Raw genomic sequence first — 228,287 nt, 5'->3', positions numbered from 1 at the left:
TCAGCCGCTGGATCGACGGGCCCGGCGACTACGCGTTCGCCCTCGTGAACCCGCAGCGGCACACGTCCGTCCGGTTCCGGGCGGGCGAGACCGCCGCGGGGCCCCGGCTCGTCCTGTCCCCGGACGCGCCCGCCGCGACGCCCGCGCCGTCGGCGAGCGCGGCGCCGAGCCCGTCCCCCTCCGCCCGTCCGGCGACGCCGCCGCAGGCCCGCGACGCGGCCCCGGCGCCCGCGCCGTCGTCCCGCACGCCCGGCGCGCGCGGCGGCGGTGGTGGCGGCGGCGGCTCCAGGACGGACGCCAGGACGCTGTGCGGCGTCTCGCTGGAGGTCGGCAAGGGGGAGACGCACCTGGAGGCCCTCGCGGAGGCGGAGCGCCGCTACGGCCGCCTGGACATGGTCCGCCAGTTCTACCCGGGCGCGCCCGGCGACTGGCCGGGCCGGTTCGGCGGCGAGCTCGGCGAGCGGCCGACCGTCGTCTCGTTCAAGATGAACCCGCGCGACGTCCTCGCCGGGAAGTACGACGCCAAGATGGCGCGGTGGTTCGCCGAGGCGCCCGACGACCGGGACGTCTACTGGGTGTACTACCACGAGCCCGAGGACAACATCGCGGACGGCCACTTCACGGCGTCCGACTACCGTGCGGCGTGGCGGCGCCTCGCCGGGCTCGCCGACCGCGCGGACAACCCGCGGCTGAAGGCCACGCTCGTCCTCATGAGCTGGAGCCTCGAGGCGGAGTCGCGGCGGAACTGGCGCGACTACTACCCGGGCCGGGACGTCATCGACGTCCTCGGCTGGGACACCTACAACCTCGCCAAGGACCGGTACCAGACGCCCGACGAGATGTACGCGAAGGTGCTCCAGGTCAGCGAGCAGGAGGACCTGCCGTTCGGCGTCGCCGAGACCGGCGCCCACCTCATCCCGGGCGACGGCGGCGCGAAGCGCGCCGCGTGGCTGCGGTCCATGACGCGGTACCTGGAGCAGAACGACGCCCTGTGGGTCGCCTACTTCGACCTCGACTGGCCGACCGGCGACTTCCGGCTCCTCGACGCGCCCAGCATCCGGGCCTGGAACGACTTCTGCTGACCGCCGCCTGACCCCCGCACCACGACGACGGCCCGCCCGGAGCACCGGCTCCGGACGGGCCTTCGGCGTTCGGCGGGTCAGGCGCCTCATTGTGGGGGGCGCCCCCCCACACCCCCCGGCAGGAGCGGGGCCGCCTGACCGTCGGCCTCCGCTCCGCTCCGGTCGCCGGTCAGGCGGCGGGGCGCAGGACGACCGTCCACATCAGGCCGCGGCTCGACGCGTTCGTCGTCGCGGTGAGGGGGCCGTGGTTCCCGGTGGCGACGGCGCCGCCGCTGTCGACGAGCAGCGACGTGACGCGGCCGCCGCCGGTGCCGATGCTCACGGCGCGCTGCTCGCCGGACGAGGGCGGCGTCCAGGCCGTCGTCGTGGACGACTTGTCGGACCAGTAGGACACGACCCAGCTGCCGGGCTCGGTCACCGCGACCTGCGGCGCGTTGTGCTCGACGGCGCTGTCGGTCGCCTTCGCCGACGCCGCGACGGGCGACGCCGCGGTGCCCGAGTAGGCGACGAGCCGCAGGGCGACCTTGGCGATGCCGCCGAGGCCGACGGTGACGGTGGACCCGGCGTCGCCCGCCCCCGCGACCTTCTGCCACAGCGTGGAGCGGGAGGCGCCGTTCGTCTGCGTGCCGACCTCGGTCCACCCGGCGGGCGGGGTGACGTCGGACGAGTCGGTGTTCATGGTCGCGAACAGCAGCATCGCGTCGCCGGCCTGGACGCCGGGCGGCACGGTGACGGTCGCGCTCGCCGTGTTCTCGTTGTAGCCGGCGGTGCCGCGGAACGCGACGGGCACCTGGTCCTCGGCGACCGTGACGGTCTGCTCGGTGGTGCCGGTGCCGCCCCGGTTGTCGGTGACGGTGAGCTTGACCGTGTACTCGCCGGGTTCGGCGTAGGTGTGCTGCGGCGTCACGCCGGTGCCGGTCTCGCCGTCGCCGAAGTCCCAGGCGAGGGACTCGACGGTGCCGTCGGCGTCGGTGGACGCGGAGCCGTCGAACGAGCAGTCGAGGCCGGTGCAGGTGCGGGTGAACGCGGCCGTGGGCTTGCCGTTGGGCTCGGCGGCGTGCAGGAACACCGTCCGGCCGCGCCAGTCGCCGCCGTCGACGAGGACGGGCGTGCCGCTCGGGACGCCCGCGGCGAAGGTGAGCGCCCGCAGGTCCCCGTTGTTGTTGTCGACGTAGTACAGCTTCCCGCCGGAGACGAACATGCCGCCGACCGTCCGCCAGTCGACCGCGGCGAGGTTGTTGGTCGCGGTGTACTCGACCGCGCCGACGACGCCGCTCTCGGGCGTGAAGTGCCGGTAGTGCAGGGCCGCGTCGCCGCGGGTGTAGTAGATCTTGCCGTCCGAGTAGAACATCCCCTGGATGGTGCGGACCTGCGAGTGCCAGGTGGTCATGGGGACGAGCTGGTCGGCGGTGTCGATCGGGGTCTGCGCGCCGAGCGCGGTGCCGTCGAAGGTGCGGCTGTAGAAGCCGCCGTCGGAGCCGCCGTAGTAGAGGCGGCCGCTGAGCATGAACGCGCCGCGGGCGTAGCGCCAGTCGACGCCGGCGGTGGAGCCGGTCTGCTCGGGTCCGGCGGCGGAGCCGTCGAACGAGCGGTGCTTGAGGTAGTTCTGGGCGCCGGTGCCGATGCCGCCCGCGTAGTACACCTCGCCGGGCAGCTCGCCGGGCTCCAGCACCGGCAGCGCGGTGCCGCCGGCGGCGGGGAACATCGCGACCTTCTGGTGCGTCTCGCCGCCCGCGATGTCGGTGTCGCTGCCGATCCACACGCCCTGGCCGGTGGCGAGGATGTCGAAGACGCCGACGCCGCGGGTCCGGCCCGGGTTCCAGGTGAACGGGAGGCCGGTGAGCGGGTCGAGGGCGGCGATGCCCTCCCGGGCGACCGCGCCCTGGCCGGCCTTGTCGGCCGCGAACGGGTTGTTGGCCCAGCGGAAGTGACCGCCGACGTACACGGCGTCGTCGGTGACCTCGACGGCGTAGGAGGTGTCGCCGCCCGTCCAGTTCGTCCAGGTGGGCTGCTTGCCGGTGCCGTTGGCGACGTTCTCCCAGCGGGCGTGCGTATCGCACATCTGGGTGGAGCCGCGGTGGCCGCCGGTGGTGGTGACGACGAAGAACGAGCCGTCCGGGGCGAAGTCGACGTCGCGCATGTAGGTGTCGAACGACGCCGAGCACTGGTCGGCGTACCGGGCCGTCTGCCAGTTCGCGAGGGCCGCCTTGGCGCCCGTCAGGTCGAGCATGAAGATCTGCGGGCGGGACTGGCCGCCGACGGACGTGAAGTTGCCGACGCCGACGAGGCGGGAGCCGTCCGGGGTGACGTCCATCTTGATGACGGCGGTGTAGCCGCCGTTCTGGGTGCCGGTGACCGGCAGGTCGTAGAACGCGTCGCGGGCGCCGGTGGCCGGGTTCAGCGTGGCGAGCCCGGTCTGCGCGACGCCGCTCACGTGGGTGAACTGCCCGGCGACGTAGAGCCGGCCGCCGGCCATCCGCAGGTCGCGGACCCGGCCGGTGACGTCCGGCTGGAACCCGGCGATCGGCGCCCCGGTCGCGGCGTCGATCCGGGCGAGCTTGCGGTGGGTCTGCCCGTCGACGGCGTTGAAGCTGCCGCCGACGTAGAGGCTCTCGCCGTCGGGCGACGGCAGGATGGCGCTGACCTCGCCCGCGTCGACGACGGGGTCGAAGGTCGTGTCGAGGCGTCCGGTGGTGGCGTCGAACGCCAGCAGCCGGGCGCGGTTCACGACCGGCTTGTTCGCGCCGGCCTCCTTCACCTGGGTGAAGGAGCCGCCGAGGTAGATGGTGTCACCGACCTGGACGATCGCCTTGACCGAGCCGTCCTGGACGTGGGGGGTGAAGTCAACGGGGTTCTCGCTGACCAGGGAGCCGCCGGGGGCGGCGGCGGCCGTCCCGCCCGCGACGACGCCGAGCCCGGCGGCGGCCAGTGCCGTCGCCGTGGCCAGGGTGCACAGTCTTCTCCAGCGCACGCGTGTTCTCCTCAACCGTCCTGCCGATCGAACGACATCCCCCGATGCGCCCTGCCTCACGGGCGTCAAGCCGGGTAACACTACCGCCTGTGACCCCCGCCGCTCCGGGCGAACCCCCACATTTCACCCGGTTGCCCGAAGGTGGCCACGCGGGACGGCACGCCTCGTGCATCATGCGGGACATCCGGCGCATCCCGGCGCGGAGGTTAGGATCCAGTACTTCATCGGTAAAGGGAGGGGCACGTGGCCGGCACGGTGACGAGACGTTCCTCCGCCGGGCGGCGCGCGGGAACCGGCGTCCCGGACGAGCCGGAACCCGACCTCCCGCGGCTGCCCGCGCGGGCGGACCCGCCGCTCGTCCGGTTGCGGCCCGGCTGGCCGCTGACGGCCGTCTTCCTGCCGTTCCCGCTGTGGTGGCTGCTCGGCCTCGGCTCGCTGATCTTCATGATCATGGCGATCCCGATGGGGCTGTACCTGTGGCGCCGCCGCGACCGGATCGTCACCCCGCGCGGCTTCGGCCCGTGGCTGCTGTTCCTGGTCTGGGTGCTGTTCGGCGCGGCGACCCTCTGGGCCGAGGTGCCGGGCACGCAGCAGAGCGGCGGCGCCGGACGGCTGCTGGTGTTCGCCTGGCGGTACGCGTGGTACCTCGCCTGCACGATCGTGCTGCTCTACATCGGCAACACCAAGGAGCGCGACCTGCCCACGGGCAAGATCGGCAACCTCCTCGGGGTCATGTTCATCGTGACGACCGTCGGCGGGATGGTCGGCCTGCTGATGCCGAACCTGCAGCTGACGTCGCCGGTGGAGATGCTGCTGCCGAACTCGCTGGCGTCCAACGCGTTCATCGAGGACATCGTCCACCCGAAGACGGCCGAGGTGGAGGCCATCCTCGGGTACGAGCAGGCGCGGCCGATGGCGCCGTTCGCCTACGCCAACACCTGGGGCGCCGCGTACGCGCTGTTCCTCCCGTTCTTCCTGATCACGTGGGTGGCGCGGGCGCGCGGAACGAAGCGCGTCGCGGGCATCACGATCCTCGTCGTGTCGCTGTGGCCGGTCGTGTACTCGCTGAACCGGGGCCTGTGGCTGGCGCTCGCGCTGATCGCCGGGTACGCGGCGCTGTCCATCGTCATCGCGGGCGGCTGGAAGATGGCGACGCGGGCGGCGGCGGTGCTCGCGGTCGGCGCGATCGTGGTGGCGTTCTCCCCGCTGCCCGGCATGATCAGCGACCGGCTGAACAACCCGCACAGTAACAACCGCCGGGTCCAGCTCGCGGTGGAGACGGTGCAGGCCACGGTGACCGGGTCGCCGCTGGTCGGGTTCGGCTCCACCCGCGACGTCCAGGGCAACTTCAACTCGGTGGGCGGCGGGTCGCGGCCCGACTGCGACGCGTGCGCGGTGCCGCCGCTCGGCACCCAGGGCCACCTGTGGCTGCTGGTGTTCGCGCACGGGCTCGGCGGCACCCTCGCCTTCCTGGCATTCTTCCTGAGGCGCTTCGGCCGCCACTGGCGCGACAACACGGCCTACTCGCTCGCCGGATGCTGCGTGCTGGTCGCGTCCGGGCTCTTCCTCTTCGTCTACGACATCGTGGAGGTACCGCTGTACACGGTGATGATCGCGGTCGCGCTGATGTGGCGCGCCGAACGGGACGCGCGCGCGGCGAAGCGCGGCGAGGCGGCGTCATGAGCGACGTCGCGGGTCCCTGGGTGGAGACCGTGGCGGACCTGTGGCCGGGCGCGGAGGTCTCCTTTCCCGGCGACGGGTCCGGGCGGGCCGACCGCGAGCTGCGCTTCCTGCCGAACGCCGCGGCGCCCCGCCTGCTGCTGCCGGCCGGACGTCCGGGCGTCGCGGCGGCGGCGCTGCGCCGGTACAGCCACGACCTGACGGCCAAGCAGCGGATCGCCCGGGCGGCGGGCGCCGCGGCCGCCCGCACCGGGCTGCCCGGGCGGACGCTCCGCGACCGGATCACCGTGCGCGGCGGCGGGCCGTCCGTCGAGGACCGGCTCGGCGAGATCCTCGGCCGGGACGTCGTCGTCGTCATCGGGCTCGGCCCGGCGGCCCGCGCGAACCGCAAGCCGATCCTGCACGCGCTGACGCCGCAGGGGCGGGCCGCCGCGTTCGTCAAGGTCGGCGACAACGCGGCGACGCGGGCGCTCATCGCCGACGAGGCCGCCGCGCTCGAACACCTCGCGGGACGTCCGCTGCCCGGCGTCGAGATCCCGCGCGTCCTGCACCACGGCGAGTGGAACGGGATGACGCTGCTCGTGCTGTCGCCGCTGCCGACGAGCGCCCGCGGCCGGCGGCCGCGCGAGGAGGCGCCCGTCGAGGCCATGCGCGCGCTGGCCGGCGTGGACGGCCTCGCCCGCGAGCGGCTCGCCGGCAGCGCGTTCTGGGAGGCGGTCCGCGGCACGCCCGCCGCGCTCGGCGACCCCGCCCGCGCCGACCGCCTCGGCGCGGTGATCAAGGAGATCGAGGCCCGGCACGGCGCCCTCGACCTGGAGTTCGGCGCCTGGCACGGCGACTGGACGCCGTGGAACATGGCGTGGCACCGGGGCGTCCTGCGGCTGTGGGACTGGGAGCGGTTCGAGCGGCGCGTGCCGCTCGGATTCGACCTCGTGCACTACCGTCTGCAGGAGCGGACGCGCCGCCCCGGCCCGTCCCCGTACGCGCGGCGCCCCGGCGACGCCCCCGCCGTGCTCGCCCCCCTCGGGCTGTCCGCGGCGGCGGCCGAGGCGACCCTCGACCTGTACCTGCTGGCGCTGTGCTGCCGTTACCAGCGGGCCGGGACGGGGCCGCGCGGCGAGGCGGTCCGCGCGCAGGCCGACGGCCTTCTCGACATGCTCGCCGAGCACACCGCACAGCCCTCCGGAGGAACCCCGTGATCTCCCGCCGCGACGCACCCCAGTGGCTCAAGGAGGCCGGGCGCGGCGCGACCCGCACGGTCGGCCGGCTCACCGCCGACTCCCGCATGCTGCCCGGCCTGCTGATGGTCGGCACCCAGCGCGGCGGGACGACGTCGCTGTTCCGGGCGCTCGCCGAGCATCCCGCGCTCGTCCAGCCGAACTTCCACAAGGGCGTCCACTACTTCGACGTCGAGTACCGGCGGGGCATGGCCTGGTACCAGGGGCACTTCCCGCGCCGCGCCGCCGCCCGCAAGCGGCTGGAGGCGGCGGGTCTGGACGGCGTCGAGCCGATCGCGTTCGAGTCCGCGGGCTACTACATGCACCACCCGCTGGCGCCGCGGCGGATCGCGGCGGACCTGCCGGGCGTGAAGCTGCTCGCGACGCTGCGCGACCCGGTCGAGCGGGCGTACTCGGCGCACCGGCACGAGCTGATGCGCGGCTTCGAGACGGAGGAGTTCGAGCGGGCGCTGGAGCTGGAGCCGGAGCGGCTGAAGGGCGAGATCGAGAAGATCGCCGCCGACCCGGCGTACCTGAGCCACGCGCACCGGCACCAGGCGTACCTGGACCGGAGCCGGTACGTCGAGCAGATCGAGGTGCTGTTCGAGCTGTTCGGCCGCGACCGCGTCATGGTGATCTTCGCGGAGGACTTCTTCGCGACGCCCGAGCCCGTCTATGACCGGATCCTCGACTGGCTCGGCCTGCCGCGCGTCCACCCGGCCAAGTTCGAGCAGACCAACGCGCGGCCCCGCTCCCCGATGCCGGACGCGCTGCGCGAGCGGCTGGACGAGCACTTCCGGCCCTACGACGAGCGGCTGGCGGACCTGCTGGGCGAGGTGCCGCCCTGGCGGCGATGAGACCGCGCCGCGGCCGTCCCGGCCGGACGGGGCCGCCGGGCCGCGGGCCCCGGGAACCGGTCGTCCGCGATCCGGACGCGGTCCCGCTGACCCGGTACGCGCGGTTCGCCCGGCGGCACCTCGTGCTGTTCTGCCTGCTGCCCGCCCTGCTCGGGGCGGGCGGGCTGCTCGTCGCGGTGCTGGCGCCGAAGACCTACGTGTCGACGGTGAACGTGCTGGCGCCGCGCGTGCCGCTGCACATCGGGCAGTTGCAGGGGCCGGGCGACGAGGAGGAGGACGCGCGCCCGCCGAAGCCGTCCACGGTCGACACCGAGGCTCAGCTCGTCCGGTCCGACGAGGTCATCGCGCGGCTGGCGACGGTCCCGGGGTTCCGCGGGTCGCCGCAGGCGCTGCGGGAGCGGGTCTCCATCACCGTGCCGTCGAACACGCGGGTGCTGGAGATCGGGGTGCGGGCGCCGACGCCGGAGCAGGCGCGGGACGGCGCCGCGATCGTCGGCGAGTCCTACCTGAACCTGCGGCACCAGATCCTCGGCGGCGTCCGGCAGCGCAACCGCGAGTCGCTCGCGCGGCGCGAGGCGGTGCTGGAGGAGCAGCTCAAGACGTTCCCGGACGAGAACGCGTCGCAGTCGCAGCTGACGACGCGGACCCGGCGGCAGGCCGTGCAGAAGCAGCTGAAGGAGGTCCGCAACCAGCTGTCCGCGATCGACGGCGCCGACCTCGACAGCGGCGAGATGATCCGGTACGCGAACCTGCCGCAGCGCACGGAGAACCGGCGGCGGGACGTCGCGCTGTCCACCGGCGCGGCGGCGGGGCTGACGCTCGCGCTCGGCATCGCGCTGCTGCGGGACCGCCGGCCGCGCCGGATGCGCGACGAGGAGTCGGTCGTGCTGCGCACCGACATCCCGGTGTTCGGCCGCACCGCACCCGACGAGGCCGACCGGGACGGGACGTGCCGACGGCTGCGGAACCTGGTGTTCGACGAGGACGCGCGGTGCGTCCTGCTGGCGGGCGCGCCCGCCGGGGCGGCGCTGCCGGTGGCGCGGGAGCTGGCCCGGTTGTGCGCGAACGGCGGCGCGTCCACCATGCTGCTGGTGCTGCGCCAGGACGGGCCGGACGGCGACGTGCAGACGTCGCGGGCGTTCCCGGAGACGGCGAACTGCGTCCGGCGGACGGTGCGGATCACCGACGGCGACCGGAGCCTGCGGGAGGCCGTGGACCGGGCCCGCGCGGAGGCCGAGATCGTGATCGTGACCGGGCCCGAACTGGCCAGCGTGGACACCTTGACGCTGGCGACGTTCTGCGATCTGACCGTCGTGGTCGCCGAGCGGGAGACCACCGTCGACGTCGAGGTGGCGCGCGGGATCACGGTGCTGGCCGAGACGGCCGTGCCCGCGCGGGGGCTGATTGTGGCCGAGCCCGCCGGTCGTTGAGACGGACCAACGTAGGTGAACGGAAGATAAAGTCATGGCGTTGACGACCCGGCTCTGGACGAGCGAGTCGAGCGAAGGGAATCGATGTGGCGGTTGAGCACTCGGCGGAGGCACGCGGCCAGCTGGTCGCGATGCTCCGGCGCCGCATGCGCCTGCTCATCGCCCTCGTGGTCGCGGGCACGGTGGCCGGCGTCGGCGCGGGCGTCCTGCTCCCCGCCCAGTACTCGGCGACCGCGTCGGTGCTGGTGTCGCCCCTGGAGGGCAACCCCTACTCGCCCGAGGGGCGCGGCGACGACCTGATCAACCTGGAGACCGAGGCGCAGCTCGTGCAGACCGACGCGGTCGCCGAGCTCGTCCAGCAGAGGCTCAAGGGCGAGGACGTCTCGACGCTGCGGTCGAGCGTGTCGACCGTCGTCCCGCCGAACACGCAGATCCTGAACATCGTCTACAGCGCCGACAGCGGCGACGCGGCCGAGAAGGGCGCGCGCGCGTTCGCGGAGGCGTACCTGAAGTACCGGCAGCAGCGCGCGCAGGCCGTCATCAACGGCAAGCTGAAGAAGCTGGAAGAGCAGGCCGTCAAGGTTCAGGAGAACATGACGCAGGCCAACCAGCAGCTCGCGACCGCGTCCAGCGCGCAGCGCACCCTGCTGGGGCAGCGCATCACCGCGTACGCCAACCAGCTCGGCGTGATCGACGAGCAGAAGAACGACGTGAGCAGCACGCCGGTGGAGCCCGGCCAGGTGATCAACCCGGCGGCGGCGAAGGGCGGCGCGGGCGTCAAGCGGATCGGGACGTTCGGCGCGGCCGGCCTCGTCGCGGGCGCCCTGCTCGGGCTGGCGCTGGTGCTGACCCGGGAGCGGCTCGACCGGCGGCTGCGCACCGGCGAGCAGGTCGAGGCGATGGGCCTGCGGGTGCTGAGCATCGTGCCGCCCGGCGCGGGCGGGGAGCTGGCGCTGGCGGACGGGGCGCGCACCCCGGCGGGCGAGGCGTACCGGCGGCTGCGGTCGGGGATCGTCGCGAACATCCAGGCGACGCCGATCACGATGCTGGTGGCGGGCGCGACGCCCGCGACGACCACCTCGACGACCGGGACGAACCTGGCGGTCGCGCTCGCCTACGCGGGGTCGGACACGATCCTGGTGGACGCGACGGCCGACGAGCCGGACCCGGCGGCGTCGTTCGGGCTGCCGCCCGGCAAGGGCCTGTCGGAGATCCTGCTCAAGGGGACCGACCCGGCGGCGCTGCTCATCCACGCCGACTCGCAGCTGCGGCTGCTGCCGCGCGGCACGAACCCGGCGGCGGCCACGCACCGGTTCAGCGGCCCGCGGATGCGCGACGCCGTCGACACCCTCCGCGACCGCGCCGATTTCGTGCTGGTGAACGCGCCGGACGTGCACGACGCCGACACGCAGGCGCTGTGCACGCTCGTCGACACCGTCGTCCTCGTCGTGCAGGACGGCGTGACCACCCGCGAGGACCTGCAGCAGGCGTACGCGGAGGTCGTCCACGCGGGCTCGACGGTGCTGGGCGTCGTCATCGAGTCGTCCTCGGGCGCGCCGCCGCGGCCCGTCCGGCACGCCACGGCGGCGCGCCCGGCGCCCGCGCAGCAGCAGCCCGGCGGGCGCGCCGCCGACCGGCGCCGTTCCGGCCCGCCCGGCGAGTGGGGCAAGACCGGGGACGCGGGCGACGGACGGGGCGAAGGCCGGGCGCGCGGCGGGCGGCGGTCCGGGCCGCCGCGCGGCGGCGGGGCCCGCCCGCCGGTCGACGAGTCCGACACCAACACGACGGTGCAGCTTCCCGCGCTGCCCGCCGGTCCCGGCAAGAGCGGCCCGCCGAAGAGCCCGCCGCCCCAGAGCCCGCCGCCGGCGGGCCCCCAGGGCGGCGCGCCGCAGGGCGGGCCCGGGCAGGGCGGCCCGTCCCAGAGCGGCCCGCCGCAGGGCACGCCGGTCGCGAGCGGGCTGGCGAAGTCGCCTCCCCCGGCCGGCCCCGCGTCGAGCCCCCCGCCGCCCTCGAATCCTCCGTCGAACGGGACGTCCGGGCGCCGGCGCTCCGACAAGCCCGCCGACCGGCGCCCGGTCTCCGGGCGCGGCACCGGACGGCACGGGACGCGCGGCGCGTCGCAGCACTTCGGCTCCGACCGGCTCGCGGGCCGCGACGCCCCGGACCCGCAGGACAAGTCCGTCGCGGGCGGCGCCGACGAGGACAGCCCGACCAACCGGACCCGGGACGACTTCCACCTCTGAGGGCAGATGACCACCGCGACATCCGGCGCCCCCGGTCCGCCGGGCGGCGCGAACGCCGATCTCGGCAAGCTCGCGCGCGGCGGCGCGCTGAACCTCGTCGGCGCGATGTGCGCCGGGCTCATGGGGTTCGTGCTGATCGTCGCGGTCGTGCGGACGTACGACGAGTCGCTGGCGGGCGCGTTCTTCGCCGCGACGTCGCTGTTCCTCATCCTGAACGCGGTGGCGGGGCTCGGCAGCGACGCGGGCCTGCTGCGCTGGCTGCCGCACCACCTGGCGCTGGGCGAGCGGGCGAACGCCCGCCGGACGGTGCCGATCGCGCTCGTCCCCGTCCTGGCGACCGCGTGCCTGGCCGGGCTGGTCATGGTGGTCACGGCGCCGTGGTTCGCGGAGCTGGTGCACGGCGACGCGCCCGGCGAGACGACGGCGATGCTGCGCGTCCTCGGCCTGTTCCTCCCGGCGGCGGCGGCGCAGGACGCGCTGCTGGCCGCGACGCGCGGGCACGGCTCGATGCGGCCCACGGTGCTGGTCGACAAGATCTTCCGGCAGGTGGCGCAGGTCGGCGGGGTGCTGGTCGCGTACGCGGTCGACGGCGACGCGGCCGTCCTGGCGCTGGCGTGGAGCCTGCCGTACGTGCCGGGCGTGCTCATCGCGGCCGTCCAGTACCGGGCGCTCGCGCGGCGGGCGGGGGGCGGCGGGACGCCCGCGCCCGTCCGGGACCTCGCGGGACCGTTCTGGCGGTTCACCGCGCCGCGCTCGCTGGCGCAGATCTGCCAGACCGCCCTGCAGCGCTCGGACATCGTCCTCATCGCCGCGCTCGCCTCCCCGCGGGACGCCGCGATCTACACGGCGGCGACCCGGTTCATCGTGTTCGGGCAGCTCGCCGCGCAGTCGTTGCAGCAGGTAATGCAGCCCGCGGTGAGCCGGCACATGGCGATGGAGGACGTCGCGGGCGCCCAGCGGGTCATGGCGGTCGGGACGACCTGGACCGTCGCCGTCACGTGGCCGCTGTACCTGACGCTCGCCGCGGGGGCGCACGTGTTCCTCATGGTGTTCAGCCCCGAGTACGCCGAGCAGGGGCAGAGCACCACGATCGTGCTGGCGCTGACGATGCTGCTGGCGACGGCGGTCGGCCCGGCGGACGTCGTCCTGCTGATGGCGGGGCGCAGCGGGCTCAGCCTCGGCAACAACGCCGCCGCGCTGGCGGTGAACATGGTGCTGAACGTGGTGCTCATCCCGCTGTTCGGGGTGCCGGGGGCGGCGGCCGCGCGGGCCGCGGCGCTCGCCACGCGGAACGTGCTGCCACTGCTGCAGATCCGCCGGATTCTGGGCATCTCCCCCACTGGTGCCGGATTGTGGCGATCTATCGCTTATGCCGTCATCTGCTTCGGTATGCTCCCGGTGTGCGTCCAGGCGGCTCTGGGCACGACGCTCCCGGCGCTGGCGCTGGGCGTCGCCCTGGGGACCGCCGGATACGCGGTGCTGCTCTGGACGGGCCGGGAACGGCTGTCGCTCACCGCGTTCAAGGCCCTGCTGCGGCGCCGCGGCGCCGGCCGGGGCCCCGCCGCCGCGTCCACCCCCGCAGAACGGACCGTCCCGCCCATGGATGAACGAACGCTCCCGCCGGACCGCACGGTCCCCGACGGCCTGTGGCCGGACGGCAGGTGGCCCGGCGGCGCGCCGGGCGCCGGCCTGCCGCCGGACCGCACGATGCCCGACCGGCGTCGGTGAGGTCCCCTCGGACGGCCGCGGCGCCCGCCGCGGCCGGTGCCCTCTGCCTCGCCCTGACCGCCGCCTGCGGCGGCGCGGACGCCGGCGCCGAGGACCCCCGCCCCACCGCGCCCGCCGCGACGGCCGGGGAGGTCTGGAGCGTCGGCCTCGACAGCTTCGGCCAGCTCGGCCGCAAGGCCGACGGGTTCGACGTCGCGCTCGGGCCCGTCCGCGCCCCGACCGGGCAGGGCACGCTGACCGGCGTGAAGGCCCTCGCCGCCGGGGAGCGGCACTCGCTCGCGCTGCTCGCCGACGGACGCGTCCTCGCCTGGGGCTCCAACAGCAACGGGCAGCTCGGCGACGGCACGAGCAAGCCCAGGTCCGTGCCCGTCCCGGTGCGCGCCCCGGACGGCGCCGCGGGCGAGCTGCGCGGCGTCACCGGCATCGCGGCCTCCGGCAACCTGTCGCTCGCGCTGCTGTCGGACGGACGGGTCGTCACGTGGGGCGCGGGCGGCAGCGGCCAGCGCGGCATCGGCACCACCGAGGCCCCCGCCCATCCGACGACCGTGCGCGACGCCGAGGGCGACGCGCCGCTCACCGGCGTCGCGTCGATCGCGGCGGGCGACCAGGCGTGCCTCGTCGCGCTGCGGGACGGGCGCGTCCTGTCCTGGGGCGGCAACCTCGCCGGGATCCTCGGCACCGCGGGCGTGACGGCCCGCGCCCTGCCCGCGCCCGTCAGCGGCGCCGGCGGGCAGGGGGGCCTCACCGGGGTCGTCGAGCTCGCCGCGGGGAACAAGCACGCGATCGCCCGGCTGAAGGACGGCCGCGTCCTGTCGTGGGGCAAGAACGACCACGGCCAGCTCGGCGACGGCACCACCCGGGGACGCTGGACGCCCGGCCCGGTCGCGGGCCCGTCCGGAGGCGCCCCGCTGGGGGACGTCACCGCGATCGCCGCGGGCGGCAACCACAACTACGCGCTGCTGGAGGACGGGACGATGGTGGCGTGGGGCTCGAACGGCAACGGGCAGCTCGGCGACGGCGGCACGCGGCCGTCCGCCCGTCCCGTCCCGGTGAAGGGCTCCCACACGCCGAAGCTGCGCGGCGTCACCGGCGTCGAGGCCGGCGACGGGTTCGGGGTGGCGCTGCTCGCCGGCGGCAGCGCGCTGACCTGGGGCGCCGACGGCAAGGGGCAGCTCGGCGCGGGCAGCCGGCTGCCGCGCTCCCGGCCCGGCCCCATCATCCTCGCGCAGGGCGCCCGCGCGGGGGCGTTCCTGTCCGCCGCCGCGGGCGGCCACCACCTGCTGATCCTGATGCAGCCGCGAGACTCCCGGTGACGCGTCCGGCGCGGCCCCGGCGGAGCCGCCGCCCGGCGGCGCTGCTGGCGAGCGCCGCGCTGTGCGCCGCGACCGTCACGCCGGTCGCCGGGGCCGGGCCCGCACGAGCGGCGTCGTCCGCCGGGGTGGCCGCCGCGCCGGGCGGCGGGCGCGCGCCGATGCTGCTCGGCGTCACCGCGCACGGCGACGCCGACCTCGCCGAGCGGGAGCGGGAGACCGGGCGCCCGCTCGGCGCCGTCCGCGTGTTCCGGCGGTGGGGCGAACCGGTCGTGGACGACTTCGTCCGGTCGCGGGCCCGCTCGCACGTCTTCTTCATCTCGGTGAAGGCGCGCCGCCCGGACGGCTCGAAACTGCGGTGGGCCGACATCGCCTCGGCACCCCCCGGAAGCGCCATCGACGGCGAGATCCGGCGGCAGGCGCGCGCGCTGAAGGAACTCCCCGGCACCGTGTGGTTCACCTTCAACCACGAGCCCGAGAACGGCGCATCCTCGGGCATGGGAAGGCCGCGCGAGTACACGGACGCGTGGCGGCGCGTCGTGGCGACGTTCCGGGAGGAGGGCGCGCGCAACGTCCGCCACGTGTGGACGATGACGGACGCGGCGTTCGGCCGCGACGCGGCCCGCTACTACCCCGGCGACGACGCCGTCGACGCGATCGGCGTGGACGCCTACAACTGGTTCACCTGCCGGGGCCGCGACGAGGGCTGGCGCCCGCTCGGCGAGCTGATCGAGCGGCACCGCCGGTTCGGCGAGAAGCACCCGGGCGAGCAGCTGATGATCCTGGAGACCGGCACGGTCGAGGACCCGGCCGACCCCGACCGCAAGGCGCGGTGGCTCGCCGAGGCCGCCGCGCTCCTCCAGCGGCCGGAGTACCGCCGGTACACGGCGCTGCTGCACTGGGACGCCCGGCACGCGCGGCCCGAGGGCCCGACCTGCGAGTGGGACTACCGCAGCTCGGAGCCGTCCCTGCGCGGCTGGCGGACGATGGCCGCCGCGCCGGTGTTCGCCGCGCGCGTCCCCTGCCCGCCGAACTGCCGGGAGGAGGACGCCCGCGGCGACGCGCTAGGACCGGTGCTGGCCGCCGCCGGGGGCGCCGGGGTGCTGGCCGCCCTGGGGGCCGCCGGGTGGCTGCTGCTGCGGTCCCGCCGCCGGACCCGCCCCGGGAGCTCCGGGCCCACCGGGGGCGCCGGGACCGGCACCTGGGGCGGCTGAACCGCCGGGACGTCCCGCTCCGGCCGCGGCCGCTGCCGCCGCCGGAGCGGCGCCGCGGCGCTTCCAGAACAGGAACCCGCCGCCCGCGAGCAGCACCAGCACCACGCCGCCGCCCGCGACGGGCAGCACGGGGAAGCCGCCGTCGTCAGCCGTCTCCTGCGCCGCCCGGTTCTGCACGGCCTCGGCGTGCTCGCTGGCCTGCGCCTTGTCCTCGCCCACCTTCGTCTCGGCGAGCGGCGGCTGCGCGGCCTTCTCCTCGATCTTCTTCGCGTCGTCGCGGGGCGGCAGCCCCTCCGCCGCCGGGAGCAGCTTCACGAAGCTGATCAGCGCCTTGTCGGGACGGGACCCGTTCGCCGCGACCGCCTTGTCGTAGGCCGTCTTCACCTGCGACTGCGGCAGCGCGGTCGACGTGATCCGCAGCTCCTGCCCGCTGATCACCGCGTAGGTGCCCTTGCGGCCCACGCCCTGGACGAGGCCGTTCAGGACGGTGTCGGGCGACTGGCCCTGCGGCAGCACGGCGACGAACACCGGCGAGTGCAGCGCCTTGTTGTCGCGCAGCAGGTCCAGCGCGCCGTCCGACTGGAAGTACTTGGCGCCGGAGTCCACGTAGTACCCGGCCTCGGCGACCGAGTCGACGACGAGCGTCATGTCGGGGTCGGCGTGGGCGGCGGCGGGCGGCGCCAGCAGCGCCGCCGCGGCGGCCGCGGGCAGGACGAGGGACAGGCGGCGGCCTGCGGGCGGTCGTACGCGCACGGGACGGCTCCTCGCAGCGGCTCGGGGAAAGGGATGAGGGAAAGGGGATCGGTCAGACATATCCGTAGTGCCGCAGCAGCGGCAGGGTCAGTGCGGTGACGGCACGGCGCCGCGCCGGCGGCATCTTCTCGCGCCACGCGTCGTCGCGGCGCAGCTCGACCCGTCCCGTCGTGAAGCGCATCGGGTTGCCCGACGCGGTGTGGTTCGCCGACAGCGTCGCGTGGTCGTCCTCGAGGAACGCCAGGTCGCCGTCCGTCACCGGGAGCCCGGCGAACTCGGCGATGCCGCGCAGCGTCCCGCGCGGGTCGGCGAGGAACTCCTCGTAGCGGACCGTCCGCACCGGGACGCCGCGGCGCCCCAGCAGCGCGAACGCCCCGTTCGCGGCGTTCCAGTGCATCGCGACCTTGTGCGGCGACCAGCGCGCCATGTACTGCTCGGCGCTGGCCTCGGTCGCCTCCGGGCGGCGGATCTCCTTGGACCAGGACTGCGCCACCCCCCGGCTGTCGCGCAGGACGTGCGCGACCCGCAGGTCGAGGCGTCCCTCGGCGGCCGCGGAGCGCAGGCAGAACGCGAGCGAGGCGTGCTTGCTGGAGTCGATGAGCAGCCGCGCGCCGCTCACCTGCCGGACCGCGTCGTACAGCCGCTCGTAGTACCGGACGTACGCGGCCAGCGGCCCGCGCAGATCGTCCGGCACCCCGTCGGCGCCGCTGCCGCGCGACAGCGCCGGGATGTGGCGGGTGCGGTCGACCGGGTCCTTCGCCGCGCGGAACTCCGCGAGGTCGAAGGCGTCCCAGCCGCCGAACGCCAGCTCGCCGACCTTCCCCCAGAACGGGCATTCCGGGAACGGAACCCCGCACCCGCACTTCTCGCTCGCTCCGACTCCGCGCTCCCACAGGTGCACGACCTCGCCGAGCGACGCGGTGCCCGGAAGCTCACCGAGGAGACGCTCGATCAGCGTCGTGCCGCTGCGCCCGAGAGCCCCGATGAACAGCACCCGCACGGGGGCGTCCACTGCCATGCCACCTCACCGAAGAACCTGCCGTGTCGCAGAAGCCGCGACGGCCCGAAAAAGCCTGCTCCATGTACGCCTGCGACGTGCCCATCACCGTACAGTTCGCCCGGACGTGCCCGGGCGCGAATCGCCCAGGTCCCGTGCCCGGGACCGGTCAGATCCCCCGCCCGCGCGCGTGCAGCGCCAGCAGCACCCGCTTGCCCGACACCGCGCCGGACGCGACGGCGAGCGCGAACGGGACCCGCCGCTCCGCGGGGTTCGCCTTCAGCGCGCGCGCCGACCAGCGCAGCGCGTCCTTACGGCGCCCCACGGTCGCGCACCCGAACGCGAGCTGCCCGTACACCCGCGCGGCCGCGCCCGGCACCTCGCCGATCTCCGGGTACCGCTCCAGGAACCACTCCAGCGCCGCGACCTTCGTCTCCCACGCCTGCGCGTAGTACGACGTCAGCCCCCACAGCACCCGGACGTACGGGACGTCGACGTTCACGACCGGGGCGCGGCGCGCGGCGCGCAGCGCGAGGTCCCAGTCCTCGCCCTGGCTGCCCGGGATCGACTCGTCCACCATCCCGATCTCGACGAGCCGCTCGCGGCGCGCCACGTACGTCGACGAGTGCACGCTCATCATCCGGTCGCGGATGAGGGCGTCGTAGGTGACGCGGTCGGTCCCGGCGAGCCGGGGCAGTTCCCGGCCGTCGAAGTCGACGAGGATGCCGGAGCTGCACAGCACCGTGTCCGGTTCGCCCGCCACCGCCGCCTCCAGCGCCGCGACCTGCGCCGCGAGCTTGCCGGGCAGCCACTGGTCGTCGTCGTCGCAGAACGCGACGAGGTCGGTGTCCAGGTGCAGGATGCCGCTGTTGCGGGCGCCCGCCAGGCCCGGCTCCCGGGTGTTCGCGATCACCTCGACGCGGTCGCCCGCCAGGCTCGCGTCCGGCTCGGCGCGGTCGAACACGACGACGGCGCGCAGCTCCCCGTCGTAGTCCTGCGCGAGCACCGACTCCAGCGCGCGGCGCAGCAGCTCCGGCCGGTTGTGCGTGGGAAGCACCACTCCGACGGATGGGGGCATCGACGACCTGCCTTGCGTTGGGTTGTGGGGGGGACGGGCGACGGGCGCGGGACCGGACGGACGCCCCTCCAGGGGGTGCCGTCCGGTCCCGCGCGCCGGCGCCGCGGGGGTCAGCGGGTACCGATGATCATTCCGGCGCCGACGGTGTTGTTCGTGGCCTCGTCGACGAGGATGAACCCGCCGGTGAGCCGGTTGCGGGTGTAGTCGTCCACGAACAGCGGCTGCGTCACCCGCATGCTGATCCGGCCGATCTCGTTCAGCGCGAGCCCGTCGGCCTGGTCGTCGCGGTGCAGGGTGTTGACGTCCAGCCGGTAGTGCAGCTCCTTGACCATCGCCTTCGCGGTGCGGGTGGTGTGCTTGACGACCAGCTTGGACCGCGGGGTGAGGGTGCGGTCCGGGGTCATCCAGCAGACCATCGCCTCGATGTCCTGCGCGACCTCCGGCCGGTTGTTCGGCCGGGCGATCATGTCGCCGCGGGAGATGTCGATGTCGTCGGCCAGCCGCAGCGTCACCGACATCGGCGCGTACGCCTCCTCGACCGGGCCGCGCGGCCCGTCGATGTGCGTGATCGTCGTGGTCAGCCCGGACGGCAGGTGCACCACCTCGTCGCCCGGCTTGAGCACGCCGCCCGCGACCTGCCCCGCGTAACCCCGGTAGTCGTGCAGCTCCGGGTCGGTGGAGGCGTGCGGGCGGATCACGTACTGCACCGGGAACCGCACGTCGATCAGGTTGCGGTCCGACGCGATGTGCACGTGCTCCAAGGTGTGGAGTAGAGAGGAGCCCTCGTACCAGGGCATGTTGACGCTGCGCTCCACGACGTTGTCGCCGTGCAGAGCCGAGATGGGCACGAACGTCAGGTCGGTGACGTCCAGCTTGGAGGCGAACGCGGTGAACTCGTCCACGATCCGCTCGTAGGTGGCCCGGTCGTAGTCGACCAGGTCCATCTTGTTGACCGCCACCACCAGGTGCGGCACCTGCAGCAGCGTCGCGAGGAACGCGTGCCGCCGCGACTGCTCCAGGATCCCCTTGCGGGCGTCCACCAGGATGATCGCCAGATCGGACGTCGACGCGCCCGTCACCATGTTCCGGGTGTACTGGATGTGCCCGGGGGTGTCGGCGATGATGAACTTGCGGCGCGGCGTCGCGAAGTACCGGTACGCCACGTCGATCGTGATGCCCTGCTCCCGCTCGGCCCGCAGGCCGTCGGTCAGCAGCGCCAGGTTCGTGTACTCCTCGCCGCGGTCCGCGCTGGTCTTCTCGACGGACTCCAGCTGGTCCTCGAAGATCGACTTGGAGTCGAACAGCAGCCGTCCGATCAGCGTGGACTTGCCGTCGTCGACGCTCCCGGCCGTGGCGAACCGCAGGATGTCCATCGGCTTCCCGGACGCCTGCGCCTGCTCCGGGGTCCGCGGGTTCTCGGGTGACGCGGTGGCCATCAGAAGTAGCCCTCCTTCTTGCGGTCTTCCATGGCCGCCTCGCTCGTCCGGTCGTCGGCGCGGGTCTGCCCCCGCTCGGTGATCCGCGTCGCCGCGATCTCCTCGATCACCTCGTCGAGCGACTCCGCCGCCGACTTCACCGCGCCCGTGCAGGACGCGTCCCCGACCGTCCGGTACCGGACCGTCGCCTCGAACTCCGGCTCGTCGTCGCCCCGGTTGGCGAACCCGGTCTGCGCGTCCAGCAGCAGCCCGTCCCGCTCGAACACCCGCCGGGAGTGCGCGAAGTAGATCGACGGGAGCTCCAGCCCCTCGCGGCGGACGTAGTCCCAGATGTCGAGCTCGGTCCAGTTCGACAGGGGGAACACCCGGACGTGCTCGCCCCGCGTGATCCGCGTGTTGAACAGGTTCCACAGCTCGGGACGCTGGTTCTTCGGGTCCCACTGGCCGAACTCGTCGCGGAACGACACCACCCGCTCCTTGGCGCGGGCCTTCTCCTCGTCGCGCCGGGCGCCGCCGAACGCCGCGTCGAAACCGTGCTCCTCGATCGCGTCCAGCAGCGTCACCGTCTGCAGCCGGTTCCGGGACGCGCGGCGCCCCTTCTCCTCCACGACCCGGCCCTTGTCGATCGACTCCTGCACCGACGCGACCACCAGCCGGACGCCCGTCTCGGCGACCCGCCGGTCACGGAACTCGATCACCTCGGGGAAGTTGTGCCCGGTGTCGACGTGCATCACCGGGAACGGGATCGGCGCGGGCCAGAAGGCCTTCTCGGCCAGGCGCAGCATCACGATGCTGTCCTTGCCGCCCGAGAACAGCAGCACCGGCTTCTCGAACTCGGCCGCCACCTCCCGGAAGATGTGAATCGACTCCGACTCTAGGACGTCCAACTGCGACAGCAGATAATCGCCACGCTGCATGATCTGGGGCTTCTCTCCACGAACTGGCAGGTACTACCGGTGGCACGCGACGGGCGCACCCGTCCACCGGCTCGAACGACGACCGCGAAGCGGGGTCACGTCGGCAGCGCGTCGCTCACGTCCCGGATGCCGGTCAGCAGCGTCGACGCCGACACGGGATGACACACCAGGATATCCGGCAACCTGGGGTCCTCACGGTTGTACGCGAGAGCCGCCCCGTCGACGCGCGACGCGTGCGCGCCCGCGGCCAGCGCCACCGCCGCCGGAGCCGCCGAATCCCACTCGAACTGGCCGCCCGCGTGCACGTACGCGTCGACCTCGCCGAGCAGCACCGCGGAGATCTTCGCGCCCGCCGAACCGATCGGCACCAGCTCCACGTCCGGCTCGACCGCGTCCGCCAGCCGCCGGACGAACTCCGGCGGCCGCGTCCGCGACACCGCGATCCGCAGCTTGCCCGTGTCCGGCGCCGGGACGTGCAGCGGCCCCTCCCGCGGCAGGCCCCGCCGGTCCACGATCGACCCGGCACCTCCCGCGACGGCACCGCCCGTCACCGCGTCCGGCGCGCTCGGCTCCTCCCGGACGAGCGACGCACCGCCCGTCGCGTCCGTCCGCAGCGTCACGCCCTGCGCCGGCAGCGCCACCGCGCCCGCCGCGAGCCGCCCCGCCGGGGAACCGTCCCGCACCCACAGCGCCACGTGCACCGCCCAGTCGCGGCGGCCCTCCTCGGAGAACTCCCGGGTGCCGTCCAGCGGGTCGATGATCCACACCCGGTCGGCCGACAGCCGCGCCGCGGTCGCGGTGTTCGCCGTCGGCGCGGCGTCCGCGCCCTCGGCCCGCTTGCCCGCCACCGACGCGCGGCCCTCCTCGGAGAGGATCGCGTCACCGGGACAGCGCTCCGCCAGCGCCCCCATCAGGTACTCGTGCGACCGCAGATCGCCCGTGTCCTTCAGGGCCCGCGCGTCGGCGAACCCCATCTCGTCCCGCACGCCCAGCAGCAGGCGCCCCGCCGCCGCGGCCAGCTCCGCCGCCAGCGCGTGATCGTCCGCCACCGCTTGATCCGTCATCCCTCGACCACATTCCCGACTCGACTGGTCTGCCCGGTCTACATTCTCACGGCCGCCCGGCCCGGTGACCCCTCGGGGCGGCTAGTACGCGCCCGACCCGCGGAACACCGCCGACCAGGTCTTCCAGATGATCTGCAGGTCCAGCGCCAGCGTCCAGTTGTCCACGTACCGCAGGTCCAGCCGGACCGACTCCTCCCACGTCAGGTCGGAACGCCCGCTCACCTGCCACAGCCCCGTCAGGCCCGGCTTCACCACCAGCCGCCGGTACACGTCCCCGCCGTACTGCGCCACCTCGTCCGGCAGCGGCGGACGCGGACCCACCAGCGACATGTCGCCCCGCAGCACGTTGATCAGCTGCGGCAGCTCGTCCAGCGAGTAGCGGCGCAGCCACCGCCCCACCCGGGTGATCCGCGGGTCCGCCCGCATCTTGAACAGCACGCCGTCGCCCTCGTTGCTGGCCAGCAGCTCCGCCTTCCGGGCCTCCGCGTCCTGCACCATCGTCCGGAACTTCAGCACCGTGAACTCGCGGCCGCCGCGCCCCACCCGCGTCTGCCGGAACATCACCGGGCCCGCGCTCGTCGTCTTGATCAGCACCGCGACCGCCAGCAGCAGCGGGCTCAGCATCAGCAGCCCCGCCAGCGCCGCCGCCCGGTCGAACAGCCCCTTCAGCACCTTCCGGCCGCCGTCCAGCTCCGGATGCTCCACGTGCAGCAGCGGCAGCCCCGACACCGGACGGATCGAGATCCGCGGCCCCGCCACGTCCATCAGCGCCGGCGCCACCACCAGCTCCACGTCGTTGCGCTCGATCTGCCACGCGAGCCGCCGCAGCGCCGTCCCGTCCAGCTCCGGGCACGCCAGCACCGCCACCGAATCCGCGCCGACCCGGTCCGCGACCGCCGCCGTCTGCCCGAAGTCGCCCAGCACCGGGACGCCCTCCACCTCGGCCACCGCGTCGTCCCCGGTCACCAGCGCCGGCGGCAGGCACACCGCCGCGATGTCCATCCCGTGGTACCGCTTCTGCCGCAGCAGCCGGATCAGGTCCTCCACCGACGTGCGGTGCCCCACCGCGACCACCCGCCGCATGTACTGGCCGTGCCACCGCTTCCGGTGCAGCCACTTCCGCAGCCGGTACCGCGCCACCACCGCCAGGAACGTCCCCAGCGGCATCGCCATCACCACGTAGCCGCGCGCCACGTCCGTCTTCGACGCGTACGCGATGATCGCGATGCCCGCGGTGAAGATGAACCCCGCCCGCAGCACCCGGTGGAACTCCTCGTACCCCACCCCGATGTACCGCGGCTGGTACGCCCGGCACAGCATCAGCACCGGCACCCACACCAGCGGCAGCGCCACCGTCAGCACCATGTACGGCGTGTGCCACTCCCCCGGCACACCCGGGAACCGCAGCAGAAAAGCGATCACACCCGCCGCGAGCATGCTGAGGAAATCGAGGAAACCCGCGATCCTCCGGTACCGCGCGCTCCAGTCCTGGGTCTGCGAGTACCGCTTCTCTTGGCGGATCGATGACTCGGCCGCAACCTTGTCAACGACGGCCATACGCCCTCACCAACCCTTGTAACGCGCGCCCCGAAAAGATCGATCCACCTCAGGGACGCCTGAAGGCCCCCCGGGGTTCACCTGATCCTTGGAACTCCCAGGAAGAACCCCATAACCCGCGTTTGCCGCGGCGCCCGAGATCAACCCGAATGATAGGCGTTCTGCGCCGCCGCCAAGCCGTCTCCGAGCAACGCCTCCACCGCGTCCGCCGCCCGCTCCACCTCGACGCCCAGATCGCGCCGCTCCGCCGCCGAGAAGTCCTTCAGCACGAACGCCGCCGCGTCCATCCGCCCCGGCGGGCGCCCCACACCGAACCGCACCCGCAGATACTCACGGTCGCCCAGCGACCGCGTCACCGACCGCAGCCCGTTGTGGCCGTTGTCGCCGCCGCCCTTCTTCAGCCGCACCGCCCCGAACGGGATGTCCAGCTCGTCATGGACGACCACCACCCGCTCCACCGGCACCTTGTAGAAGTCCCGCAGCCCCTTCACCGGACCGCCCGACTCGTTCATGAACGACCGCGGCTTCGCCAGCACCGCCCGCTCCCCCGCGAGCCGCCCCTCCAGCACGTCCGACCGCGACCCGAACAGCTTCGACCGGTGCGCCTTGAACGTCCCGCCGACCCTGCCCGCCAGGACGTCCAGCACCATGAACCCCGCGTTGTGCCGGTTGCCCTCGTACTTCGGCCCCGGATTCCCCAGGCCCACCACCAGCCACATGTCCGCGCTCACCCGAACTCCCTCACCGCACATCCTCGAACGGACGACGGCCCCCGCCGGTGCGCACACCGGCGGGGGCCGTCACACGTCGCGGCACGGCCGGCACGGCCGCAACCGGTCACCCGGGCGCCACCGGCACCCGGGGAAACGTCACTCGCTCGCTTCGGGGGTGTTGACGTCCGCGGCCGGCCCCTCGCCCTCGGCCGGCGCCTCCTCGGCCGTCTCCGTCGCGCCCGCCGACGCCGTCGCGTCGGTGATCTGCACGATCAGGATCTCCTCGTCCGCCGCGAGCGTCGTGCCCGACGGCAGCTTCAGGTCCTTCGCCAGCACCTGCGTGTCGACCGCCAGGCCGGTGACGTCCAGCTCCACCGACTCCGGAATGTGCGTCGCCTCGGTCTCGACCTGCACCTCGACGACCGACTGCGACACGACGCCGCCCGCGACCACGTCGCCGACCACGTTCACCGGCAGGTCCACGACGACCTTCTCGCCGCGCTTCACGATCAGCAGGTCGACGTGCTCCAGGAAGCCCTTGATCGGGTCGCGCTGGACGTCCTTCGGCAGCGCCAGCTGCTTCCCGCCGTCGAGCCCCTCGATGGCCAGCAGCGCGTTCGGCGTCTTCAGCGCCATCATCAGCTCATGGCCCGGCAGCGAGATGTGCGTCGGGTCGGTGCCGTGACCGTAGAGGACGGCGGGCACCTTGCCGGCCCGGCGGGTGCGCCGCGCGGCACCCTTACCGAACTCGGTGCGCGGCTCGGCGGCAATGCGTACCTCGGACACGGCGAAAACTCCTCGTTGTTGCGATCCACGGCCGTCCGCCATCGGACGTCCGCTACGGACAAAAGCGAATCAGGCGATGCTCGATGCGTCAGGCGCCTCGAAGATTCTTTGCGTTCCCCCGGGGAGCACGGGACCGAACCGGCACCGCACTGAACGACCCAAGGGCATACGCGGGATTCAGCAAGTCTAGCCGATCCCCGTAACGCGCGATCCATCCGGGGGACACGCGGACGCCCGAAACGCCCGCGCCCGGCCCGCCGGACGGCGGGCCGGGCACGGCCGGCTGCGCTCGGACGGCCTAGCTGTGACCGCCGAACAGGCTCGTCACCGAACCGTCGCTGAACACCTCGTTGATCGCCCGCGCGACCAGCGGCGCGATCGACAGCACCGTCAGCTTGTCGAACTGCTTGTCCTCCGGGATGGGCAGCGTGTTCGTCAGCACCACCTCGGAGATCCGCGAGTTCTTCAACCGGTCCACCGCCGGACCCGACAGGACGCCGTGCGTCGCCGCCACGACCACCCGCGTCGCGCCGTTCTCGAACAGCGCGTCCGCCGCCTTCACGATCGTCCCGCCCGTGTCGATCATGTCGTCCACCACGACGCAGGTCCGGCCCTCGACCTCGCCGACGACGTCGAAGACCTTGACCTCGTTCGCCACGTCCGGGTCGCGCTTCTTGTGGATGATCGCCATCGGGACGCCGCCCAGCCGGTCGCTCCACCGCTCCGTCACCCGCACGCGCCCCGCGTCCGGCGCCACCACCGTCACGTTCGACAGGTCCAGCCTGCTCTCGAAGTGCCGGGCCAGCAGGTCCAGCGCGAACAGGTGGTCCACCGGACAGTCGAAGAACCCCTGGATCTGCGCGGTGTGCAGATCCACCGTGATCACCCGGTCCGCGCCGGCCGTGCTGAACAGGTCCGCCATCAGCCGGGCCGAGATCGGCTCCCGCCCCCGGTGCTTCTTGTCCTGCCGCGCGTACCCGAAGAACGGCGCCACCACCGTGATCCGCTTGGCCGACGCCCGCTTCAGCGCGTCCACCATGATCAGCTGCTCCATGATCCACTGGTTGATGGGAGCGGTGTGGCTCTGGATCACGAAGGCGTCGGAACCGCGCACCGACTCAAGGAACCGCACGAACGTCTCACCGTTCGCGAAGTCGTACGCGGAGGTCGGCGTCAACTCGACGTGGAGGTGGTCGGCAACTTCCTTGGCCAGGTCCGGGTGGGCTCGGCCGGAGAAGAGCATCAGCTTCTTCTGACCGCTCGCTTTGATCCCACTCACCTTTGAACGACTCCCCCTCAATGGAACTGTGCTTCACGTGGGTTGTTGTCCCCACTCCCCGCGCGCGCAAGAGTCCGCGCGCACGGGTCGTCTGTTGTTCGCGGGGGACGCCGCTGTCCGCCCTGCCTTGCACCCCGGAGGGCGGCCCTACTCGGCCTCGTCCCGGGCCCGGCGCGCCGCCTCGGCCGAAGCCGTCCCGGCCCGCCGGCGCTCCACCCAGCCCTCCACGTTGCGCTGCCGCGCCCGCGCCACCGCCATCGCACCCGGCGGCACGTCCTGCACGATCACGGAACCGGCCGCCGTGTAGGCGCCGTCCCCGACCGTCACCGGCGCGACGATCATGTTGTCGCTGCCGACCCGGACATGGGAGCCGATCACGCTGCGATGCTTCTCGACACCGTCGTAGTTCACGAACACCGAACTGGCCCCGATGTTCGAGCCCGCGCCGATCTCCGCGTCGCCCACGTACGTCAGGTGGGGCACCTTCGCGCCCTCGCCCACGTCCGCGTTCTTCGTCTCGACGTACGTCCCGACCTTCGCCTTCCGGGCGAGCCTCGTGCCCGGCCGCAGGTACGCGTACGGCCCCACGGTCGCCTCCGGCCCGATCTCCGCGCCGACGCACACCGCGTTCGCCACGACCGCCTCGGCCCCGACCCGCGTGTCCGTCAGCGTGCAGCCCGGACCGACCTTCGCGCCCGCCCCCAGGTGGGTCGTCCCGTGCAGCTGCGTGCCCGGCAGGACCTCGGCGTCCGGCTCGGCCGTCACCTGCACGTCGATCCACGTGGACGCCGGATCGACGATCGTCACCCCGGCCCGCATGTGGGCCTCCAGGATGCGGTCGTTCAGCTGCCGCCGCGCCTGCGCGAGCTGCACCCGGTCGTTGACGCCCTGCGTCTCGATCCAGTCCGCGACCAGGTGGGCGCCCGCCCGGTGCCCGTCGCCCCGCAGGATCGCCACCACGTCGGTGAGGTACTCCTCGCCGCCCGCGTTGTCGGTGGTCACCCGCTTGAGCGCGTCCTCCAGCAGCGACCCGTCGAACGCGTACATCCCGACGTTGATCTCGCTGACGGCCCGCTGCGCCTCCGACGCGTCCTTGTGCTCGACGATCGCCTCGACGCTCCCGTCGTCCGCACGGATCATCCGTCCGTACCCGGTCGCGTCCGGCATCTCGGTCGTCAGCACGGTGACCGCGTTGCCCTCGCCCTCGTGCGTCCGCACCAGGTCGGCGAGCGTCTCGGCGCGCAGCAGCGGGTGATCGCCGTTCGTGACGACGACCGTCCCGTCCATGGCCCCGATCTCCTCGAGCGCCATCCGGACGGCGTGGCCCGTCCCGTTCTGCTCCTCCTGCACGACGGCGCGCGCCTCCGGCACGTGCTCGCCCAGGTGCGCGACGACCTGCTCCCTGCGATGCCCGACGACGACGACGAGCCGTTCGGGTTCCAGGCCCCGCGCGGCGGCCAGCACATGCCCGAGCATGCTGCGCCCGCAGAGTTCGTGAAGCACCTTCGAGGTGCGGGACTTCATCCGGGTGCCCTCGCCCGCGGCGAGAACGATGACGGCGGCCGGGCGGCTCGCGCTCACAAGGAGGCTCCTCGGCATCGCGGACGGTTGACATAGGGGCCGACCTGCGACGACACGCGCCGCAGGGCGCATCGGCCCGACAACCCGAAGGATACCGCCCGACACGCAGGCGTCATCCCCCGCCCACCACCCGGCCACGCATCAGACATACCGGACAGTTCCGCCGCTAGGATTCGAACCTAGAATCTTCTGGACCAAAACCAGCTGCGTTGCCAATTACGCCACGGCGGACCGGCAGGACTCTGCCGGAGAGCCTGCCGGTCCAACGATACCGGCCCGACGACGACCCCCTACATCATTTCGGGCGGCCGTGACGGGCTCCGATGATCTCGGCGAGCGCCGCGTCCGATCGATTCTCCAGGTAGGCCCGCGCCGCCTCCTCGCCCAGGAGTGCTCCGAAGGCCCAGCCCTCGATGCGTCGATAGAGGTCCGCGCTTCGGTTCACCGAGACCTGCAGACACCCTCTGTACTCGTCGACAAGATTCTTCCGATTCGTCTTGGCCCTGTGGCGTTTGATCGTCGGCTTCTGGAACTCCTCGGCCGACGCTCCCACCGCCTCGGCCCACCACCTCGTCACCTCGTCGACATCGGCCGTCTCGTGGATGTGAAGCCGATACCGGATCTGGTCGCCCCGGACGCCCGCCACTTGGAGGAATCGAAGAAAGAAGGCGATCAACGCCGGGTCGCTGTTGATGAACCGAACCTTCTCCTGCCTCCTGTAGATCTTGTCCTTGGAGCCCTCGCACCAGTAGATGACCGCACCCAGCATCAGCACGTCCCGGTCACTCAGCTCGCCCACCTCACGGCAGGCGGCGAGCTTGAGCTCTTGGCGTTCTTGTTCGCGAGCAATATGGAACGGTTCCCAGCGCGCCTTCCACATCGCCGCCACGCGCTCCTGGTCATGCCCCGGCCGCGGCGGCGCGGGCACGTCCCTTAACCACCGGGAGCAGGTGCCTATGGCGATTCCCAACGAGCCTGCGATCTCTCGGTAGGTCCAGCCTTGCTTGCGGAGCTCGATGGCCTTGGGCTTGAGCCTGTCTCGGATCTCGTCCGACATCGGTCCACTCATGGAGTGGACTTTACCAGCAACTTTAACATTCAGTTGCCAGATGATTACTTACCGCTATGGCGCTGTCGAACCGATTCGTCCGATTCAGAGGGACAGCCAGTCCGGGAGGGGTTCGCGGGAATCGAGCCATGCCGGCGGGACGGCTTCGGGGCCGTGGTGGGCGGCGATTATGCCGCCGACCATGGCGGCGGTGGTGTCCATGTCGCCGCCCACCTGGACGCACGCGCGGACGGCTGATTCGTAGTCGTCCAGGCGGGTCGCGGCGGCCCAGAGGGCGAACGGGACGGTGTCCTGCGCGGTGATCCGGTTGCCGTTGCCCAGTTCGTGGGCCGCTTCCCGCGGGGTCTTCGCGAGCAGGCGGAGGGAGCGGCGCAGGCCGCGGCGGACGTACTCGCCCATCGTCGTCCGGTCGAGCGCGGTCTCGATGAGTTCGCGGGGCTCGATGGGGTCGCCCGGACGGGACGCGGCGAGGGCGGCGGCGACGGCGATCGCGACGGCGCCCGCGATGCCCTCGGGGTGGGCGTGGGTGACCTCGGCGGACAGGACGGCCTGTTCGGCGGCGCGGTCGAGGTCGTCGCAGAAGTAGGCGCCGAGGGGGGCGACGCGCATGGCGGCGCCGTTGCCGAAGGAGCCCTTGCCGTCGAAGAGTTCGCGGGAGGCGCGGCGCCAGTCGTCGCCGTTCTGGATGCGCTCCAGGAGTTCGAGGGCGCCGGCGCCGTAGCGGCGGCCGATGTCCATGCGGTCGGCGAAGGAGTGGGCCAGATCATCTTGGTTGATTTGCCCGGATTGGTTTAGGGCGTCGGTTATGGAGCACGCCATCTCCGTGTCGTCCGACCAGTTCCAGGGGGCGGGCGGCATGCCGGTCTCCGTGGAGACGTCCCGGTTCGCGAGGAGGAAGAACTGATCGCCGAAAGCGTCGCCGACCGACAGGCCGACGAGCGAACCTTCGGCGCGCGCCGAGCGTTCGTCCAGGGTGAGGGGCATAGTGCGTCCTTCCGCCGGGGGCACGGTCGAGCAGCGAGAGTTCTGTGACCCGAGGGACATGTTCCCACTGATTTTACCGACCGGACCTGTCATACCTACGGTTCCGTAGGTTACGTTGGCGTAGGTAAGACCTCCCGAGTTGCAGGAAGTGGTGACGCATGACGACAGCCACGACGGTGGATCCTCCGCGCCCGCAGCGGCGCCCCGAACTGGCACCCGAACCGCAGGGCAACGCCGAACGCCTCCTCGTCGCGGTGTTCACCGGCGTGCCCTTCCTGGCCCTGATCGCGGCGGTGCCGCTGGCGTGGGGCAGCTTCCTCGGCTGGACGGACGTCGCGCTCGCCGCGGTGTTCTACGTCCTGACCGCGGGCGGGATCACGGTGGGGTACCACCGGTACTTCACGCACGGGTCGTTCAAGGCGAAGCGGCCGTTGAAGATCTTCCTGGCGCTGGCCGGAAGCATGGCGATCCAGGGTCCGGTCATCACGTGGGTGGCCGACCACCGGCGCCACCACAAGCACTCGGACAAGGAGTTCGACCCGCACTCGCCGTGGCGGTTCGGCAACGACTGGAAGGCCCTGCTGAAGGGCCTGGTGTGGGCGCACTACGGGTGGCTGTTCGACGCCGAGCAGACGTCGAAGCCGCGGTTCGCCAAGGACCTGCTGAACGATCGCGACCTCACCCGGATCCATCGGCTGTTCCCGGCGATGGTGGCGGTGTCGTTCCTGCTGCCGGCGGTGCTCGGCGGGCTGATCACGATGTCGTGGGCGGGGTTCCTGACGGCGCTGTTCTGGGCGGGCTTCGTGCGGATCACGCTCGTCCACCACGTGACGTGGGCGATCAACTCGATCTGCCACACGTTCGGCAAGGAGGACTTCGAGGTCCGGGACAAGTCGCGGAACGTGTGGTGGCTGGCGATCCCGTCGCTGGGCGAATCGTGGCACAACCTGCACCATTCGGACCCGACGTGCGCGCGGCACGGCGTGCTGAAGGGGCAGATCGACATCAGCGCCCGGATCATCCAGGGCTTCGAGAAGGCCGGCTGGGCGTACGACGTGCGGTGGCCGAACGATGAGCGGCTCGCCGCACGGCGGACGAAGCAGCCTGCTTGAGCGTCACAATTGACCCTGTGACAGAACCCGCTCCAAGGACCCGCAGAAAGCGGATGACCGGCAAGGAACGCCGCGAGCAGCTGCTGACGATCGGACGCACGCTGTTCGCCGAGCGCGGCCTGGACGGCACCTCGGTGGAGGAGATCGCGTCCGCGGCGGGCGTCTCCAAGCCGGTCGTGTACGAGCACTTCGGCGGCAAGGAGGGCCTGTACGCGGTCGTGGTGGACCGGGAGTTCGAGGGTCTGCTGCGGCTCGTGACCGAGGCGCTGACGTCCGCGCGGCACTACCGGGGCAAGCTGGAGAAGGCCGCGCTGGGGCTCTTGGAGTACATCGAGAGCAATCCGGACGGGTTCCGCATCCTCGTCCGGGACTCGCACGGCGGCACCGGTACCGGGAGCTACGCGAGCCTGCTGAGCGAGATCGCCGGGGAGGTCGAGTACATCCTCGCTCAGGAGTTCGACCGGCACGGGTACGACGACAAGTTCGCGCCGCTGTACGCGCAGAGCCTGGTCGGGATGGTGGCGGTCACGGGCCAGTGGTGGCTGGACGTCCGCAAGCCACGCCGCGAGGACGTGGCGGCGCACATCGTGAACCTGGCGTGGAACGGGCTGTCGGGGCTGGAGCAGCGTCCGTCGCTGGATCCCCGGCGGCGGCGCAAGGAGATGGAGCGCGCGCAGAAGCGGGCGGAGAAGATCGCGGCCAAGGAGGAGAAGGCCGCGGCGCGCGCGCAGGTCAGGACCCGCCGGGACGACGGCGCGGACGAGCCGGAGTAAGCGGAGCCGTACGTGCGTCGGCGGCCGTCCGGAGTTCGTCCGGGCGGCCGCCGACCGGGGTCGCCGACGTCGGGTCGCGACGCCGGGGTCGTGGTGCGACCGTGTCGGTCGCGCCGGTCGCCGCCCGCCGTCCGGGTCTCGCACACCGCAGGGGAACGATTCGCTGTCCCCGGACGGGCGGGCGGCGCCGTGGTCTAGGTGCGTCGGGCGATCACGAAGATCCTCCGGAACGGGTAGACGGTGCCGTGTGCGCGCGCGGGGTAGGCGTCGCGCAGGCGTTCGCGGTACTCGGCGACGAACGCGTCGGCGTCCGGGGCGTCGAGTGCGGTGAGGACGGGGCGCAGTGCGGTGCCCTTGACCCATTCGAGGACGGGGTCGTCGCCCGTGAGGGTCTGCATGTAGGTGGTCTCCCAGGCGTCGACGGCGCAGCCGTGGCCGGCGAGGAGGTCGAGGTATCCCTCGGCGCTGAGGACGGGCGCGTCCCGCACGATGTGGCCGAGGCGCGGGGCCCACCGGTCGGACGTGCAGAGTTCGCGGAGGATCGTGTGGCTGGGGGCGGCGAAGTTGCCGGGGACCTGGAAGGCGAGCCGTCCGCCGGGGGCGAGGGCGCCGGCCCAGCGGGGCAGCAGTTCGAGGTGTTCGGGGACCCACTGCAGGACGGCGTTGGACACGATGAGGTCGATGTCGTGGCCGTCCCAGGTGCGGAGGTCCTGGACGCGGAAGGTGAGACGTCCGGGGATCTCGTGGGCGCGCGCGGCGTCGATCATCTCGGGCGAAGAGTCGAGGGCCTCCACGACGGCGCCGGGCCAGCGGCCCGCCAGTGTCGCGGCCGGCTCCCCGCTCCCGCATCCGAGGTCGACGATCCGCCGGGGCGCGACGTCGCCGAGCCGTTCCACGAGTTCGCGGAACGGCCGGAAGCGTTCGTCTCCGTAGACCCCGTACTGCGCGGGGTCCCAAACGGCCTCGGCGTGTCTCGACATCAAGACATATGATGCCGCCCCCATATCTTGATGTCAAGAATCACGGCGACCGGTCACCTGACGGATGCCCGGGCGTCACTTCCGCTCCTACGCTCGCCGCATGATCGCGACGAATCCCGGCCGGGCGCTCGTCCTCGGCCCCGGCGGGCCGGTGGGCACCGCCTGGCTCCTCGGCCTCGCCGCGGGCCTGCACCGGCACGGCGTCGACCTCGCCGCAGCGGACCTGATCGTGGGCACCTCCGCGGGCGCCATCGCGGGCGCCATGATCGCCTCCGGCCGCGACCTGGACGCGTGGGCCGACACGCCCAGCCCCGCGCGGCCCCCGGCGGCCGGGGGCGGGGCCGGGCCGGTCATGGCGCGGGTGTTCGGGCTGCTGAACGACGCGGCGCTCGACCCGGCCGAGGCGCGGCGGCGGGTGGGGCGGCTGGCGCTGGAGGCGGACGCCCTGGACGGCGAGGCCCACCGGGAGCGGATCCGGGCCCTCGTGGGGACGGACGACTGGCCGGACGGGCAGCTGCTCGTGACGGGCGTGGACGTCGCGTCCGGGGAGCCGGTGGTGTGGGATCGGACGAGCGGGGTGCCGCTGTCGGCGGCGGTGGCGGCGAGCAGCGCGGCGCCCGGGATGGCGCGGCCGGTGACGATCGGGGGGCGGCGGTACATGGACGGCGCGTTCGGCGGCGGCTCGAACGCCGCGCTCGCCGCGGGCGCGGGCACGGTCGTCCTGGTGGAGCCGGTGGGCTTCGGCGGCCCGGGCGCGGGCGCGGACGTGCGGCTCGTGCCGGACGCCGGGTCCCTGCGGGCGTTCGGCGGCGACCTCGGCGACACGGGCCGGTGGGGCGGCTGCTTCCGGGCGGGCGTGCGCCAGTCCGCCGGCGAGGCGGCGCGGCTGCGCCCGGGGCCGTGGGGGTGATCTGTCGGCGGGGAGATCGCGGGGGTTAGGGTCCCCTCACGCCCGCACCCCGGGGTATCTCGATATCAAGACAGGTAGGCTTGCGGCATGGAGGATGAGGTCGACCGGCTGGTCGAGGCGTGGCGGACCGAGCGCCCGGACCTGGACGTGCGTCCCCTGCAGGTCCTCAGCCGGGTGTCGCGGCTGGCCCGTCACCTCGACCGGGCGCGGCGGGCCGTGTTCGTGGCCCACGACCTCGAGTCGTGGGAGTTCGACGTGCTCACGGCGCTGCGCCGGGCGGGCTCCCCGTACCAGCTGAGCCCCGGACGGCTGCTGCGCGCGACGCTCGTCACGTCGGGCACGATGACGAACCGGATCGACCGGCTGGCGGCGGCGGGGCTGGTGGAGCGGCACCCGGACCCGCAGGACAAGCGCGGCGTCCAGGTGCGGCTCACCGAGGCGGGACTGACCCGGGTGGACGCGGCGTTCGCCGATCTGCTGGCCCGCGAGGAGACGATCCTCGCGGGGCTGAGCCCGGCGCAGCACGAGGCCCTGGCGGGGCTGCTGCGCACGCTGCTGGTCCCCTTCGACACCGCGCGCGACTAGCGGAGGGCCGCCTCGAGCGCGGCGGCCAGGCCGCAGAGCCGTTCCTCGCCGCCCGCCGGCCCGATGAGCTGGACGGACGCCGGCAGGTGCGAGCCCGGCAGCGGGACCGGCAGCGCGAACGCGGGCAGCCCGGCGACGTTCACGGGGCCGGTGAGCCGGGTGAGGGGCAGGTCGCCTTGGAGGTCGTCGTCGGGTTCGGGCGCGACGGTCGGCAGGACCGGCAGGGCGATCGCGGCGTGGCGTTCGAGGATCGCGCCGAGTTCGGCGCGCAGCGCCCACTGCACCTCCCGGGCCCACGGGAGGTACTTGCGGGAGATGCTCTTGAGCAGCGGCAGACGGTGCCGCATGCGTTCGCTGACGAGGTCGGGCCGGTCGAGGTAACGGCTGTCGACGTTCCACGCCTCGTCCCCGACGATCGCGCCGTTGGCCATGCCGCCCTCGTCGAACGCCTCGCTGCGCACGTCGGCGAGGGCCGCGACGCGGCGCAGGGCGTCGTCGACGGCCGCGTCGATCTCGGGACGGACGCCCGGCGGCCGGAGCCGCGCGATGGGAAGGCCCGGCTCGTACGGGACGGGCGCGAAGCCGGGTTCGAGCAGCCGCATCCCGAGGACGACGGCGGCGACGTCGCGGCCCATGGGCCCGACGGTGTCGAGGGACGGGGCGAGGGGGTGGACGCCGTCGAGGGGGACGCGGCGGTGGGTGGTCTTGAGGGCCGCGATGCCGCAGCAGGCGGCGGGAACGCGGACGGACCCGCCGGTGTCGGTGCCGAACGCGACGTCGGCCTCGCCGGCGGCGACGGCGACGGCGGAGCCGCTGGACGAGCCGCCGGGGATACGGGACGGGTCGAGCGGGTTGACGGGCGTCCCCGACCAGGGGTTGACGCCGTCGACGCCGAGGCAGAACTCGGTGAGGTTCGTCTTGCCGACGATGCGGGCGCCGGCGGCGCGGGCGGACGCGACGACGGCGGCGTCCCGCTCGGCGGGCCGGGCGAGCGCCGCGATGGCGGCGCTGCCCGCGGTGGTGGGCAGCCCCGCGACGTCGATGGCGTCCTTCACGGCCAGCCGGGGGCCGTCACCGGGCGCGTCCGTCCGAATGATCCATGTCGACATGGGGGGATTGTGCCGGTCAGCCGATGTCCTCGGCCAGCATGAGCCATTCCTCCTCGATCTCGGCGGCCTGCGCCTGGATCTCCTTGAGGCGGCCGTCGAGCTCCTGGAGCTTGGCGTAGTCGGTGGCGTGCGCGGCGAGCTGCTCGTGCAGGTCGGCCTCCTGCGCCGCGAGCTTCTCCAGGCGGCGTTCGAGCCGGTCGAGCTCCTTGCGCGCCTTCCAGTCCTGCTGGCCCTTGGGCTTGGACGGCTGCGCGGGGGCCGCCGCGGCGGACGTCCCGGCGGCCGCGGACGGCGCGGGACCGGACGCGGCGCGGGCGGACGCGCGGCGCTCGAGGTACTCGTCGACGCCGCCGGGCAGCATCGACACGCGGCCGTCGCCGAGGAGGGCGGCGACGCGGTCGGTGACGCGCTCGAGGAAGTACCGGTCGTGGCTGACGACGACGAGGGTGCCGGGCCAGCCGTCGAGGAGGTCCTCGACCTCGGTGAGGGTCTCGATGTCGAGGTCGTTGGTGGGCTCGTCGAGGAGCAGGACGTTCGGCTCGCCCATGAGCAGCCGCAGCAGCTGCAGGCGGCGGCGCTCGCCGCCGGACAGGTCGCCGACGGGCGTCCACTGCCGGTCGCCGGGGAACCCGAGCCGTTCGAGGAGCTGGCTCGCGGTCCATTCGCGCTTGCCGACGGTGATGCGGCGGCGGATCTCCTCGACCGACTCCAGCACGCGCCGGGCCGGGTCGAGTTCCTCCAGGTTCTGCGACAGGTGCGCGAGCTGGACGGTCTTGCCGCGCACCATCGCCCCGGCGGACGGGGCGACCGTGCCGTCGAGGAGGCGCAGCAGGGTGCTCTTGCCGCTGCCGTTGACGCCGACGAGGCCGACGCGCTCGCCGGGCCCGAGCCGCCAGGTGAGGTGCTCGAAGAGGGAGCGGTCGCCGACGCGGACGGTGACGTCCTCGGCGTCGATGACGGTCTTGCCGAGCCGGGCGGTCGCGAACCGGGTCAGTTCGACCGGGTCGCGGGCCGGGGGCTCGTCGGCGATGAGGGCCTGCGCGGCGTCGACCCGGAACTTGGGCTTGGACGTGCGGGCCTGCGGGCCGCGCCGCAGCCACGCGAGCTCCTTGCGCAGCAGGTTCTGCCGCTTGGCCTCGGTGGCGGCGGCGATGCGGGCGCGTTCCGCCTTGGCCAGGACGTACGCGGAGTAGCCGCCCTCGTAGCGTTCGACGCGGCCGTCGACGACCTCCCAGGTGCGGTCGGTGACGGCGTCGAGGAACCAGCGGTCGTGGGTGACGACGAGCAGCGCGCCCTTGCGGGCCCGCAGGTGCCGGGCGAGCCAGTCGATCGCCTCGATGTCGAGGTGGTTGGTGGGCTCGTCCAGCAGGATCAGGTCCGACTCGGGGACGAGCAGGCGGGCGAGGGCGATCCGGCGCCGCTCGCCGCCCGACATGCCGGCGATGGGGGCGTCCAGGTCGAGGCCGGGCAGCAGCCCGGCGAGGACGTCGCGGACGCGCGTGTCGCCGGCCCATTCGTGCTCGGCGCGGTCGCCGAGGACGACGGACCGGACGGTCGCGCCCGCGGGGAACTCGTCGCGCTGCACGAGGTGCCCGAGCCGCAGCCCGCGCGCGTGCGTGACGCGCCCGGCGTCGGGCTCGGTCTCCTTCGCGAGGACGGACACGAGGGTGCTCTTGCCGCCGCCGTTGCGGCCGACGACGCCGATCCGGTCCCCTTCGTCGAGGCCGAGGGAGACGGCGTCCAGCAGCGGCTTGGGCCCGTAGGCCTTGGCGACGTTCTCAAGATTGATCAGATTCACGACGCTTCCAGCCTATTGCCCCGGACGAACCGGTCGCGCGCGCAGCGGGCGGTCAGTCGCCGCCGCCTCCGCCCCCGCCGCCTCCCCCACCGGAGTCGCCGCCGGACCCGCCGGATCCGCCGCCGGAGTCCCCGCCGTGGCCGCCGCTGGAGTGGCCGCCCGTCCAGTCGTCGAAGCCGACGTCACCGCCCCATCCGCCGTCGTGCCGGTGGTGGTGCTGACCCGGGTGGTAGGGCCCGGGGCCGTAGCCCGGGCCGGGGCCGTAGCCCGGGCCGGGGCCGGGGCCGTAGCCGGGCGGGCCGTACGCGCCGGGGCCCGGGGCCGGCCGCGGCTTCCGCGTCGTCGCGACGACGACGAGGACGACCACGCCGACCACCACGACGAACAGCACGGCCACGATCATGAGGAGAAGCAGCGAGACCAAGGGGAGTCCAAGGGTGTGGGGGCTTCTGGGGGCGTCGGGGGCGGGACGCGGGCGCTAGGGCACGCGGGCGGGCGGTCCCGCCGTGCCGTCCTGGCGACGGCGCGGTCCGGCCCCGCGGGCGGCCACCGTCTCGGGGGCGTTCCGCCGGAGGTCGCGGTCCCGGCGCACGGCCAGCACGACGAGCGTCACCATCATCGCGACGGCGACGAGACCCAGCAACCCGGAAAGGTACGTCATCGCTTCACCTCGTCCGCGGAATCGGCGTCACGGGACATGACGTCCGTCGCGGAGGCGAAGTTCGCTTGTGTGCGGTGCGCAACTAAAGCCGCGGCGCTACATGATCGTGGCTCCGGGGACAGGTCCGTGCGCGGTGAGCGTCTGCGCGGCGACGCCGGCGCGGCCGAGCGCGCCCGCCAGGGCGGCGGCGCCGGCGGCGTCCGCGGCGAGGAACGCGCAGGTCGGGCCGGACCCGGAGACGAGCGCGCCGAGGGCGCCGAGGTCGCGGCCGGCGTCCAGGGCGGCCCGCAGGGACGGGCGCAGCGCGAGCGCGGCGGGCTGCAGGTCGTTGGTGAGCGCGGCGCCGAGCGCCCCGGCGTCCCCGGCGGCGAGCGCGGCCATGAGCGCGGCGGACTCCCGCGGCGGCGGGACGGCGCCGCCGCCCGCGGCGCGGATCCGGTCGCACTCGGCGTAGACGGCGGGGGTGGACAGGCCGCCGTCGGCGGTCGCGAACACCCAGTGGAAGGTGCCGCGGACGGTCGCGGCGGTGAGCCGCTCGCCGCGCCCGGTGCCGACGGCGGTGCCGCCGAACAGCGCGAACGGGACGTCGCTGCCGAGCCGGGCGCCGAGGTCGAGCAGGTCGCCGGGGGCGAGGACGGGCGCGGCGGGGTCGTCCCAGAGGCGGGCGCAGGCGAGCAGCGCGGCGGCGGCGTCGGCGCTGCCGCCCGCCATCCCGCCCGCGACGGGGATCGCCTTGCGGATCCGCAGCGCGACGGCGGGCGCGACGCCGAGGCGTCCGGCGACGAGCCGGGCCGCGCGGGCCGCGAGGTTGCCGTCGTCGGTGGGGACGCCGCCGATCGCGACGCGGGAGCCGGGCGCGGCCTCGACGGTGATCCGCAGCGCGTCCGCGGGTTCGGCGGTGACCTCGTCGAACAGCGACACGGCGTGGAAGACGTTGACGAGGTCGTGGTACCCGTCGTCGCGCAGCGGCCCGACGCCGAGCTGCAGGTTGACCTTGGCGGGGACGCGCACGCTCACCGGTTTCACGTCACCGAACCCTATTGGACGCGCGGGGCGCCCGCGCACCGGAGCGCGCGGCCGCCGGGCGGGTCGGCCAGGGTCAGCCGCCGCTGGTGACGGGGAGGTCGCGGGGGTTGAAGTAGGGGGCGGTGGCGAGTTCGCGGAGCGCCGACACCGCGTGCTCGTCGCCCGTCACCGCGTACCGGTGGCGCTCGTCGCGGGGGCCGTCGGCGCGCTCGTCGGAGTTGAAGTAGACGACGGCCTTGACCTGCGGGTCCTGGAGGGTCTCGGCGGCGGCGCGGAGCCATTCGGCGCGGCGCTCGCCGTACGAGCGGGGCACCCCGAACTCGGCGATCATGATGGGCTTGGAGCGGTCGCGGGCCCACTGCAGGAACGGCTTGAGGGACTCCGACAGCTCCTGGAAGTCGAAGTCGCCGCTGGGCCGGGCGTCGGCGCAGATCCAGTCGACGTGTGCGTCGCCCGGGTAGTAGGCGCCGGCGTCGCGCGTCCCGAAGCCGCGGGCGGTGGGGCACCAGACCCAGGCGACGTTCTGCACCTTCTCCTCGGCGAACACCTTCCGCATATGCTTCCAGGCGGCGATGAAGTCGGCCGGGGAGTGGACGCGCTCCTCCTCGGCGAGCTCGTCCATGTCGCGGGACCAGCGCAGGAAGACGGGCTTGCCGAGCTTCTTGATCGCGCGGGCCCGCTCGCGGACCATGTCGTCGAAGCGGCCCTGGACGACCTCGCGGGTGTCGCCGCCGTCCCAGGTCAGCAGCAGGTGGCGGTCGGATCCGGTGACCTCGGCGGCGAGGTCGCCGGGGAAGTCGGCCTTCCAGTCGTGGTAGGTCTGCACGATGTCGAGCCGGCGGCCGAGGTCGCCCTCGAACGAGGTGACGTCCGCGATGTCGGGCCCGTTGGGGTCGACCGCGCCGCTCCCGCTTCCGGACGGGCTCGCGCTGGGGCTCGCCGACGGGCTCGGGCTCTCGTCCCGCCCGCCGCCGTCGCCCTCGCCCTCGTCCTCGCCGCCGGGGGCGGCGACGGTGCCGGGCAGCCAGGCGCCGAAGTAGGCGCCCTCCTCCGGGGGGACGGGCGCGACGCCGGCCCGCGCCGTCGTCGTGATGTCGGGGGCCGCGCCCGCGCCGTCAGAGCAGCCCGCCGCGACCGTCCCGGCGAGTCCCGCCACCGCGATCAGGGCCGTCGCCACGACCGGGATCCTCGCTCGCGCCGTCCGCGAACGCGCGTTCACCATCGTCCTCCGACTCATCCGGGTTCGCTGCGTCCCCGGGGGCCGCCGCCGGGGGATCATGGGGGGCTCCGCCCCGCCCTGAAGGACCATACTCGGCAATCCGGGCGAAGGAGGCCACGTCGAGGGCTTCGCCCCGGGCGCGCGGATCGACGCCCGCCGCCCGCAGCGCCTCCTCGGCCGCCGCGGCGGATCCCGCCCAGCCCGCGAGCGCCGCCCGCAGCGTCTTGCGCCGCTGCGCGAACGCGGCGTCCACCACGCTGAACACCTGGTCACGGGACGCGGTGGTCGGCGGCGGCTCCCGCCGGGTGAACGCGACCAGACCGGAATCGACGTTCGGGACGGGCCAGAACACCGCGCGCCCCACGGGCCCGGCCCGGCGGGCGGTCCCGTACCAGGCGAGCTTCACCGACGGCACCCCGTAGATCTTGCTTCCGGGCGCGGCGACCATCCGGTCGGCGACCTCGGCCTGCACCATGACCAGGGCCTTCTCCAGGGACGGCAGGACGGCCAGCAGGTGCAGGACGACCGGGACCGCCACGTTGTACGGGAGGTTCGCCACCAGCGCCGTGGGGGCCGGGCCGGGCAGCTGTGTGATCTTCATCGCGTCGGCCCGCACGACCTCCAGCCGGCCGGCCAGGTCGGGCTCGCGCGCCGCCGCCGTCGCGGGCAGCTCGCCCGCGAGCACGGGGTCGATCTCCACCGCGACGACCCGCCGGACCTCCGGCAGCAGCGCCAGCGTCAGGGACCCGAGCCCGGGCCCGACCTCGATCACGACGTCGTCCGGGGCGAGGCCGGCCGCGCGCACGATGCGCCGCACGGTGTTGGCGTCGATCACGAAGTTCTGGCCGAGCGTCTTCGTCGGCCGCACGCCGAGCCGTCCCGCCAGCTCCCGGACGTCCGCCGGCCCGAGCAGTCCCCGCGTCTCCCCCATCCGTCGATTGTCTCAGCCGCCGCACCCTCCCCCGGCCGCGCACGGGCACGGGCACGGGCATGACCGATGGGAACGCTCCCCGGGCGGGGTGCGTCGGATGACCATGCGCCGCCTCCGCCTCGTGCTCGTCGCCGTCCCCGTGCTGATCGTGGCCCTGTGGGCCGCCCATACCGCCGTCCTCGCGTACACGTTCGCCGCCGGGGAGAAGGCCACCGCGACCGTGGAGGCGTGCAGCCGCGGCGGGACGACCGGCGGCCGCGGGTCCTCCGGGAGCTGCCGCGGCGAGTGGCGCACCGAGAGCGGCGAGATCGGCACGGGCGGGATCTACAACCTGGACGTCCGAGAAGCCTCGGGCGAGACCGTCCAGGTCCGGATCGGGCCGCTGGGGCCCTACGCGAACGGGTGGGAGCGGGCCTGGGTCGGGTCGGCCGTCTCCCTCGGCTACATCCTGGTCGCCCTGATCGTCTACATCGCGGTGCTCCGCTGGAAGAAGGTCTTCCACCGCGAGAAGCTCGCCGAGTCGATGGCCGGCGACGACGCCGCGCTGATCGTCACCGAGGGCGAGGCGCGCCGCGCCGACGGCTCCCCGCACGTCCTCGTCCGGCGCCTGGACGGGCCGCCCGCCGGGCACCGGCGGCTCGACCTGCCGGGCCGGACCGAGCGCCACGACGAACTCGCCGGGCCCGGGCGCACCGTCTTCCAGTCCGTGCTCGGCGCGGACGAGCGCCCGCTGATGTTCCTGGAGCACCGCTCGGACCGGAAGCTGAACCCCGAGACCGTCCTGCTCGACCCGTCCGGCGCCCCGACGATGCTCGTCCGCCGGGTCGGCGACCGGGAGTTCCGGCTGCTGGACCCCGCCGGGGCCGAACTCGGGTCCGCCCGGCCGCCCGGCCGCGCCCGCGTCCCCACGCTGGAGGTGCGGGACGCCGGCGGGAAGCGGGTCGCGGTGACCGTCGGGCGGCGCGGCGCCTGGCTCCTGCGGACCGAGGCGGACGCGCCCGAACCGCTGCGCGACGCCGCGCTCGTCATCGCGCTCGTCCAGAACCGCGCCGCCTACTGAGATGGACCGCGCACGCCGCGTCCGGCTCCTCGCGATCGCCCTGCTCGCCGCGTTCGTGATCGCCCCGCTGGTCTGGCCCGCCGTCCTGGCGTACACGCTGCACTTCGGCGAGCGCGGCACCGCGACCGTCGCCGGGTGCGTGACGACCACGGGGCGCGGGTCGTCCACGACGTGCCGCGGCACGTGGCGCACCGGGAGCGGGGAGACCGGGCGGGGCGAGATCTACGGGCTCGCGCCCCGCACCCCGGCCGGACGGACGGTCCCGGTGCGGATCGGCCCCGCCGGTCCCTACGCGAACGGCTGGTCGTCGCGGACGCTGCCGAGCGCCCTGATCCCGATCGCGTTCGTCACGGTGCCCACCGCCCTCGCCGTGCCGCTGATCCTGCGGATGCGCCGGGCCGTCCACCGCCGGGGCCGGCGGCTCGCCGCCGAACTGCTCGCCGGACCCGGCGCCCTCCTCGTCTCCCGCGACGCGGTCCACCGTGCCGACGGCACCCCGTACGCGACCCTGCGGGCCGCGCCCGCGCCCGTCCCCGGCCATCGCCGCCTCGACCTGCCCGGACGTCCCGAACGCGTGCACCCGCCGGTGCCGGGGACCGTGCCGGACCGCCCGGCCGCCGAGTTCACGTCCCTCGACGACCCCGCCGGACGGACCCTCCTGTACTGCGAGCACCGCACCGACGCCCGGTTCGAGCCCGAGATCGTCCTGCTCGACCCGTCGGGCGCCCCGCGCCTCCTCGCCCGCCGCGAGTCCCCGCACCCGCTCGCCTACCGGCTGCTCGACCCGTCCGGCGCCGACCTCGGCTCCGCCCGGACGGCCACCGGCACCGGCACGCTCGCCGTCCGCGACACCGCCGGGACGCGCGTCGCCGCCGCGGGCCTGCGCGGACGCGACTGGGTCCTGCGGGCCGACGGCGCCGCGCCCGAACCGCTGCGCGACGCCGCGCTCGTCCTCGTCCTCGCCCAGTTCCGCACCCACGACTTCACCTGACCGGAACCGGCCCGGCCCCCGCCCGCCCACCGCCCCTACGATTCCTGATCATGCTGTGGCGGCGGATCGTGGTGTCGGTGGTCCTGACGGTGGTGGTCGCGCTCGCGATCTTCTGGCCGTCCATGATGGCGTGGACGTACGCCGCCGGGGAGCGGGCGGAAGGGACCGTCACCGTGTGCGACACCTTCGCCACCGGTTCCAAGGGGGAAGGCCGGGAGAAGCGCTGCAAGGCCACTTGGACGACCGAGAGCGGCGAGTCCGGCGAGGGCTACATCTACGGGCTCGACGTCGACACGCCGGACGGCACCCGCGTCGACCTGCACATCGGCCCCGTGGGACCGTACGCGGGGCCCGTCACCGACCAGCACGAGTACTTCGTCCACGCGGTGATCCTGCTCGTCCTGGGCGGGCTGTGGTCGGCGCGGATCGTGCGCCGCGTCGCGTCCGGCCGCGCCACCGCCCGCGCGCTGCTGAACGCGCCGGACGGGACGAAGCTCGTCGTCACCCGCCGCAGGGCGAGGGTGCCGGGCGGCGGCGTGCACGCGTCCCTGCGCCGGGCCGAGGCACCGGCCGGATACGCCCACCCCCGGCCGAACCAGGTCGACTCGGTGGAGATGCGGCTTTTCGTCGACGCCGGGTGGGTCCTCGGGAAGGTGTACGACCGGAAGGGGTTCGCGGCCCTGCACGACGCCTCCGGTCGGCCGTTCTTGCTCGTCGCCCTTCCCGCCACCCCGCTGGGCAAGCCCGACTACGTGCTGGTCGACACGTCCGGGAAGGCCCGCCTGATCATCACGCGGACCGCCTGGAGCCCGCGCGCCTACACGCTGACGGACCCGGACGGCGTGCCGCTCGGCGCGGTCGGGGCGCCGGCCGGGCACGGGCCCGGCGTGCTGGAGGTCACCGACGCCGAGGGCACCCGCGTGGCGACGGCGGCGTGCCGCGGACGGTCGTGGGCGCTGCACACGGCACCGTCCGCGGCGCCGATCCTGCGGGACGCGGCACTCGTGATCGCCTTCATCCAGCACCGCCTCGGCGACTGACGCGACCGGCCACGGCGGCGAGGGGTCACCAGGGGCCGAAGGCGCGCTCCCCGTTGGCGGCGATCGCCGTGCACAGCTCGTCCACCTCGACGCCCTTGACCTCGGCCATCGCACGGACGGTGTGCGGGATCAAGTACGACGCGTTCGGCTTGCCCCGGTGCGGGATCGGGGTGAGGAACGGCGCGTCGGTCTCGACGAGGATCAGGTCGAGGGGCGCGACGCGCAGCGCCTCGCGGAGCGGCTCGGCGTTCTTGAACGTGACGTTCCCGGCGAAGCTCATCAGGTAGCCGCGTTCGGTGCAGACCTCCGCCATCGCGGCGTCCCCGGAGAAGCAGTGGAAGACGACCGTGCCGGGCGCCCCCTCCTCCTCCAGGATCGCCAGGACGTCGTCGTGGGCCTCGCGGTCGTGGATCACGAGGGCCTTGCCGGTGCGCTTGGCGATGCCGATGTGCGCGCGGAACGAGCGGTGCTGGTCGCCCTGGGGCGCCCAGTCCCGGTAGTAGTCGAGGCCGGTCTCGCCGATGGCGCGGACCTTCGGGTGCGCGGCCATCGCCTCGATGTCGGCCAGGACGGCGTCGGAGATCCCCGTCGTCTCGTTCGGGTGGATCGCGACGCCCGCGTACACGTCGTCGAACTCGCCCGCGGCGTCCACGGCGAACCGGGACGACGCCAGGTCGCAGCCGATCGTGACGATGCGGGCGATGCCCGCCGCCTTCGCGGCGGAGAGCTGCTCGTCCACCGGCGTCTCGACGATGTCGAGGTGGCAGTGGCTGTCGAAGACGTCCACGGGGAGGCGGTCGGGCAGCGGCGGGTACGACCGCGCCGCCTGCCCGCCGGAGCTCACGCGCCCTCCAGCCGGGCGAGCTCCTCGTCGACCATCGACTCGTCCAGCTTCTTGAACAGCGGCGTCGGCTTCGCCAGCGGGACGCCCGGCCGGATCGGCCGCGACTCCCAGCGGGCCTCGACGTCGTAGTCGCCCGTCAGGATGCGGTAGTCCGGGCCGCCGTCCTCGGAGACGTCCCGCAGCTCCGGCATGCCGCTCCACACGCCCTCGCCGCCGAGCATCGCGTACACCTTCTGCGACGAGTTCGGCAGGAACGGCGTGAGCAGCGTCTTCGCGTCGTCCACGACCTGCAGCGCGGTGTGCAGGATCGACTGGACGCGCGCCGGGTCGTCCTTCAGCTTCCACGGGGCCTGGTCCGACAGGTACTTGTTGGCGTCGCGGACGACGTCGAGCGCCTCGGTGATCGCGTTCTTGAACCGGGACCGCTCGAGTTCGGCGCCGACGGCCGCGAACGCGTTCCGGCTGCGCTCCATCAGCGCCCGGTCGGCGTCGTTCAGGTCGCCCGGCTCGGGGATCGCGCCGTAGTTCTTCGCGGCCATGTTCACCGACCGGTTGACCAGGTTGCCCCACGCCGCGACGAGCTCGTCGTTGTTGCGGCGGCGGAACTCCGACCAGGTGAAGTCGGTGTCCTGGTTCTCGGGCCCCGCGACCGCGACGTAGTAGCGCAGGGCGTCCACGTCGTAGCGGTCGAGGAAGTCCTTCACGTAGATGACGATCTGGCGGGACGAGGAGAACTTCTTCCCCTCCATCGTGAGGAACTCGGACGACACCACCTCGGTCGGGACGTTCAGGGCGCCCAGCGATCCCGGCTTGCCGCCCTTGTCGCCCTGCCCGCTGTAGCCGAACAGCATCGCGGGCCAGATCTCGGAGTGGAAGACGATGTTGTCCTTGCCCATGAAGTAGTACGACAGGGCGTCCGGGTCCTGCCACCAGCCGCGCCACAGGTCCGGGTCGCCCTGCCGCCGCGCCCACTCCACCGACGCGGAGAAGTAGCCGACGACCGCGTCGAACCACACGTACAGCTTCTTGGTCGGGTTGTCGCGCCAGCCGTCCAGCGGGATCGGGACGCCCCAGTCGAGGTCGCGGCTGATCGCGCGCGGCTGCAGGTCGTCCAGGAGGTTCAGCGAGAACTTCAGCACGTTCGGCCGCCACTGCCCCTGCTTGCCGCGCAGGTACTCGCCCAGGACGTCCGTGAACGCGGGCAGGTCGAGCATGAAGTGCTCGGTCTCGACGAACTTCGGCTTCTCCCCGTCGATCCGGCTCACCGGGTTGATCAGGTCGATCGGGTCGAGCTGGTTGCCGCAGTTGTCGCACTGGTCGCCGCGCGCGCCGTCGTACCCGCAGATCGGGCAGGTGCCCTCGATGTACCGGTCGGGCAGGGTCCGCCCGGTCGACGGGGAGATCGCCCCCATCGTCTCCTTCGGGAAGATGTACCCGTTGTCGTACAGGCCCTTGAAGATCTCCTGGACGACCGCGTAGTGGTTCACCGTCGAGGTCCGGGTGAACAGGTCGTACGACATGCCGAGGCCGTGCAGGTCCTCGGCGATCACCCGGTTGTACCGGTCGGCGAGTTCGCGGGCGGTCACGCCCTCCTTGTCGGCCTGCACCTGGATGGGCGTGCCGTGCTCGTCGGTGCCGCTCACCATCAGGACCTTGTTGCCCGCCATCCGCTGGTAGCGGCTGAACATGTCGGCGGGCAGCGCGAATCCGGAGACGTGCCCGATGTGACGGGGCCCGTTGGCGTACGGCCAGGCGGGCGCGGTCAGAATGTGTCGGCTTGACGAGGACATGGAATCAAGGGTAGTCGCCGTCCGCCCTCCGGATCGCACGGTCATCCCCGGCATCCCGCGGCAGTAGCCTGGTTCGGCGTTCCCGCCGCACGAACCGAACGACCCGAAGGCTGACACGGACATGCCCCAGACGACGACAGGCGAGGCCGACCACCGGACCGCGGGCGACGCCGGACCGTCCCGCCGTCCCGCCGCCCGGCTCCTCGCCCGCGTCCGCCGCACCCGGCGCGTCGTCTGGCTCGCCCTCCTCGTCTCCGCGGCCGCCGTCGGCGTCCAGTACGTCCTGATGACGCCGCCGCTGTACTTCGACCCGCACTACGTGTGGCTCGCGGCCCGCTCGTGGCCCGACATCCCGCTGACGCAGTGGCCGTTCGACGAGGTTCCGCACCAGGTCACCCGGATCGGCCTCGTGCTGCCCGCGCGGCTGGTCATGACGGTCCTCGGCGACGGCCAGGCGGCGTACTTCGTCGTCGCGGCGCTGGGCGGGATCGCGTTCTTCACCGGCACCTACCTGGTCGTCCGCGCCCTGTTCGGGGACGTCGCGGGACTCGCGTCCGCCGCCGTCCTGCTGCTGCACCCGTTCTTCACGCTGACGAACCCGTACGGGCAGGAGATCACCTGGTCGACGGGCGTGGTGCTGCCCGACATGCCGGGCGCCGGGCTGTTCGCGCTCGGGATGGCGGCGCTGGTCGTCGCGAGCCGGCGGGCCGGGCGCGTCCAGACCCGGTGGCTGGTCGCGGCCGGGCTGCTCATGGCGGCGGCGTTCCTCGTCCGCGAGTTCCTGGCGTTCCTGTTCCTCGCGATCCCCGCCTACCTGGCGCTGCTGCGGATCCCGTGGCGGCGCAACATCACGGTCGGGATCCCGATGCTCGGCGTGCTGGTCTTCAACCTCGTCCACAACCAGATCGTGTGGGGATCGCCGCTCGCCGGGCTGTCGTCGGCCGCCACCCACGGCGGCAAGTCCCGCGACTACGTGACGCGCGAGCTGGCGGCCCGCTCGTTCCTGCGGGCCATGCACGACTGGCACCCGCTCGGGACGGTCTTCGTCGTGGCGCTCGCGCTGACGATCGTCGGCTGGGCCGTCACCCGCGACCGCCGCCTCGCGCTCGTCCTCGTCTGGTTCGGCGTCCTCGCCGTCCCGCTCACGGTCTGCGCGGGCGTCCTGGACCCGAACGACATCAAGCTCCGCGCGTGGCTCGTCCGGTACTGGTTCGCCGTCATGCCGGCGCTGCTCGCGGGCGGCTTCGGCTCCCTGATCCTGCTGTACCGGACGATCCCGCGCGCGTGGGTCGGGCGCCTGCGGCTCCGGGCCGCCGCGCCCGTCCTCGCGGCCGGGCTCGGCGTCGCCTACGCGGTCGCGGCCGTGCAGGCCGTCCCGAGCCTCCCCCGCGACAAGGCGTGGGGCGAGCTGCGCGGCCACCTCGCCGCCCACGACGCGGAGATCGACCTGATCGTCACCGACCGGCGGCTCGCGCAGACCCTCGTCTTCTACACGAAGGACGTGTGGGGCGACCGCACCTGGCACGGCGAGATCCGCGACTGGCCGCACTACTCCCCGCAGGTGCCGCGCACCGCCTACGAGGGCCCCCTGCTGTACACCCGGTGGCGCGGCATGGAGTCGCAGATCGGCTACGGCTGGGCGCCGTCCCCCGCCGAGGGCTGGACGCTGATGTGGAAGTCCTCGGACGGCGTCCTCCAACTCTGGAACCCGCCGCGTTGACCCAGGGGGGCGACCCCCTGGAACCCCCGTGAGTCGCAAGGCGATCCTCGCGTGCTGTTGCAAGCGCTCGGGTCCTGTGCGGCCGACGTACGCACGCTCCGGTCGCCTTGCTCCGCGCGCCGGACGGTCCTCGCGCCCGGATGCAAGGCACCGTGGCCCGATGGGCCATCGCCGAGGCGCTGCGGTCGTCCGGCGCGTACACACGCGGATGCAGGCCGGCGCGTACACGGGACTGCAGGCCGGCGCGTACAAGCACACGCGGCTGCGGGCCGGTGCAGGACGTGGGCAGGAGCAGTCGGTCAGGCGCGGGGGTCAGCAGCGGGGGTTCCAGGGGGTCGCCCCCCTGGGCTAGCGGGGTCAGGCGCGCGCCCAGGCTACCCAGTTGCCTTCGGGGGTGCGGCGGGTGTCGACGATCTCCCAGCCGGAGGGCGCGCCGCCGGGCCAGGAGTCGGCGGCGGGGACGTCGCGGGGCCAGGCGAGGACGATCATGTCGGCGTCCTGCGGCGGCGGGGTCCAGCGGGAGTCGAAGAGGGTCCCGTCGCTCCACCAGGCCCAGTAGTAGTGCGAGAGCCGCATGGTCCAGGGGACGTTCCAGTCGACGGCGATCGTGTCCCGGCCGCGCAGGTCGACGCTGCCGCGCAGGTCGGTCTCGGCGGTCTGCTCCGCGACGAGCGGACGGGCGATGCGGTCGACCGCCGTGATCGTCATCGCGAGCGCGACGGCGGCGAGCAGGGCGGCGAGGACGGGTGCGCCGTGCCGGGGCAGCAGGACGGCGGCGGCCGCGGCGGCCAGGATCCCGAGGCCCGCGAGGGTGGCGTGCCAGAGGTGGAAGGAGTCCCAGTCCCAGGTGAGGAACGACGTCTCGGGGAAGTCGTAGATCGTGAACGTGTACTCGCCGAGCAGGTCGCCCGCGTACCACTGGACGACGCCCGCGGCGGCGACCGTCAGGGCGGCGGCCGCCGCGACCGCGGCCGCGAGGGTCCGGCGGGGGACGCGCAGCAGGACGGCGACGCCCGCCATGAACAGGACCGGGGTCACGCACGCCAGGTAGCGCCCGTACACGTAGTTGCCGATGCGGTACTCGACGGGCAGCGCGGCGGACGTCGCGAGGGCGATGCCCGCGACGGTCGCGAGGACGGCGAGGGCGAGCACCCGCAGCGGCACGGCGACGTCCCGGCGCACCACCGCGAACGCGGCGGCGACGAGGCCGATCGCGGCGACGCCGCCGGTCGCGACGGCCTGGTACCAGACCTGCCCGGTCGCGAGCGACGTCATCCAGGCGAAGCCGTCGACGGTGGTGAGCCGCTCGACGAGGTTGCCGCCCAGGTCGTTGTCGCCCGCCGGGTACAGGTGCGGGATGACGACGAGGCGGTTCAGCAGCGCCCCGGCGAGGACCGCGGCGGCGGCGACGGCCCCGGCGAGGATCGTCCCGCGCCACGAGCGGCGGCGCAGCAACGCCCCCGCCAGCAGGACGACCCCGTGGACGACGAGCAGGATCGCGCCCCGGCTGTGCGAGGCGTACGCGAACCCGACGAGCAGCGACCCGCCCGTCCCGTACAGGGCGAGCCGGACGGCCGCGCGGCGGCCCTCCGGGTCACGCGGGGCCGACAGCCAGGCGTGCGCGAGCAGCAGCCAGCCGGCGACGACCACCGGCAGGATCGCGTCGGTGAGGACGAACAGCGAGTAGAACAGCACGCCCGGCAGCAGCGCGGTGACGTGCGCGAACAGGTAGGCGGGCCGCGCGGCGACCGACAGCCGGCGCAGCAGCAGGAACGCCAGGGGCAGCATCAACGCGCTGATCAGCGCGTTGATGACGAGCGCGCCCCGGTAGACGGTGACCGGGTCGTCCGCCCAGAACGCCGGGAGCAGCAGCAGCGGGTACCCGGCGCGGTAGACGGTCCCGTACGACATGTCCGCGTCGGGGCCGCCGGTGAGGACGCGCGCGGCGAACAGGTACCCGGACTCGTCGGGCGTCGCGACCGGCAGCGTCTGCCCGGACGCCAGCCACACCCGGATCCCGACCTGGCCGAGCCACCCGAGGACGAACGCGAGGGCCCAGCGGCGCCGCGCGCGGCGCGCCCGCCCGGCGTCCGGCGGGCCCGCGGCCCCGGACGGGCGGCGCGTGACGGTCAGCGCGCCCTCCGCGCTCATGGACGTCCCGCCTCCGGGCCGGGGCCGGGCGGGGGCGCTTCGGCCGGGGAACGGCCGCTCGGGTGAGGAAGGTCCATGGCCGTCCCAGCCTGTCACAGTACGTGCGGGGGTACGTCCCGGGCCCGGAAAACGCTCAGCGAGTTCTCCGGTCGCGGTGAGCGGACGTTCAGGTTCCGCGGGCCCGGCCGCGGCGGGGCGGGCGTCAGCCGGTCGTCTCGGCGTCCGCGTCCTCCGCGCCGTCCGCGGCGGCGGTCGTGGCGGTGGCCGCGGGGGTCTTCGGCTCGGCGGCGAGCTCGGCCTCCCGGCGGCGCTCCTCCTCGACCCGGTGCGCGGCGGCGTCGACGACGCCCGCGGCCTCCGCGGCGGCGTCCGTCATCGGCGGGTGCTGGCGGCGGCGGATGCCGAGGATGCTGATGAACGCGGTCCCGAACAGCGCCTGCAGGCTCATGACCAGCGCGGTCGCGGCCGGGACGACGATGCGCAGCGACTCGCGCGGGTCGAGCTCGCCGAAGTCGTTGACGCGCCAGTGCAGCAGGGACGCGACGAGGCCGGCGAGGCCGGCGACGGCGAGCAGCCCGGCGACCAGCAGGCCGCGTTCGAGGCTCCACCAGTTGATGAGGCGCTTCACCCGCCGGTCGTCCGGCAGGAAGCCCTCCTGCATCGCGTAGACCTTCGTGAGCACCGCGAACACCACGGCCTGGAAGCCGATCACCATGGCGGCGCCCGCGCCGACGAGGGTGTCGACGTCGAACGCGACGTCCCCGACGGTCACCGGACCGGTGGACAGCGCGATCCCGGCGATCAGTCCGAGCGTCATAAAGACGAGACCGGGGATGAGGAAGAGCCAGCGGGGGCTGTAGAGCATGAGGAAGCGCAGATGACGCCAACCGTCGCGCCAGGTGTTGAGATGCGGGGCGCGGGTCCGCCCGTCCGGCGACAGGGTCGTCGGGACCTCGCGGATGTCGTAGCCCTGCAGGGTCGCCTTGACGACCATCTCGCTGGCGAACTCCATGCCGCCGGTCTGCAGGCCGAGCCGCATGATCGACTCCTTGTTGAAGGCGCGCAGCCCGCAGTGGAAGTCGCCGATCTTGCTGCGGAAGAACAGCCGCCCGATGAAGCTCAGCACCGGGTTGCCGAGGTAGCGGTGCAGCGGCGGCATGGCGCCGGGGGCGATGCCGCCCTTGAACCGGTTGCCCATGACGAGGTCGGCGCCGTCGCGCAGCTCGTCCAGGAACGGGCCGAGGGTGGTGAAGTCGTAGGAGTCGTCGGCGTCGCCCATCGCGACGTACCGGCCGCGCGCCGCGGCGATCCCGCCCATGAGCGCGTTGCCGTACCCCTTGTCGGCGACGGGGACGACGCGCGCCCCCGCGTCCCGGGCGAGCTGCTGGCTGCCGTCGGTGCTGCCGTTGTCGGCGATGACGACCTCGCCGTCGATGCCGTTCTCCTCGAGGAAGCCGACCGTCTTGCGGACGCAGGTCTCGATGGTCTCGGCTTCGTTCAGGCACGGCATCACTACGGAGAGTTCCACGTGATCTCCTTCGTTACCCCAGTGACCGTCTGCGGTGCGTTCGACTACCCTCTTGATTTCCCGCGCTCGGCCGTTTCGTTCCTGCATGATGCCTGCCGGGGGCGGGTCATGATGGCGGGTCTCAGGAAGACCACCCGTATCGTGTTGCGCGTTCGCAACCGAACAACCCCCTCCGCCACGGTCGTGGGCGGCAGGCTAGGACGTCAAGCATACGGGCACGACGGCCGGGAAGGGGTGTGTCGGCTGTGACGCGCGCCGGAGACGGCCGTACGACCGGACGGGGTGCCCGACGGCTAAGGGGAGGTACGCCAGTGGCGGGTCGAGCGCCGCGCGACACCGGACGGGACGAGACCGTCCGGGGCGACGAGCACGGCCTCGGGGCGGGCGCGGGCGAGTCCGTGACCGGCGGAAACGGCGCCGGACTGACGGACGGGCGGCGCGCCGCGCCGGGCGTCGCGCGCGGTGCCGCGGGAGCCGGTTCGGGCGGCGACACGCCGAAGGGCGCGACGTCCGTTCTCGAGATGGAGGACGTCCGCGACGACACGCTGGACGAGGCCGCGAAATCGCCGGAGAAAGATGCCGGCACGCCCGCCGAGGATGATTCGGCGCGTCCGAAACAGGGTTTCGGGCTGTGGGCGATGGTCCGGCGGAACCCCACGTTCAGTGTGATCATTGTCATGGGGGCGCTGCTGCGCCTGACGGCGATGGCCGGCTACCGGCCGGTGATGTTCTTCAACGACAGCTTCGACTACCTGCACGTCGCGATGGAGCCGTACCCGCATCCGCTGCGGCCCGACGGCTACGGGTTCCTGCTGATCCTGCTGAAGCCGTTCCACAGCTTCGCGCTCGTGTCGGCCGTCCAGCACCTGATGGGCGTGGCGATGGGCGTGATGATCTACGCCCTGCTGCACCGCCGGTTCGGGCTGCCCGGCTGGGGCGCGGCGCTCGCGGCGGCGCCCGTCCTGCTGGACGCGTACCAGATCCAGCTCGAGCACCTCGTGCTGTCCGACACGATGTTCTCGTTCCTGGTGATGTCGGCGGTGACGCTGCTGCTGTGGCGGGACCGCCCGAGCTGGAAGATCGCGGCGGCGGTCGGGCTGATCGTCGGGTTCTCGTGGCTGACCCGCACGGTCGGGATGCCGGTCCTGATCGGCGTGCTGACGTACATGCTGATCCGGCGCAGCGGCTGGAAGATCATGGCGGTCACGGCGGTGGCCTGCATGCTGCCCGTCCTGTCGTACATGACCTGGTACAAGGTCGAGACGGGCAAGTTCGCGATGACCGAGAGCACCGGGATCTTCCTGTACGCCCGGGTCTACAAGTTCGCCGACTGCCACGAGATCCCGGACCTGCCCGTCCGCCAGTACCCGCTGTGCACCGAGGCGGAGAACCGGCTGCCCAAGTCGCAGGACGGCATCTGGAACCAGGCCTCGCCGCTGAACCGCTACCCCGGCCAGCGGTTCAGCCCCGAGAACAACGAGCTGGCGAACGACTACGCCAAGCGGGCCATCATGGCCCAGCCGCTCGACTACACGAAGGTCGTCCTCGGCGACTTCTTCCGCGTGTTCCAGTGGGACCGGACCGTCTTCCCCGACCAGGCGACCTACGACCAGTACGAGTTCTGGGACGACCGCGACGGCAACTCGCGCCCGCTGCCGAACTGGCGGATGGACGGCGACTCGATCGCCGCCGCCGAGGCCAAGGAGTACGAGAACGGCAACGCCGAGACGCACACGGTCGAGCCGTTCGCCGGAGTGATCCGCGGCTACCAGGACGTCTTCTACCTGCGGGGCACGATGGTCGGCGGCATCCTGCTGATCGGCCTCGCGGGGCTGATCCCGCTGTGGCGGCGCCTCGGCGGCCGCGCGTTCCTGCCGTGGACGCTCGCGACCGGGCTGCTGCTCGCGCCCGCCGCGACCGCCGAGTTCGACTACCGGTACGTCCTGCCCGCCGTGCCGCTCGCCGCCCTCGCCGCCGGGATGGCGTTCACCCCGGAGGTGCGCCGGGCCGTGCGCGGGTGGAACCCGCGCCGGCGCGGTGCCGCGCCCGAGTCGCCCGTCCCCGACGGCCTGGAGGAGGCGGAGCGGGCCTGAGGCCCCGCGCCGCCCGCGCCGCTACCAGGCGTGGATGCGGCGGAGGTGGTAGACCAGCGCCACGTCCGTGTTGGGGCGGGCCTTGGGGACCTCGGCCATCCGGGGACGTGGCGCCGAGAGCGCCTTGACGTTCTGGCTCTGGCACTCGGGGCAGGCGCGGTCGACGGCCCACGGCGTCGTGCACTGCCGGCCGTCGCGCTCGTAGATCACGAACTCGATGCCGTGCCCGTCGCCGAAGTGGCGGATGTCGATCTGCTCGTCCCAGGTCGCCGAGCAGCACAGGCACTCGAACGTCCACACCTCACGGCTGGACCATGCATCTCGCACGACCTTCACCCCCTCCGGGCGACGATGGTTCACCCTTTCCATGGTGACTCTCGCCGGACGCCCAACACAGGGGCTCAGGCCCGGAAAATCCGATATCGGACCGTTCCTGTGAGTGACGATTACCTGTCGCCCGCGGCACGGGCGCGCACGACCGCGTCGTAGACGACGGCGCGCGGGACGCCGTTCTCCTTCGCGATCTCCGCGACGGCCCGGTTCCGGCGCGTCCCGGCGGCCTCGCGGGCGGCGACGGCGGCGGCCAGGTCGCCGGGGTCGGTGAGCCCGGCGGGTTCGGGGGCTCCCGCGACGACGACGGTGATCTCGCCGCGCACGCCGTCCCGCGCCCAGTCGGCGAGGTCGCCGAGGGGGCCGCGGCGGACCTCCTCGTAGGTCTTGGTCAGCTCCCGGCACAGGGCGGCCGGACGGTCCGCGCCGAAGGCCGCGGCCATCGCGTCGAGGGCCGCCGCGATCCGGTGCGTGGACTCGAAGAACACCATCGTGCGCGGCTCGTCGGCGAGCGCGGCGAACCGCCGGGCCCGCTCGCCGTCCTTGCGCGGCGGGAAGCCCTCGAAGCAGAACCGGTCGGTGGGCAGGCCGGACAGGACGAGCGCGGTGGTGACGGCGGACGGGCCGGGCAGCACGGTCAGCGGGACGTCCGCGGCGACGGCCGCGCGGACCAGCCGGTAGCCGGGGTCGGACACCCCCGGCATCCCCGCGTCGGTGATGACCAGGACGTCCCGTCCGGCGAGGAGCTCGGCGAGCAGTTCGTCCGCGCGGGCCTTCTCGTTCTGGTCGAAGTACGACACGACGCGCCCGCCGACCTCGACGCCGAGGTCGCTCGCGAGGCGGCGCAGCCGCCGGGTGTCCTCGGCGGCGATCACGGGCGTGCCGGCGAGCGCCGCGCGGAGCCGGGCCGAGGCGTCCTCGGGACGTCCGATCGGCGCGGCGGCGAGCAGCAGGGTTCCCGTCACGCGCCCATTGTCCCACCGGCCCGTCCCACCGGCCCCGTCCCACCTGCCCGGGCACGTCCGTCTCGGCCGACCCGATCACGACCGCCCGTACGATGGGCGCCATGGCGACGACGGAACTGCCGCCCGCCCCGGCCCGCGCGGTCGGGCGGCGGCCGCTCTCCCTGCGGGAGTGGCTCGCCCCGGGGATCCCGGGCAGCGCGCCGCTGAGCTGGGTCGGCCCGCTGCTGATCACCGCGTTCGCGGGGATCCTGCGCTTCTACCGGCTGGGCCAGCCCGACGCGATCGTCTTCGACGAGACGTACTACGCCAAGGACGCGCTCGCCCTGCTGGAGTTCGGCTGGGAGCACAACACCGTCGAGAACGCCGACAAGCTGCTCATCGCCGATCCGAACGCCGACATCTGGGCGAACGGCGCCGCGTTCGTCGCGCACCCGCCGTTCGGCAAGTGGATGATCGCGGTCGGCGAGTGGATGTTCGGCGCGACGCCGGTCGGCTGGCGGTTCATGCCCGCGCTGCTCGGCACGCTGTCGGTGCTGATCCTGTGCCGGGTGGCGCGCCGGATGACCGGGTCGACGCTGCTGGGCTGCGCGGCGGGGCTGCTGCTGGCGGTGGACGGCCTGCACTTCGTCACGAGCCGCGCCGCGCTGCTGGACGTCTTCGTGATGTTCTGGATCCTCGCCGGGTTCGCGTGCCTGGTGAACGACCGCGACCGGTCGCGGCGCCTGCTCGCGGAGAGGATGGAGCGCGGGCATCCGTCTCCGTACGGGCCGTTCCTGCTGCACGGGTGGCGGTTCGGCGCGGGGATCTGCCTCGGCCTGGCGGTCGCGGTGAAGTGGACGGGCCTGTTCTACATCGCCGTGTTCGGGATCATGGTCGTGCTGTGGGACTACGGCGCCCGCCGCAAGGCCGGCGTCCGGCGGCCGATGGCGGGGGCGCTGCTGCTGGAGTCGGTGCCGGCGTTCGCGCAGCTCGTCCTGGTCGGCCTGGTGACCTACCTGGCGACGTGGTGGGGGTGGATCTTCCGGCCGGGCGGCTGGGGGCGCGGCGAGGTCGCCGCGAACGTGCTGCTGCGGCCCTTCGAGGCCCTGCCGGACCTGTGGCGCTACCACTCGGAGATCTTCAACTTCCACACCGGGCTGGACGCCGAGCACCCGTACCAGTCGTGGCCGTGGGGCTGGCCGATCCTGAAGCGCCCCGTGGCGTTCTTCTACACCGAGCCGCAGAACGCGTGCGGGGCGGGCGAGCGCTGCTCCCGGGAGATCCTCGGGATCGGGACGCCCGCGCTGTGGTGGGGCGCGCTGGCCGCGCTGGTGGCGCTGGTGTTCGTGTGGCTCATCCTGCGCGACTGGCGGGCCGGGGCGATCATCGCCGGGTTCCTCGCCGGGTGGGTCTCGTGGTTCCCGTCGGCGTTCTCCGACCGGACGATGTTCCTGTTCTACGCGACGCCGCTGGTCCCGTTCATGGTGCTGGCGGTCGTCCTGGTCCTGGGCTACCTGATCGGCCCGGCGAGACCGCCGGGCGTCCCCGCCGGGCCGTATCCCGACGCCGCCCGCGCCGACGAGACGTACCCCGACCACGCGTACGCGGCCGAGGGGCCGGGCGTCGACCTGTACAAGGGCGGCGCGCACGCGTCCGTCCCGGGCGGGCGCCCGCCGGTGACGGGGGCGCGGCGGGTGGTCGGCGCGGCGGCGGCGGGCGCGTTCGTCCTCGTGGTGCTGGCGAACTTCGCGTACTTCTATCCGATCCTGTCAGCCGAGACTCTCCCGTACGACGACTGGCACGCCCGCATCTGGTTCAGCAGCTGGGTCTAGCCCGCGACGGGCTCGGGGACGGCGGGGGCCTGCGCGGGGCGCAGCGTGCGGGCGCCCAGCAGGCAGATCGCGAGGGCGAGCACGCCGCCGACCCCGGCGCCGGCGAACGCGCCGGGGACGCCGGCGAGGTCCTGCCCGAAGCCGGACACCGCCGAGCCGAGCGCGCCGCCCGCGCCGACGGCGGCGACGACCCACGCGAACGCCTCGGTGACGGTGCCGGCCGGCGCGAGCCGGTCGACGAGCGAGAAGCTGCAGGCCAGCACGGGGGCGAGGAACAGGCCGCTGAGGAACGCGAGCGCCGACATGGCGGCCGTCCCGGGCGCGAGGACGAGCGGCGCGTACCCGATCGCGAGCGCGGCGAGCAGCCACGGCAGCCTGCGGTGCGGCTCGCCCGCCCACCGCCGCGCGCCGTAGACGAGCCCGCCGAGCAGGGCGCCGCCCGCCATGCAGGCGAGCAGGACCCCGGAGGCGGCGTCGCTGCCGTTCCGCTCGGCGTAGGCGACGACGGCGACCGCGTAGACGCCGAGCGCGATGCCGGCGCAGGCGAGCGAGACCAGCAGGACGCGGAGCCCGGGCGAGCGCAGCGGGCCCGCCCAGTCGGCGGCGCGGGGCTCGCCCCGCCAGCGGCGCGAGGGGCCGGAGAGCGCGACGACGAGCGTCCCGGCGATGCCGAGCGCGCCCGTCAGGACGAGCGCGGACTCGGTGTTGAACGCGGCCGCCGCGACGACGAGCAGCGGCCCGACGGTGAACAGGATCTCCTGTGCCGCCGCGTCGAGGGCGTAGGCGGCGTCGACCTGCTCCGGGCCGTCCAGGACGTCCGGCCAGAGCGCGCGCAGCCCGGCCTCCAGCGGCGGGGTCGCGAACCCGGCGAGGACGACCGCGGCGATCGACACCGGCAGCGGGTCGGCGCCGACGAGCGCGAGCAGCACGAACCCGACGGCGGACAGGCAGGCGGCGGGCAGCAGCACCCGGCCCTGCCCGTAGCGGTCCATGGCGCGCCCGAGGACGGGCTGGCCCGCGGCGGTCGCGAGCCCGAGGAGGGCCGACAGCGTTCCCGCGAGCGGGTAGCCCCCGTCGTCCGCCCGTACGTGCAGGACCACCGCCAGCATCCCCATGCCGTTCGGCAGCCGTCCCAGCAGCGTTCCCCCGAGCAGCCGCGCCGCGTGGCGCCGCCGCAGGAACAGGACATAGCCGCGCATCAGCGCCCCCGTCAGCCCGTCATACGTAGTACCCGTCGGCGTCATACGTACCATCCCGGAGCCCGATCGCTCTAGTGGGCCGCCGGAAGATGTGTCTCGGCGGCAAGCTCGCGATCGCGCGCCGGGCCGGGCGACGCGCATTCGGCCGGCCGATACCGGCGTCGGCGGCCTGGTTCGAGGATCGCGGGTCTTCTCGGTGCCTTCCAGGCATAAATCCCGGTTCGGAGCACACGCCTCATTTCGCCACAGTGCCTGGCGAGTCCGGCGAATCGCCGCCACGGGCTCCGCCCCTCGGCAATAGTCTGGTCCCCGTTCCGCGCGCGGCGACGAGGGAGGCCCAGTGCCGGCGACCAGCCGTCCCACCAGCAAGGACGTGGCTCAGGAGGCCGGTGTCTCGCAGTCCACCGTCTCGCTCGTGATGGGCGGGAAGTGGACCGGCCGGGTCTCCCCCGCGACCGCGCGCAGCGTGCACGAGGCCGCCGAACGCCTCGGCTACCGGCCGAATCCGGCCGCCCGGAACCTGCGGTTGGGGACGACCCGCACCGTCCTGCTGATGGTGCCGACGCTGACCGCGCCGTTCTTCGGCCCCGTCTACACGGGCGCGGCGCGGGTCGCGACGAGCCACGGGTTCGGTGTCGTGGTGTCGACCTGGCCGGACGAGCGGAACGCGCCGGACGGGCCGTTCGCCGCGCCGCACGAGACGATCGACGGGATCCTGGCGTCGTCGCTGGAGGCCGCCCGGTTCGGCGACGAGGCGCTCGCCGGGTTCGTCGGCACCCCGGCGGTGATGCTCGACAGCGGCCCGCACGGGGACGTCCCGACGGTCGACTTCGGGGTCGCGGACGGCATGCGGGCGGTCGCGCGGCACCTGGCGGCGCTCGGGCACCGCCGGTTCGGGCACGTGGCCGCGGGCGTCGACCAGTGGACGTTCCACGCGCGCGCGCAGGCCCTCGCGGACGTCGTCCGGGACGTGCCGGGGGGCGCGTTGCTGCGGGAGCAGTGCGAGATCGACGTCGCGTCGGCGAAGGCGGCGGCCGGACGGCTGCTGGCGCGGCGAGACCGGCCGAGCGTGCTGGTGTGCGACGACGACCTGATCGCGGCGGGCGCGTACAAGGCGGCGCGGGCGCGGGGGCTGGCGATCCCGGACGAACTGTCGGTGACGGGGTTCGACGACGTGCTGCTCGCGACGGCGTTGGAGCCGGAGCTGACGACCGTCCGGCTGCCCGCGGAGGAGCTGGGCGCGCAGGGCATGGCGGCGCTACTGGAGCTGCTCGGGGGGACACGCCCGGAACCGCGCGTGCTTCCGGGCCGGCTGGTCGTCCGCGGCTCCACTGCCCCTCCTCACCAGGGCTGATATCCAGATACATATTGCTTTTCGTCCAATATCAATATTGGACATGGCGGCCATGCCTTTGATCTTCTCTGCGCATGCGAATTTCGACATTTCGATTCCGGAGGGCGACCGGTGCGGCCGCCCTGTCCCTCGCCGTCCTGGTGGCGGGCGCCGGCTGCGGCGCGGACGCGAGCCCGGCCACCCGCGCCGCGACGCCGCAGAGCGGCGTCTCCGCGGTCGCCTCGTTGCAGCCCGCGCCGTCCCAGGCCGAGGTCGGCAGGCTGCTGCACCGGCTCGAGGCGAAGCGGAACCTGCGCATCGGCGCCTACGCGATCGACCCCGAGACGGGCCGGTTCGTGTCCCACCGCGCCGACGAGCGGTTCCCGTACACGTCCACGTTCAAGGCGATCGTGTGCGGGGGCGTGCTGCAGAAGGCCCGGACGTCCGATCCCGGGCTGATGGAGCGCGTCATCCACTACACCGAGGACGACCTCGTCGACTGGTCGCCCGTCACGGAGAAGCACGTCGGCACGGGGATGACCGTCTCGGCCCTGTGCCACGCGGCCATCACGCAGAGCGACAACACCGCCGGGAACCTGGTGATGAAGCAGCTCGGCGGCCCGGCCGGCCTCACCCGCTTCTTCCGCTCCCTCGGCGACGACGCGAGTCGCGCCGACCGCTGGGAGACCGCGCTGAACGACTGGAAGCCGGGCGAGCGGCGCGACACGACCGTCCCGCGCACGTGGGCCGCGAACCTGCGGGCGCTCACGGTCGGGGACGCGCTCGTCCCGGAGGACCGCGCGCAACTCATCGCGTGGATGAAGGCCAACACGACCGGTGACGAGCGGATCCGCGCCGGGCTCCCCGACCACTGGACGATCGGCGACAAGACCGGCACCGGCGGCACCTACGGCAACGCCAACGACATCGCGGTGGCGTGGCCCGAGCCGGGCCGCGACCCGCTGGTCATGGTCGTCCTGACGACCGCGAAAAAGAAGGACGCCGAGGCCGACGACGACGCGGTCGCCGAGACCGCGGCGATCCTCGCGCGCGGCCTCGGCCAGCGGGTCGGGCGCGGCTAGAGCGCGTTCAGGAACTTCGCCGCGACGGGGGCGGCGGCCTGGGCGCCCTCGCCGCCGCCCTCGACCACCACCGCGAACGCGACGTCCTCGCGGTAGCCGATGAACCAGGCGTGGGCGGGCGGGTTCTCGCCGGAACCGTACTCGGCGGTGCCCGTCTTGCCCGCCGTCCCGGCCGGGAAGTCCACGCCGGACGCCGTGCCCTCGCTGACGACCGCGGGCATCAGCGTGTGCAGGGCCTTCTTCACCGCGGGCTCCAGCTCGTGCGGCTGCTCGGGCTTCTTGCCCCGGGCGTCCAGGGCCTGCGACGCGAGGTCGGCGGCGACCAGGCGGGGCGACCGCCAGGTGCCGTCGGCGGCCGCCGCGGCGACGCTCGCCATGTTGAGGGGGCTGGTCAGCACCTTGCCCTGGCCGAAGGACGCGGACGCGAACGCGGTCTCGTCCGCGTTCTTCGGGAAGGACGCGCGGACGGCCGGCAGCCCGGCGATGATCGGCGCGTTGAAGCCGAACTGCTCGGCGACCTCGGTGAGCCGCTCCTCCCCCAGCTCGTCGACGGCGAGCCGCGCGAACGTCGTGTTGCACGAGTGCGCGAACGCGTCGCGGAACTGGACCGTCCCGAAGTCCTCGTACTGGTAGTTGTGGAACTCGCGGCCGCCGACGTTGGTGGTGGCGGGGCAGCCGACGCGGGAGTCGGCGGACGTCCCGTCCGCGACGAGCGCGGCGGCGGTGACGACCTTGAACGTCGAGCCGGGCGGGTAGGTGCCCATCAGCGCGCGGTTGTAGCCGCCGGGCTTGTTCGCCACGGCGAGGATCTCCCCGGTGGACGGCTTCAGCGCGACCATCGACGCGGGCTTGGACACCCCCGACAGCGCCTCGCTCGCGGACGCCTGCATCGCCGGGTCGATCGTCGTCTTCAGCGGCTCGCCGTCCGCGCCGCCGAACCGCTGCAGCGTCTTGACGACCTTCGCCTCGGCGCCGTCCTGCTTCGCCCCGGCGCCGTCCCGCCCGCCGCCCTCGACGATCTGGACGGCGAGCGCGGGCGTCCCGGCGAGCCGCTTCTCGTACTGCTGCTGCAGGCCGCTCGTCCCGATGGGGTCGCCCTCCTGGTAGGGGGCGCCCATCTCCTTCGCGCCGTCGGCGGTCGCGGCGCCGACCGTCCCGGCGAGCTGCCGCGCCGACCCGGAGTTCGACGTGGTGAGGCTGCTGCCGTCGGCGGCCAGGACGTCGGCGCGCTGCGGGAACGCGCGGGCCGCGCGGAGGCGCTGCCCGTCCTTGAGCTCGGGGTGCAGGAGCTGCGGCGACCAGCGGACGAGCCACTCGCCGTCCTGCTCGGTGAGCGGCAGCGTCCCGGTGTAGGACCAGACGCGGCCGCCGGACAGCGTCAGCTCGGCCTTGTAGGAGCCTCCGGCGGCGCCGTCCTTCGGGTCGCCGACGGACGCGACCGTGTAGCGCTGCTCCGTGACGCCCAGGTCGTCGTGCATCCGGCTGAGCCGTTCGGCGAAGTCGGCGGGGGGCCGGTAGGTGAGCGCCTTCATGGCGGCGTGGTCGCCGCCGCTCCAGGCGGCGAGGAACTCCTCCGCGGCGGCGTCGGGGTCGTCTCCGGACCGGAGCCACCACACCGCACCCGCCCCCGCGAGCACGACCGCGACCGCGACCGCGGCGGCGGTCAACACTCGGGTTCGGTGCATCAGTCACTCTCCCTTCCCTGGCGACGAATGTATGTCGTCGCCGCTCGTGAACGCCCCAAGAACAGCAGCTGACCAGCGGAAAGTCCAAGATTGATATCGATGTCACAGACATATCCGAAGTGATATCGTTGCCGGTCGTGAACGTCGTGGGGCATTTGCACTGCTTCGTCATCGTCGCCGAGGAACTGCACTTCGGTCACGCGGCGGAGCGGCTCGGCATGGCGCAGCCGCCGCTGAGCCAGCGGATCCAGCGACTGGAGAAGGAACTCGGGGTGCGGCTGTTCGACCGGACGAGCCGGAAGGTGGAGCTCACGGCGGCGGGGCGGCTCCTGCTCGACGACGCCCGTGACATCCTCTCCCGCGTGGAACGCGTCTACGACCTCGCCGAACGGGCGCGGCTCGGCGAGATCGGCACCGTCCGGGCCGGGCTGCCGAGCGACCTCGGCGGCCCGCCGGTCGCCGCGCTGATCGCCGCGTTCCGGGAGCGCCGCCCCGACCTGCGCCTGGAGCTGCGGGAGATCTCCACCGCCGAGCAGATCGGCGCGCTCGCCGACGGGACGCTCGACGCGGGCGTCGTCCGGCACCCCTGCGACGCCCGCGACCTGGAACTCGGCCCGCTGCTCGGCCAGCCCGTCGGGGTGCTGCTGCCCGCCGGCGCCGACCTCGCCGGCGCCGCCGAGGTGCACCTGTCCGACCTCGCCGGCCGCGACCTCGTGACGTTCCCGCGCGACGAGGCGCCCGGCGCCCACGACGACCTGCTCGCCGGCTGCCGCCGGCACGGGTACGCGCCGCCCGCCGTCCACGAGGCGCGGCACCCGCAGTTCGCGCTCGGGCTCGTCCTCGCCGGGACGGCCGTCGCGTTCGTCCCCCGCACCGCCGACCCCGGCGGCGGGGCGGTGTGGCGGCCGCTGCACGGCGAGCCGCTGACCTGGCGGACGTCCTGCGCGTGGCGGCGCGCCGCCGACCCCGAGCACGCGCGGGCGATCGCCGACTTCACCGCCGTCGCCACCGCGGTGCTGCGCCGGGAGGCCGGGATGGCGCCGCTGGACGCCGCGCCCGCCCCCGCCCGCCGCGTGCTGCGCCCGTCCTCGGGGTTCCTGGCGTGACCCGCGCGACGACCGGGGCGGCCGGGATCACCGCGCGGATCGAGGCGGCGTTCCGCGAGGCCGGGGTGACCGGGCACTGCCACGCCGTCGACGTCGACACCGGACGGGACGTCGGCGTCCGCGCGGGCGAGCCCGTGGTGCTCGCGTCGGTGTTCAAGGTGCCGCTGCTGGTGGCGTTCCACCGCCGCGTCGCGGCCGGGACGCTCGACCCGACCGAGCCCGCGACGCTGGCCGCCGCCGACCGCACGTCCGGCCCGACCGGCGTGTCCGCGCTGCTGGACGACGTCCGGATGTCGCTCCGCGACCTCGCCACCCTCATGATCACGGTGAGCGACAACGCGGCGGCCGACTTCCTGCTCGACCGGGTCGGGCTGGACGCGGTGAACGCGGCCGCCGCCGACCTCGGGCTCCCCGGGACGCACGTGTCCGGCAGCGGCCGGGAGATGCTCGACCACCTGTACCAGGACACCGACGCGACCAGCCTCGGCGAGGTGTACGCGCGGCTCGAGGAGCCCGGGATGCCGGCGCGCGTCCGTCCGCTGGACCCGCTGCGCACCAGCCGCAGCACGCCCCGGGAGATGACCCGGCTGCTGTCGCTCATCTGGCGGGACGAGGCGGCGCCGCCCGCGGAATGCGCGGCCATGCGCCGGATGTTCGGACTCCAGGTGTGGCCGCACCGGCTGTCGTCCGGCTTCCCGTTCGAGGACGTCGTCGTCAGCGGCAAGACCGGGACGCTCCCGACCGTCCGCAACGAGGTGGGCGTCGTGGAGTACCCGGACGGCGGCCGGTACGCGGTCGCGGTGTTCACCCGGACGGCCGTCCCGCTGGCCGTCCACCCGCAGGGCGACGCCGTGATCGGCACGGCCGCCCGGCTGGCGGTCGAGCACCTGCGCGACCGGGCGGTCACCGCCTGACCGAACGTGGCCGTCCCTATACCGTTCAGCGGTTCGACCGCTAATCCAGCACTCCTTCACTGAACATAGGCTGTACCTCTGCTTTGATCACTCTTGGGGAGACTGTGTTGCGGCTGCCGGAGCATCTCGAGCTACTGCTCACCGACGAGCCGGTTCTCGACGTCTACGCGCACGGTCCGTGGCGGGTGCCCGACGGGCTGTTCGAGGAGATCGCGGCCCGGATCGACGCGCTCGCCGCCGACCCGCGCGCCGCGGAGCTGACCACCGACGAGCACAAGCTGCTGACGCTCCCCGCGTCGCTGGTCACCGCGGAGATCTTCGGGATCCTGGCGTTCCTGCCGGGCGGCGGCGCGATCAAGGCCGGGTCCCGGTCGCAGCTGCCGGAGCGGCTGCTGCACCGGCACCTGGTGAACCCCGGCCCGCTCAGCAACCGGATGGCCCGCTGGGACGCGCCGGGCGGCCGGTGGCGCCCGCCGGTGGACTGGCTGATCGAGGCGCCCGACCGCAAGCTCGCGATCGAGCTGGCGCGCGACTGCCTGGCCGTCCTGGAGGGCATCGAGCCGCTGGAGGAGCGCCGCAAGGCCCTCCTGCGCCTCTACGACGACCCGCCGCAGTGCGACGTGAACCTCCCGAAGATGGAGCTGCGGGAGCTGTGGCACCGGCACGCCGACGAGTCGGTCCTTCGCGCGGTGCCCGAACTGCAGGGCCCGGTCGGCTACCTCGACTGGGTGTGCTCCGGGCTGCTGGCCGCGCACCGGGCGCTCCTCGCGGCGGCCCCGCGGGACGAGACGCCCGAGGTGCACCTCGTCCACCTGCTGCTCCAGGGCAGCATGGAGCACGTCCCGGCCGAGCTGGCCGCCGCGCTCGGCGAGGACCGGTACCACGAGATCCTCGGCCGGTTCTCCGGCGAGCGGCGCGGGTTCAAGCCGGGCGCGTGGCAGGAACGGACGCGCGCGTGGCTCGCGCAGGCGCTCGTCGCGGGCGCCGCGGACGCGTGCCGCGCCTGGCTCGACATGTCGATGCGGTTCATCGCGACCGTCCAGGGGCTCCCCGGCGACCCGTGGTTCCCGAAGGCGGAGTGGATTCCCGTCGGGCAGTTCCAGACGGACCTGCGGCGCCTGTTCGCGCCGCGCCGCCGCATCGTCAACCCGCTGACCGAGACGCTGAAGGAGCCCGCGCCGCAGGCCGAGGGCCCCCGCCCCCGCCGCGCCGACCTCGCCTCCACGCTCGTCGAGCAGCCGGAGGTGACGGCCGCGCTCGACGAGCTGTCGCGCGGCACCCGGGCCGTGCGGCTGCTGCTGGCCGGCCCGGACGGCACCGGCAAGCGGGACGCCGCGCAGGAGCTCGGCCGGGCGCTCGCGCTCGGCCGCGACCCGCTGTGGCTGACCGACAACCTGTTCGCCGGGCAGCGCCTCGCCGACGCGGTCGCCCGGCTGCACGCGGACGCCCGCGAGTGCGCGTCCGACCGGCTGCTGATCATCGAGGGCCTGGACGAGATCCTCACCGACCCCGGCAACGGCGAGGCGCTCTCCGCCGAGCTGCACCGGCTCCTGGCCGTCCACCCCGAGCTGAACCTGGTCGCGCTGTGCGACGCGGGCGGCGACGAGCGCATCCGGGAGATCAACCCGGCGCTCCCGCTGGGCTTCCGCATCGCGCGCACCCGCCCGTTCACCGCCGCGGGCCACGCCGAGCTGTTCCGCCGCGCGCTCGTCCGGCACGGCGCCCGCGCGACCCGGCAGGCCGCCGAGGCCGCGGGCGAGCTGCTCGCCGCGGCGCCGCCGATGCAGTCGCTGCGCAACGCGCGGCTGGCCCCGCACCTCGCCGCCGAGGTCGTCGCGGCCGTCCGCGCCCGCTCCGCCGACGACGAGCTCGTCGTCCGCAAGAGCGACATCCCGGCGAACCTGGACGCGTCCCGCACCACCGGCGACCCGCTCGCCGAGCTGCGCGACCTCACCGGCCTCGACACCGTCAAGCACGAGATCGCGCTGCTCGTCGCGGGCACCGAGGCGGCGCGGCTGCGCAGCGAGTCCGGGCTGCGGGTCACTCCCCCGACCCGGCACATGGTGTTCACCGGCAACCCCGGCACCGGCAAGACGATGGTCGCGCGGCTGCTCGGCCGCATCTACAAGCGGCTCGGCGTGCTGTCCTCCGGGCATCTGGTGGAGGCGTCCCGCGCCCACCTGGTCGGCGAGTACATCGGGCAGACGGCGCCGCGCACCCGCCGGCTCGTGGAGCGCGCGATCGGCGGCGTCCTGTTCATCGACGAGGCGTACACCCTCACGCAGTCGCCGCTCAAGGGCGACTACGGGCACGAGGCCATCGCCGAACTGGTGAAGCTGATGGAGGACCACCGCGACGACCTGGTCGTCGTCGTGGCCGGCTACCAGCAGGAGATGGCCGAGTTCCTCGCCGCCAACCCCGGCCTCGACTCCCGCTTCCCCAAGCAGATCCACTTCCCCGACTACAGCGACGACGAGCTGATCGCCGTGTTCGGGCAGCTCGCCGACGCCGACGGCTTCCGCCTCGCCCCCGGCACCCGGGACGTGCTCCGCACGATGCTGCGGCGCGCACCGCGCGGACCGTCCTTCGGCAACGGGCGGCTCATGCGCAACCTCCTCGACGTCGCGGTCGCCAACCAGGCCGACCGGGTCGCCTCCGCCGCCCTCGGCGACGGCGACACCCCCAAGGCCCCGCCCTCGCGCGACGAACTGGTCACCCTCACGTCCGACGACCTCCCGCCCCTCCTCGAACACCCGGAAGAGTTCTACGGCCTCTACCTGTAGGGCCTACCGTTCGTCGCTCCGCGTGCGCCGTTCGTCGCGGACGGCGATCCGGCGGACGCGCGATCCTCGCCGCTCGGCGAACGGGCGGGAAATCGTGTGAACCTACGCGCCGGTAGGCGGCAGAGTTCAAGACACGGCGCTCACCGGGCTTCTGGGGCAACAGGCCCGTCGCAGGGCTCACGGGTCCGCTGGGGGGCGAAGGCGGCGGTCGCGCGATCGACCGCCGCCTTTTTAATTGCGCCGCCCTCGGCGTCAGGCCGCGAGGCGGCCTTCCTTCCACGGGCGTCGCGTGCGATTGCTGCATCGCTCCGACTCGCCCCAGGGGGCTCGCTGCGCGATCAAGTTCTCGCTCCGCTCGAACTTGGCTTCGCTCGCAATCGCAGTGGTACCCGTCCGCTCTGGCTGGGGTGATGGCTGAGCACGTTGGTCCGGGACTGGTCACGCCCGACCACACATCGTCGGACGGTTCGCGGTCCGGCGGCGGTCCGGGGTGATTGAAGCGGGCCGCAGGGGGCACGTGCCGGGGCGATATGACACATCATGACGATCTCGGGCGGCTCGACGCGTACTGGCGGGCCGCGAACTACCTGTCGGTCGGGCAGATCTACCTGCTGGACAACCCCCTGCTGCGGGAGCCGCTGCGGCGGCGGCACGTCAAGCCGCGGCTGCTCGGGCACTGGGGCACGACGCCCGGGCTGAACTTCTGCTACGCGCATCTCAACCGGGTGATCCGGGCCCGCGACCTCGACATGATGTACGTGATGGGCCCCGGGCACGGGGGGCCGGCGGCGGTCGCGAACGCGTGGCTGGAGGGCACCTACAGCGAGGTGTACCCGGACGTGTCGTACGACGAGCGCGGGATGCGGGCGCTGTTCCGGCAGTTCTCCTTCCCCGGCGGCGTGCCGAGCCATGTCGCGCCGGAGACGCCCGGGTCGATCCACGAGGGCGGGGAGCTGGGGTACTCGCTCGCGCACGCGTTCGGGGCCGTGTTCGACAACCCGGACCTGGTCGTGGCGTGCATCGTGGGGGACGGCGAGGCGGAGACGGGGCCGCTGGCGGCGAGCTGGCACTCGAACAAGTTCCTCGACCCCGTGCGGGACGGGGCGGTGCTGCCGATCCTGCACCTAAACGGGTACAAGATCGCGAATCCGGCGGTGCTGGCGCGGATCCCCGAGGAGGAGCTCGTCCAGCTCCTGGACGGGTACGGGTACCACCCGCTGCTGGTCGCCGGGGACGAGCCCGCGTCCATGCACCGGAAGATGGCGTCGGCGCTCGACCAGGCGCTCGACGAGATCGCCGACATCCAGCGCGCGGCGCGGGAGGGCGGGGCGACGGAGCGGCGGCGATGGCCGCTGATCGTGCTGCGGTCCCCCAAGGGGTGGACGGGCCCGAAGGAGGTCGACGGGAAGCCCGTCGAGGGCACGTGGCGCTCGCACCAGGTGCCGCTGGCGGGGGTGGGCGACGACCCGGCGCACCTGGAGCAGCTCGAACGGTGGCTGCGCTCGTACCGTCCGGAGGAGCTGTTCGACGAGGACGGCCGTCCGGTCGCGGCGCTGCGGGAGCTGGCGCCCGAGGGCGGGCGGCGGATGAGCGCGAACCCGCACGCGAACGGCGGCCTGCTGCTCAAGCCGCTCACGCTGCCCGACTTCCGCGACTACGCGGTGCAGATCGGCAAGCCGGGCACGACGACCGCCGAGCCGACGCGGGTGCTCGGGGCGTTCCTGCGCGACGTCGTCCGGGCGAACCCGACGAACTTCCGGATCATGGGGCCGGACGAGACGGCGTCGAACCGGCTCGGGGACGTGTTCGAGGCGACCGACCGGGTGTTCGCGGGCGAGCGGCTCCCGACCGACGAGCACCAGGCGGCGCACGGCCGGGTGATGGAGGTGCTGAGCGAGCACCTGTGCCAGGGCTGGCTGGAGGGCTACCTCCTGACGGGACGGCACGGCCTGTTCAACTCGTACGAGGCGTTCATCCACATCGTGGACGCGATGTTCAACCAGCACGCGAAGTGGCTGAAGGTGACGCGGCACCTGCCGTGGCGGCGGCCGATCGCGTCGCTGAACTACCTGCTGTCGTCGCACGTGTGGCGGCAGGACCACAACGGCTTCACCCATCAGGACCCCGGCTTCCTCGACGTCGTCATGAACAAGAAGCCGGAGATCGTCCGGGTGTACCTGCCGCCGGACGCGAACACGCTGCTGTCGGTCGGGGACCACTGCCTGCGGTCCCGCGACTACGTCAACGTGGTCGTCGCCGGGAAGCAGCCCGCGCTGAACTGGCTGACGATGGACGAGGCGGTGGCGCACGCGGCGCGCGGCATCGGCATCTGGGAGTGGGCGTCCAGCGACGGCGGCGCCGACCCGGACGTCGTGATGGCGTGCGCCGGGGACGTCCCGACGCTGGAGACGCTCGCGGCGGTGGACGAGCTGCGGCAGACGTTCCCCGAACTGCGGGTCCGGGTGGTGAACGTCGTGGACCTGATGCGGCTGCTGCCGCCGAGCGAGCACCCGCACGGGCTGCCGGACGCCGAGTTCGACGCGCTGTTCACCACCGACAAGCCGATCATCTTCGCGTTCCACGGCTACCCGTACCTGATCCACCGGCTCGCCTACCGGCGGCACGGGCACGCGAACCTGCACGTCCGGGGCTACAAGGAGGAGGGCACCACCACGACGCCGTTCGACATGGTGATGCTGAACGACCTCGACCGGTTCCACCTGGTCATGGACGTCATCGACCGGGTGCCGTCGCTGGGCGGCCGGGTCGCGCACGTCCGGCAGCGGATGGCGGACAAGCGCCTGGCGCTGCGCGCGCACACCCGGGAGCACGGTGAGGACGCCGCCGAGATCCGCGAATGGACGTGGTCGTACTGATGCGCGTGCTGACGGTCAACCCCGGGTCGAGCAGCCTGAAGCTGAGCGTGCTCGACGACGATGACACGCTCGTCGCCGAGATGTCCGGTCCGCCGGAGGAGCTGGCCGGGCTGGTGTCGGAACTGCCGCGCCCGGACGCCGCGGGGGTCCGGTTCGTCCACGGCGGTACGGATTTCACCGCGCCCGTCCTGGTCGACGGGGCCGTGACCGAGCGGCTGCGGGAGCTGGCCGATCTCGCGCCGCTGCACCAGCCCGCGTCGCTGCACGCCCTCGCCGAGATCACCGGGACGCTCCCGGGCGTGCCGACGGTGGCGTGCTTCGACACCGCGTTCCACGCCTCGCTCCCCGACGAGGCCGCCACCTACGCGCTGCCCCGCCACTGGCGCGACCGGTTCGGGCTGCGCCGCTACGGTTTCCACGGCCTCTCGTTCGCGTACGCGACGCGGCGCGCCGGTGAGCTGCTCGGCGGGGAACCGGGGCGCATGGTGGTGTGCCATCTCGGTTCCGGGGCGTCGCTGGCCGCCGTCGCCGACGGCCGCTCGGTCGACACCACGATGGGGTTCACGCCGCTCGAGGGGCTCGTCATGGCGTCCCGCGCGGGCAGCATCGATCCGGGCATCCCGCTGTGGCTGATGAAGCACGGCCTCACCCGGGACGAGGTCAACGAGGGCCTCGAACGGGACTCGGGCCTGCGCGGCCTCGCCGGGACGGGCGACATGCGCGAGCTGCGCAGGCTCGCCGAGGACCGCGACGTCCCCGCCCTGGCGGCGCTCGACGTCTACCACCACCGGCTCCGCGCCTGCGCCGCGGCGATGGCCGCGTCGCTCGGCGGCCTGGACGTCCTGGTGTTCACCGGCGGCGTCGGCGAGCACGACCCGTCCGTCCGGTTCCGGCTGGCGTCCGACCTCGCGTTCCTCGGCGTCGCCGTCGATCCCGACCGCAACGCGGGCGTCCGGGAGGACGCGGACGTCTCCGCCGACGGCGCGTCCGTCCGGACGCTGGTCGTCACGGCCCGGGAGGACCTGGAGATCGCCGCCGACGTCCGGCGGGTGCTGACCGCCGGCTAGCGGGGGCGGGTCAGTTCGCGGCGGATCCGCACGGCGAGTTCGTCCCGGTGCGCCGGGGTGAGGTCGTCCGCGTCCGGACGGCCGAGGCGGCCGAACACGCGGGGGCCGCGCAGTTCGTCGGGGTGGTCGGGCATGCGCGGGATCACGTGGAAGTGGACGTGCGCGTGCCCTTCGGCCTCCGCGAACTGGGCGACGTACGTCTTGGCGCAGCCGGTGACGGCGTGGAGGGCGCGCGACAGCCGGACCTGCCAGGTGCCGAGGAGCGCGGCCTCGGCGTCGGTGAGGTCGGCGATGGCGGTCACGTGGCGGAGCGGGGCGAGGACGAGCCAGCCCGGGGTGCCGGTGCCGAACGCGTGGGCGACGCGCCAGTGGTCGTCGGACGCGACGTGCTCGCGCGGGGGCAGCGCGAAGCGCTGGGCGGTGTTGTTACATGTGAGGCAGTTCACGATAAGAACCTAAACGGCCGGTGCCGGGTCGCGCCCGCTCCCGGCACCGGCCGTCCACGTCGCCGGTTCAGGCGTTCCCGAGCTGGGGGTAGCCCTTCGACGCCGAGTAGGTGGTGAAGATCGCCGTGTTGCCGCCGGCGGCGGCCGGGAGGCCCGACTGCCAGTCGACGATCCCGTTGAACCAGCCGAACGGGCCGCAGTTCGCCGACTTCGGCACCGCGAACGCGTTGTCGACGAAGGTCGTCTTGACGACCCACGGGTCGGTCGACACGTCGGTGGGCGGGCTGCCGGTGATCGGCTCGTTGGGCGGCGGCGGGTTCGTGGGCCCGAGTCCCAGGTCGAGGGTGATCGGGTCCTCGTCCGTGCCGATGGTGCAGCTGTCGCCCAGCAGCGGGTTCTGCACGCTGATCTTCATGCGCTGCCGCATCAGTACGCCGGGCTCGGGGCTGAGCTCCAGCTCGCCCGCGAGCTGCGGCTGCGCGTGGATCTGCATGATGGGCAGGAAGTCCGAGCCCGGGATGCCGAGGATGCCGCCCTCGACGCGGATGGGCTCGCTCTCCAGCGACTCGACGATCACCGTCTCCTCGAAGGTGATCGGGTCGTACCCGTTCGCGTAGACGATGGTGATCGGCTGGTGGATCTCCTGGTCGATCCCGCCCAGCGTCAGCCGCCCGCTCGTGATCTTCGCGACGGTGCACAGCCACAGGTTGGGGTCCGCGTTCGCGGGCAGTTCGGGGCAGCCCTCGAAGCTGAACTCCGGGATCTCCTCCGCGGCCGCCGCGGGCGCCGCCTGGGCGGCGAGGCCGGCCATGCCGACCACGGTCCCCAGGACCGCCGCGGCGGCCCGGCGAGCTGTCGTTCGTCTCATCTGATCTCCATCTTCGGTCGGGCGGGGGGCGGGCTCACAGCTCGGTGTAGGACTTCGCCGCCACGTACTGCTCGAAGATCGCGGTATTGCTGCCGGCGTCCGAGGGCAGGCCCGCGATGAGGTTCACCAGCCAGTTCGCGGAGTCGCCGATCCCGCAGTTGTCCGCGCCGGGGACGGAGAACGCGTTGTCGACGAGGGTGGTCTTCACGACCCACGGGTCGGTGGACACGTCCACGGGCGGGCTGCCGCTGATCGGCTGGTTGGGCGGCGGCGGGTTCGTCGTCCCGACGGTCAGGTTCAGTTCGATCGGGTTCGCGTCGGTGCCGATCGTGCAGTTCCACCCGAGGAACGGGTTGCCGAGCTTGACCTTCAGGTCGAGCTGGACGTTGCCGTTGACGAGATCGAGGTCGACGGCCTCGGGCTTGGCGTACACGGCCGAGAGGAACCGGTCGCCGAAGATCCCTTCCTGCACCTGCATCCACTCGGACTCGAAGCTCGCGAGGATGGCCGTCTCCTCGAAGGTGTTCGCGTCGAACCCGTTCGCGTAGACGAGCCGCATCGGCGTCTCGATGTTCTGCTCGAAGCTGCCGAACGAGAACTCGCCGCCGCTGACGACCACGGCGTTGCAGAGCCAGTAGCCGGGCACGGCGCCGGCGGGCAGTTCGGGGCAGTCCTCGTGGCTGAACTCGGGGATCTCCTCTGCGGCGGCGGGCGCGGCGAGGGCGGTGCCGGTCAGGACGGCGCCGAGGGCGACGGCGGCGGCAGCGGCCGCGCGGCGCAGCCGGAAGGGTGATCTCACAGCGATCTCCAGGGGGGTGGAGGGGGTCAGGGAGATTCGGCGCGGAGCGGGTTCGCCGGATGAGGAGGGTGCGGCCGGCCCGGGTCGGGGTGGGATCACGCCGGGCCGGCCGCACCGGAGGTCGGGCGCGGGTCACGCCGCCCGCGCGGTGCGGAGCGGGATCAGGGGGCGATGGTCACGTCCGCGCCGGACGCGGTGACGATCTGGAAGGTCGCCGAGGCGGAGGCCGAGCTGGGGCAGCCGCTGGTGCCGGAGATCAGCTGGAGCTGCTGGCCCGCGAGCCGGCCCTGGGAGTGCGTGTTGCCCGGAACCGGCTTGTTCGGGTTGTTGTGGTTGTACAGGTCGATCTGCAGCTGGTTCGCGCCGGTGAGGCCGTAGCTGCAGGTCTCCACCCGTCCGAGCGAGGTGAGGTTCAGCGTCGCCTCGATGTTGACGGCCGGGTTGGGCGAGTTGATGTAGATGTACCCGTCCCGGTTGTTGGTGTGGGCCGAGTCGTAGGTGGCGCCGCCACCGGTGTAGGGCAGGCCGAAGGCCTCGATCTGGGTGGTGCCGCCCTTGTTGTTGGTGCAGTCGGGGTTGCCCGCGGTGGGCATGTCGGCGGCGTCGAGGGAGCCGTTGGTGCCGTCGGAGTCGACGGACGCCCGCAGCTCCGCGCTGGTGCACGTGGTCTGGATCAGCCCGAGCGAGCTGACGCCCGTCAGGGTGACGTTGGACAGGTTCGTGCCGACGACGGTGCCGCTGAAGGGGGCACCGCCCGACTCGATGGTGGTGGCGCCGGCGGCGGTGGCACCGCCGAGGACGAGGGCGCCGGCGCCGAGAAGGGGCAGGGCGACTCTGGTGAGCTTCCGCATGATCCGGTCCTTTCGGTGGGGGTGGGGACGAATCCCTGCGGTGCACGAACGGAAACATAAACTGCTCCGTTTCTCAAGAACGCCTGCGTACCCCGACGACCGCTGGGCCGTTTTCGGAAACGCTCTAAGAACGGGGCGACGGCGGCCGATTAGGGCCCTCCCCCGCCATCGCTGCGCGATGAGCCAGTCACCGATGGCAAGAACATCCCGGTAGCTGTGACTCAGGTCACCGACGGTGATGCACGATGCGTGGCGGTTTGCGGACGCGGAGGGATGTCCGCATGCGGTCACGAACCCGCGCGCCCTTCGGCGCGTCCCGTGGTGACCGAGTGGTCAGTGGGACGTTCGCGGGAGCGCCGGGATCGCGTACATGCGGACCAGCCCGCGCCGCACGGCGGGCAGCGCGTGCGCCTCGCCGCGGCTGATCCGGCTGTAGAGCACCTCGTGGACGCCGCCGACGATCACCTCGGCGGCCAGCTCCGGCTCGGGGAAGTCGGGGTACATCGCGAGCAGGTGCTCGACCACGATCGTGCTGAAGTGCTGCTTGATCCGGTCACGGCGGGCCACCGCCTCCGGCCCGGCCGCCAGCACCTCGACCACGCCCATGCGGGCGGCCAGCGGCTCGGCGGCGAGGAACTCCAGCAGCGCGCCGAGGCCCGCGCGCAGCCGGGCGTCCGGTTCCCGCCGTCCCGCCGCGGCGTCGTCGAACGCCGCCAGCATCCGCGCCGCGATCGAGTCGAACGCGGCGAAGAACGCCTCTTCCTTGTTCCGGAAATGCTCGTAGAACGTCTTCTTGGAGATCGCGGACGCGCCGACGATGGCGTCGATCGTGAGCTGCGCGTAGCCCTTGCCGCCGACGATCTCGGTCACCGCGCGCAGGATGCGGGCGCGCTGGTTGCTGGCGACGTAGTCGCGGGACAGCCGATGCCGGCCCGACGGCAGCTTCGCCGCCTCCCCGACCGCCGCCGCCCGCGCCGGATCCCCCCGATCGCCGTGTCCCATGATCCGCCCATCGCGTCCGGTAACGCTCCTGACGGCCGATTCTACGGCGCACCCCCATGGGGGGCTCTTGTCACGACTGCACGGAGTCGACCGCGGGGCCGCTCAGCATCGACACGACCGGGTTCGGTTCGCGGGCCCGGAGCACGGCCTCCTTCGCGGCCGTCGTGCGGCGGGCGCGCCACCGGTACGCGGCCTGCCGGTGGAACCGCGTGATGTGGGCGGCGGCCGGGCGCGACCGGCCGGACAGCCCGTACCCGTGCCGCTGGAGCCGCGCCGCCAGGACGTGCTCGACCAGGTCGGCCTCCCAGTCCTCCAGCCGCCGCGCCCACGCCCCGACCACCGCGCGGTTCGGCGCCTCGTGCGTGCGCAGGTGCCACCGCCGCTCCTCCGGGACGGTCCGGCGCGCGTGGTGCTGCGGCTCCGCCATCGCCGGGTCGTACTCCTCGCCGAGGAACGCGCACAGCCGCGTCAGCTCCCGCTCGGGGTCCTCGACGAGGTCCTCGTAGCGGAACTCGTAGAAGGTGTCGGGGCCGAGCCGGGCGCCGAGCCGGCGGCCGATGTCGACGGCGTCCCGCCAGGTCAGCGTGGCGGAGAACAGGTCGCCGTCGTACCACGGCATCCGGTTCAGCGAGCTGACGGCGTCCCGGCCGTCCCGGATCAGATGGACGAACTGCGCGTCGGGGAACATCCGCCGCAGGGCCCCGACCCGGCGGATGTAGCTCGGCCGCTTGTCGCCCCAGCGCGGCTTGCCGTTCTCGCGGGCGTACGCGCGGAACACCGTCGCGATGGCCGAGCCGAGGGTGGGCGGCGCGGCGGCGATCTCCTCGATCGTCGCGTCCGGGTCGAGCTTCAGCGCCTTGAACTTCGTCGTGCGCCCCTTGGCGATCCATTCGCCGAGCGCGCGGCGGTTCTCCTCGCGTTCGAGGTCGCCGAAGTCGTGGCGGGCGTCGTAGGCGGTGTGGACGAACCTCGTCTCGGACGGCAGCGCGATCCGCCGGTGGCAGTGCAGCATCTGCTGCAGCAGCGTCGTGCCCGATCGCGGGCATCCGACGATGAAGATCGGCCGGTGGGACGGGGTCGTCATGCCGGGCCAACCTACGCCGCGGACCTGAGCCCGCGGTCCAACGAACCTCAAAGTTGCCTGAAAGTCTTGTCGACCGAGCGCGAGCGGATCCGCACGGCGCGTGACGGAACTTATTGAATTATTGCCGTTCGGTAAGTAGTGCGCTAATCTAACTACCGGTGTGCCGGGAAGTCTGGTCGGCGAGACGAAAGAGCCGTCTTGCGACCTGGATACTTATGACCCGGCACTTTTTCATGTACGCCGCCACGCCCCCGGCAGGTTTCTTCGGCCTGCGGGTCGCGGCGCTGGCGACCGCGTTCCCGGATAGCTGAGCCCGCTCACCCCGCATTCGTGTCCACCTGACCGGACGTCCATTCGGGCGCTCCGACGGTCCACCTATGTCCCGAGGCGGAAGCGTGCTTTCTCATGGGCGAATTCTTTGATGTCGCGCTCGGTTTCCCGACGGCCCTGTTCAGCTTCGCGCTGCTCGTCGTCGCCGGCTACTGGGCGCTCGTGCTGGCCGGCGGCCTGGGCGTCGACCTCCTCGACGACGGCGGCGGCGCGGACGGCGCGGACGGCGGGCTGCTCGCGGCGGCGGGCCTCGGCGGCGTCCCGGTCACCGTGGCGCTGTCCCTGCTGATCGCCTTCACCTGGTTCACGAGCCTGGCCGGTGCGGCGTCGTCCGAGGCCACGGCCGTGCGGGCGCTGCTGCTGCCCGCGGCGGCCGCGGTCGGCTGGGCCGCCGCGCGCGCGGCCGTCCTGCCGCTGCGCCGGCTGTTCCGCGACGCCCCCGGGACGTCGCTGCGCGAGTTCGTGGGCCTGCCGTGCGTCATCCGGACGGGACGCGTGGGCCCGGACTTCGGGCAGGCGGAGGTGACGGCGCCCGACGGCTCCGCCGCGCTCGTCCAGGTGCGGCGACCCGCGGCGGACGTGCCCGTGGCGGGGGCGGCCGAGGGCACCGCGCTCACCGCGGGGAGCCCCGCACTGATCTTCGATTACGACGCGGCCGGACAGTTCTTCTGGGTCATGCCGCACGATTCCCTGCTCGATCCTCCGGCTCTCTAAATATCCCCCGCACCCTCATTTCCCCCCACCCGAGAGGGATCACTGATGGATGCCATCACGATCGGGGCGGGCGTGCTCATCGCGCTCGTCCTGCTCATCGCACTCGCCGTGCTGTTCCTGGTCACCCGGCTGTTCCGCAAGGTCGACCAGGGCCGCGCGCTGATCATTTCCAAGCTGCGCAAGGTGGACGTGACGTTCACCGGCGCGGTCGTCCTCCCCGTCCTGCACAAGGCCGAACTCATGGACATCTCGGTGAAGACCATCGAGATCGAGCGGACCGGGCGGGACGGCCTGATCTGCAAGGACAACATCCGCGCGGACATCCGCATCACGTTCTTCGTCCGCGTGAACAAGACGGTCGAGGACGTCATCAAGGTCGCGCAGGCGATCGGGACGGAACGGGCGAGCAGCCGGGAGACGCTGCAGGAGCTGTTCGCGGCGAAGTTCTCCGAGGCGCTGAAGACCGTCGGCAAGCACCTCGACTTCGCCGACCTCTACGTCCGCCGCAACGAGTTCCGCGACCACATCATCCAGGTGATCGGCACCGACCTGAACGGCTACAGCCTCGAGGACGCCGCCATCGACTACCTCGAGCAGACGCCGCTGCTGTCGCTCGACAAGTCGAACATCCTGGACGCCCAGGGCATCCGCAAGATCACCGAGCTGACGGCGATCGAGCACGTCCGCACGAACGAGCACGCCCGCAACGAGGAGAAGGAGATCACCCGCCAGAACGTGGAGGCCCGCGAGGCGATCCTGGAGCTGGAGCGCCGCCGGACGGACGCCGAGCTGCGGCAGGAGCGCGAGATCGAGACGGTCCGGGCGCGCGAGCAGGCGGAGATCGAGCGGGTGAAGGCCGAGGAGCGGCTGCGGGCGCAGACCGCGCACATCCGGACGGACGAGCAGCTCGGCGTGCAGCACGAGAACCGGGACCGGGAGGTCGCGGTCGCCGCGAAGAACAAGGAGCGGGTGCTCGCGATCGAGAGCGAGCGGATCGAGAAGGACCGCCTGCTGGAGGTCATCGCCCGCGAGCGGGAGACGGAGCTGACCCGCATCGCCGCCGACCGGGAGGTCGAGGGCGAGAAGCGGGAGATCGCGAACGTGGTCCGGGAGCGGATCGCGGTGGAGCGGACCGTCGCCGAGCAGGAGGAGGAGATCAAGCGGCTGCGCGCGGTCGAGGAGGCCGAGCGGGCGCGGCAGGCGATCGTCATCCGGGCGGAGGCCGAGGCGCAGGAGAACCTCGTCAAGGACATCAAGGCGGCCGAGGCGGCGGAGGCCGCCGCGCAGCACCGGGCGCGCGAGGAGCTGGTGCTGGCCGAGACCCGGCAGCAGACCGCCGAGCTGGACGCGCGGGCGAAGATCCGGCTGGCCGAGGGGCTGCGCGCGGAGGCCGCGGCGGCGGGGCTCGCCGAGGTGCAGGTCCGCGACGCCGACGCCGCGGTCATCGAGAAGGCCGGACGCGCCGAGGCGGTCGTCGCCCGCGAGCGCGCGGCGGTCGAGGCGGAGCGGATCCGCGAGAGCCTCAAGGCCGAGGCGGAGGGCCTGACCGAGAAGGCCGGGGCGATGGCGGCGCTGGACGACGTCACCCGCAAGCACGAGGAGTACCGGCTGCGGCTGGAGACGGAGAAGGAGATCCGGCTCGCGGGCCTGGACGTGCAGCGGCAGGTCGCCGAGGCGCAGGCCGCGGTGCTCGCGACCGGGCTGGAGGGCGCCGACATCAGCATCGTCGGCGGCGAGACCGCATTCTTCGACCGGGTCGTCGGGTCGATCGCGCTGGGCAAGAGCGTGGACGGCTTCGTGGCGAACTCCGAGGTCGCGCGGTCGGTGGCGGGCCCGTGGCTGGACGGGTCGGGCAGCCCGGTCGACGACCTCGCGCAGGTCCTCGGGTCGCTCGGCGCGGGCGGCGTCCGCGACGTGACCCTGTCCGCGCTGCTGATGCGGCTGATCGCGGCGGGCGGCCCGCGGGCCGCCGGGCTGTCGGACCTGCTCGACGCCGCGCAGCGGCTCGGCGTCGCGGACGCGCCGCTGGCGAGCACGAACGGCAGCGACCTGACGGTCACGGCCTGACCGGGTCACCGCCTGACCGGCGCCGCCTGACGGCCGCGGCGGGCCCGCCCCGGCACAGGGGCCCGGGGCGGGCCCGCCGCACTCGACGAGGGGAAGGGGACGCGTGAGCGAGCAAACCGGCGGGACGATGGAGACCGCGACGGCCGAGACCGCGAACGGCGGGACCACGAACGGCGGGACGGCGAACGGCGGGACCGGCATCGATCACGGGACGTACGAGGTGCTGCGGGCCCGGCTCGCCGAGCACGCGGGCGAGCTGGCGGGGCGCGCGGAGGCGCTGAACGCGCGGCGGCTGGAGGTGTTCGGCGGGGGCGGCCTGCGGCTCGCGGGGACCGAGCGGGTCCGCACGCCCGCCGCGCGGGTGCCGCGCGACGTCGTCGCGCTCGGCGGAACGCTGCTGCTCGGCGGCGCCCCCGCCCCCGGCGCGGCCGCCGAGACCGCCGAGACCGCGCCCGAGGACGTCTTCTCCCTCCACACCCTCGTCCAGGGCGGGGGCCGGGGCGGCGACGGCGGGGCCGGGCCGGCGTTCGCCGAGTCCGGGACCGTCCCGGGCCTGCTGGACGATCCGCGCTTCCGCCGCGACTTCGCCGACATGTACCGCTACTACCGGCAGGCGCGCCTGCTGCGGCTCCGCCTCCTCGACGGCCGCCTCCTCGCGGTGTTCCAGACCGGCCCGCGCCTGTCCGACCTGCGCGTGCTGCGCTGGCGGGTCGCCCCGGACGGCACCGTCGCCTACGAGGACAACCACGGCGAGCGCGACGACCGGTCCCCGCCCGCGCACGACCCGTCGAAGCCGGTCGAGTGGACGGAGACGACCCGCGACGACCACGTGCCGGGGCGCCGCCCGCACATCGCGATCCGGGACGCCCTGCACGTGTCGACGGTCGGCGGCTCCCTCACCGTCGCGACGCCCGACGGCGCCGAGGTGTTCGCCGAGCCGGTGGACGAGCCGCTGCAGAGCCTCGCGGACGCGGACGTCCGGCACGCCCGGGTCGGCGCGCTGATCCTGCTGCGGGTCCGGCCGTACAACGAGACGGCGTGGCGGCACCTGGTGTTCAACACCCGCACGCGCGACGCCGTCCGGCTGGACGGTCTGGAGGGCGCGTGCCGCCGCCTGCCCGGCGACGACGGCGTGGTGTTCCCGGGCGGTTTCCTCCTCGACACCGGCACCGTCAAGACGTTCGACACCGACGTGACCGGCCTGGAGTACGAGCGGACGATCGCGTCGCCGAACGGCGAGGACGTCGTCTACGCGTTCTGCTCGCGCGCCGACGGGCGCGCGCTGCTGCTCCCGTACAACGTGATCCGCAAGGAGGTGGCGACGCCGATCGGCTGCCGCGGGTACGCGCTGTTCGACGACGGGACGCTGGTGGTGCTGCGGGCGGCGTCGGGCGACCCGGCGCGCGTCCACCCGGTGCAGGTGTGGCGGACGCCGCTGGTGTCGGACGACCACGCCGCCGCGCAGCCCGTCGGGACGGGCCCGCTGGAGCGCGTGGGGAACGCCGACCTGGTGCGGGGGATCTCCGAGTGCCTCGCGGTGGTGCGGATGGTGGGCGAGATGTCGCCGTCGGCCGCGGTGTTCGAGGCGCTCATCGCGGCCTGCACCCGGGCCGCCGACCTGCACCACTGGCTCGCCGACCCGGACCTGGGCGGGCTCGCCGGGCCGCTCGCGGACGTCCGCGCGGCGGCCGTGCAGGTTCTGGACGAGTACGCGAACGTGCGGGCGCTGACCGCCGAGGCCGCGTCCGCCGTCGCCGAGGCGGGCGAGCGGGTGCGGGCGCTGCTGCGCCGCGTGGAGGCGGAGCCGCCCGCGACGGCGGACGGCTGGGTGGCGCGGCTGGCCGAGCTGCGGCGCGTGCAGGGCCGCCTGGAGTCGCTGCGCGAGCTGCGGTACGCCGACGCCGCGCGGATCGACGAGCTGGCGGGCGCGGCGTCCGGCGGGCTGCGGGAGACGGGGCACGGCGCCGTCGCGTTCCTGCGGCGGGAGGACGCCTTCACCGGCTACCGCGCCGAGGTGGAGCGGATCGCGGAGGCCGCCGCGGGCATCGCGACGGCGGCCGAGGCCGCGCCCCTCGCCGATCTCCTCGCCGCGCAGCACGAGGGGCTCGACGTCGTCACCGAGGTGGTCGGCGACCTCGATGTCGCCGACGCCACGGCCCGCACCGCGATCCTGGAGCGGGTCGGCGAGGTCCTCGGCGGGCTGAACCGGGCCCGGGCCGTCCTGGACGGCCGCCGCCGCGACCTGCTGGCCCGGGAGGGCCGCGCCGCGTTCGCCGCCGAGCTGGCGCTGCTCGACCAGACCGTCGCGGGCGCCCTGTCCGCCGCGACGACCCCCGAGTCCTGCGACGATCAGCTGGGCCGGCTGCTCCTGCGGCTGGAGACCCTGCAGGCGCGGTTCGCCGACCTCGACGACTTCCTCGCCGAGCTGGAGGCGAAGCGCACCGAGGTCCACGAGGCGTTCTCGTCCCGCAGGCAGACGCTCCTGGACGAGCGGGCCCGCCGCACCGACCGGCTCGTCTCGTCCGCCGAGCGGATCCTCGCGGGGGTGCGGCGCCGCGCCGCCGCGCTGCCGTCGCCGGACGAGGTCAACGCGTACTTCGCCACCGACGCGATGGTCGCGCGCCTCCGGGCGATCGCGGACGAGCTGCGCGACCTGGACGACACGGTGCGCGCGGAGGAGCTGGAGGGGCGCGTCGCGGCGTCCCGGCAGGAGGCCGGGCGGGCCCTGCGGGACCGGCTCGACCTGTACGACGGCGACACGATCCGGCTCGGCCGCCACCGGTTCGCCGTCAACACGCGCCCCATCGAGCTGACGCTCGTCCCGCACGACGGCGGCCTGGCGTTCGCGATCACCGGGACGGGGTACCGCCGGCCGGTCGACGACCCGCTGCTCGCCGACCCGGAGCTGCGGGGCCAGACGCTCGTCTCCGAAACGCCCGGCATGTACCGGGCGGAGTTCCTCGCGACGTCCCTCCTCGCCGAGGCCGGGCCCGCGGAGCTGCGGGCGGCCGCCGATTCCGGGCGGCTGCTCGACGTCGTCCGGACGGCCGCCGCCGACCGGTACGACGAGGGCTACGAGCGCGGCGTCCACGACCACGACGCCGCCGCGATCCTCGGCGCGCTGCTGCGCCTGCACGACGGCGCGGGCCTGCTGCGCTACCCGTCCCGCGCCCGCGCGAACGCCCGCCTGTTCTGGGCGCACACCCCGGACGCGTCCGGCTGGGCGACCCGCGCCCGCTCGCTCGTCCGCGCGCGGGACGCGTTCGGGCGCGACACCGTCTCCGGCCTCGTCGCCGAGCTGGCGCCGGCCGTCGCGGAGTTCGCCGAGCGGATCGGGCTGCCCGCCGACCCGCTCGCCGCCGAGTACCTGGTCGAGGAGCTGGCGACCGCCCCGGACGGCTTCGTCACCGCCCCGGGGGCGCGCGAGCTGCTGGCGGGCCTCGGGCCGCACCGCGCCGCCCTCGACGCTGACCTGGCCGCCGTCGCCGACCTGCGCGCCCGCGTCCAGCTCGCCGCCGCCTGGCTCGGCGCGGCCGTCCCCGGCGACGACCCCGACCTCCCGGAGGCCGTCGCGGCGCTGCTGTCCGACGTCCCCGGCTACGACTCCGCCGCCGCGCTCACCGCCACCGTCGCGGACCTCCTCGGCACGCACCCGCGCATCGCGGACCGCCGCCTCGACCTGCGGCTCGACGAGATCCTCGCCCGCGCGCACCGGTTCCGCGCCCATCGCGTCCCGGCGTTCCGGGAGCACCGCAGGCGCCGCGACGACCTGCTCGCCGCCGAGGCGGACCGGCTCGGCGTCGCGGAACTGCGGCCGCGCGCGATGAGCGGTTTCGTCCGCAACGGCCTCGTCGACGAGGTGTACCTGCCGCTCATCGGCGACGGCCTCGCCAAGCAGCTCGGCGCCGCCGGGGACGGCGAGCGCACCGACCGGATGGGCCTGCTCCTGTTGATCTCCCCGCCCGGCTACGGCAAGACGACCCTCATGGAGTACGTCGCCGACCGCCTCGGCCTCGCCCTCGTCAAGATCGACGGACCGGCGCTCGGCCACCGCGTCACGTCCCTCGACCCGGCCGCGGCGCCGGACGCCACCGCCCGCCGCGAGCTCGAGAAGATCCGCTTCGCGCTCGGCATGGGCGACAACGTGCTGCTCTACCTGGACGACGTCCAGCACACGTCGCCCGAGTTCCTGCAGAAGTTCATCCCGCTCTGCGACGCGCAGCGCCGCATCGAGGGCCACGACCTGCGCGGCAAGCGGTTCGCGGTCTGCATGGCCGGGAACCCGTACACCGAGTCGGGCACCCGGTTCCGCGTGCCCGACATGCTCGCGAACCGCGCCGACGTCTTCAACCTCGGCGACGTCCTGTCCGGGAAGGACGACCTGTTCGCGCTCAGCTACATCGAGAACGCGCTCACCTCGAACCCCGTCCTCGCGCCGCTGACCGCGCGGGACCGCGCGGACGTCGCCCTGCTCGTCCGCCTCGCCGCCGGCGACCCCTCGGTGCGGCCCGACCGGCTCTCGCACCCGTACCCGCGAGCGGAACTGGAGCGGATCCTCGCCGTCCTGCGGCTGCTCGGGGCCGCGCAGCGGGTCGTCCTGGCAGTGAACCGCGCGTACATCGCGTCGGCCGCGCAGGACGACGCGTCCCGCACCGAACCCCCGTTCCGCCTCCAGGGCTCGTACCGCGACATGAACAAGCTCGCCGAACGCATCGTCCCGGTGATGAACGGCGCCGAACTCGACGCGGCGATCGACGACCACTACCGCGCCGAGGCGCAGACGCTCACGTCCGGCGCGGAGGCGAACCTGCTGAAGCTCGCCGAGCTGCGCGGCGCCCTGACGCCCGCGCAGGCCGCGCGGTGGGCGGAGGTGAAGGAGGCGTACCGGCGCTCCCGCGCCCTGGACGCCGAGAACCCGACCGTCGGCGCCCTCCTGCACCTCGCCGACCAGGTCAGGGCCCTGCGGGACCGCCCGGACGGCTACGGCTTGCGCGCCACTCCCCCGGCGCACGACACCGGCGGCGGCTCCGGCCACGGGCCGGGCTCGGGACGCCACCGCGTCACCGGGACCACGCCGGGCTCCAGCAACTCCAGCCCCTCGAAGTAGCCCGCGATCTGCTCGACGCTGCGCGGCGTGTAGGGGACGCCGCGGCTGCGGCCGTTGTGCCGTTCCAGCGACGCGACGTAGGAGGGGTCGGCGGTGCTGCCGTCGTAGGCCGCCAGGTGGCTGCCCGGCGGCAGCGCCGCCGTCAGCCGCCGCACGATCGACCGCGCCTCGTCGTAGTCCTCGATCAGGCCGAGGATGCCCATCAGCATGAGGGCGACCGGCCGGTCGAAGTCGAGCGTCCGGGCGGCCCCGGCCAGGATGGCGCCGGGGTCGCGGACGTCCGCCTCGATGTAGTCGGTGGCGCCCTCCGGGCTGCTCCTCAGCAGCGCCTGGGCGTGGACGAGCACCAGCGGGTCGTTGTCGACGTAGACGATCCGGGACGCGGGCGCGAGCCGCTGCGCGACCTCGTGGGTGTTGTCCATGCAGGGCAGCCCGGTGCCGATGTCGAGGAACTGCCGTATCCCCGCCTCCCCGGCGAGGTGCCGCACCACCCGCGTGAGCATGTACCGCGAATGCCGGGCCATGTCGACCATGCCGGGGAAGGTCGCGAAGATCCGGTCGCCCGCCTCCCGGTCGACGGGGTAGTTGTCCTTCCCGCCCAGGAGGTAGTTCCAGATCCGCGCCGAGTGCGGCACGGTGGTGTCGACTCCGGGGTGTGAGCCCATGGTCCGCGTGCTCCTTCCCGCTCGTTCCGCGGTTCGCCTCCACTCACATGGAAGCACGGACGTACTCGTGGAGGGCGTCCCGGACGAACGCGGCGCCGTCCGGGCCCCCGTACGTCGCGGCGAACTCCGGGCTCTCGACGTAGGTGTCGCCGACGCAGCGCACCATCGCGGCGGCGCGCTCGCGGTCCCCATCGGCCGTCGGCGTCCCGGGGATCGCGCGCAGCCAGTCGACGTGCCGGGCGGCGATCTCCTGCGCCCGCGCGGACGCGGGGTCCGCGCCGTCCCGCCACGCCTCGACCCACGCCGCGACCAGCGCGTCGGTGTCGCGCTTCCACGCCACCTGCTCCCGCAGCGTCTTGCCCCGCCACCAGTCGTTGCTCTCCCGGAACGCCCGCTCGCCCCACCGCGCGACGACGTCGTCCCGGTACGGGTCGTTGAACCCGTCGAGCATCATCTCCATCGACGGGTCGCGCCCGGCGGTCCGCGCGTCGAGGGTGTGCCGGACCGCCGCGATCCGCCGCTCCAGCCGGGCGCGCTCGCCCTCCAGCAGCCCGATGTGCTCGCGGAGCGCCGCCTCCTCGTCGGCCCGCCGGTCCAGGACGTCCGCGATCACCGGCAGGCTCAGGCCGAGGTCCCGCAGCAGCAGGACGGCCTGCAGCCGGGCGAGCGCGTCCGCGTCGTAGTACCGGTAGCCGTTCTCGCCCACCCGCGACGGGCGCAGCAGCCCGATGTCGTCGTAGTGGCGCAGCGTCCGGCTGGTGACGCCGGCCTTGGCCGCGACCTGCTGAATCGTCCACTCCACGGTTGTCACGATGTCACGATGTCGCCCGCCGCCGGTAACGCTGCCGGGCGAGGTCGTGGGCCGTGCCGAGCAGCTCCCGCACCGCGGCGTCCGTCCGGGGACCGGGGTTCACGACGGCGAGCCAGCCGAGTTCGCCGTAGACGGGGTGGGCGAGCACGACGTCCGCGGTGCTCGGGTCGGGGGCGCCGGTGTCCGGGTCGCGCGGCGCGCGGCCCGTCCACCGCACGAACGCGTCCTTCCCGGCGGCGATGTTCACCCGGAACGCGCCCGGACGGTTCAGCCGCGACGCCCCGTCCTCCGGGTAGTCCTTGGTCACGATCGTCGCGAACGGCTGCGTCGTCGTCGGGACGACGCCCTCGGGCGAGTAGTAGAAGAACGCGTCGCCCCACGCGAGCTCGGGCGTCCCGTCGCCCGGGCCGGGCTTGACGGCCAGCACGCCCTCCAGCCCTTCGAGGAACTCGATGATCTCGTCGATGCTCATGCCTTCCAGCGTTACATTCAAGTGGTTATGGAGACTTCGAGCGCTGAATGGCCAGGTGGAGCGACGGAAAGTCGCAACTCGCTGCGCACGGTCGACGTGGCGCGGCGCGCCGGGTGCTCCGTCCAGCAGGTGCGCAACCTGGAGCGGGACGGGGTGCTGCCCCCGGCCGCGCGCACGCCGTCGGGCTACCGGGTCTACGGCGAGGTCCACGTGCGTTCCGCCCTGGCCTACCGGGCGCTCGCGGCGGGGACCGGGCCCGTCGAGGCCAAGCGGATCATGCGCGCCGCGCACGCGACGCCCGCCGACCTGCTCGCCCTGCTCGACGCCGCGCACGCCCGCCTCCACACCGAACGCCGCCAGGTCGCCGAGGCCAGGACGGCCGCCGAGGCGATCGCGGCCGAACCCCTCGCCGACGTCCGGCCGTCCGATGCGATGGGCGTCTCCGAACTCGCGGACGCGCTCGGCGTGCGCCCCTCCACCCTGCGGCACTGGGACGCCGAAGGGCTCGTCGTGCCCCGCCGGACGCCCGGCGCCGCCCGCCGGTACGCGCCCGGCGACGTCCGCGCCGCGCGGATCGTCCACCAGCTCCGCTCGGCCGGGTACCGGATCACCGCGCTGCGCGCCCTGATGCCGGAGCTGCGGCGCGCGCGGCGGTGGGACGAGGTGATGGCCGCGCTCGCCGACCGGGACGCGAGCATCGACGCCCGCTCGTCCGCCCTCCTCCACGCCGCCGCCGCGCTCGCCGCGCTCCTCGGGCCGCCCGCCTAGGACGGACGCGCCCTCCCGGCCCGGCCACGGGACCGCGGAAGGAGCGGTGTTCGTCACCTGCACGTCATTGCCCTCGGTGGTCGAATCAATACAATGAGCGACCGTCGTGTACGGCAGGCTCGGGGAGGAAGACGGATGAAGTTCAAAATCGGAACCGCGGCGGGGCTGGCCCTCGCGACCGGCGCGTCGGTGGCCGCGTTCGCCGTCCGGCCCGCTCAGGCGGCGGACACCGGCGGGACGGCCGCCGCGGCGCGGTGCGGCGGCAGCCTCATCGACCGGAAGGTGGCCCACTACAAGGGCAAGCCCATCGCCGAACTGGTCGTCTACTACCAGCGGGGCAAGAACTGCGCCATGCTCAACCACCTCGGCGCCACGCGCGGGAAGAAGCTGCGGACCACCGTGTTCCTGGCGGCCTGCAAGGAGACCCGCCCGGCCCGCGCCTGCCGCTACCACGGCAAGCCCGAAACCCAGGACGGCGACTTCGCCTACTACGCCGGCCCCGTCTGGAAGGCCGCCGGGAACCGCTGCATCCACGCCGCGGGAGACATCTACTTCCACGGGAAGCGCCACCTGGAGACCAGCCCCGCCGCTTCCCACTGCCGCTGACGACCGCCACCGGCCCCGGCTCGCCGAGCCGGGGCCGACGCGCGGCTAGTCCTCGACGATGTAGTCGCCCTCGAACTCTTTCGTCCATGCGAGGGCGGCCTCCCGCTCCGCCTCGCGCTGCGCGGTGAGGACGATCCGGTTCCCATCGGGGTCGTCGATCGTCAGATCCGACGTGAACCACGGGGTGTCGGCGGGCCCCTCGACGCGCGCGCCGTCCGGCAGCGCCGCCCGGAGCGCGGTCGCGAGTTCCGCGAGGTCCTGCCCGAAGGCGTTGAAGCTCACGGTCGCGCTGCCGCGCACCGGCTCACCGGGAACGATCAGGATGTCCTGGTACTTCGTCCGCCGCAGGTGCACCACCGCGGGGCCACCGTTCGGTCCCGGCACGATGGCGAGGGAGACGAAGCCCACCGCGTTGTAGAACGCCTCGGCGGCGGCCAGGTCCGTGACCTGGAACGTCGGAAACATCGGCATGGGGTAAATGGTGCGGTCGATCTCTGGAGTGCTCATGGCGCGGAACGCTAGAAGTTGACGTAGCGAGAAGGTCAAACGCGTTCGCGGACCGTCGCGCACGCACCCGGGCTTGCCACGGCCCGCCGGCCGACCTATATTGCAACCAGTTGGTTGCGATAGAGGGGGTCCCGTGCCAGTGCCGGATCGCATCGAGCGCGTGGTCGTCCTGCACCACCCGCCCGAGAAGGTATGGGCGGCCCTGACCACGGCCGAAGGCCTCGGCGGCTGGTTCGGCTCCGGCGCCGAGGTCGACGGCCTGCGTCCCGGCGGCCGGGCGCGGGTTCGCTGGGGCGAGGAGGAGCACACGCTGTGGATCCGGGTCGTCGAACCGCCCCGCCGCTTCGCCTACAGCTGGGCGATCGAGGGCCTGCCGCCGAACGACCCGCGCCGGACGTTCGTGGAGTTCACCCTCGAGCCGATCCCCGCGGGCACCCGGCTCACGGTCGTGGAGACCGGCTTCGCCCAGGTGCCCGGCGAACTGGCAGAGGCGTACGAGAGCAACGTCAAGGGGTGGCGGACGGAACTGGCCGAGCTGGCCGAGTACCTCGATGCCGCCTGACCGCCCCGACACCGAACTGATCGCCCAGGCGGTGTTCACCGCGCTGGCCGACCCGACCCGCCGCGGCGTGCTCGCCGAACTCGCGGCCCGCGGACCGGCCACCGCGACCGACCTGGCCGAACGGCTGCCCATCTCCCGGCAGGCGATCGCCAAACACCTCGGCCTGCTGGCCGAAGCGGGCCTGGTCCGGGCCGAAGCCGGGGAGCGGCGCCGGATCCGCTATCGCCTGCAGACCGGGCCGATCGCCGTGGCGCAGGCGTTCCTCGCCGCGCTCGCGCGTGACTGGGACGGCCACCTGGACGCCCTGCGCGACCACCTCGACCGAACACAGGAGGACATGCCATGAGCCCGACCTTCAGCGGCGGCCACAACATCGCCATGAAGCTGCCCAAGGCGCAGTTCGACCGCACCGTCGCCTTCTACCGCGATGTGCTGGGCATGGAGGTGACCGACGAGAGCGGCCACGCGGGAGGCGTGGCGGAGGGCGTGGCGCAGAGCGCCTCGGTACGGTTCGGCCCCGTGACGCTGTGGTTCGACCGTGTCGACAACTATGCGCGCGCAGACCTGTGGCTGGAGCTGTTCACCGACGACGTCGACCGCGCGACCGCGCACCTGGCCGCGCACGGCGTCACCGTCCAGGACGAACTGGAACCGCTCCCGTCCGGGATGAACGCCCACTGGATCAGCAATCCCGTCGGCGTCCCGCACATCCTCCGCCTGCCCGACGACGACTGATGCCGGGGCCGGTGCAGACGGGCTGGATGGGACCGGACGTCCTCGCCGGCGCTACTCGGCGGTGAGGCCCTCGTAGTACGGGCGGTGGGCCGGGTAGTAGTCGTCGAAGGACGGTGCGGGCGTCCCGGCGACGGAGGCGGCCAGGCGGTCGAGATAGTACTCCCAGCCGGGGCCGGTCGTCGCCACCTCGGTGTCGGGGTCGAGATGGTGCAGGAACGTCAGCGTCGTCACCCCGCCGTCCTCGGCGAGGCGGGCCTCCAGGTGCCAGCGGCCGTACTCGTCGACGGTCTCGACCTCCAGCCGGTGCGGCGGTTCGCACGCGATGATCGTCAGGTCGCTCTCGGGGCTGCCCTCCTCGTGGACGAGCGTGAGCCGGACGGTCGCGCCCGGGCGGCCCTCGCCGCGCCAGTGCGCGAACCACCGGGCCGTCCGGTCGGGTTCGGTGATGCTCGCCCAGACGTCCTCGATCGGCGCCTTGAACGTGCGGGTCATCTCCAGGTCGGTGCCGGTCGCCGCGGCGACGAGGCGTCCGGTGGGCGTGGGTTTCATCCTGTGCTCCTCGTGTCCGCGGGCGGCTCGCCCGCCGGTGGCCGGGCTCGGCGGTCGCGCCGCGCCCGGTGGACTTCGGTCTCCAACGCGTCGAACCGCCGCTCCCAGACCCGCCCGCCGACGGCGTCCAGCCACGCGTCGATCTCGCGCAGCGGTCCGTGCTCGGCGCGGTAGTGGCGCTCGCGGCCGACGAGCTCGGCCGTGATCAGGCCCGCCTCGCGCAGCACCCGCAGGTGGCGGCTCACCGCGGGCCGGCTGATCTCCGGGAACGCCGCAGCGAGCGCGCCCGCGGTGAGCGGCCCGTCGCCGAGCAGCAGCACGATGCGCCGGCGCACGGGATCGGCCACCGCGTGGAAGACGTCCATGGAAATACGTAACCATCATGTTACGCGTTTGTCCACCCGGACCCGGCCGGAGCCGGTGATCGGCCGTGCGGGCGCATCCGGCCGGCGCGCGGCGCCCGGCCTCTTGGACGGCCTGTCAATCGGGTGACAAAACCGCTGGTCAAACGTGGCGCGGCGGGCCACATCCGGCTTCCGGCGGCGCGTTTCGCGCACCCGGGCCGGAGCAGGAACCGCGTTGTCTCCGGATCCCCCGCCTGGAAGGAGGCTCCCCATGGCGATGCCCTCACCGGAACGTCGCGCCTTCCTGCGCGCGACCGGGCTCACCGGCGCGTTCGCCGCGGCCCCCGGCGCTCGGCGGCTACAGCGAGTGGGGCGTGTTCGACCCGCGGACCCGGCGGCTGACCGGGCGCCCCGCGGGCCGGCGCGCGTCCGGCCACACCCCCTCCGCGGACGGCTGGGACGAGTTCAAGGGCTACCACCGGGGACGGACGGAGGCGACGGGCTGATGCGCGACGTGATCGTCGTCGGCGCGGGAGGCGGCGGCCCGGTGGTCGCCAAGGAACTCGCCGCGCGGGGCCTCGACGTCCTGCTGCTGGAGGCCGGGCCCCACCGCACCGATCCGCGCGGGGCGTGGACGCACTACGAGAACGACGCCAACGACCAAGGACACGGCCGGGCCCGCCTACCGCCCGCAGGAGAACGGGCCTGCCGGTCGCCGACGAGCACGGGGCCGTCGCCAAGGTGCGGCTCGACACCCTCACCGTGCAGGCCCTCGCCACCCGCACCGCCGAGAAGATCTTCACCGCGCATTTCGGCGGCGCCCCGTGGGTCGGCCGCGAGGACCCCGTCCCGTCCACCGACCCCCGCGTCACCCGCGCCCTCTGACCGCCCGCCGGACGGACGGCACGCTCGACCTCCCGGCCCGCCCTAGGGGCTAACCGGGGCCGGGGGGGGTCAGGCGTCCGGGGTGTCGGGGAGGCCGAGGCCCAGGTGCTCGACGTGGTAGAGGGCCTGGTCGAGGAGTTCGGCGACGTGGTCGTCGTACAGGGCGTACACGATGGAGCGGCCCTTGCGGGTGCCGGTCACCAGGCCGAGGTTGCGCAGCAGGCGGAGCTGGTGGGAGCAGGCCGACTGCTCCATGCCGACCTCGGCGGCCAGTTCGGTCGCGGCGAGCGGGCCCTCGCGGAGCCGGGCGAGGATGAGCAGCCGGGACGGGGTGGCGAGGGCCTGCAGGGTGGTGGCGACCTTCCCGGCGGTGGCCGCGTCCAGCCGGGCGCGCGGCACCCCGCCGGCGAGGGGTGCGACTCCGTGGCCCATGGGCTCATCGTACGCATCCGTGCGACACATGAATTATTGTTCATGTGTTCCTGTCATCATGCCCGAAGGAGCCCGCCGCGATGTCGTCCGATCTGCTGCCCGCCGCGCCCCCGCGCGCCGTCCGGGACGCCGGGGGCCGTGCGGCCGCGCGCCGCCGGTTCCTCGTCCTGCCCGAGGTCCGCTGGGCGGGCGCCGCGCTGGCGGGGTTCGCCGTCGCGCTCCCCCTGCAGCTCCTCGGCGCGCCCGCCTGGGTCTGGGGGACGCTGTACGCGTTCGTCTACGCGGCGGGCGGCTGGGAGCCGGGGCTCGCGGGCCTGCGGGCGCTGCGCGAGCGGACCCTCGACGTCGACCTGCTGATGGTGCTCGCGGCGCTGGGCGCGGCGTCGATCGGGCAGGTCATGGACGGCGCCCTGCTGATCGTGATCTTCGCGACGTCCGGCGCGCTGGAGGCCGTCGCGACCGCCCGCACCGCCGACTCCGTGCGCGGGCTGCTCGACCTCGCGCCCGCCACGGCCGTCCGGCGGACCGGCGACGGCGGGGAGGAGACGGTCCCGGCCGGACGGCTGCGGGCGGGCGACACCATCGTGGTGCGGCCCGGCGAGCGGATCGGCGGGGACGGGCGGGTGCTGGACGGGACGAGCGACGTCGACCAGGCCACGATCACCGGGGAGCCGCTGCCCGCCGCGAAGGGGCCCGGCGACGAGGTGTTCGCCGGGACGCTGAACGGGACCGGCGCCCTCACCGTGCGGGTCGAGCGGGACCCGGCCGACTCGGTGCTCGCGCGGATCGTGGCGATGGTCGAGGAGGCGTCCCGGACGAAGGCGCCGACGCAGCTGTTCATCGAGAAGGTCGAGCAGCGGTACTCGCTCGGCATGGTCGTCGCGACGGTCGCGCTGTTCGCGGTGCCGCTGGCGTTCGGCGCCGCGCTGGAGCCGACGCTGCTGCGCGCGATGACCTTCATGATCGTCGCGTCGCCGTGCGCGGTGGTGCTGGCCACCATGCCGCCGCTGCTGTCGGCGATCGCGTGCGCCGGGCGGCACGGCGTCCTGGTGAAGTCCGCCGTGGTCATGGAGCGGCTGGCGCAGGTCGACGCGGTGGCGATGGACAAGACCGGCACCCTCACCGAGGGCGCCCCCGAGGTGACCGACGTCCTCCCGGCGGACGGGTCGGGGCTCGGCGCGGACGACCTGCTGCGGCTGGCGGCGGGCGCCGAGCATCCCAGCGAGCACCCGCTGGCCCGCGCGGTCACCGCCGCCGCACGGGCCCGCGGCCTGGCCGTCCCGGACGCGGCGGGCTTCGCGTCCGCGCCGGGCGTCGGCGTGACGGCGACCGTGGACGGCCGCGCGGTTGCGGTCGGCAGCCCCGCGCGGCTGCTCGGCGGCGAGCGCCCCGCGGACGCCGTCCGGCTGGAGGACGCGGGCCGCACCGCCGTGCTCGTCACCGTCGACGGCGTCCCGGCCGGGGTGCTCGGCGTCGCCGACCGGCCGCGCGCCGGCGCCCGCGCCGCCGTCGCCGCACTGGACCGGCTGACCGGGGCCCCGCCCGTCCTGCTCACCGGGGACGCGCCGCGCGCCGCCGCCCGGACCGCCGCCGAGGTCGGCGTCGCCGACGTCCGCGCGGGGCTGCTGCCGCAGGACAAGGTGGCGGCCGTCCGGGAACTGGAGGCGGACGGGCGGCGGGTGCTGCTGGTCGGCGACGGCGTCAACGACGCGCCCGCGCTGGCCGCCGCGCACGTCGGCGCCGCGATGGGCCGCGCCGGGTCCGACCTGGCGCTGGAGACCGCCGACGTCGTCGTGGTCCGCGACGAGCTGCCCGCCGTGCCCGCCGTCGTCGCGCTCGCGCGGCGGGCCCGGCGGCTGGTGGCGCAGAACCTGGTGATCGCCGGGACGTTCATCACCGTGCTCGTCGTCTGGGACCTGGCCTGGACGCTGCCGCTGCCGCTGGGCGTGGCCGGGCACGAGGGGTCCACGATCCTGGTCGGGCTCAACGGGCTGCGCCTGCTGACCGACCGCGCCTGGCGCCGCGCCGCCGCCACCCCCGCAAAGACCGGGTAATTGCCGCCAAATCACGCATATCGCCCTTTTTATGGCATTAGCGATCACCTCCCCGCTATGCATTGATCACCACCGGTACGTGTGCAACGCTTACCGATGCCCTCTTAGCGGACGGTGACGTGGCGCGGCCCGGCGTGGCGCGCGGAACGGCCGCCGCATGTGTCTGTACCCCGATGCTCGACTGGAGAAGGCGACTGTGACGCGACGCCGGGTCCCCCGCTGCGCGACCGTGCCTGCCCGCGAAACCGTCAAGGCGACCCCGGGAGCCCGCCGGTGAGGTGGTGGAGGCGCGGAGGACCGGCGGCACGGCCGCCCGTCCCTCCCCCGGCCCCCGCCGCGCCCGCGCCCGTCCCGCCGCCCGCGGCACCGGCGCCCTCGGCGCCGCCGCCCGCGGCGGCGCCGCCCGCGGCGGCGCCGCAGCACGCGGTGTCCATTCCCGAAACGGCCGCGCCCGGATTCCCCGATGGCGCCGCACTGGAACTCCGCCGCGGCGATGCGGACGTGTGGGCGGAGTTGTGCGAGCGATTCTGCATGCAGTTCCTCGTGCTCGCGGAGAAAATGCGTCCCGCGATGGACATGCTCGAAAGCCGGGAGGAGGACCCCGACCGGCTCGAGGCCCTGTACGAGATCGACCACGGCGTGACCCGGATGCGGCGGGTCGCCCGCGACCTGCGGGTGCTCGCGGACCGCGGCGACGCGGACGTCTCCGGCGCCGACACGTCCCTGCTGGACGTCGTGCGGATGGCCGCGTCGTCCATCGAGGGGTACCGGCAGGTGTCGATCCGGCGCGTGGTGGACCTCGCGGTGCCCGCGCACGCGGTCGAGGACGCGGCGTCCCTCGTCGCGGCGCTCCTGGACAACGCGACGCGGTTCTCGCCCGCCCAGGTGACCGTGAGCGCGCACCTGCTGGACGACGGCGGCGTGATGCTCCGCATCGAGGACTCGGGCATCGGCATGCCGGCCGAGCAGCTCGACCGGCTGAACGCCGCGCTGGCGGGGCCCGTGCCGCCGATGACGCGGGAGACCGCGCGGCAGACCGGGTTCCCCGTGGTGCACCGGCTGGCGCGCAGGCACGGCGTCACCGTCCGGTTCGCGGCCCGGACCGGCGGGACCATCGCCATGGTGACCGTCCCGCCGCAGCTCCTCTGCGAGGTCCCGGCGGCCGAGCCCCGGGCGGGCGACGCGCCCCCGGCGGTCGGGAACCTGACCATGGCGCGGCGCGCCGAGCGCCCGGCGCGGACCGCGCCCGCGCTGAACATCGCGAGCGACGCCGACCTCGGCGGGCTGCCGCGCCGGCAGCGCACGAGCCTGCGCCCCGTCTCCGACGCCGCCGCGGGCCCCGGCTCCGGCCCCGCCCTCGCCGAACCCGCCGATCCCGCCCCGCACGCGGGCACCGGCCCCGGGTCGTTCGCCGCGGACCTGGACGCCTTCACCGCGGGCGCGCGCCGACCCGCCGACGAGCAGCAGGAAGGACGGCAATGAGCATCGCCACCACCGGACCGACCGGCCCTCAGGACTTCGGGTGGCTGCTCAGGCAGTTCGCGTCCGCGACCCCCGGCGTGCGGTTCGCGCTGATCGTGTCGTCGGACGGCCTCGCGCTCGTCGAGTCCGGGTCGCACCCGTCGGAGTTCGTCGACCCCATGGCCGCGCTGACCAGCGGGATGATCAGCCTCGGCAACAACATCGCGGGGCACGTCGGCGCGGGCGGCTGCGACCAGATCATGCTGAAGTTCGGCACCGGCCACCTGCTGTTCATGAGCATCGGGCAGCTCGCCGGGCTGGCCGTGCTGGTCGGCGACGGCGCGAACCTCGGCGCCGTCGCCCACGAGATGACGAAGTTCGTGCACGGCGCCGGGCGCGTCCTCACCCCGCAGATGCGCGACGACCTGCGCCGCATGGCGGAGCAGGCGATGCCATGAGCGCGCCCGTGAGCGCCGCCGTGACCGATCCGGCAGGAGGGACGACATGACGGCCAATCCGTGGGTCCGGCCGTACGTGCTGACCGGCGGACGCACCCGGGGCCGCCGGCATCTGCTGGTGCACACGCTCGTCTCGGGCACCCGGTACGACGCGGCGTTCGCGGAACGGCTGCTGCCCGAGGCGCGGGCGCTGTACCAGCGGGCGCACGCCGTGACCGAGTCGGTCGCCGAACTGTCCGCCCACTGCGGGGTGTCGCTCGGGGTGACCCGCGTCCTGCTCGCCGACCTCGCGGCCGGCGACCGGGTCGCGATCGCCGACGCCGACACCTCCCCGTACGACCCGCACGTCCTGGAGAGAGTGATCGATGGTCTACGCGAGCTCGCCTGACGCGGCGTCCCGGCGGCCGTCCGGACGGACAATCGCGCGCACGTCCGTCAAGATCGTCGTGGCGGGCGGGTTCGGCGTCGGCAAGACCACGCTGGTGGAGGCCATCTCGGAGATCCCGCCGGTGAACACCGAGGCGTGGATGACGCAGGCGGCGGCGAACGTCGACCCGGTCCGCGAGGGCGGCGGCAAGACCACCACCACGGTCGCGATGGACTTCGGCCGCGTCACGCTGGCGTCCGACCTGCTGCTGTACCTGTTCGGGACGCCCGGGCAGCCGCGGTTCTGGCCCATGTGGGACGACCTGTGCCGCGGGGCGAGCGCGGCGGTCGTCCTCGTCGACACGCGGCGGCTGGACGTGTCGTTCCCGGCCGTCAACTACTTCGAGAACGACTCCGACGTCCCGTTCATCGTCGCGGTGAACCTGTTCGACGGGGTGCAGACGCACCGGATCCCGCAGATCCGGGCGGCGCTGCGGCTCGACGACGGCGTGCCGCTGGTGACGTTCGACGCGCGCGACCGCGGCTCGGTCGTCCAGGTCCTCACCGGGGCGCTGAGCCACACCCTCCAGGCCACCGCGGGACGCGCCGCCAGGTGAGCCCGCGCGTCCACACCTGAAGACCCGCCCCCGCATAGGGAGGAAGCAATGCGAAGGATCCTGATCGTCGGCGCGGGCCAGGCCGGTCTGCAGCTCGCCCTGAGCCTGCAGTCCGAAGGCTACGAGGTCACGGTCATGTCGGCGCGGACGCCGGACGAGATCCGGGGCGGCCGGATCATGTCGACCCAGTGCATCTTCTGGCCGCAGCTCCAGATCGAGCGGGACCACGGCCTGAACCTGTGGGAGGACCGGTCGCCGCGGATCGTCGCGCAGCGCGTCACCGTCGCGGGCCCGCCCGGCGAGCGGGCGTTCCAGACGCTGGGCCGCTGGGACGACTTCGCCCAGTCGGTCGACCAGCGGGTCAAGATGGCGGGCTGGCTGGAGCTGTTCGAGAAGCGCGGCGGGAACGCCGTCTACCACAGCGTCATGACCTCCGACCTGGAGGGGCTCTCCGCCCTCTACGACCTGACGATCATCGCGGCGGGCAAGGGCGAGCTGGTGGAGCTGTTCGACCGGGACGCGAGCCGCTCGCCCTACGACCGCCCGCAGCGGAAGCTGTCGTGCATCTACGTGCACGGCATGACGCCGTGGCCCGACCACCCCGAGCCGCACGTCCGGATCACCGCCACGCCGGGCGTCGGGGAACTGTTCTTCATGCCCGGCTACACCAACACCGGCGCCTGCGACATCCTGTTGTGGGAGGCGGTCCCCGGCGGCCCGTTCGACGTGTGGGACGACCGTCCCGACCCGGCCGGGCACCTCGCCCGGACGCTCGACATGATGCGGCGGTTCGCGCCATGGGAGTACGAGCGGACGGTCGGCGCGCAGCCCACCGACGCGCGCTGCACCCTCTACGGGGGCTACGCGCCGGTCGTCCGGCACCCGGTCGGGACGCTGTCGCCGACCGCGCACGTCCTCGGCATGGCGGACGTCGTCGTCGCGAACGACCCGGTGACCGGGCAGGGCTCGAACAACGCGGTGCGGTGCGCCGAGATCTACTTCCGGTCGATCCTGGAGCGGGGCGACCGCCCGTTCGACCCCGCGTGGATGCAGGAGACGTTCGACGCCTACTGGGAGTACGCGAAGCACCCGACGGCCTACACGAACATGATGCTCGGCCCGCTCCCCGAGCACGTCCAGAAGGTCCTCGCGACGGCCGCGCAGAACGAGCGGGTCGCGTACCGGTTCGCGCACGGCTACGCGAACCCGGCGGACTTCTCCAACTGGCTGCTGGACCCGGTCAAGACCGAGGAGTACCTCGCCTCCGTCACCTGACCGGCGCGCCCCCGGTCAGCGGCCGTCCCCGGCCGGGAGCTCGTCCAGGCAGCACGCGACGAAGTCCCGGACGACCGGGTTCGCGTCGGCGGCCGCGGGCCACGCGACCGCGACCCGGCTCGGCGCGACGCCGTCCACCGGCCGGTAGACGATCCCGGGACGCGCGTAGAAGCGCGCGGCGGACGCGGGCGCGAGGGCGACGCCGAGCCCGTTCGCGATGGCGCTCAGCCAGTCGTCCGGCTGCTCGGTGACGGCGCCGACGCGGGGCTCCCGGCCGTCCCGGTCGGCGGTGCCGAGCCAGTGGTCCCGCCAGGGGCCGGTCTCCGGCGGGGCCGCGACGAACGGCTCGTCCCACAGCTCCCGGAACGCGATCGCGTCGCGGGCGGCGAGGGGGTGCGCGGCGGGCAGCGCGACGCAGCGCGGCTCGGTGAGCAGCACCTCCACCCGGAAGCCGTCCTGCCCGGGGAACGGGAGCCGGACGAGCGCGACGTCCACCGCCCCGTCGTCCAGGCCCGCGGCGGGCGCCGACCAGGGCGCCTGCCGCATCTCGACCCGCCAGCCCGGACGGCGCCGCGCGAACGCCGCGATGATGCGCGGCGTCGCCTCGTTCGCCGCGCTCGCCAGGTAGCCGACGTGCAGGACGCGCGCCGCGCGGCGGGACGCGGCGGTCGCCGCGCGCCACGCGTCGTCCCAGCCGTCCAGCAGGGCGGGCGCGCGGTCGGCGAGGGCCCGGCCCGGCTCGGTGAGCGCCATCCCGGCCCGGGACCGGGTGAACAGCCGCACCCCGAGCCGGTTCTCGAGCTGCCGGATCTGCTTGGTGAGCGCGGGCTGCGACACGTACAGCCGCTCGGCCGCGCGGGTCAGGTTGCCCTCCTCCGCCACCGTGACGAAGTAGCGCAGCAACCGGGTGTCGACGTCCATGCCGCCAGGTTATGGATGCGTGTATTGGACGCCCGGAACGGGTCCCCGCGAGCCTGGAACCATGCTGTTCGCCACCTATGTCGCCGTCACCGCCGTCACGATCGCGGTGAACGCCGGGATCGCCGTCGCGGATTTCCTGAAGGCCCGGTTCGTCCTGGACAACTCCGCCGAAGTCGGGCTCGCCCCGTCGTGGCTGCCGTATCTCGGCGCGCTCAAGGCGGCCGGGGCCGCCGGGCTGCTGCTCGGCCTCGTGGGCGTCCCGTACATCGGGATCGCCGCCGCCGCGGGCCTCGTCCTGTTCTTCGTGGGCGCCGTCGCCGCGCACGTCCGCGCCCGGGTTTTCCACAACTTCGCGTTTCCCGGTGGATACCTGGCGCTCGCCGTAGCGTCTCTGGTGCTGGCCGTCGCGCACTGAGCCGATAACGCCTCGTGGGCGCGGCGGGCGGCGCACTAGCATCGGCCTTTTCGCAGCGGACGGGAGACGAGAGCGTGATCGACGGAGCCGTACGAGCCTCCAACGAGCTGACGGCGAGATGGGCCGGGCACGCCTGCACCGGGAAGACGACCGTGCTGTCGGGGGCGGGGCTCTGGCCGCTGCTCGCGCTGCTTGCCGCCGCCGCCGACGGGCCGGCCCGCGCCGAGCTGCAGGGCGCCGTCGGCCGCGACGCCGCCGGCGCCGACCGGGACGCCCGCGAGCTGCTGGAGATCCTCGCGCGCGGCACCGCCGTCGACGGCGCGTTCGGCGTCTGGCACCGGGCGGGGCTGCCGCTGGAGCCCTGGTGGCTCGACGCCGCGCCCGGCGGGGCGCGCGGCGAGCTGAGCGGCGACCCGGACGCCGACGGGCCCCGGCTGGACGCCTGGGTCGAGCGGCACACGCGCGGGCGGCTGCGGCGGATGCCCGTGGCGCTCCAGCCCGACACGCTCCTGGTGCTGGCGACCGCGCTGAGCATCGACACCCGCTGGCGCGCCCCCTTCCAGGACTTCCCGTTCCGGCCGCGGGGCGGCCCCTGGGCCGGGCGGCCGCGCGGCCTCGCGGGCCTGAACCGCGGCGGCCCCGACCTCGACCCGCTCGCCCTCGCCGAGACCCCCGGCGGGCCGCTCACCGTCCTCACCGTGGCGGGCGTCGACGACGTCGACGTCCACCTGCTCCTCGGCGCGCCCGACCGCCCGGCGGGCGAGGTCCTCGCCGCCGGGGTGGACGCCCTCGACGGCCGTCACCCGCTGCGGCGCGGCGCCGAACTGCTCGCCGAACCCGTCGCCCGCACGGCGCCGGGCGTGTCGCTGTCGACCATCTCGTCGTACGACCCCACGCCGACCCTGCTCACGACGACCGTCCGGTTCGACGTCGCCGCCGAGCACGACCTGCTGGCCGACCCCGGCCTGTTCGGGCTGGCGACGCTCTCCACCGACTCCCCGCGCGGCCACCTCCCCGGGATCAGCCGGGCGCCGCTCAAGATCGGGCAGGGCGCGCAGGACGTCAACGCCACCTTCACCGCGGAGGGGTTCAAGGCCGCGGCCGTCACCGCCTTCGGGGTCGCGGCAGGGTCCGCGCCGCCGGAGCGCGAGGCCCCCGTCCTGTCGGTCGTGTTCGACCGTCCGTTCGGGTTCCTCGCCCGGCACCGCCCCACCGGCCTCGCCCTCGTCGCGGGCTGGGTCGCCGAACCGGAGGAATGGCCCGAGGACGCGTCCGGCCCGGGGTTCTGGTGACCGGAGTCCGGCCCGGCCCGCGGCCGCTCAGCGGTCGCGGGCCAGGTGCCGCCGCATCCCGTACGCGTACGCGACCGACCCGAGAACCCCGACGACCATCATCGCGACCCCGAACTGCGTCGCGGCCCAGTCCGCCGGCCCGCCTTCGTACCAGCCGGGGTCGCCCTGGTCCGGCTCCACGAGCAAGTACATGCCCAGGACCGAGAGCGTCGCCGGGAACAGCCACATCAGCCTGAGGGCCAGCTCGACCTGCCGTCCGTTCAGCGCCGACCCCGCCATCAGCAGCGCCGTGCCGTACCCCGCGGCGGCCGCCAGCCGCCGCCAGTCGCCGTCCGCCACCGCGTCGACGAACTGCACGGCGAAACCGAACGCGCACAGCAGCGAGACCGCCCCGAACACGCGCTTCCACGCTGCGGGCCGCACGTGCCCGCTCTCCCCGCTCTGCCCGCTTTCCCCGGACGAACCGTGCAGACGTGCGAGCGCACGCCCGTACAGGACGCACCCGGCGAGACTCGCGGCGAGCAGGACGATGCCGAGGAGCACCGAGTCCACGCCCGCCATGCCGGAGTTCCCGGGGCTGCCGTAATCGGTGTCCAGGAGCATGGCGAGGCCGGTGAACATCAGCGTCGCGGGCACCAGCCACGCCGCCCGGACGCAGAGCCGCACCCGCCACCCGTTGAGGGCGAGGCCACCGAGCAGCAGCGACACGGCGAACCCGGCCGCCGCCACCACCGTGCGCCGGTCCCCGCCCGCTAGCGCGTCGGCGGACCGGACGGCGCAGAGCACCGCGCACACCAGCAGCACGGCCCCGGCCGCCCGCCTGCGCGGACTCGGGACGGCACCGAAGGGTTCTTCGCTCTCCGCTCGTCCCCCATCAGCAGATCGGTCGTTCATCCGCCGGAGTATCACACACAGACCGGGCGAAATCGCACTCCCACCCACCGGGGACCGCCATCGGTCACCCCACCACCGTCGACCGGTCGGACATCGGGGCGGGCGGGTGGGGGGTCAGCGGCGGAAGATGCGGTTCCGGGCGGCGTAGACGTAGCCGGCGAGCCCGGCTACGCCCACGACGAGGAGGATGACGGCCAAGCCGATCGACTGGCCGTCGGACTCGATCCGGCCGCGCTCCGCGTCCCCGTTGAGGAAGGTGCCGTAGCCGGGGTCGAGGACGAGGACGATCCCCATGAACAGCAGGGTCGCGGGGAAGATCCACAGCAGCCGGTTCACGAGCCGGGTGAGCCACCCGTTCATCGCGAGGCCGCCGAGCACCAGCGAAGCGGCCAGGCCGGAGACGAACACGCCCGAGCGCCAGTCGCCGCCCGCGCCGTCGGCCGCCACCCGGGCAACCGCGGCGATCGCGCCCGCGAACAGCCCGAAGCCGAGCAGGCGCGTACCCGTCGTCGCCCCGCTCTTGGGCGCGGGAGCCGGTTCGTCCGTCCCGGACGCGGGGTCCGGTTCGGGGACGAGGACCAGATCGGCGTGTGCCGGTTCGTCGGGTTCGTCCGCTCGATCGCTCATCCCGCGGATCATCCCACAGGACGCGTCAGCGGTGCAGGTGCACGCCGTGGCGGCGGAGCGAGAGCTCGACGGCGGCGTCCCAGTTCTCGGAGATCGCGGCGGCGATCGCGTGGGCGTCGTCGCACACCGCCGCCGCGACCCGCGCCGTCTCGCCGTCACCGGCGCGGTCGGCGATGCGGCGGAGCATCTCGGCCTCGGCGATCTGCAGGTGGGCGGACACGTAGCCGTCCCGGACGTGCCGGCCGACGTGGTTGCGGTACTTCAGCACGTCGGCGATCGCGCCCCACAGCATCTCGGCGTCCCGGACGATCGACGGCGAGGCGCGGTGCGCGCGGAGCCGGTCCTCGATCGCGCGGGTGTGCTCGCGGTTGCGGTGCGCGTACTCCCCCAAGCGGCGGCAGAGGTCCGGTTCGTCGGCCGCCGTGGTGAGCAGCTCGCTCAGGACGCCCTGCACGTGCTGCTGGAGCGCGTGCGCGTCCTTGAGGTAGTCGACCAGTTTCTTCTCGATCGTCGTCATGGGGCGCCGTCCACTCGTTCGGCTCTCACAGGCCCCTTGCCCTGCGGAAACCGTGCGAAACCGGGCACGGCGCCCCGGCCCGCCGCCGGGCGGCGGGCCGGTCGCCGGCTACTTGATCAGCGGGTCGCGGGGCAGCCCGAGGATGCGCTCGGCGATCTGGTTGCGGGTGATCTCCGAGGTGCCGCCCGCGATCGACATCGCCCGCGACCCCAGCCGCATCAGCCCGGCCATCGCCCCGATGCCGTCGCCGAACGCCGTCTGCGGCCCGGCGAACTCGCCCAGCAGCGCGGCCGTGGCGTGCCCGTGCTCGGCCAGCACCAGCTTCGTAATGTTGCCCTCCGGCCCGGGCTCGCCGCCCGCGACGGCCCGCTCGGCGCTGCGCAGGTTCAGCAGCTTCAGCGCCCGCTCCTCCGCCGCGTGCGCGCCGATCCGGTCCGCCGGGACGGCGTCCGGGTGCTCGGCGTACAGCTTCACGACGTCCGAGCCGAGCGGCGCGCCGACGCCGCCGCCGATGCTGACCCGCTCGTTGCCGAGCGTCGCCCGCGCGACCTTCCAGCCCTCGTTCGGCGCGCCGATCACGTCCTCGTCCGGGACGAACACGTCGGAGAAGAACACCTCGTTGAACTCCGAGCCGCCCGTCGCCTGCCGCAGCGGCCGCACCTCCACGCCGGGCGCCTTCATGTCGATCACCATCATCGTGACGCCCGCGTGCTTGGGCGCGTCCGGGTCGGTCCGGACGGTCGCGAGGCCGCGGCGGCTGTAGTGCGCGCCGCTCGTCCACACCTTCTGCCCGTTGACCTTCCAGCCGCCCTCGACCTTCACCGCCCGCGTCTTGACGGCCGCCGCGTCCGACCCGGCCTCCGGCTCGCTGAACAGCTGGCACCACACCTCGTCGCCGAGCAGCGCGGCGCGCACCCACCGGTCGATCTGGTCCTGGGTGCCGTGCTGGACGAGCGTGAGGATGTTCCAGCTCGTGATCCCGTAGTTCGGCCGCTTCACCTTCGCCGCGCGGAACTCCTCGTCGATCACGAGCTGCAGCCCGGCGGACGCCTCCAGGCCCCACGGGCGCGGCCAGTGCGGCTGCACGTACCCGGTGTCGATCAGCCGCACGCGCTGCTCGTCCTCCGGCAGCGCCGCGATCTCCTGCGCCAGGGCCCGCACCTCGGCCCGCTTGGCCTCGGCCTCCGGCGGCAGGTCCAGCTCCGTCGCCCGCACGACGCCCGCGACGCTCAGCCGGGCGACGTCCCGCGCCGCGTCCCGCGGGTCGACGATCGCCTCGATCGTCGCCGCGCGCCGCAGCAGCAGGTGCGCGTCGTGCTCCCAGGTGAACCCGATCCCGCCGTGCACCTGCGTGTTCAGCCCCGCGTTCTTCGTGAACGCGGGCGGGGCGAGCGTCCCGGCGACGGCCGCCGCGTACTCGAACTCCGCCGCGGGCGCGGACGCCGCGCGCGCCGCGTCCCACACCGCCGCCGTGCCGAGCTCCGCCGCGACGAGCATGTCCGCGCAGTGGTGCTTGACCGCCTGGAACGTCCCGATCGTCCGGCCGAACTGCTCCCGGACCTTCGCGTACTCGACCGCCCGCTCGACGCACTCCAGCGCCCCGCCGACGGCCTCCGCGCCCGCGATCGTCCGCGCGATGGCCACGGCGTGCGCGCGCGCCGACGGCAGGACGTCCACGACCTCCGCGCCGTCGAGCCTGACGCGGGCCGAACGGCGGGACGGGTCGAGGTTCGGCGGCACCTCGACCTCGACGCCCGGCGCGTCCGCCCGGACGACGATCATGTCGTCGCCCGCGGGGAGCACCAGCAGCCCGGCGAGGCCGCCGCCGAGGACGACCCCGGCGTCGCCGCTCGCCGTCCCCTCGGCGGCCGTGACCGCGCCGCCGATGCCGAGCGCCGCGGCCGTCCGGCCGGACGCCAGGTCGGGGAGCAGCCGGGCGCGCTGCTCGTCGGTGCCGCGCGCGGCGATCACCGCGGACGCCGCCATCGTGGGCACCATCGGTCCCGGCGCGAGCGCCCGGCCGAGCTCCTCCACGACCACGACCAGCTCCGGGAGCCCCGCCCCGCCGCCGCCGTGCTCCTCCGACAGATGCACCCCGAGCAGGCCGAGGCGGGCGAAGTCGTCCCAGAACGCCGGCAGCGTCTCCTCGTCCGCCTCCAGCAGCGCGCGGTTCGCTGCGCGCGCGCCCTGATCGTTCAGGAACGTCCTGGTCGTCCCGGCCAGTTCGCGGTGCTCCTCGCCGATGGCGATCGCCATGGCCCCTCCCAACGCTCGACGGTCACCCCATGATCGCGCCGCCGTCCCGGAGAGTGAAGACCTTTCCCGAATCTGATTCGGTTAATTGTGGACGGCCGGGTTCCGGAGTCCCCGTCAGGCGAACGACCAGAGGTGATCGTCGTTCATCGAGCACGTGTAGGTGGTCAGCTGGGAGCCCGGGCCGCCCGCGCCCGTCCCGCCCGCCACGTCCAGGCACAACCCGCCCTTGTCGTTGCGGATCCAGAACCGGTTGGGCGCCTTCCGCTCCAGGTACCACATCTGGTTGTCGGTGGCGCCGGGGTAGCACGACCACTGCGTCACCGCGGCCTCCGGCGCGGGCGGGTCGGTGCCCCACACGTCCACGCAGAGGCCGTCCTTGGAGTTGCGGATGCTGAACAGGTCCGCGCCGCCCGGCCCGGCGCCCTCCTGGTTCACCACCAGGTCCCAGCGCTGGTTGTCCTTCGCGGACCCGTCGCAGGCGAACTGCTCGACCGGCCCCTGCTCCGTGCCCCGGCCGAACCCCGGGACGTCCGCGCACAGGCCCGTCATCGCGTTGCGCAGCAGGACGTTCGTGGTCGTCGGGAAGTTCGGGCCGGTGGGGAACCGCGACTTCGCCGCCCGCTTCGCCGCCCTCGCCGTCGCCGCGGGCGAGAGGCTCCGCGGCTCCCGCCGCGGCGGCGCCGCCGCCCGCGTCGTCGGCCGGGCGCTCGGCGACGCCGACGTCCTGCTCGGCGACGCGCTCGGCGACGGCGCCACCGCCACCGGGTTCGCCCGCTCGTTCAGCGCGGCCTTCTCCTTGCGCTCCTTCTCCTCCCGATCCTGCTGGTAGGAGATCAGCGCGCCGACCCCGAACACCGCCGCGGCCACCACCACCAGCGCGACACCGCCCGCAAGAAGCCGCGTCTGCACCTTCGGCTTCTCACCCCGCTGCCACGCCCGCCGATCAAACGCGTTCGCCAGGCTCACCCGCTCCCGACGCGCGTCCGCGACCGGATCGTCGCCGAATCCCGCGGCAACCCCCGCACGCTCCTCGACCTGCAACGGCGCGCGGACGCCTACGGGCCGTCGCCCGACGACCCTGACCCCGGCCCCGCCGACCCCGGCCTCGACCGGACGGCCGCGCTGCCGCCCGCCACCCGGCGGCTGCTCCTGCTGGCCGCCGCCGAACCGCTCGGCGACCCCGCGCTGCTGTGGGACGCGGCGCGGCGGCTCGGCCTCGGCCCGGACGCCGCCGCGCCCGCCGAGGCCGCCGGACTGCTGACCCTTGACGGCCGCGTCCGCTTCGACCGGCCGCGGCTGCGCTCGTCCGTCTACCGGGCCGCGGACCCGGACGACCGCCGCGCCGTCCACCGCGCCCTCGCCGACGCGACCGGCGCCCGCACCGACCCCGACCGGCGCGCCTGGCACCTCGCGCAGTCGACCGTCGCACCGGACGAGACCGTCGCGGCCGCGCTGGAACGCGCCGTCCCGCGGGCCCGCGACCGGGGCGGCCACGCCGCCGCGAGCCGGTTCCTCGCCCGCGCCGCCGCCCTCACCCCCGACCCCGCCCGCCGCGCCGGACGCGCCCTCGCCGCCGCCGGGCTCGCCGTCCGCGCGGGGGCCGCCGACACGGCGTCCGCCGACCTCGCGCTCACCGCCTGGCGCGGCGACGCCGAACGCCTCGACCGGCTCGCCGAGACCGCCGCCCGCGTCGCGCACGAACGCGGCCGCGGTCGGCTGCTGTCCGTGCTCGACCTCGCGACGGCCGTCCTGCACAACGGCGCGGGCCGCTACGAGACCGCGCTGCGCGCCGCCGCCGCGCCGCACGCCACGACGACCCCGGGCTGCACGCGTTCGTCCCGGCCGAGGTCGTCGAGGCCGCCGTCCGGTCCGGACGCCCGGAGCTCGCCGAGCCCGCCATGGCGCGGCTCGCCGAACGGTCGCGGGCGTCCGGGACCGACTGGGCCGCCGGCATCGGGCTCCGCTCCCGCGCCCTGCTCACCACCGGCCCCGCCGCCGAGGACCTCTACCGCGAGGCGATCGACCGGCTCGAACGGACCCGCGCCGTCCCGCAGCTCGCCCGCACCCGCCTGCTCTACGGGGAGTGGCTGCGCCGCGAGTCCCGGCGCGGCGACGCGCGCGCCCAGCTCCGCCGCGCCCACGAGACGCTCGCCTCGATCGGCGCCGCCGGGTTCGCGGCCCGCGCCGCCCGCGAGCTCGCCGCCTGCGGCGGCCGTCCCGCCAAACCGGGGACGACGCCCCTCGAACGCCTCACCCCGCAGGAGACCCGCATCGCCCGGCTCGTCGCCGAGGGCGCGACGTCCAAGGAGGCGGCCGGGCGCCTGTTCCTCAGCCCCCGCACCGTGGACGCGCACCTGCGCAACATCTTCCGCAAGCTCGGCCTGACCTCCCGGCGGCAGCTCCGCGACCTCAAGCCGTACCTGCCGCCCGCCGACCCCGCCTGACAGCCCGCTCCGCGCGCGCCGCGCAATTTTGCAGCCAGTGCAAATTTGCATAGCATGCAGGCGTGCAGGGGGAGAAGACCGCCGTCGAGGGCGGCTTGCGGGAACGCAAGAAGCGGGCCACGCACGCGGCGCTCGTCGAGGCCGCGGTGCGGCTGGCGGCGGAGCACGGCGTGGAGAACGTCACCGTCGAGGCGATCAGCGAGGCGGCGGGCGTGTCCCCGCGCACGTTCTTCAACTACTTCGCCTCCCGGGACGACGTCTACGTCATGCTCGGCGCGGAGTCGAGCGCCCGCATCCGGCGCGCGGTGCTCGCCGCACCGTCCGTCCTCTCCCCGCTGGAGGCGCTGCGCGAGGCCATGGCGGCGGAACTGGCCGAGGTCGAGCAGCAGCACGAACTGTGGGCCCTCCACGCCGAGGTGCTGCGCGGCTCGCCGCACCTCCTCGTCCGCAGCATCGGCGTCCTCATGGCCGACGAGATCGGCCTCGCCGACGTCCTCGCCGAACGCTCGTCCACCGGAGGCGCGTCCACGGTCCCGGACCTGTACGCGCGGCTGCTGGCCGCCGTCGGCGCCACGGCCGTCCGGGTCGCCGTCGAGCACTGGTGCGTCAGGCAGGACGAGCTCGCCTTCATGGACGTCTTCCACGAGGTGTTCGACCACCTCGCCGCCGGGCTGCCCGGGCCCCGCGATCCCTCCTGAAGCACACCGAGAACCCTCCCGAAAGAGAAGTCGTGAACGCATCAGCGGCGCCCGAAGCGGTGCCCACCTCCATGACCCAGCGGCAGATACTCCAGGCCATGTCCGGGCTGATGGCCGGCATGTTCGTCGCCATCCTCGCCGGCACCGTGGTCGCCAACGCGCTGCCCCGGATCATCGCCGACCTGGGCGCCAGCCAGTCGTCCTACACCTGGGTCGTCACCGCCGAGCTGCTGGCCATGACCGCCACCGTGCCGCTGTGGGGCAAGCTGGCGGACCTCTACAACCAGAAGCTCCTGCTCCAGCTCTCCCTGGGCATGTTCGTCGTCGGCTCCCTGCTCGCGGGCTTCTCCCACGACGTCGGGCTGCTGATCTTCAGCCGGGTGGCGCAGGGCATCGGCGCGGGCGGCCTCACCGCCCTCGCGCAGGTCGTGATGGCGGCGATCATCCCGCCCCGCCGGCTGGGCAAGTACGCCGGCATCTTCGGCGCCGTCTTCGCCGTCGGCACCGTCGCCGGGCCGCTGATCGGCGGCGTCCTCGTGGACACCTCCTGGCTCGGCTGGCGCTGGTGCTTCTTCATCGGCGTGCCGTTCGCCCTCCTGGCGATCCTGCTCCTGCAGCGCACGCTGAAGCTGCCCACCGTCCGCCGCCAGGTGAAGATCGACTGGCTGGGCGCGTTCCTCATCGTCGCGGGCGTCTGCACCCTGCTGATCTGGGTCTCGCTGGCCGGCGTCGAGTTCGACTGGGCCTCCTGGCAGACCGCCGCCCTCACCGCCGCCGGCGTGATCCTCCTGGCCGCCGCCGTGTTCGTCGAGTCCCGGGTGGCCGAGCCGGTCATCCCCCTCGACATCTTCCGCAACCGCACCGTCACCCTGACGACCGTCGCCAGCCTCCTGGTCGGCCTCGCCATGTTCGGCGGCACCGTCTTCCTCTCGCAGTACTTCCAGGTCTCCCTGGGCAAGTCCGCGACGGTCGCGGGCCTGATGAGCCTGCCGATGATCCTCGGCCTCCTGGTCTCCTCCACGGTCGCCGGGCAGCTCATCAGCGCGACCGGCAAGTGGAAGATCTACCTCATCGCGGGCGCCGCCTTCATGACCGCGGGCCTCGGCCTGCTGTCCACCATCGGCTCCGACACCCACTTCGCCGTCCTCAGCGTCTACATGGCGCTCCTCGGCATCGGCGTCGGCATGCTGATGCAGAACCTCGTGCTGGCCGCGCAGAACGACGTCCCGGCCGCCGAACTCGGCGCCGCCACGTCCGTCCTGTCCTTCTTCCGCAGCATGGGCGGCACCATCGGCACCAGCGTGCTCGGCGCCATCCTCGCCAACCGCGTCACCACCGAGATCACCAAGAGCCTCGAGGCATCGGGCGCCCCCGCCACCGGCGGGGCCGCGGGCCACGGCGTCCCCGACATGACGACCCTGCCCGCCCCCATGCGCGCCATCGTCGAGCACGCCTACGGCGTCGCCACCGCCGACCTCTTCCTCTTCGCGACCCCGTTCGCCCTGCTCGTCCTGCTGATCGTCCCGTTCATCAAGGAGAAGCCGCTGAAGACCACGAGCGGCATGGAACGCCTCGCCGACGAGGCCGCCCCGACCCCCGCCACCGCCAAGACCGACTGACCCGACCGCCCCGGCCCCCAGGGCCGGGGCACCCTCGTTTCACCGGTGGCAGACGACCTCCAGCTTGACCCCGTCGGGCCCTTCACAGAACGCGGCGTAATAGGGCGGCATGAATGCGTCGTAGTACGCCCGCGCCCGGGCGAGGCCCCGGACATTAACTCCGATATGCCCCGGGGGCATCCGGCGGTCATAACCCCGGCCAGAACATGCGACCGGACCACAAACGAACGGAGGCCGACCGGGGATTTCTCCCCGGCCGGCCTCCGACCTGGTGTTCCTTGTGGAGCTGAGGGGATTTGAACCCCTGGCCCCCTCGATGCGAACGAGGTGCGCTACCGGACTGCGCCACAGCCCCAAGGACGTGTTTAGATTAGCAAACTCTGGAGGGTGTTCGCGCCATCCGGTCACTCGCCGACGGCGCGTCGGTCGTCGGCGTACTGGTCGAAGACCTCTTCGGGGGTCGGGAGCTCGATGATCTCGGCGGGTTCGGCCGGGGCGGGGGCCGGCTCGGGGACGGTCTGGGCGGCGCGGCGGGCGGCGGCGCGGGCGCGGGCCGCGGACTCGCGGCGGGCGGCGTCCATGCCGACGGCGACGCGGAGGAGCGCGAGATGGCCGGCCAGGAGGACGGCCGGGGGCGCGACGACCCACCAGGGCGCGACGCCGAAGGCGGCGACGGTGGCGGCGGTGGCGAGCAGGGCGGTGAGGCCCGCGGTGCGGCGGCGGCGCCGGGCGATCACCCGGGCGCGGGACGGGGCGCGGGCGCGGCGGGGCTCCGGTTCGGTGCGCTCCTCCTCGAACTCGTCCTGCTTCTCGGTGTCGCGGCGCAGCCACATGGGGACGAGGACGATCGCCCAGACGGCGACGATGGCGAGGTAGAGGACGGCACTGCTCATCGGACCACCCCCAGGGCACGCCTGCGGCGCGGGCCGACTATCGGCCCGCGCACGTGCAATGGGAGCAGGGTCACGCCCCGCACGGTACGAGCCGGTGTCAGAGGTTGACGAGCATAAGGGGCGGTGTGTCGCGAGATCGATCGCGCCGTTACTCTCCGTTTGCCGACTCTTCGACGGCGCAGGATATTTACGAGTCGAAAGTCACTGCCGGGGAAATGCCCGGCGGCGGTCGGCGAGCCAGCGGGACCGCAGGCCACCGGGGACGTCCTCGACGGTGAGGGCGTAGCAGATGTGATCGCGCCAGGCTCCGTCGATGTGCAGGTGCCGGCGGCGAATTCCCTCTTCGCGGAATCCCAGTTTTTCGACGACGCGGCGGCTGGCGGCGTTCTCCGGGCGGATATTGGCTTCGAGGCGGTGGAGGCCGACGGTGAAGAAACAGTGGTCCACCGCGAGGGCGACGGCGGTGGGGATCACGCCGCGGCCGGCGACCTGGCGGTCGACCCAGTAGCCGATCTGGGCGGAGCGGGCCGAACCCCAGACGATCGCGCCGATCGTGACCTGGCCGACGAAGTCGTCCTCGTGGGTGACGACCCACGGCAGCGCGAGGCCCTGGCGGGCCTCGCGGCGCATCGTGTGGACCATGCTGACGTACGGGCCGAGGCCGCTGCGGAACAGCGGCGTCTCGGGGTTGGTGGGCTCCCAGGGGCGCAGCCAGTCGGCGTTGCGGACCCGCAGCTCGCGCCAGACGGACGCGTCGCGGTGCCGCAGCGGGCGCAGTCCTACGGGACCTTCGGTCAGGGTGACCGGCCATCCCCGCATTCGTTCCACGATTCCATGATTCCCTGGTGCGGCGTCTGAACGCTATTTTTTGTGGTCGCCGCCATGGATCTGGTCGACGGCGTGGGCGAGGACGCGCCCGAGGACGGTCATGCCGTCGCGCACGCCGCCGGTCGAGCCCGGCAGGTTGACGATGAGGGTGCGGCCGGCGACGCCCGCGAGGCCGCGGGAGAGGATCGCGGCGGGGACGGCGTCCCGGTTGTCCATGCGGACGGCCTCGGCGATCCCGGGGATCTCACGGTCGAGGACGCGGCGGGTCATCTCGGGGGTCAGGTCGGTGGGGGTGAGGCCCGTGCCTCCGGTGGTGACGACGACGTCGTAGCCCTGCGCGACGGCGTCGCGGAGGACCTGCTCGACCGGTTCGCCGTCGGGGACGACGACGGGCCCGTCGACGCGGCAGCCGAGGTCGGAGAGCATCTCGACGAGGACGGGCCCCGACCGGTCGGGGTACACGCCGGCGGACGCCCGGTTGGAGACGGTGACGGCCATCGCCCTCATCGGCGCCACGTCCCGTGCTTGCCGCCGGTCTTCTCCTCGACGCGGACGTCGGTGATCACGGCGACCGGGTCGACCGCCTTGACCATGTCGACGAGGGCGAGCGCGGCGGTGCTCACGGCGGTGAGGGCCTCCATCTCGACGCCCGTGCGGTCGGCGGTGCGGGTGACGGCGGTGATCGCGACGCCGGCGTCCTCGATCGTCAGGTCGACGGTGACGCCGTGCAGGGCGATCGGGTGGCAGAGGGGGACGAGGTCGGGGACGCGCTTGGCGCCCATGATCCCGGCGATGCGGGCCACGGAGAGGGCGTCGCCCTTGGGGACGTTCCCGGCGCGGAGCGCCGCGACGCAGGCGGGCGAGAGGCGGACGAACCCGGCGGCGGTCGCGGTGCGGGCCGAGACGTCCTTGGCGGAGACGTCGACCATGCGGGCGGCGCCCTCGTCGTCGAGGTGGGAGAACCCGGTCATGCGGGCAATCTCATCACGTCGACCGTGCTGCCCGCGGGGAGGGTCTCGACGTCCTCGGGGACGGTGATGAGCGCGTCGGCGGACGCGAGGGACGCCAGCTGGTGCGAGCCCTGCACGTCGGCGGGGTCGACCGTGTAGCCGTCGTCGTAGGTGAGGCGCGCGCGCAGGAAGTGCCGCAGGCCCGCAGGGGACTTGATGTCGCCGGACAGGACGGCCTTCACCGTGGGCAAAGGCTCCGGCGGGAGCCCCTGCATGGCGCGTAGGGCGGGACGGACGAACACTTGGAACGACACGTAGGCGCTCACCGGGTTCCCGGGCAGGGTGAAGATGGGCGTGCCTTCCATGAGGCCGAACCCCTGCGGTTTGCCCGGACGCATGCCCACCTTGTGGAACTTCACGGTTCCGGTGAGCGCCTCCTTGACGACGTCCCGGGAGCCCATGGAGACCCCGCCGGACGTGATGACGGCGTCGGCGCGGACGAGCTGGTCCTGCAGCATGTCGCGGACCGAGCCGGGCTCGTCGTCCACGGTGGAGTGCCGGTAGCCGACGCCGCCCGCTTCGGCGACGGCGGCGGTCAGCATGAAGCTGTTCGACTCCCAGATGTGCCCGTGCCCCAGGGTCGTGCCCGGTTCGCGCAGTTCGTCGCCGGTGGAGACGACGACGACGCGCGGCTTCGGCCGCACGGTCACCCGGGCCCGGCCGACCGCGGCGATCATGCCGAGCTGCGGCGCGCGGAGCCGGGTGCCCGCGGCCACGACGACCTGGCCCTCGCGGACGTCCTCGCCCGCGCGGCGGATGTAGTGCCCGGGCGGCGCGGACCGGACGATCCGGACGCGCGCCGTCCCGCCGTCCGTCCACTCGACCGGGATCACCGCGTCGGCCCCGGCGGGCATCGGCGCGCCCGTCATGATCCGGGCGGTCAGCCCGGGGCGCAGCGCCGACACCGCCGGGTCGCCCGCGACGACGTCGCCGACCACCGGCAGCGTCACCGGGTCGGCCTCGGTGGCCCCCGCGACGTCGGACGCGACGACGGCGTAGCCGTCCATCGCGGAGTTGTCGAACGGCGGCAGCGGGACGGGCGCGGAGACGGGCTCGGCGAGGACCGTCCCCCGCGCCTCCAGCAGCGCCAGGTCGAGCGGCGGCAGCACCGTGACGCTGCCGAGGATGTCGTTCAGATGCTCGTCGACCGTTCTCATGCACTCAAGTGTGACGGGGCGTCACGCGTTCCCGTCGCCGCCCACGCCGTCCTGCGCCTGGACGAACTCGCGGAGCCACGGCAGGAACTCCGGCGACAGGTCGGGGCGTTCCGCCGCGAACTGGACGACGGTGCGCAGGTATTCGAGCTTGTTGCCGGTGTCGTAGCGGCGCCCGCGGAACTTGACCCCGTACACGCCGCCGCCCTCCTCGGCGGGCATGTCGGCGAGCGTCCGCAGCGCGTCGGTGAGCTGGATCTCGCCGCCGCGGCCGGGCGGGGTCTTCTCCAGGACGTCGAACACGGCGGGGTCGCAGACGTAGCGGCCGATGATGATCCAGTTGCTGGGCGCCTCCTCGGCGGACGGCTTCTCGACCAGGTCGCTGATCCGGACGACGTCGTCCTCGCCGGTGGCCTCGATGGCGGCGCAGCCGTAGGCGGAGACCTGGTCGGCGGGCACCTCCATGAGGGCGACGACGCTGCCGCCGTACTCGCCGCGGACCTCGATCATCCGCTGCAGCAGCTTGTCGCGCGCGTCGATCATGTCGTCGCCGAGCAGGACGGCGAACGGCTCGTGCCCGACGTGCTGGCGGGCGCAGTGCACCGCGTGCCCGAGGCCGCGCGGCTCGCCCTGCCGCACGTAGTGCATGATCGCGAGCTCGCTGGACTCGCGGACGGCGGACAGCCGGCCGTCGTCGCCCTTGGCGCGCAGGGCCTCCTCGAGCTCGTAGGCTCGGTCGAAGTGGTCCTCGATGGACCGCTTGCTGCGCCCGGTGATCATGAGGACGTCGCTGAGCCCGGCGTCCACCGCCTCTTCGACGACGTACTGGATCGCCGGTTTGTCGACGATGGGAAGCATTTCCTTGGGCGTCGCCTTCGTGGCGGGCAAGAATCGGGTACCGAGCCCGGCCGCCGGGACGACCGCCTTGGTCACGGGTGCGATATCAGTCATGTAGAGACCTTAGTAAGCCGCGAGGACGACAGCGTGCACGACATCGGAACGAAGACCGGCCTCCGCACGAAACTGCTGGGTAACCGTGCCACAATGCCGCCGCACGAGCGCGCGGAGGCGGGCCGGGCGCTGCGCGACGCGCTGCTGTCCGTGCCCGAGGTGGAGATGGCCGGGACGATCGCGGCGTACGTTTCGGTCGGGCCGGAACCGGACACCCGCAGCCTTCTGTTCGCCCTGTGGAAGCGCGGCACGTACGTGCTCCTCCCCCTGCTGCTGCCGGACGGCGATCTCGACTGGGCGTCCTACGAGGGGCCCGACTCGCTCGTCCCCGGTTCGCGCGGCTGCCTGGAGCCGACCGAGCCGCCGCGCGGTCCCGGCGCCGTGTCCAGCGCGGACGTCGTCCTCGCCCCGGCGGTCGCGGTGGACGAGTCGGGCATGCGGCTCGGCCGGGGCGGCGGGTCCTACGACCGCGCGCTGGCCCGGGTGGGCCCCGCGATCCTGACGGTCGGGCTCGTGTACGACGGCGAGCTGGTCCCGGCGCTGCCCGCGGAGCCGCACGACCGGCGCGTCCGGGCCGCCGCCACGCCGTCCCGGGGGCTCGTGCGGTTCGGGTGACCGGGGTGCCGTTTCCCCTCGTGCCCGGCATCGCCGGAGCCGTCCGGAATGGCCGGAAGCGGACGCCCGCATAAGGTGACCGGGCGGGACGATCGCGACATCCCGGAACGCGATCGAGGTCGGCTTCACCTGGAGGTTCGAGATGACGGCGCCGTGGCGGATCCTGTCCCTGCCCCCGATCGACGAGGCGGTCGTGCGGGGCCTGCTCGCGCCGCTCGGCGACGCGGCCGAGGTGCGGTTCCCGGACCCCGCCGACCGCTCGGGCCTCCTCGCGGGCCTGGCCGACGCCGAGATCGTCATCGGCGACTTCACCGGACGGCTCGCGCTCGACGCCGAGGCGGTCGCGGCCGCGCCGCGCCTGGCGTTCGTCCAGATGCCGGCCGTGGGCACCGACAGCCTGGACGTCCCCGCGCTGACCTCCCGGGACGTGCCGGTGGCGAACGCGGCGGGATTCAACCGGCGCGGCGTGGCGGAGTGGGCGGTCGGCGCCGCGTTCGCCCTGTGCCGGCACCTCGCGTGGGGCGACCGGGCGGTGCGCGCGGGCGGCTGGCCGCAGATGGAGATCGCGGCGCGGCGGCCCCGGGAGGTGCACGCGCAGCGCGTCGGGATCGTCGGGTTCGGGGCGATCGGTTCCGAGATCGCCCGCCTCTTCCAGGCGCTGGGCTGCGACGTCTCGTACTGGACGCGGCGCCCGCGCCCCGAGGCGTCCGCGACCTACCGCGAACTGGACGACCTCGTGGCGTCGTCCGACATCCTCGTGCTGGCCGTCCCGCTGACCGCCGAGACGCGCGGGCTGCTCGGCCCGGACCGCCTCGCCCTCCTGCCGGACGGCGCCCTGCTGGTGAACGTCGCGCGCGGGGGCATCGCGCCCGACGACGCCGTCCTGGCCGCCCTCGAGTCGGGACGGCTGGCCGGTGCGGCCCTCGACGTGTTCGACGTCGAGCCGCTCCCGGACGGCCATCCGCTGCGCGCGCACGACCGGGTGCTGCTGTCGCCGCACGCGGCGGGCGCCTCGGACCTGTCGCAGCTGAACCTCGTGACGATGGTGCGCGACAACGTCGTCGCCGCGGTCCGCGGTGAGGACGTGCAGAACGTCGTCAACGGGGTAGATCCGCAGGTCAGGCGGCGTTAAGGCCGGGTCACGGGGATTCCGACACTCAACCCGAAATGCGCAAATGGGCGTTCAATCTGTAGGATCCCTAAACGATCAACTTTGACGACCCCGCGAAGGGTGGGATGTGCAGCTCGACATCTGGCTACTCCTCGGGGCCACGCTCGTACTCAGCGCCATCGTCGCCGTCCGGCTGTCGCACCGGGCCGGGCTGCCGACCCTGCTCGCGTACATGGGGCTCGGCCTCTTCATCGGCGAGTCCGGCCCCCTCCACATCCACTTCGAGGACGTCGAACTCGCCGAGACGCTCGGGCTCGCGGCGCTCGTCCTCATCCTCGCCGAGGGCGGTCTGACGACGAACTGGCGGCACGTCCGCTCGTCCGTCCCGGCCGCGATCAGCGTCGCGACGATCGGGACGCTGCTCAGCATCGTCATCGTCGCGCTGCCCGCGATCTGGCTGATCGGCCTGGACTGGCGCGCGGCGTTCCTGCTCGCGGCCGCCCTCGCGCCGACCGACGCCGCCGCCGTCTTCTCCGTCCTGCGCAGGCTCCCGCTGCCGTCCCGCGTGACGGGCCTGCTGGAGGCCGAGTCCGGCTTCAACGACGCGCCCGTCGTGATCATCGTGATCGCGCTCGCCACCACCGAGGGCGTCCCGAACCTGTTCGAACTGTCGGCGATGCTCGTCTACGAGCTGGCCGTCGGCACCCTCATGGGCATCGCGATCGGGTGGCTCGGCGCCCAGGCGCTGCGCCGCGTGGCCCTCCCGGCCTCCGGCCTCTACCCGATCGCCGTCCTGTCGATGTCGATCGGCGCGTACGGCGCGACGTCGCTCATGCACGCCAGCGGGTTCGCGGCCGTCTACGTCAGCGCGCTCGTCCTCGGCAACGCCCGCCTCCCGCACCGTCCCGCGACCCGGGGCTTCGCCGAGGGCGTCGGCTGGCTCGCGCAGATCGGGCTGTTCGTCATGCTCGGCCTGCTCGCGTCCCCCGGCGAGCTGCCCGCGCAGATCATCCCGGCGCTGGTCATCGGGTCGATCCTGCTGTTCGTCGCCCGTCCGCTGTCGGTGCTGGTCTCCACGCTCGGCTTCCGGATCCCGTGGGGCGAACGGATGTTCATGTCGTGGGCCGGGCTGCGCGGCGCCGTCCCGATCGTCCTCGCCACCATCCCGATGGTCGAGGAGCTCCCCGGCTCCGACCGCAGCTTCGCGATCATCTTCAACATCGTCGTCGTGTTCACCCTGCTGCAGGCGCCCACGCTGCCGCTGGCCGCGCGGCTGTGCCGGCTGGAACGCGACGACGAGACGCGCGAGCTGGACGTGGAGGCCGCGCCCCTCGAGGAACTGCACGCCGACCTGCTCGAGGTCCGGATCCCGGACGACTCCCGGCTGAACGGCGTGGAGATCTTCGAGCTGCGGCTCCCCGCGGGCGCGTCCGTCACGCTGATCGTGCGGAACGGGTCCAGCTTCGTCCCGGAGCCCACCACGCCGCTGCAGTCGGGCGACACCCTGCTGGTCGTGACGACCGAGGAGGTGCGGGACGTCGCCGAGCGCCGCCTGCGCGCCGTGAGCCGCCGCGGGAAGCTCGCCGGCTGGTTCGGCGAGACCGGCGCTTGACCGTCGGCGGACGGACCGGGGAACAGACCGGGGACGATTCCTGTTCAACTCACGGGTACCATTAGCAGTCGTTCAGAGTGAGTGCCAGTCCGGGGCCACCCGCCGGGCTGAGTCAGCTAGGAGGAACCGTGCCGACGTATCAGTACGTTTGCACCGAGTGCGGCGAGCCTCTGGAGGTCGTGCAGAAGTTCAGCGACGACGCGCTGACCGATTGCCCGGCGTGCGAGGGCAAGCTGCGCAAGGTCTTCTCCGCGGCGGGGATCATCTTCAAGGGGTCGGGCTTCTACCGCACCGACAGCCGCGGCTCGGGGAAGTCGACCGTGGGCTCCTCGTCCGGCGGCTCGTCGAACGGCTCGTCGAACGGCTCGTCGTCCTCGTCGGGCGACTCCGCGAAGTCCGACTCGTCGGCTTCGTCGTCGTCCTCGTCCTCGTCGAGCGGCGACTCCGGGTCGTCCTCGTCGTCCAAGGAAAAGGTCGCCTGACTTCGCCGTACGGGTGGGGGCGCCGGCCGCGCGGCCGTCGCCTCCGCCCGTTCCGCGCTTTCTGAACCCGGACGGACGCCGCCCGCGTCCGGCGTGACGCGGGGTTCGTCCCGTCCGTCCCGTTTCGGCCGTCTGCGGCGGTCGAGCGGCCCGTGCCGCTCCCGCCGCCCCGGCCCGTCCGCCCCGGCCCGAAGTTCCCGCTCTCGTCGAACGTCATCCGAGAGGACCGGGCCGAGCCCCGGGCCCGCCGCCACGTCGGCCATCCCCGGACACCGCTCCCACCTGCGGTGACACCGTTCCCTCCTGCTTCCGGCGGAGCCGAGGGCGCCCCGCGCCGCCTCCCGGGCTTGCCGGGACGCCCCCTCCCCTACGTCTCCAGGCCGAACGCGGTCGCCGGCCCTGCATCCCTGGACGTACGGCGATTCGCTCCCCTCACCCGACGCGTGAGCGGCCCCGTCCCGGCGAGCATTGCTCCGTAAGGAATCGCGCGGACGGCGCGGGCCGCGGACGCTCGCGAGCCGACCGGCACCCCCCGGCCGCAGAACAAGATAGTACTTGACTTCTCTCGCCAGCCGAGAGATTCTGAGCGCCAACGCGACATATCGCGTCTTTCACCCCGCTTGAGCACGGCGGAGAGGAACCATGAGCGAACGCAGCCCGGCGCCCCCAGGCGCCCACCCCAACCGACTGGCCGGATGGATCGCCGGCCGCCGCACCAAGTGGGCCGTGCTGGCCCTGTGGATCGTCCTGCTGGCCGCGCTCGGCCCGCTCGCCGGGAAGCTCGGCGAGGTGGAGGAGAACGACGCGTCGTCCTGGCTGCCCGAGGGCGCCGAATCGACGCAGGTCGTCGAGTTGCAGGAGCGCTTCCGGACCGAGGAGTCGATGCTCGCCGTCATCGTCTACGAGCGGCCGTCCGGCATCACCGGGGCGGACCGCGCGGCGGTCGCCGAGAACATGACGGCCTTCCGGGCGCTGCCCGGCGCCGAGACCGTGCAGGGCCCGATCCCGTCCGAGGACGGACGGGCGCTGCAGGTGCTCGTCCCCCTCACCGGCGAGGACACCCTCGTCGACGCGGTGGACGACGCCCGCGACCTCGCCCAGCGCGGCCCGCCCGGCCTCGAGGCGCACGTCACCGGGCCCGCCGGCGCGGGCGCCGACCAGTTCAAGGTCTTCGAGAGCCTCGACGGGTTCCTGCTGATGGCCGCGGGCGGCGTCGTCATCGTGCTGCTGCTGCTCATCTACCGCAGCCCGATCCTGTGGTTCGTCCCCGTCCTGAGCGCGCTGTTCGCCCTCGGGCTCGCCCAGTCGCTCGTTTACCTTCTCGCCAAGTACGCGGACCTGACGGTCAACGGGCAGAGCGCGGGCATCCTGACCGTCCTGGTCTTCGGGGTCGCCACCGACTACGCACTCCTCCTCGTGGCCCGATACAGGGAAGAACTGCACCGGCACGAGGACAGGCACGAGGCCATGGCGTTCGCGCTGCGCCGCGCCGCCCCCGCCGTCATCGCGTCCGGCGCGACCGTCGCCGCCGGGCTGATCTGCCTGCTGCTCGCCGCGATGAACTCGACCGCCGGCATGGGCCCGGTCGCCGCGGCCGGGGTGCTGACCGCGCTCGCCGCCATGCTCACGCTGCTCCCCGCACTCCTGGTCGTCTGCGGGCGCTGGCTGTTCTGGCCGCTGATCCCCCGCTACGACGCCAAGTACCTGGAGCCCGAGGCGTACGAGGCGGAGCACGGCATCTGGAGCCGGATCGCCGCACTCGTCGGCCGCCGCCCGCGCGCGCTCTGGGCCGGCACCTCGGTCGCCCTGGCCGGTCTCACGCTCGGCCTGTTCTCCCTCAACGCCACCGGACTGTCCAACGAGGGCATGTTCACCGGACGTCCCGACTCCATCGCGGGCCAGAGCGTCCTGGCAGAGCACTACCCCGGCGGATCCGGCTCCCCGGCCGTCGTCATCGCCCCGGGCGGCGCCTCGGACGGCCTCGCGGCGGCGATCCGCGGCACCGAGGGCGTCGCGGGGGTCGGCGCGCCGCAGACCGCGGCCGGGCTCGTCCAGTACGAGGCGACGCTGCGGGCACCGGCCGACAGCGAGGCCGCGCAGCGGACCGTCGAACGCCTCCGCGACACGCTGCCCCCGGACGCCAAGGTCGGCGGGACCACGGCCATCAGCGTGGACACGAACGAGGCGTCGTCCCGCGACAACCTCGTCATCATCCCGATCGTCCTGGTCGTCGTGTTCGGCATCCTCGTGCTGCTGCTGCGCGCGCTCGTCGCGCCGCTGCTGATGATGGCGACGGTGATCCTGTCCTTCATGGCGTCCTTGGGCGCCTCCGCGCTCTTCTTCGAGCACGTCTTCGGCTTCGAGGGGACCGACGCGTCGTTCCCCCTGCTGGCGTTCATCTTCCTGGTGGCCCTGGGCGTCGACTACAACATCTTCCTGATGCACCGCGTCCGGGAGGAGTCGCTGTCGCTCGGGACCCGGCGCGGCATCCTGCGCGGCCTGACCGTCACCGGCGGCGTCATCACCTCGGCGGGCCTCGTTCTGGCCGCCACGTTCGCGGCCCTGGTCACGCTGCCGCTGGTGTTCATGGTCGAACTCGGCTTCGCGGTCGCCCTCGGCGTCCTCCTGGACACCCTGATCGTCCGCTCGCTCCTCCTGCCCGCCCTCGCGCACGACATCGGCCCGCGCATCTGGACGCCGAGCCGCCTCGCCCGCGAGGAACCGGCCGGCGAAAAGCCCAGAGTGCACCAGCTCGTCCGCTGACCTCTCCGGGCGGGGCGCCCGCCCCGCCCGGAGTTATCCACAATCCCGAACGCCCTGACGCGCCCGCTCCCCCGCTGGCTAGTGTCGGCCCCATGTCAACCACGGCTCCCCTCGGCGTCATCGGCGGTTCCGGCTTCTACTCCTTCCTCGACGACATCGAGGAGGTGCACGTCGACACCCCGTACGGGCCGCCCAGCGACCCCGTCGCCGTCGGCGAACTCGCCGGACGCCGCGTCGCGTTCGTCCCCCGCCACGGCCGCGACCACCGGTACCCGCCGCACAAGATCCCCTACCGCGCCAACCTCTGGGCCCTGCGCGCCCTCGGGGTGAGACAGGTCCTCGCCCCGAGCGCCGTCGGCTCCCTCACCCCCGACCTCGGCCCGGGCACCCTCGCGATCCCCGACCAGCTCGTCGACCGCACGTCCGGACGTCCGCAGACCTACTACGACGAGGGCGCCGCCGTCCACGTCTCCTTCGCCGACCCGTACTGCCCCCGCGGCCGCCGCGCCGCCCTCGGGGCCGCCCGCTCCGCGGGCTGGAACCTCGCCGACGACGGCACCCTGGTCGTCATCGAGGGCCCCCGCTTCTCCAGCCGCGCCGAATCCCGCTGGTTCGCCGCGCAGGGCTGGACGCTGATCGGGATGACGGGCTACCCCGAGGCCGTCCTCGCCCGCGAACTCGCGCTCTGCTACACGCCGCTGTGCCTCGTCACCGACCTCGACGCCGGCATCGAGGAGGGCGAGGGCGTCACGATGGACGAGGTCCTGCGGGTGTTCGGCGAGAACGTCGGCCGCCTGAGATCCCTCGTCGCCGACATCGTCACCGCCCTCCCCGCCGAACGCGACTGCGCCTGCCCGAACGTCCTGGACGGCATCGACGTCCCCCTCGAACTCCCCTGACCCCTCGAGAACCCCACGCCCGGCCGTCGGGTCAGCCCCGCCCCCGACGGCCCGGACAACGACGAGGCTCACCCCGAGCACCCACGCGCGAGGGAGCGCAGGGCGCCCTCCAGGGCCCGCCGCAGAACGCACACATCGCCCCCGGCAAACCACCAGCGGGCCGAACCACCGCCGGTAAGGCACCGCCGGTCGAAACATCGCCGGTAGAACCACCGATCGTCCACCGGAGGAGCAGGTGACCCGCTTAACGTCCTCGCCCCGCCTGCGCCGGCCGCTCGCGACGCTGTTCGCCGCGGCCGCCGCCTGGCTCGCCCTGCTCACCCTGCGCCCCGACCCGCCCCCGACCGTCCGGGTCCTCGCCGCCGCCCGCGACCTCCCCGCCGGAGCGACCCTCGCACCGTCCGACGTCCGTCCCGTCCCCTTCCCCGCCGGCGCCGTGCCGTCCGGCGCCATCCGCTCGGGCGCGACCGGACGCGTCCTCGCGGGCCCCATGCGCCGCGGCGAACCGCTCACCGACGTCCGCGTCATCGGCGACCGCCTGCTGCGCGGCCACGGCCCCGGCAAGGTCGCCACCCCGGTCCGCATCGCCGACGCCGACACCGTCCGGCTCGTCCGCCCCGGCGACCGCATCGACGTCCTGGCCGCCCCGCCCGAAGGTCTGCCCGACGTCCCCGAACCGCCCCCGGCCGGAGAAGCCCCACCCGACATCACGAACCACGCTCCGGCCGCCCACACCCCGCCGCCCGCCGCACTATCGAGAACACCCCCCGATGCCGCAGCGCGGCCCGCGCGGCCCGCCCACCCCGCCCTGTCCGCCCGTCCCGCTTTGGCGGCCCGCCCTGCCTTGGCCGCCCGTCCCGCTTTGGCCGCCCGCCCTGCCCTGGCCGGACGCCCTGCCCTGGCCGGATGCCCTGCCCTGGCCGGATGCCCTGCCCTGGCCGGACGCCCCGCCCTGACCGGACGCCCCGCTGTGGCCTCCCGCCCCGCCCTGGCCGCCCGTCCGGCAACCTCCCCTTGGGGAGCCGCACGCGTGGTGGTGTCCTCCGTCCCGGTGATCGCGGTACCGGCCGCCGACGAGAAAGCAACCCGAGACGGCGCCCTGCTCGTCCTCGCCACCACCAGATCCCAGGCATCCGCCCTAGCCGGAGCACGAACAGACCTCTCAGTAACGATCGCCCCCACCTGACCCACCACCCACCCGACCGTTCAGGACGAGTATTTCGCCTGGGCCCGGACGAATACGCCGCCGCCGAGGGCGCATGCGGCGAGGACGACGCCGAACGTCGTGGCGGCGCTCGTCAGGCCGATCGCGTCGCCCAGGTGGCCCGCCGCGACCGGCAGGAGGCCCGCAGGCAGGTAGCCGCCGAGGTTGAACGCGGCGTTCGCCTCCGCCAGCCGCGACGGCGGCACGGACGCGTTCAGCAGCGACAGCCCGGCGAACTGCCCGAGTCCCTGCCCCGCACCGGCGAGGACGGCCGCGACGAGCAGCACACCGGTCCGGCCGGTCCACACGGCCGCCACCAGCGACGCCATCGCGATCGTGGTGGCCGCCGCGCCGGTCGTCAGGATCGTCCGCCGGGGCAGCGTGCGCGCCGCGAACTGCACCCCGGTCGCGGCCGCGAACATCGCGAAGGCCGTCCCGCCCGCGGCGGCCCGGTCGCCGGTGTGCAGCAGCGACGGGCCGAGCGAGAGCATGAAGGACGTCGCGGTGATGCCGGGCGCGAACACCGCGACGCCGAGCGCGAGGCGACGCCCGTCCCCGCGCGGGACCCGCGGCACCCGGACGAACCCGCCTGCGTCCGGCGCGGGCCGTCCCAGCGGCATCCGCACCACCACGACGACCGCGGCCGCGAGCAGCGCGGCCTCGACGGCGAACACGGTCCGCGTGGGGGCCGGCAGCGTCTCCGAGAGCACCCCGGCCAGCAGCGGGCCGAGTCCCGCGCCGAGCACCATCGCCGTGGACGCCAGGAGCGCGGCCGGTCGCGCGCGCCGCGCGCCCGCGACGTCCGTCACGGCCGCCATGCCCGCCGACACCACCGCGCCGACCGCGATGCCGGTGAGCAGCCGCGCGGCCATCAGCGCGGCGACGGACGGCGCGGCGGCGAACACCCCGCACGCGACGAGCGCGAGCCCGAGCGCCGGCAGCAGCACCGGCCTCCGGCCGAACCGGTCGGACAGCACGCCCGACACCAGCAGCGAGCCGATCAGTCCCGCGATGTAGCACGCGAAGATCACCGTGAGCGTGCCGTCCGAGAACCCGAGTTCCCGCTGCCACAGGACGTACAGCGGCGTCGCCGCGTTCGACAGCACGAACACCGCCGTGACCGGCCACGCCGCGAGCCACACCCACCGCATCGATCCCCGTCCCCGCACGAGCCCTCCCTAAGTTCGATTTAACTCGTACTTGTACGAGTTTGGTCGAACTTAGCATGCAGTACGATCAGACTCGTACTGATGGTGAGGAGGCCGTCCATGCCCGACATCAAGGTGCTGCCGGAACCCGCCGGGCTGCCGTCCCCGCTCCCCGAGCCCGACGCGGCGGAGCTGAGCCTCCCCGTCGTCCTCGGCGCCCTGAGCGACCCGCTGCGCCTCGGGATCGTCCGCAAGCTCCTCCTCGACCGCGAGGAGTTCGACCACCCGTGCGGCTGGTTCGGCATCGACCGCCCCAAGTCGTCCCTCACCCACCACTTCAAGGCCCTCCGCGAGGCCGGCGTCCTCCGGCAGCGCCAGTACGGCCTCGAACGCCGCAGCGAGGTCCGCATCGCCGACCTCGACGAACGCTTCCCGGGCCTCCTCAACCTCGTCGCGTCCTGGACCACCCCCTGATCCCCACTCCCCCCACCGGTCCCGGACCCCCGTCCCCAACCCCCGACCAGCGCCCGGCACGACGGGCATCCGCCACGCCGAGCGTCCGACTGGACGGACGTCCGGCACAACGAACGCCCCACACGACGGACGTCCGGCACAGCGAGCATCCGGCGCAACGGGCACCCGGCGCGGCGGGCGTATGGCTGGACGGGGGGCGGCGGTCGTAGGTGTCGGTCGTGTGCCGGGTTCGCAAGGGTCCGGAAGGGCATCGCACGGCGGGCAGGAACGGGCGTCACTTGCGGACGGGAGGGGGCGCGGCCGGGCGGGGAGGCGGCCGGGTGGGCGCGGCCAGGCAGGTGGGGCGGGGAGGCGGCCGGGCAGGTGGGGGCGGGGGCGACTTGGCTAAATGAGCGGTCGAACCATACGATCCGTGACCGTTCCGGTGCGTGCAGTTCGGATCGTGCGCCGGGGCGGTCTGCAGGCGCGTCCGAACGGGCGCGTCACCCCCGAGGAGTGGAGCGTTCGATGAGTGGTTTCAAGAAGTTCCTGCTGCGCGGCAATCTGGTCGACCTCGCGGTCGCGTTCGTGGTCGGCGCCGCGTTCGCGGGGCTCGTGAAGGACTTCGCCAACTCGTTCATCACACCGCTGATCGCGCTGATCGGCGGCGAGCCCGACTACACGGGGCTCGCGGTGACGATCAACGGGACGAAGTTCCCGTACGGGATCTTCCTCACCTCGGCGATCGCGTTCCTGATCACCGCGGCGATCGTGTACTTCGTCGTCGTGCTGCCGATGTCGAAGCTCATCGAGCGCATGGACCGCAACCAGGAGATCACCGAGCGGGACTGCCCCGAGTGCCTCGGGACGATCCCGGTCAAGGCCCGCCGCTGCCAGTTCTGCACCGCGGAGGTCGCGCCCGTCCAGGCGCCCGCCTGAGGTCAGTGGGCGCTGTCGGTCCCGTACTCCCAGTGCCACGGTTCGAACGGATTGCTGTAGGCCCACGCCGGGTGGAACCATCCGTACCGCTCGGCGTTGGCCTCCAACCAGGTGAACTGGACGGACCCGGCGTTCTGGACGCCGCCGCACAGGTCGAGGGCCTGGCCCTTGCCGTGGTTGCTGGTCCCGGGGACGGCCGCGAAGCCGGGGCGGCTCGCGTAGACGCTGTGCTGCTCGGACAGGCTGCGGTAGGCGTCGGTCACGCACATCTCGCGGCCGAACCGCTCCTTGTAGGCGGCGTTCAGCTTGTAGAAGCCCAGTGCGGCGTCCGCGCGGAGCTGGTGGCCCTCCTGCGGCAGGTCGCAGAGGTACTTGGACGGGATCAGCCCGTTCGGGAAACCCTTCGCCTCGGCCACCAGGCCCTCGTCGCACTCGAGCTGCACCCGCTTCGACCGGGGGAGGTCGCCGAGCAGGCCGTTGAGCTGCTCGGTGAGTTCGGCCGACCGCTTCTTGAGCGAGGCGATGTCCTGCTCGACGCGGGCCTGCTCGACGGCGTTGCTCGACTGCAGTTCCTGCGCGGTGGACGCGAGTTCGCGGTGGCGGCCCTGGAGGTCGTCGGCACGGTCCACGAGCGACTGCTGCGTCTGCGCGAGCATCGCCACGTCCGCGGTCGAGCGCAGCACCTGCACCGGCTCGCCGCCGCCGAAGATCGCGAGTGAGCCGGTGGCGTCCGGATGCTGGTAGGACGTGTTCGCCAGCCGGGCCACCGGCTCGCGGATCCGGTTGAGTTCGGCTTCGGCCGCGGCCAGGTCCTTCAGCGTGGTGCGCAGCTTCTCCTGCGACTCCTCGAGGGCCTTCTGGCGGTCCTTCATCTCGCCCGTGGCCTTCTCCAGTTCCTCGCGGGCCTTGTCGGCCTCGCTGCGGAGCTTCTCGTAGGCATCGGCCGGACCGTCGGCCGCTCTGGCGTCGCCGTGCGCGGAGAACATCGCCATCACCAGGAAGACCGCGGTCAGCGCAGCCGACCGGGGGTTCGGCACGGTGGTTTTCCTCCTGATGCCCGAATGCGGATCAGCGGCCAGAACGCTACCAGAACCCGGACGGGCACCCTGCGTCATCGGCGATGCCGACCCGGCACCGGTTCAGCGGTCGCCGTCGCCGCGCCAGCGGCACCACCGTTCGAGGAACGGGACGTCCTCCCACCTGCACTCGCGCCGTTCCCCGGACCGCTCGGCCCGCTGCGGCGCCGACGACCTGCGCGGCGTCGCGGCGGGCGTGGGCGCGGGGGCCGGGGGCGGCGGCGGGGTGAGGGTGTCGGCCTGCGGCCCGGCCTCCGGCGCGACGTACTTCCCGTACGTCGGCTCCGCCGCCGGCGTCATCTGCTGGACGGGCGTCACGGCGCGGGCCGAGCCGTCCCGTTCGCCCCCGAGCGTGAACGCGCCCGCGGTCGCCAGGACCGGCACCGCCACCAGGACGCCGATGATCGCCGTCCGTCTCCGCCGGGGCGTCCGCTGTTCGACCTGACCCGCCTCCGACTGCCCATGATGCCGACCCGTCACGGCACCGAAGCGTACCGAGGTCGCCGCACCCGGCCTAGCGCCATCCCCACAGATTCCGCGCACCGGATATCAACTCACCCCACACCGCCGGTGCGGCCGATGGGACAGGACGGACGAACGGGATAAGGACGCGCGTCATCGGCGCCCGTCCTCTACCCTGTAGGTGCCGTCCGCTACGCTCGTGCGGCGAGCGACGACCGGCCTCCGTAGCTCAGGGGATAGAGCACCGCTCTCCTAAAGCGGGTGTCGCAGGTTCGAATCCTGCCGGGGGCGCACTCATCGACCCGATCGGGCTCCTGGCCGGGGGGTCAGGGGCGGGGCAGTAGGGGCACGTCGGGGTGCTCCACCAGTTCGGTCTCCTCGCGGCGGATGCGTTCGCGGCCCCAGTCGCCGAGCGGCTCCAGCGCCTTGTTGAGGGCGCGGCCGTGGTCGGTCAGGGAGTACTCCACGCGGGGCGGGACCTCGGCGTAGACCTCGCGGTGGATCAGGCCGTCCTGCTCCATCTCGCGCAGGTGCTGGGTCAGCATCTTCTCGCTGACGCCGGGGAGCCCGCGGCGCAGTTCGGCGAAGCGCCGGGTGCCGAGTTCGTTCAGCTCCCAGAGGATCAGGCCCTTCCACTTGCCGCTGACCACGTCGAGGGCGGCGTCGATTCCGCAGAAGTACGGGCCGCGCCTGGCCGGCTTCGTCATACGCGAGCCTCACTAACTCGAAGGTAAGTACCCCAGAAGATAGTGGGTACTTCCGGGTTCGCCGCAACGGTCCCAGCATGGAGGCGACGCGATCGACGATCAAGGAGTTGCTTCCATGACGAATACACAGGCGGCCGTCGCGATGCTCGGGATGGGTGCGATGGGACGGGCGCTGGCCGGTGCGCTCGTCGACGCGGGACGTCCGGTGGTCGTGTGGAACCGGACGCCGGGGAGAGCGGACGAGCTGGTCGGGCGGGGCGCCGTCGAGGCCGGGCTGCGGGAGGCGGTGGCGGCGGGCGGGCCGGTGGTGGTGTGCCTGTACGACCACGCCTCGGTGCACGAGACGCTCGACCCGGTGGTCGAGGAGCTGCGCGGGCGCACGGTCGTGAACCTGACGACGACGACGCCGGACGAGGCGCGGGAGCTGGCGGCGTGGGCGGACGCGCACGGGATCGCCTACCTGGACGGTGCGATCATGGCGACGCCGCCGATGATCGGCGCTCCGGGGGCGCAGATCCTCTACAGCGGGTCCAGCGAGGTGTTCGAGGAGCACCGGGAGCTGTTCGGGCTGTGGGCGGACGCGGCGTACGACGGTGCGGACGCCGGGACGGCGTCGCTGTTCGACCTCGCGATCCTGGCGGGGATGTACCCGCTGTTCAGCGGGTTCCTGCACGGGGCCGCGATGGTGCGGTCGGCGGGGTTCACGGCCGCGGAGTTCGCCGCGCGGGCCGCGCCGTTCCTCGCCGCGATGACCACGTCGTTCCCGCACATGGCGCGGGTCGTGGACGGCGGCGACTACGGCGACGCGGGGCAGAGCCTCGACTGGACGGTCACCGCGCTGGACACGATCGCCCGCGCGAGCCGCGAGCAGGGCGTCGAGCCGGTGCCGATCGACATGGTCGCGGGACTCGTCCGGCGGCAGATCGAGGACGGGCACGGCGCCGACGACTTCGACCGCATCATCGAGAGCATGCGGGGGTCCGGCGCGGCCGCACTTCCCCGGTGATTTCGCAAATGGCGGGTAGGTGAATTCTGGCTGGACGTTCGCGCCGGATCTGGCGATTCGGCGCGTTCGCCTGCCAGCCTGGAGGGCCCCGCACCGACTTCGACGCCTCCAGGAAAAGAAAACAACGGTGAGTCTCGGTTTCGAATGGGACTTCGGCTCGATCGTCGCCGCCCTCAGTGTCGTGATCCCCTTCATGGCGTTCGTGTGGGAGTTCGTGGTCGTCCGGCGGAAGCGGCTCGGGTACCGGGTGCAGATGGACACGCTGGCGACGGACACCGCGCACGCGCCGAGCGCGGACGTCCTCGCGCGGATGCACGACGACGGCAGGCCGCTCAACGAGCCGTCGTTCGTGCTGCTGCGGGTGGAGAACGCGGGGCTGACGGAGATCGTCGAGGGCGACTACCTGACGCCGCAGAACGACTGGTCGGGAATCCGTGTGACGTTCCGGGACCGCCGGGTCGTGGGTTTGGCGGTCACCGAACTGAGCCAGCCGGAACTGCGGGATTTCTTCATCGCGCAGGACGAGAACGGCACGCGGGAGGCCGACGGATTCGGCATCGCCAGTGACGGGGACGCGGGCGTCATCAATCTGCCGAAGGTGAAGCTGAACACGGGCGCCCATTACAAGGTGCTGGCGGTGCTGGAACGCAGTTCCGGCGAGCCCGGGGAACGGTTCTCCAAGCCGGAGTTCCGCGCGGACGTGTCCGGCCGGTCGAACCGCTGGGTCCGCTGGGTGTCCCGGCTGAAGCTGGCGCGGACCGAGAGCCACACGTTCGCGTCGCGGCCGGCGCTGGTGGGCATCGCGCTGCTGACGACGGCGGTGCTCCTGCAGTCGAGCCTGGCGCTGTTCTGGCGGGAGGAGCCGCCGCCGCTGGACTGCGTCGGCGGGACGCTGCGGTTGCACGGCTCGACGGCGTTCGCGCCCGCGGTGACGGAGGCGGCCGAGCGGTACGCGGAGCTGTGCGGCGGGAAGGGCGCGGCGATCCCCGTCGGACCGGCGACGTTCCAGGGCAGCACCGAGGGCGTCAACGCGCTGGAGCGGGCCGGGGAGGACGCCGGGATCGAGATCGGGGCGGGCCTGGACGACCATCTGGCGTTCACGGACGGGCGGGCCGTGGGGAATCATCCCCGGCTGCTGGCGCGGCCGATCGCGTACTCGCTGTTCACCCTCGTGGTCAACGCGGACGCGGGGGTGGAGAACCTGTCGACGCAGCAGATCCGCGACATCTACGCCGGGGAGATCACGAACTGGTCGGAGGTGGGCGGCGCGTCCGTCCCGATCCAGCTCGTCAACCGGCACCGCGGGTCGGGGACCCGGACGGCCCTGGAGGAGCGGGTGCTGAACGGCTCGGGCCGTCCGCGGGTGAGCGTGCGGGAGGCGACCGTGGGCGACTGCGCGGCGCTGGCGCGGGACGAGCCGGGCGGCTGCGAGGTCGGCCGGACGCCGACGCTGCTGCGGGAGGTCGCGGACGTCCCGGGGGCGCTCGGGTACAGCGAGGCGGCGAGCGCCGCGGCGGCCGAGGACGTCGTGCGGGTGCGCATCGACGGGATCCCGGCGACGCTAGACGGCGTCGAGGACGGCCGGTACCCGTACTGGCAGATCGAGTTCGCCTACACCTACGGGGAGCCGCCCGCCGACTCGATCGCCGCGGCGTTCCTGCGCTACCTGACGGACCAGGGCGGCAAGGACGTCCTGCGCGAGTTCGGCGACCGGCCCTGCTCGGAGACGCGGTTCCCGCTGCTGTGCGAGCCGGCGTGACCGTCGCCCGGCCGCCGCGGGCGGGCCTACCGGCGGACGTCCAGCCAGACCAGGCGGTGGTCGGAGGACGGGAACGGGTAGGTGCCGGTCAGCCGGGACAACGGGTCGGACGACACGGGCCAGAACACGCCGCCGCGCACGGTGCGCATCCCCCGGGACGGGAGGACGTAGTCGACCCGCAGGTTGCCCGGGGCGGTGTCGGCGAAGTCGGCGGTGTCGTGGCGCGGGTCGCCGTCGTGGGCGAGGTTCGCGCCGCCCTGCACCTCGGCGGCCTCGGCGGCGCCCCGGCTGGACGGCACGGACGACGCGTCGACGCGGGGGTTGCGCAGGAGCTGGTGGATCGCGCCGTCGAAGCTGTCGCCGTCGTTCGGGTCGGCGTTCTGGTCGCCGGCGATGACGAACTGCGCGCCCGGCCGCAGGCCGCCGCGCCGCCCGCGGTCGTCGTAGATGTAGCGGCCCTGCCACGGCCGGACGTAGTCCGCCCAGAAGCGGATCTCGTCGTGGTTGCGGCGCCCGTTGCGGTCCTCGGCGCCGTCGAACGACGGCGGCGTCGGGTGGCTGGCCAGGAAGTGCACGGTGCGGTGGCCCACGCGGATCGGCACGTCCCAGTGGCTCTTGGACGACAGCCGGACCTTGTTCAGCTCCTCGTCGCCGTACCAGTCGGACGGCGTGTGGGTCGTGGCGTCGTCCGGGAGCACGGCGCCCGGCATGTCCTTCCACAGGAACTTCTGGAAGGTGCGGACCTGCCGGTGGTCGATCGGGTAGCGGGAGTAGACGACCATGCCGTACTGGCCGGGGAACATGCCGTAGCCGTAGGCGTCCTGCCCGTAGGGGTCGGAGCCGGGCTCGGTGACCGCCTTGCCGTCGTTGTCGAGGTCGAGGCCGGAGGCGATGCCGGTGTTGCTCGGCGCCGTGTAGCGGTAGCGGTACCGGATCGGTTCCGCGCCGCCCTGCCCGACCGACAGGTAGTTGTCCTGGAAGAGCCGGGCGGCCTCGCCGCGCCGGTCGTAGTCGAACTCGTTGACGAGCAGGACGTCCGGGCGGGCGCGCTGGACGATCTCGGCGACCGTCCGGGCCTGCTCGTCGGTGCGGGTGGACAGGTCCGCGACGAGTTCGCCCTCCGCCGCCCGGTTCAGCGACGCGTTGAAGGTGGCGAACCGGACGTCGGGGGCGTGTCCGGGTCGTCCGCCGTGGGCGGACGCGGCGGGCGCGGGCAGGGCCACGGCCGCCGCGGCGATCGCCGCCGCGGCGAGCGCCACGGGGGCACCGGCACGGATCATGAACTCTCCTTCGGCTGTCCCGGGCGGCGCCCGGGGTGGGGGCCCGGCCGGCGGGACCGGCCGGGCGGGCGCTCTCCGGTCAGGCCCGGACGCGCACGGCGAGCGCGTACACGCGGGTGATCTGCGCGGCGCCGCCGTTGTCGTCCGACACGAGGTACAGGACGCGGCGGCCGTGCGACGCGGGGCCGCCGAGCGCCATGCCCTCGATGTTGTCGAGGAGCGGGTTGGGCTGCGGCTGCTTCGCGGTCGCGCCGGACGGCGGGCAGTCGACGAGGTCGACGAGCAGGTTCTTGCGCAGCACGGCCGGCGAGCCGGCGGGGACCGACGCGGCGTCCGAGACGTCCGTCGCGCGGCGCGTCGACGTCTCGTAGATCCGCACGGTGTTGCCGACGCCGGACGTCCATCCGCGTTCGAGGGCGAGCAGCCCGCCGTCGCGGAGGGCGACGAGCTCGACCAGCCCGAGGCCCGGGTCCGTCCGGTACGCGTACTGGGCGGCGGGCCGGAAGTCGCGGCCCGGGCGGCGGTCGTAGCGCAGGACGCGGTTGACGCCGGGCGCGTCGGTCGCCAGCGAGCCCTCCATCCCCGCGTACAGGGTGCGGCCGTCGCGGGTGGCGGCGAGCGCCTCGAACGTCTGGTTGGCCGCGGCGCCGCCCGCCGGGGCGACCCGGAACCGCTCGGGCACCGGCAGCTCGGCCCGCTGCCGGCCGGTCCGCGCGTCGAACCGGCGGACGGACGGCTCGGTCTCCGAGCTCACGAGCAGCGTGCGTCCGGCCGGCTCGACGACGAGGCCCTCGCCGTCGAGGTCGGCGCCGGTGTAGGGGGTGCCGTCGGGCCGCTTCAGGGTCGTGACGTCGCGCGCCGCCGCGTGCAGGCCGCCGCGGTGCGTCCGCAGCGACAGGCCGTACACGCGGGCGGGCGTGGTGCCGATGTTGTCGACGAGCGCGACGGCGCGGCCGGGGCGGGTGACGGCGAGCGCCGAGAGCCCGGACACGGCCGTCCCGTCCAGGGTCGTCTTGTCGAGGGCGTCGGAGAAGCCGAGCAGCGCGGCGGACGGCGAGCACGCCGCGGCCCGCGGCGGGGACGCGGCCGCGGCCGCGGCGGCGGGAACGGCGAGGGCGCCGCCGAGCATCAGCCCGGCCGCGGGGACGAGCAACCTACGTGACCACATGTCGGCCTCCGGGGGAACGCATGACCCGTGAGCGTACGGCGGGCGGGCCCGCCGTACCCCGAGCATGATCGAAGCACCCGCCGAACATCAGGTGAACGCCCGTTTCAACCCGGTTCCGACCCGGTTCCGGTCCGGTTCCGGCGGGCGGCGCGGGCCCGCGATCCCCGGCGGGACGGCTGGGAGGACGGGCGATTTCGCCGATGTCCGGGCTCCGGTGCGGGTTCTACGGTCTCCGACTGACCGGCCCCGGACGTGCGGGGCCGGGGCGAGACTCGTTCCCCCCTGCGCCCTCGGGCGTGAAAAGAGGCTCTGTCATGTCCCTTCGGAAGTCCGTACGCCGGTTCGCGGCCGTGGCCCTCGCGGGCGCGGCGGGCGCCGCCTGCCTGACCGCGGGCACCGGGTCCACCGCGGCGGCCGCGTGCTCCGACGTCGAGGTGGTGTTCGCCCGCGGGACGGGCGAGCTGCCCGGTCTCGGCATCGTGGGAACGCCGCTGGTGAGCGCGATCAAGGCGAACCTGCCCGGGAAGTCGGTCGGCTCGTACGGGGTGAACTACGCGGCCGATTACGCGCAGCTCAGCGCGGGGGCGGGCGCGACCGACATGAGCAACCGGATCAAGTCGGTGGCCGCGTCCTGCCCCGGGACCTCGTTCGTCATCGGCGGGTACTCGCAGGGCGCGAGCGTCACCGACATCGCGATCGGGATCCCGACGCCGCTGGGGCGGGGCGGCACCATCCCGGCGGACCTGGCGCCGCGCGTCAAGGCGGTGGTCGTCTACGGCAACCCGCTGCGGCTCTACGGGCAGACGGTGAACAGCGCGAGCCCGGCGTACGGCCGGAAGGCGCTCGACATCTGCAACAGCGGCGACCCGGTGTGCGGGGCGGGCGCGAACTTCTTCGCGCACCTGACGTACCCGCTGAACGGCACCGTCGACCAGGGCGCGCGGTTCGCCGCCGACCGGGTGCGGGCCGGCTGAGCGGTCCGGGCGGCCGCGGGTCCGGCGGCCGCCCGGATCATCCACCGCCGGACTCGTCGACGACGAGGCGATCGCGGTCGATGCCGCCGGTGCGGTAGGCGGCGGCGCCGATCGTCTGGGCGGCGACCGGGGCGGTGATGAGCTGGAAGACGGCGACGAGCAGCAGCGGCGCGGCGGCGGCGAGGGAGTCGGCCTGCGGCGTGACGCCCGCGAGGACCAGCAGGAGGCCGATCGTCTGCGGCTTCGTCGCGGCGTGCAGGCGGCTGAGCAGGTCGGGGAAGCGCAGCGCGCCGAGCGCGCCGAGGAACGAGAAGACCGCGCCGGCCGGCAGCAGGACCGCGGTGACGATGTCGGCGGGGCTCATCCGCGCTCCCCCCGCTCGCCCGCCAGCCGGGCCGCGGTGACCGAGCCGACGAACCCGAGGACCGCGATGACGACGAGGAGCGTGGAGTTCGCGGGCTCGTCCTGGGCGGCGACGTGCACGGCGATGCCGCTGACGAGCAGCACCGACAGGACGTCCAGGGCCATGATGCGGTCGAACGAGGTGGGGCCGCGCAGCAGCCGGAGGGTCGTCAGGGCGAGCGCGGCGCCGAGGAGGCTCAGGGTCAGGGCGTAGACGGCGGTCATGCGGGCTCCTCCGGTTCGGGCTCGCCGAGGGCGCGCAGCAGGCGGCGTTCGGTGGCGAGCAGGTCGTGCTTGACGGCCTCGGCGTCGGCGGGGCCGTCGACGGGCATGCCGTGGATGAGGAAGAGGGAGTTCTCCCAGTCGATGTCGAGGACGAGCGTGCCCGGGCGCAGCGACGTGCTCGTGGTCACCGCGAGGAGCACGACGTCCGACTGCGAGCGCGCGCGCACGTGGACGAGGGCCCCCCGCACGCGTCCCGGCCGCCAGAGCGCGTGCTTGCCGATGACGACGCTCGAGGCGAGCAGGTCCCACCCGAACTCGAGCACGGCCTCGGCGAGCCGGACGGGACGCAGCCGGGTGAGGAACGGGACGCTCGGCAGCCGCGTGACGGCGTACGCCCCGTAGGCGACGGCGATACCGGACAGGACGGTCGCGGCGTCGACGCGTCCCCACAGCAGCAGCCACACGCCGAGCAGCCACAGGGCCATGCCGGCGCGGGAGGCGAGGCGGCGCAGGACGTTCACCGCTCCCCCAGGACGGCCTGGACGTACGGGGCGGGGTTCAGCAGCTCGGTGGCGGCGCGGTGGCTCCAGTCGGTGAGGGGGCCGGCGAACGCGGGGATGAGGAGGCCGACGCAGACCATCGCGGCGGTGACGGTCCGCATCACGCGGATGCCGCCCTGCGCGGCCGCGTCGTGGGGGCGTTCGGGCAGCTCGGCGGGGGTGCGCCAGAACGCGAGGGCCCACACGCGGCTCATCGCCATGAGGGTGAGGAGGCTGGCGAGGACGGCGACGCCCGTGACGGCGTACGCGGCGACGCTCCCCGATCCGACGCCGGCCTGGAACAGCGCGAGCTTGGCGATGAACCCGGAGGTCGGGGGGACGCCGCTGACGCTCAGCGCGGGGATGAAGAACAGCACGGAGACGAACGGGGAGACGGCCGCGAGGCCGCGCAGGCGGGTGAGGGAGATCTCCCCGGTGAGCCCCTGCATGAGGTCGCTGACCAGGAACAGCGTCGCCTGGACGATGATGTGGTGGACGAGGTAGAGGATCGCGCCGGTGAGTCCCGCGACGGTGAACAGGCTGAGCCCGAACAGCATGTAGCCGATGTGCCCGACGAGCGTGAACGACAGGACGCGGTGCACGTCATCGTGGGTGAGGGCGCCGAGCGTCCCGACGAGCAGGGTGAGGGCGGCGAGGCCGAGCATCGGCCAGGAGAGCGCGTCGCGGGGGAACAGCAGAGTCTCGACGCGGATCAGCGAGTAGACGGCGGCCTTGGTGAGCAGCGCCGCGAACACGGCGGTGATCTGGGTGAGCGCGGCCGGGTAGCTGTCGGGCAGCCACAGGTGCATCGGGACGATCGCGCTCTTGATGCCGAACACGACGAGGAACAGCATGGCGAGCGCGGTGCGGGTCCCGGCGGGCAGCTCGGCGGTGCGGGTGGACAGGTCGGCGAGGTTGACGGTGCCGGTCGCGGCGTAGGTGAGCCCGATGGCGGTGAGGAACAGGATGGACGAGGTCAGGCTGACGGCCGTGTACGTCATGCCGGCCTGGACGCGTTCGCGGCTGGGCGACAGCGTCAGCAGGACGTAGCTGGACGCGAGCATCACCTCGAACGCGACGAACAGGTTGAACAGGTCGCCGGCGAGGAACAGCAGGCAGACCCCGGCGGTGAGGGTGAGGTACGCCGGGTAGAAGACGCCGGGTTCGTGCTCGCCGAGGCCGCCCACACCTTCCCCCACGCCGTGGACCATGATGGCGAGAAGCACGACGGCGGACACCGTCACCAGCAGCGTGGAGAGCCGGTCGGCGACGAGCGTGATGCCGAGCGGCGCGGCCCAGCCGCCGAGCTGGACGGCGATGACGCCGTCCCGGGCGACGGCGGCGACGAGCGCCCCGGCCGCCGCGACGACCCCGGTGACGACGAGCGGCGCGACGATCCGCAGCAGGGTGTCGCGGCGCCGGACGATCAGCGCGAAGGCCGCGCCGAGCAGCGGCAGCGCGAACGGGAGCGGGACGAGGACGTTCATCCGCCGCCCCCGGGCGGACGCTCGCCGGGCGGACGCTCGCCGGGTTCGGACCCTCCGGACTCGCCGCCACCGGGCTCGTCCCGGCGGGAGGGTTCCTGGTTGCCCTCGACCGGGTCGCCCGTCCAGGTGTCGGGGTCGGCGCGCTCCTCCGCGCAGATGCGGCGGTCCTCGACGTCGTCCTGCACCTCGTCCTCGCCGGTGAGGAGGCGGCTGCGGTAGGCGAGGGCGAGCAGGAACGCGGTGACGCCGAAGGTGATGACGATCGCGGTGAGGGCCATCGCCTGCGGCAGCGGGTCGGCCATCTCCCGGTCGTCCTTCCCGCCGAGCAGCGGCGGCGCCCCGGACGGCCCGCCCGCGAGCAGCAGCGCCAGGTTGGCGCCGTGGCCGAGCAGCATGAAGCCGACGACGATGCGGACGAGCGAGCGCTGCAGCATGAGGTGGAAGCCGGTCGCGAACAGGACGGCGACGGCGGCCATCAGCGTGACGGTGGGTCCGGTCATCGGGGCTCCTCTCCGGCGACGTCGCGGGCCGCCTTCTCCGCGCCGTCCCCCGTGCCGCCGTCCCGGCCCTCGCCCGGGCGCCGCTCCAGGCTCGCGCCGAGGGTGGTGAGGATCGTCAGGACGAGCCCGAGCACCAGCAGGTACACGCCGATGTCGAAGAACAGGGTGGTCGGGACGTGGATCTCGCCCACGAGCGGGGCGTGCGCGTGGTACGTCGTCTGGTACAGGAACGCGCCGTCGATGAGCCAGCCGGCGGCGCCGGACGCGAGCGCGACCAGCAGGCCGCCGCCGAGCAGCACGGCGGGCCGGACCGGGATGGCGAGGGCCAGCTCCCGCTTCCCGCCGGGCAGGTAGCGCAGGACGAACGCCATCCCGGCGACGAGCCCGCCGACGAAGCCGCCGCCGGGGCGGCCGTGCCCGGCGACGAGGAGGTACACCGACACCACCAGGAGGGTGGGCCCGAGGAGCCGGGCGGTGGCCTCCAGTACGACGGACGAGCCGCCGAGCGGCGGCCGTCCGGGTGCGGCGAGCCAGCGCGTCCGTCCCTCCGGCGGCTCGGGCGGGGGCTTCGACGGCTCGCCGGTCATCCCGCGGGTGGGGCCGGGGCGGACGGTGCGGCGCTCGCCGAGCGGCGGCGCGCCGGGCCCGGTGAGGACGAGCCCGGCGACGCCCATCGCGGCGACGGCGAGCACGACGATCTCGCCGAGCGTGTCGAGCGCGCGCAGGTCGACGATGATCGCGTTGACGACGTTCTTCGCCTCCTCCTCCTTGGCGGGACCGGCGTAGGCGGGGCCGACGGGGGCGGCGGTGCGGCTGAGCGCGGCGACGGCCATGAACAGCGCGACGAACGCGCCGAGGCAGGCGCTGACGAGGACGGTGCCGACGCGGGCGGGCGTCGTCCGGCGGCGCGGCGGGAACCGGTCGGGCAGCCGCCGCAGCGCCAGCACCAGCATGATCAGCGAGAGGGTCTCGACGACGAGCAGGGTGAGCGCCACGTCGGGGCCGCCGTGCACGACGAACAGGCCGCCGACGGCGTAGCCGACGCCGGCGAGCAGCAGCGCGGCCGACAGCCGGCGGCGGACGCGGACCGCCGCGAGCGCGCACACGACGACGATCCCGGCGAGCAGCGGCTGCGCCGGTTCGTCCCAGCCGCTCAGCCGGTCGGCGGACGGCCGGGGCGCGGTGCCGCCGACGAGCCCGGCGACGAGCCCGGCGCCCGGCAGCAGCAGCACCATCGCCCCGATCACGGCGAGGTACGCGGGCAGGGAGCCGGTCTGGACGCGGCGGGTGACGCCCCGCGCGGCGGCGAGCGTCGCGGCGACGGTGCCGTCGTAGGCGTCCTGCGCGTCGGGGGGGCGCCACCGGACGGGCGGCGCGGGGAACGTCCGCCCGAACGCCCGGTACAGGACGAAACCGGCGGCGAACGCGACGAGGGTGAGGGCGACCGGCAGCCCGAGCCCGTGCCAGAGCGCGAGCTCGTAGCCGGGGTGCGGGGCGGGGAGCGTGTCGGCGTACGCGGCGAGGAGGGCGTCGAGGGGGCCGGTCGGCAGGCCCCCGGCGAACCCGGCGACGGCGAGGACGACGACCGGACCGACGAGCCCCCACGGGGTGCGCGGCCGTCCCTCCTCGTCCGCGGCGCCGCCGAACGCGCCGTGCAGGAACCGCAGCCCGTAGGCGACGGTCAGCGCGGAGCCCGCGACGATCCCGGCGAGGACGGCGGCGTCGGTGCCGCCGTGCGCGAACGCCTTGAGGGCCGTCTCCTTCGCGACGAACCCGAGGAACGGCGGCAGGCCGATCATGGACGCGACCGCGAGGGCCGCGGCGGCGGTGAGGACGGGCCGCCGCCGCCCGGACAGCTCGTAGGCGTGGCGCGTCCCCTCCTCGTGTTCGAGGACGCCGACCGCGAGGAACAGCGGCGCCTTGAACAGGCCGTGCGCGAGCAGCAGCGCGACGCCGGCGAGCGCGGCCGTCCGGGTCCCGGCGCCGAGCAGCACCATGAGGAAGCCGAGCTGGCTGACGGTGCCGTAGGCGAGCAGCCGTTTCAGGTCGTCCTGGCGGAGCGCGATGACGCCGCCGACGAGCAGGCTGACGAGGCCGACGGAGACGATGAGCGGGCTCCAGAGGCCGGTCTCGGCGAACGCGGGCGACAGCCGCGCCACCAGGTAGACGCCGGCCTTCACCATCGCGGCGGCGTGCAGGTAGCCGCTGACGGGCGTCGGCGCGACCATCGCGGCGGGCAGCCACGCGTGCAGCGGCATCTGCGCGGACTTCGCGAACGCGCCGAGCAGGATCAGCACCATCGCGGTGCGGGCGGCGGCGCCGCCGGGCGGGTCCGCGACGATCTCGGAGATCCGGTACGTCCCGGCGGTCTCCCCGAGGACGACGAACCCGGCGAGCATGACCAGGCCGAACGCGGTCGTGGTCAGCAGCGCCTGGAGGGCGGCGCGCCGGTCCTCGGTCCGCTCGGGGTGCCCGGCGCCGATGAGGATGAACGAGCTGACGGTCGTCAGCTCCCAGAACACGTAGAGGACGAGCAGGTTGTCGGCGAGGACGAGCCCGGTCATCGCGCCCGCGAACGCGACGAGCGTCCCGACGGCGAGCCGCTCGGTGCGGGGGCCGGACGGGAAGTACCGGGCGGCGTAGCAGAGGACGACCGCGCCGACGCCGCCGACGAGCAGCAGCATCACGACGGCGAGGGCGTCCAGCCGGAAGTCGATCGTGAGGCCGAGGGCGGGCGCCCAGGACAGCCGCGCGGTGTCGTCGTGCCCGTCCGCGACGTCCCCGGCGCGGGCGATCGCCCACGCGGCGGTGGCGGCGGGGACGAGCGCGGCGGCGTACCCGAGGGCGCGGCCGTGCCGTCCGGCCGCCCAGGGGACGAGGACGGCCGCCGCGGCGTACAGCAGGATCAGCGTGAACATGAGGACGCCCCCGGCACCCCCTCCCCTGCTGATCACCGGTGCTGTCGTCGATCTACCCGACGTGCGGCACCGAAACGGAGGCGCCGGAACGGGCGGCGGCGGCGGGCGGGGGCGGCGGAAGAGCGCGGGGGCGGCTCGCGCGAACCGGTTGTCGGGCGGGCCCGGGTTTGGTTTTCTGCTCGGGGAACGCCCGAGGATCCCCCTGCCTTCTGGAGGCGACCGTGAGCGGCGACGAGGAATTCTCCTGGCACGAGGCCGAGAAGGACTTGATGGCCGGAATCGACACGTCGATCCCGCATTCGGCGCGAATCTGGAACTACTGGATGGGCGGCAAGGACAATTACGCCGTCGATCAGGAGGCCGGCGCCCATTTCGCCGAAATCTATCCGAGCATCGCCGACATGGCCCGTTCGTCCCGGTACTTCATCATGCGGGTGGTGCGGTTCCTGGCGGGCGAGGCGGGCGTGCGGCAGTTCCTCGACATCGGCACCGGGCTGCCCAGCCACGACAACACCCACGAGGTCGCGCAGCGCGTCGCGCCCGACTCCCGCATCGTGTACGTCGACAACGACCCGCTCGTCCTCGCGCACGCGCACGCGCTGCTCACCGGCAAGGGCACCGGCGGCACCGACTACATCGACGCCGATCTGAACGACCCCGAGGCGATCCTGGACGTCGCCCGCACGAAGCTCGACTTCGGACGGCCCGTCGCGCTGATGCTCATGGGCGTCCTCGGGCACGTCCCGGTGACCGGGGACGACGACGCCCGCGCCCGCGGGATCGTCCAGACGCTGAAGGACGCGCTGCCGTCCGGCAGCTACCTCGCCCTCTACGACGGGACGGACACCGACCCGTCGTTCGTGGCGGCGGTCGGCGACTACAACGCGGGCGGGTCCGACCCGTACGTCCTGCGGAGCCCCGCGCAGCTCGGGCGGTTCCTGGACGGCTTCGAGCCCGTCGACCCGGGCCTGGTGGAGATCGGGCGGTGGCGCCCGGACCCGGACCCGTTCGACGACGCGCGGAGCCACGACGCCTGGGGCGGGGTGGCCCGCAAACCCTAGGCGCCGTGGCCGGCGCGTCGCGCGGGAGCGCCGCTCAGGGGCGTTCGCCGGGCTCGTCGACGATCGCGGCGGCCGTCCTGACCTGCTCGTACTGCAGGGTGCCGCTCTTGATGACGATGTCGTCGCCGTCGTCGCCTTCGATGGTCCGGTCGCCGACCGTGAAGGAGCGCTCGCCCCGGTAGCGGTAGGTCTCCGGGTCCAGCAGGACCTCCTGCCGCACCCAGCCGTCCTTCGCGGTCAGCCCGAGGGTGATCGCGGGGCGTCCGGCGGCGTCCACGGTGCCCTCGGTCGCGGTGACGCCGGGGATCCGCTGCATCGCCCGGAAGATCGTCGCCTCGACCTGCGGCGGGTGGAGGTTCTCGGCGAGGATGGTGAGCAGGGTGCCGAACGCGAGTTCGTCCGGCTGCCCGGGGATCGCCCCGATCTTGCGGAGGAGCGCGTCCGGGTCGGTGGGCAGCGGGTCGAACCGGGACGCGCGCGGCGCGTTCTCTCCGGCGGGCGGCTCGACGAGCTTCCCGTCCTTGTAGGCGGCGTACTGGTGCTTCCCGTCGATCCGCCGCCACAGCTCCCAGGACTTCGTCTCGTACGGCCCGGCGGTGACGGCGCCGGACGGCTCGGCCGCGCCCTTCATCCGGACCTTGGTGTAGAGCCACTGCTCGGGGCCGGGCGCGGTGTACGGGCGTGCGGCGGCCGCCGCGACGGCGTCGTCGAGGATCTCGGACGCGTGCGAGGCCGACCCGACGGCCGGGACGGGCCCGCGGGGGCGCCCCTGGTCGTCGGTCGCGACGACGGCCACCCCGGCGGTCGCGGCGGCGGCCAGCGCGCCGGCCGCCGCGAGGCGGACGGCGATGCGGGGGAACCGGCGCCCGGACCGGACGGGCCGCGCGGGTTCGGCGGACGGGGGCGTCGCGGTGATGTCGGCGAGCAGCGCGCGCGCGGCGGGCCGGTCCGCGTACCCGGCGACGTCGCCGTCGCGGACCCGGGCCAGGGTGCGCACCAGTTCGTCGGTGGAGCGGTCGGTGTGACGGGACGTCATGTCAGCGGCCTCCGTTGGCGGTGATGGGCGCGGTGTCGAACCCGGCTGAGTGCAGGCGGCGGGACAGCCGTTTGCGGGCCCGGTGCAGCCGGACGCGGACGGTCCCGGCGGAGCAGCCGAGGACGGCGGCGATCTCGGCGTGGCCGAGGCCCTCCCAGGCGACCAGGCGGAGCAGCTCGCGGTCGCTCTCGGACAGGCCCGCGAACGCCTGCGCGACGGCGGACGTGTCGACGAACTCGTCCGCCGCGGCGGCGAGCTCGTCGCGGAGTTCCGGGTGCAGGGTCGTGGTGCGCTTGCGGCGCCGCGCCTCCTTCTCCCAGTGCCGGGCGAGCACCCGGCGCGCGACGCCGTACAGCCAGAGCCGCGCGGCGTCGCCCGCCGGGACGTCGTCCAGCCGCCGCCACGCGACGGTGAAGACCTCCGCGACGACGTCGGCGGCGTCGTCCGGGGACGTGCAGCGCCGCAGGACGTAGCCGAGGATCGGCTCGTACGACGCGGTGTAGACGGCCTCGAACCGGGCCTTCCGCCCGGCGGCCTTCGGGTCATCCATCGGCGGCCCGGTGTTGCTCGTGACGCATGCGGCTCTCCTCGAGTCGGTTCGCCCCATACGTGCGGGGAGGGGCGCCGGCGTTACACCCGGCGCGGTTGAATGGGGGCGTGGCGAAGGCGTGCGCGTGCGGGAGCGGGATCGGGTACCGGCGGTGCTGCGGGCGGTTCCACCGGGGCGAGGCGGCCGCGGCGACGGCCGAGGAGCTGATGCGGTCGCGGTACAGCGCGTTCGCCGAGCACGACGCGGACTACCTGCTGCGGACGTGGCATCCGGCGACGCGCCCCGAGCGGATCGACTTCGATCCGGGGACGCGCTGGACGGGCCTGGAGATCGTCCGGACCGAGGCGGGCGGGACGCCGGACGCGCGCGGCGTCGTCGAGTTCCGCGCCCGGTACACCTCCGGCGGGGAGGCCGGGGAGCTGCACGAGGTCAGCCGGTTCGTCCGCGACGGCGACGCGTGGGTCTACGTCCGCGGGAAGGTCGGCTGAGCGGCGGCCCGTCCGCCGCGGCCCTCTCCCGCGTCACCCTTCCTCCGCGTCGAACCGGTCGCGCGCGGCCTCCACGGCGGGCATGTTGACGGTGCTCCAGTCGAGGAGCGCGTCGATCAGGTCCTGGAGCGTCTTCCCCAGCGGGGAGATGCGGTACTCGACGGCGAGCGGCCGCGTGCTCACGATGACCCGTTCGACCATCCCGTTGCGTTCGAGCCGCCGCAGCGACGCCGTGAGCGACTTCTGCGTGACGACCGGGATCGCGCGGCGCAGCTCGTTGAAGCGCAGCGACCGCTCGCACAGTTCGTCGAGCACCTGCAGCGACCACTTGTCGAGCACCTGGTCGAGCAGCTCGCGGTGCTGCGCGGTGATCTGGGGACGGTCTGCCCCGGCCTGGGCGGTTTCCTTCATGACACCTGGTCTCGTTGAAGTTCCCTTCGTACACCAAGTACACATTGGATACCGCTAAACGGCAACCGGAAGGGATTTCCCATGAGCGTGCAGTTGCTCACCCCCGAGGGCATGTTCCAGCCCGTCCCCTACCACCACGTCTCGGTCGGCACGGGCACCCGCCAGGTGCACGTGGCCGGGCAGATCGCGCGCGACGCCGAGGGACGGCCCGTCGCGACCGGCGACCTCGCCGGCCAGGTCGTCCAGGCCCTGCGCAACACCGCGCGCGGCCTCGCCGGGGCCGGGGCCGACTTCACCGACGTCGTCCGGCTCCGGTTCTTCGTCACGAACTACCGCCCCGAGAAGATGGACGCCTTCATGGCGGGCATCGAGCGCGCCGCCGCGGAGGTCGGGCTGCCGCGGCCGTGGCCGCCCGTGTCGCTCATCGGGGTGGACTACCTGTTCGAGCCCGACGTGCTGGTCGAGGTCGAGGCGTTCGCCGTCCTCGACTGACCGGCGGGCACCTCGGTGAGCACGCCGGGCGGCGCCGCGAACCGCCCGGCGGCGGCGAGCACGGTCGTGGCGAACAGCGCGGCGGCGCAGGCGGCCAGGACCGGCGCCCGGTACCCCAGTCAGCCGTCAAAGCGCCCGTCGGCGGTCGGGCCCCGCCACGGGGACGGCCCCGCGATCGCCTCGGCGTCCCGCAGGACGTCCCCGGGCTCGCGGCCGGGACCGTCCGCGAACGCCGCCGCGAACGCGTCCGCGCCGAGCGCCGACCGGGACCGGTCCGCCGCGCGGTCGATGTCCGTGCGCTCCGCCGGGCTCGCCGGCGACCCGACCTCGGCGCGGACCGCGGCGGCCTTCCCCAGCAGCGCGGCGGCCTCCGCGTGGTCCCCCCGCAGCCCGTACGCGCCCGCCAGCCCCTCCAGGGCGCCGGCGAGGTCGCGCGGCGACTCCTGGCGGATCGCGACGGCCAGCGCGTCCCGGTGGTACCGGACGGCCGTGTCCGCGTCGCCCCGCAGCTCGGCCACGTACCCCAGGCCGAGCTGGCTCATCGTCAGCGACAGCGGCGGGAACTCGTCGGGCGACGCGCCCTCCATCATGCGCGCGAGCCGCTCCGACGCCTCGTCCAGCAGCCCGGCGTGCCGCGCCGCGAGCGCCATCCCGGCCTCGGCGAACCGGACCGCCTGCAGGTGGCCCCGCTCCGTCCCGAGCCGCATCGCCCGGTCGCACAGCCGCAGCGCCGCCTCCGGGTCGCCGCGCATGACGGCGATCCAGCCGCGCCACGCCAGCCGCCCGGCGACGTCCGGCCACAGCCGCAGTTCCTCCGCCATCCGCTGCCCGTCGCGGTGCAGCCGCTCCGCCCCGTCGAAGTCGCCGGTCAGCTCCGCCAGCCCGCCGAGCCACTCGGTGGCCTGCAACCGCCCCCACCGGTCGCCGAGGTCGCCGAACAGGACGGCCGCGCGGCCAGCGTCGCGCTCCAGCGCGGCGAGGTCGCTGCGGACGTGGGCGTGCTTGGCGCGCAGCAGCAGCGCCGCCGCCTCGCCCCACGCGTCGCCCGCCGCCCGGAACGCGGCGAGCGCCTCCGCCAGGACGGGCGCGACCGCCGTGACGTCGTCCACGTCCGAACCCGCGAACGCCAGGAACCACCGCGCCCACGCGGCCAGGTGCGGGTCGCCGGCCGCGTCCGCCGCGCGGAGGGCCGCGGCGCTGCGCGCGGGCCAGTCGCGGGCGTCGCCCTTGAGCATGGTGAGCCCGGTCCGCCACGTCACCGCGCGGGCGCGCACGGCGGGCGACCCGCCGTCCAGCGCCAGCGCCGCGTCGAGCGAGCGCAGCGCCTCGCCCAGCCGGCCGCGCAGGAACCAGTACCAGGCCAGCGCGCCGACCAGCCGCAGCGCCCGGTCGGCGGCGCCGTCCGCGACGGCGGTGTCGAGCGCCGCGCGCAGGTTCGCGGTCTCGGCGTCGAGCGTCCGCAGCCAGGACGCCTGCCCGGCGCCGCGCAGGTCGGCGCGCTCGGCGAGGCCGGTGTAGTACTCGCTGTGCAGCGTCCGGACGCGCGCGTGCTCGCCCGCGTCCTGCAGCCGGTCGGCGCCGTAGGCGGCCACCGACTCCAGCAGCCGGTACCGGGGCTCCTCGCCCGGCCGCTCCACCAGCACGACCAGCGACCGGTCGACCAGCCGGACCAGCAGGTCCAGGACCTCCTCCGCCGGGACGTCCCCGCCCGCGCACACCGCCTCGGCCGCCTCCACCGCGCAGCCGTCGGCGTGCGCCGACAGCCGCCGCAGCACCGCCCGCTCCGGCTCGTCCAGCAGGTCCCAGCTCCAGTCGATCATCGCGGTGAGGGTGCGCTGCCGGGGCGGCGCGCCCCGGTGGCCCGTCGCGAGCAGCCGGAAGCGGTCGTCCAGCCGCGCGACGAGCCCCGCGACGCCGAGCGTCCGGACGCGCGTCGCCGCGAGTTCGAGCGCGAGCGGGAGCCCGTCGAGCCGCCGGCACAGCACCGCGACCGCCGCGGCCGTCTCGCCGTCCAGCCGGAAGCCGCGCGACGCCGCCTCCGCCCGCGCCGCGAACAGCCGCACCGCGCTCGACCGCGCGAGCGCCGCGGCGTCGTCCGTCCCGTCCCGGCCGGGCACGTCCAGCGGCGGCACCGCCCACACCACCTCGCCGGGCGACCCGAGCGGCTCCCGGCTCGTCGCCAGCACCCGCAGCCCCGGGACGCGGCCGAGCAGCCGCTCGGCCAGCTCGGCGGCCTGCTCGACGACGTGCTCGCAGTTGTCGAGGACGAGCAGCAGGCGGCGTCCGGCGAGCGCGGCGGCGAGCCGGTCGAGGGGCGCGTCCGGGGCGCCGGGCGCGTCGTGCACGTCCAGCACCGCCGTGACGACCTCGGCCAGGTCGGCGACGGCGGCCCGGTCGACCGCCGCCAGCTCCACCAGCCACACCCCGTCGGGGAACCCGTCCGCGAGCCCGGCGGCGATCTCCACGGCCAGGCGGGTCTTGCCGACGCCGCCCGGCCCGGTCAGGGTGACCAGCCGGTCGGTGCCGAGCCGGGCGCGGACGTCCGCCACCGCGCCGTCCCGTCCGATCAGCTCGGTCGGCGGGACCGGCAGGTTCGTGCGCGGCGCCGTGCGGGACTCCGCGGCCCGCGCGGGCGGCGCGTCCAGGGCGGGGTCCTGCCGCAGGATCGCGCCGTGCAGCTCCGCCAGCTCGACGCCCGGGTCCAGGCCCAGCTCGTCGGCCAGCAGGCTCCGGAACCGGTCGAAGCTCTCCAGCGCCTCGTGCTGCCGCCCCGCCCGGTACAGGGCGCGCATGTGGGCGGCGCGCAGCCGTTCCCGCAGCGGGTGGGCGGCGACGGCGGCGGCCAGTTCCCCGGCCAGCGCCCCGTGCTCGCCCAGCCGCAGCCGCACCTCCGCGTGCTCCTCCAGCGCGGTCAGCCGCAGCTCCTCCAGCCGCGCCGCCGCCGGACGGACGAACGGTTCGTCGGCGAAGTCGGCGAACGCCGCGCCGCGCCACGTCCCGAGGGCCTCGGCGAGCAGCGCGGCCCGCTCCTTCGGGTCCGCCGCCGCGCGCGCCTCGGCCACGAGGGACTCGAAGCGGCGCGCGTCCACGCTCCGGCCGGCGGCGGCCAGCAGGTACCCGGCGGGACGCGACTCCACGAGGGCCCGCGCGCCCGGTTCGGCGTCCTCCAGGACCCGCCGCAGCTGCGACACCTTCGCCGACAGCGCGCCCGCCGGGTTCCCCGGGAGCGCCTCGCCCCACAGGTCGTCGATGAGCCGGTCGGCGGGGACGGGCCGGCCCTCGTGCACGAGCAGGTCCGCGAGGAGCGCCCGCACCTTGATGCCGGGCACGGGGACGAGCCCGCCGTCGTCCGTCCACACGGCGAGCGCGCCGAGCACCCCGAATCGCATGCGACGAACCCTAGCGACACCCGTCCCCACCTGCGGCATATCGGGCAAATCGCCGGACCGGAAGGCGGCCGTAAGGATCCCGTAAAGCCCCTGCGCCACAGTGGGTCGTGTTCGAGGGGAACAGGGAGGGACACGGTGAGGGAGGTGGGCATGGAGGAAGCGGGCACGATCGAGGCGGGCACGATCGAGGCGGGCACGGCGACGGACGGCGGGCGGCTGCGGCTGGCGGTGATCATCGGCAGCACGCGGCGCGGGCGGTTCGGCCCGACCGTGGCGGAGTGGTTCGCCGGGCGGGCCCGCAGGCGCCCGGACCTGGACGTCGACCTCGTCGACCTCGCGGCGTGCGCGCTCCCGCAGGCGCTGCCGGACGAGGACGAGCCCGCGCCGCCGGCGGTCGCGGCGCTCGGCCGGCGGCTCGCGGCGGCGGACGCGTTCGCCGTCGTGACGCCCGAATACAACCGGGGCTACCCGGGCGCGCTCAAGATCGCGATCGACTGGTTCTACGACGAGTGGCGGGCCAAGCCCGTCGCCGTCGTGTCCTACGGCCGCGAGTCGGGCGGCCTGCAGGCGGCGGCGCAGCTCCGCGAGGTGTTCACCGAGCTGGAGGCCGTCCCGATCCGGGACGGCGTGGCGCTGCCCTGCTACTGGCGCGACTTCGCCGCCGACGGCTCCTGGCCCAAGACCGGCGCCGAGTGCAACACCACCGTGACCACGACCCTGGACCGTCTCTCGTGGTGGGCCCGCGCCCTCCGCGACGCACGCAACGCACACCCGTACGGCTGAACCGGAGGAAGACCATGCGCAAGATCATCAGCTCCACCTACGTCTCGCTCGACGGCGTCATCGACGACCCGCAGATCTGGACCGCCCCGTACTTCGGGGAGGAGGCCGGCGAGTACGGCCGCGAGCTCCTGTTCTCCTGCGACGCCCTGCTGGCGGGCCGCGAGACCTACGTCGCGTTCGCCGAGACGTGGCCGGCCATGGAGGAGCAGACCGGCGACTTCGGCGTCCGGATGAACTCGCTCCCCCACTACGTCGTGTCCGACTCGCTGGAGAAGGCCGAGTGGGGCGACAGCACGATCATCCGGCGGGCCGACGCCCCCGCGAAGATCGCCGAGCTGAAGGAGCAGGACGGGCAGGACATCCTGCAGTACGGCTTCGGCCAGGTGTCGGAGACGCTGATCGAGCACGGGCTCCTGGACGAGCTGCGGCTGTGGATCCACCCGGTCATCGTCGGGCCGTCCGACACGTCCAAGCTGCTGAGCCGCAACGGGTTCGGCGCCTCGTTCGAGCTGGCCGACACCCGGACGTTCTCGAACGGCGTCATCATCGCGACCTACCGCCCGGTCGCCAAGTGACGCACCGGACGGCGCGCGGGGCCGCTCAGCGGCGCGCGTAGTCCAGGACGCGGGGGCCGAGCAGGTCCTCGACGGCGTCCAGCAGTTCGAGCATCGCGCCGGCCATGGCGTCCACGTCATGGCCGGCTTCGGTGCGCCTGCCCGCCTCCATCAGCACCCGCGCGTGCAGCCAGCCGATCTGTCCCGCGACCAGCCCGGGGACCGGGTCGTCCGGGCCGGCGCCGGTCTCCCGGGCGAGCAGCGCGGCGAGGTCGGCCTCCATCCGGACGGCGATGTCGTCGAGCCGGGCGAGCAGGGTGGGGGCGGCGCGCATCATCGCGTGGAAGGCCGCGAACCCGGGCGTGAGGCCGAGCGCCGGGTCGCGCCGCCGCACCTCCTCGCGGAGCCGCCGCAGGACGGCCTCCGCGGCGGACTCGCCGGGCCCGCGCGCCGCGACGATCTCGGCGAGCCGGCTCCCCTGGTGGGGCGGCAGCACGAGGTCCTCCTTGGCCTCGAAGTAGTTGTAGACGGTGTTCACCGAGACGTCCGCGGCCTCCGCGACCTCGGCGATCGTCACCGCGTCGAACCCGCGCGCCGTGAACAGCCCCACGGCCGCGTCCGCGATCCGCCGGCGCGTCTCCCGCTTCTTGCGCTCCCGCAGCCCCTCCGCCATGCCGTCACTCTAACGCCCTCCAAACTTGGAGCCGATTGCAAATTTGGAGCCCATTGTGATTTTATGCGGTCATGCCCACGCCAGCCATCGACGTCCGGGGCCTGACCCGGACCTTCGACCTCAAGACCGGCCCGGTCCACGCCGTACGCGGCATCGACCTGGCGGCCGAGCGCGGCGAGATCCTCGGCTTCCTCGGCCCCAACGGAGCCGGGAAGACCACGACGCTCCGCATGCTCACCACGCTGCTCCCGCCGACCGGCGGCGAGGCGACGGTCGCCGGGCACGACCTGCGGCGGGACCCGGCGGGCGTGCGGCGCCGCATCGGCTACGTCGCGCAGGCGGGCGGGCTCGACCCGGCCTGCTCGGTGCGCGAGGAGCTGGTCACGCAGGGCCGCCTGCACCGGCTGCCGCGCCCGGACGCCCGCGAGCGCGCGGCCGAACTCGCGTCCGACCTCGCCCTCGGCGACCTGCTGGAGCGGCCCACCGCCGCGCTGTCGGGCGGGCAGCGCCGCCGCCTGGAGATCGCGCTCGGCCTGGTCAACCGGCCGGAGGTGCTGTTCCTGGACGAGCCGACCACCGGCCTCGACCCCGGCGGCCGCGCGGAACTGTGGGACCTCGTCCGCCGCGTCCGCGCCGAACACGGCACCACGATCGTGCTCACCACCCACTACCTGGACGAGGCCGACGCGCTCGCCGACCGGGTGGTCGTCGTCGACGCCGGGACGGTCGTCGCCGCGGGCTCCCCCGCCGAACTCAAGGCGCGGCACGCCGGCGACCCCGCCGCGAGCCTGCAGGACGCCTTCCTGGCGATCACCGGGCGCCGGCCGGCCGACGAGAACGCCCCCATCGCGATCTGAACGGAAACCGGAACCATGCGCGAAACCATGCGCCCCTTCCTCGCCGACACCGGCGTCGTCTTCGGCCGCTCCATGCGCGCCACGCTGCGCTCCAAGACGAACCTGTTCTTCGGCATGCTGCAGCCCCTGCTGTTCCTCGCCCTGTTCGGGCCGCTGCTCACCGGCCTCGGCCTCGGCGTGGACGGCTCGTCCTGGCAGGCGCTCGTGCCGGGCGTGCTGGTGCAGCTCGCGCTGCTCGGCGGCTCCTTCGTGGGGCTCGGCGCCATCATCGAGAAGAGCACCGGGGTGCTCGACCGGATGCGCGCCACCCCCGTGAGCCCCGCCGCGCTGCTGCTCGGCCGGACGCTGCGCGACGTCGTCCAGCTCGTCGCGCAGGCGGCCCTCCTCGTGCTGCTCGGGCTGGCGCTCGGGCTGCGCGCCCCGGCCGCCGGGATCGTGCTCGGGCTCGCGTTCGTCGCCGTCCTGGCGGGCGCGCTGTCGGCGCTGTCGTACGGGCTGGCGATGAACGTGCGGACACCCTCGGAGTTCGCGGCCGTCACGAACACGGCCGTGCTGCCGCTGATGCTCGTGTCCGGGCTGCTGCTGCCCATGTCGCTCGCGCCCGCGTGGCTCGACGGCGTCTCGCGCGCCGTCCCGTTCCGGTACACGGTCGACGCGATGCGGCAGGCGTACCTCGGGAACTACGCGAACGGGACGGTCGCCGCCGGGGCCGCCGTCACGCTCGTGTTCGCCGCCCTCGCGTTCGCCGCGGGCGCGCGGCTGTTCCGGCGCGCCTGACCCCGCCCGCCGGACGCCCGCGCCGGGCCGCGTCCGGCGCGCCGGTCACTCGTCGAGGACGGCCCGCAGGACGTCCGGCGTCCGGGTCGGGGGCTCGGCCTGGACGCCGAGGCGGTTCAGGACGTCCTGGTACCGGGCGATCTCCGACGGACGGTCCGGGTAGAGCGCGCCCGTGAGCTGCTCCAGGTAGACGACGTCGGGCAACTCGGGCTCGGCGAACCGCAGCAGCGTCACCGGGCCGCCCTCGGCGGCGTGGCCGCCCGCGGAGAACGGCAGCACCTGCACGGTGATGTTCGGCCGCTTCGCCATCTCGATGAGGTGCCGGAGCTGGCCGCGCATCGTGCCGGGACCGCCGACCGCGCGCCGCAGCGCCGCCTCGTCGATCACCGCCCACAGCTTGAGCGGATCGGGCCGGGCGAACACGCGGCGGCGCTCCATCCGCAGCTCGACCAGCTTGTCGATCTCCTCCTGCGGGGACTCGGGATGCCGCGCCCGCAGCAGGGCGCGCGCGTACTTCTCGGTCTGCAGCAGTTCCGGGATCGCCTGCACCTCGTACTGGCGGAGCAGCACCGCGCCCTGCTCCAGCCCCAGGTACGGCTCGAACCAGCCGGGCACGACGTCCCCGTACCGCTGCCACCAGCCGGGCTGGTTGGCGTGCTCGGCGAGGGCCAGCAGCGGCTCCCGGACGCCCGGGTCGGTCACACCGTAGAGGGTCAGCAGGTCGGCGACGTCGCGCTCCTTGAACCCGACGCGCCCCAGCTCCATCCGGCTGATCTTGGAGTGGGAGCCGCGGATCTCGTAGCCGGCCGCCTCGGTGGGGATGCCGGCGGCCTCGCGGTGCCGGCGCAGCTGCGCGCCGACCAGCATCCGCAGGACGGTCGGGCCGGCGAGCTCCCGGCCGCGGGCGGGCGGTTCGCCGGGCGCGCCACCGGGCGCGGACGGCGCGCCGGATGCTCGCGGTGGTTCTCCCACTGTCGTCTCCTCGGACGCGCGGTTCGTGCCGACGGAGAAAAGTTACCCGCCGCCGGTGGCTTTGCCCAATGTCCGGACGTGCCCGAGCGAGCGCTCGTCCCCGACCGATACCGGCGGGACGGGTACCTCGCGGCGCCGTGACCTGCCAGGATGCGAATCTGAGAATTTCTCGAAGAAAATCCGGCCGGGATGTCGATCCGGCCGCCCCCTCTTCGACGCGTCAGTGAAGGCCCGGGAGGGACCCGGGACCGCACGAAGGAGACGACATGCGCTTCCTCTTGATGACGACGGACGACGCCTCGGCCGAGCAGGCGCCGCCGGACGAGCAGCAGATGGCCGAGATGGGCGCGTTCATCGAGGAGCTGACGAAGTCGGGCGTCCTGCTCGCCACCGGCGGCCTGGAGCCGGGCGGCACCCGGATCTCGGCGGCCGACGGCAAGATCACCGTCACCGACGGCCCGTTCAGCGAGGCCAAGGAGACCGTGGTCGGGTTCGCGCTGATCGACGTCCGCACCCGCGAGGAGGCCATCGAGCTGTCCAAGCGGTTCTGGAAGATCGTCGGCGACGGTCAGGGCGTGATCCAACAGGTGTTCGGGCCGGAGGACATCCCGGGCTGACTTGCGCGGGGGCGCCGCCGGTGCTCTCATCGGCGGCGTGACGACCCCCGAGACCGGACGCTCCGGCGTCCACGCCCGCATCGACGCGGTCTGGCGGCTCGAGTCCGCGCGGATCATCGGCGGGCTCGCCCGCATGGTCAACGACGTCGGTCTCGCCGAGGAACTCGCGCAGGACGCGCTCGTCGCCGCGCTCGAACAGTGGCCGGAGTCGGGCGTCCCGGACAACCCGGGCGCCTGGCTCATGGCCGTCGGCAAGCGCCGCGCGATCGACCGCATCCGCCGCGACCAGCGCCTCGACGGCAAGCTCGAGGAGATCGGGCACCGGCGGGAGGCCGAGGCGCAGGGCCCGCCGCCGGAGTTCGCGGCCGCCGAGGACCCCGAGCGCATCGAGGACGACGTCCTGCGGCTCATCTTCACCGCGTGCCACCCGGTCCTGTCCGCCCAGGCCCGCGTCGCCCTCACCCTCCGCATGCTCGGCGGGCTCGCGACCGACGAGATCGCGCGCGCGTTCCTCGTCGGCGAGGCGACCGTCGCGCAGCGGATCGTCCGGGCGAAACGGACGCTGTCCGAGGCCGGGGTCCCGTTCGAGGTGCCCGAGGGGCCCGACCGCGCGGCGCGGCTGGCGTCCGTCCTGGAGGTCCTGTACCTGATCTTCAACGAGGGGTACGCGGCGACCGCCGGGGACGACTGGGTGCGCACCGACCTCTGCCAGGAGGCGCTGCGGCTCGGCCGGATCCTCGCCGGGCTCGCGCCCCGCGAGCCCGAGGTCCACGGGCTCGTCGCGCTCATGGAGATCCAGGCGTCCCGCTCGCGCGCCCGCACCGGGCCGTCCGGCGAACCGGTCCCGCTGCCCGAACAGAACCGCGGGCGCTGGGACCAGTTGCTCATCCGGCGCGGGTTCGCCGCGCTGCTGCGCGCGAAGGAACTCGGCGGGCCGCCCGGCCCGTACGTCCTGCAGGCCGCCATCGCCGCCTGCCACGCCCGCGCCCGCACCGCCGCCGACACCGACTGGCCGCGGATCGCCGCGCTGTACGAGGTCCTCGCCGGCGTGGCGCCGTCCCCCGTCGTGGAACTCAACCGGGCCGTCGCCGTCGGGATGGCGCACGGCCCCGAGCGGGGCCTCGCCCTCCTCGACGCGATCGCCGACGACCCCGCCCTGCGCGGCTACCACCTGCTGCCCGGCGTCCGCGGCGACCTCCTCGCCCGGCTCGGCCGCACCGCCGACGCCCGCGCCGAGTTCGAGCGCGCCGCCGCGCTCACCCGCAACGAGCCCGAACGCCGCGTGCTCCTCGACCGGGCCGCCCGGCTGCACGCCGCTGGTAAGCATGAGGGCGGGGGCACGGCGTCCGACCGTGCGAGAGAGGAGACCCGATGATCGCCCGTCCGGACGTCGAGGCCGCCGCCGCGCGCATCGCGGGGCACGTGCGCAGGACGCCGCTGCTGGAGATCGACCCGCTCGTCCCCGCCGGCCGCATGTGGCTCAAGCTCGAATACACCCAGCACACCGGCTCCTTCAAGGCGCGCGGCGCGTTCAACCGCATCCTGGCCGCCCGCGCCGACGGACGGCTGCCCGACTCGGGCGTCGTCGCCGCGTCCGGCGGCAACGCCGGCCTCGCGTTCGCGTACGCGGCCGCGGAGGCCGGCGTGCCCGCCGAGGTGTTCGTCCCGGAGACCGCCCCGCAGGTGAAGGTCGACCGGCTGCGCGCGCTCGGCGCGGCCGTCGTCCGGTCCGGCACCCGCTACGCCCACGCCGCCGAGGCCGCGCACAAGCGCGCCGCCGACACCGGCGCCCTGTTCTGCCACGCCTACGACCAGCCCGAGGTCTGCGCCGGGCAGGGCACCCTCGGCCTCGAACTGCTCGCCGACGCCGACGTCGACACCGTCCTGCTCGCCGTCGGCGGCGGCGGGCTCATGGCCGGCGTCGCCGCCGCCCTCGAAGGCCGCGCCCGCGTCGTCGGCGTCGAACCCGCGACCATCCCCACGCTGGAACGCGCCATCGCCGCCGGACGTCCCGTCGACGTCGACGTCTCCGGCGTCGCCGCCGACTCCCTCGGCGCCACCCGCCTCGGCGACATCGCGCACGCCGTCGCGTCCCGCACCGGAGTCCGTCCCGTCCTGGTCGACGACGACGCGATCGTCGACGCGCGCCGCGCGGTCTGGGACGAGTACCGCATCGCCGTGGAGCACGGCACGGCCGCCGCCGTCGCCGCGCTCCGCACCGGCGCGTACCGTCCCGGACCGGACGAACGCGTCGCGATCGTCCTGTGCGGCGCGAACACCGACCCGTCGACGCTCTAAGGCGCGACCGACTGCAGCGGCATCGGCCGCACCCCGGACGACTTCGCCGCCGGCGCGTCCCCGCACGCCGCCTTCAGCAGGAAGCCCGACAGCGCGTAGTCGACGGGGTGCGGCACGACCGCCCCGTTCTCGACCTTCTGGTACTTCGTGAGGTTCATCGCGTACGACACCTGCCGGCTCCCGTCGGCCGTCGACAGCGACTGCGTGCCCGCGCCCCACACGAGCCCGTCATGGCCCCAGAACGTCCCGCACGGCAGGTCCATCGAGTACAGGCCCAGCCCGTAGTTCGCGATCACGTTGCCGTTCGCGTCCGTCCACGGCCGGGTCCGCTTCATCTCCGCGAGCGCCTTCTCCCCGAGCAGATCGCCGGCCAGCAGCTTGCGGTAGAAGGTGTTGAGGTCGTCCATCGTGGACACCAGCGCGCCCGCCGTCCACGCCCAGCTCGCGTTGTAGACGCTGTAGTCGCGCGGCGGATCGATGAAGCCGAACATCGACGCGTACATCTTCGGATGCGGCCCCCGGATCCGGGCCCGCTCCGGGAAGTACGTGTGCCGCAGCCCCGCCTTCCGGATGACGTGCCGCTCGACGTACCGCGCCGCGTCCTCGCCCGTCACCTTCTCCAGCAGCAGGCCCGCGATGACGTAGTTGGTGTTCGAGTACGACACCCGCTCGCCGGGCTCGTTCGTCGCCGGAGCCTCCAGCCCCCACGCCGCGAGCCGCTCCGGCGCGACCTCCCGGAACCGGTGCTCGTCCAGGCTCCGCCCCGACGGCTCCAGCAGCGACGGGAACGCCGCCGGGACGTAGTCGCCGATGCCGCTCGTGTGGTTCAGCAGCATCCGCACCGTCACCCGCTCGCCCCGCTCCCCCGGCACGAGTCCCGGCAGGTACCGGCCGACCGGCGCGTCGAGCGCGACCCTCCCCGCCTCGACCTGCTGCAGGACCGCGGTCGCGACGAACGTCTTCGTGACGCTCCCCACCCGGTGCCGCATGTCCGCCCGCACCGGCCGCCCCGTCCGCACGTCCGCGTCCCCGGCCGCCCCGCGCCACGCCTCGCGACCGTCCCGCACGTCCGAGAAGATCCCGTACATCCCCGCCTCGTGGACCTCCCCGAGCGCCGCGTCCAGCCCGGCCCGGTCGATCCCGGTCCCCGCCGCCGCGGGCGCCTGCAGCAGCCCCGCCGCCAGCACCGCCGCGGCCCCCACGGCCGTCGCGCGCCGCACCGTCATCTCGCTCCCTCCGTCGGCGATCGTCGTCGCGTCCGAGCCTTTCGCAAGGAGCTTGCACATATCATCCGACGCGCGAACGAGATCGACGTCCTGCTCGAGGCCCATCGCGTCACCGTCCGAGGAACGCGCCCCCGTTCAAGTGGACGACCTGCCCGGTGAGGTGCCCGGCGCCCGGCGAGGCGAGGAAGGCGACGGCCGCCGCCACGTCCGCGGGCGTCCCCGCCCGCTTGTTCGCCGCCTGCCCGACGAGCATCGCCCGCCGCTCCTCGCCGAGCGTGTCGCCGAAGAACTCGGTGTCCTCGACGAGCCCCGGCGCGACGACGTTCGCGGTGATCCCCCGTCCCCCGAGCCGCGCGGCCAGATCGGCGTTCCACGCCACCACGCCCGCCTTGGCCGCACCGTACGAACCGCCGCCCCGCGCCCCGGCGATCGACCCGATGGTCACGACCCGTCCGTCCGGAACGAGCCGGGGCTCCAGCGCGGTCGTCACCAGCACCGCGCTGACCAGGTTCGCCTCCAGGTTCGCGAGCCACGCGTCCCGCGTCGCGGCCAGCCCGGCCGGAGCCGGACGGTGCCGGTCGGTGTTGCCGCCGGCGTTGTTCACATGACGCCCGCCGAACTGCGGGAGGCGTCGCTGCTCACCGCGGGCGCGATCAGCCAGCGCGTCGCCCGCGCCGAACGCGACCAGCTCACCGAACTCCTCCGCCGCCTCCTCGACGGCCTCACTACCCGCCTGGACGCCGACCCCAGACCGAACCAGGTCGGCGACCTCTGACCGGCCCGGGCCGGTCACGGAGGGCGCAGACGCGCCCGCCGGTGGACGCCGGAGCGGTCCGCCCCGGCGCCTCGGCGCTCTCCTGCGCGGCCACGCGTCGCACCGACGAACCGACCGTCCGCCCCTCGCGGCTGCGAGCGCAACGGTCTGCGGCTCCGGCGCGAACGTCTGCTGGCCGCCCGGGTTCATGACTTGAGCTGCGCGTCCAGGACCCGCGCCGCCCGCACGTACGCGGCCGACCCCTTGCGCGCCGCCAGCGCCTCGACCTCCGGAATCGCGCCGCGCGCACCGCACCACCGCGCCGTCCGCACGCCCAGCTCGAACAGCCGGTCGAGGCCGGGGACGGGGCGTTCTCCGGGTTCCGGGCACAGCATCGGCAGCGTGGCCGCGAGCACCCGCCACACGTCGGCGAACGCGCCCGCCTCCGCCGCCCGTTCCAGCCCGTCGATCATGCGGGACGGACGGACGTCCCCGTCGAGGAGGAGCCGGGCGACGTTGCGTCCCACGGCGGCGGCGGGAAGGTCGCCGCGCGCGCAGAGGTCGAGGAACAAGCGGTCGGGGCGCCGCTCCCGGGATCCGAGCCGGCGGGCCAGGAACTCGGCGACGTGCTCGGCGAACATCCCGTTCGCGGGGACCAGGTCGAGGAGCGCGATGGCCGGTGCGTTCCACCCCGTGGAGAGGTACCCGCCGCGGCGCAGTTCCGGCACCAGGTGGGCCGCGGCCACCTCCGGATGAGACGGGAGCCCGTGCGAACATGCCGACGCGCGGATGCCGTGGTCCGACGGGTACCGGGGCGGGGCGGCGAAGACCGCGTCGACCAGCGGCAGCCCGGTCGGCCCGCCGTCGACCAGCCCGAGCCGCGCGCGCCCGGAGCGCCGCGGCGACCGGATGGACGCCCAGGCGGCCACGCTCACCCGCGCCGCATGCCCCTCGACCGGCTGCGCGTCCGCCCCGGACCGCCGGTCGACCGTCGCTTCGCCGGCACCGTGCTCGGCCTCGGGCCGGCCTTGCGGTGCTTCGTCCGCCGACCGGGCGACGTGGGCCACCCCGCGCCCCAGAGCCCGGTGGTCCGACCGGTCCGTGAACGCCGGGCGCCCGGCGGCCCATCGGGCGACGCCGACCGCATCGGACGGATCGTCGCCCGGCGTGTCCTCGGCCCGGACCACGCGGACCATGCCGGGCCCCGGAACGGCACCTACCACGACGCCCGCGGCCCCTCGTCGAGCGGCGGCCCAGAACGCGGCCGGAGGTTCGGCGTCGTCCGCATCGGACAGTGCGTCGTCGGGGAACGGGAACGTCGTGTCGAGTTCGGGGTCGGCCAGGGGGCCGTCGAGGCCGTCGAGGTCGATCACCGTCTCGGGGAGGCGGCCCTCGCCCGCCCGCAGGGACACGCGCGGGACGGGCGGGGCGGCCATCCAGCGCGCGGCGGTCCGCGCGGCGGGCGTGTCGATCGCGGCGGCGCGGCGGGACGCTTCGGGGTGCGGGCCGGGCGGCAGCCGGAGCAGGGCCTGCTGGAGGTCGGCCGGGCCCGGCTCGGCACCGGCGTGCGCGAGCACCCGAAGGCGGTCCGCGAGGACGTCCGGGGCGACGTGGCCGGTCGGGGCGGTGGGCGTCGCCAGCAGCAGTGGCGGCAGAGCGCCCGCCTCGACGGCGCCGAGGAGCTCGGCGGCCCGGTGCAGGGTGAGCCGTCCGACCGGCGAGGAGCCCGGCATGCGGCGGCGCCAGTCGGACGGGACGGGCGCCGAGCCCGCGAGCATGCGTCCCGCCGCGACCATCCACTCGTCGACGTTCGACCACGACGGCAGCCCGTCGAGATACGGGTAGAAGCCCCGGGTCAGGACGCGGCCGAGGGCGGCGCGGACAGCGTCGGGTTCGGCATGGGCGAGGCGCACGAACGCCGTCATGAGTTCGTCCGTCCGGAGCGGCGACGAGCCGGAGTGGACGAACGCGCGTGCGAGCTCCAGCGGGGTCGTGATCGGCGGTGCGGCCGGCTCGGGCTCGCGGGGGCGCGGTGGGCTGAGCGGTTCGGGGGCCGGATCGACGTCGGCCACGGGGCCGGGCGGGGCGCCGCCGAAGCGGGCGGTCACCTGGGCGGCGAGGTCGGGTGGGAGCAGGGGTGCGGCGGCGGCGAGCGGGGCGCCGTCCGTTCCGGCGGGAAGGGCGAGGGCGAGGCGGACGGCCTTCTCCTGCACCGCGTACTTCTCGTGGCCGAAGGCGTGCGCGAGGGCGCGGGCGCCGGCGTCCGCCAGGTCGGGACGGCGCCGGACGGACGCGCGGAGCCACGACAGCCCCGACCGGACGATCCCCGCCTCCGGCCGGAACAGCACGCCGTCGAACGCCTCCGCCAGCAGGGACGCCGGCAGGTCGGGGATCTCGCGGAGCAGGTCGAGGACGTGGCCGGCGACCGGGCCGGGCGCGGACGGGAGCAGGCGCACGTGGTCGCGGGCCCGTGCGGCGACCTCGCGCCGCCGGACGGACGGGTCGTCGTGCATGAGCAGGTCGTGCAGGCGGACGAAGAAGCGCAGTTCGACGTCGGTGCCGCCCCGCAGGAACCGGCGGACGCAGCCGTCGACGAGCGCGTCGCGGTCGACGTCGCCGCGGGCGGCCATCGTCGCGAGGGTCACGGGCCACGAGTTGTTCTGCCGCAGGGCCCGCCCGACGCCGTCGGCCTCGAAGACGCGCGGGAGGAGGGCGGGCAGCAGCGGGTCCTTCGGGCGCGGCGGGCCGGACAGGACCCAGCCGACGACGAGGGGGTCGTGGTCGGGCGGTTCGGCGCCGGTCTCCTGCAGGAGGGTGAGGACGAGGCCGATGCCGGTGTACCGGGGGCCGCGCAGGCGGAGGGCGAGGCGGCGCGCGAGGTCGGCGCGCCACGCGTCGTCCCGCACGGCCCAGATGTCGAGGAGGCGGCCGTCGTCGTCGGGGTCGCCGAGCCACCGGTTGCGGAAGTCGCGGCGGTTCAGCCAGGACGCGACGGCCGCGGCGCCGCCGAACGTCCCGGCGCCCGCCGCCCGGTACGCCCAGAGGGCGTCGCCGATGCCCTCCCACGGTTCGCGGCGCGCCCGCGCGGCCTTCAGGTGGCCGGGCAGCGCGGCGGCGACGGCGCGCCGGCCGCCGTCGTCGAGGTCGAGAACGGCGGCCGCGACGCCGTCGGCGTCCCGTGCGTCGATCAGGCCGGCGATCCGGCTCCACGCCTCCGCGGCGTCCGGCAGGGCAGCGCTCGTCATGCGGCGAACGTAGGCGCGCCCACCGACAGAACGGAGGGGCCGCTCAGCTCAGCAGGTCGGCGAGGGTCTCCCGGCGGGACGGGTGCCGCAGCTTGTGCATGCCCTTCGACTCGATCTGCCGGATCCGCTCGCGGGTGACGCCGTAGACGCGGCCGACCTCCTCGAGCGTCTTGGGTTCGCCGCCGGCGAGGCCGAACCGCATCGAGATGACGCCCGCCTCCCGTTCGGTGAGCGTCTCCAGCACCGCGTCGAGCTTGCCGCGCAGCATGGAGGACGCGACGGCGTCGGCCGGGTCGCCGCCCTCGGGGTCCTCGATGACGTCGCCGAGTTCGCCGTCGCCGTCCTCGCCGAGCGGGGTGTGCAGCGACAGCGGCTCGCGGGCCTGGCGGCGCAGCCACTCGACCTTCTCGACGGTGACGTCCAGTTCGACGGCGAGTTCGGCGGACGTCGGCTCGCGGCCGAGGTCCTGCGACAGGCGCCGCCGGACGCGCGTCATCCGGTTCATCACCTCGACGACGTGCACGGGTATGCGGATGGTGCGGCTCTGGTCGGCCAGCGCCCGGCTGATCGCCTGCTTGATCCACCAGACGGCGTAGGTGGAGAACTTGAGCCCGCGCCGGTACTCGAACTTCTCGACGGCGCGGATGAGCCCGAGGTTGCCCTCCTGGACGAGGTCGTTCAGCGGCAGGCCGTGGCCCACGTACCGCTTGGCCAGCGACACGACGAGGCGGAGGTTCGCCTCCACCATGTGCTCCTTCGCGCGGCGGCCGTCCTCGGCGATCCAGGCGAGGTCGGCGCGGTCCTGCGGGTCGAGGGCGTCGCCGAGGTCCTCGAGGCGCTGCCGGGCGAACAGCCCCGCCTCGATGCGCTTGGCCAGGTCGACCTCCTGCTCGGCGGTGAGCAGCGGGGTGCGGCCGATGCGGGACAGGTAGTCCTTCATCGGGTCGACGAGGTCGCGGTACGTCGTCGCGCGGCGGGGTGCCGCGGCGCGGGACGCGGTGGAACGGGGCGCGGTGGTGGCGCGGGGCGCCGCACTGGGGGCGTGGCTGGCGTTCAGGGCGGTGTCCTTTGCATGTCCGGCCGGGAGGGAACGGGTCACGCCGTTCGGGTACCCGCCTCCGCCTCGTCCCAACCCCGTGCGTCCGGTATCGGGAGCGCGCGGGCGCGGGTGCGGCGCGGCCGGTTCCGGTCGCGCCCCACCCGCGCCGTCCGCGGTCAGGTGATGACCAGCAGCAGGTCTCCCGCCTGGACGGGCGCCGCCGCGGGAACGGCGAGGCGCGCGACGGTGCCGGCGACGGGCGCGGTGATCGCGGCCTCCATCTTCATCGCCTCGATCGTCGCGACGACGTCGCCCGCCGCGACCGCGTCGCCCTTCGCGGCGCGCAGCGTCACCGAGCCGTCGAACGGCGCGGCGACGTGCCCGGGCTCGTCCGGGTCCGCCCGCTCGACCGGCGGCGCGTCCGACACGACGGACTTGTCGCGCACCGACAGGGTGCGGAGCTGGCCGTTCACCGAGCAGATCACCTGCCGGACGCCCGCCTCGTCGATCTCCCCGACGGCTTCGAGGCCCGCGAGGACGCGCACGCCCGGTTCGAGGTCGAACGCGACCTCGTGCCCGGTGCGCAGGCCGTACAGGAACGCCCCGGTCGGCAGCACGGACAGGTCGCCGTACGCGGCGCGGGACTCCCGGTAGTCCTTCGCCGGGCCGGGGAAGAGGAGGCGGTCGAGGGTGTCGCGCACCTGCGCGCCGGTGAGCGCCTTCTCCTCGTCGCGGCTGAGCTCTGCGCGCACCGGCGTGTACTGGCGTCCGGCCAGGGCCTTCGTGCGGAACGGCTCCGGCCAGCCGCCCGGCGGGTCGCCCAGTTCGCCGTTGAGGAACCCGATGACGCTGTCGGGGATGTCGTACCGGTCGGGGTTCTCGAAGAAGTCGTCCGGGTCGGCGCCCGCCGCCACCAGGTGCAGGGCCAGGTCGCCGACGACCTTGCTGGACGGCGTCACCTTGACGAGGCGCCCGAGGATGCGGTCGGCCGCCTCGTAGCACCGCTCGATCTCCTCGAACCGGTCGCCGAGGCCGAGCGCGACGGCCTGCTGCCGCAGGTTCGACAGCTGCCCGCCCGGGATCTCGTGCCGGTATACGCGTCCGGTCGGCGCCGGCAGGCCCATCTCGAACGGCGCGTACAGCTTCCGGACGGCCTCCCAGTACGGCTCCATCACCGTGAGCGCGTCGAGGTCGATGCCGGTCGCGCGGCCGGTGAAGTCGGTCGCGGCGACGATCGCCTGCAGCGGCGGCTGGCTCGTCGTGCCCGACAGCGGCGCCGCCGCGCCGTCCACCGCGTCCACCCCGGCCTCGATCGCGGCGACGTACGTCCCGAGCTGCCCGCCGGCCGTGTCGTGGGTGTGCAGGTGGACGGGCAGGTCGAACCGCTCGCGCAGGGCCGTGACGAGCGTGCGCGCGGCGGGCGCCCGCAGCAGCCCCGCCATGTCCTTGACGCACAGGATGTGGACGCCCGCCTCCACCAGCTCCTCCGCGAGCCGCAGGTAGTAGTCGAGCGTGTAGAGGCGCTCGTCCGGCGACGACAGGTCACCGGTGTAGCAGAGCGTCCCCTCCACGAGGGCGTGCGTCTGGAGCGCCGCGTCGATCGCGGGACGCATCCGCTCGACGTCGTTGAGCGCGTCGAACACGCGGAAGATGTCCACGCCCGTGCTCGCCGCCTCCTTGACGAACGCGCGCGCCACCGAATCGGGGTACGGCGTGTACCCGACGGTGTTGCGGCCGCGCAGCAGCATCTGGATGCAGAGGTTCGGCGCGGCCTCCCGGATCGCCGCCAGCCGGTCCCAGGGCGACTCGCCCAGGAACCGCAGCGCGACGTCGTACGTGGCGCCGCCCCACGCCTCCACCGACAGCAGCTGCGGCGTCATGCGCGCGAGGTACGGCGCGGCCTTCACCAGGTCGTACGTCCGCACCCGCGTCGCGAGCAGCGACTGGTGGGCGTCCCGGAACGTCGTGTCGGTGACGGCCAGCGCGTCCTGCGCCCGGAGCCGCTCGGCGAACGCGCGCGGCCCGAGCGCCAGCAGCCTGTCCCGGGAGCCCTGCGGGAACGGGCCGTCCATGGCGAGGGGCGGCAGCTTCGTCGCCGGGTCCAGGTCCGTGGGCTGCTCGCCGTGCGGCTTGTTCACCGTCACGTCCGCCAGGTACCGGACGAGCCGCGTCGCGCGGTCGCCGCTCGACCGGGCAGTCAGCAGCTCGGGGTGATCGGCGATGTAGGACGTCGTGACGCCGCCCGCGCGGAAGTCCGGTTCGTCCAGCAGCGCCTGCAGGAACGGGATGTTGCTCGCCACGCCCCGGATGCGGAACTCCGCGACCGCTCTGCGCGCGCGCCCGACCGCATCGGCGAACGTCCGTCCCCTACAGGTCAGCTTCACCAGCAGGGAGTCGAAGTGGGGGCTGACGATGGCGCCGCCGTACGCGGTGCCCGTGTCGAGCCGGACGCCCGCGCCGCCCGGCGACCGGTACGCCGAGATCTTCCCGGTGTCGGGCCGGAAGCCGTTCGCCGGGTCCTCCGTCGTGATGCGGCACTGCACCGCGAACCCGGACACGGTCACGTTCTCCTGCGAGACGCCCAGCTCCGGCAGGGTCTCGCCGCCCGCGATCCGCAGCTGGCTCTGCACCAGGTCGATCCCCGTGACCTCCTCGGTCACCGTGTGCTCGACCTGGATGCGCGGGTTCATCTCGATGAACACGTGCCGGCCCCGGTCGTCCACGAGGAACTCCACCGTGCCCGCGTTCTCGTAACCGATCTCGCGGGCGAACGCGACGGCGTCCCGGCACAGCCGCTCCACGACCTGCGCGTCCAGGTTCGGCGCGGGCGCGATCTCCACGACCTTCTGGTGCCGCCGCTGCACCGAGCAGTCGCGCTCCCGCAGGTGCACCGTCCGTCCCTCGCCGTCGGCGAGGATCTGCACCTCGATGTGGCGCGGCCGGTCGACGGCCTGCTCCAGGAACACCGTCGGGTCCCCGAACGCGCTCTGCGCCTCCCGCCGCGCCGTCTGGACGGCCGCCTCCAGGTCCTCGCGATGGTCCACGCGCCGCAGCCCGCGCCCGCCGCCGCCCGCCGCGGCCTTCACGAACAGCGGGAACCCGACCTCGTCCGCGGCCTCCAGCTCCCGCCCCTCCTCGGGCGTCGCCGACCGCAGCACCGGCAGCCCCGCCCGCCGCGCCGCCGCCACCGCCTCGATCTTGTTCCCCGCGAGGTTCAGCACCGCCGACGGCGGCCCGACGAACTTGATCCCGTTCCGCTCGCACGCCTCCGCCAGCTCCGGGCTCTCCGACAGGAACCCGTACCCCGGGTAGACGGCGTCCGCACCGACCCGCAGCGCGGTCTCCACGATCCCGTCCACGTCCAGGTACGCCCGGACCGGATGCCCGCGCTCCCCGATCTCGTACGCCTCGTCCGCCTTCTGCCGGTGCAGCGACAGCCGGTCCTCGTGCGCGTACACCGCGACGCTGGCGATCCCCAGCTCGTAGGCCGCGCGGAACGCGCGCACGGCGATCTCGCCCCGGTTCGCGACGAGCAACTTCGATATCACGTGTTCTCCCAGGAGTCGGCCGGCACGTCCGCCCGCACCCGACGGCCTCCTGGGCTCGACGATGAGCCGCGACACGCGCCTGGCCAACCCGGCGGGCGAACCGAATTCCCTGGTATCTACCCTCGTGAACGGAACAGTCGGCCGATCATTTCGGGCAAACAACCCGATAGATGATCGATCGTAGAAAAACCGCGAACCTTTCGCCCCGGCACGCCCCCGCCCCCGACTCGCCCCGACCTTCGGGGTCGGCCCCGCGATCTACACTCGTTCTCGATCCCCGGAGGCACGCCGTGAGAGGGGCTCGGTGACCGATCGCGACTGGCAGCGCACCGTCCTGCACGACCTGGGCGCCCCCGGCACCACCCTCGTCCCCCCGACCCCCGCACCCCCGCTTCCGGCCGACCCACCCGTCGCCGCCCCCGAACTCGCACCCGAGGCTCCGGCCGATGCACGCTTGGAGCCCGCACCGCCGGTCCCCACCGCCGCACCGGTCGCCGCCCCCGACCTCGCACCACGCGCTCCCGCCTCTGCTCCGCCGGTCTCGGCCGGTCCGCCTGCCGAACCCGCTTCGGTGCGTCCGCACGTCGCGCTCTCGGGGCCCGATGCCGTCCGTCCGGTCGTCGGTCCCTCGGAGGCTGCGTCCGCCGGACGGCCGGGCGTCGGGGCTGCGCAGGCCGGGCCGCTGCCCGCGCCGCCGGAGCGGACGGACGGTCCGGCGGTTCGGCCGTCGCCGGTGCGGCCGGCGCCCGAGACCGCGCCGGACTTCGCGCCGCCGCTCCCCCGCGCCGCTCCGGAGGCGCCGCAGGCGAACCGGCGCCCGGCGGCGCCGTTCGGCGGGGCGGACGTGTCGGGGCGGCGGGCGCCGCACGGGGAAGGGGCCGCGCGGCGGTTCGGACGGACGGTGCGGCGGGTCGTCGGCGCGGCCGGGGACGGACGGGCGCCGGAGGGGGTCGCGGCGCGGCTCGGGGTGCCGGTGCCGTCGTGCCGCCGGATCGCGGTGACGAGCATCCGGGGCGGTGCGGGCAAGTCGACGGTCGCGGCGCTCGTCGCGGAGATCGTCCGGCGGCATCGGGGGGACCGGGTGGTCGCGATCGATGCGGATCCGGGGCTCGGGTCGCTGCCGGTGCGGCTCGGCGTCGCGGGGCGCGGGTCGATCCGGCATCTGGCGGCGGCGCGTCCGGGGTCGTGGCGGGAGCTCGCGACGCACCTGGCGCGGACGCCCGGCGGGTTGTTCGTCGTCCCGGCGAGCCACGGGTCGGTCGCGGACGAGCTGGAGCACGAGACGTTCCAGCGCGGGGCGGGGCGGCTCGGGGAGTTCTTCGCCGCGGCGATCGTCGACTGCGGCGGGGGTCTCGACACGGAACTGCACCGCGGGATCCTGGCGGGCGCGCACGCGCAGGTGTTCGTCGCTCCGGCCACCGTGGACGGCGCGCTCAGCGCGCGCGCCGGTCTGCAGTGGTTCGGCGACAACGGGTTCGGTCGGTTGTTGTCGCGCACGGTCGTGGTCCTGGTCGCGCACACGCCGAAGCCGGACACCGATCTGGAGCGGGTGCGGGAAACGCTGGCGCCGTTCGGGCTTCCGGTGGCGCACGTCCCGTTCGACCGTCATCTCGCAGCGGGCGGCGCGATGAATCCCGACCGCGTCGGCGCGCCCGCGTACGGGGCGGTCACGGACATCGCGTGCGCTGCTTTCACCCGTTCCCTGGACGCCGCATGAGTCGCGAACTCATCGTGCTGTCCCCGCACAGGCCGGACGTGGACGCGCTCCACGTGCCGGGCCTCGACATCAGGGACGCCTACGTGTTCGACGACCGCGAACAGTTGCTCGTCCGCATCGACACCCCGGTGCTGGTGCCCGTCGCGGGGGAAGTGGAGCGTCTCCTCGGCGTTCCGGTCCGCGAGCCCGTCTGGTGGGTGGAGCTCCGTGCCGCCGCCGGGTCGCCCCGGGCGGCCGAGGCCCTGCGGCAGTGCGCGGACGAACTCGCGGCACGGCACGACGGCACGGTGTGGGGCGCGCGGTGATGCGGACGGTGGGCGGCGCCGACGTCCTCACGGACGCGGCGATGGTCGTGCTGTGCGATCGTCCGCTCGTCCCGTTGAGCCCGGCCATCGACGCGTACCTGGACGAGTGCGCGTCCACGAACCGCGCCCTGCAGATCGTCACCTCGCCGGACAGCCGGATCACGCTGCCTCTGGCACGGTCCGAGGCGCGGTGGATCGTGCACGACGACGGCTACTACGAGGGCCTGACGGGACGTCCGATGCGCTGGGACGGCGCCATGTTCGTGCCCGAGCCGGACGCCCGCGACTACGCCCCCGGCTACACGACGCCGCTCGCCGCGCCGATCAGCCCGCGGCTCGTGCTGACCGTGCGGGCGACGCACGCGGCCGGCGAGCCGCTCGGCGCGCACGTCCACCACCTCATGCGCCTGTTCACCGGGCGGCCGCCGGCGGGCTGGGGGACGGCCGAGCCGCTGCGGCGCACGTGGGACGCCACGGACCTGACGGCGCACGTCCACGGCGTCCCGGAGGCGCGCCTCGTCGCGGTCGGCGCCGGCGACCGGCCGTGCGTCGCGACGCTGCGGTTCGCGCCGCTCGACCCGCCGGCGTCCGGTGTGGCGGAGACGACGACGCTCGCGATCGGGTACGCCCCGAACGAGACCGTGCCCGTCGCCGACGTCCCGGCCCTCATCGGCGAGCTCCCGGACGGGACGCCGCCCGCGTCGGTGCTGGCCCAGATCGACCCCGGACGCCCGGACCTCACGCTCGAACCCCGCTGGGCCGGGCCGTCCGCCCCGATCGGCCTGGCCGCCCGCGGCGCCTTCACCGGCCCGCCCGGCTTCGCCCGCCGCCGCCTCGGCGCCCTCACCTGGTTCCCGCTGGGCGAGGGCCGCTCCCCCGACTACTGGCGGCGCCACGAGTCCCTCGCCGCCTTCCTCGAAACGGCCGACGCGGGCTGATCTCGCCACCGTTCGGGAGACACCGGGCATCCGCCGAAGTCGTTCGCATCGAGCGTCACGCGTGAAGATCCGCCGACCGAAGCTCGCGCCCGCGTCCGGACGGGTCAGGGGCGGCGGTTGCGGAGGAGGACGGACGCGACGCCGATGATCGTCGCGAGGACGGCGCCGGCGAGCGCGCCGCCGACGAAGCCGCCGGTGAAGCCGTCGCCGCCCGGGTCGCCCAGGAGGAACCAGGCGGCCACGGCGACGGCCACGAGCAGCGCGTAGCCGGCGAGGAAGATGTAGAAGCGGCGGCTCCAGAACAGGTGGCGGGCCGGGGTCTCGGGAGCGGCGGGGAGTTCGGCGCCGGGGCCGAGGGTCGCGGCCTTCGGGCGCTTGAAGTACTCGTAGTAGACCCAGCCGCCGCACGGCTCCCAGCCGTCCGGGGCGAGGCGGGCGGCGAGGGCGGCGCGGCGGCCGGGCAGGACGGTCTCGCGGCGGTACTCCCAGCGCTGCGGGCGCTCGGGGTCGCGGCGGCTGACGAACCGGCCGGCGCCGTCGATGCGCTCGACCTCCCAGCCCTCGTCGCCGAAGCGGTTCAGCATCCGCCGGTCCTGGAAGGCGTCGGCCGTCCAGCGCCAGGTCTCGTCGGACGGCCCGGGCTCCGCGGCGGGCGCGGACGGGCGCAGGACGGCGGCGAACTCGGCGGCGGGGCCGAACTCGTCCTCGGGGTCGGTGCCGGACTCGGCGACGTGCGCGGCGAGGTCGTCGACCGTGGCCGCGGCCTCGTCGTCGGGGACACCGGCCGCGCGGAGGCGGGCGGCCAGGTCGGCGAAGTAGTCGGCGGTCATCGGTCTCCCCGGGCGAGGACGGCGCGGACCGACTCGTCGAACGCGAGCCACAGCCGCGACTGCTCGGCGAGCGTCGCGCGTCCGTCGTCGGTCAGGTGGTAGTAGCGGCGGCCGGGGCCGCGGTCGGCGACGCGGAACTCGGCGGAGACGAGTCCCGCCTCTTCGAGGCGGTTCAGCACGGGGTACAGGGTGCCGCCCTTGATCTGTCCGAGTCCGGCGTCGGCGAGCCGCTTGGCGATCTCGTAGCCGTAGCTCTCGCCGCCGGTGAGGGTCGCGAGGACGAGCAGGTCGAGGACGCCCTTGAGCCAGCTCGCGCGGCGGTCTGCGGCCATGGTGGTCATCTTCTCCGCCATCCAGGTAGTGGTGCAACCTAGCCGGCCGCGGGCGCGGTGCGGCGGGCGGACGCGGCGGGCAGCACGACCATGCCGAGGACGTCGATGAGGACGTGCACGACGATCGGGAGGACGAGGCTGCCGCTGGACAGGTAGAGGTACGTGAGGGAGTAGCCGGCGACCGCGACCAGGAGCATGCCGCGCGGGCCCTGGTAGGCGTGGCCGAGGACGAAGAGGGCGAGGGCGAGGGCGGCGGCCGTCTTCGGGCCGAGGCCGAGGACGCCGACGCCGAGCGCGATGAGCAGGCCGCGGTAGACGATCTCCTCGCAGACGCCGGCCGTCACCGCCATGGCGAGCGCCCAGCCGCGCTCGCCGGGGGTGCGGGGGTGCATGGCGGACAGGGCGGGCTGGGCGGGGGCGCCGCCGCGCAGGCGGGTGGCGAGGGCGATGAGCGTCACCGCGAAGGCCGCCCCGGCGATCATCCCGAGGGTCGTCGAGGGGTCGGCGGGGAGGCGCAGGCCCAGGTCGGACGGGGCGACGCCGGGCGAGACGGCGAGGACGCCCAGGGCCGCCGCGGTGGACGCCCACGCGCAGGCGATCCAGAGGCGGAACATGCGCGTGAGGGCCAATGGGTCCGTGTCGCGCCGCCGCAGCATGCGTTCGTGGGACCGCTTCCCGACCAGGCCCTCGGCGAGCACGTACCCGAGGAGCGGGACGGACAGGACGAGGCCCAGGGTCGAGAAGTCCGGCGAGATCTGCATGGCGCCCTCCGTTCGGATCGGTTCAACGATCTAAACGGTACGACAACCTAGTTAGGAATACAACCTAGGTAGCGAGGCCCCACCGCTGGCCGGTTCGCAGACGGGAGGCGGACTCCGGAATAGCCCGGAAGTTCTTGCAGTTAGAAGTAATGACGGAACGCCCGTAAAACGGGTATCAGGCCACATACCAGACACCAAGGAGGTCTTCGTGCCCAGCAGCATCCCCAGGCACCGGCCCAGCGCCGAACGCCGTCAGGTCAAGACCACGTCCCTGCGCGCCCTCGCGGTCGCCGCCCGCCTCGAACGACACCACGCCCCGGAGGGCCCACCGGGCGCCGCGCCCGGCCGGGCGGAGTCCCGCCCCGCGCGGCGGACGCCCGACCCGGCCTGAGCCCGACTTCCCGACGCCCCCGCGGCATGCTGCGGGGGCGTCGGCGTTCCCGCCGGGCCGCCCGCACGGCCGCGGCGTCCCGCGACGGGCGCGCCACCGGCCGTCCGGGCCGGGCCGCCGGGGACGCGGCCGCCGGGGGCTCGATCGTCCGCTTCCGGGGCGGCGTACCATCATCTGCTCGTAGTCTTTCCGACATGACCGGAACGACGGGGGAGCGAGTGGCGTGACGGACAGGACGATGCCGGACGCCCATCCGCTGCGATCGGGGGATCCGCAGCGGCTGGGCGGGTACGAGGTCCTCGGTCGGCTCGGCGAGGGCGGCCAGGGCGCCGTCTTCCTGGGACGACCGGAGGGCGCGACCGCCGCCGCCGACCACGTCGCCATCAAGCTCCTGCACGGGGGCCTCACAGGGGACGACTCGGCGCGCGCGCGGTTCGTCCGCGAACTCGAGGTCGCGAAACGGGTGGCCCGATTCTGTACCGCGCAGGTCCTGGACGCGGACGTCCTGGGCGACCAGCCGTACATCATCAGCGAGTACGTTCCGGGTCTGTCGCTGCACCGGGTGGTGCGCGAGGAGGGGCCGCGCCGGGGCGGCGCCCTGGAGCGGCTCGCCATCAGCACGCTGACCGCGCTCACCGCGATCCACCAGGCCGGGATCGTCCACCGCGACTTCAAGCCGCACAACGTGATGATGGGTCCGGACGGCCCCCGCGTCATCGACTTCGGGGTGGCGCGCGCGCTGAGCACGGCCGGTGAGACCCAGAACGTCGGGACGCCCGCCTACATGGCGCCGGAGAACTTCACCGGCGCCCCCATCGGCCCGGCCGTGGACATGTTCGCGTGGGGCACCACGATGGTGTTCGCCGCGACCGGACGTCCCGCGTTCGGCAACGACGAGCTCGCCACGGTCATGCACCGCATCCTGACCGGCGAGCCGGACCTCGGCGATCTGCCGAGCCCGCTCCGCGAGCTGGTCGTGGCGTGCCTCGACAAGGACCCGGCGCGGCGGCCCACCGCCCGGTCGGCGCAGGAGCGCCTCGTCGGCGCGGCGAGCGGGGCGACGCCGGACGCGGCTCCCCCGCCGCTCCCGGCCTTCCCCGGGCCCGCCGCCCCCGGCCCGCAGGCGTCCGGCCCGCAGGCCGTGCCGCACGCCGCGGGGCCGTACTCGACGAACCCGCACCCCACGAACCCCTATCCGGCGGGCCCGCACCCGTCCGGTCCGTACCCGGCGGGCGCGCAGCCGTCCGGTCCGTACGCCGCCGGCCCGGCGGGGCGGCCGTCCGACCAGGCCACCGACCCGCGGTACGCCGGGACGGCGCCGCAGCCGGACCCGTTCGGCGGCATGAACCCGCAGCCGGGTGCCGCGCACCCGCACGCCGTCCCGGTCGCGCCCCAGGCCCCGCACGGCCCGAGCGGACGGCGGCGCGGCGGGCTCGCGCTGCCGATCGCCGCGGCCGTCGCCGTGGCGCTGGTCGTCGGCGCGGGCGGCGCGTGGGCGGCGATGCGCTCGGGCGGCGACGACGGCGGCGAGCGGCCGGCCGCGGCGGACGACCGGGCCGCCGCGCAGGACGGCACGGCGGGCGGCGTCGAGCCCGGCGCGGAGGAGGCGGACGGCAAGTCGGCGAAGCCGTCCCCGTCGAAGAGCGGGAGCGCGAAGCCGACGCAGAGCACGAAGGCGCCGAGGCCGGGCGGCGGCGGAACGCAGCCGACCCCGGGCCAGAGCACGGGCACCGGCACCGGCACCGGGGGCGGAGGCGGTTCGGCGCCCCAGCCGGAACCGGCCAACAAGTACACGCCGCAGCAGGCGTGCGGCGGCGGCTACTCCGTGCTCCGCTCGATGACGGTGCCGGGAGGCCGCGCCTACCTGCTCTACAGCAACGCGACGCAGAAGAACTGCGCGGTGACGATGAAGACGCAGAACGTGGGGACGAAGTCGTCCGTCTCGACGTTCGTCCAGGCTCAGGGCAAGGGGCAGGTCTCCGACGGCGGCTCGTTCGCGTGGTACGCGGGCCCGGTGTACGTGCACGCGCCGGGCGTGTGCGTCCGCTTCGGGGGCAACGGCAGCGCCTCGTCCTACGGCAACTGCGGCTGAACGGCCCGGGGCGGCGCTGAGCGTCCCGGAGCGGCCCGAGCGGCCTGGAGCCCCGGGCGTCGAGCCAGATAGGCGATCAAAGGCCGGACACGAGAAAAGGCCGCCTGCGGGGCGGCCTTTGCCGTCTGCCACGGGAACCGCACGATGCGGACGGGTCGACGTTCGAAGCTCCGTAGCCGACCCGCCTGCGTTTCGACGAACCGCATTGGGGTGATCCCGCGAGCGGCGGGATCATGCGGGGTTGGGTTGCGGTCTCGAGAGGTTCCGGTAGCGGGTTCCAGTCCGGGACGGACTAGTTGCGGGACGCGATCAGATGATCGAAGTCGCCGTCCTTCGCGCCCAGGATGAGAGCTTCGATCTCGGGGCGCGTGTAGATGAGGGCCGGGCCCTCGGGGTGGCGGGAGTTGCGCATCGCGACGCGGTCGCCGGGAAGTTCGGCGATCTCGACGCAGTTCCCCTGGGAGTTGCTTCGCCGGGACTTCAGCCAGCGCGCCCCCTCGAGCGCGGTCGCGGGCATCCCGTTGTCGTAGTCGTTCTGACCGGCCTGAAAGCGGCCGTGATCGGTCTGGAGCATCATGTCTCTCTGAGAAGATCACCAAGAAGCTCGACGGTGCGTTCCGGGGTCGCACTGTCCACGCACAGGCGTTCCATCGCCTGCAGATACGTGTCGACGTCGTCGCGCTTGTCCAGGTACATCGCGCCGGTGAGGTTCTCGACGTAAACCACGTCCGGCAGATCCTGCTCGGGAAAACGCAGGATCGAGAAGGCCCCTCCCTCGGCGGCGTGGCCACCGAACCTGAACGGCATGATCTGGATGGTGACGTTGGGCAGTTTCGACATCTCGATGAGGTGCTCGAACTGGCCGCGCATCACTTCCGGACCGCCGATGGGGCGCCGCAGCGCCCCCTCGTCCAGGACGGCCCACAGGCGCGGCGCGTCCGGGCCCGTGAGGCGCTCCTGGCGCTGCAGGCGCAGCTCCACGCGCTGGTCGATCTCTTGTTCCGAGGCACCGGCGTTCCCCAGGCGGATCACCGCACGCGCATACCCCTCCGACTGCAGCAGTCCCGGGACGAACTGCAGTTCATACGTGCGGATCAGCGCCGCCGACTCCTCCAGACCCACGTAGGTCTGGAACCAGCCGGGCAGGACGTCGTTGTACCGGTGCCACCAACCGGGGGTGTTGGCCTCCCGCGCCAGCTGCAGCAGGGCGTCGCGTTCGGACTTCGCCGTGACGCCGTACAGCGAGAGCAGGTCGTCCACGTCTCGTTCTTTGAAGCTGACCCGCCCGAGCTCGAGGCGGCTGATCTTCGACTCCGACGCGCGGATGACGTAGCCGGCGTCCTGACGGGTGACGCCCTTCGCCTCCCGCAGGCGACGAAGCTGCGACCCGAGCAGGATCCGACGCACGGTCGATCCGCTTCCCGGCGTCTCTGAAGTCACGCCCAACCTCCCGGCTTCACTGGCGGACAGCGAACCTAGTGTGCCACTGACCTCCGTGTCCTGCGGTTACCTCCGATCGACCGAGGCCCTCCAAGCCGTCTCACTCCCCCCACGACCCGGATGCACGTGCATTGGGCCTTGCATTCGCACGCTACGATGCGCAGGATAACGCACGAGACTTCCGAGCCACGGCTGCACAACGAGAACACTCTGCGGGGTCCCGGGAATGACGTCACGCCATGCGCATAACGACACGGCGCACGACGACACGCGGTGGGAGCTCGGCCCCGTCGCGGGGCCGGCCGACCCACAGGACCATGCCGTGCATTCGACACCCGTACCGGAATCGTCCGATCTGCCACCTCGCCTCGACCGGGGCCTGGCCGCGCTGACCGAGATGACCGGGCCGACGGTCTCCTTCACCGTCGCGCCCGACCCCGAGTCCGTCACCGAGGCGCGGCACTTCACGCTGTCCCGCCTCGACGAGTGGGGCCTGTCGGACCTCGCCGACGACGTCGGGCTGGTCGTCTCCGAGCTCGTCACCAACGCCCTGCGGCACAGCGGCGGCGCCAAGGCGGCCGGGCGCCGCACGGGCGACCCCGTCCACCGCGAGGACGCGTACGGCCCCGCCTCCTACGGGGAGGAGCAGTACGGCGACGCGCAGTACGGCGAGGCGCGGTTCGGGCCGGACGCCACCGGCGCGAACGCGTTCGGGACGGGCGCGTTCAGCGACCCCGCGGACCCGCTGGGCTCCGCGCCGTCCGCCATCCGCCTGCGGCTCGTCCACGAGGGCCCCTGGCTGCTGTGCGGGATCCTGGACGCCAGCCGCTCCGCGCCGCGCCGCAAGGAGCCCGACTACATCGCCGAGACGGGACGGGGGCTGCACCTCGTCGAGTCGTTCAGCGTCCGCTGGGGGTGGCGCACCCTCGCGCGGGGCAAGGTGGTCTGGGCGCTGTTCCGCTCGGACCCGCCCCGAACGTAGCGACACCGAGCGAGACGGCGAGACGGCGGCACAGAGCAACAGCGGCAGAGAGCAACGGCGGCACAAGGCAATAACAAGCGACAAATCAGACGATCCGGGTATGACACGCTCCGAAGGGAATGACCCGGTAAAGACCGGCGGCAGCGACCGGCCGGTACGACCGCAGGGAGGAGCACCGGTGGAGTTCGGCGTCGAGCATCGCGTGGAGAAGGGCCTCACCGTCGTCGAGATCAGCGGCGAGATCGACGTCTTCACCAGCCCCCGGCTGCGGGAGGAGCTGCTCGGCGTCATCGAGGGCGGCGGCCTGCACCTGGTGATCGACCTGAGCGAGGTCACCTTCCTCGACTCGACGGGCCTCGGCGTCCTCGTCGGGATCTACCACCGGCTCCGCGCCCGCGACGGCTCGATGTCGTTCACCGGCGTCGGCGACCGCGTCCGCCGCGTCTTCCACGTCACCCAGCTGACGAAGATCTTCGTGCTGCACGCGTCGCTGGAGGACGCCGTCGCGGCCCACGAGTCACAGGCGTCCTAGAAGTTATCCACAGGTTCCCGCGAGGGTTCGGCGGGGCCGTGCAGCCGGTACGGTGGCACAGAGATCAAGCCCGCCGCTGGGCCGTGTTCAGGAAAGGGCCCGTCCCGCCGACGCGCGCGGTGCTGTCCGCAAACCGATACGGACGGGAGCGCTCCGTGGCAGAACAGCCGCTGCATGAGCACACGCTCGGCAATGGCCTGCGCGTGGTGGTCTGCGAAGACCATGTCGTACCGCTGGCCGCCGTGAACCTCTGGTACGGCGTGGGGTCGCGGCACGAGCGCGCCGGACGGACGGGGCTCGCGCACCTGTTCGAGCACCTGATGTTCCAGGGCTCCGCGAACGTCGCCGAGGGCGAGCACGCCGCGCTGCTGGAGAGCGCCGGCGCGTCCTTCAACGCCAGCACGTCCTTCGAGCGCACGAACTACTACGAGACCGTCCCGGTCAGCCACCTGGAGCTCGCGCTCTGGCTGGAGGCCGACCGGATGGGGACGCTGCCCGCCGCGCTCACCCAGGCCAACCTGGACAACCAGCGCGACGTGGTGAAGAACGAGCGCCGCCAGCGGTACGACAACCAGCCCTACGGGACGGCGTTCGAGCGCCTGTGCGCGCTCACGTTCCCCGAGGGCCACCCGTACGCGCACACGCCCATCGGCTCCATGGAAGACCTCGACGCCACCACCCTCGAAGACTGCGCCGACTTCTTCGCCACCTGGTACGCCCCCGGCAACGCCGTCCTGTCCGTCGTCGGCGACGTCGACCCGGAGAAGACGATCGCGGCCGTCGAGCGGTACTTCGGCGGCATCTCGTCGGGCCCGGCGAAGCCGCCCGCGCGCTCCGGCGACCTCGGCCCGCTCGGCGAGATCCGGGGCGAGACCCTCGACGAGGAGGTCCCGTCCCCCGCGTACTTCGCGATGTTCCCCCTCCCGACGGACGGCGGCGACGACGTCGAGGCCGCCGAGCTCGCCGTGGAGATCCTCGGCGGCGGGTCCGGGTCGCGGCTGTACGACCGGATGGTCCGCCGCGACGAGATCGCCACCGAGGTGTGGGCGGGCGTGACGCGGCTGGCGTCCGGCCCGTCCCTGGCCATCGTCGACGCGATCGGCCCCGACCCGGAGAAGATCGCCGCGGTGCTGGACGAGGAGCTCGCCCGGTTCGCCGCCGAGGGCCCCGACGCCGACGAGACCGCCCGCGCCACCGCGCAGGCCGAGCGCGGGTTCCTCGAGCAGACCGAGACGGTCACCGGGCTGGCGAACGCGCTGTCGCAGAACGCCACCCAGTTCGACGACCCCGCCCGGGTCTTCACCGCCCCCGGCCGCGCCGCCGCCGTCACCGGGGACGCGATCAAGGAGATGGCGGCCCGCTGGCTCGCGCCCGGCGCCCGCACCGCCCTGACCTACGGAGGCACGCAGTCGTGACGCAGACCCCGGGCCTGAACCTCGCGCCCCGTCCCGTCCCCGGGCCCGTCCCGGCGTGGGCCTTCCCCGCCGCCGCCGCGGGCCGCGTCCCGGCCGGTCCCGCGACGCTCCGCTGCGACCTGCCCGGCCGCCGCCTCGCCGCCGTCCGGCTGGTGCTGCACGCCGGCGCGGGCCGCGAGCCCGGCGGCAAGGACGGCGTCGCGGCGCTCGCCGCCCGCGCCCTCCAGGAGGGCACCGAACCCGGCGGCGGCACCGCGCTGACCGCCGCGTTCGAGCGGCTCGGCGCCAGCCTCTACACCTTCGCCGACCTCGCCGCCCTGCGGATCGGGCTCGACGTCCCCGCCACCCGGCTCGCCCCGGCGATGGAGCTGCTGTCCGCGGTGGTCCGGCGGCCCGCGCTGGACGACGCCGACGTGCGGCGGCTCGTCCGCGAGCGCCTGGAGGACATCGCGCAGGAGGACGCCACCCCGGCGTCCCGCGCGATGCGCGAGCTGCGCGCCGTGATGTTCCCCGCCGAGGCCCGCGCGTCCCGCCCGACCGGCGGCGGCCGCGCCTCCGTCGAGGCCCTGACCGGCGCCGACGTCCGCTCCTTCTACGGGTCGATCGTCCCCGCCGAGGCCACCGCCGTCGTCGCCGGCGACCTCGCCGGGCTCGACGCCGACGCCGCGCTCGCCGCCGCCCTCGAGGGCTGGGCCGGCACCGGCGGCCCGCTGCCGGCCGCCGACACGATCCTGCCCGAGTCGGCCCCGCGGATCGTCATCGTCGACCGTCCCGGCTCCGTGCAGACCTACCTCGCCTTCGGGCACGGCGTCCCCGACCGCTCGCACCACGACTGGCCGTCCCTCACCGTCGCCGCGCACGTGCTCGGCGGCGGGCTCACCTCCCGGCTGAACGCCGTCCTGCGCGAGGAGAAGGGCTACACCTACGGGATGCGCGCCGGGCTGCTCCGGATGCGGTACTGCGGCCTGTTCGTCGCGCAGGGCGCCGTGCACACCGAGGTCACCGCCGACGCCGTCGCCGACGCCCTCACCGAGCTGCGCGGCATCGAGTCCCGCGGCATCGAGGCCGACGAGCACGGCGCGTCCGTCCGGGCCCTGGCCGACCGGGCGCCCGCCGAGTACGAGACGCCGTTCGCCATCGCCACCGAACTCGCCGACGCGTCCGCGAGCGGCCTCGGCGCCGACTACCCCACCCGGTACCTGGAGGCCGTCCGGGCGTCCACCCCGGACGGCGTCGCCCGCACCTACCGCAAGCACATCGACCCCGAGGCGCTGACCGTGATCGCCGTCGGCGACGCCGAGCAGATCCGCGGGCCGCTCGAAAAACTCGGTTACGCCTCTGTCACCGTCACCTCGAAGGAATGACCCATTTCCCCTAGGGTGCCGTTGTCGGCATGAACCGTCGCACGGCGGCTTCCGTCTGACATCTGCGGGGAATCCGCGCCGACGTCACGAGAGAGGAACGGCCGGTGTCCTACGGGCAGCCCCACGGGGGCATGGCGGGCGGACCATCCGTCGACACGATCCTGTCGGAGCCGAACTGCAAGCCGGGCGGCGTGATCGCGGGCACGGTCCACCTGCGCGGCGGGGGCCGCCCGGTCGACGTCCGGCACGTCACCCTCGCGCTGATGCCGCGCATGCAGAACGGCTACGGCGGCGAGACCGCGGGCCCGGAGGTCTACCGTGGGGCGCTCACCCGCTCGTTCCGGCTGGAGACCGGGCAGCAGCGCGACCTGGCGTTCTCCATCCCGCTGCCCTACGAACTGCCGTTCACGACCGTGCTCGGCCGGACGCTGCCCGGCTTCACGATCGGGATGTGCACCGAGGTCGACGCGGTCGGCCAGCCCGACCCGGGCGACGTCGACCCGATCTCCGTCGAGCCCCTCGAGTCCCAGCAGTGGGTGCTCGCCGCGATCGCGCAGCTCGGCTTCAAGATCGGCAACGTGACGTTCGAGTCGTCGAAGCTGCGCGGCGTCTCGCAGCAGCTCCCGTTCCACCAGGAGATCCACCTGTCGCCGCCGTCCCAGTACCGGGGACGGCTCGGCAAGGTGGGCCTGAGCTTCGTCGCGAGCCCCCGCACGATGGCGTTCGTCCTCCGCGCCGAAGACCGCGCCGCCCCGCCCGACGACGCGTTCGGCGTCTTCCAGGTCCCGCACGCCGAGGCCGCCGAGGCCGACTGGCAGCGCAAGATCCTGCAGTGGCTCGACGCCGCGACGGGCCTGCACCCCAAGGCGTCCTCGCACGGGCCGTCCTCGCACGCGCCGTCCTCGCACGGGGCGGCGCCGCACGGGCCGTCCCGGCACGGGCCGGCGCCGTCCCCCTCGGGCGGCGCGCCGCTGCCGCCGCCCGGCGGCGCCTACCCGCCGCCGTCGCAGGGCTACGGCCCGCCCGGCAACGCGAACTACCCGCCGCCCGCGCCCGCGCCGGGCCAGGCCCCCGCACCGGGCCGCGCGCCCGCACCCGCGGCCGCGCACGCGTCCGGCCCGCCGCCCTACCCGCCGCCCGGCCAGGGCGGCGCCCCCGGCTTCCCCGGCACCCCGCCGCCCGGCCCGGGCTACCCGGCCGGGGCGCCGCACGGTCAGCCCGGCCCCGCCGGCCCCCCGCCGCACGGGCAGCCCGCCCCCGCGGGCCCCCCGCCGCACGGACGTCCCGTGCCCGCCGGGCCCCCGCCGCACCAGCAGCCCCCGCCCGCCTACCCGCAGCCCAGCGGCCCGTACGGCGCGCCGCCGCCGTACCCGCCGGCCGCCCACGGCCACCCGGCTCCCCCGCCCCCGCACGTCCACCACGGGCATCCCGGGCACCGGCACGGCCACGGCGCCGGCATCGCCGCGGCGGGTCTCGCGGCGGGCGGCGTGGCCGCCGCGGGCATCGGCGGCGCCATGGCGGTCGGCGCGATGGGCGACGCCGCGGTGAACGCCGCCGGCTACGCCGCGAACGCCGCCGCGTACCCGGCCGTCGACCAGTTCGGCAACGCCATCGGGCAGGCCGGGCAGGAGGCGTTCGCGCAGGCCGGGCAGTACGCGTTCGACCAGGCGGGCCAGTACGCCGGGCAGGCCGCAGGCGAGGTCGCGAACGCCGCGTTCGGCGAAGCGGCCGGCGCCATCGGCGGAGAGGTCGCGAACGCCGTCGGCGGCGAGATCGCCGGCGGCATCGGCGAGGTCCTCGGCGGGCTGCTCGGCGGCCTCTTCGGCTGAGGAAAATGCCGGGCCATTCGGACGACATCGGCCGCCCCCTCGGCGGGGGCGGCCCCGGATGGTTATCGTCGAGAGCGCAGCCGCCTCTCGAGGAGTGACATGACCACCGTGATCCTGGTCCTGCTCTGCCTTGCGATCGCCGGACGCGAGCTCTACCTGGCCTCCGACAAGCGGCTCCCCCGCGCTCAGGCCGAACTGCGCGAACTCCGCGCCCAGCTCGCCGAACTCGCCCGCCGCCACGAATCCCTGCAGGCCGACGTCGCCGAGGTCGCGGCGCCCGGCATCCCGATCCCGCAGCCCGACCGGTCCCCCGACGTCCTCGACCGGTTCGACGCCCTGCACGACCGCGTCGACGTCCTCGAGAAGACCGTCGGCGAACTCACCGAGGAACTCGCCGGCCTCGACGCCGACCGCGACGCGCAGCGCGCGCTCGCCCGCTCCCTCGACACCGTGGAGCGCGACGTCCTCGAACTGCACCGCGAGATGCTCGACCGGCTCGACCGCGACGAGGGCGTGGTCGGCGGCCTCCTCCTCTCCGAGGAGGGCGAGGCGGAGGCGCTGCTCGCCGACGCCTACGAGGGCTGCGCGTCCGAGTACGGGCTGCGCGTCCGCGTCCGCGACCCCCGCACCGACGGCGGCTGGCTCGGCACCGCCTACCACCTGTCGGGCATGCGCTCCGACGCGCTCGCCGAGGAACTGTTCTCCTACGCGCGCGGCCTCTACGCCCCCGACGACCCGTCCGCGCTCGGCGCCCTCCTCACCGAACTCGCGCAGCTGCGCGGCGGCGGCGTCGCGCGCTTCGGCCCGTTCACCGCCGTCCGCACCCAGAGCTCGCTGCTCTGCGGGCTGCTCCCCGACGACGACACGGCCGAGCCGTGGGAGCTCGCGGGGCGCGTCCGCGAACTCCCCGAGGACCGCCGCTGCGACCTCACCTGGCTCCGCGCCGACGACTGATCACGCGCGCACGAACCGCGGCGTCTCGTCCCGCACCGTCAGCGCCAGCAGGCACCGCGGGACGCGCGCCTCGTCCACGCCCAGGCACAGCGCCAGCCGCAGGTCCGGATCGACCACCACGGCCCGCCGCAGCGCCCGGAGCGTCCGCCGCGCCCGCGCCCGCGTCTCCGCGCGCCCCGGCTCGTGCAGCGTCCCCGTCACCACCCGACCGGCATACCGCCACAACTCCGCCGAATCCAGGACGCGCGTCCCGGACGCCGCGAGACTCGCGACGATCACGACGCCGCTGTCCTCGTCCTCGGCCCGCGGCGCCGCGAGCGTCCCCTCGCCCGGCGCCACCGGCCCCCCGACCGGCCGGTGGTAGCGCAGCGGATCCAGCGTGTCGATGACGAACGCCCCCGGATACGGGCGCGACGCGCGCCCCTGCCGCACGTCCGGCCGCGCCCGTCCCGTGTGCGCGCTGAGGTCGAGCACCATCCCCGCGTGATCGACCCACGCGGGCACCCCCAGCCCCGCCGCGCGCCGATCCAGCTCGACCATCGCGCCCCACAGTTCGTCCGCCCGCCGGGACAGCGTCACCGCCATCCCCGACCCCGGGAACGCCCCCTCCAGCACCGCGAGCGTCGCGGCCCACGTCGCGCTCCCGACGAACTCCCCGACGAACGCGTCCACGAGCGCCGCGCGCCGTCCCGGATCGATCTCCGGCCGCCGAACCGGCGGCTTGCGAAGCCGCACCGGCTCGGGTGCCGGTTCGGGTGCCGGTTGCGGTTGCGGTTCGGGTGCCGGTTGCGGGTGCGGTTCGGGTGCCGGTTCCGGTTGCGATTCGCTCACCGGGTCTCGTGGGGCCGTGCCGAGCGATCCGCGCCGCACCCACGCGGCCGAGTCCTCCCGGTCATCTTCCGAGTGCCCAGCGGGTGGTTCCCCGGTTTCCGAGGACGAGCCGTCCGGTGCCGCCGCCGCCGAACCGGACGGCTCGTCCACCGTCCCGACGACGCTCCACAGGTCGTCCGCCGATCCCTTGCCGGGCGGCAGCCCCCGCGGCGCGGACGACGCACGTCCCGGCGGGAGCCCGCGCCCGGCCGTGCGATCGGCCTCCGGTGGTTCCGGTGCCCCATCGTGGACGGGCGGCGCCGGTTCGTCCTCGGGCACCCGCGGCCCACGAGGCGTCCAGTCGAGGGACGTCGCCGAGGGCTCCACCGGCGGCGGTGCCTCCCGCGCCGCCGCGGGCCGCTTCGCGGCGTCCGTCCTGCCCCGCATCTTCCACGGCCACGACATCCGCCGCCCGCGCCCCTTCCGCGCCGCGGGCCCGGGCCGCCACTCGTCCTGCCCCCCTTCGGCCGCCGCCGACTCCGCGGCCGCCGCCCCACCGGGCGCGGCCGCCCCCGCCGACGACGCGGCCCCCCACGAGGCCCCCGTGACCCACCCCGCCTCCGGCTCCCCGGACGGCGGCTCACCCCCCGAAGCCGACGCCGCCGCCCCGCCAGCGGCATCCCCCGACGCCGACGTGTCCCCCAGCGCGGAGTCACCCCCGCCCGCCCCAGCGACCGACGCCCAATCCGCACCGCCCGAACCTGCGGGCGACGCCGCCGCACGCTGGGAAGCATCGCCCTGTGGCGAGGAGGTGCCCCACGACGGCCCCGGCCCGCCCGCCGGCGACTCCGCAGACGGCTGCCCACCATGCGACGCCCCAGCCGGACCGACGGCCGAGGGCTCGGCCTGCGAGCCCCACTCGTCCGAGGGGGGCACCACACGACCAGAAGCGTCCCCCGACGACGCCGCGCCCCCATGCCCGCCAGACGCCGGTGACCAATCCGCGCCACCGGACGCCTGCCCACCCTGCAACGGCCCGGACACACCCCCGACCGGACGATCGTCTCCCGAACCCCACTGAGCCGACGTCGAGGGCACACCGCCAGAGGCGTCCCCCGACGAAGCGGCACCCCACGACGCGCCACCCGATGACGCCGAGCCTCCAGGCACGGAACCGCCGCCGGACGAACCCGGTGACCAATCTGCGCCACCGGACGCCTGTCCGCTCTGCGATGGGCTGGGCGTGTCCGCAGACGCCGACTCAGCCCACGAAGCCCATTGAGGCACGTCCGGCGCCCCACCACCTGGGCCGTCCTCCGGCGAGACGGGACCGCCAGGCGCCGCCGAACTTTCGGGCGCAGAACTCCCACCAGACGAACCAGACACTGGCGCCCAATCCGCGCCGCCCACATCACCGGACGCCTGTCCGCCCTGCGCCGGCCCAGACGCACCCTCACGCGAGCGATCGACTCCCGAGGTCCCCTGAGGAGACGTGGGCACACCGCCGGAGGGATCCCCCGAAGAGGTGGAAGCCCACGACGTGCCACCCGGCGGCACCGAACCCCCGGGCACGGAACCGCCGCCGGAGGAGCCAGAGCCCGGCGACCAACCCCCGACGCCCGACTCCCCGGACGGCGTACCACCCTGCGACGGCCCGGGCGCACCCGCAGACGACGATTCGGCACTCGAGTCCCACTGAGGCGACGCCGGGGCCGCACCACCGGGGCCGTCCTCCGGTGAGGTGGAGCGCCACGGCGTGCCCCCCGCACCGCCGGACGCCTGCCCGCCCTGCGGCGGGCCGGTCGCACCCTCAGGCGAACGATGGACCCCCGACGTCCACTGGGGCGACGTCGGCGCCGCACCACCGGTGGCGTCCTCCCACGACGCGGCGCCTGCACCACCGGACACCTGACCGCCTTGCGCCGACCCAGACGCACCCGCAGGCGAACGATGGACTCCCGACGTCCACTCAGGCGACGTCGATGCCGTGCCGCCGGGGCCGTCCTCCGCAGAGGCGGAAGCCCACGACGCGCCCCCTGACAGCGGTGAATTCCCCGACGCGGCACCACCGCCCGGCGCGCCGGACGCCGGTGACCAATCCGCGCCACCGGACGCCTGCCCGCCCTGCGACGGGCCGGACGTGCCCGCAGGCGGACGATCCGCCCCCGACGTCCACTGGGGCGACGTCGACGCCGGACCACCCGGGGCGTCCTCTGGCGAGCGCCACGACGTGCCGCCCGCACCGCCGGACGGCTGGCCGCCCTGGGGCGGGCCGGGCGTGCCCGCAGGCGGGCGAGCCGCCCCCGGAGCCCACTGGGGCGACGTCGGCGCCGGACCGCCGGGGGCGTCCTCCGGTGCCGCAGGGCCCCACGATGCGGCGCCCGATGGCGGTGGGTTGCCCGGGGCGCCAGGCGCCGGTGACCGCTCCGTGCCGCCCGGGCCGGCGGGCGGCCGGCCGCCCTGGGGCGGGCCGGGCGTGCCCGCGGGCGGGCGAGCGGGGCCCGGCGTCCGCTGGGGGGACGTCGGCGCCGCGCCGCCGGGGGCGTTCGGCGGTGCCCAAGACGGGCCGCCCGTGGGCGGGGTCGGCTGGGGGGATGTGGGGGCCGCGCGGCCAGGGTCCGTTCCCCACGTCGTGCCCTGGGCCCGCTGCGGGGCCGTCGGGGACGGGCCCGGTGGGGGCAGGGGTGGTGAGGCAGATGTCTCCGGACGGTAAGGGCGCGGTCGTGCGGCGCCTGCAGGCGGCTTGGATCTGCCCGCCACGTGGACGTCTCCCGGGTGCGGGAGCGCGGGTTCGGGTTCTGGACGTTCGTGCGGGCCGGATGTCACGCTTCGATCCTGCGTGCCACGAAGATCATCGGCAAGGTCGGCCGAAGAGTGCGGCGCACAGGGATTCGAGGCGGGCGGGGCCGTCCTCGACGGGGCGGACGGTGAGGGAGTCGCCGTCGTGGTGCAGGCGGACGGCGATCTCGCGGCCGACGGGTTCGGCGAGGCCCTGGGCGGCCGCGACGTCGCCGAGGCCGACGGAGACGACGGCGGGGAGCCGGGCGGTGTCGGCGGCGGTGCGGAGCGCGTCGTGCCAGAGGTCGAGGAGCCGGTGGGTGAGGCCGTTGAGGACGCGGGCCCACGGTTCGACGAGGGGGGCGGGGACGTTCTCGGTCTGGAGTTCGGGGAGGCCGAAGCGGGCGAGGCCGCGGGTGGTGAACCAGTAGCCGTCGCCGGACGGGGTGTGCGGCAGGAGCACCCAGTCGGTGAGCCGGACGGTGCCGTCGGGGGACGGGAGGGAGCGTTCCAGGTGGTCGGGGGTGAGGATCTGCGGGGTGAAGACGTCGATGACGGTGCCGGGGACGGCGTGCGCGATGGTGCGGGCGGCCCATTCGTGGGCGGGCGGGCGGCCGGGACGGTACGCGGCGCGGACGACGAGGAGGTGCGTCGCGCGGGCGAGGGCGGCGAGGTCGGCGGGGGCGGCGCCGTAGGCGGTGAGGAGGTCGGTGGGCAGCGGGGGCCATTCGGCGGCGGGGCGCTGGTCGAGGGTGACCATGGGGCTGTCGAGCATGCCGAGGGCGAGGTCGCGCAGGGGCGGGTCGATGCGGCGGGCGATCTCGGTGCGGGCCAGGTCGGCGGTGACCGGTGTGGTGGAGGCGACGGCGTAGACGGCCTCGAGGGTCTCCGGGACCGGCAGCGTCAGATGTTCGCCCACCTTTCGATCTGAACGGAGCGGGCGCCGGAAATGATCTGGCGCGGGGGTGACGGTTCCCTATAGGTCGTGCTCGAACCAGACGACCTTGCCGTGCGCGGTGCGGTGGGTGCCCCAGCGGGCGGCGAGGTGGCTGACGAGCTGGAGGCCGCGGCCGGACTCGTCGGTGGCGGCGGCGGTGCGCAGGTGCGGGAGGTCGGCGCCGTCGTCGTAGACCTCGCAGACGAGCGCGCGCCCGCGGACGAGGCGGAGGCGGACGGCTCCCGCGCCGTGCAGGAGCGCGTTGGTGGCGAGTTCGCTGGCGAGGAGCTGGATCGTGGGGGTGAGGGCGTCGAGCCCCCAGGCGGTGAGCCGGTCGGCGACCTGCGCGCGCGCCCAGCGGACCATGGACGGTTCGGGTTCGAGGTCCCACGCGGCGACGTCGGCGGGCGGGAGTCCGTCGAAGCCGACGGCGACGAGGGCGACGTCGTCGACGGGGTTGTCGCTGCCGAGGCCGGCGAGGACGGCGTCGCAGGCGGCGTCGAGGTCGGGGGGCGCGGCGGCGAGGTGGCCGCGGAGCTCCCGGAGGCCCTGGTCGAGGTCGCGGTCGCGGCGTTCGAGCAGCCCGTCGGTGCAGAGGACGAGGCGGGAGCCGTCCTCGACGGGGATCTGGACGGCTTCAAAGGGTGCGCCGCCGACGCCGATGGGGACGCCTTCGGGGAGGTCGAGGACGCGGCTCTCGCCGTCGGGGCCGACGAGGACGGGCGGGACGTGCCCGGCGTTCGCGAGGGTGCAGGTGCGGCCGACGGGGTCGTAGATGGCGTAGAGGCAGGTGGCGAGGTAGTCCTCGCCGAGGCGGCGGGCGAGGCCGTCGAGCTGGCGGAGGAGGCGGCCGGGGCGGGTGTCCTCGCCGGCGAGGGTGCGGACGGCGGTGCGGAGCTGGCCCATGATCGCGGCGGAGGTGAGGCCGTGGCCCATGACGTCGCCGACGACGATGCCGAGGCGGCAGCCGGGGAGCGGGATGGCGTCGAACCAGTCGCCGCCGACCTGGGCGGCCTGCCCGGCGGGCCGGTACCGGTAGCGGACGCGCGCGCCGGCGACGTCGGGCGGGTCGTCGGGGAGCATGCTGCGCTGGAGTTCCTGGGCGACCTGGACCTCGCGGCGGTAGAGGCGCCCGTTGTCGATGCAGAGCGCGGCGCGGCGGGCGAGTTCGCCGAGGAGGGCGAGGTCGACGTCGTCGAAGCCGGGCCGGTCGGGTTTGCGGAGCAGCTTGATGTTGCCGAGGGCGCGGCCGCGGGCGATCAGCGGGACGATCAGGAGGGCGCGTCCGGTGTAGAGGGGGCGCAGGTCGCGGTCGGTGAAGGGCGCGGCGAGCCGGGCGGCGCACGCCTCGTCGACGCGGGGCAGGTGGACGGTGCGTCCGGTGCGCATGGCCTGCAGGCAGGACGTGCCGGGCGGCAGCCGGAGGACCTCGCCTTCGGGGACGATGTCGGCCCACCGGCCGGGTTCGTCGTTGTGGACGACGCCGACGCGGCGGACGCGGACGGTGTCGTCGATGTCGGCGGCGGGGCCGGCGGAGTCGGCGACGACGTCGAGGAGTTCGACGGCGGCGAAGTCGGCGAGCCGGGGGACGACCGCGGCGGCGAGGGCGCGGGCGGCCTGCAGGTGGTCGAGGGACGCGCCGACCTGCTCTCCGGCCTCGCCGAGGAACGCGAGGTGCTCCCGGACGGTGTCGGGGCGGGCGGTCCCGCCGGGGCGGGCGGCGGCGTCGGCGGCGAGGGGGCGGACGCGCGGGTCGTCGGGCGGCCCGCCGCGGTAGGGGACGATCGGCAGCCGGATGGTGAGGCTGAGGGTGACGGCGGGGCAGCCGAGGTCGAGGACGCGGCGGGTGATGACCGGGGTGGCGGGGTCGGCGGGCAGGAGGGCGGCGAGGGCGCGGGCGGCGGCGTCGCTCGCGGACGTGGCGAGGGCGGGTTCGACGCGCAGCAGGGTGGCGCCGGAGTCGCGGCGGGCGGCGCCGTCGGGTCCGGCGACGAGGACGCCGCCCATGGACAGGCCGGGGCCCTCTTCGCGGAGGTGCCGCAGGTCGGCGGCCAGGGCGAGGACGCCGACGCCGGGTGCGTCCTCGAGGGGGTAGACCCACCAGGCGGTCTCGACGAGTTCGCCGTGGTCGGCGCGGGGCACGGTGCAGGCGCCGCACCAGACGTGCCCGAACGCGCCGGGCTGGAAGGCGGCGCGGTGCTCGCCGGGGAGTCGCAGGAGGGCGGCGGGGGCGTGCCCGACGGCGTCGTCGGGCGGGACGCCGAACAGGTCGGCGGCGGCGGCGTTCCAGTGCACGATGCGGCCGTCGCGGTCGAGGGTGAAGGCGGCGAGGCGGGCGACGCCGAGCAGCTGCTGGTGCAGGAACCTGGGCGTGTACGCCTCGGGCGGCGCCCCGTCGGCGATGTCCGGCGGGCGGCTCTGCGGGACGGTCATGCGGACCCCCTGGACGAACGGCGCGCGCACCTGATCGGCAGGCGCCTGACGAGCTCTGACGACCCCTGGTGAGGGCGACGCTACAACGCGTGAGGGCGACGCGTCCGCGCTATGCGGAAAGCGGTCGCGGTTTCTCGCGCGTTTCTCGCGCGCGGCGGACGCACCAGTCGGACGTCCGGTGCACGCTCGTACCAAAATGACCAGAAGCGGCAAATGACGCCAATGGTGCGTTGACACCCCTCCCACCCCGGATGACGATCACGCAACCCCCAGTTGTGATCAATGCCAGGGAGGGCGCGATGACGCGCACGCTGTTCCGGCACAGAAGACTCACACCCGTCCTGGCCGCCGGGGCGCTCCTGATCGGAGCGCTCACGGCGGCCCCCGCGAACGCCGCCCCCGCGCCGCCCGCCGCGAGCGGCACCGTGGACGTCTACACCGCCGAGCTGTCGGCGGCGCAGATGAAGATCCTCGACCGGGCGGGGCTCGGCCGCGAGGACGTCGAGATCGAGAAGGCGGGCGACGACCGGGTCCGGGTCGAGGCCGTGATGAACGGCGCGATGGCCGCGGAGCTGAACAAGCAGGGGCTCGGCCTGAAGGTCAGGAAGGTGGACGGCAGGGACGCCCGCGCGCGCGCCAAGGCGGCCCCCGACAACGTGTTCCGCCCCTACAGCGGCCCCGGGAACATCCGCGAGGAGCTGCTGAAGGTCGCCGCCGACAACCCCTCGATCGCGAAGACCGTCGACATCGGCGAGACCCACCAGGGCAAGCCGATCACGGCCGTCCGGGTGAGCAAGGACGTCGCGAACCTGCAGGACGGGCAGCGCCCGGTGGTCGTCTACCAGGCGACGCAGCACGCGCGCGAATGGATCACGCCCGAGATGGTGCGGCGGCTCCTGCACCACTACGTGGACGGCTACGGCACCGACGCCGGGCTCACGAAGATCGTCGACACCACCGACCTGTGGTTCATCCCCGTGATCAACCCGGACGGCTACGACCTGACGTTCGAGGACGGGTTCCGGCTCTGGCGCAAGAACGTCCGGGACAACGACGGCGACGGCCGGCTGACCGGGCAGGACGGCGTCGACCTGAACCGGAACTTCCCGTACCGCTGGGGCTACGACAACGAGGGGTCGTCGCCGCTGCGGACGAACGCCACCTACCGCGGCCCGTCGCCCGGCTCGGAGCCGGAGACGCAGGCGCAGATGAAGCTGTTCGAGCGGCTGCGCCCGACGTACCTGGTCAACTACCACTCGGCGGCGGAGCTGCTGCTGTACGGCAACGGCTGGCAGACGCTCACCCGCAGCCCGGACGACCTGATCTACGAGGCGCTGCTCGGCGACGCCGAGGACCCGGCCGTCCCCGAGTACGTCCCGCAGCTCAGCGCGCAGCTGTACACGACGAACGGCGACACCAACGACCACACCGACAACGTGTACGGCACGCTCTCGTACACCCCGGAGATGGCGACCTGCGAGACGGCCGCCGGATACGACCCGGACGACGAGTGGGAGCCGAACGAGTGCGGCAGCGGCTTCGAGTTCCCGGACGACGAGGCCCTGATCGAGCTGGAGTTCCGCAACAACCTGCCGCTGGCAATCGCGACCGCTCAGTCGGCGCAGGACCCGGACAACCCCGTCTCGGTCGTCGAGCGGACGACGCCCGACTACGAGATCGACCCGTTCAAGGTGTCGTACGGCTCCGAGCAGGAGGTCTCGGCGTACATCCGCAGGTCGCTGACCAACCGTGACCTGCTCTACCGGATCAACGGCGGCCCGGTGCGGCGGGACGGCGCCCGCGAGTGGCGCGGCGGCGACCGGTTCGGCGACGGGAACGACCGCTACTACGCCGAGTTCCGCGGCAAGGTCTCCGGGCAGAAACCCGGCGACGAGGTCGAGGTGTGGTTCGCGGGGACGAACGAGAAGGGCGAGCGCGTCGAGAGCGAGCGCTTCACCTACGAGGTCCGCGACCAGAAGAAGGCCGACGTGCTCGTCATCGCCGACGAGGACTACACCGGCGTCAACCCGACCTACCCGTCCGGGACGGACGCGCCCAAGTACGCGGGGCAGTACGCCGACCTGGTGCGGGAGGCCGGGCACACCCCGCTCGTGTGGGACATCGACAAGGACGGCGCGCCGCACCACCTGGGCGTCCTGAAGCACTTCCGGGCCGTGGTCTGGTACCTGGGCGACAACCGCCTGACGCAGGACGAGGCCGACGAGCCGGTGCAGACGGCCATCGGGCCGATGCCGGACTCGCAGGTCGCGGACCGCGCGAAGGACACGCAGCTCCACGTCCGCGCGTACCTGAACGAGCGCGGGAAGCTGCTGCACGTCGGTGAGACGACCGGGTACGCGGGCGAGGCCAGCCGGTACAACGGCGGCGGCCTCTACTACGGGCTCAAGGGAGCCCCGGACGAGCCGTGCGTGATCACGACGAGCTTCCGGGACGACTGCGAGCTGCTGTCGGACGACTTCTTCCAGTACTACCTGGGCGCCTACGACCGGCAGCACATCGGCTCCCCGACCACGTTCGCGGGATCCCAGCGGCCGTTCCACGGCGTCGAGGCCGGGCTGGCGGGCACGCCGTCCAACGAGCTGAACGAGGCGGGCGGCTTCCAGGTCACCTCGGCCGTCCTGCCCGTGGGGGACTTCCCGCAGTTCCGCAGCTGGAAGGCCGGCGACTACACGGGCGCCGCCGCGGGCACCGAGCCGATCCAGGGCCGGTGGTACGTCGCGGGGACGCACCAGGACGCCGTCTACCGGCGGCTCACGCGGACGATCGACCTGACCGGGGTCACGGCCGCGCAGGCGCCGAAGCTGCAGGCCCGGCTGTCGTACAGCACCGAGGGCGGGTACGACAACGTGATCGTCGAGGCGCACACGGCGGGGGCGGACGACTGGACGACGCTGCCCGACGAGAACGGGCGCACGGACACGACCGTCCCGTCCCAGTGCGAGCAGGAGTACCTGCTCGACATGCACCCGTTCCTGGAGCACTACCTGACCCGCGGCAACCCGTGCGGCAACACGGGGACGACCGGTGAGTGGAACGCGTTCACGGGCGATTCGGGCGGCTGGGTGCCGGCGTCGTTCGACCTGGCCGCGTACGCGGGCAAGAAGGTGGAGGTGTCGATCTCCTACGTGAGCGACCCGGCCACCGGCGAGCCCGGCCTGTTCGTCGACGACACGAAGGTGACGACGTCCGGCGGCGTGCTCGACGCCGAGGGCTTCGAGTCCGGTCTCGGGCCGTGGACGATCCAGGGCGCGCCCGCGGGCAGCCCGGGCAACCTCTCCGAGTTCGTCCGGTCGGAGGCCGTCATCGACTCGGTGTCGGCCGTCGCGACCAAGGACACGGTGCTGCTCGGGTTCGGCCTCGAGCAGGTCGAGGAGAAGGCCCGGCAGGAGGCCCTGATGGAGGGAGCGCTGAACCTCCTGCTCCCCTGACGGCCGGTCCGGCCCGGTCCACCCCGCCGGGCCGATCGGCCCCCGTTCACCTGATCGACGGGTAAAATACGCCCCCAGGAGCCGCGCGCTTCTGGGGGCGTCCCACTTCTTGTGACGGACGCCACGCAACCTTTTGGGCCTTACACCGCGTCTTACGTAACGGGAACACCACCGGAGAGCAACAGCGCCGGTCCGGACACGACCCGCGACGTCCCGGAGAACGGGGTCGCTCTGGCATCGCCCGACTCGCGCGTCTCCCTCGGCCCACCTTCCATGCGCGGCCGAGCGACCCGACACGCCGGACCCCGGCAGAGCCGGCGGGGAACGACCCGGCGTCCCACCACGGCCCGATGACGAGCACGTCCCGAAGGCGGGCGCGTCACGAACCCGGCCGAGAGCCGTCGGAGATCCGGTGGCACGAACCGAACCGAACGGGGGGCGGTCTTCCGCCCGACACGCGCGCGCACGCCGCCGAGCGCGCGACTGCGGGACCCGAGCCCGCAGGCAACGACCACGGGAGCGATGATGACCGCTGCTACCTTCACCACCGACCTTTACACCGAGCGCGACCTGCCGAGCGCCCAGCGTTACGAGCGGGACGTCCTCCCCCTGGCCGACCCCCTGTACGCGCAGGCCGTCCGGATGACCCGCAACAGCGCGGACGCCGAGGACCTCGTGCAGGAGACCCTCGCCAAGGCGTACGTGAACTTCCACCAGTTCAAGGAAGGCACGAACCTCAAGGCCTGGCTGCACCGCATCCTGACCAACAACTTCATCAACACGTACCGCAAGAAGCAGCGCGAGCCGCAGCGCGCCGGCTCCGAAGAGCTGGAGGAGTGGCAGATCGCCCAGGGCGAGGCCCACGCCGAGGGGTTCCGGTCCGCCGAGCACGAGGCGCTCGACCGCATCCCGGACGCGCGGATCGTCGACGCCCTGCGCGCGCTGCCCAAGGAGTTCCGCGACGCCGTGTACCTGGCGGACGTCGAGGGCTACCCGTACAAGGAGATCGCCCAGATGATGGGCACCCCGATCGGCACGGTCATGTCGCGCCTGCACCGGGGCCGCAAGCAGCTCCGCGAGGCCCTCGCCGACCACCCGCGCGCGGGCGGCGCCCGCCCGGGCGAGCCGGCCGACGCCCACACGCTCGCCGCCTGACCCGCCCCCGGCACCCCCGGGTCCTCCCGGTCCGACCCCGCGGCCGCCCCGTGGCCGCGGGGTCGCCCCCTTTCCGGGCCCGGACGGCTTCCAAGCCCGGACGGCCGCACCCGATCGGCCGTTTCCATGCGCATTCGGTAATCGAGCGAGTACAGTGAGCGATGTCCCCCCAACACCTCTCGGTCACTCGACCCCCGACCCTCGGGAGCCTCGATGCCGCACACGTTCGGCAGCGTCCTCGTGGGCGCCGCCCTGGCCCTGCTGCCCGTCGCCCACTCCGAGTCCGCCACGTCCCTGCGCCTGACGCTGAAGCATCCGGGCCGGGAGGGCGCCGAACCGCGGACGGCGACGCTGCGCTGCGATCCGCACGGCGGCCGGCACCCGGACGCGATGCGGGCGTGCGCCGACCTGGCGGAGTCGGGCGGCCGGTTCGAGCACGAGCCGGACGGCCGGATGTGCACGGCGATCCACTCCCCCGTGGCCGTCCGGGCGGAGGGCACGTGGCGCGGGCGTCCCGTCCGGTTCCGCAAGACCTACCCCAACGACTGCGTGATGCGCTCGCGGACCGGCATGGTCTTCGCGTTCTGACCTGGCGCTCCCGCCCCGGCGGCGGGGGCGGCGGCGAGCGGCCGCGACCGCGCGACGACGGCGGCGTGGGCCGGATCACGCCGCGGTCGCATGGACGGCCTTTGCGCGGGTAAAGCGCGCACACGGCCCGTGCGAGCGCCGGAGAATCAGGAGGAACCGCAGGCGATGTCACGAATGATCAGCGACGTGATGACCGCGGCCCCGCAGGCGCTGCCGCTGGACTCGACCCTCGACGAGGCGGCCCGCGTCATGCGCGACGAGGGCATCGGCGACGTCCTCGTCACTTACGCGGGCCGGTTGTGCGGCGTCGTCACCGATCGCGACATCGTGGTGCGGGCCGTGGCGGAGCGCCGCGACACCTCCCTGACGCCGCTCGGCGACGTGTGCACCGCCGAGCTGACGACCGTCCGCCCCGACGACGACACGGGCACGGCCGTCCGGCTGATGTGCGAGCACGCCGTCCGGCGGCTCCCGGTCGTGGACGCCCTGCAGCGGCCGGTGGGCATCGTCACCCTGGGCGACCTCGCCGTCGCCGACGGCGGCGGCCCGGCCGCCGCGCGGCCGCTGCGCGAGATCAGCAAGGCGGCCCCGAACAGCTGATCCCGGGGCGAGGGTCGGCGCACGGCGAACGGCGAGATACCGTCATTGGTGTGACGCCGACCGACACGGTCCTGACCGACCAGCTCGCGCTGGAGATCGCGCGGCTGGGCGTGGTCGGGGAGTCCTCCGACGTGGGGACGCTGCATCGCGTGGCCGAGCTGGCCGCCCGGGCGGTTCCGGGCTGCGCCGGCGCGTCCGGCGTCCGCTGGGCGCTGCCCCGGGCGAACGGCCCCGCCCCCGCCGTGCCCGAGGACGCGCGTCCCGAACCGCTGGCCGCCGCGGCCAGCCATCCCGACATCGCCGAGGTCACCGACCGCCAGCTGGCGCGCGGCGAGGGGCCCCTGTTCGACGTGGTGCTGGAGCGGCGCCCGCACGGGTCCGACGACATCCTGGTCGAGACCCGCTGGCCCGACACGATGGCGGACATGCTGCGGCGCGGCGTCCGCTGCTTCATCACGTCCCCGCACCTGAACGCGAACGTCATGGTCACCCTCACGCTGTACGGGGTGACCCCCAAGTCGCTCGGCCCCGGGCGGCACGCGCTGGCCGCGCTGCTGATGGCGCAGGGCAGCGCGACGATGTCGAACACCCAGCAGTACGACGACGTCCACCGCACGGCCGTCCAGCTCCAGGAGGCGGTCGAGGCCCGCGCCATCGTGGACCAGGCGAAGGGCATCCTGATGCACGCGCTCGGGTGCGACGCCGACGAGGCGTTCGCCGAGATGCGCCGCATCTCCCAGACACGGCACGTGAAGCTCACGGCATTGGCGCAGCGTATCGTCGGTGACCAGGGGATCACCTAGCCGGGCGGGCCATGGCAAAGAGGTCGTGAAGAGCAGGGCCCGGCCCGGTCAGGGCGGTGGCCGATCGGGTTTCTCCGTGGCGGACGGACGAAAGGGAGATCGGATGCACGATCAGTTCGATCAGCTCGAGCCGGAGGCGATGCTGCGCGAGATCACCGAGCTCGAGGGGCGTATCGGGGAGCTGCGGCAGGCCGCGGGCATGCCCGAACCCGATCTGCGCGCGACGCTCGACGCGGCGCTGGTCGAACTCGAACTCGCGCTGGCGGCGCTGCGCACCATGGGCACCGAGCACGGCCCCGAGCAGGGCGGGTCGTCGGCGGCCGAGAACGAGCGGCGCGTGCTGCGCACGGTGTTCCAGGACGCGCCCGTGCCGCTGTTCCTGCTCGACCGGAGCAGCAGCGTGCGGCGGGTGAACCGGCAGGCCGCGCAGCTGCTCGGCGTGTCGGCGGGCTATGTGTCCGGCAAGCAGTTCGCGTCGTTCTGCGACCTGGCCACGCGGGCGGCGGTGCGGTCGCAGCTCGCGGCGGTCGTCCGGACGGGCCGGCGGCGGCGCGTGCAGGTCCGCTTCCTCGGCCGGGAACGCGGCATCGACGCCGTGGTGACGCTGGCGCGGGTGTGGATCCGCGGCGAGCCGGACCCGATGGTCGTGGTCGCCGCGGGCGCCGCGGGCCCCCCGCAGGGCGGCGAGGGCGCGACGCGGGCCCGGCCGGCCGAGGAGGCCGGGAAGCAGGAGCCGGAGAAGCGCGCCGCGGGCGCGCGCGCGGCGAAGAACGCGCCGCGGCCGGACGGACGGAACGCGGCGGACCCGGCGCCGACCGTCCCGCGGACGGCGGTCCCCCGGCAGCCGGCCGCCGACGGGCCGGGAGCCCGGCGCGCCACGGCCGGACGGGCCGGGACGGACGACGCGCGCGCCGAGCGGGCCATACCGGCGCCGCAGGCCCCGGTCGTCCCGCCGGGCGACGACGAGACCGTCGCCACGCTCGTCCACCGCATGGACGTCCTCGCGACCGCCTGCGAGCTGCTGCTGGACGAACCGGTGTTCAACGAGACGGTCGCGGTGCGGCGCTGCGCCCGGCTGCTCGCGGCCGAGCTGGCCGACTGGGCGTTCGTCGACCTCACCGGCCCCGGCGGCCCGGTGCTCGCCGGGGCCGGCGGCGCCACCGCCGCGGACGCCGTCCCGCTGCTGCGCCGCCAGGTCGCGATGGGCCCGGACGACGAGCGGTCCGTCGAGGCGGCGCGGATGCTGGAGGAGCTGGAGCCCGCGCAGGGCACGCTCCCGCACACCGTGTTCCTCACCCGGCAGAGCACCGTGCGGCCGCACGTGGACGACCTGGAACTGCTGGGCGTCTGCCCGGACGGCCAGCCCGTCTGCGCCAAGATCGGCGCGACGTCGGTGCTGAGCGTCCCGATCGAGGACGGCGAGCGCTGCCTCGGCACGATCACCCTGACGGCCAGCGGCGACTACGGGCCGTTCGACCTCATGGACCTCGGCGTCGTACAGCGCCTCGGCCGGTACCTGGCGCTGGTGATCCGCGCGTCCCGGCTGTACCGGCGGCGCGCCGAGGTCGCCGACACGCTGCAGGCGGGGCTGCTGCCGAAGACGCTCCCGGAGATCCCGGGCGCGTCCGTCGCGGCCCGCTACCTGACGGCGACGCACGGCGCCGCCGAGGTCGGCGGCGACTTCTACGACGTGTTCCGCACCGAGGACGGCTGGGGGCTGATCCTCGGCGACGTGTGCGGCAAGGGCGAGGACGCGGCGGCCGTCACCGCCACCGCCCGGCACTGCGCGCGGCTCGCGGCCCGCTGGAAGCCCACGCCCGGGGACGTCCTCGGCGTCGTCAACGAGGCGCTGCTGGACGAGGACCGGTTCGTCACCGCCGTGATGGCGGGGGTCACGATGGAGACGGAGCGGGCGCTGGTCTCGCTCGGTGTGGCGGGGCACCCGCCGGCGATCGTGGTCAAGGCGGACGGGGTGATCCGGTCGGCGTCGCGGGGCGGGGTGCCGCTCGGGCTGTTCGAGGACTTCGAGCCGGGCCTGGACGGCGTCGAGCTGTCCGTCGGGGACACGCTCGTCCTGCATTCCGACGGCGTCCTGGAGGCGTGCGACCTGCAGCGGCAGGAGTTCGGGATGGAGCGGCTGCTGGAGACGCTCGCCGCGCACGCCAAGGACACGCCGGAGGGCATGCTCGCGGCGGTGGAGCGCGCCCTGCTGGAGTTCTGCGACGGCGATCTGCGCGACGACGTGTCCATGCTGGCGCTGCGGGTGGAGGCGCCGTCCCTGAATTGAGCGGCCGCGCGCGCTCGCGCACGGAATGCGAAATCAATCCGAGAGATTGCGAATTCCCCGAAGAAACTGGTGCGTCCGGCAGACTTGACCCACCAAATCGACTGGTCAGCGCGCTGCCTGGGTACCTAAACTCCATGAGCGTCGACCCGTCACTCAAGCCACGCAACGAAACCGATCATGAGCGACTCGACCGGCAACTCATCGAAATGCTGCAGGGCTTCCGTGTCGCCGTCACGGGCGTGCAGATGCTCTTCGCGTTCCTGCTGACCGTGCCGTACGCAGCGGGGTGGGGAAAGATCGACGAGACGGGCCGGATCCTCTTCTTCATCGCACTGTACGGGGCGGCATTCGCGTCGATCTGTTTCAGCGCGCCGGTGTTCCAGCACCGAATCCTTTTTCGGATGGACCAAAAAGAGATGCTGGTGTGCCGGGCGAACCGGCTCGGAATCTGCGGCGGCATCGCCCTCGCCCTGTCGATCTCGGCGTCCACCACATTGGTCATGGAAACGCTGACGGCGTGGTGGGCGGCGGCCACCACCGCGCTCTGCGTCGTGGCGTTGTGCGGCTGGCTGTGGTTCCTGCAGCCGCTGGGCCAGCGCCTCCGGCTGATCCGCCGCATGGCCCGCACCAAGCTCGAAGACCTCCCCGGCACGGAGTAGGGTCCGGACCTCGGCTTCCGGACGACGGCCCCCGACGGGGCGCTCGCAACAGATCCGACTATGACCGACTGTTCACTTCTTTACCGGGTAATGGATCGTTCATGAGCGTAGACCCGGCCCAGAAGCCTCGCAACGAGACCGAGCACGAACGTCTCGACCGGCAGCTGATCGAACTGCTCCAGGGGTTCCGTGTCGCGGTGACCGGCGTGCAGGTGCTGTTCGCCTTCCTGCTGACCGTCCCGTTCGCGGCGCGGTTCGACAAGGTCGACGACACCGGCGAGATCCTGTTCTACATCGCGCTCTTCGGCGCCGCGGCCGCGTCGATCTGCTTCAGCACCCCGGTGTTCCAGCACCGCATCCTGTTCCGGATGAACAAGAAGGCGGTGCTGATCCGCCGCGCCAACCGCCTCGGCATCTGCGGCGGCATCGCGCTCGCCGTGTCGATCACGGCCGCCACCACGCTGATCGTCCAGACCCTCACCGAGGACTGGTGGGCGATCGTCACCGCCGCCGCCGTGGTGGTCGTGTGCGCGTGGCTGTGGTTCGTCCAGCCGTTCCGGGACCGCGTGCAGGCCACCCGCGCGAACGGGGACGACGAGGACGCCGGGGACGGCGGCTGACCGCCGCCCCCGGCGCCCGTCGCGTCAGTACGACTTGCCGAAGATCACGCGCTTGCCGTACGCGGACGGCTCCCCGCACTTCACGCACGCGCCCGACTCCTCCGGCGCGTCCGTCGGGATGACGCGCGGGGTCGCGGCGGTGTCGGCCTTGATCGCGTCCTCGCACTCGGTGCGGCCGCAGTGCAGGGCGCGCGCCCAGCCCTCCGCGACCTGGCCGGCGAAGGCGTCCCACGAGTCGACGACGGCGGTGCGCTCCTCGCGGAACGCCTCGGCGCGGGCCAGCAGGAACGACTGGAACTCGGCGAGGATCCCCGGGATCAGCTCCGGCACCTTCTCCAGCGGGATCTGCTCCTTGCCCTGCCCCTCCGCCGTCGGCAGCCGCCGGACGACCGTGGCGACCCCGGCCTCCAGGTCGCGCTTGCCCAGCTCGATCCGGACCGGGACGCCGCGCATCTCCCACTCGTTGAACTTGAAGCCCGGCGAGAGCTGCGGCCGGTTGTCGTCGACGTGCACGCGGATGCCCATCGACCGGACCGCCGCGCCCAGCCGCCGCGCCTCGGCGGCCGTCTGCTCGCCCTGCTCCTTGCGCCCGATCGGCACGATCACGACCTGGTAGGGGGCGAGACGCGGCGGCAGCACGAGCCCCTTGTCGTCCCCGTGCGTCATGATCACGCCGCCGATCATGCGGGTGCTCATGCCCCAGGACGTCGTGTGCGCGAGCGTCAGCCTGCCCGCCTCGTCCTGGTACTGGATCTCGAACGCCTTCGCGAAGTTCGTCCCGAGGTAGTGGGACGTGCCGGCCTGCAGGGCGCGGCCGTCCCGCATCATGCCCTCGATCGTGTACGTGCGCACCGCGCCGGCGAACCGCTCGCCGGGCGTCTTCTCGCCCGGCACGACCGGCATCGCGGCCAGCTCCCGCGCGACCCCCGCGTAGGCGTCCAGGGCCCACATCGTCTCCCGCATCGCGTCGGCCTCGTCGGCGTGCGCGGTGTGGCCCTCCTGCCAGAGGAACTCGGTCGTGCGCAGGAACATGCGGGGCCGCATCTCCCAGCGGACCACGTTCGCCCACTGGTTCAGCAGCAGCGGCAGATCGCGGTGCGAGTCGATCCACTTCGCCATGTACTCGCCGATGACGGTCTCGGACGTGGGCCGCACGACCAGCGGCTCCTCCAGGTCCTTGCCGCCCGCGTGCGTCACGACCGCCAGCTCCGGCGAGAAGCCCTCGACGTGCTCCGCCTCGCGCTTGAGGTAGGACTCCGGGATGAGCATCGGGAAGCACGCGTTGTCGTGCCCCGCGTCCTTGATCCGCCGGTCCAGGTCGGCCTGGAGCAGCTCCCACACCCGGTACCCGTACGGTCGGATCACCATCGTGCCGCGAACCGGGCCACGGTCCACGAGCTGCGCCTGCACGACCAGCTCGTTGTACCAGGCGGAGAAATCCTCGCTCTGCGGCGTCACACCTTCTCGACTCACGCAGGACAGGGTACTGACCTGCGCCGCCCTCCACCCCCACCGTGCCCTTTCGGTGACCTCCCACCCCCCATACGGCCGTCCCGGCCTTGCCTCGGCTCGGGCTCGGGCTCGGTTGCGGGGTCGGCGGCGGCTTGTTGGGTAACCTCGCGTGATGCGCTGGTCCCAGATGTTCGTGCCCACGCTCCGCGAAGACCCCGCCGACGCGGACGCGCCGAGCCACCGGCTGCTCCTGCGCGCGGGATACGTCCGCCTGCTCGCGTCCGGGCACTACTCGCTGCTGCCGCTGGCGGTGCGCGTACGCGCGAAGGTGATCGAGGTCGTGCGGCAGGAGATGAACGCGATCGGCGGGCAGGAGATGCTGCTCCCGGCCGTGCATCCGGCGGAGCCGTGGCGGCGGTCCGGCCGGTGGGAGCTGATGGGCGAGGAGATGTTCCGGCTCCGCGACCGGCGCGGCGCCGAGCTGGCGCTCGGCATGACGCACGAGGAGATCTTCGCGACGATCGCGCAGGAGCTGCACTCCTACAAGCGGCTGCCGCAGCAGTGGTACCAGTTCCAGACGAAGTTCCGGGACGAACCGCGCCCCAAGGGCGGCCTCATGCGGACGCGCGAGTTCACCATGAAGGACGCCTACAGCTTCGACATCGACCGGGCGGGCCTGGACGCGTCGTTCGACGCCTACCACGGCGCCTACACGCGGATCTTCGAGCGGCTCGACCTGCCCGCGCTGGCCTGCGAGGCGTCCAGCGGGACGATGGGCGGCGCGGGCTCCACCGAGTTCATGTGCCCCGCCGACGTCGGCGAGGACCTCGTCGCCCACTCCCCCGCGTGCGGGTACGCCGCGAACATCGAGCGGGCGACGTCCCGTCTGGACCCGGTCGAGGACGAGCCGGGCCCGGCGGCGCCCGAGCGGTTCGACACGCCGGGCGTCCGCACCATCGAGGACCTGCACGCCTACGACGCGCCGGGCGACCGGCAGATCAAGACGCTCGTGTACCTGCTCGACGGCGCGCTCACGCTCGTCCTGCTGCGCGGCGACCATCCGCTCAACGAGCAGAAGCTCGTGGACGTCACGGGCGCCGCGTCGATCCGGGCGGCGGAGCCGGAGGAGATCCGGGAGGCGCTCGGCGCGCTGCCCGGCAGCCTCGGCGCGGTCGGCGTCGGCCTGCCGGTGATCGCGGACGAGGCGCTGCGCGGCCGCCGGAACATGTTCACCGGCGCGAACACCGACGACGTCCACCTGCGTGGCGTGGACGTCGGGCGCGACATCGCCGTCGGGACATGGGCGGACCTGCGGGAGGTCGCCGCCGGGGAGCCGTGCCCGCGGTGCGGGGAGCCGCTGCGGGTGGTCCGGGCCATCGAGATCGGGCACATCTTCAAGCTCGGTGACCGCTACTCCCGGGCGCTCGGCGCCGAGGTGCTGGACCCGGACGGCAAGCAGGTCCCGATCGTCATGGGCAGCTACGGGATCGGCGTCGAGCGGGCGATGGCCGCGATCGTCGAGACCCACCACGACGAGCGCGGCATCGTGTGGCCGCTCGCCGTCGCGCCGTTCCACGTCGCCGTCGTCCCCGCGCAGACCACCGACGACGTGCTCGCGGCGGCCGAGGACGTCTACGCGGGCCTCGCGGCGGCGGGCGTCGAGGTCGTGATCGACGACCGGCCGGAGCGGGCGGGCGTCAAGTTCCGCGACGTCGAGCTGACCGGCATCCCCTACCGGGTGACGATCGGGCGGCGTGCCCTCGCCGAGGGCATGGCCGAGGTGACGGCGCGCTCGACCGGCGAGACGGAGAAGATCGCGCTCGACGCGGTCGTGGCGCACGTGCGCTCCCTCGTGGGGGTCTGAGCGCTCTACCCTGTGTTCACCGGACGGACGATGTCGGGAATCGGGGTCATGGCAGAAGTCACCGGAAATGAAGGCCGCTGGACGTTCGACGGTGCTCTCGTGCGGATCGTCCCGGGGAACGGGCGCGGCGTGCACCGGCTGCGGCGCCTCCTCGGCGAGCTCGAGGTGCCGCTGGAGGCCGTCGCCGGGATCGCCTACGAGCCGGGCAAGAAGGGCGGCGTGCTGCGGGTGCGGCTGCGGCAGGGCGCGGACCCGCTGGTGCAGGCCGCGGGCAACGCGCTCGACGAGTCGTCCGACCCGTACCGGCTGAGCATCGACAAGGACGCCTCGGCCCTCGCCGAGTACTTCGTCGACGAGGTGCGCGATTCGCTGCAGATCGAGCAGGTCGGCACCGGGCCGGTGGACCGGTACCTGCTGCCCGGCCCGAGCGTCCCGCTGCGGGCGTCCGGCGGGGAGGGGTCGGTGACGTTCGACGGGGAGACCGTCCGGCTCGACTGGAGCTGGATGGCCGAGCACGCGAAGCAGAAGGCGGGCCCCAAGCAGTTCTCGCTGGCGGACGTCGTGAAGGTCGAGCTGCACCCGTCCGTCGGGCTGGACGAGGGGCACCTGCGGTTCCACATGAAGGACCAGGGCACTCCGCCCAAGCCGAAGCACGATCCGTACTGCCTGACGCTGTGGGGCACCAAGAAGGAGGGCGCCGCCGCGATCGCCGTGGCCGCCGCCGTCGTGGCCCGGCTCCCGCACCCGAGCGCCCCGGCGCCCGAGGACGTCCCTGCGCTGCCCGCGGCGGCCGCCGCCGAACCGGCCCCGGCGGCGACGGCCGACGACCACGACGTCCTCCTGCGGCGGCTGCGCGAACTCGGCGACCTGCACAGGGAGGGCATCCTCACCGAGGAGGAGTTCGCCACCGCCAAGCAGGCCCTCCTCCGCCGCTTCTGACGCCGGGCTTCCCCGGCTCGTGGCGCGCGGGCGGGGCCGCCCTGTAGAACAGGGGGCATGGCCGACCGCCGTCCGACGCTCGAAGACGTCGCCGCCCGCGCCGGGGTGGGGCGCGGCACCGCGTCCCGGGCGATCAACGGTTCCGCGCGGGTGAGCGAGCGGGCGCGGACGGCCGTCCTGCGGGCGGCGCGGGACCTCGGGTACGTGCCCCACGCGGCGGCGCGCGCGCTGGCCGGCGGGCGTCCGGGCGTCCTCGCGGTGGTGCTGGCGGAGGAGCCGGGCCGCCGGTTCGAGCAGCCCTACCTCGGCCAGCTCCTGGACGGGATCACCGCGGCGGCCGACACGGCCGGGGCGGCGGTGGCGCTGCACTGGGCGCGGTCGCGCGGCGAGCGCGCGGCACTGGCGCGGCGGCTGCGCGAGCCGCGGACGGACGGCGTCCTGCTGCTGTCCACGCTGCCCCGGGAGCCGCTCGCCGGCCTGCTGCGGCGCGCCGGCGTGCCCACCGTGGCGGCGGGGCGTCCCGGCGGGGTGGACCCCGGCGGGGCGGGCGACGCCGGCTACGTCGACGCCGACAACCGCGGCGGGAGCCGGCGCGCCGTCGAGTACCTGATCGGCCGCGGCCGCCGCCGGATCGCCGCGATCGCCGGTCCGCCGGAGCGGTCCGTGGGCGCCGACCGCCTCGCCGGATACCGGCGGGCGCTGGGCGGCCGTCCGGGGCCGGTGGCGTTCGGCGACTTCACGGAGGCCGGCGGGATGCTCGCGATGCGGCGCCTCCTGGCGCGGCGGCCCGGCCTGGACGCGGTGTTCGCCGCGTCCGACGTGATGGCCGCCGGGGCGCTGCGCGAGCTGGAGCGGCGGGGGCGCCGCGTGCCGGACGACGTCGCGCTCGTCGGGTTCGAGGACACGGCCGCCCGCCGTCCGACGCTGCCGATGCTCACCACCGTCCACCAGCCCACCGAGCGCATGGGACGGGCGATGGTCGAGATGCTGCTCGGGTCCTGCGGCCCGGACGCCCGCGCGCCGGTCGTCTGCGACACCGGCCTGGTCGTCCGCGGGACGGCCTGACGCGCGGCGCGCGAGCCGAAAACCGTTTGACGTGGACGGGGACGGGTGCCGAGACTCGGCTCCGGACGGCGATCGCGAGGGGGCGCAACCGTGGGACACGTCGAGGTCGGGCATGTGCGGCACACGTTGCCCGACGGCCGGGTCCTGCTGGACGACGCGTCGTTCCGGGTCGGCGAAGGGGTGACGGCCGCGCTGGTCGGGCCGAACGGCGCCGGGAAGACGACCATGCTGCGGCTGGTCGCCGGCGACCTGGCGCCGCAGGAGGGGACCGTCGCGCACAGCGGCGGGCTCGGCGTGATGCGGCAGTTCGTCGGCAACGTCCGGGACGACTCCTCGGTGCACGACCTGCTCTTGTCGGTCGCGCCGCCGCGCGTCCGCGACGCCGCCGCGGCCGTGGAGGCCGCCGAGCTCGCGATGATGGAACGCGACGACGAGCCCACGCAGCTCCGCTACGCGAACGCGCTCGCGGGCTGGGGCGACGCGGGCGGCTACGAGATCGAGGTGCTGTGGGACGCCTGCTGCGTCGCGGCCCTCGGCGTCCCGTACGACTCGTGCCGGTGGCGCGAGGTCCGCACGCTGTCGGGCGGCGAGCAGAAACGGCTCGTCCTGGAGGCCCTGCTGCGCGGCCCCGACGAGGTGCTCCTCCTCGACGAGCCCGACAACTACCTCGACGTCCCCGGCAAGCAGTGGCTGGAGGAGCGGCTCCGCGAGACGCCCAAGACCGTGCTGATCGTCTCGCACGACCGGGAGCTGCTCGACGCCGCCGCCGACCGGATCGTCACCGTCGAGGCCGGGCGGGTGTGGGTGCACGGCGGCCGGTTCGCGACCTACGCCGAGGCGCGCCGCGACCGCAACGAGCGCCTCGAGGAGCTGCGGCGCCGCTGGGACGAGGAGCACGCGAAGCTCAAGCAGCTCGTCATGATGCTCAAGAACAAGGCGACGTTCAACGACTCGATGGCGTCCCGCTACCAGGCGGCGCAGACGCGGCTGCGCCGGTTCGAGGAGGCGGGCCCGCCCGAGGTCCCGCCCCGCGACCAGTCGATCAAGATGCGGCTGCGCGGCGGGCGCACCGGCAAGCGCGCGGTGATCTGCGAGGGCCTCGAGCTCACCGGGCTGATGAAGCCGTTCGACGCCGAGATCTGGTACGGCGAGCGCGTCGCGGTGCTCGGGTCGAACGGGTCCGGGAAGTCGCACTTCCTGCGGCTGCTCGCGTCCGTCGCCGAGACGGTCCCGCGCGGCACCGCGCCCGTCGCCCCGGTCGCGCACACCGGCGTCGGGCGGCTCGGCGCCCGCGTCGTCCCCGGCCTGTTCGCGCAGACCCACGCCCGTCCCGACCTGGACGGACGGACGCCGTGCGAGATCGTCATGACCGAGCACGCCCGGCTCCGCAACGACGCGATGTCGGCGCTCGCCCGGTACGAGCTGACGGTCTGCGCCGAGCAGCCGTTCGAGACCCTCTCGGGCGGCCAGCAGGCCCGGCTGCAGATCCTCCTGCTCGAACTGGGCGGCGCGACGCTCCTGCTCCTGGACGAGCCCACCGACAACCTCGACCTCGCGAGCGCCGAGGCGCTCCAGGAGGGCCTGGAGTCGTTCGAGGGGACGGTCCTCGCGGTCACGCACGACCGCTGGTTCGCCCGCTCCTTCGACCGCTTCCTCGTGTTCGGCGCCGACGGCTCGGTGTACGAGTCGTCCGAGCCGGTGTGGGACGAGTCGCGCGTCGCCCGTCCGCGCTGACACCCGGGCACGCCGGAACGCCGGTGGCGCCCCCGGCCCGGGAGCGCCGCCGGCGGTTCTCGACGGGTCACTCGCAGATGGCCGTGTCGACGAAGTCCAGGACCGCCGTCGCCTTCGCCATGGCCTCCTTCTCCATGGCCTCCATCGACGGCCGCTTCTCGATGATCGCACCCGGCAGGGCGTTGACGACGACCGTGACCTCGCGGCCGTCCGCCATCACGCCGCCGCGCGACTCGTAGCCGTGGATGTCGCCGCCGTGGCCCCAGACGTCGCCGCAGGACAGGGTCTGCTTGTCCAGGCCGAGCCCGAAGACGGTGTTCGGCATGTCGCCCGGCTCCCCCTCGATGGTCTTCTGCATCTCCTTGAGCTGCGCGGCGGGCAGGAGCGTTCCGTCGACGACGGCGCGGAAGAACCTGTTGAGGTCGCGCGGGGTGGAGATCGCCATGCCGGCGGCGCCCGAGATCGAGGGGTCCATCTCGGTGACGTTCGTCAGCTTCCCGCCGATCGGCGCCGTGTACCCCTCCATGCGGGGCTTCGGGACGCTCTGGTCGCCGGGCTTCGGCCAGGACGTCTGCTCCAGCCCGGCCCGTTCGATGACCCGCGCGGTGACCGCGTCGCCGACCGGCTTGCCGTCCAGCTTCTCGACGAGCATCCCGGCGATGATGTAGTTCGTGTTGCTGTAGGCCCGCATCTTCCCGACGGGGAAGTCGGCCTTGTGCTTCAGCGCGGGCGCGAGGAGCTGCTCCGCCGTGTAGGTCGTCGTCGGCCTCTTGCCCGTATCGGCGTCCACCCACTGGGTGTAGTCGGGGATGCCGCTGGTGTGCTGCAGCAGGTGCCGCACGGTGATCTTTTCGCCGTCGTAGTCCGGTCCCTTGACGACGCCCGGCAGGTAGGTGTCGACCGGCTCGTCGAGCTTCACCTTGCCCTCGCCGACCAGCTGGAGGACGGCCACGGCGGTGAACGACTTGGTGTTGCTGGCGATCCGGAAGTACCCGTTCTTCGGAGGCGCGTCGCCCGTCTCCCGGTCGCCGACCCCGGCCGAGTAGTCGCGGGTCTTGCCGTCCTTGCCCTTGACCGAGACCATCACGCCGGGGAACCCGGCCTTCACCAGCTCCTGCATCGCCTTCTGGACGGCGATCTCGTTCTTGGCGACGCCGATCTCCGCCTCGGCGTCGGCCGCGTCGCCGACGTCGCAGCCGGTCAGGCCGCCCGCCAGGAGAGCGCCCGCCACCGCCGCGGCGGCGATCCGCGGCGGCCGCCGCCGGGGCCGGGACGGGACGGTCGGACGAGCGGCGGGCCGGGGGTGCTCGGACATCGTTTCTCCTCGAAGACCACCTGGTCGGTGGAGCGGGGGCGTTGCTCGGGAACCCCTCAAGAATTTCGGCCCGAAGCCTTCGCATCCATAACGCACACAGGAAGAAACGCGGTGTAGCCAGCACTACCGCGCGCGGTGTCACCTGCCCGAAGACCCCGCCCCGACCTGCGCGAACGTCCCTCGCTGTTCACGCCAGGTTTCGCGGACGACCGCTGCGGGCCGGTTCGGGGCCATCCGCACGCCATTGGGTGATTTTGCCCATTCGGCGTTGATCTGGAGGACGGGATGCGCCCGAGAAAGACCCTCGCCGCCCTGGCGGCGGCAGCGACCGCGCTGGCGCTGCAGGCACCCGCCGCGGCGGCCCACCGGCACGGCTCCTTCTTCGGCGGCGAGCTGCCGTTGAGCGCGCCGCCGGAGACCACCGAGCTCGCCGACGGCGTGACGCTGACCTCGCTGTCGCTCGGGGCGAAGGACGCCGACGACCACTGGACGGTCCACGTCTACCTGCCGGCCGCGATCGACGGGCGGCTCGACACGGCCGGCACCGCGCTGGGCTCGAAGGAGATCGCCGACCGGGTGGCCGGTGCGCTGCGGGACAAGGGGTTCGACCCGCTGCTGCGGGAGGTCTCCTCGCCCGCGTACGCCGATCAGCCGGCGGGGCCGGTCGGCTGGATCGTCCGGGTCGGGCGGTACGCCACCGGCGCCGAGGCGTCGGCCGCGCTGTCCGCGATCAGGGCGGCCGGGTTCGCGGGCGGCACGCGCTACACCGCGCAGGACGGCACCGACGCCGGGGCGCCCCAGAAGGTGCACGTGCTCCGCATCGACTTCCGCGAGTTCGGCGGCACGGTCGGCACCGACTTCGGCCCGGCGCTGAACGGCACCGAGAAGCTGACCGAGCTGGCGAGCGCGGCGGGCGCCCTCGCCGGGGTGAACGCGCAGTGGTTCTACGACGGCGCGCCCGGCGGCCTGTACGTCAAGGACGGCCGGCTGCTCGGCTCGGCCACCCAGGGCCGCGGCGGCATCAAGATCACCCGGGGTGGGCGCGCGGTGGACGTGGACTCCTTCACCGCGCACGTGACCCTGCGGGTCGGCCGGGAGCGCGTCGAGGTCGACGGCGTCAACCGGCTGCCGGGCCGAATCTGGAACTGCGGCGGCGTGGGCGGCGACCAGCCGACCGAGCAGCCGCAGCACGACCTGGCCTGCACCGACGCCAGCGAGCTCGTCCTGTTCACCCCCGAGTGGGGCACGCCGCCCGCCGGCGCGGGCGCGGAGATCGTCCTGGACGCCCGCGACCGGGTGACGGACGTGAACGCGTCGCGCGGCGCGCGGGTGCCCGCCGGCGGCTCCACCGTGCAGGCCATCGGGGACAGCGCCGCCTGGCTGCTCGAGAACGTCGAGATCGGTGACCGGCTGCGCGTCGACGAGCGCGTCGAGGACGGCCGGGGCCGCCGCGTCCCGCTGACCCGCGACACCACGATCCTCCAGGTCGGCCCCACCCTGGTCCGGAACGGTCGGGTGGCGGTGAGCGCGAAGGCCGACGGGCTGATCCGCCTGGGCACCGACCAGACGTTCACCTACAACTGGGCCGTCCGGAGCAACCCGCGCTCGATGATCGGCATGGACGCCCGCGGACGGCTCATGCTCGTCGTGGTCGACGGGCGCCAGGCCGGCTACAGCGAGGGGCTCGGCATCGCCCAGACCGGCGAGCTCATGAAGCTCCTCGGCGCCCGGGAGGCGCTGAACCTCGACGGCGGCGGTTCGAGCGTCATGGTGACCTCGGACGCCGGCATCGTGAACCGTCCGTCCGACGCGGCCGGGCAGCGCTCGCTCGGCAACGTGCTGCTCGTCCGCCCGTAACCCGGCGCGCGTCGCAGCGCGACGACGCATGCCCGGCGCCCGCGTCCGGACCGCGGCGACGGCCGATCGTGGCGGGAAGCCCGCCACGATCGGCCGCGCCCGGCGCACCACAAAGGGATACAGCCGATCTTCCCAAGGCATTTTTGCTCGCTTTTCGGCATCCGTTCCGCTAGGGGCAAATGTTTGCCGATCTGTTGAACGCCCTAGACGCCGCACTCGGCCGATAATCATACGATCGACCCGAAAGCACGCCTTTTTCGGGCGTCGAGTCCGCATTGTCTCTCGGCCGGGACGGGCGTCCCCGACCGCCATCGGCGGCGAGCAGAAAGGTCCTCCTCCATGACAACGCAGATTCCCGTGGAACTGGAGTCGGCCATCATGCGGCAGGTCAGCGACGGCGAGGTGCTGACCGACATGCGCGCGCCGACCCCGGAGACCCGGGACGAGTCGCGCCCGCTCCGCTGGTCGGAGAACATTCAGGGCAATGTGCTGGCGGCGTTCAACAAGGACCAGCAGACGTTCCTGCTACTGCGGTTCACCGACGCCGCCAAGGCACGGCAATGGCTCGGCCGGATGGAACCGATGATCTCCGACACGCGGGAGGTCGAGGATTTCAACGAACGGTTCAGCGAGCGCCGCCGCCTCCTCGGCCACGACCCGGCCGACATGGCCGCGACCTGGGTCGGCATGGCGCTGACCGTCGAGGCCCTCCGCCTGGTCGGCGACGAGCAGATCCGCAAGGACCTCCAGGACCCGGGGAACCTCCCCCGCGAGTCCACGATGGCGGCGTTCCTGCAGGGCCCCGCGAAGCGGGCCGACATCCTCGGCGACACGGGCGTCGACGACCCGAGCCACTGGTACTTCGGCCACGACGTGGCCGGGCACGACGACTGGAACGTCCACGCGGTGGTCACGGTGGCCGCCGACCGTCCCGAGGACCTGCGGAACAAACTGTCGCGCATCCGCGATCTGTGCGCCCGCCACCAGGTGGCGGAGGTGTACGAGCAGGCCGCCGCGACGCTGCCGGGCGAGGCCGCCGGCCACGAGCACTTCGGCTTCAAGGACGGCGTCTCCCAGCCGGGCGTCAAGCAGTTCCACAAGCCCGAGCCGGCGAGGACGGACGAACGCAAGGACCGTCCCGGCACGGTCCTCGTCGCCCCCGGCGAGTTCGTCCTGGGCAAGTCGCCCCACCAGATCAAGAACGGGCGGATCAACCGTCCGGCCGGCGACGGCCGCGCGGAGCTGAACTGCCCGGCGTGGATGGAGGACGGCTCCTTCATGGTGCTCCGCAGGCTGCGGCAGGACGTCGCGGGCTGGTGGGCGCAGATCGAACGGCTCGGCGCCGAGCAGTCCGCCGAGCAGAAGGACCGGCTCGCGGCCCGCATGGTCGGACGGTGGCGCAGCGGCGCCCCGCTCGCCCACCACCCCGACGCCGACCCGCACAAGTCGGGCGTCCGCATGGACAACGACTTCGACTACGGCGACGACCCGGCCGGCTACGACACCCCGCGCTGCTCCCACATCCGTAAGATGCACCCGCGCAACGGCCTCGCCGAGCGGCCCCCGAACGAGGGGAAGACCGCGTCGCGGCGGCGGATCATCCGGCGCGGCATCGCCTTCGGCCCGAAGTTCGACCCGGCGACGGGCGAGGGCAACGGCGCCGACACCGAACGCGGGCTCGTGTTCGTCGCGTTCTGCTCCGACCTCGCCGAACAGTTCGAGTTCCTCCAGCGGAGCTGGGCGAACAACGACGACTTCCCGAACAAGGTCGTCCCCGGCCTGCCGAACTCCGAGAAGCCCGACGGCGTCGACCCGGTGATCGGCTCGTCCCCGACGATGACCTGCCGGTTCTACGAGCGGCCCGCGAAGGCGAACGGCAAGGACGTCCCGCGGGAGCTCAAGATCGAACGGTTCGTCCGGACCCAGGGCACCGAGTACGCCTTCACACCGAGCAAGAAGCTGATCCGCCGCCTCGCGGCGGGCGCGTAGCACCGCGTGCAGACCGTGTGCGGCATCCCCCGGCGGGCGATGCCGCACACGCCTCACCGGGGCGGGCGCGCCCCGGCCGAGCGGTCGCCCCGACCGGCGCGGTGGACGCCCAGGCCCGCGCGCCCCGCCGCCAGGTGCGGGCGCAGAACGAGGTCGCCGTCGTAGTCGCCGCCGCGCTCCGGCCGGTACGGGACGGGCTCCGCGGTCTCGAGCCCGCGGAGCCGCTCGTCCAGCCGCGCCGCCGCGGCGTCGGCCGTCTGAACGCGGTCGGCTCCGCCGATGACCAGCGGCGGCAGGACGTCCATGCCGCTGTAGAACAGCGTGCCGTGCAGCAGCGGGAACAGCAGCTCCTCGGCGTCGCCGTGGATGCCGCGCGGCCCGAACCCGGTGGGACGGGCCCCGGCGGTCGTGACGACGAGGACCCGCCGCCCGGCCAGACCGCCGTCCCCGTACCGGCGGGCGCCGGGCAGGCCGAACGCGAAGCCCTGCACGAACACCCGGTCGAACCAGCCCTTGAGGATGGCCGGCATCCCGTGCCACCAGAGCGGGAACTGCAGGACGAGCGCGTCCGCCCACCGGAGCTTGTCCTGTTCGGCGCGAATGTCGGCACCGAGCGTCCCGGCGGCATGGGCGCGTTCGGACGCGTCCCCCACCAGCAGGCGTTCGCGCGGATCATGGCCGAAGTCGGCGGGGCCGACAACGGGGTTCCAGCCCATCGCGTACAGGTCCGACTCGCGAACGCGATGGCCGAGCCCGCGCAGAGTCTCCAAACCATGATCGCGCAGGACGCCGTTCAGGGATCGGGGCTCGGGATGCGCGAACGTCCACAGGATGTTCACAACGCCTCCGTTCGGTCGATTCCGGACACCCCGATGCTCCCCGCCCGCCCACCGGACCCGTCAGTGGCCGGTGAGCCAACATGTGCAAGGATCCGGCCATGGAGCCCCACCGACTCGCGGTGCTGGTGCGCGAAGGCGTCCTGCCGATGGAACTGGGCCTCGTCCACCAGCTCTTCGGAGCCGCGCAAGCGGCGGACGGGACACCGCTGTACGAGGTCGTGACCTGCGGAATCGAGGCGGGCGCCGTCCGCACCGACGCCGACTTCACGGTGACGGCCCCCCACGGACTCGAGGCACTAGCCGAGGCCGCCACCATCCTCGTCCCCGCCTCCCACGCCCTGGACGAGACCTACACACGAGAAGCCGCCGACAGACCCGCCCCCACCAGCACCGGCAGGCCGGACCTCCAACATCCGCCCCCACCGAACGGCGACCCTGAGCCCAGACGCGCGGGGCAATCGGCCACTCCCGGAACCGTGTCGCCCATCGAAGGGGATCCGGTGACGGACGCCCTGCGGGCCGCGCACACACGCGGGGCCCGCATCGCGTCCGTCTGCACGGGCGCGTTCGTCCTGGCGGCGGCGGGCCTGCTGGACGGGCTCCGCGCCACCACGCACTGGCTGTCGTGCGACCGGCTGGCCGACCACTTCCCCGCCGTCCGCGTGGACCCGGCCGTCCTGTACGTCGACGAGGGCCGCGTCCTGACCTCGGCGGGCGAGGCCGCGGGCATCGACCTGGCGCTGCACATGATCCGCCGCGACCACGGCGCGGCGGTGGCGGCGGACGTCGCCCGCCGCACGGTCGTGCCGCCGCACCGGGAGGGCGGTCAGGCGCAGTTCGTCGCGCGTCCGGTGCCGCCGCCGAGCGGCCCGTCGACGGACGCCGCCCGCACGTGGGCCCTGCGGCACCTCGACCGTCCGGTCACCCTCGCGGAGTTGGCGGCACGCGCGTCGATGAGCGTCCGGACCTTCACCCGCCGCTTCCGCGACGAGACGGGGATGTCGGCCGCGTCGTGGCTGACGCTCCAGCGGGTCGAACGGGCACGCCAGTTGCTGGAGCGAACGGACCTGCCGGTAGACCGGATCGCCGAACGCGCGGGCTTCGGCACGGCCGCCTCCCTCCGCGCGCACATGCGAGCACAACTGGGCGTCTCCCCCAGCACCTACCGAGCCACCTTCCGCGGCCCCACCTCCACCCCCTGACCACCCCAAACCCACGGCCCCAGCCGCCCCGCAACGCCACGCCAGCCGACTACGCACCGACGGCCCAAGCACCACGCAGCGCGAGCGGCACGGCTCGCCCGGACGTCGTCGTGGCGCGAACGGCCCAGGCGCGAGCAGCGCAGAACGCGAACGGCGGAGAGCGCAGGCGGCACGGGCCGCAGGGGCTCGGGCACGGGCGCCGCCGGAGCACAGACGGCGCCGGAGCGGGAGCAGCGCAGAGCGGGAGCGCGCCGGGGCGCCAGCGGCGTGGAACGGAAGGTGGTGGGGCGCGGGCGGCGCCGGGGCGCCAGTGAGACGGGCACGAGCAGCGCGGAGCGCGAGCAGGGTGGAGCGTAGGGGCGGTGGTGGACGGTGTGCGGGCGCATCTCGGCGCGGACGGGACGCGTGTCGCGGACCTGCACGCCGACCTGACGGAGCCGGGTGCGCCGGAGCGGGTCATCGACGCCGCGGCGGCCGAGTTCGGGCACGTGGACGTCCTGGTGTGCAACCACGCGCTGAGCGGGGAGGACGGGGCCCTCGGCGAGCTGTCGGCGGCGGACCTGGACCGGCATTGGGCGGTCGACGCACGGTCCTGCATCCTGCTCGCCCAGGCGTTCGCCGGACGGCACGACGGGCGGCCCGGCGGCTCGATCGTCTTCATGACGTCCGGGCAGGGCCTCGGGCCGATGCCCGGGGAGGTCGCCTACGCGGCGGCGAAGGCGGCGCTCGCGGGCGTCACCGTCACCCTCGCCGACCAGCTCGCGGACCGGGGGATCCGGCTCAACACGGTCAATCCCGGTCCCGTCGACACCGGATACGTGACCGAGGACATGTGGCGGGCGATCGCGCCGATGTTCCCGTTCGGCCGGTACGGGGAGCCCGACGATCCGGCGCGGTTGATCGGCTGGCTGGTGACGGACGAGGCGCGCTGGATCACCGGGCAGGTCATCAACACCGAAGGCGGTTTCGGGCGATGGCGCCCGCGCGGGGTGTGAGGCCGCGCGGCGGGCCGCTGGGGCGAGCGTGATGAGTCGATCTTTCAGGCAATACCGTTGTTTTCCCCAAGGTGCGGCAATCGGGGCGAAAGTGTGGCGACCCCGCATACAGTGGCCTGAGTGACCGACCCTTTAGGAGCCCTCACGGACGTCGCGCGCAAGCTGGAGAACACCCGGGCACTCGACGACGAAGCGTTCATGCACATGGACCTCGACGAGATGCTGGACGCTCTGCTGGAACGGGTCCGCGAGGTGCTGCGCGTCGACACGGCGGTCGTGCTGCTCGTCGATCGCCAGAACCGGTTTTTGGTGGCGACGGCCGCCCGGGGCATCGAGGAGGAGGTCAGCCAGGCGGCGCACGTCCCGGTGGGGGAAGGGTTCGCCGGACGCGTCGCCGCGGAGCGGCGCCCGGTCTACATCGAGGACGTCACGAGCGCGAACGTGTTCAACCCGCTGCTGGTGCAGCGGGGCCTGCACTCCCTGCTCGGCGTCCCGCTCGTCGCCGAGGGCGCGCTGCTGGGGGTGCTGCACGTCGGGACGCTCGTGCCGCGCCGGTTCACCGCCGAGGAGACCGAGTTCGTGCAGCTCGCGGCGGCGCGCGCCGCGATGGCGGTGCGTTTCCAGATCAGCCGGGCGGAACGCGCGGGCGCGCTGGAACTGCAGCGCAGCCTGGTGCCGACCGCGCTTCCGGACCTGCCCGGTCTGGAGCTGGCCGCGCGCTACCGGCCCGGCCGGGCCAGCGTCGGCGGCGACTGGTACGACGTGTTCGCCCTTCCCTCCGGTGAGATCGGCTTCGTGATGGGGGACGTGGTGGGGCACGGCCTCGGGGCCGCGGTCGTGATGGGGCGGCTGCGGAGCGCGTTGCGGGCCTACGCGCTCGAGACGAGCGACCCCGCCGAGGTGCTGCACAAGCTGAACAAGAAGGTCGTCCATTTCGAGCCGGAGGCGACCGCGACCGTGTTGTACGGCGTGTGCGATGCCGCGCTGACCCGGATGCGGCTGGCCTCGGCCGGGCACTGGCCGCCGGTGCTCGCGCTGCCGGACCGTCCGGCGCGTCCGGTCGCGATGAAGCCGGACGTGCTGATCGGGCTCGGCGCCGACGTGCCCCGGAAGGCGACGGCGATCGAACTGCCGCCGGGCGCCGTGCTGTGCTTCTACACCGACGGGCTGGTCGAGCGGCGGGGCGAGTCGGTGACCGACGGGATCGCCGCGCTGTGCGACGCCGCGTATGCCGGTCCGCCCGAGGCGGTCGGCGCCGCGGTGATGGCGGCGATGATCGGCCGGCGGCTGCCGGAGGACGACGTCGCCCTGCTGGTGCTGCGCCGCTCCCCCGGCTGACCTCCGTCCGTGTTCAGTGTTCGGGCGGTTCGATGGACTGGGCGTTGCGGAAGATGTTGAGCGGGTCCCAGCGGGCCTTGACCTGCTGGAGCCGCGGGTACGCGTCCTTGTAGTAGAGCTGGGACCAGGGCTGGCCCGAGGTGTTCCAGTGGTCGTCGCTCAGGTCGACGTCGGGGTAGTTGATGTAGCAGCCGTCGGTGTTGCCTCCGACGATGGGGACGCCGCCGGTGTCGGCGAACGTGGCCCGGTAGGTCTCGCGGATCCACTCCAGGTTCTTGGCCTCGTCGCCGATGTCGTGGTCGCTGGGGCGCCGCCAGTACACCTGGTACTGCATCTTCATGATCGAGTCGCGCTGCGGTGCGGCCGTGTCGTAGGGCGGCTGGTTCACCGCGGAGCCGTACGAGTCGATCTGGATGAGCGCTTCCTTGTTCTTGAAGTCCTTGTAGTGCTCGTTGCCGAGGTACCCCCACATCGCCTCGATCTGCGCGTGGGTGAACGGGCTCCGGACGTAGGCGGACTTGTACTTGCCGCACCGGTTCTGGCCGGAGCCGTTCAGCGCCTGCGTGGCGGTCAGCCAGGGCATCAGCCGCGGCGACCAGGCGTCGGGGACGGCCGCGTGCTCGGCCGCCGAGAACAGCATCGGCTTCGAGTCGGGGACGGCGTCGGAGTCGACGGCGCGCAGAAAGTCGATCATGGCGGCGGTGCCCTCGTCGTCGGGGTCGTCCTCGCTCTCGGCGTCGACCTGCACGGTGAGGTTGATCGTCCCGGCGGCGCGGTGGTTGAGGGCCAGCAGGGCGAACAGGCGGCCGGAGGCGGTGTCGGGGTCCTGGTGGTCGGCGAACCATCTGCCGTAGGCGTCCAGGAGGCGGGTGAAGGACTCCTTGTCGAAGTCGCTCCAGTTCCAGGCGCGCGCGGTCAGCAGCACGGTGCGGGGCGGGACGGGCGGGTCGCGGAACCAGAACCGGGTGACGACGCCGAAGTTGCCGCCGCCCCCGCCGGTGTGGGCCCACCACAGGTCGCGGCGTTCGGGGTCGGGGTCGTCGCGGGTGGCCACCACGAGTTCGACGGTGCGGTGCTCGGTGACGACGGCGACCTCGACGGCGTACAGGTAGTCGACGGTCAGGCCCGCCTGTCTGGACAGCAGCCCGTAGCCGCCGCCGGTGATGTGCCCGCCGAGCCCCACCGAGTAGCACGACCCGCCGGGCAGCGCCCGTCCGGACATGGGGTACAGGTGACTGTAGCCGTGCCAGTTGGTGGCCCCGGCCTCCACGCACCAGGACTCCAGGGCCGGGTCGTAGTACACGTCGCACATCGGGCTGACGTCCAGGATGACCCGGACGTCGTCGCCGCAGACGAAGTCTTCATAGCAGTGGCCGCCGGAGCGGACGGTGACGCGGTCGCGGAAGTCGTCGGCGGGGCCCTGGTTGACCGCCTCCGTCAGGGCGGTGACCACGCCCTGCGGAGACGTCACCAGCCGCACGTATTCGGGGTCGGCGATCCACCGCTGGTTGAAGCCGCGGCTGAGGGCGGGATAGCGGACGTCGTCCGGCCGGACGGTGACGGCGGGCGGCACTGGAGGGTGACTCATGCGCGCTGCTCTCCCTGGGAAGCGGACCCGTTACTGAGAGTCCATTGTGTTCACCCAGAGTCAGCAATTGAATGCGCAGAGTGGTAAATCGTTGGTAGATCATTACGCCAGGTTCGGCGGCGACTCCAGATCGGCCAGCTCGACCCCCGGCGCGTCCAGGACGACGTCGCCGGCCAGGTGCACCCGGACGATCTCCCCCGTGGACAGGTCGGTGACGTCGTAGCCCGCGACGGGCAGCGGCTCCGTCTCGGTCTCGTGGACGGACGTGCCCGTGCGGCGCCAGCGCCACGGCGCGGTCAGCGGCGCCAGCGACGGGCCCGTGAACGTCACCAGGCGGACGTCCCGCTCCGCGCCGTCGTCCAGGTCGAGGGCACGGGCGACGGCGACGAGGAACCCGGGCGAGTCGGACAGGAACCCGGCGGCGCGCTCGGCGTGCTCGGTGCCGGTGTCGCCCGACGCCCGCACCCACTCGACGTCCGGGCCGGTGACGCCGCCGCGCACCCACCAGCCGGGCGTGACGAGCTCGACGCGGATCTGCCGCCACCGGGAGTCGACGACGATGTCGGTGCGCAGCCCGGGACGGGACGAGGTGTAGCGCCACCCGCCCGGTCCGGGCGCGCAGTGGAACCGCTCTTCGAGGTCGTCGTCGAGGTGGCGGTAGACGCCGGCGGGCATCAGGACCCGATCCGCCAGGAGTGCAGGTAGTCCTCCTGGTCGGGCGTCAGGACGTCGATGGACACCGACATCGAGGCCAGCTTGAGGCGCGCGACCTCCCCGTCGATCTCCGCGGGCACGTCGTGGACGGCCGGGGCGAGGCCCGCGTGGGCCGTGGCGAGCCACGCGCAGGTGAGGGCCTGGTCGGCGAACGACATGTCCATCACGGCGGCCGGATGCCCCTCGGCGGCCGCCAGGTTGACCAGCCGCCCCTCGGCGAGCAGGACGAGCCGCCGCCCGTCGGCCAGCACGTACTCGTCGGCCTGCGGGCGGACGCCCCGGTGCACCCGGACGGCCAGCGCGTCCAGCGCCCGGACGTCGATCTCCACGTCGAAATGCCCGGAGTTCGCGAGGATCGCCCCGTCCTTCATCACCGCGAGGTGATCGGCGTTCACCACGTCGCGGTTGCCGGTCACGGTGATGAACACGTCGCCGTGCGGCGCCGCCTCGGCCATCGGCTGGACGGTGAACCCCTGCAGGACGGCGTCCAGGGCCTTCACCGGGTCGATCTCGGTGATGACGACCCGCGCGCCGAGCCCGCGGGCCCGTTCGGCGAGCCCGCGCCCGCAGTAGCCGAACCCGGCGATCACGATCGTCTTGCCCGCGAGCAGCGTGTTCGTGGCGCGGACGATCCCGTCGAGCGTGGACTGCCCGGTTCCGTACCGGTTGTCGAACATGTGCTTGGTCGCGGTGTCGTTCACCGCCACCATCGGGAACTTCAACGCCCCCTCCTGCACCATCTGGTGCAGCCGGATGACGCCCGTGGTCGTCTGCTCGCATCCCGCCTTGACGGGGCCGAGCAGGTCCTCCCGGTCGGTGTGCAGCGTGTTGACGAGGTCGCACCCGTCGTCCAGGACGAGGTCGGGTCCCGTCTCGAGGGCCCGGTGGATGTGCGCGTAGTACCCCTCGCGGTCGATCCCCGCCCGCGCGAACACCTGCGCGCCGAACTCCTCGGCGAGCGCCGCCGCGACGTCGTCCTGCGTGGACAGCGGATTGGACGACGCCAGCGCCACGCTCGCGCCGCCGGCCTGCAGGGTCCGGATGAGCCCGGCCGTCTCCGTCGTGAGGTGCATGCACGCCGCGACGCGCACGCCGTCCAGCGGACGCTCGGCCGCGAACCGCTCCCGGATCTGCCGCAGCACCGGCATGCTGCGATCGGCCCACTCGATCCGCTTGACGCCCTCGTACGCGAGCGAACCGTCCGCGATATCGCTGGTGTTCATGGCGTCGCCTCCGGCTCCGGGCGCTGAGCGCCCTCCGCCTCCGGCGACGCGTGCGATCGCTGCATCGCTCCGACTCGCCCAGGGGCTCGCTGCGCGATCAGTTCCTCGCAAGCTCGGAACTGCCTTCGGACGCGATCGCAGTGGTCCAGGCCGGTACGTGGCTGAGGCATTGGCTGATGTATGTGGGTCAAGTGGGCGACGATCGAGACGAGTGCGTGGCCGGTTCGGCCGAGAGCGACCGCGCCGGTGCCCTCGGCGAAGGATCCTGAGGAACCTTCGCCGAGGGCGCCGCAGACAACTCAGTAGCGGTAGTGGTCCGGCTTGTACGGGCCCTCGACGTGGACGCCGATGTAGGCGGCCTGCTCCTTGGTCAGCTCGGTGAGCTTGACGCCGAGGGCGTCGAGGTGGAGGCGGGCGACCTTCTCGTCCAGGTGCTTCGGCAGGACGTACACGCCGACCGGGTACTCGTCGGTCTTGGTGAACAGCTCGATCTGCGCGATGACCTGGTTGGTGAAGGAGTTCGACATGACGAACGAGGGGTGGCCGGTGGCGCAGCCCAGGTTCATCAGCCGGCCCTCGGCGAGGACGATGATGGAGTGGCCGTCGGCGAAGCGCCACTCGTGGACCTGCGGCTTGATCTCGATCTTCTCGATGCCGTCGATCTTGGCCAGGCCGGCCATGTCGATCTCGTTGTCGAAGTGGCCGATGTTGGACACGATGGCCTGGTGCTTCATCCGGCTCATGTGGTCGGCCGTGATGATGTTGAAGTTGCCCGTGGTCGTGACGAAGATGTCGGCGATGTCGACGACGTCCTCGAGGGTGGTGACCTGGAAGCCGTCCATGGCGGCCTGCAGGGCGCAGATCGGGTCGATCTCGGTGACGATCACGCGGGCGCCCTGGCCCTTGAGGGCCTCGGCGCAGCCCTTGCCGACGTCGCCGTAGCCGCAGACGACCGCGACCTTGCCGCCGATGAGGACGTCCGTGGCGCGGTTCAGGCCGTCGATGACGCTGTGCCGGCAGCCGTACTTGTTGTCGAACTTCGACTTGGTGACCGAGTCGTTGACGTTGATGGCCGGGAAGGCGAGCGTGCCGGCCTTCGCCATCTCGTAGAGCCGGTGGACGCCGGTGGTGGTCTCCTCGGTGACGCCCTTGATCGAGGCGGCCGTCTCGGTCCAGCGGCCGGGCTTCTCGGCGATGGTGCGGCGGAGGGTCTCGAGGATGACGCCCCACTCCTCGGGGTCGTCCGCGGTGGCGGTCGGGACGGCGCCCGCCTTCTCGTACTCGGCGCCCTTGTGGACGAGCAGGGTCGCGTCGCCGCCGTCGTCGAGGATCATGTTGGGGGCGGAGCCGTCGGGCCACTGCAGGGCCTGGTCGGTGCACCACCAGTACTCTTCGAGGGTCTCGCCCTTCCAGGCGAACACCGGGACGCCCTTGGGGTCGTCCTTCGTGCCGTCCTTGCCGACGACGACCGCGGCGGCGGCGTGGTCCTGGGTGGAGAAGATGTTGCAGGAGACCCAGCGGACGTCGGCGCCGAGCTCCACCAGCGTCTCGATGAGCACGGCCGTCTGGATGGTCATGTGCAGCGAGCCCATGATCTTCGCGCCGCGCAGCGGCTTGGCGTCGGCGTACTCCTTGCGCACCGCCATCAGGCCGGGCATCTCGTGCTCGGCGAGCCGGATCTCCCGGCGCCCGAAGTCCGCCAGCGACAGGTCGGCGACCTTGTAGTCCATGCTTTCGTAGCTCCTTGGTGTTGCGCGTCCGCGAGGGTCGACGCCCGCGAGTCTACGGCCGGCGCCGGGGCGGAGGCATGCTCCGGGGCGACTTTCTGACACGGATTTGTCAGAATCGACGCCATGCGCATCACTGAGGCCGCCCGCAGGCTCGGCACGTCCCCCCGCATGCTCCGCTACCGGGAGACGCTCGGGCTGCTGCCCGCGACGCGGGAACGCGGCGGCCACCGCAAGTTCGGGGACGCCGAGCTGCGGGCCGTCGCGCTCGCGCTGGCGCTCGAGAAGCGCTACGACGTCGGCCCGGCCGAGCTGGCGTTCGGGCTGCGGGTGCTGGCCGAGCCGGAGGTGCAGGCGCGGGTGCGCGAGCTCGGCGAGCGCATCGGACGGCTGTCGGCGCCGCCCACGCGCGCCCTCGACTTCGAGAAGGAGAAGGCGATGCGCCTCCTGCGCCGACGCTGAGCCGGGCCCGCTATCCGGCGGTGCTCTCGCCGGGGACGACGACGCCGGACTCGTACGCGAGCATGACGGCCTGCGCGCGGTCGCGGAGGCCGAGCTTGGTGAAGACGCGGGCGACGTGCGTCTTGACGGTGTGCTCGCTGACGACGAGGCGCCGGGCGATCTCGGCGTTCGACAGGCCCCCGGCGATCAGCACCAGCACCTCGGTCTCCCGCGCGGTGAGGGTGGCGAGCGCCGCCGGGGCCTGCGGGCGGCTGCGCCGCTGCTTGGTGAACTCGCGGATCAGCCGGCCGGTGACCTGCGGGGCGAGCAGCGAGTCGCCGCGCGCCACGACGCGGACGGCCGAGACGAGTTCGTCGGCGGTCGCGTCCTTCAGCAGGAAGCCGCTGGCGCCGACGGCGAGCGCATCGTAGACGTACTCGTCCACGTCGAACGTCGTCAGCACCAGGACCCGGACGTTCTCGGCGCCGGGCAGGGCGAGGATGCGGCGGGTGGCCTCGATGCCGTCCATGCCGGGCATCCGGATGTCCATGACGACGACGTCGGGCCGGTTCAGCTCGGCGAGCCGCACCGCCTCGCGTCCGTCGCCCGCCTCGCCGGTGACGGTGATGTCCTCCTGCGCGGCGAGCAGCGCGGCGAACCCGGCCCGCACGATCGTCTGGTCGTCGACGATCAGTACCTTGATCACCGTTGCCGCCCCGCGCTACCGCGGTCGTCCGCCTCCATCACCAGGCTCCTCCCTGTGCAGCGGAAGCTCGGCCTCCACCAGGAACCCGCCGTCGGCGGCGGGACCGGCGGAGAACCGCCCGCCCAGCATCGTCGCACGTTCCCGCATCCCGACGAGACCGTGTCCGGCGGACGGGGCCCCCTCCAGCCGCGTCCGTCCCGCGTCGCCGGGGTCGAGGACGGCCGTGCGGGACGGGTCGCCCGGGTTCAGGACCATGGTCTGGCCGGACGACCCGGGCGGCGGCGGCGCGGGGGCGGACCGGCCGTCGTCGCGGACGCGCACGGCGACCCGGTCGGGCAGGAACATCAGGTCGACGTGCACCTCGGCGCCGGGGGCGTGCCGCCGCGCGTTCGTCAGGGCCTCCTGGACGATCCGGTACGCCGACAGCTCGACGGTCGCGGACATGTCGCCGGGGTCGCCGTGGACGGCGAGGTCGACGCGGCCGCCCGCGCCGCGGTGCTGCTCGATGAGGTCGGGGAGCCGGTCGAGGCGGGGCTGCGGCGAGTTCGCGGCGTCCGGTTCGGGCTTGGCGTCGGCGCGCAGCACGCTGAGCAGCCGCCGCATCTCGACGAGCGCCTCGCGGGCCGTCTTGGCGATCTCGGTGTACCCCTCGCGGGCCTCCGGGGAGAGGTTCCGCATCGTGTACGGGGCCGTCTCGGCCTGCACCGCGATCATCGACACGGAGTGCGCGACGACGTCGTGCAGCTCCCGGGCGATGCGGGCGCGCTCGCGCATGACCGCCTGCTCGCGCTGGACGGCCGTGAGCCGGGTGAGCGTCTCGTTCGCGCGCTCGGCCGCCGCGGACTCGGTGCGCCCGGCCGTCTCGACGACGGTGCGGGCGTCCCCGAGGCCGATCGCGGCGAGGACGGCGAGGACCGTCGCCGGCCACGGGATGTCGTCGAGGGTGAACGTCGTCAGGTACACGACCGCGACGGTCACGACGCTCCCGACGGCGAGCACCCCCGTGGACTGCCGCGGCAGCCCGCGGCCCAGCGCGTACAGCGTGTAGAGGGCCGCGAACCCGGTCGTGAACAGGATCGTCTGCCCGGTGAGGAGGCTCGCGGCGAACGCGCCGAGCACGACGGCGGCGACGGGCCGCAGGTACTCGCGGCGCCACACCAGCGGGAGCGTCGAGGCGACCGCGAAGCCGCCGGCGAGGCTGATCGGGGTCTCCGCGCGCGGCGCCAGCTCGGCGAGCGCGGCGACGGTGAGCGCGAGGCCGGTCAGCGGCGCGAAGTACCAGGACCGGACGGCCTCGGACCACGCGTCGGCCCACCGCGGCAGCGGCGCCGTCCGCCCGGCGGGACGCGCCGCGCCGGGCGCCCCGTAGGGGCCCGGGGGGCCGCCGGGGCCGTACGGGCCGGGCGGCTGCTCGCGTCCGGCGCCGGTCAGCCGGTCGGCGACGCGGGTCGCGAGCGGGCGCAGCAGCCGTCCGAGGCCGGTGAGGATCCACAGCAGGAGCTGGCCCACGCCCGCCACGATCCGGCCCGACAGCCGCCACGCGTGGTGCGCGAGCGCGGGGCCGAACCGCGCGGGATCGGGACCGGTCCGGGTGTCGTCGTCGGAGGTCACCACTCAATACTGACCGCTCGGGACCGGTATCGACTCACCGTCCGGTGGTATGCGGAGGAGCCGGGTCCCCCTGGAGGACGACCCGCGTTCCCTCCTTCCGGTGGACGCGTCGGCGACCTGCGCGAACATAACGTGTAACCGTGACCGCGACGGCGGCCGCGGCCGACGTAGGGGGTTCGGCAACGGTCGCCGCGGTCACACCAGACCGTCCGGGTTCAGGGGTCCGGGCGGACGCAAGGGAAGCACCTCGCCGGACGGCGGCACCCTCCCCGGAGGAGCTCGCCGGTCCTACCTGGGCTGGGGTCGACCGGCACGCACGTGCCGCCGCCCGGTGAGGGAAGCGCGTTCTCATTGAGCCGCCCTCGGCGTCAGGCCCTGGAGTGCCTTCCTTCAACGGGCGCCTCGTGCGATCGCCGCATCGCGAAGACTCGCCCGGGGGCTCGCTTCGCGATCGGATTCTTGCTTCGCTCGAATCCGGCTTCGCTCGCGATCGCAGTGGCCCCCGTCCGCTCTTGCTGGGGACCGGTGGCCGGGGTCGGCCGTCGTCGTCAGGTCGTGCCCGGGGCCTCGGCGGGCGCCTGCCGCTCGGACTCGTCCAGGGCGGGCTCGAGGTAGATCAGCCGGGCCTCGGGGAACTCGGCGCGGATCTTCGCCTCGGCGGCGTCGATGGCGCGCGCGACCTCGGCGGCCGTCTCGTCGTGGTCCACCGCGATCTTGGCGGCGATCAGCATCTCCTCGGGGCCCACGTACTGGGTCCGGATGTGGATGACGCGCCCGACCTCCTCGACCGACTCGAGCGCGGCGACGATCCGCTCCTCCTGCTCGGGGTCGGCGCCCTCGCCGATCAGCAGGCTCTTGGTCTCGATCGCGAGGATGGTGGCGACCAGGGCCAGCAGGACGCCGATCGCGACGGTGCCGATGCCGTCCCAGACGCCGTCGCCGGTGACGACCGCCATCGTGACGCCGAACAGGGCGAGGAGAAGGCCGAGCAGGGCGGCGAGGTCCTCCAGCAGGACGACGGGAAGCTCCGGGGCCTTCGCACGGCGGATGAACTCCCACCAGGACTTGTCGCCCCGGACGCGGTTCGACTCCACGATCGCCGTCCGGAACGAGAAGATCTCCATGATGATCGCGGCGGTCAGCACGCCGAACGCCCAGCCCGCGGACTTGACCTCCTCCGGGTGGGAGATCTTGTGGTAGCCCTCGTACAGGGAGAACACCGAGCCGACCGTGAACAGCACGACCGCCACGACGAACGCGTAGAAGTACCGCTCGCGCCCGTAACCGAACGGGTGCTTGGGGGTGCGGCGACGCTTGGAGCGCTTCTGGCCGACCAGCAGCAGTCCCTGGTTCCCGGCGTCGGCGACCGAGTGGATCGACTCGGCCAGCATCGACGACGAGCCCGTGAACACGAACGCCACGAACTTCGACACCGCGATTCCGGCGTTGGCGGCCAGTGCGGCCAGGATGGCCTTTGTCCCACCCTCAGCACTCATATTGCAATCCTCGCCTTGAGCTCTTGAATGGCAGGCACGGGCGTGGGGTCCACGCCCAGTGCGACAGCCAAGTAAACCGTGACGTAGTCCGCGAGCGCGATGAGTGTCGCGATTCTTTCCAGCGGATGTTCGCCTTCGGCCATGAGCTCGGTGACCGCGACGCCGCGGTCACGGGCGGTCTCGATGGACGCCTCGGCGCGCTTGCGCGCCTGCGGGTGCTCGTCGGTGTCGCGCAGGACGACCAGGTGGAGGCCGTGTTCGGCGTCGTCGGCCCGGTCGCGGAAGAAGTCGTCGGGGTCCGGGGAGGCGCCGCGGGCGAAGAAGCCGTCGAACGCCATCACCTGGTTGTGGTTCGCCTCCGGCAGCTCGCCGGGCACCGCCGGGTACTTGGCGTTCTCGTTGAGCTGGCAGCACATCCGGTACGCGGCGGTGCCCGCCAGCGACGAGGTGCCCCACACCAGCGGCACGTCGCCCGCGAGGTCCAGCGCGACGCGCTTCGCCGGGTTGACGAACGGCTCGCTGGACGGACGGCAGCGGTGCGCGACGTCCTCCAGCCGGGCCGCCGTCGCCTCCAGGACGGCGTCGGGCGCGTCCGCGAGGCCCAGCGTGCGCGCGGCGAGGACCAGCGGGATCGTCAGCCCCCACAGCGTCGACCGCGGCTGCCCCACGGACCGGACCGGGACGAACGGCGCGCGCGTCCGCTCGGCCAGTTCGGCGAGCGGCGAGCCGGCGCCGCCGACGAACAGCAGCCGGCAGCCGCGGCGGGCCGCCTCCGCCGCGACGGCGAGGGTCTCCTCCGTCCCGCCGGAGCAGGACACGGCGATGACCAGGTCGGCGGCGCCGACCCAGCCGGGCAGCCGGTAGCCGCGGACGGTCGTGACCGGCACCGGGCAGCCGGTGCCGCAGATCGCGGCGAGGACGTCCCCGGAGATGCCGGAGCCGCCCATGCCGGTGACGACGATCGCGCGGGGGCGCCCGTCCCGCGCGAGCGAGGCGATGCCCGCCTCGGCCGCGGCGCGCTGCGCCTCCCGGATCTGCGCGGCCGACGAGGCCACCTGGCGGAGCATCCCGCCGGGGTCGGCGGCCTCGATCGCGGAGACCTCGTCGAGGCGCGCCGGGTCCAGGCCGACGCTCACGAAGCCGGGGTCCGGGCCTCGTCGACGAGCAGCACCGGGATGTCGTCGCGGACCGGGTAGGCGTAGCCGCAGGACCCGGTGCACACGAGCTCGCCCGCGCCGTCGTCGGCGCGCAGGTCGCCGCCGCAGTTCGGGCAGGCGAGGATTTCCAGCAGCCAGGAGTCGAGCTTCATCGTCACTTCTCCCTCACGATCGCCAGGACCTCGTCGCGGAGCGCCGCCATCGTCTTCTCGTCGCCGGCCTCCGCGTTGAGGCGCAGCAGCGGCTCGGTGTTGGACGGGCGCAGGTTGAACCACCAGCCCTCGTCCTCGTTCGCCACGGTGAGCCCGTCGAGCTCGTCGAGCGTCACGCCGGGACGTCCGGCGAAGGCGTCCTTGACCTGGGCGGCCGCGGCGGCCTGGTCGTCGACCTCGCTGTTGATCTCACCGGACGCGACGTACCGGGTGTACTCGCCGAGCAGCTCCGACAGCGGCCCGTCCTGCCGCCCGAGGGCGGCCAGGACGTGCAGCGCGGCGAGCATGCCGGAGTCGGCGAACCAGAAGTCGCGGAAGTAGAAGTGGGCCGAGTGCTCGCCGCCAAACACCGCGCCCGTCTCGGCCATCGTCTGCTTGATGAACGAGTGCCCGACCCGGGTGCGGACGGGCGTGCCGCCGTGCTCGGCGATGATCTCCGGGACGGCCGCGGACGTGATCAGGTTGTGCACGATCGACGAGCCGGGGTGCTTCGCGAGCTCGCGGGTCGCGACGAGCGCGGTGACCGCGGACGGGGAGACGATCTCGCCGCGCTCGTCCACGACGAAGCAGCGGTCGGCGTCGCCGTCGAACGCGAGCCCGATGTCGGCGCCGGTCTCGCGGACCTTCGCCTGCAGGTCGCGGAGGTTCTCCGGCTCGATCGGGTTCGCCTCGTGGTTCGGGAACGTGCCGTCCAGCTCGAAGTACATGGGGACGAGGTCGAGCGGCAGGCCCTCGAACACCGACGGGACCGTGTGGCCGCCCATGCCGTTGCCGGCGTCCACGACGACCTTGAGGCGGCGGATGCCGGACAGGTCGACGAGCGTCTTCAGGTGGTCGGCGTACCCCTTGAGCACGTCCCGCCGCGACACCGTGCCGGGCTCCCCGTCGTAGGCGGGGACGCCCTGCTCGACCATGTCGCGGATCTCGGTGAGGCCGGTGTCGCGGCCGACCGGGCGGGCGCCGGAGCGGCACAGCTTCAGCCCGTTGTACTTCGCCGGGTTGTGGCTCGCGGTGAACATCGCGCCGGGCAGGTCGAGGCTGCCGCTGGCGTAGTAGAGCAGGTCGGTGGAGCCGAGCCCCGCCTCGATGACGTCCGCGCCCTGGGCGGTCGCGCCGCGCGCGAACGCCTCGGCCAGCGGGACCGACGACTCCCGCATGTCGTGGGCGGTGACGATCGCGCTGGCCCCGGTCACCCGGACGAACGCCGCGCCGGCGGCCTCGGCGATCGCCGGATCCAGCTCGTCCGGCACGACGCCGCGGATGTCGTACGCCTTGAAGATCTTGGCGAGGTCGCCCACTCCTGCTCCCTGTCCGAGCCGTCCGAAAGATGCCGTGCGAAAAACGAAAATGGCGAGACCCCGAGCCTACCGGGAAGCGGCGGGACGGACGGTTCCGGTGCGGCCCGCGCGGGCGGCTACTCCTGCGGCTGCGTGCCCGCGGGCTCCGACCGCAGGACGCGCAGGTGGCCGCGGCGGCCGACCTCGGTGCCCTGGCCGACCGGCTCCTGGCCGGGGCCGGGCGCGGGGCGCGCGGCCTCGCGGACCGCGTCGGCGAGCGCCTCCAGGTCGTCCTCGCCGAGCTCGGTCTCCTCCTCGACGGGCAGCCGGACCAGCTCCCAGCCCATCGGCGCGGTGAGCCGCTCGGAGTGCTCCGCGCACAGGTCGTAGCAGTGCGGCTCCGCGTACGCGGCGAGGGGCCCCAGGACTGCGGTGGAGTCGCGGTAGACGTACGTGAGCGTGAAGACTGCTGGCGCCTTGCAGGCGGTGCGGGAGCAAGTGCGGACGGGGCTCACGATGGCCGACCGTACCTCGCTCCCGCCGCGTCCGCCACCACCCGGGCGCACGTGTCGCCGCTATCGGCCGATTTCCGGGGTAAGAACTACATACCGCACGGGAACGCCCACGTACCGTGCGGTTTCTTGTCACGGCGGCGCGGGACGGTGCGGGGGACGTCCCGAGGTTGCCCGGGGGCCCTGCGGGTACGCTTGAGGGGTGCGATCCCGTGTGGCAGGCGCTCGGCGCCGCGATCGGCGCGGTCGCGGTCTCCGTGGCCCCCTGGCGCCCCCGCAGGTTCCGATCTCGCGGACCCGCGCGGAGCGGTTCGACGACCTCGTCGAGGACGAGGTCCGCCGGCTCGGCGCGCGCTGGGAGCGGGAACTGGCGCAGGTGGAGTTCACGGTCGCCGAGGTCCCGGACGTCGAGCCGTGGTTCGACGGGCCGGTGCCGCTCGGCCGGACCGTCCCCGGCGAGGGCGCACGTCCGGTGCGCATCGTCGTGTACCGCCGCCCCGCCGAGGCGCGCGCGACCGGCGAGCGGGAGCTGGGGCGGCTGATCCGCGACCTGCTGGTCGAGGAGGTCGCCGACCTGCTCGGCCTGTCCCCCGAGTCCGTCGACCCGAGCTACGACTCCCCCGACGACTGACGACGCCTCGCCCGACGGCGTCGACCTGATGGCGTCGGCCTGACGGCGTCCGGAAACGGCGGAGCCGGGGGGGCGCGGGGCGGGGGGGGGGGGCCGGCCGACCGCCCTGAGGGGGAGCGCGGGGGGGCGCC

Annotated in this window: 197 protein-coding genes, 3 tRNA genes and 5 pseudogenes (1 of these 205 running past the window's edge); 102 read left to right on the top strand and 103 right to left on the bottom strand. The window is 74.0% G+C overall.

The features are described from left to right. On the top strand, positions 1-1,082 hold the 3' portion of the coding sequence (locus AB0L25_RS02895) for a CBM96 family carbohydrate-binding protein (protein WP_500167969.1). The gene continues 601 nt to the left of window position 1, outside the view; 1,082 of the gene's 1,683 nt are visible here — the last part of the coding sequence; its start codon lies beyond the left edge, outside the window; the stop codon is at positions 1,080-1,082. 169 nt (positions 1,083-1,251) lie between these two features. Here the strand turns inward: AB0L25_RS02895 and AB0L25_RS02890 are convergent, their stop codons facing one another. Further along, a complete protein-coding gene (locus AB0L25_RS02890) occupies positions 1,252-4,053 on the bottom strand; it encodes a PKD domain-containing protein (protein WP_500167967.1) in 2,802 nt (933 codons plus the stop codon). A gap of 243 nt (positions 4,054-4,296) precedes the next feature. On the opposite strand from AB0L25_RS02890, the gene AB0L25_RS02885 reads away from it, so the two are divergent. The 8 genes from AB0L25_RS02885 to AB0L25_RS02850 all read left to right on the top strand — a co-directional run bounded on the left by AB0L25_RS02885 (position 4,297) and on the right by AB0L25_RS02850 (position 15,732). Further along, positions 4,297-5,736 (top strand): hypothetical protein, encoded by a 1,440-nt coding sequence (locus tag AB0L25_RS02885; RefSeq protein WP_500167965.1) that lies wholly within the window; start codon positions 4,297-4,299, stop codon positions 5,734-5,736. Further along, positions 5,733-6,932 (top strand): phosphotransferase, encoded by a 1,200-nt coding sequence (locus AB0L25_RS02880; RefSeq protein ID WP_500167964.1) that lies wholly within the window; start codon positions 5,733-5,735, stop codon positions 6,930-6,932. Before AB0L25_RS02885 ends, AB0L25_RS02880 begins: the two co-directional genes overlap by 4 nt. After that, the gene (locus AB0L25_RS02875; RefSeq protein WP_500167962.1) at positions 6,929-7,807 is read left to right on the top strand and encodes a sulfotransferase; all 879 of its coding nucleotides are present in this window, start codon (positions 6,929-6,931) and stop codon (positions 7,805-7,807) included. Before AB0L25_RS02880 ends, AB0L25_RS02875 begins: the two co-directional genes overlap by 4 nt. Then, positions 7,804-9,237, top strand: coding sequence for a hypothetical protein (locus AB0L25_RS02870; protein ID WP_500167960.1), 1,434 nt, complete (start codon positions 7,804-7,806; stop codon positions 9,235-9,237). Before AB0L25_RS02875 ends, AB0L25_RS02870 begins: the two co-directional genes overlap by 4 nt. Positions 9,238-9,323: 86 nt before the next feature. After that, complete coding sequence (locus AB0L25_RS02865) at positions 9,324-11,480, top strand: Wzz/FepE/Etk N-terminal domain-containing protein (RefSeq protein WP_500167958.1); 2,157 nt, start codon at positions 9,324-9,326, stop codon at positions 11,478-11,480. A gap of 6 nt (positions 11,481-11,486) precedes the next feature. Continuing rightward, entirely contained in the window at positions 11,487-13,208 is a 1,722-nt protein-coding gene (locus AB0L25_RS02860; RefSeq protein WP_500167956.1) for an oligosaccharide flippase family protein, read from the top strand. Beyond that, on the top strand, positions 13,205-14,521 hold the full coding sequence (locus AB0L25_RS02855; protein ID WP_500167954.1) for an RCC1-like domain-containing protein: 1,317 nt from the start codon (positions 13,205-13,207) through the stop codon (positions 14,519-14,521). The genes AB0L25_RS02860 and AB0L25_RS02855 overlap by 4 nt, the downstream gene beginning before the upstream one ends. Next, positions 14,518-15,732, top strand: coding sequence for a glycosyl hydrolase (locus tag AB0L25_RS02850; RefSeq protein WP_500167952.1), 1,215 nt, complete (start codon positions 14,518-14,520; stop codon positions 15,730-15,732). Before AB0L25_RS02855 ends, AB0L25_RS02850 begins: the two co-directional genes overlap by 4 nt. An 805-nt stretch (positions 15,733-16,537) precedes the next feature. On the opposite strand, the gene AB0L25_RS02845 is transcribed toward AB0L25_RS02850, so the two are convergent. The 13 genes from AB0L25_RS02845 to AB0L25_RS02785 form a co-directional block, all read right to left on the bottom strand. Beyond that, positions 16,538-17,503, bottom strand: a complete 966-nt coding sequence (locus AB0L25_RS02845; RefSeq protein WP_500167950.1) for a sulfotransferase — start codon at positions 17,501-17,503, stop codon at positions 16,538-16,540. A 148-nt stretch (positions 17,504-17,651) separates the two neighbouring features. Continuing rightward, positions 17,652-18,560 (bottom strand): glycosyltransferase family 2 protein, encoded by a 909-nt coding sequence (locus AB0L25_RS02840; protein WP_500167948.1) that lies wholly within the window; start codon positions 18,558-18,560, stop codon positions 17,652-17,654. A gap of 110 nt (positions 18,561-18,670) precedes the next feature. After that, positions 18,671-19,933, bottom strand: coding sequence for a sulfate adenylyltransferase subunit 1 (locus AB0L25_RS02835; RefSeq protein ID WP_500168094.1), 1,263 nt, complete (start codon positions 19,931-19,933; stop codon positions 18,671-18,673). 62 nt (positions 19,934-19,995) lie between these two features. Beyond that, positions 19,996-20,913 carry a sulfate adenylyltransferase subunit CysD gene (cysD, locus tag AB0L25_RS02830; RefSeq protein ID WP_500167946.1) on the bottom strand — a complete coding sequence of 306 codons (918 nt, stop codon included), beginning with the start codon at positions 20,911-20,913 and terminating at the stop codon, positions 19,996-19,998. 95 nt (positions 20,914-21,008) lie between these two features. Further along, entirely contained in the window at positions 21,009-21,977 is a 969-nt protein-coding gene (locus tag AB0L25_RS02825; protein ID WP_500167944.1) for an inositol monophosphatase family protein, read from the bottom strand. 81 nt (positions 21,978-22,058) lie between these two features. Continuing rightward, positions 22,059-23,534 carry a sugar transferase gene (locus AB0L25_RS02820; RefSeq protein WP_500167942.1) on the bottom strand — a complete coding sequence of 492 codons (1,476 nt, stop codon included), beginning with the start codon at positions 23,532-23,534 and terminating at the stop codon, positions 22,059-22,061. A gap of 140 nt (positions 23,535-23,674) precedes the next feature. Then, positions 23,675-24,286 (bottom strand): aminoacyl-tRNA hydrolase, encoded by a 612-nt coding sequence (gene pth, locus AB0L25_RS02815; RefSeq protein WP_500167940.1) that lies wholly within the window; start codon positions 24,284-24,286, stop codon positions 23,675-23,677. A 117-nt stretch (positions 24,287-24,403) separates the two neighbouring features. Continuing rightward, the gene (locus AB0L25_RS02810) at positions 24,404-25,033 is read right to left on the bottom strand and encodes a 50S ribosomal protein L25/general stress protein Ctc (RefSeq protein ID WP_500167938.1); all 630 of its coding nucleotides are present in this window, start codon (positions 25,031-25,033) and stop codon (positions 24,404-24,406) included. 298 nt (positions 25,034-25,331) lie between these two features. Beyond that, on the bottom strand, positions 25,332-26,312 hold the full coding sequence (locus tag AB0L25_RS02805; RefSeq protein WP_500167936.1) for a ribose-phosphate diphosphokinase: 981 nt from the start codon (positions 26,310-26,312) through the stop codon (positions 25,332-25,334). A gap of 147 nt (positions 26,313-26,459) precedes the next feature. Next, a complete protein-coding gene (glmU, locus tag AB0L25_RS02800) occupies positions 26,460-27,893 on the bottom strand; it encodes a bifunctional UDP-N-acetylglucosamine diphosphorylase/glucosamine-1-phosphate N-acetyltransferase GlmU (protein ID WP_500167934.1) in 1,434 nt (477 codons plus the stop codon). A 158-nt stretch (positions 27,894-28,051) separates the two neighbouring features. Continuing rightward, positions 28,052-28,124, bottom strand: a tRNA-Gln gene (locus AB0L25_RS02795). A 64-nt stretch (positions 28,125-28,188) separates the two neighbouring features. After that, a complete protein-coding gene (locus AB0L25_RS02790; RefSeq protein WP_500167932.1) occupies positions 28,189-28,950 on the bottom strand; it encodes a hypothetical protein in 762 nt (253 codons plus the stop codon). 96 nt (positions 28,951-29,046) lie between these two features. Beyond that, positions 29,047-29,946, bottom strand: a complete 900-nt coding sequence (locus AB0L25_RS02785) for an ADP-ribosylglycohydrolase family protein (protein WP_500167930.1) — start codon at positions 29,944-29,946, stop codon at positions 29,047-29,049. A gap of 158 nt (positions 29,947-30,104) precedes the next feature. Between AB0L25_RS02785 and AB0L25_RS02780 the strand changes: the two genes are divergently transcribed. After that, positions 30,105-31,058 carry an acyl-CoA desaturase gene (locus AB0L25_RS02780; RefSeq protein WP_500167928.1) on the top strand — a complete coding sequence of 318 codons (954 nt, stop codon included), beginning with the start codon at positions 30,105-30,107 and terminating at the stop codon, positions 31,056-31,058. 53 nt (positions 31,059-31,111) lie between these two features. Then, the gene (locus AB0L25_RS02775) at positions 31,112-31,831 is read left to right on the top strand and encodes a TetR/AcrR family transcriptional regulator (protein WP_500167926.1); all 720 of its coding nucleotides are present in this window, start codon (positions 31,112-31,114) and stop codon (positions 31,829-31,831) included. Positions 31,832-32,025: 194 nt separating this feature from the next. On the opposite strand, the gene AB0L25_RS02770 is transcribed toward AB0L25_RS02775, so the two are convergent. Further along, positions 32,026-32,811: a trans-aconitate 2-methyltransferase gene (locus tag AB0L25_RS02770; RefSeq protein WP_500167924.1), complete on the bottom strand. Its 786-nt coding sequence runs from the start codon at positions 32,809-32,811 to the stop codon at positions 32,026-32,028. Positions 32,812-32,911: 100 nt separating this feature from the next. Here AB0L25_RS02770 and AB0L25_RS02765 point away from each other — a divergent pair, with 100 nt between their 5' ends. Together AB0L25_RS02765 and AB0L25_RS02760 are read left to right on the top strand one after the other, a co-directional pair. Beyond that, positions 32,912-33,721 (top strand): patatin-like phospholipase family protein, encoded by an 810-nt coding sequence (locus AB0L25_RS02765; protein ID WP_500167923.1) that lies wholly within the window; start codon positions 32,912-32,914, stop codon positions 33,719-33,721. An 87-nt stretch (positions 33,722-33,808) separates the two neighbouring features. Then, positions 33,809-34,306: a MarR family winged helix-turn-helix transcriptional regulator gene (locus tag AB0L25_RS02760; RefSeq protein WP_500167921.1), complete on the top strand. Its 498-nt coding sequence runs from the start codon at positions 33,809-33,811 to the stop codon at positions 34,304-34,306. Here the strand turns inward: AB0L25_RS02760 and AB0L25_RS02755 are convergent. From AB0L25_RS02755 to rsmA, 7 genes and pseudogenes are all read right to left on the bottom strand, one after another. Next, complete coding sequence (locus tag AB0L25_RS02755; RefSeq protein ID WP_500167919.1) at positions 34,303-35,415, bottom strand: amidase; 1,113 nt, start codon at positions 35,413-35,415, stop codon at positions 34,303-34,305. The two genes, AB0L25_RS02760 and AB0L25_RS02755, sit on opposite strands and share 4 nt — an antisense overlap. Positions 35,416-35,431: 16 nt before the next feature. Next, a complete protein-coding gene (locus AB0L25_RS02750; protein ID WP_500167917.1) occupies positions 35,432-37,213 on the bottom strand; it encodes an ABC-F family ATP-binding cassette domain-containing protein in 1,782 nt (593 codons plus the stop codon). A 52-nt stretch (positions 37,214-37,265) separates the two neighbouring features. Next, positions 37,266-37,637, bottom strand: coding sequence for a hypothetical protein (locus tag AB0L25_RS02745; protein ID WP_500167915.1), 372 nt, complete (start codon positions 37,635-37,637; stop codon positions 37,266-37,268). Between the two features lie 54 nt (positions 37,638-37,691). After that, complete coding sequence (locus tag AB0L25_RS02740) at positions 37,692-37,874, bottom strand: hypothetical protein (protein ID WP_500167913.1); 183 nt, start codon at positions 37,872-37,874, stop codon at positions 37,692-37,694. A gap of 96 nt (positions 37,875-37,970) precedes the next feature. Then, positions 37,971-38,891: a 4-(cytidine 5'-diphospho)-2-C-methyl-D-erythritol kinase gene (locus AB0L25_RS02735; RefSeq protein WP_500168092.1), complete on the bottom strand. Its 921-nt coding sequence runs from the start codon at positions 38,889-38,891 to the stop codon at positions 37,971-37,973. 82 nt (positions 38,892-38,973) lie between these two features. Continuing rightward, positions 38,974-40,077: a glycoside hydrolase family 26 protein gene (locus AB0L25_RS02730; protein WP_500167911.1), complete on the bottom strand. Its 1,104-nt coding sequence runs from the start codon at positions 40,075-40,077 to the stop codon at positions 38,974-38,976. Positions 40,078-40,201: 124 nt separating this feature from the next. Beyond that, positions 40,202-41,050: pseudogene (rsmA, locus tag AB0L25_RS02725) on the bottom strand (16S rRNA (adenine(1518)-N(6)/adenine(1519)-N(6))-dimethyltransferase RsmA); the annotation flags it as partial. A gap of 97 nt (positions 41,051-41,147) precedes the next feature. On the opposite strand from rsmA, the gene AB0L25_RS02720 reads away from it, so the two are divergent. Genes AB0L25_RS02720 through AB0L25_RS02710 form a run of 3 tightly spaced genes read left to right on the top strand, consistent with a single transcriptional unit; the run spans position 41,148 to position 44,141 of the window. Then, positions 41,148-42,110 (top strand): hypothetical protein, encoded by a 963-nt coding sequence (locus AB0L25_RS02720; RefSeq protein WP_500167909.1) that lies wholly within the window; start codon positions 41,148-41,150, stop codon positions 42,108-42,110. A gap of 1 nt (position 42,111) precedes the next feature. Then, the gene (locus tag AB0L25_RS02715) at positions 42,112-43,101 is read left to right on the top strand and encodes a hypothetical protein (RefSeq protein ID WP_500167907.1); all 990 of its coding nucleotides are present in this window, start codon (positions 42,112-42,114) and stop codon (positions 43,099-43,101) included. A 50-nt stretch (positions 43,102-43,151) separates the two neighbouring features. Beyond that, a complete protein-coding gene (locus AB0L25_RS02710) occupies positions 43,152-44,141 on the top strand; it encodes a hypothetical protein (protein ID WP_500167905.1) in 990 nt (329 codons plus the stop codon). A 25-nt stretch (positions 44,142-44,166) separates the two neighbouring features. Here AB0L25_RS02710 and AB0L25_RS02705 read toward each other — a convergent pair whose 3' ends face one another. Both AB0L25_RS02705 and metG read right to left on the bottom strand, forming a co-directional pair. After that, positions 44,167-44,985 carry a TatD family hydrolase gene (locus tag AB0L25_RS02705; protein ID WP_500167904.1) on the bottom strand — a complete coding sequence of 273 codons (819 nt, stop codon included), beginning with the start codon at positions 44,983-44,985 and terminating at the stop codon, positions 44,167-44,169. After that, positions 44,982-46,775 (bottom strand): methionine--tRNA ligase, encoded by a 1,794-nt coding sequence (gene metG, locus AB0L25_RS02700; RefSeq protein WP_500167902.1) that lies wholly within the window; start codon positions 46,773-46,775, stop codon positions 44,982-44,984. The genes AB0L25_RS02705 and metG overlap by 4 nt, the downstream gene beginning before the upstream one ends. A gap of 121 nt (positions 46,776-46,896) precedes the next feature. Between metG and AB0L25_RS02695 the strand changes: the two genes are divergently transcribed. Further along, positions 46,897-48,495: an ArnT family glycosyltransferase gene (locus AB0L25_RS02695; protein WP_500167900.1), complete on the top strand. Its 1,599-nt coding sequence runs from the start codon at positions 46,897-46,899 to the stop codon at positions 48,493-48,495. A gap of 357 nt (positions 48,496-48,852) precedes the next feature. Here AB0L25_RS02695 and AB0L25_RS02690 read toward each other — a convergent pair whose 3' ends face one another. Then, positions 48,853-50,646 (bottom strand): hypothetical protein, encoded by a 1,794-nt coding sequence (locus AB0L25_RS02690; protein ID WP_500167898.1) that lies wholly within the window; start codon positions 50,644-50,646, stop codon positions 48,853-48,855. A 202-nt stretch (positions 50,647-50,848) separates the two neighbouring features. Beyond that, entirely contained in the window at positions 50,849-52,174 is a 1,326-nt protein-coding gene (locus AB0L25_RS02685; protein ID WP_500167897.1) for a glycosyltransferase family 2 protein, read from the bottom strand. Between the two features lie 311 nt (positions 52,175-52,485). Here AB0L25_RS02685 and AB0L25_RS02680 point away from each other — a divergent pair, with 311 nt between their 5' ends. Further along, positions 52,486-54,267 (top strand): hypothetical protein, encoded by a 1,782-nt coding sequence (locus AB0L25_RS02680; RefSeq protein WP_500167895.1) that lies wholly within the window; start codon positions 52,486-52,488, stop codon positions 54,265-54,267. A 21-nt stretch (positions 54,268-54,288) separates the two neighbouring features. Here AB0L25_RS02680 and AB0L25_RS02675 read toward each other — a convergent pair whose 3' ends face one another. Continuing rightward, a complete protein-coding gene (locus AB0L25_RS02675) occupies positions 54,289-54,627 on the bottom strand; it encodes a hypothetical protein (RefSeq protein ID WP_500167893.1) in 339 nt (112 codons plus the stop codon). A gap of 86 nt (positions 54,628-54,713) precedes the next feature. Then, on the bottom strand, positions 54,714-55,562 hold the full coding sequence (rsmI, locus tag AB0L25_RS02670; protein ID WP_500167892.1) for a 16S rRNA (cytidine(1402)-2'-O)-methyltransferase: 849 nt from the start codon (positions 55,560-55,562) through the stop codon (positions 54,714-54,716). A 101-nt stretch (positions 55,563-55,663) separates the two neighbouring features. On the opposite strand from rsmI, the gene AB0L25_RS02665 reads away from it, so the two are divergent. Further along, a complete protein-coding gene (locus tag AB0L25_RS02665) occupies positions 55,664-57,373 on the top strand; it encodes a dolichyl-phosphate-mannose--protein mannosyltransferase (protein WP_500167890.1) in 1,710 nt (569 codons plus the stop codon). Here AB0L25_RS02665 and AB0L25_RS02660 read toward each other — a convergent pair. Further along, the gene (locus tag AB0L25_RS02660) at positions 57,370-58,572 is read right to left on the bottom strand and encodes an MFS transporter (RefSeq protein WP_500167887.1); all 1,203 of its coding nucleotides are present in this window, start codon (positions 58,570-58,572) and stop codon (positions 57,370-57,372) included. The genes AB0L25_RS02665 and AB0L25_RS02660 overlap by 4 nt on opposite strands. 340 nt (positions 58,573-58,912) lie before the next feature. Here AB0L25_RS02660 and AB0L25_RS02655 point away from each other — a divergent pair, with 340 nt between their 5' ends. Both AB0L25_RS02655 and bla read left to right on the top strand, forming a co-directional pair. Then, complete coding sequence (locus AB0L25_RS02655) at positions 58,913-59,926, top strand: LacI family DNA-binding transcriptional regulator (RefSeq protein ID WP_500167885.1); 1,014 nt, start codon at positions 58,913-58,915, stop codon at positions 59,924-59,926. A 74-nt stretch (positions 59,927-60,000) separates the two neighbouring features. Then, complete coding sequence (gene bla, locus AB0L25_RS02650) at positions 60,001-60,987, top strand: class A beta-lactamase (RefSeq protein ID WP_500167883.1); 987 nt, start codon at positions 60,001-60,003, stop codon at positions 60,985-60,987. Here bla and AB0L25_RS02645 read toward each other — a convergent pair. Then, complete coding sequence (locus AB0L25_RS02645) at positions 60,984-62,672, bottom strand: penicillin-binding transpeptidase domain-containing protein (protein ID WP_500167882.1); 1,689 nt, start codon at positions 62,670-62,672, stop codon at positions 60,984-60,986. The genes bla and AB0L25_RS02645 overlap by 4 nt on opposite strands. Positions 62,673-62,809: 137 nt before the next feature. On the opposite strand from AB0L25_RS02645, the gene AB0L25_RS02640 reads away from it, so the two are divergent. From AB0L25_RS02640 to AB0L25_RS02620, 5 genes are all read left to right on the top strand, one after another. After that, entirely contained in the window at positions 62,810-63,778 is a 969-nt protein-coding gene (locus AB0L25_RS02640; RefSeq protein WP_500167880.1) for a LysR family transcriptional regulator, read from the top strand. Beyond that, the gene (locus AB0L25_RS02635) at positions 63,775-64,692 is read left to right on the top strand and encodes a serine hydrolase (RefSeq protein ID WP_500167878.1); all 918 of its coding nucleotides are present in this window, start codon (positions 63,775-63,777) and stop codon (positions 64,690-64,692) included. Before AB0L25_RS02640 ends, AB0L25_RS02635 begins: the two co-directional genes overlap by 4 nt. A 107-nt stretch (positions 64,693-64,799) precedes the next feature. Further along, on the top strand, positions 64,800-67,475 hold the full coding sequence (locus AB0L25_RS02630) for an AAA family ATPase (protein ID WP_500167877.1): 2,676 nt from the start codon (positions 64,800-64,802) through the stop codon (positions 67,473-67,475). A 530-nt stretch (positions 67,476-68,005) separates the two neighbouring features. Further along, positions 68,006-70,351: a phosphoketolase family protein gene (locus AB0L25_RS02625; RefSeq protein ID WP_500167875.1), complete on the top strand. Its 2,346-nt coding sequence runs from the start codon at positions 68,006-68,008 to the stop codon at positions 70,349-70,351. Continuing rightward, positions 70,333-71,418: an acetate/propionate family kinase gene (locus AB0L25_RS02620; protein WP_500167873.1), complete on the top strand. Its 1,086-nt coding sequence runs from the start codon at positions 70,333-70,335 to the stop codon at positions 71,416-71,418. The genes AB0L25_RS02625 and AB0L25_RS02620 overlap by 19 nt, the downstream gene beginning before the upstream one ends. Here the strand turns inward: AB0L25_RS02620 and AB0L25_RS02615 are convergent. The 6 genes from AB0L25_RS02615 to AB0L25_RS02590 form a co-directional block, all read right to left on the bottom strand. Then, entirely contained in the window at positions 71,415-71,864 is a 450-nt protein-coding gene (locus tag AB0L25_RS02615) for an HIT family protein (RefSeq protein WP_500167871.1), read from the bottom strand. The genes AB0L25_RS02620 and AB0L25_RS02615 overlap by 4 nt on opposite strands. 67 nt (positions 71,865-71,931) lie before the next feature. Further along, complete coding sequence (locus AB0L25_RS02610; RefSeq protein ID WP_500167869.1) at positions 71,932-72,732, bottom strand: hypothetical protein; 801 nt, start codon at positions 72,730-72,732, stop codon at positions 71,932-71,934. Positions 72,733-72,766: 34 nt separating this feature from the next. After that, entirely contained in the window at positions 72,767-73,531 is a 765-nt protein-coding gene (locus AB0L25_RS02605; RefSeq protein ID WP_500167867.1) for a hypothetical protein, read from the bottom strand. Positions 73,532-73,692: 161 nt separating this feature from the next. Further along, the gene (locus AB0L25_RS02600) at positions 73,693-74,382 is read right to left on the bottom strand and encodes a hypothetical protein (protein ID WP_500167866.1); all 690 of its coding nucleotides are present in this window, start codon (positions 74,380-74,382) and stop codon (positions 73,693-73,695) included. 333 nt (positions 74,383-74,715) lie between these two features. Then, complete coding sequence (locus tag AB0L25_RS02595; RefSeq protein WP_500167864.1) at positions 74,716-75,384, bottom strand: TetR/AcrR family transcriptional regulator; 669 nt, start codon at positions 75,382-75,384, stop codon at positions 74,716-74,718. A 70-nt stretch (positions 75,385-75,454) separates the two neighbouring features. After that, entirely contained in the window at positions 75,455-76,468 is a 1,014-nt protein-coding gene (locus AB0L25_RS02590; RefSeq protein WP_500167862.1) for a sulfotransferase family protein, read from the bottom strand. A gap of 405 nt (positions 76,469-76,873) precedes the next feature. Between AB0L25_RS02590 and AB0L25_RS02585 the strand changes: the two genes are divergently transcribed. The 3 genes from AB0L25_RS02585 (at position 76,874) to AB0L25_RS02575 (ending at position 84,686) form a co-directional block, all read left to right on the top strand. Next, positions 76,874-77,512 (top strand): hypothetical protein, encoded by a 639-nt coding sequence (locus tag AB0L25_RS02585; protein WP_500167860.1) that lies wholly within the window; start codon positions 76,874-76,876, stop codon positions 77,510-77,512. A gap of 45 nt (positions 77,513-77,557) precedes the next feature. After that, positions 77,558-79,579, top strand: coding sequence for a flotillin family protein (locus AB0L25_RS02580; RefSeq protein ID WP_500167858.1), 2,022 nt, complete (start codon positions 77,558-77,560; stop codon positions 79,577-79,579). A 127-nt stretch (positions 79,580-79,706) separates the two neighbouring features. Then, positions 79,707-84,686, top strand: coding sequence for a DNA repair ATPase (locus tag AB0L25_RS02575; RefSeq protein ID WP_500168090.1), 4,980 nt, complete (start codon positions 79,707-79,709; stop codon positions 84,684-84,686). Here AB0L25_RS02575 and AB0L25_RS02570 read toward each other — a convergent pair. The 3 genes and pseudogenes from AB0L25_RS02570 to AB0L25_RS02560 all read right to left on the bottom strand — a co-directional run. Further along, a pseudogene (locus tag AB0L25_RS02570) lies at positions 84,623-85,351 on the bottom strand (SAM-dependent methyltransferase); the annotation flags it as partial. The gene AB0L25_RS02575 and the pseudogene AB0L25_RS02570 sit on opposite strands and share 64 nt — an antisense overlap. 43 nt (positions 85,352-85,394) lie before the next feature. Next, entirely contained in the window at positions 85,395-86,153 is a 759-nt protein-coding gene (locus AB0L25_RS02565) for a MerR family transcriptional regulator (protein WP_500167856.1), read from the bottom strand. Positions 86,154-86,166: 13 nt separating this feature from the next. Then, positions 86,167-86,634 (bottom strand): DUF6194 family protein, encoded by a 468-nt coding sequence (locus AB0L25_RS02560; RefSeq protein WP_500167854.1) that lies wholly within the window; start codon positions 86,632-86,634, stop codon positions 86,167-86,169. 27 nt (positions 86,635-86,661) lie between these two features. On the opposite strand from AB0L25_RS02560, the gene AB0L25_RS02555 reads away from it, so the two are divergent. Beyond that, a complete protein-coding gene (locus AB0L25_RS02555) occupies positions 86,662-87,402 on the top strand; it encodes a MerR family transcriptional regulator (RefSeq protein WP_500167853.1) in 741 nt (246 codons plus the stop codon). Between the two features lie 135 nt (positions 87,403-87,537). Continuing rightward, complete coding sequence (locus AB0L25_RS02550; RefSeq protein ID WP_500167851.1) at positions 87,538-88,008, top strand: hypothetical protein; 471 nt, start codon at positions 87,538-87,540, stop codon at positions 88,006-88,008. A gap of 45 nt (positions 88,009-88,053) precedes the next feature. Here the strand turns inward: AB0L25_RS02550 and AB0L25_RS02545 are convergent, their stop codons facing one another. Next, entirely contained in the window at positions 88,054-88,515 is a 462-nt protein-coding gene (locus tag AB0L25_RS02545; protein WP_500167849.1) for a VOC family protein, read from the bottom strand. A gap of 133 nt (positions 88,516-88,648) precedes the next feature. On the opposite strand from AB0L25_RS02545, the gene AB0L25_RS02540 reads away from it, so the two are divergent. The 3 genes from AB0L25_RS02540 to AB0L25_RS02530 are packed head-to-tail and all read left to right on the top strand — an operon-like array spanning position 88,649 to position 89,812. Beyond that, entirely contained in the window at positions 88,649-89,077 is a 429-nt protein-coding gene (locus AB0L25_RS02540) for an SRPBCC domain-containing protein (protein WP_500167847.1), read from the top strand. Beyond that, a complete protein-coding gene (locus AB0L25_RS02535; protein ID WP_500167845.1) occupies positions 89,067-89,423 on the top strand; it encodes an ArsR/SmtB family transcription factor in 357 nt (118 codons plus the stop codon). Before AB0L25_RS02540 ends, AB0L25_RS02535 begins: the two co-directional genes overlap by 11 nt. Beyond that, on the top strand, positions 89,420-89,812 hold the full coding sequence (locus AB0L25_RS02530) for a VOC family protein (RefSeq protein WP_500167843.1): 393 nt from the start codon (positions 89,420-89,422) through the stop codon (positions 89,810-89,812). Before AB0L25_RS02535 ends, AB0L25_RS02530 begins: the two co-directional genes overlap by 4 nt. A 51-nt stretch (positions 89,813-89,863) precedes the next feature. Here AB0L25_RS02530 and AB0L25_RS02525 read toward each other — a convergent pair whose 3' ends face one another. Both AB0L25_RS02525 and AB0L25_RS02520 read right to left on the bottom strand, forming a co-directional pair. Next, positions 89,864-90,361: an SRPBCC family protein gene (locus AB0L25_RS02525; RefSeq protein WP_500167841.1), complete on the bottom strand. Its 498-nt coding sequence runs from the start codon at positions 90,359-90,361 to the stop codon at positions 89,864-89,866. After that, a complete protein-coding gene (locus tag AB0L25_RS02520) occupies positions 90,358-90,726 on the bottom strand; it encodes an ArsR/SmtB family transcription factor (RefSeq protein ID WP_500167839.1) in 369 nt (122 codons plus the stop codon). Before AB0L25_RS02520 ends, AB0L25_RS02525 begins: the two co-directional genes overlap by 4 nt. A 353-nt stretch (positions 90,727-91,079) precedes the next feature. Here AB0L25_RS02520 and AB0L25_RS02515 point away from each other — a divergent pair, with 353 nt between their 5' ends. The 3 genes and pseudogenes from AB0L25_RS02515 (at position 91,080) to AB0L25_RS02505 (ending at position 91,590) form a co-directional block, all read left to right on the top strand. After that, positions 91,080-91,211, top strand: a complete 132-nt coding sequence (locus AB0L25_RS02515) for a hypothetical protein (protein WP_500167837.1) — start codon at positions 91,080-91,082, stop codon at positions 91,209-91,211. Then, positions 91,211-91,342 (top strand): annotated as a pseudogene (locus tag AB0L25_RS02510) (NAD(P)-binding protein); the annotation flags it as partial. The gene AB0L25_RS02515 and the pseudogene AB0L25_RS02510, both read left to right, overlap by 1 nt. Before the next feature lie 104 nt (positions 91,343-91,446). Then, positions 91,447-91,590, top strand: coding sequence for a hypothetical protein (locus AB0L25_RS02505; protein WP_500168107.1), 144 nt, complete (start codon positions 91,447-91,449; stop codon positions 91,588-91,590). 69 nt (positions 91,591-91,659) lie between these two features. Here the strand turns inward: AB0L25_RS02505 and AB0L25_RS02500 are convergent, their stop codons facing one another. After that, positions 91,660-92,022, bottom strand: a complete 363-nt coding sequence (locus AB0L25_RS02500) for an ArsR/SmtB family transcription factor (protein WP_500167835.1) — start codon at positions 92,020-92,022, stop codon at positions 91,660-91,662. Between the two features lie 80 nt (positions 92,023-92,102). Between AB0L25_RS02500 and AB0L25_RS02495 the strand changes: the two genes are divergently transcribed. Further along, a complete protein-coding gene (locus AB0L25_RS02495) occupies positions 92,103-94,076 on the top strand; it encodes a heavy metal translocating P-type ATPase (RefSeq protein WP_500167834.1) in 1,974 nt (657 codons plus the stop codon). Positions 94,077-94,324: 248 nt separating this feature from the next. Here AB0L25_RS02495 and AB0L25_RS02490 read toward each other — a convergent pair whose 3' ends face one another. Next, the gene (locus AB0L25_RS02490; protein ID WP_500167832.1) at positions 94,325-94,510 is read right to left on the bottom strand and encodes a hypothetical protein; all 186 of its coding nucleotides are present in this window, start codon (positions 94,508-94,510) and stop codon (positions 94,325-94,327) included. A 97-nt stretch (positions 94,511-94,607) separates the two neighbouring features. On the opposite strand from AB0L25_RS02490, the gene AB0L25_RS02485 reads away from it, so the two are divergent. From AB0L25_RS02485 to AB0L25_RS02465, 5 genes are read left to right on the top strand one after another with little or no spacing between them, the layout of a single operon-like run. Next, positions 94,608-95,558: a sensor histidine kinase gene (locus tag AB0L25_RS02485; protein WP_500167830.1), complete on the top strand. Its 951-nt coding sequence runs from the start codon at positions 94,608-94,610 to the stop codon at positions 95,556-95,558. After that, positions 95,555-95,995, top strand: coding sequence for a roadblock/LC7 domain-containing protein (locus tag AB0L25_RS02480; RefSeq protein ID WP_500167828.1), 441 nt, complete (start codon positions 95,555-95,557; stop codon positions 95,993-95,995). The genes AB0L25_RS02485 and AB0L25_RS02480 overlap by 4 nt, the downstream gene beginning before the upstream one ends. 46 nt (positions 95,996-96,041) lie before the next feature. Further along, on the top strand, positions 96,042-96,383 hold the full coding sequence (locus AB0L25_RS02475) for a DUF742 domain-containing protein (protein ID WP_500167826.1): 342 nt from the start codon (positions 96,042-96,044) through the stop codon (positions 96,381-96,383). Beyond that, positions 96,361-96,978, top strand: coding sequence for a GTP-binding protein (locus AB0L25_RS02470; protein WP_500167824.1), 618 nt, complete (start codon positions 96,361-96,363; stop codon positions 96,976-96,978). Before AB0L25_RS02475 ends, AB0L25_RS02470 begins: the two co-directional genes overlap by 23 nt. A 48-nt stretch (positions 96,979-97,026) precedes the next feature. Further along, on the top strand, positions 97,027-98,253 hold the full coding sequence (locus AB0L25_RS02465) for a styrene monooxygenase/indole monooxygenase family protein (protein WP_500167822.1): 1,227 nt from the start codon (positions 97,027-97,029) through the stop codon (positions 98,251-98,253). Positions 98,254-98,268: 15 nt separating this feature from the next. Here the strand turns inward: AB0L25_RS02465 and AB0L25_RS02460 are convergent, their stop codons facing one another. Continuing rightward, positions 98,269-99,174, bottom strand: a complete 906-nt coding sequence (locus tag AB0L25_RS02460; RefSeq protein WP_500167820.1) for a LysR family transcriptional regulator — start codon at positions 99,172-99,174, stop codon at positions 98,269-98,271. 61 nt (positions 99,175-99,235) lie between these two features. On the opposite strand from AB0L25_RS02460, the gene AB0L25_RS02455 reads away from it, so the two are divergent. Then, on the top strand, positions 99,236-99,589 hold the full coding sequence (locus AB0L25_RS02455) for a DoxX family protein (protein WP_500167818.1): 354 nt from the start codon (positions 99,236-99,238) through the stop codon (positions 99,587-99,589). A gap of 74 nt (positions 99,590-99,663) precedes the next feature. Then, on the top strand, positions 99,664-100,881 hold the full coding sequence (locus AB0L25_RS02450) for a serpin family protein (RefSeq protein ID WP_500167816.1): 1,218 nt from the start codon (positions 99,664-99,666) through the stop codon (positions 100,879-100,881). Between the two features lie 27 nt (positions 100,882-100,908). Here AB0L25_RS02450 and AB0L25_RS02445 read toward each other — a convergent pair whose 3' ends face one another. The 5 genes from AB0L25_RS02445 to AB0L25_RS02425 form a co-directional block, all read right to left on the bottom strand. Continuing rightward, positions 100,909-101,775: a hypothetical protein gene (locus AB0L25_RS02445; RefSeq protein ID WP_500167814.1), complete on the bottom strand. Its 867-nt coding sequence runs from the start codon at positions 101,773-101,775 to the stop codon at positions 100,909-100,911. A 114-nt stretch (positions 101,776-101,889) separates the two neighbouring features. Beyond that, complete coding sequence (locus AB0L25_RS02440; protein WP_500167812.1) at positions 101,890-102,402, bottom strand: hypothetical protein; 513 nt, start codon at positions 102,400-102,402, stop codon at positions 101,890-101,892. Positions 102,403-102,427: 25 nt separating this feature from the next. Next, entirely contained in the window at positions 102,428-102,919 is a 492-nt protein-coding gene (locus AB0L25_RS02435; RefSeq protein ID WP_500167811.1) for a DUF892 family protein, read from the bottom strand. Positions 102,920-103,027: 108 nt separating this feature from the next. Then, on the bottom strand, positions 103,028-105,175 hold the full coding sequence (locus tag AB0L25_RS02430; RefSeq protein WP_500167809.1) for an acyl-CoA dehydrogenase family protein: 2,148 nt from the start codon (positions 105,173-105,175) through the stop codon (positions 103,028-103,030). A gap of 114 nt (positions 105,176-105,289) precedes the next feature. After that, positions 105,290-106,930 carry an RICIN domain-containing protein gene (locus tag AB0L25_RS02425; protein WP_500167808.1) on the bottom strand — a complete coding sequence of 547 codons (1,641 nt, stop codon included), beginning with the start codon at positions 106,928-106,930 and terminating at the stop codon, positions 105,290-105,292. 143 nt (positions 106,931-107,073) lie between these two features. Here AB0L25_RS02425 and AB0L25_RS02420 point away from each other — a divergent pair, with 143 nt between their 5' ends. From AB0L25_RS02420 to AB0L25_RS02410, 3 genes are all read left to right on the top strand, one after another. Further along, the gene (locus AB0L25_RS02420) at positions 107,074-107,619 is read left to right on the top strand and encodes a helix-turn-helix transcriptional regulator (RefSeq protein WP_500167807.1); all 546 of its coding nucleotides are present in this window, start codon (positions 107,074-107,076) and stop codon (positions 107,617-107,619) included. Between the two features lie 62 nt (positions 107,620-107,681). Next, positions 107,682-108,317, top strand: a complete 636-nt coding sequence (locus tag AB0L25_RS02415; protein WP_500167805.1) for a TetR/AcrR family transcriptional regulator — start codon at positions 107,682-107,684, stop codon at positions 108,315-108,317. Positions 108,318-108,349: 32 nt separating this feature from the next. Continuing rightward, positions 108,350-109,936 carry an MDR family MFS transporter gene (locus tag AB0L25_RS02410; RefSeq protein ID WP_500167803.1) on the top strand — a complete coding sequence of 529 codons (1,587 nt, stop codon included), beginning with the start codon at positions 108,350-108,352 and terminating at the stop codon, positions 109,934-109,936. Between the two features lie 281 nt (positions 109,937-110,217). Here the strand turns inward: AB0L25_RS02410 and AB0L25_RS02405 are convergent. The 7 genes from AB0L25_RS02405 to galU form a co-directional block, all read right to left on the bottom strand. Further along, positions 110,218-110,291: transfer RNA gene (locus tag AB0L25_RS02405), tRNA-Ala, on the bottom strand. A gap of 49 nt (positions 110,292-110,340) precedes the next feature. Continuing rightward, a complete protein-coding gene (gene sepX, locus AB0L25_RS02400; RefSeq protein ID WP_500167801.1) occupies positions 110,341-110,829 on the bottom strand; it encodes a divisome protein SepX/GlpR in 489 nt (162 codons plus the stop codon). A 201-nt stretch (positions 110,830-111,030) separates the two neighbouring features. Beyond that, positions 111,031-111,648 (bottom strand): GNAT family N-acetyltransferase, encoded by a 618-nt coding sequence (locus tag AB0L25_RS02395; protein WP_026402294.1) that lies wholly within the window; start codon positions 111,646-111,648, stop codon positions 111,031-111,033. 42 nt (positions 111,649-111,690) lie between these two features. Continuing rightward, positions 111,691-112,164 (bottom strand): MogA/MoaB family molybdenum cofactor biosynthesis protein, encoded by a 474-nt coding sequence (locus AB0L25_RS02390; RefSeq protein WP_500168088.1) that lies wholly within the window; start codon positions 112,162-112,164, stop codon positions 111,691-111,693. Beyond that, positions 112,161-112,628 carry a cyclic pyranopterin monophosphate synthase MoaC gene (moaC, locus tag AB0L25_RS02385; RefSeq protein WP_500167799.1) on the bottom strand — a complete coding sequence of 156 codons (468 nt, stop codon included), beginning with the start codon at positions 112,626-112,628 and terminating at the stop codon, positions 112,161-112,163. The genes AB0L25_RS02390 and moaC overlap by 4 nt, the downstream gene beginning before the upstream one ends. Next, on the bottom strand, positions 112,625-113,824 hold the full coding sequence (glp, locus tag AB0L25_RS02380) for a molybdotransferase-like divisome protein Glp (protein ID WP_500167797.1): 1,200 nt from the start codon (positions 113,822-113,824) through the stop codon (positions 112,625-112,627). The genes moaC and glp overlap by 4 nt, the downstream gene beginning before the upstream one ends. A gap of 21 nt (positions 113,825-113,845) precedes the next feature. Next, positions 113,846-114,772, bottom strand: coding sequence for a UTP--glucose-1-phosphate uridylyltransferase GalU (gene galU / locus AB0L25_RS02375; RefSeq protein ID WP_500167796.1), 927 nt, complete (start codon positions 114,770-114,772; stop codon positions 113,846-113,848). A gap of 33 nt (positions 114,773-114,805) precedes the next feature. Here galU and AB0L25_RS02370 point away from each other — a divergent pair, with 33 nt between their 5' ends. From AB0L25_RS02370 to AB0L25_RS02355, 4 genes and pseudogenes are all read left to right on the top strand, one after another. Next, the gene (locus tag AB0L25_RS02370; protein WP_500167794.1) at positions 114,806-115,387 is read left to right on the top strand and encodes a 5-formyltetrahydrofolate cyclo-ligase; all 582 of its coding nucleotides are present in this window, start codon (positions 114,806-114,808) and stop codon (positions 115,385-115,387) included. 142 nt (positions 115,388-115,529) lie between these two features. Continuing rightward, on the top strand, positions 115,530-116,519 hold the full coding sequence (locus tag AB0L25_RS02365) for an NAD(P)-dependent oxidoreductase (protein WP_500167792.1): 990 nt from the start codon (positions 115,530-115,532) through the stop codon (positions 116,517-116,519). A gap of 106 nt (positions 116,520-116,625) precedes the next feature. Further along, positions 116,626-118,110 (top strand): potassium/proton antiporter, encoded by a 1,485-nt coding sequence (locus AB0L25_RS02360; RefSeq protein ID WP_500167790.1) that lies wholly within the window; start codon positions 116,626-116,628, stop codon positions 118,108-118,110. A gap of 77 nt (positions 118,111-118,187) precedes the next feature. Then, positions 118,188-118,379, top strand: a pseudogene (locus AB0L25_RS02355) (FmdB family zinc ribbon protein); the annotation flags it as partial. Between the two features lie 14 nt (positions 118,380-118,393). On the opposite strand, the gene AB0L25_RS02350 reads toward AB0L25_RS02355, so the two are convergent. After that, the gene (locus tag AB0L25_RS02350) at positions 118,394-118,576 is read right to left on the bottom strand and encodes a hypothetical protein (protein WP_500168105.1); all 183 of its coding nucleotides are present in this window, start codon (positions 118,574-118,576) and stop codon (positions 118,394-118,396) included. Between the two features lie 658 nt (positions 118,577-119,234). Between AB0L25_RS02350 and AB0L25_RS02345 the strand changes: the two genes are divergently transcribed. The 3 genes from AB0L25_RS02345 (at position 119,235) to AB0L25_RS02335 (ending at position 123,440) form a co-directional block, all read left to right on the top strand. Continuing rightward, positions 119,235-121,355 (top strand): MMPL family transporter, encoded by a 2,121-nt coding sequence (locus tag AB0L25_RS02345; protein ID WP_500167788.1) that lies wholly within the window; start codon positions 119,235-119,237, stop codon positions 121,353-121,355. A 92-nt stretch (positions 121,356-121,447) separates the two neighbouring features. Then, positions 121,448-122,254: an S-methyl-5'-thioadenosine phosphorylase gene (locus tag AB0L25_RS02340; protein ID WP_500167786.1), complete on the top strand. Its 807-nt coding sequence runs from the start codon at positions 121,448-121,450 to the stop codon at positions 122,252-122,254. 235 nt (positions 122,255-122,489) lie between these two features. Beyond that, a complete protein-coding gene (locus AB0L25_RS02335; RefSeq protein ID WP_500167784.1) occupies positions 122,490-123,440 on the top strand; it encodes an SAF domain-containing protein in 951 nt (316 codons plus the stop codon). Positions 123,441-123,460: 20 nt separating this feature from the next. On the opposite strand, the gene AB0L25_RS02330 is transcribed toward AB0L25_RS02335, so the two are convergent. Then, the gene (locus AB0L25_RS02330; protein ID WP_500167782.1) at positions 123,461-124,627 is read right to left on the bottom strand and encodes an MFS transporter; all 1,167 of its coding nucleotides are present in this window, start codon (positions 124,625-124,627) and stop codon (positions 123,461-123,463) included. 99 nt (positions 124,628-124,726) lie between these two features. Here AB0L25_RS02330 and AB0L25_RS02325 point away from each other — a divergent pair, with 99 nt between their 5' ends. Beyond that, positions 124,727-125,080, top strand: coding sequence for an ArsR/SmtB family transcription factor (locus AB0L25_RS02325; protein WP_500167780.1), 354 nt, complete (start codon positions 124,727-124,729; stop codon positions 125,078-125,080). Between the two features lie 507 nt (positions 125,081-125,587). Continuing rightward, complete coding sequence (gene mscL, locus AB0L25_RS02320; RefSeq protein ID WP_500167778.1) at positions 125,588-125,998, top strand: large conductance mechanosensitive channel protein MscL; 411 nt, start codon at positions 125,588-125,590, stop codon at positions 125,996-125,998. A 2-nt stretch (positions 125,999-126,000) separates the two neighbouring features. Here mscL and AB0L25_RS02315 read toward each other — a convergent pair whose 3' ends face one another. Together AB0L25_RS02315 and AB0L25_RS02310 are read right to left on the bottom strand one after the other, a co-directional pair. Beyond that, complete coding sequence (locus AB0L25_RS02315) at positions 126,001-127,035, bottom strand: D-alanyl-D-alanine carboxypeptidase family protein (RefSeq protein WP_500167777.1); 1,035 nt, start codon at positions 127,033-127,035, stop codon at positions 126,001-126,003. Positions 127,036-127,137: 102 nt separating this feature from the next. Further along, positions 127,138-127,554, bottom strand: coding sequence for a hypothetical protein (locus AB0L25_RS02310; protein WP_500167775.1), 417 nt, complete (start codon positions 127,552-127,554; stop codon positions 127,138-127,140). 200 nt (positions 127,555-127,754) lie between these two features. Between AB0L25_RS02310 and AB0L25_RS02305 the strand changes: the two genes are divergently transcribed. Continuing rightward, positions 127,755-127,827: transfer RNA gene (locus AB0L25_RS02305), tRNA-Arg, on the top strand. A 35-nt stretch (positions 127,828-127,862) separates the two neighbouring features. Here the strand turns inward: AB0L25_RS02305 and AB0L25_RS02300 are convergent. Then, positions 127,863-128,243 (bottom strand): winged helix-turn-helix transcriptional regulator, encoded by a 381-nt coding sequence (locus AB0L25_RS02300; RefSeq protein ID WP_500167773.1) that lies wholly within the window; start codon positions 128,241-128,243, stop codon positions 127,863-127,865. A gap of 115 nt (positions 128,244-128,358) precedes the next feature. Between AB0L25_RS02300 and AB0L25_RS02295 the strand changes: the two genes are divergently transcribed. After that, entirely contained in the window at positions 128,359-129,249 is an 891-nt protein-coding gene (locus tag AB0L25_RS02295; protein ID WP_500167771.1) for an NAD(P)-dependent oxidoreductase, read from the top strand. 127 nt (positions 129,250-129,376) lie between these two features. Then, a complete protein-coding gene (locus AB0L25_RS02290) occupies positions 129,377-131,008 on the top strand; it encodes a substrate-binding domain-containing protein (RefSeq protein ID WP_500167769.1) in 1,632 nt (543 codons plus the stop codon). Positions 131,009-131,034: 26 nt separating this feature from the next. Here AB0L25_RS02290 and AB0L25_RS02285 read toward each other — a convergent pair whose 3' ends face one another. Together AB0L25_RS02285 and AB0L25_RS02280 are read right to left on the bottom strand one after the other, a co-directional pair. Then, positions 131,035-132,288: an endonuclease/exonuclease/phosphatase family protein gene (locus tag AB0L25_RS02285; protein ID WP_500167767.1), complete on the bottom strand. Its 1,254-nt coding sequence runs from the start codon at positions 132,286-132,288 to the stop codon at positions 131,035-131,037. 79 nt (positions 132,289-132,367) lie between these two features. Continuing rightward, positions 132,368-133,456 (bottom strand): esterase-like activity of phytase family protein, encoded by a 1,089-nt coding sequence (locus AB0L25_RS02280; protein WP_500167766.1) that lies wholly within the window; start codon positions 133,454-133,456, stop codon positions 132,368-132,370. 314 nt (positions 133,457-133,770) lie between these two features. On the opposite strand from AB0L25_RS02280, the gene AB0L25_RS02275 reads away from it, so the two are divergent. After that, a complete protein-coding gene (locus tag AB0L25_RS02275) occupies positions 133,771-134,430 on the top strand; it encodes a cutinase family protein (RefSeq protein ID WP_500167764.1) in 660 nt (219 codons plus the stop codon). Positions 134,431-134,467: 37 nt separating this feature from the next. Here the strand turns inward: AB0L25_RS02275 and mnhG are convergent, their stop codons facing one another. The 6 genes from mnhG to AB0L25_RS02245 are packed head-to-tail and all read right to left on the bottom strand — an operon-like array spanning position 134,468 to position 140,501. Next, a complete protein-coding gene (gene mnhG / locus AB0L25_RS02270; protein WP_500167762.1) occupies positions 134,468-134,794 on the bottom strand; it encodes a monovalent cation/H(+) antiporter subunit G in 327 nt (108 codons plus the stop codon). Continuing rightward, positions 134,791-135,057 (bottom strand): MrpF/PhaF family protein, encoded by a 267-nt coding sequence (locus AB0L25_RS02265; RefSeq protein WP_500167761.1) that lies wholly within the window; start codon positions 135,055-135,057, stop codon positions 134,791-134,793. The genes mnhG and AB0L25_RS02265 overlap by 4 nt, the downstream gene beginning before the upstream one ends. Then, entirely contained in the window at positions 135,054-135,578 is a 525-nt protein-coding gene (locus AB0L25_RS02260; RefSeq protein ID WP_500167759.1) for a Na+/H+ antiporter subunit E, read from the bottom strand. Before AB0L25_RS02260 ends, AB0L25_RS02265 begins: the two co-directional genes overlap by 4 nt. Next, positions 135,575-137,083 carry a Na+/H+ antiporter subunit D gene (locus AB0L25_RS02255; RefSeq protein ID WP_500167757.1) on the bottom strand — a complete coding sequence of 503 codons (1,509 nt, stop codon included), beginning with the start codon at positions 137,081-137,083 and terminating at the stop codon, positions 135,575-135,577. The genes AB0L25_RS02260 and AB0L25_RS02255 overlap by 4 nt, the downstream gene beginning before the upstream one ends. Beyond that, positions 137,080-137,583: a Na(+)/H(+) antiporter subunit C gene (locus tag AB0L25_RS02250; RefSeq protein WP_500167755.1), complete on the bottom strand. Its 504-nt coding sequence runs from the start codon at positions 137,581-137,583 to the stop codon at positions 137,080-137,082. Before AB0L25_RS02250 ends, AB0L25_RS02255 begins: the two co-directional genes overlap by 4 nt. Next, complete coding sequence (locus tag AB0L25_RS02245) at positions 137,580-140,501, bottom strand: Na+/H+ antiporter subunit A (protein WP_500167753.1); 2,922 nt, start codon at positions 140,499-140,501, stop codon at positions 137,580-137,582. Before AB0L25_RS02245 ends, AB0L25_RS02250 begins: the two co-directional genes overlap by 4 nt. Positions 140,502-140,770: 269 nt before the next feature. On the opposite strand from AB0L25_RS02245, the gene AB0L25_RS02240 reads away from it, so the two are divergent. Beyond that, positions 140,771-141,562: an SAM-dependent methyltransferase gene (locus AB0L25_RS02240; RefSeq protein WP_500168086.1), complete on the top strand. Its 792-nt coding sequence runs from the start codon at positions 140,771-140,773 to the stop codon at positions 141,560-141,562. A gap of 34 nt (positions 141,563-141,596) precedes the next feature. Here the strand turns inward: AB0L25_RS02240 and AB0L25_RS02235 are convergent, their stop codons facing one another. Together AB0L25_RS02235 and AB0L25_RS02230 are read right to left on the bottom strand one after the other, a co-directional pair. After that, entirely contained in the window at positions 141,597-142,598 is a 1,002-nt protein-coding gene (locus AB0L25_RS02235) for a CU044_5270 family protein (RefSeq protein ID WP_500167751.1), read from the bottom strand. A gap of 1 nt (position 142,599) precedes the next feature. Beyond that, positions 142,600-143,148 (bottom strand): RNA polymerase sigma factor, encoded by a 549-nt coding sequence (locus AB0L25_RS02230; RefSeq protein WP_500167749.1) that lies wholly within the window; start codon positions 143,146-143,148, stop codon positions 142,600-142,602. A 107-nt stretch (positions 143,149-143,255) separates the two neighbouring features. On the opposite strand from AB0L25_RS02230, the gene AB0L25_RS02225 reads away from it, so the two are divergent. After that, entirely contained in the window at positions 143,256-143,636 is a 381-nt protein-coding gene (locus tag AB0L25_RS02225; protein WP_500167747.1) for a YchJ family protein, read from the top strand. 33 nt (positions 143,637-143,669) lie between these two features. Here the strand turns inward: AB0L25_RS02225 and AB0L25_RS02220 are convergent, their stop codons facing one another. After that, a complete protein-coding gene (locus tag AB0L25_RS02220) occupies positions 143,670-144,047 on the bottom strand; it encodes a winged helix-turn-helix transcriptional regulator (protein ID WP_500167745.1) in 378 nt (125 codons plus the stop codon). 81 nt (positions 144,048-144,128) lie between these two features. Between AB0L25_RS02220 and AB0L25_RS02215 the strand changes: the two genes are divergently transcribed. Continuing rightward, the gene (locus AB0L25_RS02215; RefSeq protein WP_500167743.1) at positions 144,129-144,539 is read left to right on the top strand and encodes a RidA family protein; all 411 of its coding nucleotides are present in this window, start codon (positions 144,129-144,131) and stop codon (positions 144,537-144,539) included. 119 nt (positions 144,540-144,658) lie between these two features. Here the strand turns inward: AB0L25_RS02215 and AB0L25_RS02210 are convergent, their stop codons facing one another. Next, on the bottom strand, positions 144,659-147,928 hold the full coding sequence (locus AB0L25_RS02210; RefSeq protein WP_500167741.1) for an AfsR/SARP family transcriptional regulator: 3,270 nt from the start codon (positions 147,926-147,928) through the stop codon (positions 144,659-144,661). A 150-nt stretch (positions 147,929-148,078) separates the two neighbouring features. Here AB0L25_RS02210 and AB0L25_RS02205 point away from each other — a divergent pair, with 150 nt between their 5' ends. Then, positions 148,079-148,711: an NADPH-dependent FMN reductase gene (locus AB0L25_RS02205; protein ID WP_500167739.1), complete on the top strand. Its 633-nt coding sequence runs from the start codon at positions 148,079-148,081 to the stop codon at positions 148,709-148,711. Positions 148,712-148,725: 14 nt separating this feature from the next. After that, positions 148,726-149,286 (top strand): dihydrofolate reductase family protein, encoded by a 561-nt coding sequence (locus AB0L25_RS02200; RefSeq protein WP_500167737.1) that lies wholly within the window; start codon positions 148,726-148,728, stop codon positions 149,284-149,286. A 25-nt stretch (positions 149,287-149,311) separates the two neighbouring features. Here AB0L25_RS02200 and AB0L25_RS02195 read toward each other — a convergent pair whose 3' ends face one another. Beyond that, positions 149,312-149,938, bottom strand: a complete 627-nt coding sequence (locus AB0L25_RS02195) for a TetR/AcrR family transcriptional regulator (RefSeq protein WP_500167735.1) — start codon at positions 149,936-149,938, stop codon at positions 149,312-149,314. Between the two features lie 71 nt (positions 149,939-150,009). On the opposite strand from AB0L25_RS02195, the gene AB0L25_RS02190 reads away from it, so the two are divergent. Together AB0L25_RS02190 and AB0L25_RS02185 are read left to right on the top strand one after the other, a co-directional pair. Continuing rightward, on the top strand, positions 150,010-150,795 hold the full coding sequence (locus tag AB0L25_RS02190; protein ID WP_500167733.1) for an ABC transporter ATP-binding protein: 786 nt from the start codon (positions 150,010-150,012) through the stop codon (positions 150,793-150,795). Between the two features lie 15 nt (positions 150,796-150,810). After that, on the top strand, positions 150,811-151,572 hold the full coding sequence (locus AB0L25_RS02185; RefSeq protein ID WP_500167732.1) for an ABC transporter permease: 762 nt from the start codon (positions 150,811-150,813) through the stop codon (positions 151,570-151,572). 45 nt (positions 151,573-151,617) lie between these two features. Here AB0L25_RS02185 and AB0L25_RS02180 read toward each other — a convergent pair whose 3' ends face one another. Then, positions 151,618-152,544, bottom strand: a complete 927-nt coding sequence (locus AB0L25_RS02180) for a Sco1979 family transcriptional regulator (RefSeq protein ID WP_500167730.1) — start codon at positions 152,542-152,544, stop codon at positions 151,618-151,620. A gap of 266 nt (positions 152,545-152,810) precedes the next feature. Here AB0L25_RS02180 and AB0L25_RS02175 point away from each other — a divergent pair, with 266 nt between their 5' ends. From AB0L25_RS02175 to AB0L25_RS02165, 3 genes are read left to right on the top strand one after another with little or no spacing between them, the layout of a single operon-like run. After that, entirely contained in the window at positions 152,811-153,161 is a 351-nt protein-coding gene (locus AB0L25_RS02175) for a YciI family protein (protein ID WP_500167728.1), read from the top strand. 37 nt (positions 153,162-153,198) lie between these two features. Then, complete coding sequence (locus tag AB0L25_RS02170; RefSeq protein ID WP_500167726.1) at positions 153,199-154,536, top strand: RNA polymerase sigma factor; 1,338 nt, start codon at positions 153,199-153,201, stop codon at positions 154,534-154,536. Next, entirely contained in the window at positions 154,533-155,459 is a 927-nt protein-coding gene (locus AB0L25_RS02165) for a threonine/serine dehydratase (RefSeq protein WP_500167724.1), read from the top strand. The genes AB0L25_RS02170 and AB0L25_RS02165 overlap by 4 nt, the downstream gene beginning before the upstream one ends. Here the strand turns inward: AB0L25_RS02165 and AB0L25_RS02160 are convergent. Both AB0L25_RS02160 and AB0L25_RS02155 read right to left on the bottom strand, forming a co-directional pair. Continuing rightward, positions 155,456-156,685: a serine hydrolase domain-containing protein gene (locus AB0L25_RS02160; protein ID WP_500167722.1), complete on the bottom strand. Its 1,230-nt coding sequence runs from the start codon at positions 156,683-156,685 to the stop codon at positions 155,456-155,458. The genes AB0L25_RS02165 and AB0L25_RS02160 overlap by 4 nt on opposite strands. 109 nt (positions 156,686-156,794) lie before the next feature. Then, a complete protein-coding gene (locus AB0L25_RS02155; RefSeq protein WP_500167721.1) occupies positions 156,795-157,289 on the bottom strand; it encodes an SDR family NAD(P)-dependent oxidoreductase in 495 nt (164 codons plus the stop codon). On the opposite strand from AB0L25_RS02155, the gene AB0L25_RS02150 reads away from it, so the two are divergent. Then, on the top strand, positions 157,290-157,460 hold the full coding sequence (locus AB0L25_RS02150; RefSeq protein WP_500167719.1) for a hypothetical protein: 171 nt from the start codon (positions 157,290-157,292) through the stop codon (positions 157,458-157,460). Between the two features lie 185 nt (positions 157,461-157,645). Here AB0L25_RS02150 and AB0L25_RS02145 read toward each other — a convergent pair whose 3' ends face one another. The 3 genes and pseudogenes from AB0L25_RS02145 to AB0L25_RS02135 all read right to left on the bottom strand — a co-directional run bounded on the left by AB0L25_RS02145 (position 157,646) and on the right by AB0L25_RS02135 (position 165,271). After that, positions 157,646-160,684 carry a hypothetical protein gene (locus tag AB0L25_RS02145; protein ID WP_500167717.1) on the bottom strand — a complete coding sequence of 1,013 codons (3,039 nt, stop codon included), beginning with the start codon at positions 160,682-160,684 and terminating at the stop codon, positions 157,646-157,648. Between the two features lie 43 nt (positions 160,685-160,727). Then, a pseudogene (locus AB0L25_RS02140) lies at positions 160,728-161,630 on the bottom strand (RNA polymerase sigma factor); the annotation flags it as partial. 269 nt (positions 161,631-161,899) lie between these two features. After that, positions 161,900-165,271 (bottom strand): pyruvate carboxylase, encoded by a 3,372-nt coding sequence (locus AB0L25_RS02135; protein ID WP_500167715.1) that lies wholly within the window; start codon positions 165,269-165,271, stop codon positions 161,900-161,902. 304 nt (positions 165,272-165,575) lie between these two features. Here AB0L25_RS02135 and AB0L25_RS02130 point away from each other — a divergent pair, with 304 nt between their 5' ends. Genes AB0L25_RS02130 through AB0L25_RS02120 form a run of 3 tightly spaced genes read left to right on the top strand, consistent with a single transcriptional unit; the run spans position 165,576 to position 168,231 of the window. Continuing rightward, a complete protein-coding gene (locus AB0L25_RS02130) occupies positions 165,576-166,988 on the top strand; it encodes a nucleotide-binding protein (protein WP_500167714.1) in 1,413 nt (470 codons plus the stop codon). Then, on the top strand, positions 166,985-167,293 hold the full coding sequence (locus tag AB0L25_RS02125; RefSeq protein WP_500167712.1) for a hypothetical protein: 309 nt from the start codon (positions 166,985-166,987) through the stop codon (positions 167,291-167,293). The genes AB0L25_RS02130 and AB0L25_RS02125 overlap by 4 nt, the downstream gene beginning before the upstream one ends. Beyond that, positions 167,293-168,231, top strand: coding sequence for a DUF6177 family protein (locus AB0L25_RS02120; protein ID WP_500168085.1), 939 nt, complete (start codon positions 167,293-167,295; stop codon positions 168,229-168,231). Before AB0L25_RS02125 ends, AB0L25_RS02120 begins: the two co-directional genes overlap by 1 nt. Before the next feature lie 104 nt (positions 168,232-168,335). Here AB0L25_RS02120 and AB0L25_RS02115 read toward each other — a convergent pair whose 3' ends face one another. From AB0L25_RS02115 to AB0L25_RS02105, 3 genes are read right to left on the bottom strand one after another with little or no spacing between them, the layout of a single operon-like run. After that, positions 168,336-169,061: a hypothetical protein gene (locus tag AB0L25_RS02115; protein WP_500167710.1), complete on the bottom strand. Its 726-nt coding sequence runs from the start codon at positions 169,059-169,061 to the stop codon at positions 168,336-168,338. Next, on the bottom strand, positions 169,058-169,393 hold the full coding sequence (locus tag AB0L25_RS02110; RefSeq protein WP_500168084.1) for a PadR family transcriptional regulator: 336 nt from the start codon (positions 169,391-169,393) through the stop codon (positions 169,058-169,060). Before AB0L25_RS02110 ends, AB0L25_RS02115 begins: the two co-directional genes overlap by 4 nt. A gap of 38 nt (positions 169,394-169,431) precedes the next feature. Continuing rightward, positions 169,432-170,154 carry a CPBP family intramembrane glutamic endopeptidase gene (locus tag AB0L25_RS02105; protein ID WP_500167708.1) on the bottom strand — a complete coding sequence of 241 codons (723 nt, stop codon included), beginning with the start codon at positions 170,152-170,154 and terminating at the stop codon, positions 169,432-169,434. A 208-nt stretch (positions 170,155-170,362) separates the two neighbouring features. Between AB0L25_RS02105 and AB0L25_RS02100 the strand changes: the two genes are divergently transcribed. Further along, positions 170,363-170,545, top strand: coding sequence for a hypothetical protein (locus AB0L25_RS02100; protein WP_500167707.1), 183 nt, complete (start codon positions 170,363-170,365; stop codon positions 170,543-170,545). A gap of 223 nt (positions 170,546-170,768) precedes the next feature. Then, on the top strand, positions 170,769-172,637 hold the full coding sequence (locus AB0L25_RS02095) for a serine/threonine protein kinase (RefSeq protein WP_500167705.1): 1,869 nt from the start codon (positions 170,769-170,771) through the stop codon (positions 172,635-172,637). Positions 172,638-172,929: 292 nt separating this feature from the next. On the opposite strand, the gene AB0L25_RS02090 is transcribed toward AB0L25_RS02095, so the two are convergent. Together AB0L25_RS02090 and AB0L25_RS02085 are read right to left on the bottom strand one after the other, a co-directional pair. Continuing rightward, entirely contained in the window at positions 172,930-173,214 is a 285-nt protein-coding gene (locus AB0L25_RS02090) for a DUF397 domain-containing protein (protein WP_500167703.1), read from the bottom strand. Continuing rightward, entirely contained in the window at positions 173,211-174,077 is an 867-nt protein-coding gene (locus AB0L25_RS02085; protein ID WP_500167701.1) for a Sco1979 family transcriptional regulator, read from the bottom strand. Before AB0L25_RS02085 ends, AB0L25_RS02090 begins: the two co-directional genes overlap by 4 nt. Before the next feature lie 322 nt (positions 174,078-174,399). On the opposite strand from AB0L25_RS02085, the gene AB0L25_RS02080 reads away from it, so the two are divergent. The 6 genes from AB0L25_RS02080 to AB0L25_RS02055 all read left to right on the top strand — a co-directional run bounded on the left by AB0L25_RS02080 (position 174,400) and on the right by AB0L25_RS02055 (position 181,153). Beyond that, the gene (locus tag AB0L25_RS02080; protein WP_500167699.1) at positions 174,400-175,059 is read left to right on the top strand and encodes an ATP-binding protein; all 660 of its coding nucleotides are present in this window, start codon (positions 174,400-174,402) and stop codon (positions 175,057-175,059) included. 178 nt (positions 175,060-175,237) lie between these two features. Then, positions 175,238-175,591: an STAS domain-containing protein gene (locus AB0L25_RS02075; RefSeq protein WP_500167697.1), complete on the top strand. Its 354-nt coding sequence runs from the start codon at positions 175,238-175,240 to the stop codon at positions 175,589-175,591. 155 nt (positions 175,592-175,746) lie between these two features. Next, on the top strand, positions 175,747-177,006 hold the full coding sequence (locus AB0L25_RS02070; protein WP_500167695.1) for a M16 family metallopeptidase: 1,260 nt from the start codon (positions 175,747-175,749) through the stop codon (positions 177,004-177,006). Then, positions 177,003-178,370 carry a M16 family metallopeptidase gene (locus AB0L25_RS02065; RefSeq protein WP_500167693.1) on the top strand — a complete coding sequence of 456 codons (1,368 nt, stop codon included), beginning with the start codon at positions 177,003-177,005 and terminating at the stop codon, positions 178,368-178,370. Before AB0L25_RS02070 ends, AB0L25_RS02065 begins: the two co-directional genes overlap by 4 nt. A gap of 104 nt (positions 178,371-178,474) precedes the next feature. Continuing rightward, a complete protein-coding gene (locus AB0L25_RS02060; protein WP_500167691.1) occupies positions 178,475-180,199 on the top strand; it encodes a sporulation protein in 1,725 nt (574 codons plus the stop codon). Between the two features lie 99 nt (positions 180,200-180,298). Next, on the top strand, positions 180,299-181,153 hold the full coding sequence (locus AB0L25_RS02055) for a hypothetical protein (protein WP_500167689.1): 855 nt from the start codon (positions 180,299-180,301) through the stop codon (positions 181,151-181,153). On the opposite strand, the gene AB0L25_RS02050 is transcribed toward AB0L25_RS02055, so the two are convergent. From AB0L25_RS02050 to AB0L25_RS02040, 3 genes are all read right to left on the bottom strand, one after another. Then, on the bottom strand, positions 181,154-181,888 hold the full coding sequence (locus AB0L25_RS02050; RefSeq protein WP_500167687.1) for a hypothetical protein: 735 nt from the start codon (positions 181,886-181,888) through the stop codon (positions 181,154-181,156). A 2,926-nt stretch (positions 181,889-184,814) separates the two neighbouring features. Next, the gene (locus AB0L25_RS02045) at positions 184,815-185,660 is read right to left on the bottom strand and encodes a hypothetical protein (protein WP_500167686.1); all 846 of its coding nucleotides are present in this window, start codon (positions 185,658-185,660) and stop codon (positions 184,815-184,817) included. A 57-nt stretch (positions 185,661-185,717) separates the two neighbouring features. Continuing rightward, positions 185,718-188,111, bottom strand: coding sequence for an ATP-binding SpoIIE family protein phosphatase (locus AB0L25_RS02040; protein WP_500167684.1), 2,394 nt, complete (start codon positions 188,109-188,111; stop codon positions 185,718-185,720). A gap of 299 nt (positions 188,112-188,410) precedes the next feature. On the opposite strand from AB0L25_RS02040, the gene AB0L25_RS02035 reads away from it, so the two are divergent. The 8 genes from AB0L25_RS02035 to AB0L25_RS02000 all read left to right on the top strand — a co-directional run bounded on the left by AB0L25_RS02035 (position 188,411) and on the right by AB0L25_RS02000 (position 198,272). Beyond that, the gene (locus AB0L25_RS02035) at positions 188,411-191,560 is read left to right on the top strand and encodes a M14 family metallopeptidase (RefSeq protein WP_500167682.1); all 3,150 of its coding nucleotides are present in this window, start codon (positions 188,411-188,413) and stop codon (positions 191,558-191,560) included. Between the two features lie 525 nt (positions 191,561-192,085). Then, complete coding sequence (locus AB0L25_RS02030; RefSeq protein ID WP_500167681.1) at positions 192,086-192,715, top strand: sigma-70 family RNA polymerase sigma factor; 630 nt, start codon at positions 192,086-192,088, stop codon at positions 192,713-192,715. 213 nt (positions 192,716-192,928) lie between these two features. Then, entirely contained in the window at positions 192,929-193,303 is a 375-nt protein-coding gene (locus tag AB0L25_RS02025; RefSeq protein ID WP_500167679.1) for an SSI family serine proteinase inhibitor, read from the top strand. A 165-nt stretch (positions 193,304-193,468) separates the two neighbouring features. Continuing rightward, positions 193,469-193,903, top strand: coding sequence for a CBS domain-containing protein (locus AB0L25_RS02020; RefSeq protein WP_500167677.1), 435 nt, complete (start codon positions 193,469-193,471; stop codon positions 193,901-193,903). Positions 193,904-193,953: 50 nt separating this feature from the next. Further along, positions 193,954-194,706 (top strand): ANTAR domain-containing response regulator, encoded by a 753-nt coding sequence (locus tag AB0L25_RS02015; RefSeq protein WP_500167675.1) that lies wholly within the window; start codon positions 193,954-193,956, stop codon positions 194,704-194,706. Between the two features lie 103 nt (positions 194,707-194,809). Next, positions 194,810-196,993 (top strand): SpoIIE family protein phosphatase, encoded by a 2,184-nt coding sequence (locus tag AB0L25_RS02010; protein ID WP_500167673.1) that lies wholly within the window; start codon positions 194,810-194,812, stop codon positions 196,991-196,993. A gap of 134 nt (positions 196,994-197,127) precedes the next feature. Then, positions 197,128-197,652 carry a DUF6328 family protein gene (locus AB0L25_RS02005; RefSeq protein WP_500167672.1) on the top strand — a complete coding sequence of 175 codons (525 nt, stop codon included), beginning with the start codon at positions 197,128-197,130 and terminating at the stop codon, positions 197,650-197,652. A gap of 101 nt (positions 197,653-197,753) precedes the next feature. Beyond that, positions 197,754-198,272 (top strand): DUF6328 family protein, encoded by a 519-nt coding sequence (locus tag AB0L25_RS02000; protein ID WP_500167670.1) that lies wholly within the window; start codon positions 197,754-197,756, stop codon positions 198,270-198,272. Positions 198,273-198,296: 24 nt separating this feature from the next. Here AB0L25_RS02000 and proS read toward each other — a convergent pair whose 3' ends face one another. Next, complete coding sequence (gene proS, locus AB0L25_RS01995) at positions 198,297-199,745, bottom strand: proline--tRNA ligase (protein ID WP_500167668.1); 1,449 nt, start codon at positions 199,743-199,745, stop codon at positions 198,297-198,299. A gap of 151 nt (positions 199,746-199,896) precedes the next feature. Between proS and AB0L25_RS01990 the strand changes: the two genes are divergently transcribed. The 4 genes from AB0L25_RS01990 to AB0L25_RS01975 all read left to right on the top strand — a co-directional run bounded on the left by AB0L25_RS01990 (position 199,897) and on the right by AB0L25_RS01975 (position 205,326). Then, positions 199,897-201,588, top strand: a complete 1,692-nt coding sequence (locus AB0L25_RS01990) for a proline--tRNA ligase (RefSeq protein WP_500167666.1) — start codon at positions 199,897-199,899, stop codon at positions 201,586-201,588. Between the two features lie 48 nt (positions 201,589-201,636). Further along, the gene (locus AB0L25_RS01985) at positions 201,637-202,527 is read left to right on the top strand and encodes a DUF4429 domain-containing protein (protein ID WP_500167664.1); all 891 of its coding nucleotides are present in this window, start codon (positions 201,637-201,639) and stop codon (positions 202,525-202,527) included. A gap of 57 nt (positions 202,528-202,584) precedes the next feature. Further along, positions 202,585-203,592: a LacI family DNA-binding transcriptional regulator gene (locus tag AB0L25_RS01980; RefSeq protein ID WP_500167662.1), complete on the top strand. Its 1,008-nt coding sequence runs from the start codon at positions 202,585-202,587 to the stop codon at positions 203,590-203,592. Positions 203,593-203,682: 90 nt separating this feature from the next. Beyond that, positions 203,683-205,326: an ABC-F family ATP-binding cassette domain-containing protein gene (locus AB0L25_RS01975; protein WP_500167660.1), complete on the top strand. Its 1,644-nt coding sequence runs from the start codon at positions 203,683-203,685 to the stop codon at positions 205,324-205,326. Between the two features lie 67 nt (positions 205,327-205,393). On the opposite strand, the gene AB0L25_RS01970 is transcribed toward AB0L25_RS01975, so the two are convergent. Further along, on the bottom strand, positions 205,394-206,641 hold the full coding sequence (locus AB0L25_RS01970) for a serine hydrolase domain-containing protein (protein ID WP_500167658.1): 1,248 nt from the start codon (positions 206,639-206,641) through the stop codon (positions 205,394-205,396). A gap of 285 nt (positions 206,642-206,926) precedes the next feature. Here AB0L25_RS01970 and AB0L25_RS01965 point away from each other — a divergent pair, with 285 nt between their 5' ends. Continuing rightward, positions 206,927-208,498, top strand: coding sequence for a phosphodiester glycosidase family protein (locus AB0L25_RS01965; RefSeq protein ID WP_500167656.1), 1,572 nt, complete (start codon positions 206,927-206,929; stop codon positions 208,496-208,498). 339 nt (positions 208,499-208,837) lie between these two features. Then, a complete protein-coding gene (locus AB0L25_RS01960; RefSeq protein WP_500167654.1) occupies positions 208,838-210,487 on the top strand; it encodes a Dyp-type peroxidase in 1,650 nt (549 codons plus the stop codon). Between the two features lie 53 nt (positions 210,488-210,540). On the opposite strand, the gene AB0L25_RS01955 is transcribed toward AB0L25_RS01960, so the two are convergent. Next, positions 210,541-211,326, bottom strand: a complete 786-nt coding sequence (locus AB0L25_RS01955) for an NAD(P)H-dependent oxidoreductase (protein WP_500167653.1) — start codon at positions 211,324-211,326, stop codon at positions 210,541-210,543. Positions 211,327-211,424: 98 nt separating this feature from the next. Here AB0L25_RS01955 and AB0L25_RS01950 point away from each other — a divergent pair, with 98 nt between their 5' ends. The 3 genes from AB0L25_RS01950 (at position 211,425) to AB0L25_RS01940 (ending at position 214,861) form a co-directional block, all read left to right on the top strand. Further along, on the top strand, positions 211,425-212,528 hold the full coding sequence (locus AB0L25_RS01950) for a GlxA family transcriptional regulator (RefSeq protein ID WP_500167652.1): 1,104 nt from the start codon (positions 211,425-211,427) through the stop codon (positions 212,526-212,528). 365 nt (positions 212,529-212,893) lie between these two features. Next, complete coding sequence (locus AB0L25_RS01945) at positions 212,894-213,523, top strand: SDR family oxidoreductase (protein ID WP_500167650.1); 630 nt, start codon at positions 212,894-212,896, stop codon at positions 213,521-213,523. Positions 213,524-213,643: 120 nt separating this feature from the next. Then, on the top strand, positions 213,644-214,861 hold the full coding sequence (locus AB0L25_RS01940) for a PP2C family protein-serine/threonine phosphatase (protein WP_500167649.1): 1,218 nt from the start codon (positions 213,644-213,646) through the stop codon (positions 214,859-214,861). Between the two features lie 13 nt (positions 214,862-214,874). On the opposite strand, the gene AB0L25_RS01935 is transcribed toward AB0L25_RS01940, so the two are convergent. The 4 genes from AB0L25_RS01935 to ahcY (AB0L25_RS01920) form a co-directional block, all read right to left on the bottom strand. Further along, complete coding sequence (locus AB0L25_RS01935; RefSeq protein WP_500167647.1) at positions 214,875-216,449, bottom strand: FAD-binding oxidoreductase; 1,575 nt, start codon at positions 216,447-216,449, stop codon at positions 214,875-214,877. Between the two features lie 102 nt (positions 216,450-216,551). Beyond that, entirely contained in the window at positions 216,552-217,124 is a 573-nt protein-coding gene (locus AB0L25_RS01930; RefSeq protein WP_500167645.1) for a hypothetical protein, read from the bottom strand. Further along, positions 217,124-218,386 (bottom strand): adenosylhomocysteinase, encoded by a 1,263-nt coding sequence (gene ahcY / locus AB0L25_RS01925; RefSeq protein WP_500167643.1) that lies wholly within the window; start codon positions 218,384-218,386, stop codon positions 217,124-217,126. The genes AB0L25_RS01930 and ahcY (AB0L25_RS01925) overlap by 1 nt, the downstream gene beginning before the upstream one ends. A 299-nt stretch (positions 218,387-218,685) precedes the next feature. Beyond that, the gene (gene ahcY, locus AB0L25_RS01920) at positions 218,686-220,116 is read right to left on the bottom strand and encodes an adenosylhomocysteinase (RefSeq protein ID WP_500167641.1); all 1,431 of its coding nucleotides are present in this window, start codon (positions 220,114-220,116) and stop codon (positions 218,686-218,688) included. Between the two features lie 123 nt (positions 220,117-220,239). Between ahcY (AB0L25_RS01920) and AB0L25_RS01915 the strand changes: the two genes are divergently transcribed. Next, on the top strand, positions 220,240-220,575 hold the full coding sequence (locus AB0L25_RS01915) for a MerR family DNA-binding transcriptional regulator (RefSeq protein ID WP_500167640.1): 336 nt from the start codon (positions 220,240-220,242) through the stop codon (positions 220,573-220,575). Between the two features lie 10 nt (positions 220,576-220,585). Here the strand turns inward: AB0L25_RS01915 and AB0L25_RS01910 are convergent, their stop codons facing one another. The 7 genes from AB0L25_RS01910 to AB0L25_RS01880 all read right to left on the bottom strand — a co-directional run bounded on the left by AB0L25_RS01910 (position 220,586) and on the right by AB0L25_RS01880 (position 227,528). Further along, a complete protein-coding gene (locus tag AB0L25_RS01910; RefSeq protein WP_500167638.1) occupies positions 220,586-221,260 on the bottom strand; it encodes a response regulator transcription factor in 675 nt (224 codons plus the stop codon). Between the two features lie 15 nt (positions 221,261-221,275). Next, positions 221,276-222,871, bottom strand: a complete 1,596-nt coding sequence (locus AB0L25_RS01905; protein WP_500167636.1) for a sensor histidine kinase — start codon at positions 222,869-222,871, stop codon at positions 221,276-221,278. Between the two features lie 548 nt (positions 222,872-223,419). Next, on the bottom strand, positions 223,420-224,367 hold the full coding sequence (locus AB0L25_RS01900; RefSeq protein ID WP_500167635.1) for a cation diffusion facilitator family transporter: 948 nt from the start codon (positions 224,365-224,367) through the stop codon (positions 223,420-223,422). Next, complete coding sequence (locus AB0L25_RS01895; RefSeq protein ID WP_500167633.1) at positions 224,364-225,503, bottom strand: bifunctional phosphoglucose/phosphomannose isomerase; 1,140 nt, start codon at positions 225,501-225,503, stop codon at positions 224,364-224,366. Before AB0L25_RS01895 ends, AB0L25_RS01900 begins: the two co-directional genes overlap by 4 nt. After that, positions 225,500-225,676, bottom strand: coding sequence for a Trm112 family protein (locus tag AB0L25_RS01890; protein ID WP_176611429.1), 177 nt, complete (start codon positions 225,674-225,676; stop codon positions 225,500-225,502). Before AB0L25_RS01890 ends, AB0L25_RS01895 begins: the two co-directional genes overlap by 4 nt. A gap of 2 nt (positions 225,677-225,678) precedes the next feature. Continuing rightward, a complete protein-coding gene (locus tag AB0L25_RS01885; RefSeq protein ID WP_500167631.1) occupies positions 225,679-227,034 on the bottom strand; it encodes a phosphomannomutase/phosphoglucomutase in 1,356 nt (451 codons plus the stop codon). Positions 227,035-227,150: 116 nt separating this feature from the next. Further along, positions 227,151-227,528, bottom strand: coding sequence for a DUF3499 domain-containing protein (locus AB0L25_RS01880; RefSeq protein ID WP_500167630.1), 378 nt, complete (start codon positions 227,526-227,528; stop codon positions 227,151-227,153). A 211-nt stretch (positions 227,529-227,739) separates the two neighbouring features. Here AB0L25_RS01880 and AB0L25_RS01875 point away from each other — a divergent pair, with 211 nt between their 5' ends. Continuing rightward, a complete protein-coding gene (locus AB0L25_RS01875; RefSeq protein ID WP_500167628.1) occupies positions 227,740-228,156 on the top strand; it encodes a metallopeptidase family protein in 417 nt (138 codons plus the stop codon). The last annotated feature ends 131 nt before the right edge of the window (positions 228,157-228,287 follow it).

Origin of the sequence: Spirillospora sp. NPDC052242, assembly GCF_040679555.1 — a bacterium.
GTDB lineage: Bacteria > Actinomycetota > Actinomycetes > Streptosporangiales > Streptosporangiaceae > Spirillospora.
This window is presented reverse-complemented; position numbering and strand designations above follow the sequence as displayed.

Excerpts from the sequence above, each read along its gene's own strand:
- AB0L25_RS02770 (WP_500167924.1), bottom strand. The coding sequence starts at position 32,811 with ATGTCGAGACACGCCGAGGCCGTTTGGGACCCCGCGCAGTACGGGGTC.
- AB0L25_RS02785 (WP_500167930.1), bottom strand. The coding sequence starts at position 29,946 with ATGCCCCTCACCCTGGACGAACGCTCGGCGCGCGCCGAAGGTTCGCTC.
- moaC (WP_500167799.1), bottom strand. The coding sequence starts at position 112,628 with ATGACCGGGTTCTCCCACCTCGACGACGAGGGCGCCGCCCGCATGGTC.
- AB0L25_RS02205 (WP_500167739.1), top strand. The coding sequence starts at position 148,079 with ATGGAGGAAGCGGGCACGATCGAGGCGGGCACGATCGAGGCGGGCACG.
- AB0L25_RS02115 (WP_500167710.1), bottom strand. The coding sequence starts at position 169,061 with ATGACCGCCGACTACTTCGCCGACCTGGCCGCCCGCCTCCGCGCGGCC.
- AB0L25_RS02835 (WP_500168094.1), bottom strand. The coding sequence starts at position 19,933 with ATGGACATCCTGCGGTTCGCCACGGCCGGGAGCGTCGACGACGGCAAG.
- AB0L25_RS02665 (WP_500167890.1), top strand. The coding sequence starts at position 55,664 with ATGGCGACGACGGAACTGCCGCCCGCCCCGGCCCGCGCGGTCGGGCGG.
- AB0L25_RS01900 (WP_500167635.1), bottom strand. The coding sequence starts at position 224,367 with ATGAGTGCTGAGGGTGGGACAAAGGCCATCCTGGCCGCACTGGCCGCC.
- AB0L25_RS02345 (WP_500167788.1), top strand. The coding sequence starts at position 119,235 with ATGAGCGAACGCAGCCCGGCGCCCCCAGGCGCCCACCCCAACCGACTG.
- metG (WP_500167902.1), bottom strand. The coding sequence starts at position 46,775 with ATGTCCTCGTCAAGCCGACACATTCTGACCGCGCCCGCCTGGCCGTAC.
- AB0L25_RS01890 (WP_176611429.1), bottom strand. The coding sequence starts at position 225,676 with ATGAAGCTCGACTCCTGGCTGCTGGAAATCCTCGCCTGCCCGAACTGC.
- AB0L25_RS02175 (WP_500167728.1), top strand. The coding sequence starts at position 152,811 with ATGCGCTTCCTCTTGATGACGACGGACGACGCCTCGGCCGAGCAGGCG.
- AB0L25_RS02105 (WP_500167708.1), bottom strand. The coding sequence starts at position 170,154 with ATGCAGATCTCGCCGGACTTCTCGACCCTGGGCCTCGTCCTGTCCGTC.
- AB0L25_RS01915 (WP_500167640.1), top strand. The coding sequence starts at position 220,240 with ATGCGCATCACTGAGGCCGCCCGCAGGCTCGGCACGTCCCCCCGCATG.
- AB0L25_RS02235 (WP_500167751.1), bottom strand. The coding sequence starts at position 142,598 with ATGACGTCCCGTCACACCGACCGCTCCACCGACGAACTGGTGCGCACC.
- AB0L25_RS02690 (WP_500167898.1), bottom strand. The coding sequence starts at position 50,646 with ATGAGCGCGGAGGGCGCGCTGACCGTCACGCGCCGCCCGTCCGGGGCC.
- AB0L25_RS02200 (WP_500167737.1), top strand. The coding sequence starts at position 148,726 with ATGCGCAAGATCATCAGCTCCACCTACGTCTCGCTCGACGGCGTCATC.
- AB0L25_RS02475 (WP_500167826.1), top strand. The coding sequence starts at position 96,042 with ATGACGGCCAATCCGTGGGTCCGGCCGTACGTGCTGACCGGCGGACGC.
- AB0L25_RS02160 (WP_500167722.1), bottom strand. The coding sequence starts at position 156,685 with ATGACGGTGCGGCGCGCGACGGCCGTGGGGGCCGCGGCGGTGCTGGCG.
- AB0L25_RS02025 (WP_500167679.1), top strand. The coding sequence starts at position 192,929 with ATGCCGCACACGTTCGGCAGCGTCCTCGTGGGCGCCGCCCTGGCCCTG.
- AB0L25_RS02480 (WP_500167828.1), top strand. The coding sequence starts at position 95,555 with ATGAGCATCGCCACCACCGGACCGACCGGCCCTCAGGACTTCGGGTGG.
- AB0L25_RS02740 (WP_500167913.1), bottom strand. The coding sequence starts at position 37,874 with ATGACGTACCTTTCCGGGTTGCTGGGTCTCGTCGCCGTCGCGATGATG.
- AB0L25_RS02755 (WP_500167919.1), bottom strand. The coding sequence starts at position 35,415 with ATGTCGACATGGATCATTCGGACGGACGCGCCCGGTGACGGCCCCCGG.
- AB0L25_RS02390 (WP_500168088.1), bottom strand. The coding sequence starts at position 112,164 with ATGAGGGCGATGGCCGTCACCGTCTCCAACCGGGCGTCCGCCGGCGTG.
- sepX (WP_500167801.1), bottom strand. The coding sequence starts at position 110,829 with ATGAGCAGTGCCGTCCTCTACCTCGCCATCGTCGCCGTCTGGGCGATC.
- AB0L25_RS02420 (WP_500167807.1), top strand. The coding sequence starts at position 107,074 with ATGGCGCGGCTCGCCGAACGGTCGCGGGCGTCCGGGACCGACTGGGCC.
- AB0L25_RS02610 (WP_500167869.1), bottom strand. The coding sequence starts at position 72,732 with ATGAGACGAACGACAGCTCGCCGGGCCGCCGCGGCGGTCCTGGGGACC.
- AB0L25_RS02165 (WP_500167724.1), top strand. The coding sequence starts at position 154,533 with ATGATCGCCCGTCCGGACGTCGAGGCCGCCGCCGCGCGCATCGCGGGG.
- AB0L25_RS02210 (WP_500167741.1), bottom strand. The coding sequence starts at position 147,928 with ATGCGATTCGGGGTGCTCGGCGCGCTCGCCGTGTGGACGGACGACGGC.
- AB0L25_RS01990 (WP_500167666.1), top strand. The coding sequence starts at position 199,897 with ATGCGCTGGTCCCAGATGTTCGTGCCCACGCTCCGCGAAGACCCCGCC.
- AB0L25_RS02520 (WP_500167839.1), bottom strand. The coding sequence starts at position 90,726 with ATGGACGTCTTCCACGCGGTGGCCGATCCCGTGCGCCGGCGCATCGTG.
- AB0L25_RS02500 (WP_500167835.1), bottom strand. The coding sequence starts at position 92,022 with ATGGGCCACGGAGTCGCACCCCTCGCCGGCGGGGTGCCGCGCGCCCGG.
- AB0L25_RS02545 (WP_500167849.1), bottom strand. The coding sequence starts at position 88,515 with ATGAGCACTCCAGAGATCGACCGCACCATTTACCCCATGCCGATGTTT.
- AB0L25_RS02575 (WP_500168090.1), top strand. The coding sequence starts at position 79,707 with ATGGAGACCGCGACGGCCGAGACCGCGAACGGCGGGACCACGAACGGC.
- AB0L25_RS02820 (WP_500167942.1), bottom strand. The coding sequence starts at position 23,534 with ATGGCCGTCGTTGACAAGGTTGCGGCCGAGTCATCGATCCGCCAAGAG.
- AB0L25_RS02430 (WP_500167809.1), bottom strand. The coding sequence starts at position 105,175 with ATGGCGATCGCCATCGGCGAGGAGCACCGCGAACTGGCCGGGACGACC.
- AB0L25_RS02020 (WP_500167677.1), top strand. The coding sequence starts at position 193,469 with ATGTCACGAATGATCAGCGACGTGATGACCGCGGCCCCGCAGGCGCTG.
- AB0L25_RS02465 (WP_500167822.1), top strand. The coding sequence starts at position 97,027 with ATGCGAAGGATCCTGATCGTCGGCGCGGGCCAGGCCGGTCTGCAGCTC.
- AB0L25_RS02780 (WP_500167928.1), top strand. The coding sequence starts at position 30,105 with ATGACGACAGCCACGACGGTGGATCCTCCGCGCCCGCAGCGGCGCCCC.
- AB0L25_RS02295 (WP_500167771.1), top strand. The coding sequence starts at position 128,359 with ATGACGAATACACAGGCGGCCGTCGCGATGCTCGGGATGGGTGCGATG.
- AB0L25_RS02765 (WP_500167923.1), top strand. The coding sequence starts at position 32,912 with ATGATCGCGACGAATCCCGGCCGGGCGCTCGTCCTCGGCCCCGGCGGG.
- AB0L25_RS02600 (WP_500167866.1), bottom strand. The coding sequence starts at position 74,382 with ATGCGGAAGCTCACCAGAGTCGCCCTGCCCCTTCTCGGCGCCGGCGCC.
- galU (WP_500167796.1), bottom strand. The coding sequence starts at position 114,772 with ATGACTGATATCGCACCCGTGACCAAGGCGGTCGTCCCGGCGGCCGGG.
- AB0L25_RS02240 (WP_500168086.1), top strand. The coding sequence starts at position 140,771 with ATGGCCGGAATCGACACGTCGATCCCGCATTCGGCGCGAATCTGGAAC.
- AB0L25_RS02440 (WP_500167812.1), bottom strand. The coding sequence starts at position 102,402 with ATGAGCGATCGAGCGGACGAACCCGACGAACCGGCACACGCCGATCTG.
- AB0L25_RS01980 (WP_500167662.1), top strand. The coding sequence starts at position 202,585 with ATGGCCGACCGCCGTCCGACGCTCGAAGACGTCGCCGCCCGCGCCGGG.
- AB0L25_RS02860 (WP_500167956.1), top strand. The coding sequence starts at position 11,487 with ATGACCACCGCGACATCCGGCGCCCCCGGTCCGCCGGGCGGCGCGAAC.
- AB0L25_RS02695 (WP_500167900.1), top strand. The coding sequence starts at position 46,897 with ATGCCCCAGACGACGACAGGCGAGGCCGACCACCGGACCGCGGGCGAC.
- AB0L25_RS02325 (WP_500167780.1), top strand. The coding sequence starts at position 124,727 with ATGCCCGACATCAAGGTGCTGCCGGAACCCGCCGGGCTGCCGTCCCCG.
- AB0L25_RS02255 (WP_500167757.1), bottom strand. The coding sequence starts at position 137,083 with ATGAACGTCCTCGTCCCGCTCCCGTTCGCGCTGCCGCTGCTCGGCGCG.
- AB0L25_RS02720 (WP_500167909.1), top strand. The coding sequence starts at position 41,148 with ATGACCATGCGCCGCCTCCGCCTCGTGCTCGTCGCCGTCCCCGTGCTG.
- AB0L25_RS02530 (WP_500167843.1), top strand. The coding sequence starts at position 89,420 with ATGAGCCCGACCTTCAGCGGCGGCCACAACATCGCCATGAAGCTGCCC.
- AB0L25_RS02445 (WP_500167814.1), bottom strand. The coding sequence starts at position 101,775 with ATGAACGACCGATCTGCTGATGGGGGACGAGCGGAGAGCGAAGAACCC.
- AB0L25_RS02145 (WP_500167717.1), bottom strand. The coding sequence starts at position 160,684 with ATGACGAGCGCTGCCCTGCCGGACGCCGCGGAGGCGTGGAGCCGGATC.
- AB0L25_RS02215 (WP_500167743.1), top strand. The coding sequence starts at position 144,129 with ATGAGCGTGCAGTTGCTCACCCCCGAGGGCATGTTCCAGCCCGTCCCC.
- AB0L25_RS02300 (WP_500167773.1), bottom strand. The coding sequence starts at position 128,243 with ATGACGAAGCCGGCCAGGCGCGGCCCGTACTTCTGCGGAATCGACGCC.
- AB0L25_RS02185 (WP_500167732.1), top strand. The coding sequence starts at position 150,811 with ATGCGCGAAACCATGCGCCCCTTCCTCGCCGACACCGGCGTCGTCTTC.
- AB0L25_RS02870 (WP_500167960.1), top strand. The coding sequence starts at position 7,804 with ATGAGACCGCGCCGCGGCCGTCCCGGCCGGACGGGGCCGCCGGGCCGC.
- AB0L25_RS01935 (WP_500167647.1), bottom strand. The coding sequence starts at position 216,449 with ATGAGTCACCCTCCAGTGCCGCCCGCCGTCACCGTCCGGCCGGACGAC.
- AB0L25_RS02880 (WP_500167964.1), top strand. The coding sequence starts at position 5,733 with ATGAGCGACGTCGCGGGTCCCTGGGTGGAGACCGTGGCGGACCTGTGG.
- AB0L25_RS02590 (WP_500167862.1), bottom strand. The coding sequence starts at position 76,468 with ATGACGACCCCGTCCCACCGGCCGATCTTCATCGTCGGATGCCCGCGA.
- AB0L25_RS02660 (WP_500167887.1), bottom strand. The coding sequence starts at position 58,572 with ATGCGCGGCTATGTCCTGTTCCTGCGGCGGCGCCACGCGGCGCGGCTG.
- AB0L25_RS02395 (WP_026402294.1), bottom strand. The coding sequence starts at position 111,648 with ATGCGGGGATGGCCGGTCACCCTGACCGAAGGTCCCGTAGGACTGCGC.
- AB0L25_RS02790 (WP_500167932.1), bottom strand. The coding sequence starts at position 28,950 with ATGTCGGACGAGATCCGAGACAGGCTCAAGCCCAAGGCCATCGAGCTC.
- AB0L25_RS02490 (WP_500167832.1), bottom strand. The coding sequence starts at position 94,510 with ATGGACACCGCGTGCTGCGGCGCCGCCGCGGGCGGCGCCGCCGCGGGC.
- AB0L25_RS02595 (WP_500167864.1), bottom strand. The coding sequence starts at position 75,384 with ATGGGACACGGCGATCGGGGGGATCCGGCGCGGGCGGCGGCGGTCGGG.
- ahcY (WP_500167643.1), bottom strand. The coding sequence starts at position 218,386 with ATGAACACCAGCGATATCGCGGACGGTTCGCTCGCGTACGAGGGCGTC.
- AB0L25_RS02495 (WP_500167834.1), top strand. The coding sequence starts at position 92,103 with ATGTCGTCCGATCTGCTGCCCGCCGCGCCCCCGCGCGCCGTCCGGGAC.
- AB0L25_RS02535 (WP_500167845.1), top strand. The coding sequence starts at position 89,067 with ATGCCGCCTGACCGCCCCGACACCGAACTGATCGCCCAGGCGGTGTTC.
- AB0L25_RS02090 (WP_500167703.1), bottom strand. The coding sequence starts at position 173,214 with ATGATGCTCCAGACCGATCACGGCCGCTTTCAGGCCGGTCAGAACGAC.
- AB0L25_RS02000 (WP_500167670.1), top strand. The coding sequence starts at position 197,754 with ATGAGCGTAGACCCGGCCCAGAAGCCTCGCAACGAGACCGAGCACGAA.
- AB0L25_RS02280 (WP_500167766.1), bottom strand. The coding sequence starts at position 133,456 with ATGTGGTCACGTAGGTTGCTCGTCCCCGCGGCCGGGCTGATGCTCGGC.
- AB0L25_RS02190 (WP_500167733.1), top strand. The coding sequence starts at position 150,010 with ATGCCCACGCCAGCCATCGACGTCCGGGGCCTGACCCGGACCTTCGAC.
- AB0L25_RS02250 (WP_500167755.1), bottom strand. The coding sequence starts at position 137,583 with ATGACCGGACCCACCGTCACGCTGATGGCCGCCGTCGCCGTCCTGTTC.
- AB0L25_RS02550 (WP_500167851.1), top strand. The coding sequence starts at position 87,538 with ATGAAGTTCAAAATCGGAACCGCGGCGGGGCTGGCCCTCGCGACCGGC.
- AB0L25_RS02645 (WP_500167882.1), bottom strand. The coding sequence starts at position 62,672 with ATGCACCGAACCCGAGTGTTGACCGCCGCCGCGGTCGCGGTCGCGGTC.
- AB0L25_RS02585 (WP_500167860.1), top strand. The coding sequence starts at position 76,874 with ATGGGCGAATTCTTTGATGTCGCGCTCGGTTTCCCGACGGCCCTGTTC.
- AB0L25_RS02620 (WP_500167873.1), top strand. The coding sequence starts at position 70,333 with ATGGACGTGGTCGTACTGATGCGCGTGCTGACGGTCAACCCCGGGTCG.
- AB0L25_RS02775 (WP_500167926.1), top strand. The coding sequence starts at position 31,112 with ATGACCGGCAAGGAACGCCGCGAGCAGCTGCTGACGATCGGACGCACG.
- AB0L25_RS02365 (WP_500167792.1), top strand. The coding sequence starts at position 115,530 with ATGACGGCGCCGTGGCGGATCCTGTCCCTGCCCCCGATCGACGAGGCG.
- AB0L25_RS02560 (WP_500167854.1), bottom strand. The coding sequence starts at position 86,634 with ATGAGCATCGACGAGATCATCGAGTTCCTCGAAGGGCTGGAGGGCGTG.
- AB0L25_RS02825 (WP_500167944.1), bottom strand. The coding sequence starts at position 21,977 with ATGACGGATCAAGCGGTGGCGGACGATCACGCGCTGGCGGCGGAGCTG.
- AB0L25_RS02525 (WP_500167841.1), bottom strand. The coding sequence starts at position 90,361 with ATGAAACCCACGCCCACCGGACGCCTCGTCGCCGCGGCGACCGGCACC.
- AB0L25_RS02710 (WP_500167905.1), top strand. The coding sequence starts at position 43,152 with ATGCTGTGGCGGCGGATCGTGGTGTCGGTGGTCCTGACGGTGGTGGTC.
- AB0L25_RS02760 (WP_500167921.1), top strand. The coding sequence starts at position 33,809 with ATGGAGGATGAGGTCGACCGGCTGGTCGAGGCGTGGCGGACCGAGCGC.
- ahcY (WP_500167641.1), bottom strand. The coding sequence starts at position 220,116 with ATGGACTACAAGGTCGCCGACCTGTCGCTGGCGGACTTCGGGCGCCGG.
- AB0L25_RS02125 (WP_500167712.1), top strand. The coding sequence starts at position 166,985 with ATGAGTCGCGAACTCATCGTGCTGTCCCCGCACAGGCCGGACGTGGAC.
- AB0L25_RS02285 (WP_500167767.1), bottom strand. The coding sequence starts at position 132,288 with ATGATCCGTGCCGGTGCCCCCGTGGCGCTCGCCGCGGCGGCGATCGCC.
- AB0L25_RS01970 (WP_500167658.1), bottom strand. The coding sequence starts at position 206,641 with ATGTCCGAGCACCCCCGGCCCGCCGCTCGTCCGACCGTCCCGTCCCGG.
- AB0L25_RS02840 (WP_500167948.1), bottom strand. The coding sequence starts at position 18,560 with ATGCCCCCATCCGTCGGAGTGGTGCTTCCCACGCACAACCGGCCGGAG.
- AB0L25_RS02715 (WP_500167907.1), top strand. The coding sequence starts at position 42,112 with ATGGACCGCGCACGCCGCGTCCGGCTCCTCGCGATCGCCCTGCTCGCC.
- mscL (WP_500167778.1), top strand. The coding sequence starts at position 125,588 with ATGAGTGGTTTCAAGAAGTTCCTGCTGCGCGGCAATCTGGTCGACCTC.
- AB0L25_RS02245 (WP_500167753.1), bottom strand. The coding sequence starts at position 140,501 with ATGTTCACGCTGATCCTGCTGTACGCCGCGGCGGCCGTCCTCGTCCCC.
- AB0L25_RS02030 (WP_500167681.1), top strand. The coding sequence starts at position 192,086 with ATGACCGCTGCTACCTTCACCACCGACCTTTACACCGAGCGCGACCTG.
- AB0L25_RS02035 (WP_500167682.1), top strand. The coding sequence starts at position 188,411 with ATGACGCGCACGCTGTTCCGGCACAGAAGACTCACACCCGTCCTGGCC.
- AB0L25_RS01985 (WP_500167664.1), top strand. The coding sequence starts at position 201,637 with ATGGCAGAAGTCACCGGAAATGAAGGCCGCTGGACGTTCGACGGTGCT.
- AB0L25_RS02055 (WP_500167689.1), top strand. The coding sequence starts at position 180,299 with ATGACCACCGTGATCCTGGTCCTGCTCTGCCTTGCGATCGCCGGACGC.
- AB0L25_RS02485 (WP_500167830.1), top strand. The coding sequence starts at position 94,608 with ATGCAGTTCCTCGTGCTCGCGGAGAAAATGCGTCCCGCGATGGACATG.
- AB0L25_RS02040 (WP_500167684.1), bottom strand. The coding sequence starts at position 188,111 with ATGACCGTCCCGCAGAGCCGCCCGCCGGACATCGCCGACGGGGCGCCG.
- AB0L25_RS02625 (WP_500167875.1), top strand. The coding sequence starts at position 68,006 with ATGACACATCATGACGATCTCGGGCGGCTCGACGCGTACTGGCGGGCC.
- AB0L25_RS02455 (WP_500167818.1), top strand. The coding sequence starts at position 99,236 with ATGCTGTTCGCCACCTATGTCGCCGTCACCGCCGTCACGATCGCGGTG.
- AB0L25_RS02555 (WP_500167853.1), top strand. The coding sequence starts at position 86,662 with ATGGAGACTTCGAGCGCTGAATGGCCAGGTGGAGCGACGGAAAGTCGC.
- AB0L25_RS02005 (WP_500167672.1), top strand. The coding sequence starts at position 197,128 with ATGAGCGTCGACCCGTCACTCAAGCCACGCAACGAAACCGATCATGAG.
- AB0L25_RS01950 (WP_500167652.1), top strand. The coding sequence starts at position 211,425 with ATGGAGCCCCACCGACTCGCGGTGCTGGTGCGCGAAGGCGTCCTGCCG.
- glp (WP_500167797.1), bottom strand. The coding sequence starts at position 113,824 with ATGAGAACGGTCGACGAGCATCTGAACGACATCCTCGGCAGCGTCACG.
- AB0L25_RS02275 (WP_500167764.1), top strand. The coding sequence starts at position 133,771 with ATGTCCCTTCGGAAGTCCGTACGCCGGTTCGCGGCCGTGGCCCTCGCG.
- AB0L25_RS02110 (WP_500168084.1), bottom strand. The coding sequence starts at position 169,393 with ATGGCCGCAGACCGCCGCGCGAGCTGGCTCAAGGGCGTCCTCGACCTG.
- AB0L25_RS01965 (WP_500167656.1), top strand. The coding sequence starts at position 206,927 with ATGCGCCCGAGAAAGACCCTCGCCGCCCTGGCGGCGGCAGCGACCGCG.
- AB0L25_RS02460 (WP_500167820.1), bottom strand. The coding sequence starts at position 99,174 with ATGGACGTCGACACCCGGTTGCTGCGCTACTTCGTCACGGTGGCGGAG.
- AB0L25_RS01960 (WP_500167654.1), top strand. The coding sequence starts at position 208,838 with ATGACAACGCAGATTCCCGTGGAACTGGAGTCGGCCATCATGCGGCAG.
- AB0L25_RS01930 (WP_500167645.1), bottom strand. The coding sequence starts at position 217,124 with ATGCCCGCCGGCGTCTACCGCCACCTCGACGACGACCTCGAAGAGCGG.
- AB0L25_RS02265 (WP_500167761.1), bottom strand. The coding sequence starts at position 135,057 with ATGACCGCCGTCTACGCCCTGACCCTGAGCCTCCTCGGCGCCGCGCTC.
- AB0L25_RS02845 (WP_500167950.1), bottom strand. The coding sequence starts at position 17,503 with ATGGCAGTGGACGCCCCCGTGCGGGTGCTGTTCATCGGGGCTCTCGGG.
- AB0L25_RS02195 (WP_500167735.1), bottom strand. The coding sequence starts at position 149,938 with ATGGCGGAGGGGCTGCGGGAGCGCAAGAAGCGGGAGACGCGCCGGCGG.
- AB0L25_RS02230 (WP_500167749.1), bottom strand. The coding sequence starts at position 143,148 with ATGGATGACCCGAAGGCCGCCGGGCGGAAGGCCCGGTTCGAGGCCGTC.
- AB0L25_RS02435 (WP_500167811.1), bottom strand. The coding sequence starts at position 102,919 with ATGACGACGATCGAGAAGAAACTGGTCGACTACCTCAAGGACGCGCAC.
- AB0L25_RS02580 (WP_500167858.1), top strand. The coding sequence starts at position 77,558 with ATGGATGCCATCACGATCGGGGCGGGCGTGCTCATCGCGCTCGTCCTG.
- mnhG (WP_500167762.1), bottom strand. The coding sequence starts at position 134,794 with ATGAGCCCCGCCGACATCGTCACCGCGGTCCTGCTGCCGGCCGGCGCG.
- AB0L25_RS02120 (WP_500168085.1), top strand. The coding sequence starts at position 167,293 with ATGCGGACGGTGGGCGGCGCCGACGTCCTCACGGACGCGGCGATGGTC.
- pth (WP_500167940.1), bottom strand. The coding sequence starts at position 24,286 with ATGTGCGGTGAGGGAGTTCGGGTGAGCGCGGACATGTGGCTGGTGGTG.
- AB0L25_RS02150 (WP_500167719.1), top strand. The coding sequence starts at position 157,290 with ATGACGCCCGCCGAACTGCGGGAGGCGTCGCTGCTCACCGCGGGCGCG.
- AB0L25_RS02220 (WP_500167745.1), bottom strand. The coding sequence starts at position 144,047 with ATGAAGGAAACCGCCCAGGCCGGGGCAGACCGTCCCCAGATCACCGCG.
- cysD (WP_500167946.1), bottom strand. The coding sequence starts at position 20,913 with ATGCAGCGTGGCGATTATCTGCTGTCGCAGTTGGACGTCCTAGAGTCG.
- AB0L25_RS02470 (WP_500167824.1), top strand. The coding sequence starts at position 96,361 with ATGGTCTACGCGAGCTCGCCTGACGCGGCGTCCCGGCGGCCGTCCGGA.
- AB0L25_RS02340 (WP_500167786.1), top strand. The coding sequence starts at position 121,448 with ATGTCAACCACGGCTCCCCTCGGCGTCATCGGCGGTTCCGGCTTCTAC.
- AB0L25_RS02010 (WP_500167673.1), top strand. The coding sequence starts at position 194,810 with ATGCACGATCAGTTCGATCAGCTCGAGCCGGAGGCGATGCTGCGCGAG.
- bla (WP_500167883.1), top strand. The coding sequence starts at position 60,001 with ATGCGAATTTCGACATTTCGATTCCGGAGGGCGACCGGTGCGGCCGCC.